The sequence below is a fragment of the Cupriavidus sp. 10L45 genome, assembly GCF_056395225.1.
This window is the reverse complement of sequence record NZ_JBFTJC010000015.1, coordinates 1-175,078: the sequence shown is the minus strand read 5'-3', so window position 1 is coordinate 175,078 and position 175,078 is coordinate 1. Positions and strand designations below refer to the sequence as shown.

162 protein-coding genes and 4 pseudogenes are annotated in these 175,078 nt (G+C 66.9%); 93 read left to right on the top strand and 73 right to left on the bottom strand.

Going from position 1 to position 175,078, the window contains the following annotated elements:
- From AC1DFU_RS24315 to AC1DFU_RS24300, 4 genes and pseudogenes are all read right to left on the bottom strand, one after another.
- Positions 1-147 (bottom strand): annotated as a pseudogene (locus AC1DFU_RS24315) (UDP-glucose 6-dehydrogenase); the annotation flags it as partial.
- 207 nt (positions 148-354) lie between these two features.
- Positions 355-1,533 carry a thiolase family protein gene (locus AC1DFU_RS24310; RefSeq protein WP_092299517.1) on the bottom strand — a complete coding sequence of 393 codons (1,179 nt, stop codon included), beginning with the start codon at positions 1,531-1,533 and terminating at the stop codon, positions 355-357.
- A 33-nt stretch (positions 1,534-1,566) separates the two neighbouring features.
- Entirely contained in the window at positions 1,567-3,135 is a 1,569-nt protein-coding gene (locus AC1DFU_RS24305) for an AMP-binding protein (RefSeq protein WP_441593501.1), read from the bottom strand.
- A 10-nt stretch (positions 3,136-3,145) separates the two neighbouring features.
- The gene (locus AC1DFU_RS24300; RefSeq protein WP_441593500.1) at positions 3,146-4,156 is read right to left on the bottom strand and encodes a Bug family tripartite tricarboxylate transporter substrate binding protein; all 1,011 of its coding nucleotides are present in this window, start codon (positions 4,154-4,156) and stop codon (positions 3,146-3,148) included.
- Between the two features lie 71 nt (positions 4,157-4,227).
- Here AC1DFU_RS24300 and AC1DFU_RS24295 point away from each other — a divergent pair, with 71 nt between their 5' ends.
- On the top strand, positions 4,228-4,974 hold the full coding sequence (locus tag AC1DFU_RS24295) for a FadR/GntR family transcriptional regulator (RefSeq protein ID WP_441593499.1): 747 nt from the start codon (positions 4,228-4,230) through the stop codon (positions 4,972-4,974).
- Here the strand turns inward: AC1DFU_RS24295 and AC1DFU_RS24290 are convergent.
- Positions 4,971-5,423 carry a winged helix-turn-helix transcriptional regulator gene (locus AC1DFU_RS24290; RefSeq protein WP_092299529.1) on the bottom strand — a complete coding sequence of 151 codons (453 nt, stop codon included), beginning with the start codon at positions 5,421-5,423 and terminating at the stop codon, positions 4,971-4,973. The genes AC1DFU_RS24295 and AC1DFU_RS24290 overlap by 4 nt on opposite strands.
- A 111-nt stretch (positions 5,424-5,534) precedes the next feature.
- On the opposite strand from AC1DFU_RS24290, the gene AC1DFU_RS24285 reads away from it, so the two are divergent.
- The gene (locus tag AC1DFU_RS24285; protein WP_441593498.1) at positions 5,535-6,743 is read left to right on the top strand and encodes an MFS transporter; all 1,209 of its coding nucleotides are present in this window, start codon (positions 5,535-5,537) and stop codon (positions 6,741-6,743) included.
- Here the strand turns inward: AC1DFU_RS24285 and AC1DFU_RS24280 are convergent.
- The 3 genes from AC1DFU_RS24280 to AC1DFU_RS24270 all read right to left on the bottom strand — a co-directional run bounded on the left by AC1DFU_RS24280 (position 6,731) and on the right by AC1DFU_RS24270 (position 10,683).
- Positions 6,731-9,187 (bottom strand): TonB-dependent siderophore receptor, encoded by a 2,457-nt coding sequence (locus AC1DFU_RS24280; RefSeq protein ID WP_218158054.1) that lies wholly within the window; start codon positions 9,185-9,187, stop codon positions 6,731-6,733. The two genes, AC1DFU_RS24285 and AC1DFU_RS24280, sit on opposite strands and share 13 nt — an antisense overlap.
- Positions 9,188-9,301: 114 nt before the next feature.
- Entirely contained in the window at positions 9,302-10,132 is an 831-nt protein-coding gene (locus AC1DFU_RS24275; RefSeq protein WP_441593497.1) for a FecR family protein, read from the bottom strand.
- A gap of 17 nt (positions 10,133-10,149) precedes the next feature.
- Positions 10,150-10,683, bottom strand: coding sequence for an RNA polymerase sigma factor (locus AC1DFU_RS24270; RefSeq protein WP_255370944.1), 534 nt, complete (start codon positions 10,681-10,683; stop codon positions 10,150-10,152).
- Positions 10,684-10,890: 207 nt separating this feature from the next.
- Between AC1DFU_RS24270 and AC1DFU_RS24265 the strand changes: the two genes are divergently transcribed.
- Positions 10,891-12,183 (top strand): phospholipase D-like domain-containing protein, encoded by a 1,293-nt coding sequence (locus AC1DFU_RS24265; protein ID WP_441593496.1) that lies wholly within the window; start codon positions 10,891-10,893, stop codon positions 12,181-12,183.
- Positions 12,184-12,186: 3 nt separating this feature from the next.
- On the opposite strand, the gene AC1DFU_RS24260 is transcribed toward AC1DFU_RS24265, so the two are convergent.
- The 6 genes from AC1DFU_RS24260 to AC1DFU_RS24235 all read right to left on the bottom strand — a co-directional run bounded on the left by AC1DFU_RS24260 (position 12,187) and on the right by AC1DFU_RS24235 (position 19,982).
- The gene (locus tag AC1DFU_RS24260; protein WP_441593495.1) at positions 12,187-12,771 is read right to left on the bottom strand and encodes a glycerol-3-phosphate responsive antiterminator; all 585 of its coding nucleotides are present in this window, start codon (positions 12,769-12,771) and stop codon (positions 12,187-12,189) included.
- A gap of 4 nt (positions 12,772-12,775) precedes the next feature.
- Positions 12,776-14,326, bottom strand: coding sequence for an FAD-binding oxidoreductase (locus tag AC1DFU_RS24255; RefSeq protein ID WP_441593494.1), 1,551 nt, complete (start codon positions 14,324-14,326; stop codon positions 12,776-12,778).
- A complete protein-coding gene (locus tag AC1DFU_RS24250; protein ID WP_441593493.1) occupies positions 14,323-16,002 on the bottom strand; it encodes a glycerol-3-phosphate dehydrogenase/oxidase in 1,680 nt (559 codons plus the stop codon). Before AC1DFU_RS24250 ends, AC1DFU_RS24255 begins: the two co-directional genes overlap by 4 nt.
- Before the next feature lie 18 nt (positions 16,003-16,020).
- Positions 16,021-17,544 carry an FGGY family carbohydrate kinase gene (locus AC1DFU_RS24245; protein WP_441593492.1) on the bottom strand — a complete coding sequence of 508 codons (1,524 nt, stop codon included), beginning with the start codon at positions 17,542-17,544 and terminating at the stop codon, positions 16,021-16,023.
- The gene (locus AC1DFU_RS24240; RefSeq protein WP_092299553.1) at positions 17,541-19,004 is read right to left on the bottom strand and encodes an MFS transporter; all 1,464 of its coding nucleotides are present in this window, start codon (positions 19,002-19,004) and stop codon (positions 17,541-17,543) included. Before AC1DFU_RS24240 ends, AC1DFU_RS24245 begins: the two co-directional genes overlap by 4 nt.
- Positions 19,005-19,169: 165 nt before the next feature.
- Complete coding sequence (locus AC1DFU_RS24235) at positions 19,170-19,982, bottom strand: thioesterase family protein (RefSeq protein WP_177219996.1); 813 nt, start codon at positions 19,980-19,982, stop codon at positions 19,170-19,172.
- Positions 19,983-20,356: 374 nt separating this feature from the next.
- On the opposite strand from AC1DFU_RS24235, the gene AC1DFU_RS24230 reads away from it, so the two are divergent.
- Genes AC1DFU_RS24230 through pcaD form a run of 5 tightly spaced genes read left to right on the top strand, consistent with a single transcriptional unit; the run spans position 20,357 to position 24,220 of the window.
- Positions 20,357-21,697, top strand: a complete 1,341-nt coding sequence (locus AC1DFU_RS24230; protein WP_441593491.1) for a short-chain fatty acid transporter — start codon at positions 20,357-20,359, stop codon at positions 21,695-21,697.
- Between the two features lie 46 nt (positions 21,698-21,743).
- The gene (locus AC1DFU_RS24225; RefSeq protein ID WP_092299562.1) at positions 21,744-22,040 is read left to right on the top strand and encodes a YciI family protein; all 297 of its coding nucleotides are present in this window, start codon (positions 21,744-21,746) and stop codon (positions 22,038-22,040) included.
- A 14-nt stretch (positions 22,041-22,054) separates the two neighbouring features.
- Complete coding sequence (locus tag AC1DFU_RS24220) at positions 22,055-23,113, top strand: cyclase family protein (RefSeq protein WP_441593490.1); 1,059 nt, start codon at positions 22,055-22,057, stop codon at positions 23,111-23,113.
- Between the two features lie 27 nt (positions 23,114-23,140).
- Positions 23,141-23,425 carry a muconolactone Delta-isomerase gene (gene catC / locus AC1DFU_RS24215; protein ID WP_092299568.1) on the top strand — a complete coding sequence of 95 codons (285 nt, stop codon included), beginning with the start codon at positions 23,141-23,143 and terminating at the stop codon, positions 23,423-23,425.
- 15 nt (positions 23,426-23,440) lie between these two features.
- Positions 23,441-24,220 (top strand): 3-oxoadipate enol-lactonase, encoded by a 780-nt coding sequence (gene pcaD / locus AC1DFU_RS24210; protein ID WP_092299571.1) that lies wholly within the window; start codon positions 23,441-23,443, stop codon positions 24,218-24,220.
- A 57-nt stretch (positions 24,221-24,277) separates the two neighbouring features.
- Here the strand turns inward: pcaD and AC1DFU_RS24205 are convergent, their stop codons facing one another.
- On the bottom strand, positions 24,278-24,775 hold the full coding sequence (locus tag AC1DFU_RS24205) for a hypothetical protein (RefSeq protein WP_092299574.1): 498 nt from the start codon (positions 24,773-24,775) through the stop codon (positions 24,278-24,280).
- 214 nt (positions 24,776-24,989) lie between these two features.
- Here AC1DFU_RS24205 and AC1DFU_RS24200 point away from each other — a divergent pair, with 214 nt between their 5' ends.
- The 5 genes from AC1DFU_RS24200 to AC1DFU_RS24180 all read left to right on the top strand — a co-directional run bounded on the left by AC1DFU_RS24200 (position 24,990) and on the right by AC1DFU_RS24180 (position 26,952).
- Positions 24,990-25,346 (top strand): hypothetical protein, encoded by a 357-nt coding sequence (locus AC1DFU_RS24200; RefSeq protein WP_092299577.1) that lies wholly within the window; start codon positions 24,990-24,992, stop codon positions 25,344-25,346.
- 268 nt (positions 25,347-25,614) lie between these two features.
- Positions 25,615-25,818, top strand: a complete 204-nt coding sequence (locus AC1DFU_RS24195; RefSeq protein WP_092299580.1) for a cold-shock protein — start codon at positions 25,615-25,617, stop codon at positions 25,816-25,818.
- Between the two features lie 173 nt (positions 25,819-25,991).
- Complete coding sequence (locus AC1DFU_RS24190) at positions 25,992-26,369, top strand: hypothetical protein (RefSeq protein ID WP_092299583.1); 378 nt, start codon at positions 25,992-25,994, stop codon at positions 26,367-26,369.
- A gap of 96 nt (positions 26,370-26,465) precedes the next feature.
- Positions 26,466-26,600, top strand: a complete 135-nt coding sequence (locus AC1DFU_RS24185; protein ID WP_255370945.1) for a hypothetical protein — start codon at positions 26,466-26,468, stop codon at positions 26,598-26,600.
- A 34-nt stretch (positions 26,601-26,634) separates the two neighbouring features.
- A complete protein-coding gene (locus tag AC1DFU_RS24180; RefSeq protein WP_441593489.1) occupies positions 26,635-26,952 on the top strand; it encodes a hypothetical protein in 318 nt (105 codons plus the stop codon).
- Positions 26,953-26,959: 7 nt separating this feature from the next.
- Here AC1DFU_RS24180 and AC1DFU_RS24175 read toward each other — a convergent pair whose 3' ends face one another.
- Positions 26,960-27,820, bottom strand: coding sequence for a transglutaminase-like domain-containing protein (locus tag AC1DFU_RS24175; protein ID WP_092299588.1), 861 nt, complete (start codon positions 27,818-27,820; stop codon positions 26,960-26,962).
- Positions 27,821-28,017: 197 nt separating this feature from the next.
- On the opposite strand from AC1DFU_RS24175, the gene AC1DFU_RS24170 reads away from it, so the two are divergent.
- Positions 28,018-28,527 (top strand): hypothetical protein, encoded by a 510-nt coding sequence (locus AC1DFU_RS24170; RefSeq protein WP_092299591.1) that lies wholly within the window; start codon positions 28,018-28,020, stop codon positions 28,525-28,527.
- Between the two features lie 30 nt (positions 28,528-28,557).
- Here the strand turns inward: AC1DFU_RS24170 and AC1DFU_RS24165 are convergent, their stop codons facing one another.
- Positions 28,558-28,965, bottom strand: a complete 408-nt coding sequence (locus AC1DFU_RS24165; RefSeq protein WP_441593488.1) for a hypothetical protein — start codon at positions 28,963-28,965, stop codon at positions 28,558-28,560.
- Positions 28,966-29,092: 127 nt separating this feature from the next.
- Between AC1DFU_RS24165 and AC1DFU_RS24160 the strand changes: the two genes are divergently transcribed.
- On the top strand, positions 29,093-37,714 hold the full coding sequence (locus AC1DFU_RS24160; RefSeq protein WP_441593487.1) for a glycoside hydrolase family 94 protein: 8,622 nt from the start codon (positions 29,093-29,095) through the stop codon (positions 37,712-37,714).
- Here AC1DFU_RS24160 and AC1DFU_RS24155 read toward each other — a convergent pair.
- A complete protein-coding gene (locus AC1DFU_RS24155) occupies positions 37,666-37,896 on the bottom strand; it encodes a hypothetical protein (RefSeq protein WP_092299600.1) in 231 nt (76 codons plus the stop codon). The genes AC1DFU_RS24160 and AC1DFU_RS24155 overlap by 49 nt on opposite strands.
- Positions 37,897-37,937: 41 nt before the next feature.
- Positions 37,938-38,225 carry a DUF3562 domain-containing protein gene (locus tag AC1DFU_RS24150; RefSeq protein WP_441593486.1) on the bottom strand — a complete coding sequence of 96 codons (288 nt, stop codon included), beginning with the start codon at positions 38,223-38,225 and terminating at the stop codon, positions 37,938-37,940.
- 323 nt (positions 38,226-38,548) lie between these two features.
- On the opposite strand from AC1DFU_RS24150, the gene AC1DFU_RS24145 reads away from it, so the two are divergent.
- The 9 genes from AC1DFU_RS24145 (at position 38,549) to AC1DFU_RS24105 (ending at position 47,039) form a co-directional block, all read left to right on the top strand.
- The gene (locus AC1DFU_RS24145; RefSeq protein ID WP_092299606.1) at positions 38,549-39,553 is read left to right on the top strand and encodes a hypothetical protein; all 1,005 of its coding nucleotides are present in this window, start codon (positions 38,549-38,551) and stop codon (positions 39,551-39,553) included.
- Between the two features lie 185 nt (positions 39,554-39,738).
- Entirely contained in the window at positions 39,739-40,677 is a 939-nt protein-coding gene (locus tag AC1DFU_RS24140; protein ID WP_092299609.1) for an intradiol ring-cleavage dioxygenase, read from the top strand.
- A gap of 33 nt (positions 40,678-40,710) precedes the next feature.
- Positions 40,711-41,460, top strand: coding sequence for an SDR family NAD(P)-dependent oxidoreductase (locus AC1DFU_RS24135; protein ID WP_441593485.1), 750 nt, complete (start codon positions 40,711-40,713; stop codon positions 41,458-41,460).
- Between the two features lie 33 nt (positions 41,461-41,493).
- Positions 41,494-42,378, top strand: coding sequence for a beta-keto acid cleavage family enzyme (locus AC1DFU_RS24130; RefSeq protein ID WP_441593484.1), 885 nt, complete (start codon positions 41,494-41,496; stop codon positions 42,376-42,378).
- Positions 42,379-42,414: 36 nt separating this feature from the next.
- Entirely contained in the window at positions 42,415-43,392 is a 978-nt protein-coding gene (locus tag AC1DFU_RS24125) for a quinone oxidoreductase family protein (RefSeq protein ID WP_441593483.1), read from the top strand.
- Positions 43,389-43,745, top strand: coding sequence for a cupin domain-containing protein (locus AC1DFU_RS24120; protein WP_441593482.1), 357 nt, complete (start codon positions 43,389-43,391; stop codon positions 43,743-43,745). Before AC1DFU_RS24125 ends, AC1DFU_RS24120 begins: the two co-directional genes overlap by 4 nt.
- Positions 43,746-43,854: 109 nt before the next feature.
- On the top strand, positions 43,855-44,919 hold the full coding sequence (locus tag AC1DFU_RS24115) for a porin (RefSeq protein ID WP_441593507.1): 1,065 nt from the start codon (positions 43,855-43,857) through the stop codon (positions 44,917-44,919).
- 36 nt (positions 44,920-44,955) lie between these two features.
- Positions 44,956-45,939 (top strand): tripartite tricarboxylate transporter substrate binding protein, encoded by a 984-nt coding sequence (locus AC1DFU_RS24110; protein WP_441593481.1) that lies wholly within the window; start codon positions 44,956-44,958, stop codon positions 45,937-45,939.
- 26 nt (positions 45,940-45,965) lie between these two features.
- On the top strand, positions 45,966-47,039 hold the full coding sequence (locus tag AC1DFU_RS24105; RefSeq protein WP_092299631.1) for a LacI family DNA-binding transcriptional regulator: 1,074 nt from the start codon (positions 45,966-45,968) through the stop codon (positions 47,037-47,039).
- A 4-nt stretch (positions 47,040-47,043) separates the two neighbouring features.
- On the opposite strand, the gene AC1DFU_RS24100 is transcribed toward AC1DFU_RS24105, so the two are convergent.
- The gene (locus AC1DFU_RS24100; RefSeq protein ID WP_441593480.1) at positions 47,044-48,138 is read right to left on the bottom strand and encodes a maleylacetate reductase; all 1,095 of its coding nucleotides are present in this window, start codon (positions 48,136-48,138) and stop codon (positions 47,044-47,046) included.
- An 11-nt stretch (positions 48,139-48,149) separates the two neighbouring features.
- The gene (locus AC1DFU_RS24095) at positions 48,150-49,148 is read right to left on the bottom strand and encodes a tripartite tricarboxylate transporter substrate binding protein (RefSeq protein WP_092299637.1); all 999 of its coding nucleotides are present in this window, start codon (positions 49,146-49,148) and stop codon (positions 48,150-48,152) included.
- A 165-nt stretch (positions 49,149-49,313) separates the two neighbouring features.
- Here AC1DFU_RS24095 and AC1DFU_RS24090 point away from each other — a divergent pair, with 165 nt between their 5' ends.
- From AC1DFU_RS24090 to AC1DFU_RS24070, 5 genes are all read left to right on the top strand, one after another.
- The gene (locus AC1DFU_RS24090; RefSeq protein WP_092299640.1) at positions 49,314-50,270 is read left to right on the top strand and encodes a LysR family transcriptional regulator; all 957 of its coding nucleotides are present in this window, start codon (positions 49,314-49,316) and stop codon (positions 50,268-50,270) included.
- A gap of 257 nt (positions 50,271-50,527) precedes the next feature.
- Positions 50,528-51,208, top strand: coding sequence for a CsgG/HfaB family protein (locus AC1DFU_RS24085; RefSeq protein ID WP_092299643.1), 681 nt, complete (start codon positions 50,528-50,530; stop codon positions 51,206-51,208).
- A gap of 36 nt (positions 51,209-51,244) precedes the next feature.
- Complete coding sequence (locus tag AC1DFU_RS24080; RefSeq protein WP_441593479.1) at positions 51,245-51,667, top strand: DUF4810 domain-containing protein; 423 nt, start codon at positions 51,245-51,247, stop codon at positions 51,665-51,667.
- Positions 51,664-52,320 (top strand): DUF799 domain-containing protein, encoded by a 657-nt coding sequence (locus AC1DFU_RS24075; protein WP_092299649.1) that lies wholly within the window; start codon positions 51,664-51,666, stop codon positions 52,318-52,320. Before AC1DFU_RS24080 ends, AC1DFU_RS24075 begins: the two co-directional genes overlap by 4 nt.
- 298 nt (positions 52,321-52,618) lie before the next feature.
- Entirely contained in the window at positions 52,619-53,236 is a 618-nt protein-coding gene (locus AC1DFU_RS24070) for a nitroreductase family protein (RefSeq protein ID WP_441593478.1), read from the top strand.
- Positions 53,237-53,464: 228 nt separating this feature from the next.
- On the opposite strand, the gene AC1DFU_RS24065 is transcribed toward AC1DFU_RS24070, so the two are convergent.
- Positions 53,465-55,039 carry an MFS transporter gene (locus AC1DFU_RS24065; protein WP_441593506.1) on the bottom strand — a complete coding sequence of 525 codons (1,575 nt, stop codon included), beginning with the start codon at positions 55,037-55,039 and terminating at the stop codon, positions 53,465-53,467.
- A 106-nt stretch (positions 55,040-55,145) separates the two neighbouring features.
- Positions 55,146-55,574 carry a RidA family protein gene (locus AC1DFU_RS24060; protein WP_441593477.1) on the bottom strand — a complete coding sequence of 143 codons (429 nt, stop codon included), beginning with the start codon at positions 55,572-55,574 and terminating at the stop codon, positions 55,146-55,148.
- A gap of 166 nt (positions 55,575-55,740) precedes the next feature.
- Here AC1DFU_RS24060 and soxR point away from each other — a divergent pair, with 166 nt between their 5' ends.
- Positions 55,741-56,193, top strand: a complete 453-nt coding sequence (gene soxR / locus AC1DFU_RS24055; protein ID WP_143093934.1) for a redox-sensitive transcriptional activator SoxR — start codon at positions 55,741-55,743, stop codon at positions 56,191-56,193.
- A gap of 272 nt (positions 56,194-56,465) precedes the next feature.
- Here soxR and AC1DFU_RS24050 read toward each other — a convergent pair whose 3' ends face one another.
- A complete protein-coding gene (locus AC1DFU_RS24050) occupies positions 56,466-57,389 on the bottom strand; it encodes a LysR family transcriptional regulator (protein ID WP_092299665.1) in 924 nt (307 codons plus the stop codon).
- 107 nt (positions 57,390-57,496) lie between these two features.
- Here AC1DFU_RS24050 and AC1DFU_RS24045 point away from each other — a divergent pair, with 107 nt between their 5' ends.
- Both AC1DFU_RS24045 and AC1DFU_RS24040 read left to right on the top strand, forming a co-directional pair.
- Complete coding sequence (locus AC1DFU_RS24045; RefSeq protein ID WP_441593476.1) at positions 57,497-58,246, top strand: SDR family oxidoreductase; 750 nt, start codon at positions 57,497-57,499, stop codon at positions 58,244-58,246.
- 75 nt (positions 58,247-58,321) lie between these two features.
- Positions 58,322-58,753, top strand: coding sequence for a MarR family winged helix-turn-helix transcriptional regulator (locus AC1DFU_RS24040; protein WP_092299953.1), 432 nt, complete (start codon positions 58,322-58,324; stop codon positions 58,751-58,753).
- A gap of 33 nt (positions 58,754-58,786) precedes the next feature.
- On the opposite strand, the gene AC1DFU_RS24035 is transcribed toward AC1DFU_RS24040, so the two are convergent.
- Positions 58,787-59,566, bottom strand: coding sequence for an enoyl-CoA hydratase (locus AC1DFU_RS24035; RefSeq protein WP_441593475.1), 780 nt, complete (start codon positions 59,564-59,566; stop codon positions 58,787-58,789).
- Between the two features lie 180 nt (positions 59,567-59,746).
- Here AC1DFU_RS24035 and AC1DFU_RS24030 point away from each other — a divergent pair, with 180 nt between their 5' ends.
- Positions 59,747-60,361 (top strand): HD domain-containing protein, encoded by a 615-nt coding sequence (locus tag AC1DFU_RS24030; RefSeq protein ID WP_441593474.1) that lies wholly within the window; start codon positions 59,747-59,749, stop codon positions 60,359-60,361.
- Here the strand turns inward: AC1DFU_RS24030 and AC1DFU_RS24025 are convergent.
- The 3 genes from AC1DFU_RS24025 to AC1DFU_RS24015 all read right to left on the bottom strand — a co-directional run bounded on the left by AC1DFU_RS24025 (position 60,358) and on the right by AC1DFU_RS24015 (position 63,375).
- Complete coding sequence (locus tag AC1DFU_RS24025) at positions 60,358-61,191, bottom strand: class II aldolase/adducin family protein (RefSeq protein ID WP_441593473.1); 834 nt, start codon at positions 61,189-61,191, stop codon at positions 60,358-60,360. The genes AC1DFU_RS24030 and AC1DFU_RS24025 overlap by 4 nt on opposite strands.
- Before the next feature lie 73 nt (positions 61,192-61,264).
- On the bottom strand, positions 61,265-62,026 hold the full coding sequence (locus AC1DFU_RS24020) for a MetQ/NlpA family ABC transporter substrate-binding protein (protein ID WP_255370955.1): 762 nt from the start codon (positions 62,024-62,026) through the stop codon (positions 61,265-61,267).
- A 98-nt stretch (positions 62,027-62,124) separates the two neighbouring features.
- The gene (locus tag AC1DFU_RS24015; RefSeq protein WP_477159821.1) at positions 62,125-63,375 is read right to left on the bottom strand and encodes an acyl-CoA dehydrogenase family protein; all 1,251 of its coding nucleotides are present in this window, start codon (positions 63,373-63,375) and stop codon (positions 62,125-62,127) included.
- Positions 63,376-63,674: 299 nt separating this feature from the next.
- Here AC1DFU_RS24015 and AC1DFU_RS24010 point away from each other — a divergent pair, with 299 nt between their 5' ends.
- Entirely contained in the window at positions 63,675-64,664 is a 990-nt protein-coding gene (locus AC1DFU_RS24010) for a fatty acid desaturase (protein WP_441593471.1), read from the top strand.
- Positions 64,651-65,478: a phosphate/phosphite/phosphonate ABC transporter substrate-binding protein gene (locus AC1DFU_RS24005; RefSeq protein ID WP_441593470.1), complete on the top strand. Its 828-nt coding sequence runs from the start codon at positions 64,651-64,653 to the stop codon at positions 65,476-65,478. Before AC1DFU_RS24010 ends, AC1DFU_RS24005 begins: the two co-directional genes overlap by 14 nt.
- 10 nt (positions 65,479-65,488) lie before the next feature.
- On the opposite strand, the gene AC1DFU_RS24000 is transcribed toward AC1DFU_RS24005, so the two are convergent.
- The 8 genes and pseudogenes from AC1DFU_RS24000 to AC1DFU_RS23965 form a co-directional block, all read right to left on the bottom strand.
- Positions 65,489-66,436, bottom strand: coding sequence for an ABC transporter ATP-binding protein (locus AC1DFU_RS24000; protein ID WP_092299685.1), 948 nt, complete (start codon positions 66,434-66,436; stop codon positions 65,489-65,491).
- Positions 66,433-66,759, bottom strand: a complete 327-nt coding sequence (locus AC1DFU_RS23995) for an oligopeptide/dipeptide ABC transporter ATP-binding protein (RefSeq protein WP_441593505.1) — start codon at positions 66,757-66,759, stop codon at positions 66,433-66,435. The genes AC1DFU_RS24000 and AC1DFU_RS23995 overlap by 4 nt, the downstream gene beginning before the upstream one ends.
- A gap of 144 nt (positions 66,760-66,903) precedes the next feature.
- Positions 66,904-67,374 (bottom strand): annotated as a pseudogene (locus AC1DFU_RS23990) (ATP-binding cassette domain-containing protein); the annotation flags it as partial.
- Positions 67,375-67,444: 70 nt separating this feature from the next.
- Positions 67,445-68,323 (bottom strand): ABC transporter permease, encoded by an 879-nt coding sequence (locus AC1DFU_RS23985; protein WP_441593469.1) that lies wholly within the window; start codon positions 68,321-68,323, stop codon positions 67,445-67,447.
- On the bottom strand, positions 68,320-69,318 hold the full coding sequence (locus tag AC1DFU_RS23980) for an ABC transporter permease (protein WP_441593468.1): 999 nt from the start codon (positions 69,316-69,318) through the stop codon (positions 68,320-68,322). The genes AC1DFU_RS23985 and AC1DFU_RS23980 overlap by 4 nt, the downstream gene beginning before the upstream one ends.
- Before the next feature lie 4 nt (positions 69,319-69,322).
- Positions 69,323-70,927 (bottom strand): ABC transporter substrate-binding protein, encoded by a 1,605-nt coding sequence (locus AC1DFU_RS23975; RefSeq protein WP_441593467.1) that lies wholly within the window; start codon positions 70,925-70,927, stop codon positions 69,323-69,325.
- 34 nt (positions 70,928-70,961) lie between these two features.
- Positions 70,962-72,344 carry an LLM class flavin-dependent oxidoreductase gene (locus AC1DFU_RS23970; protein WP_441593466.1) on the bottom strand — a complete coding sequence of 461 codons (1,383 nt, stop codon included), beginning with the start codon at positions 72,342-72,344 and terminating at the stop codon, positions 70,962-70,964.
- Between the two features lie 148 nt (positions 72,345-72,492).
- Entirely contained in the window at positions 72,493-72,969 is a 477-nt protein-coding gene (locus AC1DFU_RS23965) for a nucleoside deaminase (protein WP_092299703.1), read from the bottom strand.
- A 214-nt stretch (positions 72,970-73,183) separates the two neighbouring features.
- Between AC1DFU_RS23965 and AC1DFU_RS23960 the strand changes: the two genes are divergently transcribed.
- The gene (locus AC1DFU_RS23960) at positions 73,184-73,369 is read left to right on the top strand and encodes a hypothetical protein (protein WP_092299706.1); all 186 of its coding nucleotides are present in this window, start codon (positions 73,184-73,186) and stop codon (positions 73,367-73,369) included.
- A gap of 119 nt (positions 73,370-73,488) precedes the next feature.
- On the opposite strand, the gene AC1DFU_RS23955 is transcribed toward AC1DFU_RS23960, so the two are convergent.
- The 3 genes from AC1DFU_RS23955 to AC1DFU_RS23945 form a co-directional block, all read right to left on the bottom strand.
- Positions 73,489-73,878: a DUF427 domain-containing protein gene (locus tag AC1DFU_RS23955; RefSeq protein WP_092299709.1), complete on the bottom strand. Its 390-nt coding sequence runs from the start codon at positions 73,876-73,878 to the stop codon at positions 73,489-73,491.
- Between the two features lie 271 nt (positions 73,879-74,149).
- Positions 74,150-74,857, bottom strand: a complete 708-nt coding sequence (locus tag AC1DFU_RS23950) for a GntR family transcriptional regulator (protein WP_092299711.1) — start codon at positions 74,855-74,857, stop codon at positions 74,150-74,152.
- Positions 74,858-74,947: 90 nt separating this feature from the next.
- Positions 74,948-75,703, bottom strand: a complete 756-nt coding sequence (locus AC1DFU_RS23945; RefSeq protein WP_092299715.1) for a TerC family protein — start codon at positions 75,701-75,703, stop codon at positions 74,948-74,950.
- Between the two features lie 192 nt (positions 75,704-75,895).
- On the opposite strand from AC1DFU_RS23945, the gene AC1DFU_RS23940 reads away from it, so the two are divergent.
- From AC1DFU_RS23940 to AC1DFU_RS23910, 7 genes are all read left to right on the top strand, one after another.
- Positions 75,896-76,936, top strand: a complete 1,041-nt coding sequence (locus tag AC1DFU_RS23940; protein ID WP_441593465.1) for a 2-dehydropantoate 2-reductase — start codon at positions 75,896-75,898, stop codon at positions 76,934-76,936.
- Positions 76,937-77,153: 217 nt separating this feature from the next.
- Positions 77,154-77,870: a GntR family transcriptional regulator gene (locus AC1DFU_RS23935; protein ID WP_092299721.1), complete on the top strand. Its 717-nt coding sequence runs from the start codon at positions 77,154-77,156 to the stop codon at positions 77,868-77,870.
- A gap of 433 nt (positions 77,871-78,303) precedes the next feature.
- On the top strand, positions 78,304-79,539 hold the full coding sequence (frc, locus tag AC1DFU_RS23930) for a formyl-CoA transferase (protein ID WP_092299960.1): 1,236 nt from the start codon (positions 78,304-78,306) through the stop codon (positions 79,537-79,539).
- A gap of 116 nt (positions 79,540-79,655) precedes the next feature.
- Positions 79,656-80,438: a fumarylacetoacetate hydrolase family protein gene (locus tag AC1DFU_RS23925; RefSeq protein WP_144197074.1), complete on the top strand. Its 783-nt coding sequence runs from the start codon at positions 79,656-79,658 to the stop codon at positions 80,436-80,438.
- Positions 80,439-80,717: 279 nt separating this feature from the next.
- Entirely contained in the window at positions 80,718-82,451 is a 1,734-nt protein-coding gene (gene oxc, locus AC1DFU_RS23920; RefSeq protein WP_092299727.1) for an oxalyl-CoA decarboxylase, read from the top strand.
- Positions 82,452-82,492: 41 nt separating this feature from the next.
- Positions 82,493-83,743, top strand: a complete 1,251-nt coding sequence (frc, locus tag AC1DFU_RS23915) for a formyl-CoA transferase (protein ID WP_092299730.1) — start codon at positions 82,493-82,495, stop codon at positions 83,741-83,743.
- 218 nt (positions 83,744-83,961) lie between these two features.
- Positions 83,962-84,408 carry a PAS domain-containing protein gene (locus tag AC1DFU_RS23910; protein WP_092299733.1) on the top strand — a complete coding sequence of 149 codons (447 nt, stop codon included), beginning with the start codon at positions 83,962-83,964 and terminating at the stop codon, positions 84,406-84,408.
- 76 nt (positions 84,409-84,484) lie between these two features.
- Here AC1DFU_RS23910 and sucD read toward each other — a convergent pair whose 3' ends face one another.
- Both sucD and sucC read right to left on the bottom strand, forming a co-directional pair.
- Complete coding sequence (gene sucD / locus AC1DFU_RS23905) at positions 84,485-85,408, bottom strand: succinate--CoA ligase subunit alpha (protein ID WP_092299735.1); 924 nt, start codon at positions 85,406-85,408, stop codon at positions 84,485-84,487.
- Position 85,409: 1 nt separating this feature from the next.
- Positions 85,410-86,624, bottom strand: coding sequence for an ADP-forming succinate--CoA ligase subunit beta (gene sucC, locus AC1DFU_RS23900; RefSeq protein WP_441593464.1), 1,215 nt, complete (start codon positions 86,622-86,624; stop codon positions 85,410-85,412).
- Positions 86,625-86,974: 350 nt separating this feature from the next.
- On the opposite strand from sucC, the gene frc (AC1DFU_RS23895) reads away from it, so the two are divergent.
- On the top strand, positions 86,975-88,207 hold the full coding sequence (gene frc, locus AC1DFU_RS23895; RefSeq protein WP_092299738.1) for a formyl-CoA transferase: 1,233 nt from the start codon (positions 86,975-86,977) through the stop codon (positions 88,205-88,207).
- Positions 88,208-88,262: 55 nt separating this feature from the next.
- Positions 88,263-90,392: an acetate--CoA ligase family protein gene (locus AC1DFU_RS23890; RefSeq protein WP_441593463.1), complete on the top strand. Its 2,130-nt coding sequence runs from the start codon at positions 88,263-88,265 to the stop codon at positions 90,390-90,392.
- A 179-nt stretch (positions 90,393-90,571) separates the two neighbouring features.
- On the opposite strand, the gene AC1DFU_RS23885 is transcribed toward AC1DFU_RS23890, so the two are convergent.
- Together AC1DFU_RS23885 and AC1DFU_RS23880 are read right to left on the bottom strand one after the other, a co-directional pair.
- Complete coding sequence (locus AC1DFU_RS23885) at positions 90,572-90,886, bottom strand: HAD family hydrolase (RefSeq protein WP_441593462.1); 315 nt, start codon at positions 90,884-90,886, stop codon at positions 90,572-90,574.
- A 107-nt stretch (positions 90,887-90,993) separates the two neighbouring features.
- Positions 90,994-91,962, bottom strand: coding sequence for a LysR family transcriptional regulator (locus tag AC1DFU_RS23880; RefSeq protein ID WP_441593461.1), 969 nt, complete (start codon positions 91,960-91,962; stop codon positions 90,994-90,996).
- Between the two features lie 215 nt (positions 91,963-92,177).
- Here AC1DFU_RS23880 and oxlT (AC1DFU_RS23875) point away from each other — a divergent pair, with 215 nt between their 5' ends.
- From oxlT (AC1DFU_RS23875) to AC1DFU_RS23845, 7 genes are all read left to right on the top strand, one after another.
- On the top strand, positions 92,178-93,509 hold the full coding sequence (gene oxlT / locus AC1DFU_RS23875) for an oxalate/formate MFS antiporter (protein WP_092299750.1): 1,332 nt from the start codon (positions 92,178-92,180) through the stop codon (positions 93,507-93,509).
- A complete protein-coding gene (locus AC1DFU_RS23870) occupies positions 93,506-94,417 on the top strand; it encodes a LysR family transcriptional regulator (RefSeq protein ID WP_092299753.1) in 912 nt (303 codons plus the stop codon). The genes oxlT (AC1DFU_RS23875) and AC1DFU_RS23870 overlap by 4 nt, the downstream gene beginning before the upstream one ends.
- A gap of 237 nt (positions 94,418-94,654) precedes the next feature.
- Positions 94,655-94,867 (top strand): hypothetical protein, encoded by a 213-nt coding sequence (locus tag AC1DFU_RS23865; protein ID WP_092299756.1) that lies wholly within the window; start codon positions 94,655-94,657, stop codon positions 94,865-94,867.
- Positions 94,868-95,381: 514 nt separating this feature from the next.
- A complete protein-coding gene (oxlT, locus tag AC1DFU_RS23860; RefSeq protein WP_092299759.1) occupies positions 95,382-96,701 on the top strand; it encodes an oxalate/formate MFS antiporter in 1,320 nt (439 codons plus the stop codon).
- A gap of 132 nt (positions 96,702-96,833) precedes the next feature.
- Positions 96,834-98,573: an NADH-ubiquinone oxidoreductase-F iron-sulfur binding region domain-containing protein gene (locus AC1DFU_RS23855; protein WP_441593460.1), complete on the top strand. Its 1,740-nt coding sequence runs from the start codon at positions 96,834-96,836 to the stop codon at positions 98,571-98,573.
- Positions 98,570-101,434, top strand: coding sequence for a formate dehydrogenase subunit alpha (gene fdhF / locus AC1DFU_RS23850; protein ID WP_441593459.1), 2,865 nt, complete (start codon positions 98,570-98,572; stop codon positions 101,432-101,434). Before AC1DFU_RS23855 ends, fdhF begins: the two co-directional genes overlap by 4 nt.
- A gap of 108 nt (positions 101,435-101,542) precedes the next feature.
- Entirely contained in the window at positions 101,543-102,559 is a 1,017-nt protein-coding gene (locus tag AC1DFU_RS23845; RefSeq protein ID WP_092299768.1) for a zinc-binding alcohol dehydrogenase family protein, read from the top strand.
- A gap of 93 nt (positions 102,560-102,652) precedes the next feature.
- On the opposite strand, the gene AC1DFU_RS23840 is transcribed toward AC1DFU_RS23845, so the two are convergent.
- A complete protein-coding gene (locus AC1DFU_RS23840; RefSeq protein WP_255370947.1) occupies positions 102,653-103,555 on the bottom strand; it encodes an alpha/beta fold hydrolase in 903 nt (300 codons plus the stop codon).
- A gap of 288 nt (positions 103,556-103,843) precedes the next feature.
- A complete protein-coding gene (locus AC1DFU_RS23835) occupies positions 103,844-104,461 on the bottom strand; it encodes a TetR/AcrR family transcriptional regulator (RefSeq protein ID WP_092299774.1) in 618 nt (205 codons plus the stop codon).
- Positions 104,462-104,744: 283 nt separating this feature from the next.
- On the opposite strand from AC1DFU_RS23835, the gene AC1DFU_RS23830 reads away from it, so the two are divergent.
- The 22 genes from AC1DFU_RS23830 to AC1DFU_RS23725 all read left to right on the top strand — a co-directional run bounded on the left by AC1DFU_RS23830 (position 104,745) and on the right by AC1DFU_RS23725 (position 124,872).
- The gene (locus AC1DFU_RS23830; RefSeq protein ID WP_092299777.1) at positions 104,745-105,128 is read left to right on the top strand and encodes a helix-turn-helix domain-containing protein; all 384 of its coding nucleotides are present in this window, start codon (positions 104,745-104,747) and stop codon (positions 105,126-105,128) included.
- Between the two features lie 382 nt (positions 105,129-105,510).
- A complete protein-coding gene (gene hmgA, locus AC1DFU_RS23825) occupies positions 105,511-106,845 on the top strand; it encodes a homogentisate 1,2-dioxygenase (protein ID WP_441593458.1) in 1,335 nt (444 codons plus the stop codon).
- A gap of 19 nt (positions 106,846-106,864) precedes the next feature.
- A complete protein-coding gene (gene fahA, locus AC1DFU_RS23820; protein WP_092299783.1) occupies positions 106,865-108,145 on the top strand; it encodes a fumarylacetoacetase in 1,281 nt (426 codons plus the stop codon).
- A gap of 459 nt (positions 108,146-108,604) precedes the next feature.
- Positions 108,605-109,363, top strand: coding sequence for a beta-ketoacyl synthase chain length factor (locus AC1DFU_RS23815; RefSeq protein ID WP_441593457.1), 759 nt, complete (start codon positions 108,605-108,607; stop codon positions 109,361-109,363).
- Positions 109,356-110,132 (top strand): lysophospholipid acyltransferase family protein, encoded by a 777-nt coding sequence (locus AC1DFU_RS23810; protein ID WP_092299789.1) that lies wholly within the window; start codon positions 109,356-109,358, stop codon positions 110,130-110,132. The genes AC1DFU_RS23815 and AC1DFU_RS23810 overlap by 8 nt, the downstream gene beginning before the upstream one ends.
- Positions 110,119-110,388 carry a phosphopantetheine-binding protein gene (locus tag AC1DFU_RS23805; RefSeq protein WP_092299792.1) on the top strand — a complete coding sequence of 90 codons (270 nt, stop codon included), beginning with the start codon at positions 110,119-110,121 and terminating at the stop codon, positions 110,386-110,388. The genes AC1DFU_RS23810 and AC1DFU_RS23805 overlap by 14 nt, the downstream gene beginning before the upstream one ends.
- Before the next feature lie 40 nt (positions 110,389-110,428).
- Positions 110,429-110,686, top strand: a complete 258-nt coding sequence (locus AC1DFU_RS23800; protein WP_092299795.1) for an acyl carrier protein — start codon at positions 110,429-110,431, stop codon at positions 110,684-110,686.
- A 6-nt stretch (positions 110,687-110,692) separates the two neighbouring features.
- Complete coding sequence (locus AC1DFU_RS23795; RefSeq protein ID WP_441593456.1) at positions 110,693-111,250, top strand: COG4648 family protein; 558 nt, start codon at positions 110,693-110,695, stop codon at positions 111,248-111,250.
- Complete coding sequence (locus tag AC1DFU_RS23790; protein WP_477159881.1) at positions 111,243-112,973, top strand: ApeI family dehydratase; 1,731 nt, start codon at positions 111,243-111,245, stop codon at positions 112,971-112,973. Before AC1DFU_RS23795 ends, AC1DFU_RS23790 begins: the two co-directional genes overlap by 8 nt.
- On the top strand, positions 112,970-113,719 hold the full coding sequence (locus AC1DFU_RS23785) for a glycosyltransferase family 2 protein (protein WP_092299801.1): 750 nt from the start codon (positions 112,970-112,972) through the stop codon (positions 113,717-113,719). Before AC1DFU_RS23790 ends, AC1DFU_RS23785 begins: the two co-directional genes overlap by 4 nt.
- Positions 113,716-114,729 (top strand): LpxL/LpxP family acyltransferase, encoded by a 1,014-nt coding sequence (locus AC1DFU_RS23780; protein WP_441593454.1) that lies wholly within the window; start codon positions 113,716-113,718, stop codon positions 114,727-114,729. The genes AC1DFU_RS23785 and AC1DFU_RS23780 overlap by 4 nt, the downstream gene beginning before the upstream one ends.
- 23 nt (positions 114,730-114,752) lie before the next feature.
- Complete coding sequence (locus AC1DFU_RS23775) at positions 114,753-115,169, top strand: acyl-CoA thioesterase (protein WP_441593453.1); 417 nt, start codon at positions 114,753-114,755, stop codon at positions 115,167-115,169.
- A complete protein-coding gene (locus tag AC1DFU_RS23770) occupies positions 115,166-115,795 on the top strand; it encodes an outer membrane lipoprotein carrier protein LolA (RefSeq protein WP_441593452.1) in 630 nt (209 codons plus the stop codon). The genes AC1DFU_RS23775 and AC1DFU_RS23770 overlap by 4 nt, the downstream gene beginning before the upstream one ends.
- A gap of 1 nt (position 115,796) precedes the next feature.
- Positions 115,797-118,163 carry an MMPL family transporter gene (locus AC1DFU_RS23765; protein WP_441593504.1) on the top strand — a complete coding sequence of 789 codons (2,367 nt, stop codon included), beginning with the start codon at positions 115,797-115,799 and terminating at the stop codon, positions 118,161-118,163.
- Positions 118,164-118,168: 5 nt separating this feature from the next.
- Entirely contained in the window at positions 118,169-119,398 is a 1,230-nt protein-coding gene (locus AC1DFU_RS23760) for an NAD(P)/FAD-dependent oxidoreductase (RefSeq protein ID WP_441593451.1), read from the top strand.
- The gene (locus tag AC1DFU_RS23755; RefSeq protein ID WP_092299813.1) at positions 119,386-119,988 is read left to right on the top strand and encodes a DUF3261 domain-containing protein; all 603 of its coding nucleotides are present in this window, start codon (positions 119,386-119,388) and stop codon (positions 119,986-119,988) included. The genes AC1DFU_RS23760 and AC1DFU_RS23755 overlap by 13 nt, the downstream gene beginning before the upstream one ends.
- On the top strand, positions 119,985-121,175 hold the full coding sequence (locus AC1DFU_RS23750; protein WP_441593450.1) for a beta-ketoacyl-ACP synthase: 1,191 nt from the start codon (positions 119,985-119,987) through the stop codon (positions 121,173-121,175). Before AC1DFU_RS23755 ends, AC1DFU_RS23750 begins: the two co-directional genes overlap by 4 nt.
- Before the next feature lies 1 nt (position 121,176).
- Positions 121,177-121,662: a hotdog family protein gene (locus AC1DFU_RS23745; RefSeq protein ID WP_255370950.1), complete on the top strand. Its 486-nt coding sequence runs from the start codon at positions 121,177-121,179 to the stop codon at positions 121,660-121,662.
- Complete coding sequence (fabG, locus tag AC1DFU_RS23740; RefSeq protein ID WP_441593449.1) at positions 121,659-122,390, top strand: 3-oxoacyl-ACP reductase FabG; 732 nt, start codon at positions 121,659-121,661, stop codon at positions 122,388-122,390. Before AC1DFU_RS23745 ends, fabG begins: the two co-directional genes overlap by 4 nt.
- Positions 122,387-123,616 (top strand): beta-ketoacyl-ACP synthase, encoded by a 1,230-nt coding sequence (locus tag AC1DFU_RS23735; RefSeq protein ID WP_441593448.1) that lies wholly within the window; start codon positions 122,387-122,389, stop codon positions 123,614-123,616. The genes fabG and AC1DFU_RS23735 overlap by 4 nt, the downstream gene beginning before the upstream one ends.
- A 67-nt stretch (positions 123,617-123,683) precedes the next feature.
- Entirely contained in the window at positions 123,684-124,133 is a 450-nt protein-coding gene (locus AC1DFU_RS23730) for an excinuclease ATPase subunit (protein ID WP_092299825.1), read from the top strand.
- 76 nt (positions 124,134-124,209) lie between these two features.
- Positions 124,210-124,872 (top strand): 4'-phosphopantetheinyl transferase family protein, encoded by a 663-nt coding sequence (locus tag AC1DFU_RS23725; RefSeq protein WP_441593447.1) that lies wholly within the window; start codon positions 124,210-124,212, stop codon positions 124,870-124,872.
- A gap of 10 nt (positions 124,873-124,882) precedes the next feature.
- Here AC1DFU_RS23725 and AC1DFU_RS23720 read toward each other — a convergent pair whose 3' ends face one another.
- A complete protein-coding gene (locus tag AC1DFU_RS23720) occupies positions 124,883-125,617 on the bottom strand; it encodes an IclR family transcriptional regulator (protein WP_092299975.1) in 735 nt (244 codons plus the stop codon).
- A 244-nt stretch (positions 125,618-125,861) separates the two neighbouring features.
- Between AC1DFU_RS23720 and AC1DFU_RS23715 the strand changes: the two genes are divergently transcribed.
- The 5 genes from AC1DFU_RS23715 to AC1DFU_RS23695 all read left to right on the top strand — a co-directional run bounded on the left by AC1DFU_RS23715 (position 125,862) and on the right by AC1DFU_RS23695 (position 128,595).
- Entirely contained in the window at positions 125,862-126,137 is a 276-nt protein-coding gene (locus tag AC1DFU_RS23715) for a helix-turn-helix domain-containing protein (protein WP_092299829.1), read from the top strand.
- Positions 126,137-127,462: a type II toxin-antitoxin system HipA family toxin gene (locus AC1DFU_RS23710; protein ID WP_441593446.1), complete on the top strand. Its 1,326-nt coding sequence runs from the start codon at positions 126,137-126,139 to the stop codon at positions 127,460-127,462. Before AC1DFU_RS23715 ends, AC1DFU_RS23710 begins: the two co-directional genes overlap by 1 nt.
- A 344-nt stretch (positions 127,463-127,806) precedes the next feature.
- Positions 127,807-128,088: an isochorismatase gene (locus AC1DFU_RS23705; RefSeq protein ID WP_092299833.1), complete on the top strand. Its 282-nt coding sequence runs from the start codon at positions 127,807-127,809 to the stop codon at positions 128,086-128,088.
- On the top strand, positions 128,081-128,302 hold the full coding sequence (gene infA, locus AC1DFU_RS23700; RefSeq protein ID WP_092299836.1) for a translation initiation factor IF-1: 222 nt from the start codon (positions 128,081-128,083) through the stop codon (positions 128,300-128,302). The genes AC1DFU_RS23705 and infA overlap by 8 nt, the downstream gene beginning before the upstream one ends.
- 38 nt (positions 128,303-128,340) lie before the next feature.
- Positions 128,341-128,595 carry a translation initiation factor 1 gene (locus AC1DFU_RS23695; RefSeq protein WP_092299977.1) on the top strand — a complete coding sequence of 85 codons (255 nt, stop codon included), beginning with the start codon at positions 128,341-128,343 and terminating at the stop codon, positions 128,593-128,595.
- Between the two features lie 12 nt (positions 128,596-128,607).
- Here the strand turns inward: AC1DFU_RS23695 and panE are convergent, their stop codons facing one another.
- The 6 genes from panE to atzF form a co-directional block, all read right to left on the bottom strand.
- On the bottom strand, positions 128,608-129,528 hold the full coding sequence (gene panE, locus AC1DFU_RS23690; protein WP_441593445.1) for a 2-dehydropantoate 2-reductase: 921 nt from the start codon (positions 129,526-129,528) through the stop codon (positions 128,608-128,610).
- An 80-nt stretch (positions 129,529-129,608) separates the two neighbouring features.
- Positions 129,609-130,313 carry a GntR family transcriptional regulator gene (locus AC1DFU_RS23685; RefSeq protein WP_441593503.1) on the bottom strand — a complete coding sequence of 235 codons (705 nt, stop codon included), beginning with the start codon at positions 130,311-130,313 and terminating at the stop codon, positions 129,609-129,611.
- A gap of 111 nt (positions 130,314-130,424) precedes the next feature.
- Complete coding sequence (locus AC1DFU_RS23680) at positions 130,425-131,246, bottom strand: ABC transporter ATP-binding protein (RefSeq protein ID WP_092299844.1); 822 nt, start codon at positions 131,244-131,246, stop codon at positions 130,425-130,427.
- 2 nt (positions 131,247-131,248) lie between these two features.
- Entirely contained in the window at positions 131,249-132,100 is an 852-nt protein-coding gene (locus AC1DFU_RS23675; protein WP_441593444.1) for an ABC transporter permease, read from the bottom strand.
- A gap of 5 nt (positions 132,101-132,105) precedes the next feature.
- Complete coding sequence (locus AC1DFU_RS23670; RefSeq protein WP_092299850.1) at positions 132,106-133,116, bottom strand: ABC transporter substrate-binding protein; 1,011 nt, start codon at positions 133,114-133,116, stop codon at positions 132,106-132,108.
- 41 nt (positions 133,117-133,157) lie between these two features.
- Positions 133,158-134,888 (bottom strand): allophanate hydrolase, encoded by a 1,731-nt coding sequence (gene atzF, locus AC1DFU_RS23665; protein WP_092299853.1) that lies wholly within the window; start codon positions 134,886-134,888, stop codon positions 133,158-133,160.
- Between the two features lie 334 nt (positions 134,889-135,222).
- On the opposite strand from atzF, the gene AC1DFU_RS23660 reads away from it, so the two are divergent.
- A complete protein-coding gene (locus AC1DFU_RS23660) occupies positions 135,223-136,524 on the top strand; it encodes a cation:proton antiporter (protein ID WP_255370951.1) in 1,302 nt (433 codons plus the stop codon).
- A gap of 20 nt (positions 136,525-136,544) precedes the next feature.
- Here AC1DFU_RS23660 and AC1DFU_RS23655 read toward each other — a convergent pair whose 3' ends face one another.
- From AC1DFU_RS23655 to pdxR, 3 genes are all read right to left on the bottom strand, one after another.
- On the bottom strand, positions 136,545-137,447 hold the full coding sequence (locus tag AC1DFU_RS23655) for a DMT family transporter (RefSeq protein ID WP_092299856.1): 903 nt from the start codon (positions 137,445-137,447) through the stop codon (positions 136,545-136,547).
- A gap of 102 nt (positions 137,448-137,549) precedes the next feature.
- Positions 137,550-138,995 (bottom strand): PQQ-dependent sugar dehydrogenase, encoded by a 1,446-nt coding sequence (locus tag AC1DFU_RS23650; RefSeq protein WP_441593443.1) that lies wholly within the window; start codon positions 138,993-138,995, stop codon positions 137,550-137,552.
- A gap of 40 nt (positions 138,996-139,035) precedes the next feature.
- Positions 139,036-140,523, bottom strand: coding sequence for a MocR-like pyridoxine biosynthesis transcription factor PdxR (pdxR, locus tag AC1DFU_RS23645; RefSeq protein WP_092299862.1), 1,488 nt, complete (start codon positions 140,521-140,523; stop codon positions 139,036-139,038).
- Between the two features lie 102 nt (positions 140,524-140,625).
- Here pdxR and AC1DFU_RS23640 point away from each other — a divergent pair, with 102 nt between their 5' ends.
- A complete protein-coding gene (locus tag AC1DFU_RS23640) occupies positions 140,626-141,891 on the top strand; it encodes a 4-aminobutyrate--2-oxoglutarate transaminase (RefSeq protein WP_092299866.1) in 1,266 nt (421 codons plus the stop codon).
- A 230-nt stretch (positions 141,892-142,121) separates the two neighbouring features.
- Positions 142,122-143,081, top strand: coding sequence for a Bug family tripartite tricarboxylate transporter substrate binding protein (locus tag AC1DFU_RS23635; protein WP_441593442.1), 960 nt, complete (start codon positions 142,122-142,124; stop codon positions 143,079-143,081).
- A 4-nt stretch (positions 143,082-143,085) separates the two neighbouring features.
- Here AC1DFU_RS23635 and AC1DFU_RS23630 read toward each other — a convergent pair whose 3' ends face one another.
- The 3 genes from AC1DFU_RS23630 to AC1DFU_RS23620 form a co-directional block, all read right to left on the bottom strand.
- Positions 143,086-144,255, bottom strand: coding sequence for an acyl-CoA dehydrogenase family protein (locus AC1DFU_RS23630; RefSeq protein ID WP_092299872.1), 1,170 nt, complete (start codon positions 144,253-144,255; stop codon positions 143,086-143,088).
- A gap of 24 nt (positions 144,256-144,279) precedes the next feature.
- A complete protein-coding gene (locus AC1DFU_RS23625; RefSeq protein WP_441593441.1) occupies positions 144,280-145,320 on the bottom strand; it encodes a Bug family tripartite tricarboxylate transporter substrate binding protein in 1,041 nt (346 codons plus the stop codon).
- An 87-nt stretch (positions 145,321-145,407) separates the two neighbouring features.
- Positions 145,408-146,238: an IclR family transcriptional regulator gene (locus AC1DFU_RS23620; RefSeq protein WP_255370952.1), complete on the bottom strand. Its 831-nt coding sequence runs from the start codon at positions 146,236-146,238 to the stop codon at positions 145,408-145,410.
- 132 nt (positions 146,239-146,370) lie between these two features.
- Between AC1DFU_RS23620 and AC1DFU_RS23615 the strand changes: the two genes are divergently transcribed.
- Together AC1DFU_RS23615 and AC1DFU_RS23610 are read left to right on the top strand one after the other, a co-directional pair.
- Positions 146,371-147,615 (top strand): CaiB/BaiF CoA transferase family protein, encoded by a 1,245-nt coding sequence (locus AC1DFU_RS23615; protein WP_092299881.1) that lies wholly within the window; start codon positions 146,371-146,373, stop codon positions 147,613-147,615.
- An 18-nt stretch (positions 147,616-147,633) separates the two neighbouring features.
- Positions 147,634-148,740, top strand: coding sequence for a CaiB/BaiF CoA transferase family protein (locus AC1DFU_RS23610; protein WP_441593502.1), 1,107 nt, complete (start codon positions 147,634-147,636; stop codon positions 148,738-148,740).
- Position 148,741: 1 nt separating this feature from the next.
- On the opposite strand, the gene AC1DFU_RS23605 is transcribed toward AC1DFU_RS23610, so the two are convergent.
- The 5 genes from AC1DFU_RS23605 to AC1DFU_RS23585 all read right to left on the bottom strand — a co-directional run bounded on the left by AC1DFU_RS23605 (position 148,742) and on the right by AC1DFU_RS23585 (position 155,152).
- Positions 148,742-149,428, bottom strand: coding sequence for a Fe2+-dependent dioxygenase (locus AC1DFU_RS23605; protein ID WP_092299887.1), 687 nt, complete (start codon positions 149,426-149,428; stop codon positions 148,742-148,744).
- A gap of 47 nt (positions 149,429-149,475) precedes the next feature.
- On the bottom strand, positions 149,476-151,755 hold the full coding sequence (locus AC1DFU_RS23600; protein ID WP_441593440.1) for a TonB-dependent receptor: 2,280 nt from the start codon (positions 151,753-151,755) through the stop codon (positions 149,476-149,478).
- 352 nt (positions 151,756-152,107) lie between these two features.
- The gene (gene leuD / locus AC1DFU_RS23595) at positions 152,108-152,752 is read right to left on the bottom strand and encodes a 3-isopropylmalate dehydratase small subunit (RefSeq protein WP_092299890.1); all 645 of its coding nucleotides are present in this window, start codon (positions 152,750-152,752) and stop codon (positions 152,108-152,110) included.
- Positions 152,745-154,163: a 3-isopropylmalate dehydratase large subunit gene (leuC, locus tag AC1DFU_RS23590; RefSeq protein WP_092299893.1), complete on the bottom strand. Its 1,419-nt coding sequence runs from the start codon at positions 154,161-154,163 to the stop codon at positions 152,745-152,747. Before leuC ends, leuD begins: the two co-directional genes overlap by 8 nt.
- A 20-nt stretch (positions 154,164-154,183) precedes the next feature.
- Positions 154,184-155,152, bottom strand: coding sequence for a tripartite tricarboxylate transporter substrate binding protein (locus AC1DFU_RS23585; protein ID WP_441593439.1), 969 nt, complete (start codon positions 155,150-155,152; stop codon positions 154,184-154,186).
- Positions 155,153-155,407: 255 nt separating this feature from the next.
- On the opposite strand from AC1DFU_RS23585, the gene AC1DFU_RS23580 reads away from it, so the two are divergent.
- The 3 genes from AC1DFU_RS23580 to AC1DFU_RS23570 are packed head-to-tail and all read left to right on the top strand — an operon-like array spanning position 155,408 to position 158,040.
- Positions 155,408-155,821 carry a cupin domain-containing protein gene (locus AC1DFU_RS23580; RefSeq protein WP_092299899.1) on the top strand — a complete coding sequence of 138 codons (414 nt, stop codon included), beginning with the start codon at positions 155,408-155,410 and terminating at the stop codon, positions 155,819-155,821.
- A gap of 41 nt (positions 155,822-155,862) precedes the next feature.
- Entirely contained in the window at positions 155,863-156,855 is a 993-nt protein-coding gene (locus tag AC1DFU_RS23575) for a Bug family tripartite tricarboxylate transporter substrate binding protein (protein ID WP_092299902.1), read from the top strand.
- Between the two features lie 12 nt (positions 156,856-156,867).
- Entirely contained in the window at positions 156,868-158,040 is a 1,173-nt protein-coding gene (locus AC1DFU_RS23570) for an acyl-CoA dehydrogenase family protein (RefSeq protein ID WP_092299904.1), read from the top strand.
- Positions 158,041-158,391: 351 nt separating this feature from the next.
- On the opposite strand, the gene AC1DFU_RS23565 is transcribed toward AC1DFU_RS23570, so the two are convergent.
- On the bottom strand, positions 158,392-158,574 hold the full coding sequence (locus AC1DFU_RS23565) for a glycine zipper 2TM domain-containing protein (protein ID WP_092299907.1): 183 nt from the start codon (positions 158,572-158,574) through the stop codon (positions 158,392-158,394).
- A 384-nt stretch (positions 158,575-158,958) separates the two neighbouring features.
- Here AC1DFU_RS23565 and AC1DFU_RS23560 point away from each other — a divergent pair, with 384 nt between their 5' ends.
- Entirely contained in the window at positions 158,959-161,022 is a 2,064-nt protein-coding gene (locus AC1DFU_RS23560) for a putative bifunctional diguanylate cyclase/phosphodiesterase (RefSeq protein ID WP_092299910.1), read from the top strand.
- Between the two features lie 30 nt (positions 161,023-161,052).
- Here the strand turns inward: AC1DFU_RS23560 and AC1DFU_RS23555 are convergent, their stop codons facing one another.
- On the bottom strand, positions 161,053-161,301 hold the full coding sequence (locus AC1DFU_RS23555) for a copper resistance protein CopQ (protein WP_092299913.1): 249 nt from the start codon (positions 161,299-161,301) through the stop codon (positions 161,053-161,055).
- 323 nt (positions 161,302-161,624) lie between these two features.
- Here AC1DFU_RS23555 and AC1DFU_RS23550 point away from each other — a divergent pair, with 323 nt between their 5' ends.
- The gene (locus AC1DFU_RS23550; protein ID WP_092299916.1) at positions 161,625-161,930 is read left to right on the top strand and encodes an H-NS family nucleoid-associated regulatory protein; all 306 of its coding nucleotides are present in this window, start codon (positions 161,625-161,627) and stop codon (positions 161,928-161,930) included.
- An 18-nt stretch (positions 161,931-161,948) separates the two neighbouring features.
- Here the strand turns inward: AC1DFU_RS23550 and AC1DFU_RS23545 are convergent, their stop codons facing one another.
- On the bottom strand, positions 161,949-162,308 hold the full coding sequence (locus tag AC1DFU_RS23545) for a hypothetical protein (protein ID WP_092299919.1): 360 nt from the start codon (positions 162,306-162,308) through the stop codon (positions 161,949-161,951).
- 201 nt (positions 162,309-162,509) lie between these two features.
- Here AC1DFU_RS23545 and AC1DFU_RS23540 point away from each other — a divergent pair, with 201 nt between their 5' ends.
- From AC1DFU_RS23540 to AC1DFU_RS23530, 3 genes are read left to right on the top strand one after another with little or no spacing between them, the layout of a single operon-like run.
- Positions 162,510-163,187: a heavy metal response regulator transcription factor gene (locus tag AC1DFU_RS23540; RefSeq protein ID WP_092299922.1), complete on the top strand. Its 678-nt coding sequence runs from the start codon at positions 162,510-162,512 to the stop codon at positions 163,185-163,187.
- 6 nt (positions 163,188-163,193) lie between these two features.
- Positions 163,194-164,666 (top strand): heavy metal sensor histidine kinase, encoded by a 1,473-nt coding sequence (locus tag AC1DFU_RS23535; protein WP_092299925.1) that lies wholly within the window; start codon positions 163,194-163,196, stop codon positions 164,664-164,666.
- A gap of 49 nt (positions 164,667-164,715) precedes the next feature.
- On the top strand, positions 164,716-165,123 hold the full coding sequence (locus AC1DFU_RS23530) for a VOC family protein (protein WP_441593438.1): 408 nt from the start codon (positions 164,716-164,718) through the stop codon (positions 165,121-165,123).
- On the opposite strand, the gene AC1DFU_RS23525 is transcribed toward AC1DFU_RS23530, so the two are convergent.
- The 4 genes from AC1DFU_RS23525 to czcI form a co-directional block, all read right to left on the bottom strand.
- Positions 165,107-168,280 carry an efflux RND transporter permease subunit gene (locus tag AC1DFU_RS23525; RefSeq protein WP_441593437.1) on the bottom strand — a complete coding sequence of 1,058 codons (3,174 nt, stop codon included), beginning with the start codon at positions 168,278-168,280 and terminating at the stop codon, positions 165,107-165,109. The genes AC1DFU_RS23530 and AC1DFU_RS23525 overlap by 17 nt on opposite strands.
- A 15-nt stretch (positions 168,281-168,295) precedes the next feature.
- Entirely contained in the window at positions 168,296-169,519 is a 1,224-nt protein-coding gene (locus AC1DFU_RS23520) for an efflux RND transporter periplasmic adaptor subunit (protein ID WP_441593436.1), read from the bottom strand.
- Between the two features lie 19 nt (positions 169,520-169,538).
- Complete coding sequence (locus tag AC1DFU_RS23515) at positions 169,539-170,804, bottom strand: TolC family protein (RefSeq protein WP_143093935.1); 1,266 nt, start codon at positions 170,802-170,804, stop codon at positions 169,539-169,541.
- 79 nt (positions 170,805-170,883) lie between these two features.
- Positions 170,884-171,249 (bottom strand): cation efflux protein, CzcI family, encoded by a 366-nt coding sequence (czcI, locus tag AC1DFU_RS23510; RefSeq protein ID WP_441593435.1) that lies wholly within the window; start codon positions 171,247-171,249, stop codon positions 170,884-170,886.
- Positions 171,250-171,385: 136 nt separating this feature from the next.
- Between czcI and AC1DFU_RS23505 the strand changes: the two genes are divergently transcribed.
- Positions 171,386-173,704 (top strand): heavy metal translocating P-type ATPase, encoded by a 2,319-nt coding sequence (locus tag AC1DFU_RS23505; RefSeq protein WP_441593434.1) that lies wholly within the window; start codon positions 171,386-171,388, stop codon positions 173,702-173,704.
- Between the two features lie 39 nt (positions 173,705-173,743).
- Here AC1DFU_RS23505 and AC1DFU_RS23500 read toward each other — a convergent pair.
- From AC1DFU_RS23500 to AC1DFU_RS23490, 3 genes and pseudogenes are all read right to left on the bottom strand, one after another.
- Positions 173,744-173,955: pseudogene (locus tag AC1DFU_RS23500) on the bottom strand (hypothetical protein); the annotation flags it as partial.
- Positions 173,956-174,015: 60 nt separating this feature from the next.
- Entirely contained in the window at positions 174,016-174,906 is an 891-nt protein-coding gene (locus tag AC1DFU_RS23495) for a polysaccharide deacetylase family protein (protein ID WP_441593433.1), read from the bottom strand.
- 7 nt (positions 174,907-174,913) lie between these two features.
- Positions 174,914-175,078 (bottom strand): annotated as a pseudogene (locus tag AC1DFU_RS23490) (bifunctional UDP-4-keto-pentose/UDP-xylose synthase); the annotation flags it as partial.

Here is a 175,078-nt window from a genome sequence, read left to right as displayed (position 1 = left end):
CGGCTCATAGATCGGCACGCCGCCCGCGTTGAGCATGGCGATCTTGCGTTCGTCCACATCGAGACAGAACACCGAATTGCCGAGTTCCGCCAGACAGGCGCCGGTGACCAGGCCGACATAGCCGCTACCGATAATTGTGACTTTCATAGGGGACGATTTCTGGGGAAGCGGCTTGCGGGACGACCGCGGTCCGCACGCGCGCCAGGCATGGAGGTAAGGCGGTAAACAGGGGAATGCGTCAGGCCACGCCGGGTGGCGGGCAGGGGTGCAGCTTAGGCGGGGAACCTTAAGCGCAGATTAAGCATGCGGCGCCGGGGGCGCGCGCATGCCGGCCGGGCGGCCGTTGATTGGCACTCAGAGCCGTTCGATGATGGTGGCGTTGGCCATGCCGCCGGCTTCGCAGATCGCCTGGAGGCCGTAGCGGCCCTTGTTGTCTTCCAGCGCATGCAGCATGGTGGTCATGATGCGCGCGCCGGAGGCGCCCAGCGGGTGCCCGAGGGAGATCGCGCCGCCGCGCGGGTTGAGCAGGGCGGGGTCGGCGCCGAGTTCACGCTGCCAGATCATCGGCACGGGCGCAAACGCCTCATTGACTTCGCAATGAGACATGTCTGCCATCGTCAGGCCGCTCTTCTTGAGGACGCGCTGGCTGGCGGGGATGGGGGCGGTCAGCATCAGCATCGGGCTATCGCCACAGACGTCGAAGCCGGCGAAGCGGGCGCGCGCGTTGCAGCCGAGCCGGGATGCCATGCGCTCGCTCATCAGCAGCAGCGCCGAGGCACCGTCCGTCATCTGCGAGGAATTGCCGGCCGTGATGTGCCAACCGACTTCGGGGAAGCGCGCGGCCAGTTCGTCGGTGCGGAAGGCCGGCTTCAAGGTGCCGAGGCTGGCGGGCGAGGTGTCCGGCCGGATGGTCTCGTCGACTTCCACCACGCCGCGCGAGGTGACGATCGGAAAAATCTCGCGCCGGAACGCGCCCTGTTCCCGGGCGAGCTGGGCGCGGCGGTGGGATTCCGCCGAATACGTGTCGAGTGCCTCGCGCGAGAGCGCCCCCCGGCTGGCCATCAGCTCGGCCGCCACGCCTTGCGACACCAGCCCGGGCGCGTAGCGCTTGGCGAACGAGGGGCCATAGGGGTCTTGCCCCATGCGCGCCGTGCCCATCGGCACGCGGCTCATCGACTCCACGCCGCAGGCGATCACGATGTCGTAGGCGCCGGCCATGATCCCCTGCGCGGCGAAATGGATGGCCTGCTGGCTGGAGCCGCACTTGCGGTCGATGGTGGTCGACGGCACGTGCTCCGGGAAGCCGGCGGCCAGCCAGGCCACGCGGCCGGGCGTGGCGGACTGCTCGCCCACCTGGCTGACGCAGCCGGTGATGACGTCGTCCACCATGCCCGGGTCCAGCCGGTTGCGTTCGACCAGCCCTTTCAGGAGCTGCGCCAGCAGTTCGGCGGGATGGACGTCGGCAAAGGCGGCGCCCGGTTTGGCGCGGCCCATGGGCGTGCGGATGGCGTCGATGATGAAAGCTTGCTGCATGCGGGTCTCCAGAGGGTCTGTTGTCTGCGTCGATTAACTGACCTGACGGTCCTGCCCGCTCCAGTAGCGGGCCCGCAGGGTCTTCTTGTCGAGCTTGCCGAGCGAGGTGTGCGGAAGCTCGGTCTCGAACGAGACCGACTTCGGCGCGCACACCACGCCCTTGCGCTCGGTGACGTAGTCGATCAGGGCCTGCTCGGTGACGGAGGCGTCCGGCTTGAGCACGACCAGCGCGGTCACGGCTTCGCCCCACTTGGCGTGCGGCACGCCAATCACCGCCGACATGGCGACGGCCGGGTGCGCGGCCAGGCAGTTCTCGACCTCGCTCGAATAGACGTTGAAGCCGCCCGAGATGATCATGTCCTTGGCCCGGTCGACCAGATACAGGTAGCCGGCCGCGTCGCGGCGCGCCATGTCGCCGGTATGGAGCCAGTCCCCCGCGAGCGTCTTGGCGGTTTCCTCGGGCCGGTTCAGGTAACCCGACATCACCAGCGGCCCCCGTACGCACAGTTCGCCGATCTCGCCGGGCGGCACTTCCTGCAGTTGTGTGTCCAGCAGGCGCACGTCGTTGCCCGGGATGGGGCGCCCGCAGGAGCCCATCAGATGGGGGCGGGCGGGGTCGTGCTCGTCCGCGCGCAGGTAGGTGACCGTCATCGGCGCCTCGGCCTGGCCGTAGATCTGGCCGAAAATCCGGCCGATCCGCCCGATCGCCTCGGCCAGCCGGGCCGGCGCGATGGGCGCGGCGCCGTACCAGATGCGGTGCAGGCTGGACAGGTCGTGGTCCGCCAGCCCCGGGAAATCGAGCAGGCCGTAGATCTGGCTCGGCACCAGGAAGGTACAGGTGATGCTGTGGCGGGCGACGGCTTCGAGGAAGGCCAGCGGATCGTATTTGTCCAGAAAAACCACCGTGCCGCCCCGCAGGAAGGTGGGCAGGATCAGGGCGCCCGCGGCGTGGGAAATGGGCGTCGTGGCCAGGAATCGCGCGTCGTCGGGCCACTCCCAGCAGGCTAGCTGCTGCAGGATCATCGTGACGGCGGTCCGGTGAGGCTGGACCACGCCCTTGGACTTGCCCGTGGTGCCGCCGGTGTAGGCAATCTTGAAGATATCGCCGGGCTGGACGTCGAGCGGGATGTCGCTGGCGTCCATGCCGGCGGAGGCCGCCGCCAGATCGACGCCAAACGCCGCCGGGCCCAGCGTCAGCACATGCTCGACGATGCCGAGGCTGGCCAGCGCGGCGCCGCGCTCGCCGTGCCGGGGCGTGTCGATCACCAGCGCCCGGATGCCGGCATCGCGGAGCACGAAAGCCTGATCGTCGGCGGAGCCGAGCGGGTGCAGCGCCGTGTAGCGCAAGCCGAGGAGCTGCGCGGCGATGATGGCGGCCATCGCATCGACCCGATTGCCGGCCAGCATGGCGATGCCATCCTGACGGCGCAGGCCGATCGACAGGAAATATCGCGCGATCTGGTGGCTGCGGGCCTCGAGTTCGCCGTAGGTCAGGCGGATGTCCTGCCCGACCAGCGCCTCGCGGTCCGCAAACGCCTTGAATGCCGAACGGTACAGCGCGGCGATGGTGGCGTGCCCGTAGAGTGGTCCTGTGTCCCGCATGTTCAACTCCTTACTGCTTTTCAATGTGGGTCGCGTCGGCAAGCTCGGCGAAGCGGTCGGAATCGGACTTCATCTCCTTGAAGAACGCCTCCGGGGTGCTGCCTTCCACGCCGAAGTCCAGCTTCTCCAGGCGCGTCTTGACGTCCGGGTCGGCCAGCGCGGTGTTCAGCGCGCCGTTGAGCTTGCGCACCACGCCGTCGGGCGTGCCCTTCGGCACCAGCATGCCGACGTAGGACTGGTCATCGAAGCCCTTGAGGCCAAGTTCCGCCAGCGTGGGTACATCGGGAAGCGAGGGCAGCCGCTTCGGGCCGAACACCGCGAGCGGCTTGGTGGCGCCGCTGGCGATAAACGGCTTCTGCGCGGCCACGGTGTCGATCAGCATGTCCACGCGGTCGCCCTGGATGTCGTTCATCGCGGCGGGCACGCCGTTGTAGGGCACCTTGACGATGCGGGTGTTGGCGAGCCGGTTGAGGCGCGCGTAGTACAGCTCGAAGACGCCGGCCGTGACGGCCATGGTGGAGCTGCCCGGCTGCTTCTTCTCCAGGTCCATGGCCTGCTTGAAGGTGTCGGCCGGATAGGACTTGCGGGCGACCAGCACCAGATTGAGGTTGACCGCCTTGCCGACCGGGGAAAAGCTCTTCTCGAAGTCCACGGGAGGATTCTTATATAGCGCGCGGGCGACCACGAGCGGCGCGCCGCCCATCAGCACGGTGTAGCCGTCTGGCGGGCTGCCCGCCACGAACTGCGCGCCGATGGCCCCCGAGGCGCCCGGCTTGTTCACCACCATCACCGACTGGCCGAGCGCGCGGGTCATGCGGTCCGCCAGGACGCGGGCCACGATGTCGTTCGCACCGCCCGCCTGGTAGACCACCACCAGCTTGACCGGCTGCGTCGGAAAGGCGGCGTCCCGCTGGGCGTGCGCGGTGCCGGTGAGCAGCGTCGCCGCCAGCAGGGCGCCCGTGGCCGCCAGCAAAGCGCGGCGCGGGGAGGGGGTTTTCGTAGGCAGGTGCGTTTTCGTCATCGTCGTCTCCGTTGGCCTTATCATTGGCGTGCCATAATGGCTTAATGGTTGAACCATTCTATCGGCAAACGATGATTACAAAACATGATCCTCGGGTAAATCCTGACGATGAGGCGCAGACGTCATTTCGCCCGATTGCGGTCCGGCGCGCGGCGGATGAAATCGCGAACCAGATCCGCAAGGAAATCGCCGGGGGACGGCTGAAGCCGGGCACGCGCCTGCCGGCGGAGCGGCAGCTCGCGGCGGAACTCGGGGTGTCGCGCAATACCCTTCGGGAGGCCGTGCGTTCGCTCGAGCAGTCCGGGCTTGTCGAGACCAAGAAGGGTGCGCATGGCGGGATCTTCATTACCCGCGCCGATGGCTCGGTGGTGATCGAGGGCTTGATGGATCTCTACCGGCTCGGCGGCATTACGCCGCGCCAGCTGATCCAGGCCCATATCTCGATCGAGCCGGCCATCGTGCGCGAAGCCTGCCGGCTGGCGACCGAAGACGACGTGGCCCGGCTCTATCGCAATATCGACGCCGCCGAGGCAGCAATGGCCGCCGGCGAATTCGAGAAGCGGTTCACGCTGAACCACGAGTTCCACAAGATGCTGGCGCGCATCGCCGGCAACCCAATCCTGGTCGTCTTCATGGACGGCCTGATTTCGCTACTGGTGGAGTTCATCCTGCGGATCGGCACGTACGAGAGCGAGGAAATCTTCGCGTCGCGGCGCCGATTCATGGCGCATTTCGCGAGTGGCGATGCCGAGGCGGCCGAACAGGAGATGTTGCGATCGCTCGAACGGTTCCTGGAGGGGTATTTCCCGCACGACTAGCGGCCGGCCAGCTTCCGTACTTCGGCATCTTGGGGCGTCAGCGCGCTGCCATCGTGGGCGAGCGGCAGCATGCGCGGAATCGGCTTGCCCGATGTCCGCTCCACCAGATCCGAGTGCGGCTCCCCCTGCGCGAACAGATGGCTCTCGGCCCATTGCCGCAGCGCCACCACCACGGGGAAGAGTTCCTCGCCCCGGGGCGTGAGCACGTATTCCTGATAGGCGCTGCCGTCGGAGGCGGGTTGGAGGTCGAGGATGCCGGCCTCCACCAACCGGCGCAGCCGGTCGGCCAGCACATTGCGCGCCATGCCCAGGTTGCGCTGGAAATCGCTGAAGCGGCGCATGCCGTCGAAGGCATCGCGCACGATCAGCAGCGACCAGCGGTCGCCAATCACATTGACGCTTCTTGCCACCGGACAGGCTTCGGCTTCTGCCGGATTGTCATCGCGCATCTCATCGTCCTTCGATCGCCTTAAGTGGTTGCATTTTAAAACCACTTCCGCTAGCCTTCAACTGGTTTTAATTTGCAACCAGTTGGACCCAGTCATGGGAGGGGATTGCGTATGCGTCGGAGCCTGATGCTGCTGTTTGCCTGCGCCAGCGGCCTGAGCGTGGCCAATGTCTATTACGCCCAGCCGCTGCTGGACGCGCTGGCGCGCGACTTCGGCATTCCGGCGTTTGCCATTGGTGGCGTGGTCACCGCCACGCAGGTCGGCAGTGCCTTGGCCCTGTTGCTGCTGGTGCCATTGGGCGATGTCTTCGCGCGGCGCCGCCTGATGCTGGCGCAGGCGCTGGGTCTGGTGGTTGCGCTGGCGGCGGTGGGTTTGTCGTCCTCCACGGTTGGCCTGTTCGGCGCGATGTGCCTGACCGGCATGCTCGGCACTGCCATGACGCAGGGACTGATCGCCTACGCCGCAGCCGCCGCGCCGCCGGACGAACGTGGCCGCGTGGTCGGGGCGGCCCAGAGCGGCGTCTTCCTCGGCCTGCTGCTGGCCCGCGTGGTGGCCGGCGCCGTCAGCGACCTGGCCGGATGGCGCGCGGTGTACTTCGGCTCGGCCGGCGCCATGCTGTTGCTCGCGGTGGGGCTCTGGGCGCGGCTGCCCAGCTTGCCGGCCGCCGCCGAGCGTCTCGGCTACCCGGCGCTGCTTGGATCGATGTTCGGGCTACTGCGCCATAACCGGGTCCTGCAGGTGCGCGGCATGCTGGCGTTGCTGATGTTCGCGGCGTTCAACATCTTCTGGAGCGCGCTGGTGCTGCCGCTGAGCGCGCCGCCCTATGCGTTCTCGCATACGGCTATCGGTGCGTTCGGGCTGGTGGGGGCGCTTGGCGCGCTGGCGGGCGCCGGGGCGGGACGGCAGGTGGATCGCGGGTTGGGTGAGCGCACCACGCTGCTGGCGCTCCTGTGCCTGATCGCGGCGTGGCTGCCGCTGGCCGGCATGACGCATTCGCTGTGGGCGCTGGTGCCCGGCATCCTGCTGCTCGACCTCGGCGGGCAGGCGCTACACGTGACCAACCAGAGCCTGATCCTCAATACCCAGCCGGACGCCCAGGGCCGGCTGGTGGGCGTCTACATGCTGTTCTACGCGGTGGGCAGCGCGCTGGGCGCCTTCGGTACCTCGGCGGCCTACGCGGTGGCGGGCTGGGGCGGGGTTTGCGCGCTGGGCGCGCTGGTCAGCCTCGCGGCGCTGGGGTTCTGGGCCTGCACGCGGCCGCGGCGGTGTCCTGCCGGCGGGCGGCGGCACCGGCGCGGCGGCTGTCCTCAGAACTTGTAGCTCACGGTCCCCAGCACCGTGCGGCGGCTGCCGAAATAGCAGCCCGTGGCCGAAATGCATGTGCTGATGTAGCGACGATCGAACAAGTTCGTCGCGTTGATCGCCACGCGCACGCCGCGCAGTTGCAGGAACGACTTGCCGAGGTCATAGCTCAACGCGGCGTCGAACAGCGTGGCGGCCGGCACGCGATACACATTGGCCGCATCGCCGTACGACCGGCCGATATAGCGCACGCCGGCGCCCAGCCCCAGACCCTGGAACAGGGTGTCGTGGAACGTGTAGTACATCCACAGGGACGCCTGGTGCTCCGGCACGAAGGGCAGCGCGTTGCCCAGCGTGGTCACGCCGCGTGCATTGGCGTTGGCCTTGGTGACCTCGGTGTCGGAGTAGGCATAGGACGCTACGACGTCCAGCCCGCGCGTCAGGCTGGCCTTGCCTTCGAGTTCGATGCCGCGCACGCGCGCTTCGCCATTCTGGGTATTGAAGTTGGTGTTCAGCGGATCGGGCGTGAGCACGTTGGTCTGGCGCAGGTCGAAGGCGGACAGCGTAACGAAGGCATTGGCCCCCTTGGGCTGGAATTTCACGCCCACCTCGGTCTGGCGCCCGCGCGTCGGCTCGAACGGCGTGCCGGTGCGCCCCGTGCCCGCCTGCGGCTGGAACGACGTGGCAAAGCTGGCGTAGGGCGCGAAGCCGCTGTCGAACTGGTAGACCACGCCGGTGCGGCCCGTGAAGGCATTGTCGCTCTGGCGCGTGTTCAGCGTGTTGCCGGTCTGGGCGGTCAGGGTGTCGGTGTTGCTGCCGGCCCAGTCGTAGCGGCCGCTCAGCAGAAAGGTCCAGCGGTCGATGGCGAGGCTGTCCTGCACATAGCCGCCCACCTGCTGGCGGGTCTGGTCCACGCGCGTGCCCAGCGGCGGCCGGGTGATGGGGGCGCCGTACACCGGGTTGAACACGTCGAGCGCGCGCACCGCTACGAGTTGCGATTCCTCGTAGCGCGCGTCCTCGTACTGGTAGTCCACCCCCAGCAGCAGGGTGTGCTGGACGGGCCCGGTGCGGAAGCTCGCCTCCGCCTGATTGTCGATCGAGAACACGCCGCTGCGCTCCGGGAACGCCCAGCCGTAGCGGTTTTCCGTGCGCAGGTCCGGATTCATGGACAGCCCCTGCACGCGCTGCGTATCGGTATCGATATAGCTGTAGCGCGCGCTCTGGCGGAACTGCCACGTCTCGTTGGCGCGATGCGCGAACTTGTAGCCGAACATCATCTGCTCGCTCTCGAACTTGTCGTAGGCGGGCTCGCCGATAAAGCGGTTGGTCGGGATGCTGCCGTTCGGGTTGGGCAGCAGCGTGCCGGCGGCGGGCAGGGCAGGCGGCGCGCCGCCGCCGTCCGAGCGAATCTTCTGGTACTGCGCCATCAGCGTCAGCGAGGTGTCCGTGCTGGGCCGCCACGTCAGGCTGGGCGCCACCAGCACGCGGCGCTCGTCGATATAGTCGATTTCGGTGTTGGTGTCGCGGGCCAGCCCCACCACGCGATACAGCAGCTTGCCGTCTTCATCGATCGGGCCGGTCAGGTCGAACGCGCCCTGCAGGCGGTCGTGGCTGCCGGCCTGCAAGACCACCTCGCGCGAGGTCTGCGCCTGCGGCAGCTTGCTGACCATGTTCAACAGCCCGCCCGGGGAGCTCTGCCCGTAGAGGACCGACGCGGGCCCTTTGAGCACCTCGATGCTCTCCAGCGTGTAGGGGTCGATGCGGGGCTGCGAATAGCCGCGCGCGCCGTAGGGCAGGCGCAGGCCGTCCAGGTAGCGCAACGGCACGAACCCGCGCACGGCCAGCCAGTCGTAGCGCAGGTCGGTGTCGCCATACTGGTTGACCACGCCGGGCGTGTATTGCAGCGCCTGCATCACGCTCTGCACGCCTTGTTCGTCCATCTGCTCGCGCGTGACCACGTTGATGGTCTGCGGAACGTCGATCAGCGGCGTGTTGGTCTTGGCGCCGCTCGCGCGGCGGGGCACCACGCCATCGGCATTGGCCGAGAGGTCCGCGACATCGGCCCGTACCGTGATCAGCGGCAACGTGGCGGCGCCGGCGCTGGCGTCGGCGGGCGCCTGGACCACGGTAAAGGTGCGCGGCCCGTTGCTGACCACATGGAGGCCGGAGCCGGCGAGCATGCGGGCGAGGGCGTCTTCCACGGTCAGCGTGCCGCGCACGGCCGGGGCGCGCAGGCCATCGGCCAGGGTCGTGGCAAACAGGATCTGGGTGTCGGACTGACGCGCCAGCGCGGCCAGCGACTGGGCCAGCGGCTGGGCGGGAATGTCGATGGGACGGGCCACGCCCTGTGCAATCGCGCCGGCGGCAAGCATCGCCGCGAGCAGGGGAACCAGCGCCGCAAACGGCCGCACGGCAAGGCGGGAGGCGCGGGCGGCAGGCCGGCGTCGAACGGTGAAAATCACGAAAGCTCCTGATGGCGGGCCGATCCATTCGGCCTGTTCATGGAGTTGCCGTGCGCCGCCGCGTGTTTGTACACCTGCTCACGCAAAAAAAATCTGATGACGCTCAGTTAGTCATCAGGACCGTTGCCGCGCGCCCAGATGCACGGTGCCGTCGGCCGCCTGGCGCACCGTTACCGGCAGGATGCCCGGTAGCAACTGCAGGATGGCCGCCACCTGGTCGCGGTCGAATTCGCCGGACAGCCGCAGTTGGGCCACGCGTGGATCGTCGATGACGAGGGCGTGCCGCGAGTGCGGCTGCATCTCGGCGATGGCGTCGGCCAGCGTCGCCCCATCGAACGAGAACTTGCCGCGCTGCCAGGCCAGGGCGCGCACGGCGTCCACGGTCACGGTGTCGCCGGGCTGGCCGTCCGGTGCTACGTCCACGCGCTGGCTGGCGCGCAGCTGCCGCACGTGGCCACCGGCCTCGACTTCCACCGCGCCTTCCAGCACCACCACGCGCGTGCGCTGCGGCAGCCGCTGGACGTCGAACACTGTGCCGATGTCGCGCACCCGGGTCTGGCCCGCCGTGACGAGGAACGCACGCGGGCCATGGGCCACGGTGAACACCGCTTCGCCCGCATCCAGCGCCAGTGCGCGGGTGCGCAGGCGCCACTGCACGGTCAGGCGGGTGTGCTGGTCCAGCGTGACGCGGCTGCCATCGGCCAGTTGAACGGTGCGCGGCCCGGCCTCGGCGCTCAGGGACTCGGTGCGATAGGCGGGATCGGCCAGCCACGTGCCGGCGGCCAGCACCACCAGCGCGGCGGCGGCACCGGCGCGCACACGGTGTTGCCTGCGGCGGCGCGCAGTGGCGGCGGCCGTGATGGCTTCCACGGACGGAAATCGCTCGCGCAGCGCCTGCTGGTAGGGAGACAGCGGGTCGCCCGGCGGCGTGCGGGAATCGGGCATGGGCAGGGGAGGGGTCCTCACGATGACGGGGCCGGCGCGGCAGTTTCCGGGCGCGGCGGGGCGCCCAGGGCTTGCAGTTCGGGCGCCAATAGTGCCATGGCCCGGGCCATATGGCGCGCCACCATGCCCCGCGAGATGCCCAATCGTAGCGCCACGTCCTGCTGCGGCAGCTCATGGAGCCGATGCAGGATAAACACCTCCTGGCAGCGTGGCGGCAGGGCGGCAATGCACTGCTCGAGCCGGTCTACGGCCTGACGGTGGGCGATGGCCTCGGCGACGTCCGGGCTCGATACGGCGATGCCGGCGGCGTCGGCCTGCCAGGCATCGGCATGGGTCTGGCGGGTGGATTCGGCGCGGTAACGGTCAATCGCGCGATGGGTGGAGACGTGCCGGAGGAAGGCGAGCGGCTGGGCCACCTCGCCGGCGGGCGGCCGTTCGAGCAACTGGACGCAGACGTCCTGGAGCACGTCGCGGGCAAAGTGGCGGTCGCCAAAGCGGCGGCGGACGTGATCGACCAATTCGTCGTAATGGCGCAGCAATGCAGCAAACAACGGGGGATGGGCGGGGTCGCGCAGCACGGCCAGGATGACGGCAAAAGACGAATCAGACGAAGCGGCGGAGTATAAATGATAGTGATTCGCATTTGCAAGGAAGGGCCGTTGGCGATCGGCCACACATCCGGGGGCTGCAATCGCCCAAAACTCGTTCACACTTCATATTCGAAAAGCGCCGTCTCACCGATAAGAGGAAGCCAGCCGATGCGCCACGCTCATGGAAGGGCCCGGACCACGTGGTATGTGCTGCTTGCCGTCATCCTTACCGCGCTCTTCGGCTTGGTGGCCTACAACCTGTTCGGCGCGGAGAAGCGCATCGAGCATCGGCTGGAACGGCTCTATGCGACCGAGGACCCGCAGTTTTCCCGGGAACTGAGCGTCCTGCTCGGTCCGCCAGTGGTCGGCGGCAACGCCTACCGCGTGCTGAGGAATGGCGACGAGATCTTCCCCGCGATGCTGGGCGCCATTCGCGCGGCGCAGCGGACGATTACCTTCGAGTCATATATCTACTGGTCCGGCGACATTGGCCGGGCCTTCGCGCAGGCGCTGGCCGAGCGGGCGCAGGCGGGCGTGAAGGTGCACGTCCTGCTGGATTGGGTGGGCAGCCAGAAGGTGGACGCCGCCGTGCTGGACGTCATGTCGAAAGCCGGTGTCGCGTTGCAGCGCTATCACCCGGTTCACTGGTACACGCTCGGCAAGCTCAACAACCGGACGCACAGGAAGCTCCTGATCGTCGATGGCAGGATCGGTTTCACCGGCGGCGTGGGCATTGCGCCGGAATGGACCGGCCACGCCCAGGATCCCCAGCACTGGCGCGACACGCACTTCCAGGTCGAAGGCCCGGTGGTGGCCCAGATGCAGTCGGTCTTTCTCGACAACTGGATCAAGGTAAGCGGCGAAGTGCCCCACGGCCCGGGGTATTTCCCGGCGCTGCCGGACGTGGGCAAGGGCATGGCGCAGATGTTCAGCAGCTCCCCCACCGGCGGGAGCGAGAACATGGCGCTGATGTACCTGCTCGCCATCACCGCCGCCACGCGCACCATCGACTTGTCGGCGGCGTACTTCGTGCCAGACGACCTGACGCGGAAGGCGCTGTTGGCCGCGCTCAAGCGGGGCGTCAAGGTTCGCATCATCGTGCCGGGCGAGCATATCGACTCGGAAACCTCTCGCTCGGCGTCGCGGGCCCAATGGGGCGAGCCGCTGGCGGCCGGCGCGCTGATCGCCGAGTACGCGCCCACGATGTACCACTGCAAGGTGATGATCGTGGACGGCTTCCTGGTGTCGGTCGGCTCGACCAACTTCGACAATCGCTCCTTCCGCCTGAACGACGAGGCCACGCTCAATATCCTCGATCGGGACTTCGCGGCGGAACAGACGCGGATATTCGAGGACGACCTGGCCCGGTCCCGGCCGGTATCGCTGGAAGCATGGTCCAACCGGCCGTGGCGCGAAAAGCTGGCCGATGGGTTGAGTTCGCTGCTGGCCTCGCAGCTGTAGGACCTAGGACTTCAGCTTTTTCCCTTCCAGATTCCAGAGCTTGCGGTCGCTGGTCGAGACCGCCACCGCGCCATGCGCGAGCGCGCTGCGGATATCGGCCTCGTTGCAGACAAAGCCAGACGTGACGATGGGCGGCAGCGCCTTGCGGTCCGCCTCGGGCAGGTGGGACAGCATTGGCGCCGGCATCAGCTGCACCAGGTTGGGGTCGCTCTGCTCCAGTGCCTTCACGCTGCGTGGCCACGTCGAGCGGTCGGTCACGAAGACCTTCTGCATCGTCACCATGCCGGCGCGGTTGGCGCGCTGGATGGTGGCCACGCGCGTGGACACCAGACTGGTCACCCCGATGTCCGCCAGGTAATCCACGCCACCCTTGTCCTGCGACAGCCCTTCGCAGCTATCGATGTTGACGATGACGTACTTGCCGGCGCGGGTCAGCGTGGCAATCACGGGCTGCAGCTTGCGCAGCTCCACGTTGGCCACGATCGAGACTTCGGCCTCGCTGTCGACAAACGCATCGACCTGCTCCGCGCCGTAGAGCGTGGCGATGACTGGGTGGCGCGTCAGGCGGGCGCCGAGGGACCTGTCCATGGGGTTACTTCGCTTCGTGGGAAAGCACGTCGCTCAGGCCGAGCTTCCCGGGGTTGAGGATGTTCTGCGGATCCAGCGCCTGCTTGACCGCCACCAGCACCGGGAACGCGGTGTCCAGCGACGATGCCATATACGGCGCGCGCAGCAGCCCGATGCCGTGATGGTGGCTGAGGGCCGCATTGTATTGGATCAGCACCGCGTTGGCGGCATCCCAGGCGGCGCGATACCACGTCTGGCGGTCTTCCACCGCAACCTCGCCCCGCAGCGAGAAGTACAGGCAGGCGCCGTCCACGTAGGCGTGCGACTGGTGCGCGGAGCCGGCCAGCGTGCCCGGCACCGCGTTGATGGCGGCCACCACGTCGTCGTAGATCGCGGGCAGGTCGGCCCACGGCCCGGACATCTCGAGCGTATCGGCCACGAAGCCGGGGCTGCGCTTGAAGCCTTCGGCGCTCTTGCCGGTCAGGTAGCGCGTATCGAGCCAGCGTTCGAAGATGGCCTTGTCATCGAGCTTGTCGCCCAATTCCACGCAGACCCGCTCGCTGATCGCCATCACGGCATCGACCATATCCTGGGCGCCTTCGTCGGCCACCAGCAGCACGTTGGTGTCGGGCAGGCCGAACTGCACGCCGCTCTCCAGGGCGTCATAGAGCCGCAGCGCCGCCGGGTTGGCGCCGCGCTGCATGATCTCGCGGCACGCCTCCAGGCCGATGGCGAAGCTCTTGAAGCCATAGGCGATGGCGCGGCCGTAGTCGGGCAGGCGGTGCAGCTTGAGCCGCACGCGGACGATTACACCCAGCGTGCCTTCCGAGCCGATGAACAGCTGCTGCAGGTCCGGCCCCAGCGCCGCGCGCGAGTAGCCGCCCACGGTGATGAGGCGGCCGTCGGCCAGCACCACGTCCATGCCGAACACCATGTCCTCGATCTTGCCGTAGCGCGTGGAGAGCTGGCCCGCGCCCCGGCAGGCGACCCAGCCGCCCACGGTGCTGATGGCGTACGACGACGGCCAGTGGCCCATCGTCATGCCGTATTCCTGCTGGATGGTCTGCTCGAAGATGTCGCCGAACATGCCGGCCTCGACTTCCACGATCTGGCTGTTCTTGTCGAAGCCGAGCAGCTTGTTCAGCTCGCAGACGTCGAGCACGATGCCGCCGCGTACCGGCAGTGCGGCGCCGGTCACGTTGCTGCGACCGGCGGACACCGTGACCGGCACGGCGCTGGCGTGGGCGATGCGCATCACGGCCTGCACCTGCTCGACGGTGGACACGCGCACGATCACGCCGCGCGGCGTGGCGGGCTTTCCGCCGGTCTCGGTCATCATCGAGCCCGCCCACCAGTCGCGCGTCCACGTCACCACATCGCCGGTGCTGGTCAGGACGGCATCGGCCACCAGGCGCAGCGCGGCCAGCGTGGCGTCGCTGAGCGGCAGGGCGTCGCGCTGCAGGCCGGGGGCGTCCGGGGTCTCGGTGATGGTGGCTGCGTAGCCCGGCGGCGTATGCGCGCCCACGACGTAGTTGCCACGGTTGTAACCGCGCTTGATGGCTTCCTTGCTGATCATGCTGCTTCTCCCATGAGGACGGATTTTTCGAGAGCCACGGCGGCCAGGTAGTCGCTGACCTGCCGGGCGACGGCCGACTCGGACAACCCGAGTTCGGCCTGGAGGATCTGGCCCACGCGCGGCGCGGCGTGGGCGGAGGCATCGCGCGCCATCAGGCGGGCACGCATGCGGCGCGACAGCACGTCATCCACGGTGCCGGCCAGCTCGTGGCGCACCGCGTAGACGACTTCCGCTTCGGTGTGGGGCAGGCCATTGACAATGGGCCGCGCGAGCGTGGCATCGGCCTGGAGGATGTCGCTGACAAAGCGCGCCTCCGTGCCGTACCGTTCGCCCAGGTGTGCCGACATCCCGCCCGACGCCACGATGGCCTGCGCGTCGTAGCCGGCGGCGCCGAGCAGGTAGGCGCTCTTGGTGCGGCACTTGCCGCGCTTGCCGATGACGCGCTGCGCGGCGTCGATGGTCTGCTCGGCCATATGGCGCGAGGTGGTCAGCTTGCCGCCGACGATGGTCACCAGCCCGTCATCGGCGATATGGATCTCGTGGTTGCGCTTGATTTCAAGCGTCTTGCCGCCCGGTGGCGCCACCAGCGGCCGGCATCCGGCGATGCTGCCCACCACGTCCTCGGGCTGAAGGTCTGTCTTCAGCGCCGAACGCGCCCCTTCGAGCAGGAAGTCGAGTTCCTGGCGGGTACACATCACGTTGTCGAGGTCGCCTTCGTAGTCCTCGTCGGTGGTCCCGAGGTAGGACACGTTGCCCCAGCGCGTGATGGTGGCGCGGCGGCTGCGTCCGGGCACGGGAATCGTCACCGTGCAGTCGTTGCGGATCTTGAGCCAGGGAATGGCCACGTGCACGCCCTTGGCGGGGCGGATGTGCAGCGTCTTCTGTTCGCCGCGCTTGCGGCCGGTCCAGTCGCGCAGCCAGACGCCGGTGGCCATGATGACCACGCCCGCACGCACGCGGATTTCCTGCTCGCCGGCGTGAACGATGGCGCCGTCGACCTTGCCGTGGCCGTCGCGCGTGATCTCCATGACCTGCGCGTGGTTGGCCACGGCCGCGCCATGGAAGGCGGCGGTGCGCGCGATGTTCAGCGTCAGTCGCGCATCATCGACGCGCGCATCGAAATACAGGAAGCCGCCGGTCAGGTGCTCGGGGTTGAAGGTGGGGCAGTGCGACAGGACCTCGGCCTTGCTCAGCTTCTGGTGCAGGATGCCCTCGCGCCAGCCGCCGGCCAGGTCGTAGGTCCACAGCAGGCTTTCGAAGGCTTTGGCGAGCCGCTTGTCGAACACGCCGTCGCGCTCCATCACGGGGAACAGGAACGGCAGGCGCTGCACGAGGTGGCGCGCGTTGCGGCGCAGGCGCTGGCGCTCGAGCAGCGAATGGCGCACCAGGCTCAGGTTGCCCTGCTCGATGTAGCGCAGCCCGCCGTGCACCATCTTCGACGACTTGGACGAGGTGCCCGAGGCGAAATCGTTCTTCTCGACCAGCGCCACGCGGTAGCCGCGCAGGCTGGCGTCCAGCGCCGCATAGGCGCCGGTGACCCCGCCGCCGACGATGAGGATGTCGAACGCCTCGCTGCCCAGACGGTCCAGTTGCGACCTGCGGTCGAGCCGCAGCGGCTCGGTACTGGTCATGGCGGCGCGTTCGCGGCTCGCGCTTCGGGATGGCAGACCCATCATGTTGATCGCTTCTCCTGATTAATGCGACGCAAACGCGTCCACGTGATTGAGTTCGGACGCCACGCGGGCGTGCCAGAGCGCGCGCCGCGCGGCGCGCTCGTCATCGCCGATGGCCGGGGTGAACACGGCGTCCGGCGCGGTGGTGGTGCGGGCTTGCTGCAGGGAGTCCCACAGCAGGCCCGACGCGCCGGCCAGGAAGGCGATGCCGCGCAGGCTGGCGCGGTCCGTCTCCTGCATGCGATGGATCGGCAGGCCGGTGAGGTCGGCCTGCATCTGGAGCAGCGCGTCGCTGCCGGAGAGGCCGCCGCCCACCACGAGGCTGGAGACGGGCACGCCGGCGATGTCGCGGTTGGCCTCGATGCAGGACGCCACGGAATGGGCGATGCCGGCGAGGATGGCGTGGGCGATCTCGGCCTGCGTGGTGGCCATCGACACGCCGTTCAGTGCGGCGCGGGCCTCGGGCTGCATCTGCGGCACGCGCAGGCCGGTCAGGGCTGGGATGAACGTGACGCCGCCCGACGAGGGCACCGTGGCCGCCAGCGCGCTGATCTGCCGGGCGTCTTCGAACCAGTGCAGCTTGTTGCAGACCCAATTCAGCGCGGAGCCGGTGGTGGCCACGAAGGTCTCCACCGAGTAGTGGGAGACGCCCCGATGGCGGCGCGCGGTCATCGTCAGCGTGCTGTCCGATTCGCCGCTGCGCGCCGGCAGGGCGGGGCCGACCATCAGGTCCACGAAGCTGCCGGTGCCGTGCAGGCACATCGACTGCCCCGCATCGAGGCAGCCCAGCCCGATGGCGCCGGCAAGCTGGTCGCCGGCACAGGCGAGGATGGGCACGTCGATACCGATCAGGTCGGCGCGCGTGCGGCCGAAGTCATCGGCGTCCTGCCGCAGTTCGGGCAGCAGCTCGCGGGGGAAGCCGAGCGCATCGGTCCAGTCCGTGAGGTAGCGGTGCTCGCCGAGCATGTAGGCGCTGCACGAGGTGGCGTTCGTCGGCGTGGTCACGCAGGCGCGCTCGGTGGAGAGGTGCCAGAGCAGCCAGCTATCCACCGTGCCGAAGGCCAGCCGGCGCGCGGCCCATGCCTCGGCCACGGCAGGCGTCTCGCGCAGGTGCCGCGCCGCCCAGAGATAGGGCGAACGCACGCCGGCAGGCCGGCCGACGACAGGACGCAGGCGCGGGTCCCACGTGGCCGCCAGTTCGTGCAGGTCCGGGGCGTAGCGCGTGTCCTGCCAGACCATGGCCGGCACCAGCGCGCGGCCGGTCTGCGTGTCCCACAGCACGGCCGTGGCGCGCTGCGTGGCGATGGCGAGCGCCACCACGTTGAGGTGATCGCGCGCAGCCTGCGCCAGCGTGGCCCGGCACACCGCCAGCGTCTTCTCCAGCAGAACATTGGCGTCCTGCTCGACCACGCCGGGGCGCGGCGAATCCACTTGCAGCGTGGTGTATTCCAGGCATGAGACGTGGCCATCGGCGGCCACCACGGCGGCGCGGGTGCCGGACGTGCCCTCGTCGATGGCGAGGATGACGTTCCTGTTCTGGGTCATGACTGCGATTTCTCGATCACGGGTTGCAGGAAGCCGGCCCCCTCGCGCGCATCGCGTGCGAACTGCGGGGCATCTGCTTCGTTGTCGGGGTTGATGGTGGTACGCGTGGGGTCCCAGCGGATCGTGAAGCAGATGATGCTGGCGATGAGGGGTACCACGGAGAGGATCAGGAAGGTGGTTTCCAGCCCGTACTGGGCGCGGAACAGGGGGAACACCAGCAGGCCCAGCGCGGCGCCGATGGAGCCGAGTGCGCCGATGATGCCGTTGGCGCCCGCGCGCAGTTCGCTGCGGAAAGACAGCGAGGACAGGCTCTTGCCGTTCGCGCCGGGGCCGCCCGAGTGGAACAGGATGAACAGCGACGGCACGACCACGGCGACCCACATCGGCATCTTGCCGTTGAACAGGCCGAGCACCAGCAGCATCACGAAGACGGCGGCGAAGCCGAACGCCGAGGCACGGCGCAGGCCGAGCTTGCGGCCGATCAGCGGCGACAGGAAGCCGCCGAAGATGCCGCAGACATTGAACACGAGCGCGCCGATGGTGGCGTAGACGAAGTCCTTGCCGAACAGCGCGGCGCTGATCAGCGGCAGGTACCAGCCAATCGCAAAGTACTGGATCGACTGGCCGATCTGCACCGTGGAGGCGAGGATGGTGCGAGGCAGGTAGACGCCACGGAAGATCAGCAGCACGTTGGCCAGGCCGCGACGGGCCTGGTTGGTCACGGGAATGCGCTCGGACGGCGCGGCAGCCATGAAGGCGCGGCCATAGATGCGCGTCATGGCGCGCGCGGCGGCGTCCAGCCGTTCCTTGCGGGCCAGCCAGATCGGGCTTTCGACCAGGAACAGCAGTTGCAGCACCAGGATGAGGACGCCGAAGATGGCGGTGGCGGCCACCGAATAGCGCCAGATCGTATCGCCCACATTCCAGGAATGGAACAGCAGCGCCAGCAGCAGGTTGGAGCAGACCGCCGTGTACCACATGCCTTGCCAGGTATTGAGGCGGCTCTTGAGCTTGACCGGCGTGAATTCGGCCAGCACGGCCATGGCGATGGCGAAGTCGATGCCGTACGCCGCGCCGACGAAGAACCGGCCGACCAGGATTACATCGAAGCCGGGCGCGAACACCACCAGCAGCGCGCCCACCACGGCCAGCACCTTGGCCAGGATCAGCGGGCGCACGCGGCCCCAGCGGTCGGCCATCCAGCCGCCCAACGGGTTGAAGACGATGGCGACCCATGAGGCGAACGAGGTCAGCAGCGCCACCTGCGCCGGGGCGAGCTGCAAATTGCGCGTCATCGGCCCAAGGCCGGCGCTCAGTGCGGAATTGGAGAAAGCGTCAAGGAAGAGTCCGCCGAGGGCAAGCCACCACACCACGCCGGCGCGGCCACGTATGCCAGGACAGGAATCTATGAAGGCGATGACATCATCGATGCCACGAAGCTTGATGGCAGAGGTTTGCACGGCGGTCTCCTTTTTTTGGTTCTGTAAGAGGCCGCAGCAAACTGCACGCGCTAAGAGACCATCTTACAGATGGTCTCTTATCTAGATCTGCCCGGCCAATGTATGTCGCCGGGCAGGTCATGTCAACGGGGAAAACCCGATAGGGTGAGGCGGAGCCGGGCGCGACTAGCGCGCGTCGCGCGGCTTGAAGATCAGTCCCTGCTGCGCGACACCGATGACGCCGTGCTCGTCATGCAGCGTCGTGCGGGTCAGGCCGATGCCGCTCTCCTGCACCGTGGTCGTCGAGTCGGCCGCGACCCATTCCCCGCGTGGCAGCCGGTGCAGGTACATCGTCAGGTCGGCATTCGCGAACGCGAAGCGATCCAGCGGCACGGCCCAGCTGATGCCATTGCCGAAGTCCGCTGCAGCTACCGCGCGGGCTGCTGGCGTGACTGGCCAGTCGGCCACCAGCGGCACCGCCAGGCGGAACCATACGGCGGCAGGGCCGGGGGCCGTGACCGTGCCGGTCGCCACGCGGCTCTCCATGGCGGTGTAGTGGAACGAGGTCTGCGGCTGCATGCCCGGGATGAGGATGGGGGTGTGGCACGCATCGGGCGGGGGGAGGGACGGAGACTGGGGGGACGACTGGAGGTCGAGCGCACGCTCGCGGATATAGACCGCCGTGCCGTAGACGACCGGTACGCCCTCGTGCGACAGCGCCAGCCGCACGCGCCGCACCGACCCGCCCGGTTGCGGTTCGACCACCGCGCGCAAGGGTGCCACGGGAACCGGCCGCACGAATTCGAGCGTGAGGCGAACCATCGACCAACCCGGCTCCTGCGCCATGGCGCGGTCCGCCATCGAGGCCAGCAACCCGCCCGGTGCGCCGCCGTGCTGGGCGCCGGGATGCCAGGGGCCGCGCGACAGTTCGGTAGGGACGACGGCATCGCCCGAGACTTCAAAAATGCTGTGGGGAATCGGCGCAGAAGCAGTAGCCAAGACGGTCTCCGTGATGCGGGCTGCGCTCCCGGACGCCGGGGCGCTATGGCCGCCAACGATACACCACGAGATGGCTTGTCTGCTGGCGCCACCGTTCTGTGCGGATACCGGCCATGAACCTTTCAGCCGTGAAAGACCATTGGTGCATTGCAATATGCGAAGCCCCTGCGCACAGGGCGCAACGACCTGTGAATTGGCGTGCGGATCTGCTGCGGTGCAATATCGAATTGTTGTGTTGGGGGCGGGTAATCGAGCATTTTATTGCGTTGACATTGCCAAAGACAAAGTCTTACCCTCCGATCCAAGCTAACTAGACGTTCGCATATAGAACGCAAGTTCGATATGTGGTCATTTCGGATTTCAGGAGACTTGCCTTGAACAAGGTTGCCGGGTTCTTTACAGAACTGATGCGCCGGTATTTGCCGGACCCCTTCGTGTTTGCGATTGGCCTGACGCTGCTCTCCATGGTGATGGCGATGCTGGTCGAGGGACAGGCCGCCAACACGATCATCCTGAACTGGGGCAAGGGGTTCTGGAACCTGCTCTCGTTCACCACGCAGATGGCCGTGATCCTGGCCATGGGCTATGTGCTGGCCACCGCGCCGCTGGTCGATCGTTTCCTGAACAGCATCGTCGCGCGCGTGCATACGCCGCGCGGGGCCATCATCGTGGCGACGCTGGTCGGCGGTATCGGTAGCTACCTGAACTGGGGCTTCGGCCTCGTGATCGGTGGCATCATCGCCCGCAAGCTGGCGCTCAAGGTGAAGGGGGTGCACTACCCGCTGATCATCGCGTCGGCCTATAGCGGCTTCACAATGTACGGCCTGGGCTTGTCCGCCAGCATTCCCGTGCTGATCTCCACGCCGGGCCATCCCATGGAAAAGCTCATGGGCGTGGTGGCGCTCAAGGACACGATCTTCTCCCTGCCGATGCTGCTCACCAGCCTGGCCGTGATCATCACGCTGCCGCTGCTCAACGCGATGCTGCATCCGCGCGATGCCAAGGATGTGGTCGAGATCAAGGACGATGCGGAGGAGGGCCGCGCCGGCGCCGCCGGTGGCCACAGCATGGGCATCGAGAACACGCTGGCCGCGCGCATGAACAACAGCCGCCTGCTGAGCCTGGTCATCGGCCTGTGCGGCATGGCCTACGCGGTGCTGTACTTCACGCAGGGCGGCACGCTGGACCTGAACCTGATCAACTTCCTGATCCTGTTCATCGGGGTGCTGCTGCTGGGCACGCCGGCCAACTACGTCGCCAAGCTGAACGAGGGCATCAAGACGATTTCAGGCATCATCCTGCAATATCCGTTCTATGCCGGCATCATGGCGATCATGGCGGGCTCGGGGCTGGTGGATACCATTTCGCGCGTGTTCGTGGATATCGCCACGCCGCAGACGCTGCCGTTCTGGGGCCTGGTGAGTTCGTTCGTGATCAACTTCTTCGCGCCGTCGGGTGGTGGCCACTGGGTGATTCAGGGGCCATTCATGATCGACGCGGCGAAGGCCATCGGCAGCTCGGTGGCGCAGACCTCGATGTCGGTGATGCTGGGCAACGCCTGGAACGACCTCGTGCAGCCGTTCTGGATCCTGCCGGCGCTGGCGCTGTCGAAGCTCAAGCTCAAGGACGTGATGGGCTATACCGTGATCATGATGTTCTGGGTGGGTGCCATCTATATCGTGGCGCTGCTGGCCTGGGGCATGCTGACGCACTGACCGATGTACTGACCGATGTACTGACAACCAACGCGGAGAGAATCGCATGCCGTTCCTGATCGAGACGTTCGACAAGCCGAATCACCAGCATGTGCGGCAGGCCAACCGGCCCGTGCACCTGGAGTATCTGGAAGCCAACAAGGCGCTGCTGCTGGCCTGCGGCGCCAAGCTCAACGATGACGGCAGCGATGGCGGTGGTGGCCTGTATATCGTCGACGTGGAGACGCGCGAGGCTGCGCAGGCCTTTATCGAAGCCGATCCGTTCCACAAGGCCGCGCTGTTCGCCGAGGTAAAGATCGTGCGGTGGCGCAAGGCCTATCTGGACGGCGTCCGTCATATCTGAACGAAGGCGTAGGTATGAAGCGATGGAAGCAACGGCCCGATGGCGCCAACTGGGGCGACTTCGGTGAGGACGACCAGCTCGGCCGCCTGAACCTGATCACGGCGGCGCGCGTGCGTGCCGCCGCGCAGGAGATTCAAAGCGGCCGGACGTTCTGCCTGTCCCTGCCGCTGGACCTCCCCGGCGGGAATGTGCTGAACCCGCGCCGGCATCCGCCCGTGCTGCGTCCCACTTTCCGTGACGACGTGGCCTACGTGAACTTCCCGCTGGCCAAGGTCGATCCGCGCGCGCTGGACGTGCTCAGCGACGACCAGGTGCTGCTATCCATGCAGTACTCCACGCAGTGGGATTCACTGGCCCACGTGGGCGCGCTGTTCGATGCCGATGGCGATGGGGTGGCCGAACGCGTCTACTACAACGGTTTCCGGCCGAATGCCGATATCGTCGGTCCGGTTGACTATGCTGAAGCCGACCACTTCGCGGCCCATCCCTGCGGGCACGACCACAGCCATGCCGACGCGCTCGGCATCGAGACCCTCGCGGCGCACGGCATTCAGGCGCGCGGCGTGCTGGTCGATCTGGCCGAACACTACGGCCGCGAATGCCGGACGGTCGGCTACGACGACCTGATGCGCGTGATCGACACCGATGGCATCGAGGTTGGCAGTGGCGACATCCTCGTGCTTCGCACCGGATTCGCCGAGATGCTGGTCGAGATGGCTGGCGAGCCCGATGCCGAACTGTTGCATCAGAGCTGCTGCGCGCTGGACGGGCGCGACGACAAGCTGCTGCAGTGGATCACCGATTCCGGCATTGCCGCGATCGCGGCCGACAATTACGCCGTCGAGCGCTATCCGGCGCGGCCCGTGCCGGCGGAGCAGGGCCCCGTGCCGATGCTGCCGCTGCATCATCACTGCCTGTTCAAGCTCGGCCTGCCGCTCGGCGAACTCTGGTACCTGCGCGACCTGGCCGCCTGGCTGCGCGCCGAGGGTCGCCATCGGTTCTTCCTGTCGGCGCCGCCGCTGCGGCTGCCCGGCGCGATGGGGTCGCCCGTGACGCCCGTTGCCACTACCTGATTCCTCTCTCTTCACTAGGAGCCCACCATGCTGTTCATGGTCGAAATGACTGTTCGTATTCCCCAAACGCTCGACCCGGTTGTCGCCGACAAGATCAAGGCGGAAGAGAAGGCGTACTCCCAGCAACTGCAACGCGACGGCAAGTGGCGCCACCTGTGGCGCGTGGCTGGCCTCTACGCGAACGTGAGCATCTTTGACGTCAAGGATGCCGACGAACTGCACACGCTGCTGACTGGCCTGCCACTGTATCCGTACATGGAAATGAAGGTGACCGCGCTGGCGCAGCACGCCTCTGCCATCGCCCAGAACTGAGCCCCGGAGACCGCCATGCCTTTTGCTGACCTTGCGGGCGTCAAGCTCCATTACCGGTTCGATGGCGATGAGAGCCTGCCCGTGCTGGTGCTGTCGAACTCCCTGGGTACCAGCCTCGATATGTGGCAGCCGCAGATCGCTGCGCTGACGCAGCGTTTCCGGGTGCTGCGCTACGACACGCGCGGCCACGGGCAGTCGTCCGTTACCGAGGGACCGTACAGCATCGCGCAACTGGGCGGCGACGTCATCGCGCTGCTCGACCATCTGGGCCTGCAACGCGTGCATTTCTGCGGGCTGTCGATGGGCGGCATCACGGGCATGTGGCTGGGCGTCCACCACGCTGACCGCCTTGACAAGCTGATCCTGTGCAATACGGCGGCCTATATCGGGCCGCCCGAGAACTGGACCAACCGTGCCGCCGCCGTGGAGCGTGACGGTGTGGCGTCGATTGCCGCCGCCGTAGTCGACAAATGGCTCACGCCGGACTTCGCGGCGCAGCAGGCGGATCTCGTGCAGACGTTGCGGACGATGTTGGGTGCCACCGACGCCCGCGGCTACGCGGCGAACTGCCTGGCCGTGCGCGATTCGGATCTGCGCAACGACGTGCAGCGCATCACCACGCCCACGCTGGTCATTGCCGGCACCGGCGATATCCCGACCCCGCCCGCCGATGGTCGGTATCTGGCGGAGAACATTCCGGGCGCCAGGTACGTGGAACTGTACGCCGCGCATCTCTCGAACCTGCAACAGGTGGAGGGGTTCAATCAGGCTGTGCTGGCGTTCCTGGATCGCTGACGCCTGAGGTGGGCTGCTACCCCCGCCGGACGCCCGGCGGGTAACCCCGGCAGGGTTTCACCGGATCTTGCCGAATCCCCCGGCGGCCCACTGCGCGCCGCTTTCCCGCGTCAAGCGGAAATCTGGTCGCACTTTGACGGTAGCGAGCACGTCCCCGAACTGCCCGACTGCCGTGAGGGTGCCGAATGGCTCGTACTCGTCCGGCGTGATGACAAGCTGGATCGTTACCGCGTCCGAGCCGACTTCCACGGTCACCTGCTTGTTCAGTTGCGCGTGCAACTGCTGTTCGTGTCGACGGATGACTTCCGAAGCGGTCTTCACCAGGGTCTGATGCGCTGTCGCATCGAGCGGCTTCGGATCGACCTTGTTTCGGCCCATGGTCCAGGGGCCGACCAGCGCGGGCTCGGAACTGCCATCCCGGATCATCTCGACGGCCCAGCCGTCACCATCCTCGTTCTTGATGACCCGCGCGGTCCAGCCCTTGTCTCGCCAAAGCCTGGGTTCATGGATGGGGGAGGACTCGGCCTCCGAAGGGACGGTGTCGCTGTGATTCATGGATCTCGTATTCAATGCATGCGGCCTTCGCCGCTGGCGCGCGGCAGCCGCTGCCATGGTGGCGGCTAAACGCCGCATTGTAATGGGATCAGTGTCTCGACGAAATGGCGCCCGCTGCCTTTGCGGGCGGCAGGGTGGTCCATGGTCCAATACCGGCGTTTTCCACGGTTGAATATCTTGGTGGAGTAAGCGAACGTCCTATGGAGCCAACAACATGAAATACTCCCTGCTCGTTGTGTTGCTCGCAGCCGCCGGATGCGCCAGCCCACCGCCGCCCGCGCCCCTTCCCCCGCCGCCGCCGGCCAATGCCAGCAAGGTAGGCCAGAGCCAGATGGCGCCCAAGGCGGCCGCGCAGTGCATCGGATCAAAATGGACGCAACCGGGCGGACAGCCGGCCATGATCCAGTACGTGTACGCCAACGATACGGCATTCGATGTCTTTGTCCCCGGCCAGACCCCGCCCGCCGGAACGGCCGCTATGGTCAGGCCCGCTCCGACCGGCACAGGCTCAACGCTGTATTTCCGCGGCAACGACGCCGCGGCGTCCAGCGTCTTGAGCCAGTGTTCCTAGGCCTGCCGGGATAGCGAAGCGCGCGTCAGGGGTGGCCGATGGCTGGCTTTTCCCCTGGCACGCCTCGGAATGGACGTCATCGGTCTCCCGGCCATCGATTCATTCGTAAGTTAGGTTGACCTGCCCCGGCATGACCTGTATAAGAGTCCTTGCAGGATCATCAAGCAGACCTCAGAGTTCATTGGCGAATCGCCACCTTCCTTGTTTCTTCCTTGAGTATCGTGCCTCGCCGGTATTTTCGTCGTGCGAGAATTTTTTAGGAATTGACATGGCAACAGGTACGGTAAAGTGGTTTAACGACGCCAAGGGCTTTGGTTTCATCACGCCGGAAGCAGGTGGAAATGATCTTTTCGCGCATTTCTCCGAGATCCAGGGCGATGGCTTCAAGTCGCTGCAAGAAGGACAGAAGGTGAATTACGTCGAAGGCAATGGCCCCAAGGGTCCGACCGCGACGAAGATTCAGCCCTCCTGAACTGACTCGACTGGCAACAGTCGTAGAAAAGCTCCGCAGATGCGGAGCTTTTTTTATTTGTGGAGGGTTTTTCCCTACGGAGAAATACACCCGCCGCGAGTGGGAGGGAAGGAGTAGAGTCGATAGGTAGTCGCAAATTCCGATACCTTCTCAATCAAGGGGGCGATTCCAGTATGCAAGGTGCCACTCTGCCATTCAGCTTCCTCTGCACATTAAACGCCGATGTCGAGCGCCTGGCCTACCATGTGGCGGTCAGTTTCCGGGATGGCAACCACCCGGCGGGCGTGCAATTTACAAGCTTCGTTGGCACCGGAAGACGCTCCTTTTCGGTGCGCAGCCCCGACAGCGACCTCCAGCCCGCCACGGGTGAGACCTGCGAACAGCTATGCCGCATCGCCATTGGCCAGGTCCTGCGCGACCAGCTCTACAACAAGGCGGCCGACGGCGACCATGTGCTCGATCTCGACGTGTTGCCATGGGAGGGCGAACTGAAGCCCGTCGGCGCCGGCAATATCGCAAGGCGTCCTGCACGGCGATATTCGCCGGTTTAAGTCCGTCGGGCGGCTTTCCCCGATATATCCCTGAAGCGCACAGTAAGAGCGTATGCTGGTACTGCCAATCGGCAATCAATGCACCGGGAGCATCTCATGGCCAAGAGCCAACTACGCGGCAATCGCGAAGCAAAAAAACCCAAACAGCCCAAGAAGCCGGCCGTGCCGGCAAGCCCGATCGGAACAGTGCATTCTCGGATCGGCAACGACGGCGTCGGCAAGCGGAAGTAAATCGGCGGAAGCCGACCGATGAGGGAGGCGCATCATGATCCATCAGGACTTTAGCTCGACATTCCAGGGGCTGCCACTGACCGCCGAGCAGGAATCCGAAGTTCGTCACTACCTGAACAGGAAGGCCCGGCTCGGCCGGCCATGGGACACCGTGGAGTTGCGGGGAATGCTGGAAGACATGCTGCTGCCGCCCACGGCGGAAGATAGCGACGCCGGCGATACGCAACTGGAGCGTGTCGCCGCGGCGGAACGCGCGGCAGCGTTCGTCGACGACGCCATGGAACCGATCGAGGCGTACGAGGAATGGAACGCCGCCATGGAAACCGAGGGCATGAAAGGCGGCCAGCGCTGAAGGCTGGTTACCAGGTCGAGATGGCGCGGGGCGTGGCGAGCGGCATGCCAATGCCGGCAGCCGGATCGGTCAGTGCCTCGATTTCGATATAGGGCCGCTCCGACTGCACCTTCCCGAATATCGCCGCAAAAGGAACATCGGCGGCATCCCGGCCGGTGCCAATACGCAGCAGGCCGGTCGGAATCGATACCCCTGAGGGATCGAGCAGATACCAGCCGCCCGACAGGTACACCTCAACCACCGCGTGGAAATCCGGCGGGCCCATTGCCGGGTCCGCACCATAGTCCAGGCTGCTGGAAATACGGGCCGGCATACTCAGCGCGCGGCAAATGGCGATCATCAGGTGGGCGAAATCCCGGCACACGCCGGTTCGCTCTACGATCGTATCGGTCGCCGACGTCCGTTCATTGGTGGAGTGCGAGAGAAAACGGATATGGTTGCGCGCCCATTCCCGGATCGCGTACACGCGCGGGTAGCCGGGGCGCATGCCGCCAAACTCACGCATCGCGAACTCCATCAGGCGGTCTGATTCGCAATAGCGGCTCGGCGTCAGGAAGGGCAGCACCTCAAAGGGCAGTTCGGCGACCGGGACCTGCCGTATCGATTCGCCATCGTCGAGTCGATGATCGATGTCCACCACACACTCATAGCGGATGGCCAGATGGCCCTTGTTCGCCCGAATCCGCAGCATGCGGTTGCACAGGACTGGATCTGTGTAGCGCGTGGCGGGCACCTCCGGCGTGATGGCGAGGTGCTCGGAAACGATGGACTGGCGTCCCGTCCTTGCGGCTTCGATACGCAACAGAAAGTCCGCTGTGGGATCCAGGATCTCATAGGACAGGTTCACCAGGTACCGGATGCGATTCATCGTTGACCTTGCGCCGATGTGGGGGAGGGAGACGGCATTCAGAGTGTACTGCTACGACGCTGCGCCTGTATTGTAAGGACGCTCGCATTTGTCGTGCCTGGACCTCTAAACTAGAGCCATGACGCGCCTTAGCAGGGTTCCGCTCTCCGGCCGCCGATGGCCCAACAGATATGCGGAACAACAGTCGGAGGCGAGTCATGCGCACGCTCCTATATTTCATCCTCAATGATGTGGCCACCGCCAAGCTGGCACAGACCCGGCTGCACGCGCTCGTGGCTGGCCCTCAGGAGCCGGATGGTCCGTGGTTTGTACGTCGAGACCGGCAGCCCGTCGAGAGCCTGCCCGGCACCGACACGGGCCAGATTACCTACCGCGATGAAACCGCAATGGGCGGATTTGTCGCCGGCGCCATTGCCGGCGTCGCCATCACCGTTGCGTACGGCACATCGTTTGGTCCGGCCGAAAGCACGATCGCCGCACTGGGGGTTGCCATGCTCGGCGGCATGCTGGGCTGGCTGCTCGGGGCAAGACTCGGTGGCAAGTTCCTGCGCGTCGGCTTGACGGAACGCCGACTCCCCATGGCGCCGGGGCAGCTCGTGATGGTGGCAAGCTGCCACGGCGGTTCCTGCGCGCCGATGCGCAGCATCGTCAAGGAGTTGGGCGGCGTTTGCCTCGCCGGGACAGCGTACCGCGGCTGGCCCCGTTGACTATGCGATAACGACGGCCCCGTCGACCATTCAGATCTGGGATTGCCTTTCCGTGGCCTGACAGTCCTTCTCCAGCATGGTGAGTACGTCGTAGAACACTTCATGCCAATCGGGGTGCGCGGGGTCGCCCACGTGTTGGTCATGGCCATCGGCAACCTTCGCGTGCAAGCCGTGACGCGTGAGTGTCATCACGACGGGCACCTCGGCGCTGTGCACCACGGCATCCCCTGCGTCGAACGTGACGACGTAACGAAAGCCGTAGCTTTTCGGACCGGGCTCTCCGGTCGGCTTGACCGATATCAGCGCGGGCGGCGCCTGCAAATATGCAGCCAGCTTCTCACTCGTGGATCTGGCGACCGATTCCAGCAAGGCCCTGTGATCCTTTTCGCGCGTCGATGCCTCGAAGAATCGATCGCGTAACGCTTCATACGGGGACATCGCGCCTCCTCGCCCTGCTGTGGGACAAAAGACCATGCCTCTACTGTAGAACGCGCGCGCAACGTCCGTACGTATCGGTGATCCAGGTCGCAGGTTCGTGGGGTGCCATCCTCAACGAAGGAAATAGATGCTAGAGGCCATTCGCCACGCTTTTTCGTTTCTGCCTACGCCGTCGCCATGGCATGACAAGGCGCCGGTCCGGGGAGAACTGTTTGGCATCGAACGGCTGGAGCAGCATGCGCAGAGCCTGGCGGCCGCGCAGACCGTGACCGCCAGCCCGCCCAGGGTCCCCACGCTGCAGAGCCGCCTCAAGGACAATGCGGCGGTCTTGCTGCGCGCCTACCGGGCCGGTGCGTCCGAATTGGAGAAGGGGCGCAGCGTGGTGCCCGCCGCAGAGTGGTTGCTCGACAACTACCACCTCGTCGAAGCGCAGGTCCGGGAGATTCGCGATGCCTTGCCGCCCGGCTACTATCGCCAGCTGCCCAAGCTGAGCAACGGACCGTTCGCCGGCTACCCGCGCGTCTTTGGCATTGCCTGGGCGTTTGTCGCGCACACCGACAGCCATATCGATGCCATCGCGCTGCGGCGCTTTATCGCCGCCTATCAGCGCGTGACACCGCTGACCATCGGGGAACTGTGGGCCGTCGCCATTACGCTGCGCATTGTCCTGATCGAGAACCTGCGCCGGCTCGCTGACCAGATGACGGCGGGGCGCGCCGCCCGCGCCGACGCCGATGGCCTGGCGCGCCGTGTACTGGTCGAGGGATGCGGCCGATCGGCGCTGGAAGCCGATATTGCGGCGCGTTCCGTCCTGCCCTTGTCGGAGCTGTTTGCCGCGCAGCTGGCCAAGCGGCTGCGTGACCAGGACCCCGTGACCACGCCGATCCTTGGCTGGCTGGAGGCGCGGCTCGGGCGGCAGGGCGTTTCCGTCGATGACGTGGTACTGCATGCCCAACAGCGGCAAGGGGCATCCAATGTCACGGTCCGCAACGTCATTACCAGCTTGCGGTTGATCTCGGACCTCGACTGGACCGAGCTGTTCGAGGACGTCAGCCTCGTCAACCGGGTGTTGTGCGCGAACAGCACGTTCGCGCTCATGGACTTCCCGACGCGCAACCTTTACCGCAGCGCCATCGAGCGCCTGGCGCGGGGCGCGACGCTATCCGAGCTGGAGATCGCCGACCGCGCGGTAGGGGCCGCCCGTGCCGCGACTGGAATCGGGCACGATGCCGGCCGCGTCGAATGCGCGACGGACGCCGGCTACCACCTGATCGGTGACGGACTCGCTACCTTCGAGGCGTCGATCGGATACCGACCCACCGTCGCGCAGCAGCTCAGCCGCTTTCATCTCCGGCTCGGCATCGGCGGCTACCTCGGGGCGACGTTGCTGGTCACCGTCCTGCTGCTCGCTATCTCGTTGTGGCTTCTGGGAGTTCCGGCGCTGGCCGCAACGGGCGGATGGCCCATGCTGCTCGCGCTCGTTGTGCTGATCTGGCTGATCCCCGCCAGCGAAGTCGCCTTCGCGCTGATCAACCGGGCGATTGCGTGGCACTTCGGGGCCGTCATCCTGCCCGGTCTGGCGCTTTCTGCCGGCGTGCCGCGCTCCCTGCGGACCCTGATCGCCGTGCCGACGCTGTTGTCCGGCGAGCCCGAGCTGCGCGCCCAGATCGAGGGGCTGGAGGTGCACCATCTTTCCGGGGCCGGCGGCGACTTGAGTTTCGCCTTGCTGACCGATGGCGTAGACGCCGATCAGGAGGTCATGCCCGGCGACGCGCATCTGCTCGCAGTCGCCGCCGACGCCATCGCGCTACTCAACGAGCGCCATGGCCCAGGGCCAGCGGGAGACCGCTTTCTCCTGCTCCATCGGCGCCGCATCTTCAATGCGGGCGAGGGCGTCTGGATGGGGTGGGAGCGCAAGCGCGGCAAGCTGCACGAGCTGAACCGCCTGTTGCGGGGCGCCACCGACACCAGCTATGTGCCGGTGGACGGCGCGCCGCCGCGCGTACCGGCTGACGTCCGCTATGTCATTACGCTGGATGCGGACACGCGCCTGCCGCGAGACGCCGCGTTGCGGCTGATCGGCAAGATCGCGCATCCGTTAAACCGGCCCCGCTTCGACCCTGCGCTGCAGCGGGTCATCGGCGGCTATGCGGTCCTCCAGCCTCGGGTGACCCCGTCGCTGCCGGTTGGGCGGGAGGGATCGTTGTTCCAGCGCATCTTCTCCGCGCCGGGCGGCATCGATTCCTATGCCACCGCAGCATCCGATGTCTATCAGGACTTGTTCAACGAAGGGTCGTACGTTGGCAAAGGCATCTACGACGTCGACGCCTTCGAGGCGGCACTGTCCGGCCGGATCGCCGATAACACCGTGCTCAGCCACGACCTGCTCGAAGGCATGTTCGCGCGTACGGGCCTGGCGTCGGATATCGAGGTGGTCGAGGAATTTCCCGCGCGCCATGACGTGGCCGCCAAGCGGCAGCACCGCTGGACGCGCGGCGACTGGCAACTCCTCGGCTGGATCTTCGGACACCATGCCGGGCGCGATGCGGTGCCCGCCGTAGGCCGCATGAAGATGTTCGACAACCTGCGTCGCTCGGTCCTGCCGCTCTGCCAGCTGGCGGCGCTCGCGACGAGCTGGCTCGCGCCCGTGCCGCTCAACCTGCATGCCACGCTGCTGGTGCTGGCCGCCATCAGCATCCCGATCCTGCTGCCGGGCCTGCTTTCGCTGCGCCCCCATCACACGGCGGTGCGATGGCGCAGCCACGCGGCGATGCGGCTGGCCGATCTGCGCACCGCCGCCATGCAGATCCTGTTCACGGTAGCGTTCCTGCCGGACCAGGCGTGGAGCACCGGCGACGCCATCGTCCGGACGCTGACGCGGCTGCTCCGCACGCGGCGCCACTTGCTCGAATGGACGACTGCCGCGCAGTCGAAGCGCAATCCCCGGCTCGATCTCGCGGGGTTCTACCGTCGCATGCTGGGCGGGGTCCTGCTGACCGTGGTGGTGGCTGCCATCACGATCGGTGTCGCGCCATCCGGCTGGCCGCTGGTGACGCCGTTTGTCTTGCTGTGGCTCGCCGCGCCGGCGCTCGCGCTGTGGGCCAGCCGTGCGACGCGCGCTGCGCCCCGGCTTACGCTGTCCGAGGAGGAAGCGGGAGAACTGCGCCGGATCGCGCGTCGCACGTGGCGCTACTTCGAGGTCTTCGTCACGCCGGCGGACAACATGCTGCCCCCGGACAACGTGCAGGAGAGCCCCCGGCAGGTCGTGGCGAACCGGACTTCCCCGACCAATATCGGCCTGTACCTGCTGTCCGCCGTGGCCGCGCACGACTTTGGCTGGGCGGGGACGACCGAAACGGTGGCGCGGCTCGAGGCCACGTTTGACGCGCTGCGACGGCTGTCGCGCTATCGCGGACACTTCTTCAACTGGTATGGCACCCAGGACCTCCGTGCGCTCACGCCCGCCTATGTGTCGTCCGTCGACAGCGGCAATCTGGCCGGCCATCTCATCGTGCTGGCCAACGCCTGCGAAGGCTGGGCGCGCACGCCCGCCGCTGCGACGGAGGCGCCGGAGACACGCAAGGGCATGCAGGACAGCGTCACGCTGGCCCATGAGGCACTGGGGAGTTTGCTGCAGGCAGGCAGCGAGCAGGGCCGCGAGGTCGAGGCGTTGCTGAACGAGATCGACGATCATCTGCACGGCGCGCAGCGGATGGCCACGTTGATGCCCACGCTGCGGCGGCTGGCCGACCACGCCACGCGGCTCTGCGCGGACATGCGCCCGGCCGCCGGCAATGACGCGCTGGGTGACCTCTCGTTCTGGCTCGGCGCCCTGTCCAGACGGGCGGTAGAACATGAGCGCGATGGCGCGGCGCTTGCCGCCGCGTCGCCAGACGTGGCTGTCCGGCTTCTCGCGCTCGCCAGCGAAGCGCGCGAGATGGCGATGTCCATGGATTTCTCCTTCCTGTTCAACGGGGAACGCAAGCTGTTGTCGATCGGCTTTGCGATGGACGATAACCGGCTCGACACCAGCTGCTACGACCTGCTCGCCTCGGAGGCGCGACTGGCCAGCCTGTTCGCCATCGCAAAAGGGGATGTGCCCACGCGGCACTGGTTCCGCCTGGGCCGTGCCGCCACACCGCTCGGCAACGGTTCGGCGCTGATCTCGTGGTCCGGCTCCATGTTCGAATACCTGATGCCGTCACTGGTGATGCGTGCGCCGAAGGGCAGCCTGCTCGAACAGACCAGCTGGCTGGTGGTCGAGCGCCAGCGCACCTACGGTCGCTCGCTGAGCATTCCCTGGGGCATCTCGGAGTCCGCGTACAACGCGCGCGATCTCGAGTTCACGTACCAGTATTCGAACTTCGGCGTGCCAGGCCTCGGCCTGAAGCGGGGTCTTGCCGAGAACGTGGTGATTGCGCCGTACGCCGCCGCGCTCGCCGCCATGGTTGACCCGCCCGAAGCGCTGCGCAACTTCAGGGATCTCATGCGCATCGGCGCGCTGGCTCGGTACGGCTTCTACGAAGCCATCGACTTCACGCGTTCGCGCTTGCCGGAGAACCAGGATCACGCCATCGTGCGGGCCTTCATGGCCCACCACCAGGGCATGAGCATTGTCGCGCTCGCCAACACGCTGCTGCACGGCGTCATGCGCGAGCGCTTCCATCAGGAGCCGATGGTCCAGGCGACCGAACTGCTGCTGCAGGAACGCATTCCGCGCAATGTGGCGATCGCGCCGCCGCGTGCCGAGGACGTCAAGGCTTCGGCGATTGCCCCCACGGTCCAGGATTCGACGGCCAGGCGGATGCCTGGTGCGGTCGTCGGGCCACCTGTCACCCATCTGCTCTCGAACGGGCGCTACACCGTCATGCTGACGGCAGCGGGGGCCGGCTACAGCCATTGGCGCGACCTGTCGGTCACCCGGTGGCGGGAGGACGCCACCTGCGATGAAGATGGGTCGTTCATCTTCCTGCGCGACAACGAGGACGGACGGGTCTGGTGCGCCGGCGCGTGGATCCCCGGCAGCGATGATGTTGGCGAGGACAACGAGGTGCTGTTCGTCGAGGATCGCGCGGCGTTCCATCGGCGCGATGGCGCGCTGACCACCACGCTCGACGTGCTGGTATCGGGCGAGGACGACGGCGAGGTGCGGCGCGCGTCGCTGTCCAACAGTGGTCGCCGAACCCGCGAGATCACGTTGACCTCCTACGCCGGGCTGGCGCTCTCGGCGCAGGCGGCGGACGTCGCGCATCCGGCGTTCTCCCGGCTGTTCATCCAGACCGAGTATCTGGCCGAGTTCGGCGCACTGATCGCGACCCGCCGGCCCCGCTCGCAAACCGATCCGCAGATCTGGGCCGCGCATTTCGCGGTGGTGGAGGGGGACGTCTGTGCCGACCCGGAGTATGAGTCCGACCGGGCGCGCTTCCTGGGGCGGGGTCGGACCATCATGACGGCGCGCGCAGTGCAGGACGGCGGGCCGCTCTCGAATACGACAGGCACGGTGCTGGATCCCATCTTTTCGCTGCGGCAGCAGGTGCGCATCGCCCCCGGTGGGGTGGCGCGCGTGGCGTTCTGGACCGTCGTGGCGGCGTCGCGCGCCGAGCTGCTCGATCTGATCGACAAGCACCACGATCGCAGCGCCTTCGACCGCGCCCGGACCCTCGCATGGACGCAGGCGCAGGTCCAGCTGCGTCATCTGGATATCAAGTCGAACGAGGCTGCGGACTTCCAGCGGCTGGCGGCAGCCATCCTGTACGCGGACCGCCGCCTCAGGGCGCCATCCGGGGCGATCGCGCGCGGCGCTGGCCTTCAGTCCGGACTGTGGCCGCACGCCATCTCTGGCGACCTGCCGATCGTTCTGTTGCGTATCGACGAGATCGACGATATCGCGCAGGTTCGCCAGTTGCTGCGTGCGCATGAGTACTGGCGCATGAAGCGGCTCGGCGTCGATCTCGTTATCGTGAACGAGCATGCCTCGTCGTATGTGCAGGACCTGCAGGTCGCCATTGACACAGCGGTACGCAGCAGCCAGTCGCGGCCGCGTCTGGGCGAGGAGTTCGCCCAGGGGGCGGTCTACGCGCTGCGCGCCGACCTGATGACCGGCGAGGCGCGTGCGTTGCTGCAGTCCGTCGCACGCGTGGCGCTGATTGCACGCCGGGGCGCGATTGCCGACCAGCTTGCACGGATTCCCGATCCGGCGTGGGCACCGCCGCCAACGTTGCCGCTTACGCCGCCGCCGTCCCGGTGGCCGCCTGCCGTTGCAAGTACCTCGTACGATCGGGCCTCGCTCGAGTTCTTCAACGGTTTGGGTGGCTTCGCCCGGGATGGCCGGGAGTACGTCGTGATCCTGGAGGACGGCTCCACCACGCCGGCGCCATGGATCAATGTCATTGCCAATGACGGCTTTGGCTTCCAGGTGTCGACCGAGGGCAGCGGCTATACGTGGTCCGTCAACAGCCGGGAGAACCAGTTGACGCCATGGTCCAACGACGCCGTCTCGGACCCGGCAGGGGAGGCCATCTACGTGCGCGACCTGGCGTCGGGCGAGGTCTGGACAGCCACCGCGCAGCCGGTGCGTGATGGCGGCAAGTACATCGCCTGTCATGGCTTTGGATACAGTCGATTTTCACACGTGGCGCACGGCATCGGGCTGGAGCTGCTGCAGTATGTGCCGGTCGATGACCCGGTGAAGATCTCGCGGATGACGCTGCGCAATCTCTCCGGGGAGCATCGGCAGCTGTCCGTGACGGCCTATGTCGATTGGGTCCTCGGCCTGTCGCGCGGCGCCTCGGGCCCTTACATCGTGACCGAGTTCGATGCGGAAAGCGGCGCGATGCTGGCGCAGAACCCCTGGAATCTCGCGTTTCCCGGCCGGGTCGCGTTCGCCTGTCTGGTCGGGACCACGACGAGCTGGACAGCCGACCGAAGCGAGTTTATTGGCTATCGCGGCACGCTCGGCCGCCCGGCGGCGCTGGTCGCCCCCGCCGGCTCGGCATCGCTTTCCGGCGCGGCCGGCGCGGGGATGGATCCTTGTGCGGCCCTCCAGTGTCCTGTCTCGCTCGCGCCGGGCGAATCCACCGAGGTGGCCGTGCTGCTCGGGCAATGCGCCGGCGCCGATGAGGCCCGCGCCTTGATCGCCCGCTATCGCGCCGAGAATCTCGACAGCACGCTCGCGGCCGTGACGGCGCAATGGACGGATCTGCTCGGCGCGGTGCAGGTCAAGACGCCGGATCGCGCGATGGACATCATGCTCAATGGATGGTTGCTCTACCAGACGCTCGCCTGTCGCGTCCGGGCCCGTTCGGCGTTTTATCAGGCCAGCGGTGCCTACGGGTTTCGCGACCAGTTGCAGGACACCATGGCGCTCACCTTCGCCCGCCCCGCCGAGACGCGGCGCCATCTGCTGCGCGCCGCCGCGCGGCAGTTCGAGCCAGGCGACGTCCAGCACTGGTGGCTACCGCATTCCGGGCAGGGCGTGCGCACGCGGATTTCGGACGACTGCGTCTGGCTGGCCTTCGCCACGGCGACCTATGTGATGGGGGCGGATGATGCCGCGGTGCTGGACGAGCGCATCCCCTTCCTTGACGGGCCGGCACTGGCTGCCGGCGACCACGACCTGTTCTTCCAGCCCATGGTGGCTGAGGCCAGCGCGTCTCTGTTCGAGCACTGTGCGCGCGGCATTGACCGCTGCATCGGCCTGACAGGCGAGCACGGCCTGCCGCTGATTGGTGGAGGTGACTGGAACGACGGGATGAATCTGGTAGGCGCTGGCGGCAAGGGCGAGAGCGTCTGGCTGGGATGGTTGCTCGCCCGCACTATCGCGCTGTTCGCCCCGCTGGCTGACGCGCGCGATGCCGACCGTGCCGCCAGATGGCGGGCCCATGGGCTGGCACTGCGCGAGGCGCTGGAACAGCATGGCTGGGATGGCGCGTGGTACCGCCGGGCCACCTACGATAACGGCACGCCGCTGGGCTCGAAGGACAGCGAGGCCTGCCGGATCGATGCCATCGCCCAGTCCTGGTCGGTGCTGTCTGGCGTGGGCGACCCTGCCCGAAGCGCGATGGCCATGGCGTCGCTCGACCAGCGGCTTGTCCGCCGCGACGAAGGGCTAGCGCTGCTGTTCTCGCCGCCATTTGACGGGGGCGTGGACGACCCCGGCTATCTCCGGGCTTACCCGCCCGGTGTCCGCGAGAACGGTGGTCAGTACAGTCACGCCGCGATGTGGAGCGTCCTGGCCTTTGCGGAGCTGGGGGACGCGGACACTGCCGTCGAACTGTTCTCGATGCTCAACCCGATTCACCATGCGCTGATGCCGCAGGCAACGGACCGCTACAAGGTGGAGCCTTATGTGGTGGCGGCCGACGTCTATTCGGTCGCCCCCCACGTCGGCCGTGGCGGCTGGACGTGGTACACCGGGGCGGCGGGATGGATGGTGCGGGCAGGCGTCGAGGGCATCCTCGGCATCCGGCGGGAGGGCGCCTGGCTGCTAATCGCGCCACGGATTCCCGCAAGCTGGCCGGGCTTCCAGGCCACCATCGCACTGGGTGCCGGCCACTACGATATTCGCGTGGAGCGAAGGGGTGCCAACGATCCAGTGTCGGCCGCAATGCTGGATGACTTGCCCATCCCCTGTGTCAACGGCGCCGTGCGCGTGCAGTTGGAGGACGGGGAGCACCGTCTGGTCCTTCGCCTCGGCGACGTTCAGCTTCGGACGGCGCCGTCCTCGAACTTGGCAAATACGCGGGCCTGAACCGCTTCCATGATGGCGAGCGTGCTCTCGTCTGCTGGGGCGCTGGCCGTCACGCCGGTCGCGTCCTTCGGCTTGGCGCCGAGAGGGTAGAAGACAAACTCGGCGTCGATCTTGCCGGCCGTTTCCTTTTTGAGGCGTCGGTTGAGTGCTTTCAGGTACTGCTTCTTGTTGGTCTTTGACATGTTTTCCCGTTGACGTGCGGTTTGGCAAGTGGCGCCAGGGATTATGCGCCAGGCGAATCGGGCCGCCGATCGAGCGACGACTGCGGTACGTATTTGCGCCGAAGGACTTCCAGCACTCTCTTCTCCGCGAAGAGTAGAACATAGTCCTTGCACTTCGCATCGGACAGCAATGCGTCCCATGCACTCCAGAACTCCTGTCGGACAATTTCCCTTGGTATGCCACTGCGAAGTGCGATGCGCTCGATGGCCTGGACCGCCAGCGGAGGACGCCCGGAATCCTCACCTGACGCCGGTTCAGGATTTCCAGTGCCAGCGTCAGAGTCCGTCATGGATGATGTTGATACATGCGTTTTTACCACACCAAGTGTAGACGCTGCCTGTTTGGGTAGCCGTGCCAGATGCCGGCATCGCGGTGCGGTGCGCATGCGGTGCAGGCGATTATGCCTCAGCACGGTGTCCTGTCAGGTGGCTGGCGGAGGCGGCAGAAGCCGCCGAAAAGACGTTGACCGTCATTGGCATGTGCCCCAAACCAAACATGCGACCAGGGTGTCCTCGGGGCGGATCTGCACGGCGCGTCTGCTGCTTGCCTTGGGGGTTTTCATTTTCCGTTGCTAAGATAATTCGAGTTCACCCCTGCTCAAGGCGGAGATCGATGCCCCGCGCCCGTTGTCATTGGTTGACGCTCCTCGCCGCCGGACTACTGGCGCTGGCATCCATTGCCGCATATGGGCAGGAGGTGCTGCTGCTCGGCGGCTTCTATACCAACCCGCCGATCCAGACTGAGGACGACCGTAGCTACGCCTATGCCTACGTCTATCAGCAAAACCTGACGGAGCACTGGTACGCCAGCTATACCTACCTGAACGAGGGCCATATCACCGGCCATCATCGCGACGGGCACAGCGCCCAACTCTGGTGGCGTTACCTGGCGCTGGACAGGCGGCTGGCGCTCTCGCTGGGCGCCGGCCCTTATCTCTATTTCGACACCACCAGCCACCAGCCCGATGGCAGCTACGAAAACAAGCACGGCGTCGGGGTGTTGGCCAGCGCGGCGGCCAGCTGGTACGTCGGTGGCCCCTGGATGTTGCAGGTACGCTTCAACCGGACGTGGCAGGCGTCGGGCTTCAATTCCAACACGGTTCTGCTGGGCGTGGGCTATCAACTCGACCGCGACAACCTGCCAGGGCCGGTCGTGGGTTCGGCTCACCGGGGCAAAGACGCCACGCCCAACGAACTGACCGTCATGCTGGGTGGCATCGTCGTCAATGATTTCGAGTCGGACATGGTCTTTGGCGGCGCGCTTGAATATCGGCACCAGCTTTGGCGCTACGTGGAAGGGACGGTCAGCTACCTCGACGAAGGAAGCGCCAGGTCAGTCCGGCGCCGCGGCGTGGCGACGCAGGCCTGGGTATCCGGGGCCTTCCTGGGAGACCGGCTGACGCTCGGTTTCGGTGCCGGTCCTTATTACGCTACCAGTCTCCGTGTCAGCGGCCCCGGCGCGGACCCCTCACCGTCCCATTGGTCTGGCCTGTTTACGCTGTCGACAAGCTACCGGCTCGGCGATCACTGGCTGGCACGGCTGTCATGGAACCGAACCCTGACGGGGTACAGCCGGGATACGGATATGTTCCTCGCGGGGCTCGGCTATCGCTTCTGACGGCGGCGCACCAGCCACCGCCGGAGGAGCCCTAGGGTTACCACGGATCGACCCTCTATCCTCTTGATTCGCCTCGTTTTTCGTCCAATAAGTGATTTTTGGCTAACTCCTGTTCGCCCATCCGCGGCTTGCCATTCGCCTGAAACCGCCCATAATGCAAACGTTTGCATAAAGGAGAAGACGGCATGGAAACCCCACAGTCCACCCCAGCCCAGAAGCCCGTCGGCGCGTTGCGCCTGATCGATAATGAATCGTCGGTCACGGAAGTGGTCAGGCAGGCCATGGCCCAGACGGAAGACCCCCGCCTGCGGACGGTGATGGCAGCGCTGGTGAAGCACCTGCACGACTTCCTGCGCGAAGTCCGGCCGACCGACGCGGAGTTCGAGTTCGGGCTCGAATTCATCGCCGCGCTTGGGCACGCCACACACGCCACGAACAACGAAGTTGTGCTCGCGGCCGATGTGCTTGGCCTGTCCACGCTGGTCACCACGATGAACAACGGCACGACGGAAGGGCGCACGCCCGGCGCGTTGCTGGGCCCGTTCTATCGCGCTCACGCGCCGCACTACGCATGCGGCGACTGCGTGGTCCAGGATGATGCACCGGGCTTGCCGCTGTTTGTCAGCGGCACGGTTCGCGCCACGGATGGCTCGCCGTTACCGGGCGCGATCGTGGAGGTCTGGCAAGCGTCGCCGGTTGGCCTCTACGACAACCAGGACCCGACGCAACCCGATCGCAACCTGCGCGGCCTGTTCCACACCGATGCCGACGGTGGCTACCACTTCCGCACGGTGCGGCCTGCGGGCTATCCGGTGCCGACCGATGGTCCTGTGGGCAAGCTGCTGGCCGCGCAGCACCGGCATCCCTACCGTCCCGCGCATATTCATTTCATCGTAGCCTCACCGGGCTATCGCACCCTGGTGACGCAGGTGTTTGCCGACGATTCCGACATCCTCGAAACCGATGTCACGTTCGGCGTGCATCGCCAGCTCGTGGGCGCGTTCCGGCTGGTCGAAGCCGGCCGCAGCCCTTGGGGCGACCTGCCGGCGCCGTTCTACACGATGGCGTTCGATTTCGCGCTCGAACCCGGCGAGCAAACGTTCCCGAAACCACCGATCGACTGACGACCCAATCCTCCCCCAACTCACAACCAAACCATGAAGACTTCATCTCTCTCCGGCAAGGTTGCCGTGATTATCGGCGGCACCGGCGGCATCGGATTCGCGGCGGGCAGGGCGCTGGCCGATATCGGTGCCAGTGTCGTGCTGACCGGGCGCGACATGGACCGCACGGCAAGCGCCGTGAAGGCGTTGCCTGCGGGCAACCATTTGGCGGCACGCGCGGAAGTCGGTGACAGCGCCACGCTGCGCCAGCTTGCCGAGGATGTGCATCACCACTACGGCCGCGCAGACATTCTCGTGAATACGTCAGGCTTCACGCGTGCGATTCCGCATGGGGATCTCGACGCCCTTGACGATGCCCTGATCGACGAGATGTTCGCCATCAACTGGCGCGGCCAGTTCGCGGCGATTCGGGCGTTCGCGCCGCTGCTGCGCGCTAATGGCGACGGCCTGATCGTCAACGTGGGATCGATCGCGGGGCGCACCGGACAAGGCAGCAACGTGGCGTACTGCGCCGTAAAGGCCGGACTGGATGTCATGGCGATGTCGCTCGGTCGCGCGTTGGCTCCGGCCATCCGCCTGCTCAACGTTTCCCCGGGCGTCGTCGACACGGGCTTCGTGCCGGGCCGCGACAGCAGCTTCAATGACCGCGCGGCAAGCACCACGCCGCTGCGCCGTATCGGCCAGGCGCAGGACGTGGCGGACGCGATCGTCGCTTGCGCTACCTCGCTGCGTTTCGCTACAGGCACCACGATCGTCGTCGACGGTGGGCGCCAGCTCGGCTGATCTCCTTTCTCCCATCTATTTCCCAACTGACCCATGCACGCACGCAAGACGATCATCACCTGCGCTGTGACCGGCAACATCGTCACGCCCGAACAGCATCCGGGGCTTCCCGTCACGCCCGCCCAGATAGCCGATGCCGCGCTCGAAGCGGCGGAAGCGGGCGCCGCCGCCGCCCATATCCATGTGCGGGATCCGGAAACCGGCCGACCGTCGATGTCGCTCGACTACTACGCCGATGTCATCGACAGGATTCGCGCGAAGCACCGGCGCCTGATCATCAACCTGACCACAGGGCCCGGTGGCCGTTTCGTGCCCGATGAGAACGAGCCACGCGTGGCGGCCCCCGGCACGACGCTGCTGCATCCGCTCAAGCGGGTGGAACACATCGCGGCGCTGCGCCCGGATGTCTGTTCCCTCGACCTGAACACGATGAACTCGGGCGGCGACGTTGTCATGAATACGCCGGCCAACGTGCGCAAGATGGCCGGCGTGATCCGCAGCGCCGGCGTGATGCCGGAGCTGGAGATCTTCGATTCCGGCGATCTGAACATGGCGCTCGATTTCATCCGCGAGGGCGTGCTGGACGGCCCCGGCCTCTGGACCTTCGTGCTGGGCGTGAAGTACGGTTTCGCCCCGACCCCGGAAACCATCTTCTACGCCCGCAATATGCTGCCGCAGGGCGCGCACTGGTCTGCGTTCGGCATTGGCCGTGCCGAGTTCCCGATCGTCGCGCAGGCCTGGCTCGCGGGCGGCCATGTGCGGGTGGGGCTCGAAGATAACATCTATCTGGAGAAGGGCGTACTCGCCCCGAACAATGCCGCGCTGGTGGCCAAGGCGCGCGACATCGTCAAGTCACTGGGAGGAGAAATCGCTTCTTCATCAGAGGCCCGCACCGTGCTGGGCCTGCGCGACGCCTGACATCACCATTCACCGCACACAGCATTCGATATCACCATGAATACCATCCAGGTTCATCAGAAAGCCCCCAGCATCGACACGCTCGAACTCGCATTGACCGGCCTGCCGCGCCCCGAGGCTGGCCCGGGCCAGTGCATCATCGAAGTCGCCAGCGCCGGGGTGAATCCCAGCGACGTGAAGGCCACGCTTGGCATGATGCCGCATGCCGTATGGCCGCGCACGCCGGGCCGGGACTACGCGGGCGTTGTGATCGACGGCCCTTCGGATTGGATTGGCCGGCAGGTCTGGGGCAGTGGCGGCGAGCTTGGCATCCGTCGCGACGGCACGCATGGCAAGTACTTGCGCATCGGCGTGAACGCCGTGCGCGAGAAGCCGGCGACGCTGTCGTTGCTGGAAGCCGGTGCCGTCGGTGTACCGTTCATCACCGCGTATGAGGGCCTGCGCCGCGCAGGGATGCCTGGCGCCGGCAGCACGGTGCTCGTTTGCGGCGGCAACGGCAAGGTCGGCCAGGCCACGATCCAGATCGCGACCGCGCTGGGCGCACGCGTGTTCGCTGTCGAGCGCGGCGCCGAGCCGTACCGGGGTTACACGAGCGGAACGGTGCGCATGATCGATGCCAGCCGGGAAACCATCTCAGCCGTCGTGCGTGAGGAAACCGACGGGCATGGCGCGGACATCGTCTACAACACGGTGGGCAGCCCCTATTTCGAGCAGGCGAACCTGGCCATGGCGATTGGCGCCACGCAGATCTTCATCTCGACGATTGAAAGGCCGGTGCCGTTCGACATCTTCGCGTTCTATCGTGGCCAGCACACCTTTGTGGGCGTGGATACGCTGGCCCTGGATAGCGAAGCCTGCGCGAAGATCCTCGATGCGCTGGCGCCGATGTTCGCCTCCGGCGCGCTGAAGCCGTTCCCGGTGCTGCCCGACTACACGTACGCGCTGTCCAACGCACGGGACGCCTATCGCGCCGTGCTGCAAGGCGCCACCGAACGCGTGGTGCTGACGCCATGAATACGACCCGCTTCGCCCAGGCGCCGGCCTACCATCCGGCCAATCATCAAGGTATGCACTGTCTGCGGCTGCAAGGCCACGAGGCGGGGCCTTCCGATGCGCTGTGGATGGGCGTGTCGATCATCCTGCCGGGCGGCCATACGTCGCTCGACGCCTCGCCGATGGAGAAGCACTACTTCGTGCTGGAAGGCGAGGTCTGCATCCGCACGCCGGAGGAGACTGTGACGCTGGGGCAGTTCGATTCGGTCCGGCTGGCGCCTGGGGAGGCCCGCGAGGTGAGCAATCCGTCTAACCGGCCCGCGATGCTGTTGCTGGCCATGCCGTATCCGGCCACGGCCACCGCCAGGCCCTGATTTTTTGTTGCGCTTCTGCAAACGTTTGCAATCATCCACTTCATAACAACACGAGGAGACCCAGATGCAGAGAGTTTTCAGGCGACGTCATGTGATTCCGCTGGCCCTGATGTCCACCGTCATCGCCCGGGAAGCGATGGCGGAAGACAGCGTGACGATATACGGGCGGCTCAACACGGCCATCGAGTACTCGCGGGCCAGCACGGCGACGGACGGGACTAAGCTGGGCAGTACGGTGCGGCAGACCAACAACCGGTCGGTATTCGGCTTTCGGGGCGTGGAGCACCTGGGCGGCTCGCTCCAGGCCGTGTGGCAGATCGAGAGCAACGTCTCGCTGGACACCGGGCAGGGCCAGATCGCAGGCCGCAATACGCGCGTGGGCCTGCAGGGCGACTACGGGCTGCTGTTCATGGGCCACTGGCAGACGCCCTATACAGAGTCGACCGCTGGCTACGATCCGTACTACCCGACCACGGCCGGCTATATGGCGCTGATCGGCAATGGCTCGACCTCCAGCTCCGACAACGTCCAGGACACGAGTTCGTTCGACCGGCGCCAGAAGAACATCATCCAGTACCGCTCGCCGCAGCTGGGGGGTGCCAGCCTCTGGCTCGGCTGGGGATTGCCGGAAGAGAAGACGACGGTGCCGCGCAATCCGGCGCTGTACTCCGCCGCACTGGTCTACGAGCGCGGCCCGCTGGGGGCGACCGTCGCCTACGAAGTTCACTCGCACTACCAGGCGGCCGGGCGCAATGACGATGCGCTGAAGGTCGCGCTGGCCTACCAGCTGTTCCCGGGCACGCGCCTGGCCGCGCTCTATGAGCACCTGCACTACCGCACCGATACGGGCGACCTGCAGCGCAACGGGTACTACGCATCGCTGGTGCAGAAGCTTGGGACCGGCAGCGTGCGGGTGGGGGTGGCCTATGCCGCCAACGGCACGGGATCGTCCACGGACACGATCGGATTCTTCCGCAGCGGTTCGGAAACCAATGCCATGCAGTTCACGGTGGGCTACGACTATCCGCTATCGAAGCGCACCGCACTCTACGCGTACTACAGCCGCATCAATAACAAGAAAAACGCGATCTACGACTTCGCCATCAACGAGCTCGGTGTCAGCGCCGGTGCCGATCCGCAGACCTTTGCGCTCGGCATGCGGCACTTTTTCTGACATCCGCGCACGCCATTGCATCGTGAGGAGACAACCATGAGACGACAGTTTTTCCGCCCCATTGCGGCCCTTGGACTGATCGCGGCGCTTGGGCTGCCGTACACCGTCATCGCGCAACCCCAGTATCCCGTCAAGCCGATCCGGCTGATCGTGCCGTTCTCGGCGGGCAGTGCCACCGATATCCTGGCGCGCATTATCGGCGCAAAGATTGGGGAGGGCGGCCAATGGCAGGTGATGGTGGACAACCGGCCCGGCGCCGGCGGCACGCTGGGCGCCACCACGGTTGCCAAGTCGCCGCCCGATGGCTACACGCTGATCCTGGTCTCCGTGGGCCATGCCATCAACGCCACGCTCTATCCGAAGTTGGGCTACGACACGCTCAAGGACTTCGCGCCGGTGTCGCTGGTCGCCTCGGTGCCCAACGTGCTGGTGGTCAACGCCGCCAGTCCGTACAAGTCGATGCGCGATATCGTGGCTGCCGCGAAGGCCAAGCCGGGCACCCTGAACTTCGATTCCGCCGGTTCGGGCAGTTCTACGCACCTGAGTGGTGAGATGTTCAAAATGCGGGCGGGCATCGACATCGTGCACATTCCGTTCAAGGGTACCGGCGAAGCCCTGACCGACGTGATGGCGGGGCGCGGCGACATGATGTTCGCGCCGACTGTATCGGCCCTGCCGTTTGTCAAGCAAGGCAAGTTGCGTGCGCTGGCGGTGACCACGCCAGCACGCGCAGGCGCGTTGCCCGATGTGCCGACCGTGGCGGAGGCGGGGCTGCCCGGCTATGCGTTCGATTCGTGGTTCGGCGTCCTGGCGCCGGCCGGCACGCCGAAGGAGGTGATTCAGGCGGTGAATGCCGAGATCGGCAAGGCGCTGGCGTCTCCCGATGTGCGCGAGCGGCTGGCGGCCCAGGGGGCCGAGGCGCGCGCCAGCACGCCGCAGGAGTTTTCCAGCTATATCCAGGCCGAAATTGGCAAGCTGGCGCCTGTGGTGAAACAGTCCGGCGTGCGGGCAGGGGAATAAGCGGCGCCGGGGCGGCAGGCGCTAGAATGGCGCATTCCAACAGCCAACGTGGCGTCTGCCTGCCCATGTCCGAGCGCAAACGCGTGACCATCAAGGACCTCGCCGCCGAGGTCGATGTCCACTATTCGACGGTGTCTCGCGTGATGAATCCCGCCACGCGCCATCTGGTGGCCGAAGAAGTGGCCACACGGATCCTGAAGCTGGCCGAATTGCGCGGGTTCCGCCCGAACCGCATCGCGGCGGGGTTGCGCACGCAACGCTCGGGGCTGATCGGCGTGGTGCTGCCGGACATCGCGAATCCGGTGTTCCCGCCCATCCTGGCGGGGATCGAGGCCGTTCTTGGCCGGCACGGCTATGTGCCGATCGTCGTCAATGCCGGCGTGGAGCGCCTCAGGCAGCGTTTCGTGATCGATCAGTTGCTGGCCAGGCAGGTGGAAGGGCTGGTGCTGGCCACGGCGGAACGCGACGATCCCTTGCTCGACTACTGCTTCCAGCTCGGCATTCCGGTGGTCATGGTGAATCGCGGCGAGCATACCGGCCGGGCGTCCTGCGTGGTCAGCGACAGCCAGCTGGCGATGGCGCTGACGGTCGATCATCTGGTATCGCTCGGTCACCGCAGCATCGGTCACATTGCCGGTCCCGCGAGTACCTCCACGGGACAGTTGCGCCGGGAAGGCTTCATGCAGGCGGTCAAACGCCATCGGTTGCGGCGCGGCGCGTATGCCGTCGTCGAGGCGGAGAGCTATACCCGGGAGGCCGGCCGCAGGGCCTGTGACCAGTTGTTCGAATCGCTGCCCGACCTGACCGCCATTGCCGCCGGCAATGACCTCGTGGCCATGGGTTGCTACGACTTTCTGCGCGAGCGCGGCTTGCGCTGTCCGGAGAACGTCTCGGTGGTCGGCCACAACGACATGCCTTTTGTCGATGCACTGACGCCGCCGCTGACAACCATCCGCATCCCGGTCCATGACATGGGCGAACAGGCGGCCGAACTGCTGCTGCGCCGGATCGACAAGCCACAGACTGCCACCGTCGTCATCGAATTGCGGCCGGAACTGGTGGTACGCGGCTCGACAGCTGCGCCGCCAGCACAGGGTTAATCGTTCAGCTTCCCTGGGGAAGCGTCGGACGACTGCCCAGGAAGGCGTCGCGCAGGAGGGTACGGATGCCAGACGCTTCCAATGGTCGCGGATTCGGGTACTGATTCTGCAGGGCCAGTTCGCATGCCCGCTCCAGATCCTCTTCCTTCAACCCGATATCGCGCAGCGCGGTAGGGGCGCCGAGCGAGGCGGCGAGGTCGAAGACCGCCGCCGGCGCGTTGCCATCGGTGGCGCCCAGCGCACGAGCGATGGCCTCCATGGCGGCCGGCGCGGCAGGGGCGTTGTAGGCCAGCGCATGCGGCAGCACAATCGTATGGACTTCTGCATGCGGCAGGTTGAAGGTGCCGCCCAGCGTATGACACAGCTTGTGGTGCAACCCTGCCGTGACGCTGCCAAGCACGGCCCCGCACAGCCACGCCCCATAGAGCGCATCGCCACGTGCGGCGAGCCTTTCCGCACCGTCCTCACCACCTTCCCGCGCAATGACGGGCAGCGCACGACCCAGCGCCGCGATACCTTCGCGCGACATCCAGTCGCTGACCGGATTGCGATCGCCAGCATAGAGGCCTTCGGCTGCATGGGCGATGGCATTGATGCCGCTGGTCACGCTGACCATGCGCGGCAGGCGCAGTGACAACTCCGGATCGTAGATGACCGTGCGCGGCAGGACACGGGCATCGCGTCCGGTGCGCTTCAGGCCGGCGTCGGTCAGGCCGTAGATCGGCGTCGCTTCCGAGCCGGCGTAGGTGGTGGGCACAGCGATGACCGGCAGCGCGGACTCCAGCGCAATCGCCTTCCCGAGGCCGATCGTCGATCCTCCGCCGATGGCCAGCGCGCAGTCGGCGCCACACTCCGCCGCCACGGTGCGCGCCTTGCGGGCTTGTTCCACGGGCACGTGCATGACGGCGCCATCGAAGATGCCCGCGCTGCGGTCACCCAGCAACGCGCTGGCCCGCTCCGCGAGTGCCCGTTGCCCGGGCGTGCAGAGCACGAGCACGCGCTTGACGCCGAGCGCATCGGCTTCCTCAGGCAGTCGGGCCAGCGAGCCCGCGCCGAAGACCACGCGCTGCGGGCGGGACTGATAGACGAAAGGATTCATGACGGCGGCATCTATTCGAGTGTGATGTTGCGGGCCTTGATCAGGCGACCCCAGCGCGCGGACTCGTCCTGGATCAGCTTGTTGGTCTGGGCGGCATTGCCGGCCACGATCTCGAAGCCGCCGGCGCTCAACTGCTTGGCGATGGCCGGGTCGCGCAGCGTGGCGGTCACCGCCGCGGACAGTTTCTCCAGCACGGCGGGTGGAGTCTTGGCCGGCGCGATCATCGCCACCCACGAGTAGGCTTCGAAGCCCTTGTAGCGTTCCGCTACGGCGGGCACCTCGGGCAGACGGGCGTCGCGCTGCGGAGAGGTTACCGCCAGCGCGCGCAGCTTGCCGGCCTGCACGTAAGGCAGGATCAGCGGCAGGCTGGCGATCATCGAGTCCACGTGGGCGCCCAGCAGGTCGTTGATCGCGGGCCCGCCACCCTTGTAGGGGGTGTGAATGCCGCTGGTGCCGGCGGCTTCGAAGAACGCTTCCGCCACAAGTTGGTTCGAACTCCCGGCGCCCACCGACGCGTACGAGACCTTCTTCGGCGTACGCGTGGCGTTGACGTAATCCTGAAGGGTCTGGTAGGGCGAACTGGCCGGCACCACGAGCACCATCGGGGAGCGGACCATATACGACACGCCCGTCAGGTCACGCTTCGCGACATAGGGCAGTTTCGGATAGATGTGGGATTCGGTGGCGAAAGAATCGAACACCATGCCGAGCGTGTAGCCATCCGCAGGGCTCCGGGCAATCTGGCCGGTGCCGATGGTGCCGCCGGCGCCCGCGCGGTTATCTACCACGACGGTTTGCGCCAGGCGGGTGTGCAGGCCATCCTGCACCTGCCGTGCGACCTTGTCGACGGTGCCGCCCGCCGCATAGGGCACGATGATCGTGACCGTCTTGGCCGGCCAGTCGTCGGCCATGACGTGCCCGGTTGCGCACATGAGGAGCGCGGCGGCCAGCATGCGGCGGGGGCGCCCGCGCATCGAGCGCAGGGCGGCTGAGAGGTAAGTTGTCTCCATTGCGGTGCCTTCCAGTAGGGTTTCGACAATCCGGATGACGGAGGCTGCATGCTTTGCGCGTTTCGCAAAGACTTGCCTCTCTGGTCTGGGATGTTGATATTATTCCTGTCGGTTTGCGGTGGAAAGTCAAGCCGGACGCGTAATGCCTTTGCGGGGAGCGCACAAATGGAATTCATTCGCTTTGCTGAGAACCTGGCCGTCTTCGTCGATGTGGCGCGCGAAGGGAGCTTCTCGGCCGTCGCGCGGCGGCGCGGGCAGGTGGCGTCGTCGGTATCGCGCCAGATCGATGTGCTGGAGCGGGAAATGGGCGTGGCGCTGTTCACGCGCTCCACGCGGGCGCTGGTCCGCACGGAGGCGGGCGATCTCCTCTACCAGCGGGCCGCGCGCATCCTCCAGGAACTCAACGAAACGCGCGATGCGGTGACGGCGCTGGAGCAGGGCGTTAGCGGCCGGCTGCGCGTGGCGTGCCTTCCGGCGTTTGCGCGGCGGCACGTCGTGCCGCACCTCGGCTCCCTCTACGCACAGTATCCGGACCTGACCGTGGAGCTGGAGCTGACCGAGCGCGTGGTCGATCCGGTGCTCGAACGATTCGACGTTGTGGTGCGCGTCGGGCAACAGGCTGACAGCAACCTGATCGCCCAGCGCGTGGCCAGCCAACGATACGTGATCTGCGCCACGCCGGACTACCTGCGCGCGCATGGCAGGCCGGTGCACGCCGACGAGCTGCAGCACCACCGCCTGATCGACCGGGGCCACAGCACAAGCATGCGCGGCTGGCGCGAACTCCTGGAACCCACCCACGCCGCGCAGGCGCTGTTCGCAGTCGAGTGCGACGATTGCGATGCGCGGCGGCTGTCGGTATTGCAGGGGCTGGGCATCGCCCTGATGCCGGACTGGTCGGTCGGCGAGGACATCGGCGCGGGGCGGCTGGAAGAATTGCTGCTGGATGGCCTCCGCCCGCAGGCGCAAGGCGGCATCTACCTGCTACGCGCCCAGCCCCGCGCCTCGGCCAAGCTTCGGGCCTTCACCTCGCACCTGAACCAATGCATTGGGGCCCCCCCATCGTGGCAACTGGCGATGACGCGGACTGCTTCCTACGAGCCTGTTTTGGGTGGGGCGTAGCCGGGCGTTGCTTGCGCCAAAGGTTCTCCCTTGTGATTCCCTGTGGAATCTTTATCGCTTCACTCATGACTCGCAGGCAAGTTCGCGGAACGACTTGGGAACTGTGCGTTGGTCTCCCTACCGAAGAGGGGATCCCGCGGATTTTGCCTTAATCCAGACTTGCGGCTGCCGATACCGTAGAGGGTTGAATGGGATCAATCCACACTCGGTCACGGCGTGATAGATGTGTCGTTTTGTTCCTTGTCTGGAGAAATGAATTGAAGAGTCTCAAGAACTACTGCCTGCTCGGTGCCGCCGCTGCCGCCGCCATCGGTCTGGCGGGATGCGCAACTGAATCGTCGACCGCGCTGCCGGTGCAAAAGGTGGAAAGCGCGAGCCGCCCCTATAACGGCGTGCGCACCCCCATTGCCGTAGGCAAGTTCGATAACCGTTCCAACTACATGCGCGGCGTGTTCTCCGACGGCATCGACCGTCTGAGCGGCCAGGCCAAGACCAGCCTGGTGACGCACCTGCAGCAGACCAACCGTTTCAGTGTGCTTGAGCGTGAGAACCTCGACGAGATCAAGCGCGAAGCCGCTATCAAGAATCAGGCGCAGAAGCTCAAGGGCGCCGACTTCGTGGTGACCGGCGATATCACCGAATTTGGCCGCAAGGAAGTGGGCGACGTGCAGCTTTTCGGTATTCTCGGCCGCGGCCGCGAGCAGGTCGCTTATGCCAAGGTGAACCTGAACGTCGTCAACATCAGCACCTCTGAAGTGGTTTACGCCACGCAGGGCGCCGGCGAATTCAAGCTGTCGAATCGCGAGGTGATCGGGTTTGGCGGTACGGCCAGCTATGACTCCACGCTCAATGGCAAGGTGATGGACCTGGCCATGCGTGAAGCCGTGAACAACCTGGTCAGCGCGATCGAAAGCGGCGCATGGAAGCCGGCGCAGTAAACGCATAGGCCTATACCAACAAGAGCGAGAACAACAATGAAGTCATGGGTTACGCTGCGCAACGCGGCGTTTTTGTCGGCTGCCGGCCTGCTGGCCGGTTGTGCAGGTCCACAATCGATGTACCAATGGGAGGGGTATCAATCCCAGGTCTACGCGTACTTCAAGGGCGAATCGAAGGAAGCGCAGATCACCGCGCTGGAAAGTGGCCTGGAAAAGATCAAGGCGAAAGACGGAAGCGTGCCACCTGGCTATCACGCCCAGCTTGGCATGCTGTATCTGAATGTCGGGAAGGGCGATCAGATGGTCAAGGAATTCCAGACAGAGAAGACGCTGTTCCCGGAGTCCACGCCTTACATGGATTTTCTGATGCGCAATGTGAAGACTGACGAGCGCAAGGATGTGACGGTGGGCGCCACGCCGCCCGCCAAGGCAGATGCCACGGAAGGGAGCGTCAAATGATGCGTCGAATGCTGACCTACGTCGCCACGCTCGGCATCGTGATGTTGTTCGCAGGCTGTGCCGTGCCCAGAAAACAGGTGGATTACGCTGCGTTCAAGGCCGCTCGCCCGCGTTCGATCGTGGTGCTGCCGCCGCTGAACGAGTCGCCTGACATCAAGGCCACGTACGCCATGCTGTCGCAAGCCACGTATCCGCTGGCTGAGTCGGGTTACTACGTGCTGCCGGTGGCGCTGGTCGACGAAACGTTCCGGCAGAATGGCCTGACCGTGCCTGGTGACATCCACACGGCACCCGTGCCCAAGCTGCGCGAAATCTTCGGTGCGGATGCCGCGCTGTACGTGACCGTGACGGACTACGGCTCGCGTTACCAGGTACTGAGCAGCGTGACCCGCGTGGCCGCGAATGCGAAGCTGGTAGACCTGAAGACCGGCGACGTGTTGTGGAGCGGCACGGCAGTGGCAGCTAACGACAGTGGCAACAGCGGCGGCGGCCTAATCGGCATGCTGATCACCGCCGCCATCAACCAGGCGGTCAATCATCTGACCGACGCCAGCTATCCGGTGGCCGGCACGGCCAGTGTGCGTCTTTTGTCCGCCGGCATGCCGGGTGGCATCCTGTACGGCCCGCGCTCGCCGAAGTACCAGGCAGACTGATCTCGCCGGGTTCGGCTGCGCAAGAAAGAATGCCGCAGCACTGTCTCCTCGTCGGAGCGGTGTTGCGGCATTTTCACTTTGTCTGGGGGAAACGGCAGCTGCAAACGGCAATATCACATTGCATCGTTACCCGAAGCAACGGGAGGATTGGTGCCGGCAGGACAACGCTGTGAGCGCCTTCCCGGATCTACCGGCAGGCCGGCGGATTCCATAAGATTTGTTCTGCGCCGTGTTACTACGATCGCAACAGATCACCACCCGTGCCTCTCAACCCAGTCCTTCGACCATAGGAATCACCATGGCCAACGCTATCATCGAATCCCTTGTGAGCCGTCGTACCATCAGTCTGTACGACCCTGCCTTTACCGTGGGCGACGATCAGATCCGCGAGTTGGTAAGAGTCGCCACCACTGCGCCGACATCCTTCAACTTGCAGAACTGGCGCTTCATCGCAGTGCGCACGCCTGAAGCCAAGGCGCGCCTGCGGGCCGTTGCCTGGGACCAGCCCAAGATCACCGATGCCTCCGTTACCTTCATCATCTGCGGACAGTTGGCCGACCATCGGGTGTTGCCGAAGCGCCTGGCGCCAGCCGTGGAGGCGGGCATCATGCCGGCGAAGGTCGCCACGGGGTTCGAAGATGCTGCGCGCGGCCTGTACTTCGAGCATCCGCAGCTCCAGCGCGACGAGGCGGTACGCACCGGTGCCATCGGCGCGACGGCGTTGATCTATGCTGCGCATGCGCTGGGCCTGGGTTCGTCGCCGATGATCGGTTTCGACGCCGAGGCGGTAGCAAGTGAGTTCGGGCTGGCCGAAGACGAAGTGCCCGTCATGCTGCTGTCCGTCGGGTCAGCCCTGCCCGAGAACTGGGCGCAAAAGCCGCGCCGCGCAGTAGCAGAGGTGCTTGACTTCGCGTAGGTCCCACACAGAGCCCTTCATCATGGATGCCGAAGGCAACTGCGCTTCGGCATCCATGATCAGTGGGCTCCTCAGGCACGATGAACTGCACAACGGCTCCCCGTGGCAGATTGGCACTCGCCCACAACCGGCCGCCATGCGCTTCGATAATCGTGCTGCATGGCATTTCGCCGTGGGATTTTGTAAAGGTGGATTTACGCTCGCCTTCTGCGGCCGACGCGAAGCACGTCACTTGCGGCGCTGGATGGTCGCCATCGCTACACCCGCTCCGGCAAACGCGCAGGCGGCGGCCACAAGCGCCACGGCGCGCAGGGCGTCAGCGATGGCTTCGGCCTCCGCCCGCGCCAAGGGGCCCTGAGGCGGTGTACGGGTGTCGCCTGCTGCCGCTCCGTCCGGCTCCAGCAATTGCCCGGTCTGGCGTGCATCCTGAGGAATATGCAGTGCATCCAGCCGCGCCGACAGCGCCGCTTCGTGCGACCACACGAACACGATGCCGAGCACCGCAACGGCCAGCAGGCTCGCCACCCGGGCAACCGCGTTGTTGATGCCGGAGGCGATGCCTACCTGGTCGCCCGGCACGGAGCCCATAACCGTCGCCGTGAGTGGCGCGACGGTGATCGTCATACCGAGCCCGAGCACGGCGAGTGCCGGGAAGAATCCGGTCCAATAGCCGCCATGCACGAACGGCAGCGCCAGCATCGCGAATCCGATGCCGGCGACGGCCGGGCCAGCGCTCAACAGTGCCCGCGAACCGAAGCGGCTTGTCAGGCTGCCGGTGAAGCGCGATAGCAAGCCGATGATGACCGGCACCGGTAGCAGCGCGGCGCCTGCTTCGGTTGCGGTGTAGGCATGTGCGCGTATCAGCGTGAACGGCAGGAAGAACAGTGCGCCGCCCAGACCGAAGTAGAGCAGTAGGGTGACGAGGTTGGCGCCGGTGAAATCGCGGGAGCGAAACACGTCGAGTGGCATCATGGGATGACGGCTGTTCGCTTCGATCCTCACGAATGCGCCCAGCACGAGCACGCCGGCGCCGATCGTGCCCAGTACGAGCGGATGCGCGAAGCCGCGCGCCGACACCTGGGTCAGGCCATAGGTGAGGGTGGCGAGCCCGGCCGCCGCGCTCAGCGCGCCGGGCCAGTCCAGTTGCTGAGGCGCATCGAGCTTGTGGCTATTCGGCACTGACGACATCGCCAGCGCAATTGTCAGCGCTGCAAGCGGTACGTTGAGGAAAAATATTGCGCGCCACGACAACGCGTCGACAAGCGCGCCGCCTGCCACCGGCCCCACCGCCGACGTGATCGCGCCGACGGCCGCCCAGGTGCCAATCGCCCGTCCGCGTGCTTCGCCTTCGAACACGGCGCCGATGATCGCGAGACTACTGGGGACAAAGAGCGCCGCGCCAATGCCCTGGACAGCGCGCGCGACGATCAGCGAACTCGCGTTTGGCGCGAGCCCGCAAGCGGCCGACGCCACCGTGAAGACCCCGACGCCGGCGATGAACACCGTGCGGCGGCCGAGCTTGTCGCCCATCGATCCGCCCACCAGCACGAGGGACCCGAGAAAGAGCAGGTAGGCGTTAACGATCCACTGCATTGCCGCAACGCTCGCGCCGAGCTCGCTCTGCATGGCGGGCAGCGCAACATTGACGACGGAGCCGTCGATGAACGCCATGCTTGAGCCGAGGATCGTCGCGGCGAGCGCCATACGTTTGCGCCGGCACGGACGATCGACCGCGTTGGGCTGCGTACGGATGACGAGTTCGTCACAAGGGCTGGCTTGCGCAGCGACGACGCGCGCGGCCATTGGGTCGCGATCGAGAAGATCCGGATTGGCCAAGCTCGCTCCCGTGCCGGTCGATGGTGACTAGCATAGTAAATGGAGTCGCCCGGTTTGGATTGGTCCAGACCTGTTATTCCGGCAGCACCGCCACCGCCTCGATCTCGAACAGCATGCCGTCGATCGCCAGCCTTGGCACGGGAATCAGCGTGCAGGCGGGGGCCGGCCAGTCGCCCAGCAGGGCCTGCCAGGCACGGCTGAAGATGGCCAGTCGTTCCATCGAATGATCGACGATCAGCACCGTGATCTTGGCCACATCTGGGATATCCGCACCGCCGGCCTGCAGCGCCACGCGCAGGTTGGACAGTGCACGGTTGACCTGCGCCGTGAAGTCGGCCAGCAGGCCGCCGCACATGTCCTCGCCACCCTGGCCCGCCGCGAAGATGATCTTCGCGGGCCGGTTCACCATCGCGACATGTGAATAGCCGTTCAGGCGCGGGTCGTAGAGGTCGGGCGGGTTCATGAACTGGAGGTACGGGGCGCGCGGCGATTCGAGCAGCATGGCAGGGTCCTGGATGGAGAAGGGATACCAGTGTCAAACTTCAAGTGCACTTGAGGTCAAGCTTCGATGCGATACCATGCGCGCTGCAAGGGCTTTCCTTGTCCTCCATGGTCCTGTCATGAGCCGCCCCCCGAAGAACGCTCCGTTGGAGCCCCCGGTGCGCCCGATGCGCGCCCGCGATCCGCTGACCATTGGCGAAGTGGTCGAGCGCAGCGGCGTGGCCGCGTCCGCGCTCCATTTCTACGAATCGAAGGGATTGATTTCGAGCACGCGCAGCGCTGGCAACCAGCGCCGCTATCCGCGCGGCATCCTCCGTCGGCTGGCTGTTTTACGCATTGCCCAGCGCATGGGCGTGCCGCTCGCGGTCATTGCCGACGCATTCGCGCGTTTGCCGGCAGGCAAGGCACCGACCGTGGCCGACTGGCGCCGGCTGTCAGCGTCCTGGCGGGAAGATCTCGACGCCCGCATTCGTGCGTTGACGTTGCTCCGCGATCAACTCGACGGCTGCATCGGCTGCGGCTGCCTGTCGCTGAAGGCGTGTCCGTTGCGCAATCCGCAGGACGTGATGGCGAGACAGGGGCCAGGCGCCCACGTGGGCGAGGGCGATTCGCGATTGTGATTGTCATGTGTCTGCCATAGCCGTTTCCCATCGTGATCGGCGGTGTCGTGCCCGTGTTCAACCTGGATGGCGTCCGCCCGGGGCAGTTACGCATGACCGGTGCGCTGCTCACGGAGATCTACCAGGGAAGAATCGTCAACTGGAACGATCCGGCCATTGCGGCGGAAAATCCTGGCCTGCTGCTGGCCAGATATGAAGATCGTGGTCGTCCATCGGAGCGACAGCTCTGGCACCACGTTCAACTGGAGCCGCGTTATTCGTCCTGCATGGCCTCAGCGGCTATCGAAACGCGCAGCCAGGCGCTGTTCGCGGAACGCATCGACTACGAAATCGATGAACGCACGCGTCCTGAGCGGCAGCTGCTGCTTGTTTGGGTAATAGAGGCAGATCGGCCCGATATCCGCGTACCAGCCGGGCAGCAACCGGATGAGGTCGCCGCTGAGCAGCCAGCGGGAAGCGTGCGGCATCGGCAGCATGGCCACGCCGTGGCCAAGCATCGCCGCGTGCGCCATGGCTTCCGGGTCGTCGAAAATAAGGCGGGTGCGGCACTCGGCCAGGGCCTTCTCACCGAACGGATTGCGCAGGGTCCATGCGTACTGGCGGCCGGTGGCGACCGAGCGCCGGGCGATGCCATCGAACTGGGCCAACTCCGAGGGGTGCCTCGGCATGCGCCGGGTCGCCATATAGGCCGGCGATGCCGCGACGATCACGTGCGCGGGAGCCAATTCCCGGGCGATGACCCCCTGGCTCAGTTCGATGCCACCCCCAATCGCCGCATCGAAGCCGCCGCCGATCAGGTCGACGGGCCGGTTATCGAAATGCCAGTCCGGCACGACTTCCGGATAGCGGCCCAGGAATTCGCCAAGCATCGGCACCAGGTATTCCCGCCCGAACGCGACCCCCAAGCTCACTTTCAGCATCCCCGACGGCGCGCCGCTGCGCTCCGCCGCGTGGGAAAAGGCGTCCTGCAAGTCCGCGTAGGGCGCGGTCACCTCGTGCAGAAAGCGCTCGCCGTCGGCCGTGAGGGTCAGATTGCGCGTGCTGCGATGGAACAGCCGCAGTCCGAGCCGCGCTTCCAGGCGCGCGACGTTCTTGCTGAGCGCAGCGGGCGTGACGCCCAGACGCCGCGCGGCCCCCGAGAAGCTGCCCGTTTGGGCGCTCAGGATGAAGGATTCGAGAAGACTCAGGCCTTCCATCGTCAGATCCGATACTTTTGGTTGAAATTGATGATCCGGATTATGGGCTATTCGCGCGGCAATCGTGTGTGGATACTTCACTCACCCTAACCCGATGGAGTTTCGACATGACCACCCCCACCACCTTTGCCGGCAAGGTTGCTTTCGTTACTGGCGGCGCCCGCGGCATTGGCGCCGCGATCGTCCAGCGTCTGGCGCAGGACGGCGCAGCCGTGGCATTTACCTACAAGGGCTCGACCGCCAACGCCAACGCACTGGTGGCCAGCGTGGAAGCCGCTGGCGGCCGCGCACTGGCCATCCAGTCGGACGCAGGCGATGCGGCCTCGCTCACGCGCGCCATCGACGACGCCGCGCGGCACTTTGGCAAGATCGACATCCTCGTGAACAATGCCGGCGTGCTGCTGATGGGCGGGATCGATACCTTCTCGCTGGAAGACTTCGACAAGACCCTGGAAGTGAATGTGCGCGCCGTCTTCGTCGCGTCGAAGGCGGTCTTGCCGCACATGGGGCAGGGCGGTCGCATCATCAATATCGGCAGCTGCAATGCCGAGCGCATGCCGTTCCCGGGCGGCGCGGCTTACGCGATGAGCAAGTCGGCGCTGCAAGGGCTCGTGCAAGGCATGGCGCGCGACCTCGGGCCGAAGGGCATCACGGTCAACAATGTCCAACCCGGTCCGACCAATACCGATATGAATCCGGAGTCCGGCGATTTCGGCGGCGCCCTCCATGCCCTGATGGCCCTGGAGCGTCACGCGCATCCGGCCGAGATCGCAGGCATGGTTGCCTACGTGGCCAGCCCGGAGGCTGGTTTCGTTACTGGTGCAAGCCTGACGATCGACGGCGGTTTCAACGCCTGAGCGGACGGGTTCAAGGCGATGTGCGTGATATGATTCACATGCGAACTAAATCACGACAACTCTTGCCTCAGGAAGATGCAGCATCGCCTTGTATATCTATTGAACGTTGGCCAGCGTCGACTGCAACGATGGCAGACGCGCGCAGCCGGTGGCGGGGTGACAGCGGCTCAGTCCGGGCTGCTGTTCTTCCTGGGCACGCACGACGGTGCACTGATGAGCGAGGCGGCTGCCGCGCTCGATCTGGGTGCGCCGGGCATCAGCGGTCTGGCTGACCGGACCGAAAAAGCTGGATTGATCGAGCGCCGGGCCGATGAGACCGACGGCCGGGCATCGCGCTTGTGGCTGACGGATGCAGGGCGTGCCGCGCGCCAGCGTTCCAAGACGCGCATGAAGGACCTTAATGCAAAGTTGACCGAGGGCTTCACGGAGGCGGAAGTCGACGTGGTGGCGCGGTGGCTCGCCAGCCTGCAGGAAAAGTTTCCCGTCGCCGACGACGGGGACGCGTAACCTGGGCTGCGGCTGGGGCCGCAGCGTGCACGCTTACTGCTGCGTCACCTTCGAGAAATCTGGCTTGCGTTTTTCGGCGAAGGCGGCAAACGCCTCCCTGGCCTCGGCGCTCGTCAGCCGTTCCTGGAACTTGGCGCTCTCGCTATCCATCTGGGCCACCAGCGCCTCGGCTTTACGCATCAGCGCCTTCATCGCGCTGAGGGAACCGGGCGGCTTGGCGGCGATGCGCTCGGCCATGCGGCGCGCTTCCGCACGAAGTTGATCGTTGTTGCAGACCCTGTTGGCGATGCCCCACGCCACGGCAGTCTGGGCGTCCAGCGGCTCACCCATCGCAAACATCTCGAATGCCCGGGCGTGGCCGATGCACAGCGGCATCAGGTAGCTCGAGGCCGCCTCAGGCACGAGCGCGAGATTCACGAAAGGTGTGATCAGTTGCGCATCCTGCGCCAGCAGCACGTAGTCGCAATGCAGCAGCATGGTGGTGCCAACGCCGACGGCCTTGCCGTGGACCGCTGCAACGATGGGCACCGTCGCCTTGGCCAAGGCATGCAGAAAGCGGTGCACATGACGTTCGGCAGGACCCTTTCCCGCCGCGATCGCTGCGAACTCGCTCACATCATTCCCTGCAGTGAACATGTCCCCATCCCCTTGCACCAGCAATACGCGGATGTTGCGATCGTGCTCGGCGCGCTCGATGGTATCGGCCAGCGTGCCGTACATCTGATTCGTGAGGGCGTTCTTCTTGTCCGGTCTGGCTAGCGTGATGGTCAGCACGCCGTCAGTCAGGTCGGTGCGAATTTCCGGGGTGGTCATGCCGGTCTCCAAGGGTTTAAGTTCGTATGCGAAGTATATTGATACTTTGCATGCGAAGTAAAGTCCCTGCGGGTCGACGGCAAGCGGTCTTGTGTCCGCTGGCGGGGGTAGCGCCTGAAGCACGCGAAGGTGGCTGCTAGACTTCTTCCTTCCAGTGATTCTTATCGCCTCGTGTTCACCATGGACCTTTCCCACCTGGAGCGGCAGCTCGCCTTCCTGAGAGAGATTGATCGACTGAAGAGCGTCGTAAGGATGTCGCCGCTGATCGATCGCTCGCGTCGAGAAAACAGTGCCGAGCATTCCTGGCATCTCGCCATGTATGCGCTCGTGCTGTCGGAGCACGCGGCGGCGCCTGTCGACGTGGTCCGCGTTGTGAAGATGCTCCTCCTCCACGATATTGTGGAGATCGATGCCGGCGATACGCCGTTCCATGATCCGTCGATGCAGGCCGATCAGGTGGAACGGGAGCGCCAGGCGGCGGAGCGGATCTTTTCCTTGCTGCCGGATGCGCAAGCCGCCGAGTTTCGCGGTCTTTGGACCGAATTCGAGGCAGCGGAGAGCGACGACGCGAAGTTCGCCAAGGCGTTGGACCGCTTCCAGCCGCTACTTCACAACGTGGCAACGGACGGCGGCACCTGGGTCGCGCCTCAGGTCAGTGAGGAGCAGGTCTTCGCGCGTTACGGGCCGACCATCGAAAGTGGCGCACCCGCCCTCTGGGAGGTGGCCGCCCAGCTCGTACGGGAACACTTCAGCGATCCGCTGGCCGGGAAAGCCGATCTTGACGGGCGTGTCTAATCGAGCAGATCGGGTTCTGCATCCACCAACCCCGCGAAGAGGCTCTCGAACGCGTGCAACGAGCCTTCATTGCCGCCCACCTGGCCATGTGTGTGCCGCGCCGTGGCAGTGTCGATCAGTTGTGGTGTGCCGGCGGCTTCGGCAAGCAGTTGCGTGTGTGCGGCATTCTCCAGTGCGATGTACCACCAGGCTGTGGCTTCCACGGTAGGACCCGCCGTCAGGATGCCGTGGTTCTTCAGGATCGCACCTTTGTACGTCTGGCCATTGCCCTTGTCCAGGGCCTGCGCAATGCGATCCCCCTCGGAGTTGTCCACGACCATACCGGTGAAATCATCGAACAGCACGTGGTCTTCAAAGAACGAGCACGCATCCTGCGTCAGAGGATCGAGCTTGCGGCCCAGCGTGGACCAGGCCTTGCCGTAGGTGGAATGCGTATGCGCGGCTGCTACGACGTGCGGGTGTGCCTCATGAATGGCCGCGTGGATGGCAAAGGCCGCCTTGTTCAGCGGGCGGTTGCCGACCACTGTTTCACCGCGGGCGTTCACGAGCAACAGGTCGGAGACGCGGATGCGCGAGAAATGCACGCCGAGCGGGTTGACCCAGAAATGATCGGGAAACTCGGGGTCCCGCGCGGTGATGTGCCCGGCAAGGCCGAGCGCGAAGCCCTGGCGTGCAAAGAGGCGGAAAGCGCCGGCAAGACGCTCCTGACGGTGCCGACGCTCGGCCGCCACGCTGGGGCGCTCAGGTAGCGGGTCGAACCAGAATTTCTGCCGCGGTTCTGGGTTGGGCGTGAAAGACGCCCGGTGTTCGAACGGAAAGACGGAGTTCATCGTTGGACCTTTGCGGCGATTCCCGCAGGCAATTCGTTGTCATTCACGCAGATGTCGCTGCGCGTCTTCGGGATCAGAATGCAGGGATGATCGACCCCTTGAACTGGGTGTTGATGAAGTTGCGCACTTCGTCGGACTGGTAGGCCTTGACCAGTCTGGCCACCCATGGCTTTTCCTTGTCTTGCGGGCGCGTGGCAATCAGATTCGCGTAGGGGCCGCGTGCATCCTCGATCGCAATGGTGTCCTTCTGCAAGGACAGTCCGGCCTGGTAGGCATAGTCGTTGTTGATCGATGCCGCCGCGAGGTCAGGCAGCGCACGCGGCAACTGCGCGGCGTCGAGTTCCACGAGCTTGAGCTTGCGCGGATTCTCCACCACATCGAGCGGCGTCGCGTTGACGCCGTTCTGGCCTACCCCCACCTTCAACTTGATCAGGCCGGCCTTTTGCAACAGCAGCAACGCGCGATTGCCGTTCGACGGATCGTTCTGGATGCCGATGCGCGCGCCTTCCGGCAGTTGATCAATGCTGTGGTACTTCTTGGAGTAGATGCCGAGCGGCGCCGTGATCGTCAGGCCAGCCGGCACGATCTTGTAGCCACGCGTCTTGATCTGGCTGTCGAGGAATGGCTTGTGCTGGAACGCGTTCGCATCGAGATCGCCAGACGCGAGCGCCTCGTTGGGCTGCAGGTAGTCGTTGAATACCACGACGTCGATCGTCAGGCCGTCCCGGGCGGCCACTTTCTTGACCACATCGAAGATCTGCTCCTGGTTGCCGGCCGAAATGCCAACCTTGATCTTCGATTTTTCCGGTGCGCCCTGCGCCGAGGCAGATCCCATGCCCCCGGTCACGCCGATGCCAACCCCAAGCGCCACGATGAGGGCGCGCGTCCATGTTTTCATTGTGAGAGTCCCTGATTGATGTGAGTTGCGAGGTGCTAAAACAGACCCGTGGTAGGTGGGGGCTGATCCTTGAGCAGCCAGGCGCCTACGGCGGCGGATTTCCACTGGCGCGGATTGTGATTCGCCACGGTGCGTGCATTGCGCCAAAGCCGATCGAGGTTGTAGGTGCGATCACACGCCGATGCGCCCCCGACGTCGAACACGTACTCGGCACTCTTCAATGCGGCGCCTACGGCGAAGTACTGTGCCTGGGCCACATCGATGGACGCCTGCGTCAGCGAGGCATCGCTGAGGTGGTCGGCCCACGCGGCGTCAATGGCGTCAGCGGCGCGCAGCGTGGCCGCTTCGGCCGCGTAGACTTCGGCGGCAATCTGGCCGATGGTCTCCTGCACGTAGGGGTCATCCACCGAACGCTCGGCCGAACTGTGCTTGATGGGCCGCGCCTTGTTGCGTGCGAACCAGATCGCATCGTTCAACGCGTTGCGTGCGATGCCGGCCTCGGTAGCGGCGAGGAAGAGCTGGAACACGGGCGTGACGGGATTCCGGCGGTCCCGCGGAACATGACTGCGGCGGACTTCGTCCGGCTCCACTCGCATGTCCGTAAAGCGCGTGGTACCGCTGGCGGTGAGGCGTTGTCCGATGGTGTCGAAGTCATCGACGAGTTCCATGCCCGCGCGTTGGCGTGGCACCGTGAAATGAGTTTCCTGCCCGGTCTCGTCCAGGGCGATGGACGTGACCCAGTCCGCGTACAGTGCCCCGGTGCTGTAGTACTTCGTGCCGTTGACGACGTGATGGTCGTCGTTCCGCACGATGGTCGCCCTGACTTCGCCCTGCTTGCCACCGCGTTCGATGCCGCCATTCCCGATGATCTGGCCAGACAGTAAGCGGTTGAACCAGCGGTCGCGTTCGGCTTCGTTGTCCTGTCCTGCCAATATCCCTTCCACGAGGCCGAAGTTCGGCCGCAGAGATTGAGCGAGATTGGCGTCGACCGCCGCGAGGTCGATGACGAACTGGATCGTGTCCCGAATGCTGCCACCCGGGCCGCCATATGCCTTGGGTATCCTGAACGTCAGCAGGCCAGCGTTCGCGATCTTTCGGGCGAGCGCAAAGGGCAGCTCGCGCCGGGACTCACGCGCGCTGGCCTCGGCCGCGATCTCGGGCAGCAATGCCCTCGCGCGCTCGCGCAGCACGGCGACTTCCCCGGCCGGCGGTAGCGCTTCGCCGCGCGGGGCAGGGTGCGGGTTGACGGCCGCGTCGCGCGGCGCCAGCGTATCGATAGTTCCCATGTCGTCATCGTGGTTCGGGGCCACTCAGGGTAATCAATACGGCGGGAACGGCGAAGCACGATATCCGCATGTCGATATCGCTTGCGCGTGCGATTCATATGCGAAATCCGGCTGTGCGGTGGCGCGTGGGAATGCCGTCTCGGTCGCCCACCGGCGTCGGGTGAATGAGCTCATGAGGAATACGCCGGGAAGTGCGCCGACACCGGGCACGCGCATATTCATATGGTCATTCAATCGTTCCGGTCCGGCGGCTCATGCCCGTAAGCTGAACGTCCATTTCCCGTTGCATCACAGCATTCATGGCCACCTACCTCGACAACAGACAGCGCGCCGAACTGGCCCACGCCGCCCGTCATTGGCTGTGGCGATCGGAATTGCCAACCTGGCTGCTGATCGTTGCCGTCTACGCGTCGTGGTTCGGCGTGGCGGTCAACGCCAACCGGATCGGGCTGCCGCTCGCCTGCGTGCTGCTGACGTTGGCGACCACGTGGTTCCTGTCACTGCAACATGAACTGCTGCACGGCCATCCCACCCGGCTGCCGTGGCTCAATGCCCTGCTAGGCGCCGCACCACTTGGCATCTGGCTGCCATACGGCATCTACCGGCGCTCACATCTGGAGCACCATGCTGCGGACCTCACCCATCCGGATGGCGATCCGGAAAGCTACTTCCTGTTCGCCGGTGACTGGCACGCAGCCGGGCCGCTGGTGCGCAGGCTCTACGCGGCGCGCAATACGCTGACAGGGCGTGTGTTGCTCCAGCCCGCGTTTGCCATTGCCTCGATTGGTGCCGATGCCGTGGACCGGGTTCGCCACGGCAACTGGGAGGATGTGCCGACGTGGATCGCCCATCTGCTGGCGCTAGGCGTGCTGCTGGTGTGGCTCGATACCTCCTGCGGGATGCCGGCGTGGCTGGTGCTGGCGGGCGTGGGATACCCGGCGCTGTCGCTTGCCGCTATCCGTTCCTTCCATGAGCATCGTGTGGATCCGCCGTTTGGCGCGCGCAGCGTGATCAACGATGCCGGATGGGCGTGGCGGCTCCTGTTCCTGAACAACAACTATCACCTCGTGCATCACGATCTGCCAGCAGTGCCATGGTTTGCGCTTGCTTGGGTCTATCGTCGGCGTGCCGGGGACTACCTGGCGCGCACCGACGGATTCCTGGTGCGCGGCTATCGCGAATGGATCTTTCGATACGCGTTGCGTGCCGTGGCACCGGTGGCGCATCCGGTGTATCACGCCCCGGCGGAACGCCCCAGGGACGCAGGAGGACACCATGAGCGCACCTGAACGCTGGGTGGCCGCACTGCCGATGTACAACGTTAGCCCCGCCTTGCGGGAAGACTGGCACGCGCTGCTGGCTCGAATCGCGGAACGGCTGGCACGAAGCGATACGCCCGTAGCGTTGTCCGTCGTGGAGCCGGGAGAGCGCGCGGAGGCGCTGCACGCGTTCTGGCGCCGTGACGACGTACTGCTGTCGCAGACCTGTGGTTACCCGCTGATTCACGGCCTCGCCGGCCATATTCAGTTGATCGGGACGCCGAGTTTCGCGGCGCGCGGATGCGTGGGGCATCGCTATACCAGCGCGATCATGGTGCGTGCGAAGGACGGCCCTGCCACGTTGACAGACTGCCAGGGCATGCGGGTGGCATGCAACGATCGCACATCTCATAGTGGCATGAATGCGTTGCGCCACGCCGTTGCGCCACTGGCGCGCGACGGGCGATTCTTTGCGCACACGGTCTATACGGGTTCGCACCTGTGCTCGCTGGCGTCCGTTGCGGAAGGTGAGGCGGACGTGGCGGCCATTGATTGCGTCACGCTGGCCTTCGCGCGCGAGCACATGCCGGCGAAGCTGGAGGGCCTGCGCCAGATCGGCGAAACACGTGCTGTGGCGGGGTTGCCCTTCATCGCCTCGCGCCGGGTGGGGCAGGCGCTCCTCGACAATGTCAGGCTGGCGCTGTGCGCGTGCCTGCGCGAGGACGCCGCACTCTGCGCACGGCTACGGCTGCGCGACCTCGTGCCCGCCACGGTGGCGGACTACCTGCCGCATGCGCAGATGGAAGACGAGGCGCATCGCCGTGGATACGCCGAGTTGCGATGACGCCCTGCCACTACGCAACATGGCAAGCTACCCAGTGACCCGCGTCACGCTCCCGCAAAACTGGTGCGGACTCGCGGCATTGTGCGCTGGCATACGCGCAACGGGTGTGAAAGCGGCAACCTGCCGGCGGCGCCAGTGGGCTGGGCAGTTCCCCCTCGATGACCGCGCCGGGACGCTCGCGCGCTTCGCGGCGCGCCGAAGGTGCCGAAGCGATCAACGCACGCGTGTACGGATGCAGCGCTGAATCCCAGACCGCATCGCGGGGGCCCTGTTCGACCACCTGCCCCAGATACATCACGGCGATGCGGTCGGACATATGGCGCACCACGGCGAGGTCGTGCGAGATGAACAGGTAGGCAATGCCGAGCGTGTCGCGCAGGTCCAGCAACAGGTTCAACACCTGGGCGCGGATGGAGACGTCGAGCGCGGACACCGCTTCATCACAGACGATCAGGTCCGGTTCGAGCATCAACGCCCGCGCAATCGCCACGCGCTGACGCTGACCGCCAGACAGCTCATGCGGCAGCCGTGCGGCCATATCGGCATGCAGGCCGACCTTGTCGAGCATCTCCGCCACGCGCGCGCGCCGCGCTGCCGAAGCGCCCCGACGATGCACGATCAGCGGCTCCTCCAGCGCCCGTCCCACGGTGGTGCGTGGGTTCAACGAGGCGGCGGGGTCCTGGAACACCATCTGCAGGCGCGTACGGATCGTATCGAGCGCGCTGCCGCGCCGCGCGCCAATGTCCTCGCCATCGAGCAGCACGCGGCCGGTATCGACGTCCGTCAGGCGCATGGCCACGCGTGCCACCGTGGATTTGCCGCAGCCACTTTCGCCGACGAGGCCGAGCGTCTCGCCACGTGACACGTGGAGCGAAACGTCGTCAAGGGCCCGCACGACACCTGCCTGGGTATGGAAATGCCGCGTGACATTGCGCAGCGCAAGCAACGGCTCGGTCATGCCGCCACCTCTTCGAGAACGGGGATGCTGCGCACCGGCAAGCTCAGCGGGGCATGGCACGCGGTTTGGCGACCGCCTTCGCGTCGCAGTGTTGGGATCTCCGTCCGGCATCGGGGCAGTGCGTGTGCGCAGCGCGGCGCGAAGGCGCAGCCTGGTGGCATGGCGGACAACGGCGGTACCGTGCCGGGGATCTCCGGCAGCCGCGCGCCGGGCGGGAGCGCCTCGATGGCGAGGGAGGCGAGCAGGCCCGCCGTGTACGGATGAGTGGGGTGTGACAGCAGGTCGCCCACATCACCGTGTTCCACGATACGGCCCGCGTACATGACGGCCGCGCGGTCGGCGGTCTCCGCCACCACGCCGAGGTCGTGCGTAATCAGCAGCATCGCCATGCCGGTCTCCGCCTGGAGACGCTTGAGCAGCGCAAGGATCTGGGCTTGGGTCGTGACGTCCAGCGCGGTGGTTGGCTCGTCGGCAATCAGCAGGTCGGGCTCGCAGGCCAGCGCGATGGCGATCATTGCCCGCTGCCGCATGCCGCCGGACAACTGGTGTGGATAGTCGCCGGCGCGCGCGGCTGATGATGGCATGCGAACCTGCTCGAGCAGCCCCACCGCGCGTTCGGCAGCCTGCGCGCGCGTTACCTGCCGATGCAGGCGAATCGCCTCGGCAATCTGGTCGCCGATCCGCATCACGGGGTTGAGCGCAGACATCGGCTCCTGGAAGATCATGGCGATCCGGTTGCCACGGATGTCCTGTATCGCACGTGCGTCCAGCGCCAACAGGTCCGTGCCATCAAATAAGGCCTGTCCACCCGCAATCCTTGCCGTGCGGCGTGGCAGCAGGCCCATGATCGAGTAGGCCGTCACGGACTTGCCCGAGCCGCTTTCGCCAACGAGCGCCAGCGTCTCGCCGCGATCGATGTGCAGCGAGACGTCGTGCAGCGCGGTGACGGGGCCGTTGGCGGTGGTGAAGGTGGTGCGCAGCGCGCGCACATCGAGCAGCGTCATGGCGTCAGCTCCGTCGTTGGCGCAGGTGGGGGTTCAAGGCATCGTTGAGACCGTCACCGAGCAGGTTGAAGGCCAGCACGGTCAGCACGATGGCAAAGCCGGGCAGGCCACAGATGTACCAGGCGTCCACGACTTGTTCGCGCCCGCTGCCGATGATCGTGCCCCAGCTCATGACGTTGGGGTCGCCGAGACCGAGGAAAGCCAGCGAGGCTTCGGTCTGGATCGCGGTGGCAACCGTGAGGGTCGCCATGGCGATCACGGGCGGCAGCGCATTGGGCAGCAGTTGCGTGACGATGAGGCGCGTGTGGCCCATGCCGATGGTCTCGCCGGCGAGTACGAACTCGCGCTCGCGTAGCGACAGGAACTCGGCGCGTACCAGCCGCGCGGTGGCGGGCCATGACACCACGCCAATAGCCAGCACCACGGTCGTGACGGATGGCTTGAAGATCGCCACCAGCACCACGGCGAGGACAAATTTCGGCACCGTCTGGAAGACTTCGGTCAGCCGCATCAGTGCGGCGTCGACGCGTCCACGGAAATACCCGCCGATAGCGCCGACGGCAATGCCGAGGGTGGCCGCCAGCGCGGTACTGACCAGTCCGATCAGCAGCGAGACGCGCGCGCCGGCCGCCAGCCCCGTGGCGAGGTCGCGCCCCATGAAATCGGTGCCAAGCGGGTGAGACGGGTCCTCGCCGGGCCACAGCATCGGCGGACCTGCCATTTCCCACGGGTCGCCCGGGAACACAACGGGCCCCACTACGGCAGCAAGGACGACGATCAGCATCAGCAGCGCGCCGAGCGAGACGGCCGGATGTCGCGTGATAGTGCGCCAGAGCGCCCGCGGACGGGATCGGGCGATAACGGAAGCGGTCGCTGCAGTCATGGCCGTGCGCCAGTGCGGACCACGGCCACACGCGGGTCAATGGCCGCGTAAAGCAGATCGACGAAGATGTTCACAACGATGACCAGAAGCGAACTGAGCAGCAGGATGCCGAGCAGCAGGTTGAAATCCCGCGCGAGGACCGATTCGAACGCAAGCCGCCCCAGGCCCGGCCAGCTGAAGACCGACTCGACGAGCACCGCCCCACTGAGCAGCGAGGCCACCTGATAGCCTGCCATCGTCACCAGCGGAAGCAAGGCGTTGCGCAGCGCGTGGACGAGCGTGACGCGGATCTCGCCAGCGCCCTTGGCGCGCGCGGTGCGCACGAAGTCTGCGCCGTCCAGTTCCAGCATCGCGGTGCGTACCAGGCGCGTGTAGACCGCCAGATAGAACGTTGCCAGCGTGCAGGCCGGCAGGATGGCGTGGCGCGCCACATCGCCGAAGTAGGCCAGCCCCGTATGGGCGGCGCTGACATCGGTCATGCCACCGGACGGCAGCCAGCCCAGTCGCGCGGAGAACAGCACGATGGCCATCAGGCCGAGCCAGAACGTTGGCATGGCGTAGGCCACCAGCGTTCCCAGCGAGATGAGGCGGTCGGGCCAGCGATGCACGCGCACGGCGGCCACGACGCCGAGGGCAATGCCAAGGACCAGCGCGATGCCCATGGCGAGCGTCATCAGCAACAACGTGGCCGGCAGGCGGTTCACGATCAGGGTGAAGACCGGCATGTTCTGGCGGTACGAAAAGCCGAGATCCAGCGTGGCGATCTGTCGCAGGTAATGTGCGAGCTGTAGCCACATCGGCTGGTCTAACCCGAAGTTCGCGCGCAGTTGGGCCATGGTCTCGGGCGTCGCCGCGCCGGCCTCGCCGGCCAGCACGTCGACGACATCGCCGGGCGCGAGCTGGAGGATCACGAAGTTCAGCAAGGCAATGCCAAGCACCACGGGTATCACCTGCAACAGGCGCTGGCGCAGGAACGCAAGGGCGGGGCGGCGCATGCGCTTATGCCTTGGGTGTGAGCCAGGCATCGGCATACGAGGCGAACAATCCGTCGCCCTGCGCAGTGGCCTTCCGGAAGCGCGCCGTCGATACCGTGACCCAGGTCTGCTCGACGAGGTCCAGCACTGGCACATCTTCCTGCACGATCTGTTGCCAGTTGCGGATCAGCGCCTTGCGCTTGCCGTCATCGGCTTCGCGTCCGGCCGCCTCCATGATCCGGTCGAGTTCGGGATTCGAGTACCCCGAGCCGTTGGTCCACGGCGCGCCCTTGATGATGTTCTTGGTCCAGAACAGGCGCTGCACGCCGAGCGTGGGATCGGGCAGGCGATGCAGGCTCGAGATCATCAGGTCGTAATCCTGGTCAGTGAACACGCGCCGCAGGTAGGTGGCGGTGTCACCGGCGCGCAACTCCACCTCCACGCCGACGCGCGCAAGCGACTGCTTGATGAACTCGGCAGGCCGGCTGGCGGTGACGCCGCCGCCGCCATCGTAGTCGAGCGTGATGCGCAGCCGCTTGCCGTCCTTGCCGGGCTTGAAGCCAGCCTCGTCGAGCAGCGCCGCCGCTTTCTTCACATCGAACGGGTACTGGCGGGTGTCGCCGGCGTAGTAGTTGACCACCGACGAAGGCACCGGACCCGTGGCCGGCTTGCCGTAGCCGAGAAACACCACCTTGAGCAGCGCGTTGCGATCGATCGCATGGGCGAACGCCTGGCGCACGCGTTTGTCGGCGAAGTAGGGCTTGCGCACGTTGAACTGCGTCAGGAAGATCGTTGCCAGGTAGCGGCCGTCGTCGGTGTTGATGCGGTAGCGCTGCTTGTCCTGGAAGCGGTTCAGGTTCGACAGCGGAATGCTGGAGCCGAGCGCCACGTCCAGCTCGCCGGCTTCCAGCGCCACGGTGCGCGCGGCGGCGTCTGGGATGAATTTGAAGACGATACCGTCGAGATAGGGCTGATCGGCCTGCCAGTAGTGCGAATTGCGCTCCAGCCGGACATGGCTGCCCTTGACCCACTCCTTGAACACGAACGGGCCCGTGCCAACCGGCGCGCTGTTGAGCGGGTTGCTGAGCACGTCCTTGCCCTCATACAGGTGGCGCGGCAGGATCTGCGCGCCGTAGGTGTTGATGTAGTTGATCAGGTACGGGGCCGGCGAGGACAGCCGGATGATGACCGTGTGCGGGTCCGGCGTGTCGACTGCCGTGACGTTGGCGAACGCTGCGCGCCCAAATGGATGCAGCTTTTTCCAGACTTCGAGCAGGGTGTACTGGACATCGGCGGCGGTGAAGTCCTTGCCGTCGTGCCACTTGACGTTCTTGCGGAGCTGGAAGGTGGTCTTGAGCCCGTCCGGCGAGGTGTTCCACGCCGTCGCCAGCGCGGGCACGGGTTTCAGGTTCAGATCGTAGGCGACCAGCCCTTCCAGCACCTTGCTGGAGACTTGCCCGATGTTCATGGTGGTGATGAACGCCGAAGTCAGCAGCGTGGGCTCCGGGGAGACGGCCACATTCAGCACGCCGCCGCGCACGGGGGCGGTGGCCTGGGCGAAGGATTCAGCGGAGAAGGGCAGGCCAATCGAGAGCAGGGTGGATGCAGCCAGGAAATCGCGGCGGTTCATGGATGGGTATGGTGTGATCGGTGGAAGAAGGCGGTCAGGCGGCAGCGCGCGACGTGGCGGGCTCCGGCGCGGATACCCGGCCAGATGGCCGGGGCAGGTCGAGGTGGTCGCGCAGGGTACGACCCGTGTACTCGGTGCGGAAGATGCCGCGACGCTGGAGGATGGGCACCACGCCCTCCACGAAGGCGCTCAGGCCATCGGGCAGCACGTCCGGCATCAGGTTGAAGCCGTCCGCGGCGCCCTGGCGGAACCAGTGCTCGATGTCGTCGGCAATCTGTTCGGGCGTGCCGACGATGACGCGATGCCCCCCACCGCCGGCCAGTTCGCGGATCAGCGCTCGCACGGTCAGCCCGCGCCGGCGGGCCAGCGCCACAGTGGTGTTGAAGAACGTGTGGTTGCCGTTGCCGTTGGCCGGCAGTGTCAATGGCTCGGGCAGCGGCGCATCGAGTCGAAGGCGGTCGGCCGGGATGCCCAGCGTGCCGGCCAGCCGGTTAAGGCTGTAGTCCCACGGGATCAGGTCGACGAGTTCGTCGCGCCGGCGCAGCGCCTCCGCCTCGGTCGCACCGATGATGGTCGTGAGTCCCGGCAGGATCTTTACGGCGTGCGGGCCGCGCCCGATGGCTTCGGCCTGCGCGTTGATCCGCCGGCCATACTCGATGGATTCCTCGATCGACTGCGCCGCCGAGAACACCGCTTCGGCATGCCGCGCCGCCAGTTCCTGCCCGTCGGCCGAGCCGCCGGCCTGGAACAGCACCGGATGCCCCTGTACCGAACGGGGCAGGTTCAGCGGCCCTTGCACGTTGAACGACGCGCCGCGGTGCGCAATGGGCTGAAGTTTGCGGGTATCGACGAAGCGGCCGTCCCGCTTGTCGCCGATGAAGGCATCGTCCTCCCAGCTATCCCATAGCGCGCGCACCACGGTCGTGAACTCGTCCGCCCGCGCATAGCGCTGCGCATGGTCGGGCACGGCGTCGTGGCCGAAGTTGCGTGCCGAGGCAGCGTCGGCGGTGGTCACGACGTTCCAGCCCGCGCGACCGCCGCTGACATGATCGAGCGTGGCAAAGCGGCGGGCGATGTTGTACGGCTCGTTGTAGCTCGTCGAGGCGGTAGCGACCAGCCCGATGTGCGTCGTGGCGGCGGCCACGCAGGCCAGTAGCACAGTGGGTTCCAGCGCAGTAATCGGCCGGAAGTTGATCTGGTCCGCAATGGCCGCGTTGTCGGCCAGGAAGATCGCATCGAACTTGCCGGCCTCGGCGGTGTGGGCCAGCCTGACGTAGTGCTGCACGTCGGTGAATGCGAGCGGGTCGCTGTCCGGGAGCCGCCATGCCGACGGCACGAAGCCGCTGTGCAGCGCGTTAAGGTTCAGGTGCAGCTGGCGTGGGGCGCGTTGAGGATCGAGTTCCAGCGAAGCGGTCATGCGAGGGTCCTTTCCCGTACAAGCTACGCAGGATAGGGAAGGGCCTCTCGCAACGGAACGAAGGAAACACGATAACGATATGTGGCGTACGTGGCCGACCATCACCGCGCCGCCCGGCCATCAAGGCGCCCGTGGCCGCTTCAGGTCCTCAGGATTTGGCCGTGCCCTGTCGGGTTCTCCAGTCCGCATACAGGTCCGCGACGCCGTCCAGCCTGACGGGCACATAGTCGATGTTCATTGACTGTTCCGCGAACGGCCGCGCCAAGTCCGCGTAGATCGCCGCTGTCGAAAGGCCGAACGGTTCCCCATCGTCATTCGAATAGGCGTACGCCACCTGCGTCACGCCGGCCAAGCGCATGGCCGCCATGCACATCGGGCACGGATGTCCGCTGGCATATACCGCGCAGCCAGCAAGGCTTGGGCGGCCCAACGCCTGGCTGGCAGCCCGGATGGCGTTCAGCTCGGCATGCGAGGTGGGATCGTTGGTGGTCAGGATTTCGTTGACGCCGGTGGCGATTACCTTGCCGTCGCGCACGATCACTGCGCCAAAGGGCCGTCCGCCGGCCTCCATATTGGCTTGGGCGAGCCGGATGGCTTCGCGCAGGAATGTTTCGGTATCGGTCATGGTGTGTCTCGAAGTCGTCAGGAAGGCGATAGTACTGGACGCGGGGTGCCTTCTTCGTCGCTTCATGGCTGCCGGTGCCTGGTGGAATGTCCAAGGGGAAGACGGCTTGCGTTGCTTCCCTGCATACGTACTATCACCTAATGCTGCATTGCGACAATCCTTCTGCTACAATTCGGGAAAACCCCATAAGGGTAATCCCTCAAGGAAGGAAGCCATGAACACCCAATCCGACATCAAGATGACCGATCAACTCGAACGCGACCTGATCGAGCGCGAACTGGGCACGCAAAGCCTGGGTTTTGCCAACGACGTGAAGCGCGTTGTGGCTGCTGTGCAGAATGTTTTCTCCCGCCTGCAAGCGGAAGCGCGCAAGGCCAAGGTCGTCTACGCGAACGGTTAATCCGGTCAGAACACCCCCCTGTAGTGCCTGCGGCGTCTCCCGGCGCCGCCATTGAAAAGCCGACCCGCCGTACAGCCCTTCGAGGTGTGCGGCGGGTCGGCTTTTGGCTTTTTTGGTGATTAACGCGTCACTTCGATGCGATCGACACGATCCGGGTAGAAGGCAAGATGATTAGCGATCTGGGCAACCGCCTGATGGGGCGATTCGTAGGTCCACACGGCGTTGTCCGTGCGGGTGCCGCCTGCGGGAATGCTGTAGTAGGCCGCATCGCCTTTGTAGGGACAGTGGCTGGTGTGCTGGGTGCGCGTCAGTTGAGACATGTCCACGTCTTCGCGCGGAATGTACTGGACTGGCGGGTATGAGGCCTCGGCGAGCGTCAAGGCGCGGCGGGTATCGGCAACCACACGGCCCGCTACGGTCACCACCACGCGCCCGCCCTGGGGCGTGATCGTGATCGGATGATCCGGGCCGGGAATCCTGACGGATTTGTCGGCGGATTTGTCGGTCATGGCAGACCTCCCTAAGAAAGGAGGCGCGGCGATCAGGCCGCGCCTCAAAGAAAAAACCGCCACGGAGGTGACGTGAGGCCGAAAAGGGAGAGAAGAGCCTCGGCCTCGGTATGGACGATAGCAAGCGCGGCCGGCCCGGCATAGCACGCGCGAGGGAACACACTCTTCTCGTGGATTAAACAATCCACCCCAACATTCCAAAACAAAGCCCCGCACTGGGCGGGGCTGCTGGGGCTGTTGGGGCTAGGCGGGATCGAAAACTATCGATCAATCAAAACGATAGCGATTGACCGCCTGCTGACTGTTCCTCGATCCACAGCGACAGCCGCACCTTGTACGCCTGCTGGATATGGCGCCGGGCGATCTGCTCGGCCTGCGCCGGGTTGCGGGCCTCGAGCGCTTCCACCAGCGCCAGATGTTCCTCGTATGAGCCCCGGGCGCGGCCCGGCACGGCCAGCGTGGAGCGGCCGAGCAGCGCCATCGACTCGTGCAGCGAGCGCAAGGTCTTCAGCAGATAGCGATTGTGCGCGCAGCGGTGCAGCGTCTCGTGGAACAGGCGATTGTTGACCGCCAGCTTGTCGGGATCTTCGGCGAAGGCCAGGTCGCGCTCGACAATATCGCGCAACAACGAGATTTCCACATCGGTGGCGTGGCGGGCAGCCAGCGCGGCGGCAGTGGATTCGAGCACCTCGCGCATGACATACAGCTCGCTCACCATGCTGGCGTCGAGCCGCGTCACCATCATGCCGCGATTCGGCTCGTTGACGACGAGCCCTTCGGACTCGAGCCGCGACAGCGCCTCGCGCACCGGCGTGCGCGACAACCCTAGCGATTCGGCCAGTTCCACCTCGCGCAGGCGCGTGCCGGGCGGCAGGTGGCCGGCCTGGATCGCGCCCCGGAGTTGTTGGTAGGCCCGTTCGGAACGCGGCAGCGACGCGCTCTGGTCGCCGTCGGCGCCGGCAAGATCCGCAGGAAGCATGGATGCGTGTGAGTGGGGATGACAGCAAAGACAGCCATCATACCCGCTCGGGCAGGCGGCTCGCCAGCCACCGCGCCCGAATACCCGATATCAGGCCGGCGGCGACGCCGCGCGCCGGCTGCGCCGCCGCCGCGCCAGCATATTCAACGCCTCCACGCCGCACGAGAACGCCATCGCTGTATAGATGTAGCCCTTCGGCACGTGGTGACCCAGCCCGTCGGCAATCAGCGTCATGCCGATCATGATCAGGAAGGCCAGCGCCAGCATGATGATGGTGGGATTGGCGTTGATGAAGTTCGCCAGCGGCGTGGCCGCGAACAGCATCACGGTCACGGCGGCGATGACGGCCACGAACATGATCGGCACGTGGTCGGTCATGCCTACGGCGGTGATGATGCTGTCGACCGAGAACACGAGGTCGAGCACCAGGATCTGGCCGATGGCCATCGCGAAGCCAGGCGCGGCGCGGGCGACCATGCCTTCCTCGCCGTGCCCGGGCTCGGGCGCGACGTGCTGATGGATCTCACGCGTGGCCTTCCAGACCAGGAACGCGCCCCCGGCGATCAGGATGATGTCGCGCCACGAAATGCCCTTGCCGAGGAGCGTGAAGACCGGCTCGGTCAGCGCCACGATCCACGCAATCGTCGCCAGCAAGCCCAGGCGCATCACCAGCGCCAGGCTGATCCCCAGCCGTCGGGCCTTCTCGCGCATGGCCTCGGGCAGCTTGTTGGTCAGGATGGAGATGAAGATGAGGTTGTCGATGCCGAGCACGACCTCCATGGCCACGAGCGTGGCCAGTGCGGCCCAGGCGGCCGGGTCGCGCGCCAGCGCGAGTAGCGATTCCATGCGAACTCCTTGGTTGGGGTGGGCTGGGGCAGGGCTACCCGAAAGCGGACTACCAGGATCATGGTAGCGCACGCCGGCGGTGCAGGGGACATCAGATAGGGCGAGATTGAGGTTGTGAAACGCCAAGACTGGAATATAGTATGTGATATATCAAAATAATACCGGTCATCACAACCATCGAGGAGACAACCCATGAAGATCTGTATCTATGGGGCAGGGGCAATTGGCGGCTACATGGGCGCGCAGTTGGCGCTCGCGGGCGCCGACGTGAGTTTTATCGCACGCGGGCCGCATCTGGCGGCCATGCAGGCCAACGGCGTGCGCCTTCATATCGAAGGCGAGGAGCGCGTGGCGCGCGTGCGCTGCACCAGCGATCCGCGCGAGCTGGGTCCGCAGGACTATGTGTTCATCACGCTCAAGGCGCACCAGGTGCCCGGCGTGGTGGAGCTGATGCAGCCGCTGCTCGGGCCGGAAACGGCAGTCGTGACCGGCGTCAACGGCATTCCCTACTGGTACTTCCACAAGCATGGCGGCGAGTTCGCCGGGCGCACGCTGGAGAGCGTGGACCCAGGCGGCAAGCAGTGGCGCGGCCTCGGGCCGGAGCGGGCGATCGGCTGCGTGCTGTATCCGGCCGCCGAGATCGAGGCGCCGGGCGTGATCCGCCATGTCTACGGTAAGAAGTTTCCTATCGGCGAGCCAGATGGAAGCCGTTCCTCGCGCGTGACGCAACTCGCCGACCTGATGGTCAAGGCGGACCTCGACGCGCCCGTGCGCGACAACATCCGCGATGAGATCTGGCTCAAGCTGTGGGGCAACCTCTGCTTCAATCCGATCAGCGCGCTGACGCATGCCACGCTGGACATCATCACGTCCGACCCAGCGACGCGCGCGCTGTCGCGCCAGATGATGCTGGAGGCCAAGGCGATTGCCGAGCGCTTTGGCGTGCACTTTCGGGTCGATGTGGAGCGGCGTATCGACGGCGCCGGCGCGGTGGGGGCGCACAAGACCTCGATGCTGCAGGACCTGGAGGCCGGCCGGGCGATGGAAATCGACCCCTTGCTGACCGTGGTGCAGGAGATGGGCCGGATGATCGGCCAGCCTACGCCGATGGTCGATGCCGTGCTGGGGCTGATCAAGCAGCGCGACAGGATGGCGCAGGGCGGTCAGACTGCGCCACCCGTGCCCTGTGGCGCGCGCGGCATGACGCGGGAGAAATCCCCGGCGATGTGGTGATCTTGATATACCATATACGAAAGGCCGGACCCGCCCCTTTCTCACCCGTTCGGGTTCTTGACGCGCGATCATCGACGAGATTGATGAGCAAACCGCATGGCGCCATGCCAAACTGGACACCATGCGTCCGCGCGTCAGGTCCCGGCAGTGGAGTGGGGCGGGACGCCGCCGGAGGCCGCCTCGGCCCCCGGGGCGCCGGTCATAGACGAGTGCATTCATGTCCGCCCAAACACCCGAAGTCCAGCCCGCCGGCCTGACCCTGTCGCTGCAGCCGATCAACGCGGGCGCCAGCCTGCGCGACCAGGCCTATGCGATGCTGCGCCAGGCCATTGCCGATGCCGATATCTATCAGTCGCGAGAGGAAGTGCGGCTGGACGAGCGCGTGCTGTCCGAAGCGCTGGGCGTGAGCCGCACGCCGATCCGCGAGGCGATGACGCTGCTCGAGCAGGAAGGCTTCCTGCGCACGGTGCCGCGCCGCGGCATCTACATCATGCGCAAGACCAAGCGCGAGATCGTGGAGATGATCCAGGTCTGGGCCGCGCTGGAGAGTATGGCGGCCCGCCTGGCCACGCTCCATGCCACCGACGAGGAAATCGGCAAACTGCGACACATGTTCGACAGCTTCCGAGACTCCACGCCAGCCGAACACATCGAAGAGTATTCCGACGCCAACATCGTCTTTCACCAGGCGATCGTGCAGCTATCGAAGTCGCAGATCATCATGGACGCGATCAAGAACATCTTCGTCCATGTGCGTGCGATTCGGAAAATGACGATCTCGCAGAGCGACCGCGCCGCGCGGTCGATCGTCGATCATCTGCGGATTATCGAGGCGCTGGAGAAGCGCGATACGGAGCTGGCCGAGAAGCTGGTGCGCCAGCACTCGCTGGACCTGGCCGACTACGTGGAAAAGAACTGCGACTTCCTGGACTGACTGCCGGCCACGTCATGCACGCCCCGTCGCCCAGCCCATGACGGAGCGCGGGCATTGTTCCGCGATGTGGCCGAATCTTCTTGCGCCCCAACAGTTTTACGGCACGGTTGGGGCTTTTTCTTTGGCACGTTCTTTGGCACGTTTCTTTGGCCACTTTTCCTTGGCTATTTGCCGATCTCGCAGGGGCGAGGGGCTGTCCTTGGAACGGCCTCTGCGTCATCCGCAACACCTCCCCGGCTCACACAGCTACCGCCAGCGTAGGCACCGCAAGGCTTTATGCGCATTTGCTGCGATGCAGCGTCGAAACTTCCATGATTCGGGTTTAAACCCTCTTGCATCTTGCTGATATACCACATACTGTATGTCAAAAGAGCGAAGCACAAATCAGGAGACGAGCATGGCCGAGGCTACCAACCAAAGTCAGAGCAGCACCATGGCGCAACGCAAAGCCCTGGACGGCATTCGCGTCCTGGACATGACGCACGTTCAGGCCGGCCCCTCGGCTACGCAGTTGATGGCCTGGATGGGCGCCGACGTGATCAAGGTCGAATTGCCCGGACGCGGTGACATCACGCGCAGCCAGCTGCGTGACGTGCCCAACGCTGACAGCCTGTACTTCACCATGCTGAACAGCAACAAGCGTAGCCTGACGCTCAATATGAAAACGCCGGAAGGCAAGGCACTGCTGGAAGACCTGATTCAGCAGAGCGATGTGCTGATCGAGAACTTCGGTCCGGGCGTGCTGGCCCGCGCCGGATTCGACTGGGAACATATCCAGGACCTGAATCCGCGCATGGTCTATGCGTCGATCAAGGGCTTCGGTCCCGGCCCCTACCAGGACTGCAAGGCGTATGAAAACGTGGCCCAGTGCATGGGCGGTGCGGCATCGACGACAGGCGAAGCCAGCGGCATGCCATTGGTGACGGGCGCGCAGATCGGCGATTCGGGTACGGGCGTGCACTGCGTGGTCGGGATCCTGGGCGCACTGCTGCAGCGCGAGCATTCGGGGCGCGGCCAGCGCGTGGAAGTCGCCATGCAGGACGCCGTACTGAACCTGTGCCGCGTGAAACTGCGCGACCAACAGCGCCTGGATGCCGGCCCGCTGCGCGAGTACCCCAACGATCAGTTCGACGACCACGTGCCGCGCGCGGGCAATGCGTCGGGCGGCGGCCAGCCGGGCGCTGCGCTGCGCTGCGCGCCGGGCGGTGCGAACGACTACGTCTACGTCATCATCCAGCCGCAGGGCTGGGAGCCGCTGATGCGCCTGTGCGGCCGCGAAGATCTGATCACCGATCCGGAATTCGCCACGCCTGAAGTGCGTCTGAAAAAGCTCGCCGCGTGCTTCGGCATCATCGAGCAATGGACCCTGGGCCACACCAAGTTCGAGGTGATGAACGCACTCAACGAGGTGGATGTGCCGTGTGGCCCGATATTGTCGATGAAGGACCTGATCGGGGACCAGTCGATGTACGAGCGCGGCTTCCTGATCGAGCTGGAGCACCCGGTGCGCGGCAAATACGTGCAGCTCGGCTCGCCGATCACACTGTCCGACTCGCCGGTGAACGTCGAGCGCTCGCCGCTGCTGGGGGAGCACACCAACGAGATCCTCGAATCGCTGGGGCGGTCGCCGGCCCAGATTGCTGCGCTGCGCCTGGCGGGAGCGATCTGACCCGAGGCGTCCGGCCCCGGCCGGTGCCTCGTCTCCACAGCCCCTGACGGGGGTCTCTCCATTCTCTGCTGAAAGAGCAGGCGCGGCACGCTCGCGCCTGTCAGAGGAGTTCTGCCGTGCAAACCTGGATTCGCTTCCGCCGTCCTGATGGCGACGCCGCTTATGGCCGGCTTGACGAGGGTGATGCCGACCGCGTCATCGAATGCGATGGCCCTGGCTATACCGATCCTCGCCCCACGGGCAATAGCTACAGCTACGCCTCGCTGGACCTGCTGGCCCCGTGCCAGCCGGGCAAGATCGTGGCGCTGTGGAACAACTTTCACGCCCTCGCGGCCCGGCTGGAGAAAGCGGTGCCCGTGCATCCGCTGTTCCTGCTGAAGCCGGCAAGTTCGCTGGCCGGCCCCGGCGACGGCATCCTGCGTCCGAGCGGGTATACCGGCAAGATCGCCTACGAAGGCGAACTCGGCATCGTCATTGGCCGCGAATGCCGGAATGTGCCGCTCGCCGAAGCTGCCTCGCACATCTTCGGCTACACCATCGTCAATGACGTCACGGCGAGCGAGCTGCTCAATGCCGATCCCAACTTCCCGCAGTGGACGCGCGCCAAGGGTTCCGACACCTTCGGTTGCGTCGGTCCGGCCATCGTCTCCGGCTTTGACTGGCGAAGCGCCAGCGTGGTAACGCGTCTGGACGGCGTCGAGCGCCAGAACTACCCGTTGTCCGATATTGTTTTTTCGCCCGAGGAGCAGGTCAGCCTGCTGTCGCGGGACATGACGTTGATGCCGGGCGACGTGATCGCCGTCGGCACCTCGATCGGGGTCGGGTCGATGAAGGAGGGTTCTGTGGTGGAGGTGTCGATCCGCGGGATCGGCTCGCTGGTCAACCATGTGCGCGGCTGAACGAGCCAGTTTGCGAAGGCGGGAGCTCGGTAGTTTCCCTTATCTGGTTGCGTAATTTCGGGGAAATGCTGCGGCGCATCGACGAAAGTTCGCATCAGTGCTTGCTGAATACTGATATATCACATACCGTATTTGCCAAAGGTCGCTGCCTGTAGCGAATCGTCAAGGAGGAGACATCGTGAAGTCCGAAGTAGCCAGGCGGGCGCGAGAACGACCGCTGAAGACACCTTGAAGCAGAAGTTTTCCAATCCCCGTCAATTTGTATAGAAGGATGCAACCATGGCAGAAGTCGGAAACGAGCTGCAGCGTCAGGCTGGCGAAGAACATCAGGCACAAACCGATGGTTTTCATCTGGTCATCGAAGCGCTGAAGCTGAACGGCATCGAGAACATCTACGGCCTGCCCGGTATTCCGGTCACGGATCTGGCCCGTCTGGCGCAGGCCAACGGCATGCGCGTTATCAGCTTTCGTCATGAGCAGAATGCCGGCAACGCCGCAGCGATTGCCGGCTTTCTCACGCAGAAGCCGGGCGTTTGCCTGACCGTGTCTGCGCCCGGCTTCCTGAACGGGCTGACGGCGCTGGCGAATGCGACCACCAACTGCTTCCCGATGATTCTGATCAGCGGCTCGAGCGAGCGCGAGATCGTCGATCTGCAGCAGGGTGACTACGAAGAGATGGACCAGCTGGCTATCGCCCGTCCGCACGCCAAGGCTGCCTTCCGCGTGCTGCACGCTGAAGACATTGGTGTCGGTATCGCGCGTGCCATCCGCGCCGCCGTGTCGGGCCGTCCGGGTGGTGTGTACCTGGACCTGCCGGCCAATCTGCTGGGCCAGTCGATGGAAGCCGAGCGTGGCCGCAAGTCGTTGATCAAGGTGGTGGACCCGGCCCCGCGCCAACTCCCTGCACCGGACTCGATCGACCGTGCTGTCGCGCTGCTGAAGAGCGCCAAGCGCCCGCTGATCCTGTTGGGCAAGGGTGCCGCATACGCTCGCGCCGATGCGGATATCCGCGCGCTGGTCGAGAAGACCGGCATTCCGTACCTGCCGATGTCGATGGCCAAGGGCCTGCTGCCCGATACACACCCGCAATCGGCCTCGGCCGCACGGTCGTACGTGCTGGCGGAAGCTGACGTGGTGATGCTGGTCGGCGCCCGCCTGAACTGGCTGCTGTCGCACGGCAAAGGCAAGACCTGGGGCAAGCCGAAGCAGTTCATCCAGATCGACATCTCGCCGACCGAGATGGACAGTAACGTGGCCATCGCCGCGCCCGTAGTGGGTGACATTGGTTCGTGCGTATCGGCAATGCTCGACAAGATCGGCAACGGCTTTGCCAAGCCGGGCGCCGATTGGCTGAACGCGGTGGACGAACGCAAGGACAAGAACCTGGCGAAGATGGCCGAGACCTTGTCCAAGGATGTGTCGCCGATGAACTTCCATAGCGCGCTGCGCGCGCTGAAGGACGTCGTCAAAGCCAATCCGGGCATCTCGTTTGTCAACGAAGGCGCCAACACGCTGGACTACGCCCGTGCCGTGATCGACATGTACGAGCCGCGCAAGCGCCTCGACGTGGGCACCTGGGGCGTGATGGGTGTGGGCATGGGCTACGCGGTCGCTGCGGCGGTCGAAACCAGCAAGCCTGTCCTCGCGCTGTGCGGTGACAGTGCGTTCGGCTTCTCGGGCATGGAGGTGGAAACTATCTGCCGCTACAACCTGCCGATCTGCATCGTCATTTTCAACAATAACGGCGTCTACAAGGGTATCGACGTGAATCCGACCGGCGGCAACGATCCGGCGGTCACGATGTTCGTCAAGGGGGCGCGCTACGACAAGATGATGGAAGCGTTCGGTGGGGTTGGTCACAACGTCACCACACCGGCGGAACTCGAAGCCGCGGTGAACGAAGCCTTGCGGTCGGGCAAGCCCACGCTGGTCAACGCCGTCATCGACCCGGCTGCCGGTACCGAAAGCGGTCGTCTGACCAATCTGAATCCGCAGAGCGCGGCCAAGAAGTAATCCACCCCAGTTTCACCCTCTATTCCATCAGGAGAGCGATTGTGAACCTCCCACTCAACGGCATCAAGATCATCGACTTTACGCACGTGCAAGCCGGCCCCGCCTGCACGCAGCTTCTCGCATGGTTCGGCGCAGACGTCATCAAGGTGGAGCGCCCCGGCTCCGGCGACGTCACCCGCACGCAATTGCGCGACATTCCCGACGCGGACGCGCTGTACTTCACCATGCTGAACAGCAACAAGCGCTCGCTGACGCTGGACACCAAGAAGCCGGAAGGCAAGAAGATCCTGGAGCAGTTGATCCGCGAATCGGATGTGCTGGTCGAGAACTTCGGCCCCGGTGCGCTTGACCGCATGGGCTTCTCCTGGGAGCGCATCAAGGAACTGAACCCGAAGATGATCGTGGCATCGGTCAAGGGCTTCAGCGACGGCCACCACTATGAAGACCTGAAGGTCTACGAGAACGTGGCACAGTGCGCTGGCGGTGCCGCGTCGACCACCGGTTTCTGGGACGGCCCGCCGACCGTGTCGGCCGCCGCCCTGGGTGACTCGAACACCGGCATGCACCTGGCCATCGGCATCCTGACCGCGATCATCGGCCGCCAGCAGACCGGCCAGGGTCAGAAGGTTGCCGTATCGATGCAGGACGCCGTGCTGAATCTGTGCCGCGTGAAGCTGCGCGACCAGCAGCGACTGGACCGCCAGGGCTATCTGGAAGAGTATCCCCAGTATCCGCACGGCACGTTCAGCGACGTGGTGCCCCGTGGTGGCAACGCCGGCGGTGGCGGCCAGCCGGGCTGGGTGCTGAAGTGCAAGGGTTGGGAGACCGATCCCAACGCCTATATCTACTTCACCATCCAGGGCCACGCCTGGGAGCCGATCTGCAAGGCACTGGGCAAGGAAGAGTGGATCAGCGATCCGAACTACAACACGCCCAAGGGCCGTCAGCCGCATATCTTCGAAATCTTCAAGACCATCGAAGAATGGCTTGCCGACAAGACCAAGTACGAGGCGGTGGACATCCTGCGCAAGTTCGATATTCCCTGCTCGCCGGTGCTGTCAATGAAGGAACTCGCGGCGGATGAATCGCTGCGCAAGAGCGGTTCGATCGTGGAAGTCCCGCACAAGGAACGTGGCACCTACCTGACCGTGGGCAGCCCGATCAAGTTCTCGGCCATGAAGCCGGAAATCACCGGTTCGCCGCTGCTGGGCGAGCACAGCGAGGAAGTGCTGGCCAGCCTGGGCTATGCCGCCGAGGAGATCTCCCGTCTGCGTGAGTCGCAGGTGATCTGAGCCAGGCGCCAGCACTGCCAGTGCCCAATGTGACAGCGGGTCACACCTGGAGCGCCGGGGAATGCGTAGACGGGACGTAACGCACCCTGGCGCTTCATGGTTTGGACGCCAAGCTGAGGGACCGGCATGGCCGACAGTGCCACAATGACAGCCCGGACCCCTGGTGGCGAACCTCGCCACCCCCCATTCGCCTGGAAAGCTCAGGAAAGACCAAGACCATGCAGACCGCGATCGACTATGAACAGCTGGTGTCGGCCATCGGCGACGCCGTGATCATCTCCGGCGCCGACGGTGCCATCACGTTATGGAACCCGGCCGCCGAGTACATGTTCGGCTACACCCGGGAGGAGGCCCTGGGCAAGTCGCTGGATCTGATTATTCCCGAGCGCCTGCGTGCGCGCCACTGGGAGGGCTACGACAAGACCATGGCAACGGGCCAGACCCGCTACGGCCATGACTTGCTCAAGGTCCCGGCGATCAACAAGAACGGCGAAGCGATGTCGATCGCTTTTACCGTGGCGCTGCTGCACGGGCAGGGCGGGGAAATCACCGGCATCGTGGCGGTGATCCGTGACGAGACCGTGCGCTTCCAGGAAGAGCGGGCGCTGCGCAAGCGCATCACGGAACTGGAAGCCAGGGCGGGCGCCGAGGCCGGAGCCGGCTGACTCACCGGACGCAGTTGCAGCATGGCGCAGGAACGATAAGGCCGGGCGATTCTCCCGGCCTTTTCCGTTTCTACGTTCACGCGCTGGCCAACGCCAGGTTTCGTCTGAGCGGGGCGCGTTCCGATGCCTGCTTCATTGCCGCCGCCATGGTCGCACCCAGCTCCGCTGGCGACCCGGCGACATGGATGCCGGCTTCGCGCATGGCGTTGACCTTCGCTTCCGCCGTGCCCGTCCCGCCCGAGATGATCGCGCCGGCGTGCCCCATGCGGCGTCCCGGCGGCGCCGTGGTGCCGGCGATAAAGCCCGCCACCGGTTTGCGCCTGTGCGCATCGCGCAGGAACTGGGCTGCCTCTTCCTCCGCCGATCCGCCAATCTCGCCAATCATGAGGATGCCTTCGGTCTTGTCGTCGGCCAGGAACATCTCCAGGCAGTCGATGAAGTCGGTGCCGTTCACCGGATCGCCGCCGATGCCGATGCAGGTCGATTGCCCCAGTCCGGCCGCCGTGGTCTGCGCCACGGCCTCATAAGTCAGCGTGCCCGAGCGCGACACCACGCCGATCTTGCCCGGTGTATGGATGTGGCCGGGCATGATGCCGATCTTGCACTGCCCCGGCGTGATTACCCCCGGACAATTCGGGCCAACCAGGCGGCTGCCGGACCCCGACAGCGCACGCTTGACTCGCACCATGTCCATCACGGGAATGCCTTCGGTGATGCAGACGATCAGCGCGATGCCGGCATCGACCGCTTCCAGGATGGCATCGGCGGCGAACGGTGGCGGCACATAGATGACCGAGGCGTCGGCGCCTGTGGCATTGGCGGCAGCGGCCACGGTATCGAAGACCGGGAGGCCCAGGTGCGATTCACCGCCCTTGCCGGGCGTGACGCCGCCCACCATCTTCGTGCCATAGGCCAGTGCCTGTGCCGAATGGAATGTGCCTTGTGCGCCGGTAAAGCCCTGGCAGATCACGCGGGTGTCTTTGTCGATCAGCACGGCCATTTCACTTTCCTCCCTTCTTCGATGGGTGCGTGCGCACGGCGGACACGACTTTCTCGGCCGCATCGGCAAGATCCTTGGCCGAGACGACCGGCAGGCCCGAATCTCGCAGGATCTTCTTGCCGAGGTCGACGTTGGTGCCTTCCAGCCGCACCACCAGCGGCACGGTCAGGTCCACTTCGCGCGCCGCGGCCACCACGCCTTCGGCAATCACGTCGCAGCGCATGATGCCGCCGAAGATATTGACGAGAATCCCTTCGACCCTGGGATCGGCCAGGATCAGCCGGAACGCCGCGGTGACGCGCTCCGTCGTGGCGCCGCCGCCTACGTCGAGGAAGTTGGCCGGCTCGCCGCCATGGAGCTTGATGATGTCCATCGTGGCCATCGCCAGGCCTGCGCCATTCACCATGCAGCCGATGTTGCCGTCCAGCCGCACGTAGTTCAGCGCGTGCCGGGCGGCTTCGGTCTCGGCCGGGTCTTCCTCGCTCTCGTCGCGCATGGCATCGATGTCGGGATGGCGGAAGAGGGCGTTATCGTCGAAACTGAACTTGGCGTCGAGCGCCATCACGTCGCCGCTGCCGGTGACCACAAGCGGATTGATCTCGACGATTGACGCGTCGAGTTCGGTGAACGCGCGGTAGGTCGAGAGGATAAAACGGGTAGCCGCGCCCACCTGCTTGCCCGACAGCCCCAGGCCGAATGCCAGCCGGCGTGCATGAAACGGCTGGATGCCGCTGGCCGGATCGATTGCCACCTTCAGGATTTTCTCGGGCGTGCGTGCGGCAACCTCCTCGATCTCCATGCCGCCTTCGGTGGACGCCATGATCGTGATGCGCGAGGTGGTGCGGTCGATCAGGATGCCCAGGTAGAGCTCGCGCGCGATGTCGCAGCCTTCCTCGACGTAAAGGCGCCGCACTACCCGGCCGGCCGGGCCGGTCTGCCTGGTGACCAGGGTCTTGCCCAGCATCTGCGCGGCGCTCGAGCGGACGTCATCGATCGACTTCACCACGCGCACGCCGCCCTTGCCCGAGCTGTCATCCGCGAAGCGGCCGGCACCGCGGCCGCCAGCGTGGATCTGCGACTTCACCACCCAGACCGGGCCGCCCAGCTTGCGGGCGGCATGGGCGGCCTCGTCTGGTGTAAAGGCCATGCGGCCATGCGGTACAAGCACGTCATAGCGCCTGAGCAACTCCTTGGCCTGATATTCGTGAATGTTCACGTGTCTCCTCGGTTGAAAAGCGCCGCGGGCCGCCAGGTCGGGACCCGCCTGTTCAGTTCTTCGCGGCGTAAAATACTATATGTAATATATCAATAATAAAATCATGCCGAAACTGGGTGCGAGCTGAATCGCGCAAAAGGGATGTCCGCGCTGACAAGGCCATCGCATCAATAGCGCAAGATTGATCGCAAAGCCTTCTATGTTGCGGGTTAACGCTCGTGTATGCCGCAGGATCTATTGCGATGCGGAATGAAAAGTCTGAACCGCGCTGCATTTTCTTCTTGTTGTGTCGTGATATATCACATACGTTATCCAGCAAGCGCGCACGGGAATACTCAAGGAGACAACGCATGAATAACAAAGCACTCGACGGTGTCCGCATCCTGGACATGACGCACGTGCAGGCCGGCCCCTCGGCCACCCAGCTGATGGCCTGGCTGGGCGCCGACGTGATCAAGGTGGAACTGCCCGGGCGGGGCGACATCACGCGCAGCCAGCTGCGCGACGTGCCGAACGCCGACAGCCTCTACTTCACGATGCTGAACTCCAACAAGCGCAGCCTCACGCTGAACATGAAGACGCCCGAGGGCAAGGCGCTGCTGGAAGACCTGGTGCAGCGCTGCGACGTGCTGGTGGAGAACTTCGGCCCCGGCGTGCTCGACCGCGCCGGTTTCGACTGGGACCGCCTGCAGGAGTTGAACCCGCGCCTGATCTACGCGTCGATCAAGGGCTTCGGCCCGGGGCCGTACGCGGACTGCAAGGCGTACGAAAACGTGGCCCAGTGCATGGGCGGCTCGGCCAGCACGACCGGTACCGAGGATGGTGCCCCGACGGTGACCGGCGCGCAGATCGGCGACTCGGGCACCGGCGTGCACTGCGTGGTCGGCATCCTGGCCGCGCTGCTGCACCGCGAGCATTCGGGCCGTGGCCAGCGCGTGGAAGTGGCGATGCAGGATTCGGTGCTGAATCTCTGCCGCGTGAAACTGCGCGACCAGCAGCGCCTCTCGGCCGGTCCGCTTAAGGAATTTCCGAACGAAACCTTTGGCGACTATGTGCCGCGTGCCGGCAATGCGTCGGGCGGCGGCCAGCCGGGCGCCGCGCTGCGCTGCTCGCCGGGCGGGGCCAACGACTACGTCTACGTGATCATCCAGCCGCAAGGCTGGGAGCCGCTGATGCGCCTGTGCGGCAGGGAGGACCTGATCACCCATCCGCAGTTCGCCACGCCGGAAGCGCGCCTGAAATGCCTGGGCGAGTGCTTCTCCATCATCGAAAAGTGGACCAAGACCAAGACGAAATTCGAGGTCATGGACGCCCTGAACGAGGTGGACGTGCCGTGCGGCCCGATTCTCTCGATGAAGGACTTGATCGAGGACGAGTCGATGTTCGACCGCGGCTACCTTGTCGAGCTGGACCACCCGGAGCGCGGCAAGTACGTGCAGCTGGGTTGCCCGATCACGCTCTCGGCCTCGCCCGTGGAAGTGGAACGTTCGCCGCTGCTGGGCGAGCACACCGAAGAAATCCTCGACTGGCTCGGCCGCTCGCCGGCCCAGATCGCGGCGCTGAAGGCGGCCGGCGCGGTCTGAGCCGCGCCACCTCTCGAATGATTGTCTGCAATGCCTGAACAGATGGAGACCTGACATGGCACATGACAAGGATGCGGTACGCAAGATTCTGGCGACCGTGAAGGAAGAGGGGCGCGCTGCGCTGACGGCGCCCGAGGGCAAGCTCGTCTGCGACGCCTATGGCATCTCGGTGCCGGGCGAGGGCGTGGCCAAATCGCCGTCGAACGCGGTGGAATTGGCGACGAAGATGGGTTTTCCGGTGGTGATGAAGATCGTCTCGCCGGACATCCTGCACAAGACCGAAGCCGGCGGCGTGCTGGTGGGCCTGAAATCGGCGGCGGATGTGGAGCAGGGCTACCGCACCATCATCGAGAACGCCAAGAAGTACAACGCCAACGCCGAAATCATCGGCGTGCAAGTGCAACAAATGATCACAGGCGGCCAGGAAGTGATCATCGGCGCCGTGACCGATCCGTCGTTCGGCAAGCTGGTGGCGTTCGGCCTGGGCGGCGTGCTGGTGGAAGTGCTCAAGGACATCACCTTCCGCATGGCACCGGCCACCAACGAAGATGCGCTGTCGATGCTGGACGGCATTGCCGCTGCCGAGGTGCTCAAGGGCGTGCGCGGCGCCGACCCGGCCAACCGCGAGGCGCTGGCCGGCATGATCGAGCGCATGTCGCAGCTCGTCAGCGATTTCCCGGAGATTTCCGAGCTGGACCTGAACCCGGTGTTCGCCAGCAAGGACGGCGCCATCGCCGCCGACGTGCGGATCGTGGTGGACTTCTCGCCGCAGCCGGAGAAGTACCGTCCGACGCAGGAACAGATCGTCAAGCAGATGAACCGCATCATGCGCCCGGACACGGTGGCGGTGATCGGCGCGTCCGCCGAGGACGGGAAGATCGGCAATTCGGTGATGAAGAACCTGATCAACGGCGGCTACCAGGGCAAGATCTACCCGATCCACCCCAAGGCCGAAGAGATCATGGGCATGACGGCCTACAAGAGCGTGCTCGACGTGCCGGGCAAAATCGATGTGGCGGTGTTTGCGATCCCGGCCAAGTTCGTGGCCCAGGCGCTCGAGGAAGTCGGCAAGAAGGGCATTCCCGGCGCCGTGCTGATTCCGTCCGGGTTTGCCGAAACCGGCAACGTGGAAGGGCAGGACGAGATCGTGGCGATTGCCCGCAAGCACGACATCCGCCTGATGGGACCGAATATCTACGGTTTCTACTACACGCCGAAGAACCTTTGCGCCACGTTCTGCACGCCGTATGACGTGAAGGGCAAGGCGGCGCTGTCGTCGCAGTCGGGCGGTATCGGCATGGCCATCATCGGCTTCTCGCGCTCGGCCAAGATGGGCGTGTCGGCCATCGTCGGCCTGGGCAACAAGTCGGATATCGACGAAGACGATCTGCTCACCTTCTTCGAGCAGGACGACAACACCGAGATCATCGCCCAGCACTGCGAGGACTTGAAGGATGGCCGTGCCTTTGCCGAGGTGGCGCGCCGGGTGTCGAAGAAAAAGCCGGTGGTGGTGCTCAAGGCTGGCCGCACCAGCATGGGCGCGCGGGCAGCCAGCTCGCACACCGGCGCGCTGGCCGGCAACGACCGCATCTACGAGGACGTGTTCAAGCAGGCCGGCGTGATCCGGGCGCGCTCGCTGCGCGACCTGCTCGAGTTCGCGCGCGGCATTCCCAAGCTGCCGACGCCGAAGGGCGAGAACGTGGTCATCATCACGGGCGCGGGCGGGTCGGGCGTGCTGTTGTCCGATGCCTGCGTGGACAACAACCTGTCCCTGATGACGATGCCGGACGACCTCGACGCAGCGTTCCGCAAGTTCATCCCGCCGTTCGGCGCGGCCGGCAATCCGGTGGACATCACCGGCGGCGAGCCGCCCACGACGTACAAGAACACGCTGCGCCTTGGCATGGAAGATCCGCGCATCCACGCGATCATCCTCGGCTACTGGCACACGATCATCACGCCGCCGATGGTGTTCGCCCAGCTGGTCATCGAAGTGAAGGAGGAGATGGCGGCGAAGGGCATCGAAAAGCCGATCGTGGCGTCGCTGGCCGGCGACGTGCAGGTGGAGGAAGCTGCCGAGTACCTGTACGAGCACGGCGTGCCGTCCTACGCGTACTCGACCGAAATCCCGGTGGCGGTGCTCGGCGCGAAGTACAAGTGGGCGAGGGGAGCGGGCAAGATCTGATGCGGTCCGCCCCGCCGGCATAGCCAGACCTGCCGGCATCTCCAGCACAACCAGCCCCCGACGAGACAGCAACCGTTGGGGGCATTTGATAAACGAAGGGGCAAATGCGACAGGCCGTTCCCGAGGGAACGGCCTGTCTGGTATTGCGCGACGAATCGTAAAGGGAAATCGTAAAACGCCTAGTTCATGCCGGTGCCGGACATCGCACGCAGGTATTCATTCTTCTTGTCGAAGATCAGCTGGCTCAGGAACGGCGCGTCGTAGGCGTTGAGCAGATGCGCGTGGTGTTCCTCGATATAGCGGGCCACGCGGGTCTTCTCGCATTCGATGCCGCAGAGCCACTCGAACATCGGCATGTCCCAGCGGAAGCGCAGGCCCAGTTCGGCGAAGGCGGCGTTGAAGGCGGCGAGTTGCAACGTACGATCAGGGCCCGTGGCGCCGGCGACGGGCGACGAAACGGACGCGGAAGACGCGGCGGGATGCAGTGGGTTCATGATCGTCTCCTGTGTTTGCAAGGTCACGAGCTTGGTACAAGTGCAGAGTAGGCGCGACGAACGATTTACGATAATTAAAGTTTCATCGAGAAACCATAAGCTATCGCTTATACATTGGGAATCTGGACCTGGCGGGCGGTACGCGGCCGGATCAGCCCCTCCACGCCGGTGATCTGCTGGATCAGGGTGGCGCCTTCTTCCATCAGGAAATGCTTGAATGCCAGCGCCACGGGCGGCAACCGCTTGTTCTTGCGGTGCACCACATACCAGTTCAGCATGACTGGGAATCCCTCGATGTCGAGCACGGCCAGCTTGCCGGCCTGTAGCTCCAGCCCCACCGTGTGCGCGGACAGGAAGGCGATACCCATATTGGCGATGACCGCCTGCTTGATCGTCTCGGTGCTCTTGATCTCCATGGCGATGAGCAGGTTCGAGAGCCGCCCGGCAAAGCCTTCCTGCATCGAATTCCAGGTATCGGAGCCTTTCTCGCGCGAGACGAACGCCTCTTCGGCCAGCCCGGCCAGGGGGATGTCGCGGCGCCCGACCAGCGGATGGTTCGGCGCGGCCACGATGACATAGGGGTGGGGGGCGAACGACTCGGCGATGGTGTCCATGCCTTCGGGCGGGCGCACCATGACGGCGAGGTCGGTCAGGTTGCCGGCCAGCTGGTGCAACAGTTCCTCACGATTGTGCACCGCAAGATTCAGCGTCACGCCATCATGCCGATTCATGAATTCGGCCAGCAGGCGGGGAAAGAAATAATCGCCGGCGCTGATCACCGCCACGTTGAGCCGGCCTCCGGAAATACCCTTGAGTTGCGCCATCGCGTCCTCGGCCTCGCGGAATTGCTGGATGATGCTGCGGCTGTAGTGCAGCATCTCCGTGCCGGCCGGCGTGAGGTAGATCCGCTTGCCCAGCTGCTCGAACAGCGGCAGGCCCACGTGGTGTTCGAGCTGCCGAACCTGTGTGGAAACAGCGGGTTGCGTGAGATGCAGTTCCTCCGCCGCGCGCGAAAAGCTCAGATGGCGGGCCACCGTTTCGAACACTTTCAACTGGCGCAGCGTGGCGTTCTTCATTGGTCGATATCCTGCAATCTATAAAGGATCGTCAATGATCATAATAAAAAACTTTATGCTTTGCGTATCTAAGTTTGAAGTAGCATCAATCAGCAATGCAACGTGCCGCAATGTCAGGCGCGCTCATTCAGTAGTGAAGTAGGGCGTCCCCACGCAGGTCTGCCCACCAGTCGCGCCGTCAGAGCGCGAGACACACTAATGTAAGGAGACACGACATGGCGCACCCGCACGCGGCAGGCCCCGCCTTTGGCAACGGCAATCTGGACGGGCAGGGCGGCTTGCTCCGCAATCGCTGGTTCCAGCTCTTCATCGGCGTCCTTTGCATGGGCCTCGTGGCGAACCTCCAGTACGGCTGGACGCTGTTCGTGACGCCCATGAATGCGCGTCATCACTGGGGCGAGTCCCCCATCCAGGTCGCCTTCTCCATTTTCATCGTCACCGAAACCTGGCTCGTGCCGGTAGAGGGCTGGCTCGTGGACAAGTTCGGCCCGCGCCCCGTGGTGGCCGTGGGCGCGCTGTGCGCCGGAGCAGCCTGGGTCATGAACTCGTTCGCCACCTCGCTGCCGATGCTCTACGCGGCGGCCGTCGTGGCCGGTATCGGCGCGGGCGGCGTCTATGGGACGTGCGTGGGCAACGCGCTGAAGTGGTTCCCGGACAAGCGCGGCCTGGCCGCCGGGCTGACCGCCGCCGGCTTCGGCGCGGGCTCGGCGCTGACCGTGATCCCCATCGCCAACATGATCCAGAAATCGGGCTACGAGCACGCATTCTTCACGTTCGGCATCTTGCAGGGCGTGCTGATCTTCATCCTGGCGATGTTGCTGGTCAAGCCGAAGCCGCCCAAGGGGCTCGTCGCCGGCAAGGCCAACCTGACCAACCCCGTGGCGCTGACGCCGGGCCAGATGGTGCGCACGCCGGTGTTCTGGGTGATCTACGCATCGTTCGTGGCCGTGGCGGCAGGCGGCATCATGGCCACTGCGCAGCTCGGCCCCATCGCCAAGGACTTTGGCTTCGCCTCGATGCCGGTCACGCTGCTGGGCATGACGCTGCCGCTGCTGACCATGACGCTGTCCATCGACAACCTCTGCAACGGGCTGACGCGCCCGCTGTGCGGCCTGATCTCCGACCGCATCGGCCGCGAGAACACCATGTTCTTCATCTTCATCGGCGAAGGGCTGTCGCTGATCGGGCTGATGGAGTTCGGACACAACCCGTACTGGTTCATGTTCTTCGCGGCGCTCACCTTCCTGTTCTGGGGCGAGATCTTCTCGATCTTCCCGGCGCTCTGTGCCGATACGTTCGGCAGCGAGTACGCCGCAGCCAATGCGGGCACGCTCTATACGGCCAAGGGGACGGCGGCGATGCTGGTGCCGCTGGCCTCGGTGTTGTCGCATCGCGGTGGATGGAGCCTGGTCTTTACGGTGGCGGCCGTGCTGACCGTGGCAGCGGGGCTGTCCGCCAAGTTCCTGTTGCAGCCGATGCGCCGGCGCTTCATCACCGGACACGCGGCAACCCATCCCACCATGCAAGGACAAGGAGCGGCACCATGAATGTTTCGCTTCCCCAACTGAAGGCCTTTGCTGCGGTTGCGCGCCAGAAGAGCTTCACGCGCGCGGCGGCGGAGCTCGGCCTGACCCAGTCGGCCATCAGTCGTAGCGTGCGTGAGCTGGAGGAGGAAATCGACCAGCGGCTGTTCGACCGCACCACGCGCCAGGTGGAGCTGACCGACGCCGGCGAGCATCTGTCCCAACGGATCTGCCATCTGATCGAGGAAGTCGAGCAGACGCTGCGCGAGAGCCACGGCACCGGCAAGCCCAGCCAGGGCACCGTGCATATCGCCACCGATCCGGTCTTGTCGTCGATGTCCATGCCGATGTGGGTGGCCGGCTGCCGTACGGCATGGCCCGGCATCGGCATCACGCTGCGCGACCGCTCGCACGAATGCGTGCTGCAAAGTGTGCGCAGCGGCGAGGTGGACTTCGGCATCGCCAGCAACCCGGTGGCCTGCGACGACCTCTATTGCGAACCGCTCTATATGGACCCGCTGCACGCGGTGCTGCCCTCCGGGCATCCGCTGGCCGCGCGCGAGTCCCTCGGCTGGGGCGAACTTGCCGATGCCTCGGTGCTCTCGCTCGACCACAACTCGGGCGTGCAGCCCGCCGTGGAGCGCGCGCTGGCCACCTATCACGTACGGCCCGGCGCCTTGCAGCTGCTCGGGCATTTCTCGGCGATTTTCGGCATGGTGGCGATGGGGCTCGGCATCGGCGTGGTGCCGTCGCGCACGCAGGCCGCCGGTCTGGCGCCCGCGGCCGTGCTGCGGCCCTTGCGGCCCCAGGTCAACAACAACGTGATGCTGGTTCGAAGGAAGGCGCGCTCGCTCAAGCCCAACGCGGCGGCGGTGTGGGACAACCTGCGTGGCCAGGAGTACGAACAGGGCCAGATGAAGAAAGCGGGGTAGGGCCGTGAATCGGATTCATCTGATGCAGCGCCGCAACGTTTTTTGCGCTGAATAAGGCGCTATTGCCCTCGAATTCGACAGTCGTTCTCGCAAGAAGCGATCCACAACGCACCCCACGGGGTGCGTTGTTGTTTTTAGTGCCAATCTTCTATTGATATATCACATACAGGATATTTACAGACCTCGCGGTGCAGCATATACTGAAGACTCATTGACCTACCTCATTCAGGAGTTTTCATGCACGCCGCACAGCTTTCCCTCATCGCCCTCGGTCTGATTGCCTCGGGTGTTTCCGTAACCTGGCTGATTGCCACGCGCCTGCCGATGGGTCTGCTGACCACCGCCGGTGACCATGGCCGCTTTGCCGGCCTCGGCTCGGATCAGGCAGTGGACGGGATCGGCCGTGCGACGCCTGCCGCTGGCGCGCGCCCGCAGTTCGCCCACGCGTAAGCCAGTTGGGTTCGAAGGCAGGGAGCTTGTAGCGGCCGGCAACTCCCTCCCAGCAGTCGTCGTACTCATCGGCCGTATCTTTCGTTCCCCCTCGCTTCATCCCCCGCCTGATCCAGCGTTTTCCAGCCTTTCCCAAGGCCTAGGACTTTCCCTAGGACATCTTTTTTCCCTTCGCATTGCAGCATCCCAGGTGCTTGCCGCCAGGTCGCGCCATTGATCTGGCGCCGTCCGCTAAGTCATTGATCGGCAACGAACCGAGCGCCGTTTCGCGGCATGGTTTGATGCGCCCGGCGCACCACTGCCAGCCTCGCTCCGGGCGGCGGTGGTCTGAGTCGTATCGGGTAGAAAAACTGGTCACTGAAAACGGCTTGACTTGGGTGATATACCACATACTGTATAGCACTAGAGCGGCGAGCCACTCTACGAAAACATCTAGAAAACGATAGCGGTACACAGAGGCATCGAATCAGATGCCCATCCACAACGGCGGCGATGACCGCCAGAAGGAGACACCATGGAACTACAGCAAAGCGCGTCCACGTCACGATTTGCGTCCCCATGGACGCAGCTCGTATTCGGCGTTATCTGCATGGCGATGATCGCCAACATGCAATACGGCTGGACCCTGTTCGTCAATCCGATCGATGACAAATACCACTGGGGCCGCACGGCCATCCAGGTGGCGTTTACGATTTTCGTGGTCACGGAAACGTGGCTGGTGCCGATCGAGGGCTATCTGGTCGACAAGTACGGCCCGCGCCCGGTGGTGGTGGGCGGCGGCCTGCTCTGTGCGATTGCATGGGCGCTGAACTCGGTGGCGTCGTCGCTGCCGCTGCTGTACTTCGCTGCGGCCATTGGCGGCGTCGGGGCCGGCGCGGTGTATGGCACCTGCGTGGGCAATGCGCTCAAGTGGTTCCCCAACCGGCGCGGGCTCGCGGCGGGGATTACGGCGGCCGGTTTCGGCGCGGGCTCCGCGCTGACCGTGGTGCCCATCGCCAACATGATCAAGACCAGCGGCTACGAGAGCACCTTCCTGACCTTCGGGCTGGGGCAAGGCATCGTGGTGGTGATCCTGGGCCTGGCGCTCTATCCGCCGTCGGCCAAGATCCTCTCCGACGTGAAGAGCACCCTGAAGGCGGCTGCTACTTATAATGCGTCGCCGCGCCAGGTGCTGTCCTCGCCGATCTTCTGGGTGATGTACGCGATGTTCGTGATGATGGCCGCCGGCGGGCTGATGGCCACGGCGCAGCTGGGCCCCATCGCCAAGGACTTCGGGCTCCATGACTCCCCGGTGTCCATCCTCGGCCTGACGCTGCCGGCGCTGACCTTCGCGCTGACCATCGACCGCGTGCTGAACGGGCTGACCCGGCCGTTCTTCGGCTGGATCTCCGATAACATCGGCCGCGAGAACACCATGTTCCTGGCCTTCGCGGTGGAGGCGGTCGGCATCCTGCTGCTGTCCAAGTACGGGCACAACCCGGTGGCGTTCGTGATTCTGACCGGCGTGGTGTTCTTCGCCTGGGGCGAGATCTACAGCCTGTTCCCGGCCACCTGTGGCGACACCTTCGGCCCCAAGTTTGCAGCGACCAACGCCGGCCTGCTGTACACGGCCAAGGGCACGGCCGCGCTGCTGGTACCGTTCTCGAGTGTGATTACCGCCGCCACCGGTGACTGGCACGCGGTGTTCATGCTGGCCTCCGGCATGGCGGCGCTCTCGGCGGTGCTGGCGATCTTCGTGCTCAAGCCGATGCGCGAGGCCCATGCCCGGAAGTACGTCAATGATAGTTCGGCGCCGCCGATGGGCTATCGGGCCGTGCCGGACGACCTGACCTGACCTGAGCCGAGCGCCGGGTTAGACAGAAGGGGCCCGCCATCGCGGGCCCCGTGCGTCTGGCGATGCCGGGCGTATCATCAGACCAGCCGGCAGCATAGCCGGCGCGCAACACAGCAACCGACAGGATTCCCCATGAACCAGGTTGTGATTCCGATTGTGGTGGAGGGCGGGGGACGCGAGCGGAAGCGCCGCCAGCCCAAGGGCCGGCAGGTGGATCCGGCGGCACTGTCCGAGGTGCGCCAGCTGCTGGGCGATGCCCCACGCCGCCGCGATCTGCTGATCGAGCATCTGCACGCCATCCAGGACCACTACGGCCAACTGGCCACCCCCCATCTGGCCGCGCTGGCGCAGGAAATGCGCATGGCCCAGACCGAAGTCTTCGAGGTGGCCAGCTTCTATCACCATTTCGATATTGTCCGAGAGGACGCCGATGGCCATATCACCGCCCCGGCGGCGCTGACCGTGCGCGTCTGCGAGGGCATCGCCTGCGAGATGGCCGGCGCGTCCGCGCTGCTGGAACGCCTGCCGGCGTTGCTCGGCACCGATGTCCGCGTGCTGGCCGCGCCCTGCATCGGCCGCTGCGAACGGGCGCCGGCCGTGCTGGTAGGCCAGCATCCCGTGGATGCCGCCACGCCTGCTGCCGTCCAGGCCTGCGTGACGGCCGGCACGGTGCGCGATGACCCCCAACCCTACCTCGGCTATGACGACTATCGCGCCCAGGGTGGCTATCGCCTGTTGCAGGCGCTGGAGCAGGGCGATACCAATGCGGATGCGCTGATCGCCGTGATGGAGAACTCGGGCCTGCGCGGGCTGGGCGGGGCGGGCTTTCCCACCGGCCGCAAATGGCGCATCGTCCGGGCTGAGCCGGCGCCGCGCCTGATGGCCGTCAATATCGACGAAGGCGAGCCGGGCACGTTCAAGGACCGCGTCTACCTGGAGCGCGATCCCCACCGCTTCCTGGAGGGGATGCTGGTGGCCGCACGCGTGACCGGCGTGGCCGCCATCTATATCTACCTGCGCGATGAGTACGCGGGCTGCCGTGCCGTGCTGACCGAGGCGCTGGCGCAATTGCGCGCCGCGCCGCCCGTGCCCGGCCTGCCCGAGATCCACCTGCGGCGGGGCGCCGGCGCGTATATCTGCGGCGAAGAGTCGGCCATGATCGAATCGATCGAGGGCAAGCGTGGCATGCCCCGGCTGCGTCCGCCCTATGTGGCGCAGGTCGGGCTGTTCGACCGGCCCACGCTCGAGCACAACTTCGAGACCCTGTACTGGGTGCGCGAGATCGTGGAGCGCGGCCCGGAGTGGTTCGCGGGGCAGGGCCGGCATGGTCGCAAGGGGCTGCGCTCGTTCTCCGTGTCCGGCCGGGTGCGGCATCCCGGCGTGCATCTGGCGCCGGCTGGCATCACCGTGCGCGAGCTGATCGACGAATACTGCGGCGGCATGCTGGACGGCCACGCCTTCTACGGCTACCTGCCGGGCGGGGCGTCCGGCGGCATCCTGCCGGCGGCGATGGGCGATATTCCGCTCGATTTCGACACCTTGCAGCCACATGGCTGCTTTATCGGCTCGGCGGCTATCGTGGTGCTGTCCGACCACGACCGGGCCGTCGATGCCGCGCGCAATCTGATGCACTTCTTCCGCGACGAGTCCTGCGGGCAGTGCACGCCGTGCCGTGTGGGCACGGCCAAGGCGCTCGACCTGATCCGGCAGCCGGCAGCGGCGTGGGACCTGGCCGCGCTGGCCGACCTGTCCGCCGTGATGCGTGACGCGTCGATCTGCGGGCTGGGGCAGGCCGCGCCGAATCCCGTCGATTGTGTGATCCGCTACTTCCCGCATGAACTCACATCCGTCGCTCCGGAGGGCCAGCCATGAATGCACTGACCCGCGCTGAAGTCGCGCTCGTTCAGGCGTCGTCCGATACCGAGGTCACCTTCCGGCTCGATGGCCGGGACGTGACCGCCCGCCCCGGGGAGTCGCTGCTGCAGGTGGCGCGTCGGGAAGGCATCGAGATTCCGCATCTTTGCTACAAGGATGGGCTCGATACGGCCGGCAACTGCCGCGCCTGTATGGTGGAGATCGATGGGGAACGCGTGCTGGCGCCGTCGTGCTGCCGCGCGCCGGCCAATGGCATGACGGTGCACACGGACTCCGAGCGTGCCCGCCGCGCGCAGCGCATGGTGCTGGAACTGCTCCAGTCCGACATGCCGGAGACCGCGTACACGCGCCATAGTGAACTCGATCAGTGGTCGGCCCGGCTCGAAGTCGGCAAGCCACGCTTCGCCCCGCGCGAGGCGGTGCCGGCCGACCTGTCGCACCCAGCCATCGCCGTCAACCTCGACGCCTGCATCCAGTGCACGCGCTGCGTGCGTGCCTGCCGCGACGAACAGGCCAATGACGTGATCGGGCTGGCATTTCGCGGCGATCATGCGCGCATCGTCTTCGATATGGCCGATCCGATGGGCGTCAGCACCTGCGTGGCCTGTGGCGAGTGCGTGCAGGCCTGCCCGACCGGCGCGCTGATGCCGGCACGCAACGTGGCGCTGGCGGTGCCCGACCGCGAGGTGGATTCGGTCTGCCCGTATTGCGGCGTGGGCTGCCAGCTCACGTACCACGTCAAGGACAACCGCATTTTGTTCGTGGAAGGGCGTGATGGCCCGGCGAACCACAATCGGCTCTGCGTGAAGGGGCGCTACGGCTTCGACTACGCCCAGCATCCGCACCGGCTGACGGTGCCGCTGGTGCGGCGCGAAGGCGTGGCGAAATCCGGCGACATCGTGCTGGATCCCGATCGCGTCATGGAGGTATTCCGGGAAGCCACCTGGGAAGAGGCGCTGGCGCTGGCCGCCGGCGGGCTTGCGCGCATCCGGGACACGCTGGGTGGCCGCGCACTGGCGGGGTTTGGCTCGGCCAAGGGCAGCAACGAGGAAGCCTATCTGTTCCAGAAGCTCGTGCGGACCGGGTTTGGCAGCAATAACGTCGATCACTGCACGCGGTTGTGCCATGCCTCATCGGTGGCGGCGCTGCTCGAAGGGATCGGCTCGGGCGCGGTGTCCAATCCGGTGATGGATGTCGGCAAGGCCGAGGTGGTGCTGCTGATCGGCGCCAATCCCACGGTCAACCATCCGGTGGCGGCCACCTGGATCAAGAATGCGGTGCGCAACGGTACGAAGCTGATCGTCGCCGATCCTCGCCGATCGGATCTGGCGCGCTTTGCGCACCGTTTCCTCCAGTTCCAGGCCGATACGGACGTGGCGCTGCTGAACGCGATGATGCATGTGATTGTGGAGGAAGGACTTGTCGATCCCGAATTCATTGCCTCGCGCACGGCCGGCTACGAGGCGCTGGCGGCCAATGTGGCCCCGTACAGCCCCGAAGTCATGGCCCCGGTCTGTGGCATCGACGCGGAAACCATCCGCGAGGTGGCCCGGCTCTATGCCACCTCGAAGGGATCGATGATCCTGTGGGGCATGGGTGTGTCCCAACACGTGCATGGCACCGATAACGCGCGCTGCCTGATCGCGCTGGCGCTGATGACGGGCCAGATCGGCCGGCCGGGCACGGGTTTGCATCCGCTGCGCGGGCAGAACAACGTGCAGGGCGCGTCCGACGCGGGGCTGATCCCGATGATGTTCCCGGACTACCGGCGCGTGGATGACCCCGCCGCCAATGCCGCCTTCGAGGCGCTGTGGGGCATGCCGCTGGACAAGCAGCCGGGCCTGACCGTGGTGGAGGTCATGCAGGCTATCGAAGCGGGTACCGTGCGCGGCATGTACATCATGGGCGAGAACCCGGCGATGTCCGACCCGGACGCCCAGCACGCGCGCGAGGCGCTGGCCGCGCTCGACCATCTGGTGGTGCAGGACATCTTCCTCACCGAGACCGCCTGCCTGGCCGATGTGGTGCTGCCCGCCTCGGCCTTCCCCGAGAAGACCGGCACGTTTACCAATACGGATCGCACCGTGCAGCTTGGCCGGCAGGCCATCGACCCGCCCGGGCAGGCGCGTCAGGACCTGTGGATTCTGTGCGAACTGGCTGCGCGGCTCGGGCTGCCCTGGGACTATGGACATGCCACCCGCGATGCGGCGCCCGTGGCCTTGGTTTTCGACGAAATGCGACACGCGATGCCGAGCATCGGCGGCATGACGTGGGCGCGACTCCAGCGCGAGCATGCGGTGACCTATCCCTGCAAGACGGAGGGAGATCCAGGCGAGCCGGTGATCTTTACCGACACGTTCCCGACCGTAAGCGGACGCGGGCGATTCGTGCCGGCAGACATCATCCCGGCGGCGGAGCGTCCGGATCAGGAATATCCGACGGTCCTGATCACGGGCCGACAGCTCGAACACTGGCATACGGGCAGCATGACGCGCCGCGCCGGCGTGCTCGACGCCATCGAGCCGGATCCGGTGGCGCTGGTCCATCCGCTCGATCTGGCGGCGCTCGGCGGCAAGCCCGGCGACGTGGTCACGCTGGCGTCCCGGCGCGGCCAGGTGATGCTCTACGCGCGCGCCGACGATGGCACCCCGCGCGGCGCCGTGTTCGTGCCGTTCTGCTATTACGAGGCGGCCATCAACAAGCTGACCAACCCGGTGCTCGACCCGTTCGGCAAGATTCCGGAGTTCAAGTACTGCGCGATCCGGATGACGCTGGGCGGCGCCGTGCCCGAGCAACTGAGCTTCGGCGGTGGGCAAATCCTGGATTCGCTGGCCGGTGCATTGGCCTTGCCCGGATGATTTTCCGAAAATTCGTGAAAGTGATTGCGGATTCATCTGGCTAATCAGGGCAATCCGAAACGGTTAGGATGCAGGCATCCCCTCGATACGTTGGAAAGGATGCCTGCAATGAAAGCCATTGGACTGACCCGTTACCTGCCGATCAGCGACCCCCAAGCGCTGGTGGATGTGGCAATCGACAAGCCCGCCGCTTCGGGCCACGACCTGCTGGTCAAGGTGGAGGCGATCGCCGTGAACCCGGTGGACACCAAGGTCCGCGCGCCCAAGGACAAGGTTGAAGATGCCCCGCGCGTGCTCGGCTGGGATGCCGCCGGCACCGTGGCCGCCGTGGGCCCTGACGTGACGCTGTTCAAGGTCGGCGACCCGGTCTTCTATGCGGGCAGCATCACGCGGCCCGGCGCCAACAGCGAATTTCACCTCGTCGATGAGCGCATCGTCGGCCATAAGCCAGCATCGCTGGACTTCCCCAACGCCGCCGCGCTGCCCCTGACGGCCATCACCGCCTGGGAGGCGCTGTTCGATCGCCTGGGTGTCTCGCCGAAGGGAGACGATGCCGGCCGTTCGGTGCTGATTATCGGCGGGGCAGGGGGCGTGGGCTCCATCGGCATCCAGCTGGCCAAGGTGCTGGGCGGGCTGACGGTCATCGCCACGGCCTCGCGGCCGGAATCGGAAGCCTGGTGCCGCCGCCTGGGTGCCGACCATATCATCGACCATCGTGCCGACATCCCCGCGCAACTGCGCAAGCTTGGGTTTGACGCGGTGGATTACATCCTCTGCTTCAACGACACCGATCGCCATTTCCCGGCGATGGCCGAAGCCATCGCGCCGCAGGGCAAGATCTGCTCGATCGTCGAGAACGCGAGCGAACTGCCGGTTGGCGCGCTGAAGAGCAAGAGCGCGACCTTCGTCTGGGAGTTCATGTTCACCCGTGCGATGTTCGGCACGCCGGACATGATCGCGCAGCACCGCCTGCTCAACGAGGTGGCACGGCTGATCGATGCGGGACGCCTGCAAACCACGGTGGGCGAGAACCTGGGCACGATCAACGCGGCCAACCTGCGCCGCGCCCACGCGCAGCTCGAAGGTGGCCAGACTATCGGCAAGCTGGTGCTGTCCGGGTTCTAATCTGCAATTAACCGCCAAGTCGCGGGCGCGCCATAAACGAGGGCCGGGGCTGCTGACGCAGCACCCGGCCCTTATTGTCTATATAGAAGGGGGTTAGCTGAGAGGACGAGCGGCGACCGCGCGCGCGAGGCTTCGCACTGGGTTCTCCCCAACCAGTCCCGCCACGAAACTGACCACTTCGGTCGCCACGGCCTTGTCCTGCAGGATGCGCCGATGGCCGAGTCCGGTCGTGGTCACCAGCTGCGCCGCCGGCCACGCGCCTGCGATGGCGGCGCCGTCTTCCCAGCGCACTTCCTTGTCGTCGCGGTCATGGATTACCAGCGCCGGCGGCACCGGCCGCGTGCGCCCCACATCGGGCACGTTGAACGTCGCCCAGGACGTGCCGAGCCACTGTTCGCTCTGTTGCCGCATACGCGCGAGGATGCCCGGCGCAATGCCGAGCTGCCAGGCGAGGGCGGCGCAGGATTCGCCCATATCAGCGGGCGAGCCGATCATCACCGCGCCGCGCACCGGCAAGCCTTCGCGTATCGCCTGCGCGGCGGCGGCACCGCCCAGCGAATGGCCGACCACTGCATGGACTGGCCCGACCTGCCAGGCCGCGGCCAGCAGCGAGCGTGCCATCTCCAGCAAGGAGGTCTGGTTCGGCCCGCGTGCGCCGGCGTCGGAGGCCCCGTGAGATAGCGCATCAAACGCCACCACGCGCATCCCGGCGCCCAGCAGCGCATGGACCAGTGCGTGCCACTGGCCGGCATGACCGCCCCAGCCATGGGCCAGCAGGACCACCGGCCCTTCGGTGCCCCAGCGGTAGACGCGCACACGCCGGCTGATGCCCTGGCCGGTGACCAGTGCCCATTCGCTGCGCGCGGCATCGATCAGGCGCAGTGCATCCGGGCTCGACTTGGCGCGGGGTGGCGTGAACCATAGGCGCTCCAGCGCGCGGGCGGTGCCCCCCGGATGGAGGAGGCTCGCAGCCTGCCACCGCAGTCTGAGCCACACGGGCGGCCCCCTGCGGACGGTGGAAACGGGTTCCGCATGCGTCACATGATGTGACCCAGCGGCGCGTGGCGTGGATGAGGAAAACAGCACTTGCGGCACGGCTAACACCTCCAACCGATGGCTTGCCGGCGAAATCGGCCAGCTTCGCTGGCTTCCCGCCTGTTTTTTTATGATTCACGACCGACCAGTCGTGCTATTTTTCGGGCAATAAATGACGATGAAAATGCCGTCTGACACACTGCGTTCGTGCCCGGGAACGCCGTGGTGTGAAGCCGCCGGCGAGCCGTTTCAGGCGTCGGCCGGGGCGGTTTCCCGCGTGGTTCGGGCGTCGTCGAGCAGCCGGGCGAACGCGCGCCGGGCCATCGCCTCGGCATCGCTGCGCGCCATCAACTTGAACGATGTCTGGAACGACATACCAATTCCGGCCATCTCGAACGCAAACTGGCGCGGGTCCACATCGGTCCGGAGATCGCCTTCGTCCATCGCGTCGGTAATCACGCGGCAGATGGTGCTGTGCCAGTCCTTGAAGGCCTGCACGACCCTGTCACGAATGACGCCAGGCTTGTCGCGGTACTCCTGGGAGAGCGCCATGAACAGGCAGCGCCCCTCCGTCACCGTGGCACCTAGCCAGTCCATATAGCCGTCGAACAGCGCCTGCAGGCGGCGTGCGCCGCGCGGCTGGCGCATCGCCGGACGTACGACGACATCGTTGAAACGCTCCGCCGCGCGCTCGAGCACGGCCTCCTGCAGCGCCTCTTTCGAGCGGAAGTGCGCGTAGAGCCCGCTCTTCGACATATTCGTGTCCGCGGCCAGCGTGGCGAGCGAAAGCTGCTCGAACCCCACGCGCGCGGCGGAAGCGAGTGCCTGTTCGATGATCGCGGTACGGGTGAGCTGGCCTTTTTGCATGAGGTTGAGAATAGCACGACCGGTCGGTTTGTCAACTTGCCTTATTCCACACATCGTTGATACTGAAGTGACGTCAACGCAAAGCGTGCGTTGTCGTTATGAGGAGGCGGGGAGAGGAAGTTGTGCTGTATCCGCCTTTTGGAGGAGGTTCCGGTGGGCGAGATCAAGCCATCATAAGAAATCTGTAAAAGTGTTCCAAACATGACCTTACGGAACGCTTTACGTGCTCTATACTCGAATGCACGTCCGCGCACTTTTTTTTCACTGGTGACTGGAGACCGACATGAACAGTACAGCCGTGCCAAGAGGCGCTAGCGAACCGTTCCGGCAACTGCGGGCGTTGCGTCGTGCGCGCAAGCTCAAGCAGGAGGACGTCGCCCGTAAGGCGGGAATTTCCCGGGAAGCCTATCTTCGGGCCGAATCGGGGCAAGCCGATCCACGCATGTCCACGTTCCTGGCGGCCTGTGAGGCGCTGGGGCTGGAAGTGGTGCTGGCCCCGCAGCATCTGGCAGCCGACGTCAACGCATTCATCGCCAGCCGCAATGGCGGCGTTACAGCAGCCTCGATGGCCGGCCAGCCGGCCGGCTCGGCTCCCGCGGCAGCGCCGCAGGGGCAGGGCGGGTTCGGTTCCGGACCCAGCACCGGGGAGGGCCACAAGCCCATGTAACACCGCCAGTCCACGGGCCTGGGGGCACCCGCCCACATGGTCTGCGGATAGCAAGACCACCGGGCATTTCCGGCGCGGCTAATCTGCCGCGCTGGCAATGCCCGGTCCTTCATGCCGATCGCGCCCGCGATCCCCAGCCGCTGCCATTGCGCCGCGTGCTTTTTCGTGCACATCTCGCTGCGCGTCTTCTGATTTCCGCTTCGCCTTTTCCATCGGCAGTGCTGTAACCGGCCGCCGGGTCGCCTATTGTCGTCCTAGGACCGACTTAGGGTCGTTCCCGGTTTGACACGTCCATCCGTCGTCATTACGATATGAGAAATTGATTTCACAATTCGTAATTTGTCGGACGACGAATACGATCCGGGGCACGAGAGGAGACTTCATGACCCAGACTCAACTGAACGAAGCCATGGCGGACGTCTCGGTGGCCGGCTATCTGTCCGGCTTCGCCAACGAATTCGCCACCGAGGCACTGCCCGGCGCGCTGCCAGTGGGCCAGAACTCGCCCCAGCGCGTGCCATATGGCCTGTACGCCGAGCAGATCTCGGGCACCGCCTTCACCGCGCCGCGCGCTCACAACCGGCGCGCGTGGCTGTACCGCATCCGCCCGGCCGCCATGCATCAGCCGTTCAGCCGCCTGGAGCCGGGCCGCTGGCTGAGCCGTTTCGACGAGGTGCCGCCGTCGCCGAACCAGCTGCGCTGGAGCCCGCCGGCGATGCCGACCGCGCCGACCGACTTTATCGACGGCATCGTGACGATGGCCGGCAATGGCTGCCCCGAAGCGATGACGGGCTGCGGCATCCACCTGTACCTGGCCAACCAGTCGATGCAGGACCGCTTCTTCTACAACGCCGATGGCGAGATGCTGATCGTCCCGCAACAGGGCCGTCTGCTGTTGTCGACGGAAATGGGCCGGCTGGCGGTGGAGCCGCAGGAGATCGTCGTGATTCCGCGCGGCGTGCGCTTCCGCGTGGACCTGCCGGACGGCACCGCGCGCGGCTATATCTGCGAGAACTACGGCGCGCTGTTCAAGCTGCCGGACCTCGGCGTGATCGGCTCGAACGGGCTGGCCAATCCGCGTGACTTCCTGACGCCGGTGGCGAGCTACGAAGACCGCGAGGGCAAGTTCGAACTCGTCGCCAAGTTCCAGGGCAATCTCTGGCAGGCCGAGATCGACCATTCGCCGCTCGATGTGGTCGCGTGGCATGGCAATTACGCGCCGTACAAGTACGATCTGCGCCGTTTCAACACGATCGGATCGATCAGCTACGACCATCCGGATCCGTCGATTTTCCTCGTGCTGCAGTCCCCGTCGGACACGCCGGGCGTGGACACCATCGACTTCGTGATCTTCGGCCCGCGCTGGCTGCCCGCGCAGAACACGTTCCGTCCGCCCTGGTTCCACCGCAACGTGGCGAGCGAGTTCATGGGCCTGATTTCGGGCGTTTACGATGCCAAGGCCGAGGGCTTTGCACCGGGTGGCGCCAGCCTGCACAACTGCATGAGCGGCCATGGCCCCGATGCGGAAACCTTTGAGCGCGCCTCGGGGGCTGACACGAGCCAGCCGCACCACATCACCGACACCATGGCGTTCATGTTCGAGACGCCGGGCGTGATCCGCCCGACGCCGTACGCGGCCCAGTCGGCGCTGCTCCAGCATGACTACTACACCTGCTGGCAAGGCCTGAAGAAGCATTTCAACCCGAACGTGCGCTGATTTCCGGAAGATTCCCAAGATGACTGCCCCCCAAACCGGCACCCAAACGCGTGCCACCAGCTGGGTCGAATCGGCCAACGACGGCCAGACCCATTTCCCGATCCAGAACCTGCCATACGGCCTGTTTTCGGCAAACGGCCAGGCCCCGCGCGTGGGTGTGGCGATTGGCGACCAGGTGCTGGACCTCGTCGCGCTCGACGATGCCGGCCTGCTGCCGGCGGCGGCCAAGGGCGCGTTTGCCTCGGCCAGCCTCAACCGCTTTATCGCGCTGGGCCAGCCCCTGTGGCAGGCCACCCGCGCCCGGCTGACGGCGCTGCTCTCCGGCGAAGACGCCGCGCTGCGCGATCACGCGGCGCTGCGCGCCAAGGCTTTGTTGCCGATGGCCGGCGTGACGCTGCACCTGCCGGTCGAGATCCCTGGCTACACCGATTTCTATTCGTCGCGCGAGCACGCGACCAACGTCGGCCGCATGTTCCGCGACCCGGAAAACGCGCTGCTGCCGAACTGGCTCGAAATCCCAATCGGCTACAACGGCCGCGCCAGCTCGGTGGTGGTTAGTGGCACCGCGCTGCGTCGCCCGAACGGCCAGACCAAGCTGCCGAACGAGGCGCGCCCGACCTTCGGCCCGTGCCGCAAGCTCGACTATGAGCTGGAGATGGGGTTCATCGTCGGCAAGCCGTCGGCGCTGGGCGAGCCGGTCAGCACGGGGGATGCCCCCGCGCACATGTTCGGCATGGTCATCCTCAACGACTGGAGCGCGCGCGATATCCAGCAGTGGGAATACGTGCCGCTCGGGCCGTTCAACAGCAAGTCGTTCGGGACGTCGATCTCGCCGTGGGTGGTGACGATGGAGGCGCTCGAGCCCTTCCGCCGTGACAATCCGGCACAGTCGCCCGAACCGCTGTCGTATCTGCAGCAGCAGGGCCGCAACGCCTACGACATCGCGCTCGAAATCGCGCTGCAACCGGCTGGCGCGGCGCCCAGCACGGTCTGCCGCACCAATTTCAAGGCGATGTACTGGACCATGGCGCAGCAACTGGCGCACCACACGGTGTCTGGCTGCAATGTGCGCGTCGGCGACCTGATGGGCTCGGGCACGATCAGCGGCACCACGCCCGATTCGTGCGGCAGCCTGCTGGAGACCACGCGCAATGGCGCCGAACCGGTGGCGCTGAGCGGCGGCGTGCAGCGTGGTTTCCTCGAGGATGGCGACACGGTGACCATGACCGGTTGGTGCCAGGGCGATGGCTACCGGGTCGGCTTTGGCGAGGTCACGGGGAAGATCCTGCCGGCGGCCTGATCGACACGTCCTCCGGGGCGTCCCAGCACAGGGCGGGGCGGCTGAAAAGCCGCGCCCGCCCTCGTTACATTTGCGAAGGACCGTTACTGTTGCGCCATTCCTACGGGTGCCGCTTTATGCGAGAATTCGCCCCTGACAAAAAAAGTGTGGCGAAGTTCGCCGGGTTGAAACATTTCGGTAGTTTGCCGCGATGACCGCCCGGAGCACGCTCCACGGACACCCCTCGACTGGGCGGCTCAGTGTTTGGCCGAAACCCGCCGTTAGCGCGGTATATGCGAAATCGGGGTGTCGATAACTAATTTCGGCGAAATCCTCGGATTTTGCTTCTAATTTCAGGGAAAAACGGAATCTGTTCCCCGGTGCGATGGTCGCGCGCGGGCCTGCGCACACGCGCGTGGCCAACGTTGCCCCAGGCACGGCGGGGGACGCGGGGCTCACATTCCACCCAACGCGCACGGCATGGCAATTGAATTCGGAATTCGCGCATGGGCGGCCTGTGCGCCGGCACTGCAATCCCCGGAAGCCTGGCAGGCGTGGAGTCTTGCGCCATGGCTGCCCGAGGGATCGGACCTGCCGGCGCTCTCGGCCATGGCCCCGATGTTGCGCCGACGCGTCAATGCCATCGGCCGCGCGGCGCTGCATCCCGCCTACGACACCCTCCCGCCCGACGGGGCCCCCGCCGCGCCGGCCCCGCCGGCCGTGTTTGCCTCGCGCCACGGCGACACCCGCCGCGCCTTCGACATGCTCAGCGAACTGGCAGCCGGCGAACCACTGTCGCCCACCGCGTTCGGCCTCTCTGTCCACAACGCCATTGGTGCGATGTTTACGATCGACCGGGGAGACGCCTCCAACCTCCAGGCCGTGGCGGCTGGCCGCGATACCGTGGAGACGGCCGCCTTCGAAGCCTGCGCGCTGCTGGCCGATGGGGCGGACGAGGTGCTGCTGGTCTGCTATGACGCGCCGCTGCCCGAAGCCTATGCCGAGTTCGCCGATGAGCCCGGCTGCCTGTTCGGCTGGGCCTGGCGCATCGGCAAGCCGCGCCCGGGCGAGCCGGTGTTCCGGCTCGACATCGACCATGTGCGCGAGGCGTCGGACCCCGACACCGCCCATCCGGTGCTGCCGCACGCGCTGGATGTGCTGCGATTCATGCTGACCGGCGACGCCGAGCTGTGCCACCGTGGCGAACGCGCGGTCTGGAGGTGGCAGCGCCATGGTTGAACGCCTCGACCGCGCCTGGCGCGTGTGCGCCACCGGCTTCTGCTTCTCGAGCTTCGGCGTGGGCGGCCTGCTGCTGCGCGTGCTGGTGTTCCCGGCGCTGGCGCTGCTGCCGTGGTCCACCCAGACGCGCCAGCGCGTGTGCCGCGATGTCATCCACCATGCCTTCCGGCTGTTCCTCTGGCTGATGCGCAGCGTCGGCGTCATCGGCTACGAAATCCGCCATCCAGAACGGCTGCAACGCGAGGGGATGCTGGTGGTGGCGAACCATCCGTCGCTGATCGACGTGGTGTTCCTGATGGCGCTGACGCGCCGCGCCGACTGCGTGGTGAAGTCCGGCCTGGCACGCAACCCGTTCACGCGCGGCCCGGTGCTGGCCACCGGCTGGGTGCAGAACGACAGTGGCGCGGCGATGGTCGACGACTGCATCGCCTCGCTGCGGGCCGGCAACAACCTGATCATCTTTCCGGAAGGCACGCGCACGCGCCCGGGCCAGCCGCTGCAACTCCAGCGCGGCGCGGCCAACGTGGCCGTACGCGGCGGCTTTGCGCTGACCCCGGTGGTCATCCGCTGCGAACCGCCCACGCTGACCAAGGGCGAGAAGTGGTACCACGTGCCGGTGCGGCGCCCGCGCTTCGTCATCGACGTGCACCCAGACGTGCCACCCGCGCAGTGGGTGGCGCCGGGCACCGACGACGCCATGGCCGTGCGCCACCTGACCCAATCACTATTCGAGTTTTTCTCCAGGGAGATCCGCCGTGCAGGCGCTTGAGCAAGAAATCAAGGAACTGATCATCTCGTCGCTGTCCCTCGAGGACGTGGCGGCTGACGATATCGACGCCACCGCGCCGCTGTTCATCGAAGGCCTGGGCCTCGATTCCATCGACGCACTGGAACTGGGCCTGGCGCTGCAGAAGCGCTACGGCATCACCATGAACGGCGACAAGGAGGAAATCCGCGCGCGCTTTGCCAGTGTTTCGGCGCTGGCGGCGTTCGTGGCGTCGCAGCGCGGCCAGGCCCCGGCCTGATCCGCGAGGTCATCGCAATACTGCTATACGGAGCCAGATCATGACTCACGACGAAATCTTCGCGCGGGTGGCGGCGGTTCTCGAGGAAACCTTCGAGATCGCCCCGGAGCGCATTACGCCCGAGGCGCGGCTGTATGACGACCTCGACATCGACAGCATCGACGCCGTCGACCTGCTGGTGAAGCTGAAGCCGATGCTGAACAAGCCGCTCAAGCCCGAGCAGTTCAAGTCCGTGCGCACCGTGCAGGACGTGGTGCAGGCGCTTGCGCTGCTGATCGACTCGCCGGCCACCGCCTGACGCCCGATGACCTGGCGCAAGTGGGGGCTGGGGCTGCTGACGCTGTCGTACCCGGTGGTGATCTACCTGGGTCTGCAGCACTTCTCGCCGCGCGTGATGGCGCTGGCGCTGGTCGCGCTCGCCCTGCTGCGCGCCGGCACCAGCCGCCAGGCCGGCTGGCGGGCGATGGCGGTGCTGGCGGCGGGGCTGGCCCTGATCGTGCTGGCCTCCGACCACGCGCTGCCGCTGAAGCTCTACCCGGTGCTCGTGAACGTGGCGATGCTGGGCGTGTTCGGCTGGAGCCTGCGCCATCCGCCCTCGCTGGTGGAACGCATGGCCCGGCTGCGCGAGCCGAACCTGCCGCCCAGCGGCGTGGCCTATACGCGCCGGGTGACGCAGGCCTGGTGCGTGTTCTTTATCTGCAATGGCGCCGTTGCCGCCGTGACCGCGCTGGCCGCCAGCGACCGGGTCTGGGCGCTGTACAACGGCGCGATTGCCTATGGCCTGATCGGCGCGATGTTCGCCGGCGAATGGCTGGTGCGGCAGCGCGCGCGTGCGCGGCATGCGGAGACTCGTCATGACTGAGCCCGCGCTCAGTGGTTTCACCGGCTTCACGGGCGTTGGCGCCGTGATGGCTGCCCAGGCGGCACGGGCCGCGCAAGGCGATGCCCAGGCGGCAGCGTTCGTCGCCAGTGTGGCGGCGTGGCGCCGGGCCTTCGCGGCGGCGCCAGGCGCGCGCTGGGCGCTGTACTTCGAGGGCACGGCCGATTTCGCCGCCGCGCTGTTCGGCGCGTGGCATGCCGGCAAGCACGTGGTGCTGCCCGGCGATACCCGCACGGAGACGCTCGCGGCGCTGCGCGGCCATGCCGATGGCTGGGCCGGCGAGTTGCCGGGCGGCCTGGTGCCAGCGCCCGGAACAACTCCGGGGGCAGGGGAGGCCGACTGGCTCCCGCTAAGCACGCACGACACCTGGGTCACGCTGTTCACCTCGGGGTCCACCGGCGAGCCCGGCGCCATCGACAAGCGCCTGGCCCAGCTCGACGCGGAGGTCCACACACTCCAGCAGGCCTTTGGCGCGCGGCTGCCCGCCGATGTGCGCGTGCTGAGCACGGTCTCGCACCAGCACATCTACGGCCTGCTCTTCACGGTGCTCTGGCCGCTGGCGGCGGGCCGGCCGATGCCCGGCGCGCGGCTCGCCTTCCATGAGGAACTGGTACGCGCCTGCGCGGACGACGCCCGCCCGGCGGTGCTGGTCAGCAGCCCGGCGCACCTGAAGCGTATGCCCGATGCGCTCGACTGGCCCGTCACGCGCCCGGTGCTGCAGGCGGTGTTCTCGTCCGGCGGGCCGCTCCCGCCCGAGGCTGCGGCGGACGCGCTGCGCCACACCGGCCGCTCCCCCATCGAAGTATTCGGCAGCTCCGAGACCGGCGGCATCGCCTGGCGCCAGCGCGCCGTGCAGGCGGACCGCTGGACGGCGCTGCCCGGCATCGCCTGGCGCCTGCAGGACGGCTTCCTGGCCGTGCGCTCGCCGCATCTGGCCGATGACGACTGGTACGTCTGCGCGGACCGCGCGCTGCCCGCCGGCGACGACAGCTTCGTGCTGGCCGGCCGCGCTGACCGCATCGTCAAGATCGAGGAAAAACGCGTCTCGCTGACGCAGATCGAGCAGCGGCTGGCCGCCTCGCCGCTGGTGCGGGAGGCGCGGGTCGTCATGGTCGAACTCGATGTCGGCACCCGCGTGGCCGCCGCCGTGGTGCCTGGCGACGCCGGACAGGCACTCCTCGACAYCCATGGGCGTGCCGCGTTGACCGCCGCGCTGCGCGCGCAACTGGCCGACGCCGTGGACCCGGTGGCGCTGCCGCGTCGCTGGGCCTTCGTGCCGGCGCTGCCGTGCAACGCGCAGGGCAAGACCACCGAAGCCATGCTGCGCGACCTGTTCCGCCGCACGGTGCCGGCTGCGCACTGGCTGGACGCTGAGGCCAATTCGGCCACCTCGGCCACCGCCGCGCTGGAGGTGACCGATGACCTGGCGATCTTCGACGGCCACTTCCCCGATACCCCGATCGTGCCCGGCGTGGCCCAGGTGGACTGGGTGATGGCGCTGGCGCCCCAGCGGCTGCCGATTCCGCCGCGCGAGCGCTTCGCGCGGCTGGACACGCTCAAGTTCCAGGCCGTGATCCAGCCTGGCACCACGGTGCGCATGGCGCTGACGTGGCAGCCAGACGCCCTCGCGCTCGGCTTCCGGCTGACATCCGACACCGGCCCGCACGCCAGCGGCAAGATCGTTTTTCATCCCGATACGCCATGACGCCGTTCCGTCCGGTTGTGCTCGTGCCGGTCTATGACCACGAAGGTGCCATCGGCGCCATGGTCGATGCCATCCTCGCGCATCCGCTGCCGTGCCTGCTGGTGGACGACGGCAGCAGCCCGGCCTGCGAGCAGGTGCTCCGCGAGATTGCCGCCGCGCACCCCGAGCGCGTCCGCCTGATCCGCCTGTCCGTGAATCAGGGCAAGGGCGGCGCGATCATGGCCGGCTTCACGGAGGCCGCGCGGCTTGGCTACACGCACGCGCTGCAGATCGATGCCGATGGCCAGCACGACGCCGGCTGCATTCCCCAGTTCACCGCGCTGGCGCAGGCCCAGCCTGCCGCGATGATCTGCGGCCACCCGGTCTACGACGACTCGGTGCCGCGCCTGCGGCTCTACGCGCGCTACCTGACGCACATCTGGGTCTGGATCAACACGCTCTCGTTCCAGATCAAGGATTCGATGTGCGGCCTGCGGGTCTACCCGCTGGCGGCGGTAACCGCCCTGATGCGCGACGTGGACCTCGGCCGGCGCATGGAGTTCGACACCGAGGTGCTGGTGCATCTGGTCTGGCGCGGCGTGCGCATCGTCAACGTGCCGACGCGCGTGACGTATCCGTCCGATGGCGTCTCGCACTTCCAGGCGTGGCGCGACAACGTGCTGATCTCGCGCATGCATACGCGGCTGTTCTTCGGCATGGTGTGGCGGCTGCCGCGCCTGCTCTGGCGCAGGGTGAGGCCGGCATGAGCACGGCGAAGCCTACGGCTGACGCCGCCACGCGCCGCACGCCGTCGCGCCACTGGAGCACCATCGGCGAGGCCACGTGCGTCTGGGGCGTCTGGTGCCTGTACGGGCTCTATCGCGTCTTCGGCCGCACGCTGTTCCGGGCGGTGCTGTACCCGGTGGTCACCTATTACTGGATCACGCATCCGCTGGCGCGCCGGGCGTCGATGGACTACCTCACGCGCATGGAGGCCACCGCCGGCGCGATCGGCGCGCAGCCCACCTGGCGCCATACGTTGCGCCACCTGTTCTCGTTCGCAGACACGCTGCTGGACAAGCTGCTGTCCATCGGCGGCCAGTACCGCTTCGGCAACGTCACGCGGGAAGGCCACCAGGTGCTGCTGGACCAGATCGCCAGCGGGCAGGGCGGCATCATCATGACCGCGCATATGGGCTGCCTGGAGCTGTGCCGGGTGCTGGCCAACCAGCGGCAGGGGCTGCGGCTGACCGTGCTGGTGCACACCGCCCATGCCGAGCGATTCAACCGGATCCTGTCGCGGCTCGATCCCAAATCGGGCCTCCAGCTCTATCAGGTGGACGATATCTCGCCCGCCACGGCGCTGGAACTGGCGGCCAAGGTGCAGGCGGGCGAGTTCGTGGCGATTGCTGGCGACCGCGCGCCCGCGCACGGCGGCCGGGCGGTGCGCGTGCCGTTCCTGGGCGCGCCGGCGCGTTTCCCGGTGGGCCCGTACGTGCTGGCGGGGCTGATGCGCTGCCCGCTGTACGCCATGGGCTGCGTGCGCCATGGCGACGGCCATCTGCTGCGTTTCACGGAACTCACGCGCGCGGTGACGCTCCCACGTGCGAGCCGTGACGCCGCGCTGACCGCGCTGGCCACGACTTACGCCGCATGGCTGGAGGCGCTGCTGGTGCGCTCGCCATTCGACTGGTTCAACTTCTACGACTTCTGGGCGGACGATCCGGTCCGTACCGGTCGCCAGAACGCGCAGGACGCGCGCCAGGACGCGCACTAAGCCGCGCCGCCCACCGGAGACCTATGTCCAAAGCTTTCAGCCACGAGATCACGCTGACGCCGGCGTTCCACGACCTCGACCCGATGAACGTGGTCTGGCACGGCAACTACGTGCGCTACTTCGAAGTGGCGCGCTGCGCGCTGCTCCAGCAGATCGACTACGACTACCCCCAGATGCGCGATTCCGGCTACGCGTGGCCGGTGGTGGACCTGCGCGTCAAGTACGTGCGCCCGCTGGTCTACGGCCAGTCGATGATCGTGCGCGCCACCATCGTCGAATGGGAAAACCGGCTCAAGATCGACTACGAGATCCGCGATGCGGCGTCTGGCCAGCGGCTGACCAAGGGCTATTCGATCCAGGTAGCCGTGGACATGACGACGCAGGAGATGCTCTACGTCTGCCCGCCGGTGTTGCTGCGGAAGCTCGGGGTGCCGTCGTGAGGCGCCGCCAGGTTCTGGCCGCTGCTGGCGCACTGGCGCTGGTGGTGATGTTGCCGGCGCTGCCGGCCCATGCCGACGACCTGCTGGCCTCGGTGGCCAAGCGGCTGGCCGATGCGCCCGTGATCCGGGGCCGGTTCGAGCAGACGCGCCGGCTGTCCGGCTTCAGCAATCCGCTGGTCTCGCGGGGCGATTTCGTGCTCGCGCGCGGCCGTGGCGTAGTCTGGCAGACGCGCGAGCCGTTCCCGTCGAGCCTGCTGGTCACCCCTGAGAAGCTGGTGATGCGCGGCGCCGATGGCAGCGTGCAGCAGCAGATGCAAGCCGAATCCCAGCCTGCGATGCGCGTGGTCGGCGAGTCGATGATCGCCGTGCTGCGCGGCGACCTGCGCGGGCTGTCCGCGCGTTTCGACGTGACCGGCAAGCTGGTCGGCAGCGCCGGATGGGCGCTGACGCTGATCCCAAAGGATGCCGGCATGCGGCGCGTGTTCACCCGGATCGAGCTGGCCGGCGACAAGTTCGTGCGCGACGTGCGGCTCGAGGAAGCCGGCGGCGACAGCACCGTGGTCCGCATGATCGACCCAGCCGCCGCCGCCAGGCTGACCCCGGCCGAGGAGCAGCGCTTTGAGTAACGTGGCGGGCGGCGTGGCGATGCAGGGCGGCATCACGCGGCTGGCGCGTGGGCTGGCCATCGTCTGGCTGCTGATCGTGCTGGCGATGATCGCCCATCAGGTGCAGTTCTGGCGCGGCTCGCGGCTCGATACGGATGTGATGGCGCTGCTGCCGACCAGCGAGCGCACCGCTGCGGCGGACCGCGTGCTGCGCCGGCTGGCCGACAGCGTGGCGCAGGAGGTGGTGGTGCTCGTCGGCAGCCCGGACTGGGCGCGCACGCGCGCCGCCGCGCAGCGCTTCAGCCAAGCCACGGCGCAGGGCGGCACGCTGCTGCAACCGGTGGACAAGATCGCCGCGTTCGACTTCGACAAGGCGCTCGACTTCTATCGCCCGTGGCGGGACCGCCTGCTGACCGACGCCCAGCGTCAGCAGTTGCAGCAAGGTCATCCGGACCAACTCGCCCAGCAGGCGCTGACGCGCCTCTACCAGCTCTCCACCGGGCCGCGCCTGACCGACTGGGCCGCCGATCCGCTTGGGCTGTGGCAGGACTGGTGGCTCTCCCGCGCCGCCGTGACGCGCGTGCAGGAGCGCGACGGGCTGGCCGCCTTGTCCGGCGATGGCAAGGAGTGGGTGCTGCTGACGTACCACATCACCAAACCGGCATTCTCGGTCAGCGGCAGTACCGACTACAGCGACCTGCTGCGCGCCGCCGAGGCCGCTGCGCGGCAGGGCGATGCGGACGTGCGCGTAGTGGCCGCCGGCATTCCGCTGCACGCGGAGGCCGCCGCCGCGCAGGCGAATTTCGAAATGAACGTGATCGGCTGGGGCTCGCTGGCGGCGGTGCTGCTGCTGGTCTGGCTGGCGTTCCGCTCGCTGCGGCCGATCGTGCTGGTGGGGCTGTCGCTGGCCATCGGCACGGCGGCGGCGATCTCGGCCACGGCCATCGTCTTCGACCGCGTGCACCTGATCACGCTGGTGTTCGGCGCCAGCCTGGTGGGCGTGGCGGAGGACTTCGGTATCCATTACTTCGTCTCGCGGCAGGCGCTGCCGCGCGCCACGCCGCCATCGGTCATGCGCCATCTGCTGCCGGGCATGGCGCTGGCGCTGGCGACCAGCGTGGTGGCATACCTGGCGCTCGGCATCGCGCCGTTCCCGGGGCTGCGCCAGATGGCGCTGTTCTCGGCGGTGGGGCTGGTCGCCGCGTTCCTGACCGTGGTGTTCTGGTTTCCACTGCTGGACCGGGGCGCGCTGCGGCCCACGCGGGTGTCGAGCTGGCTGGCCCAGAGCCTCGCCCGCTGGCCGCGCGTGCGGGCGGACCGGCGCACGGCGCTGGCGCTCGGGGCGCTGGCCCTGTTTATCGTGCCGGGGATCTGGCAGGTGCGGGTTGTCGATGACGTGCGCCAGCTGCAAAGCTCGCCGCCGGCGTTGATCGAGGCGCAGCGCCTCACGGGCCGCCTGCTCGGCACGCCGAGCCCCGCGCAGTTCGTGCTCGTACGCGGTGCCACGCCGGACGAGGTGCTGGCGCGCGAGGAGGCCGTCAAGGCCGCGCTGGCGCCGGCCATCCGGCGCGGCGAGCTGGCCGGCTTCCTGGCGATTTCCGACTGGGTGCCGTCCGCCGCCCGCCAACGCGCGGACGCCGCGCTGGCCGGCCGTCAAGAAGCTGCCGTGCGCGAGCGGGTGGCCCGCACGCTGGGTGGGTCGATTGCCGCGCCGGCGGCGTCCCCGGCCGACGCCGTGCTGACGCTGCCCGCCTGGCTGGCCAATCCGGTCTCGGGCACGCTGCGTCATCTGTGGCTGGACCGCGAGGGCAGCGGCTACGCCAGCGTGATGTTGCTGCGCGGGCTGGAAAATCCGGCAGTCATGTCTGGCATCGCCGCCGCCGTTAACACGGTGCAGGGTGCCGAGTGGGCCGACCGCATCGCCGATCTGTCCTTCCTGCTGCACCATTACCGCGTGCTGATGAGCTGGCTGCTGCTGGCCGGTGCGGCCGGCGTGGCCCTGCTGCTGGCGTGGCGCTATGGCCGCGAGGGTTGGCGCGCGCTGGCGCCCACGCTGCTGGCCGCCGCCTTCAGCGTGGCCGTGCTGGGCTGGCTCGGCGTGCCGTTGCAACTGTTTTCGGTGCTGGCGCTGGCGTTGCTGCTCGGCGTAGGTGTCGATTACGGCATATTTTTGCTCGAGCATCCCGGCGATGGCGTGTCCTGGACCGCCATCGTGCTCGGGGCGGCCAGCACGCTGCTGGCGTTCGGGCTGCTCGCACTGTCTTCCACGCCGGCGCTGCATGCGTTCGGCATGACCATGCTTTCGGGCGTGGGCGCGGTCTGGGTGCTGTCGCCATGGTTCCGGCCATTGCCCCGGCATGCCTCACAACAACAAGCTGAACAGGGTTGATTGATATGAAAACGGAACAGGTGGAGGTTTTGATCGTCGGCGCCGGGCCCGCTGGCTCGGTGGCGGCTGGCCTGCTGCGCAAGCGCGGCGTCCAGGTGCTGGTCATCGAGAAGGAGACGTTCCCGCGCTTCTCCATCGGCGAGAGCCTGTTGCCGCAGAGCATGGAATACATCGAGGAAGCCGGCATGCTGCAGGCCGTGGTGGAGGCCGGGTTCCAGTACAAGAACGGCGCCGCCTTCGCCCGGGGCGACCGCTACACGGAATTCGACTTCCGCGACAAGTTCTCCAAGGGCTGGGGCACCACCTACCAGGTGCAGCGCGCGCATTTCGACGACGTGCTGATCCGCGAGGCCGAGAAGCAGGGCGCCGAGGTGCGCTTCCGCCACGTGGTGGAAGCGGTGGATGTCACCGGCGCGCAGCCGGTGGTCACAGTGCGCGACCCGGACGGGCAGGCGTACAACGTGCAGGCGAAGTGCCTGCTCGATGCCTCCGGCTTCGGTCGCATCCTGCCGCGCCTGCTGAAGCTCGAGTCCCCGTCGAACTTCCCGGTACGCGCAGCCATCTTCACGCACGTGGAAGACCGCGTGGCGCCCGGCACCTTCGACCGCAACAAGATCCGCATCGGCGTGCATCCCGAGCATGTCGATGTCTGGTACTGGACCATTCCGTTCTCGAACGGCCGCTGCTCGCAGGGCGTGGTGGCGGAGAAGTCCTTCCTGGACCAGTATCCGGGCGACGAGATGACCAAGCTGAAGCAGCTGGTCAGCGAGGAACCGGGGCTGGCGCACCTGCTGCGCGACGCCAACTGGGACACGCCGGCGCGGCAGATCGTCGGCTATTCGGCCAACGTCAGCTCGCTCTGGGGCAATGGCTACGCGCTGCTCGGCAATGCCGGCGAGTTCCTGGACCCGGTGTTCTCGTCGGGCGTGACCATCGCCTTCAAATCGGCCAGCCTGGCCACCGCCTGCCTCGCCCGCCAGCTGGCCGGCGAGACCGTGGACTGGGAGGCCGACTACGCCAAGCCGCTGAAGGCCGGCGTGGATTGCTTCCGCACCTTCGTCGAAGCCTGGTACGAAGGCCGCTTCCAGACCCTGATCTTCCATCCGAACGCCACGCCCGAGATTCGCCGGATGATCTCGTCGATTCTGGCCGGCTACGCCTGGGACCGCAGCAACCCCTTCGTGGCCGAGTCCCGGCGGCGCCTCAACGTGCTGGAGCAGCTTTGCGCGGTCTGAGGCTGACGTGTTCGATATTGGCCGGCGCGGCGTTTGCCGTGCTGGCCGGTTGCGCCGCGACGCCGCCGGCCGGCCCCACGCCGCCCGTGGCGGAAGCGGGCCGCCCGGCGGTGCCGCTGCTGCGCCTGCCGCCCGCGTCGCTCGGTCGCACCCTGCATCTGCAGCAGCAGATCACGGTGCGCTATCCGTCGCCGCAGGGCGAGCAGACGCGGGACATCCTCGCGCTGCTGGAGGCCGACGCCGGCCACACCCGGCTGGCCGCGCTGGCCGGCGGACAGGTGCTGGCCCGGCTGGACTGGGACGGCAGTGACCTGCACGTGACACGCGCGCCATGGGCGCCCGCGGAACTCGTGCCGGAGCGTATCCTCAGTGATCTGCAGTTGTCGCTCTGGCCCGTGGCGGCCATTCGCGCGGCGCTGCCGCCGGGCTGGCGCCTGGACGCCACGCCGGCCATGCGCCGCCTGCTGGCCGGTGACGAACTCGTGGCCGAGATCCGCTATCCCGACGCCGCCACCACGGAATTCGTGCAGCGCCGCGACGGCTACCGGCTGACCATCCGCACGCTGCAGGGCGAAGGAGCACGGCCATGACGATCTTCCTGAACGCGATGAATGTCATCTGCGCGCTGGGCAGCGGCAACGACGCCGTGCGCGCCGCGCTGTGGCGCACGGACGGCCCGACGGGCGGCGAAGTCACTGACCGCTACACGCCCGGCACGCCGCTGCACCTGGGCACCGTGCGCGAGCCGGTGGCCGCCACCGACCTGCCGGCTGGCATCGCCCCCGCGCTGTTCAGCCGCAACAATGCGCTGCTGGACCGCACGCTGGACGCGCTGCGCCCCGCCGTGGAAGCTGCCATCGCCCGCGTGGGTCCGACCCGCGTGGCCATCGTGCTCGGCACCAGCACCTCGGGTATCAGCGACGGCGAGCTGGCCGTGCGCGCGCGGCACGCGGCCGGCACGTGGCCGGATGCCTTCCACTATGGCCAGCAGGAGCTGGGCTCGCCCGCGCAGTACCTCGCGCTGGCGCTGGGCACGGCCGGGCCGGCCTATACGATTTCCACGGCGTGCTCGTCGAGCGCGAAGGCGCTGGCCGCCGCCGCGCGGCTGCTGGAACAGGGCATGGCCGATGTCGCCATCGCCGGTGGCGTGGATACGCTGTGCGCGTTCACGATCGCCGGCTTCCGCTCGCTCGACTCAGTCAGCGCGGAGCGGTGCAATCCGCTGTCGGCCCATCGCCACGGCATCAACCTGGGCGAGGGCGCGGCATTGTTCCTGATGTCGCGCGAGGCCGGGCCGGTGCGGCTGGCCGGCTGGGGCGAGACGTCCGATGCACACCATATGTCCGCGCCCGACCCGGCCGGCGCGGGCGCCCGCGCCGCCATGCAGGAGGCCCTGACGCGCGCTGGCGTGCAGCCGGCGGACATCGACTACCTGAACCTGCACGGCACGGCCACCGAGCAGAACGACGCGATGGAATCCCGCGCCGTGGCGGACCTGCTCGGACACGACGTGCCGGTCAGCTCGACCAAGCCGCAGACCGGGCACACGCTGGGCGCTGCCGGCGCCGTGGAAGCGGCGCTGATGGTGCTGACCATGACCGACAACCCGCGTGGCCGGCTGCCGGCCCACTGGTGGGACGGCGCGGCCGATCCGACGCTGCCGCCGCTGCACGTGGTGGGCGCGGACGAGTCGCTGGGCCGGGCCCCGCGCTACGTGATGAGCAATTCGTTCGCCTTCGGCGGCAGCAACAGCGTGCTGGTGATGGGGGAGGGCTGACGTGACGGCATCTGACACGCAGCCTGACTTCACGCCACTCCTGCCGCCGGTGTCCGAAGTGGTGCCCCACGCGGGCGCCATGCGGCTGATCGACGAACTGGTTGAGGCCGATGGCGAGCACTGCGTGGCCCGCGCCACGGTGCGCGCCACGCAGTTGTTCGTGGACGATGCCGGCATGCCCGGCTGGGTCGGTATCGAATATATGGCCCAGACGATTGCCGCCTGGGCCGGTGTGCGCGAGCGCGCGGCGGGCCGCCCGCCGGGGCTGGGCTTCCTGCTCGGCTCGCGCCGCTATGCCTGCGACGTGCCCGCATTTCCGGTGGGCAGCGTACTGACCATCCGCACCCAGGTGGAACTGATCGGGGACAACGGCCTCGGCATGTTCGCCTGCACGCTCGAGATGGATGGCCGCGACGTGGCGCGCGCCAATGTTTCCGTTTTCCAGCCTGCGGACGCGCAGGCGTTTCTCCAGGGGCAGCAAGCATGACGAACAAGACCGTGCTGGTCACGGGCTCCTCGCGCGGCATTGGCCGCGCCATTGCGCTGCGGCTCGCGCGCGACGGCTACGACGTGGTGGTGCACTGCCGCGCCCGCCGGGACGACGCCGACTCCGTGGCCGACGCCGTGCGCGCCTTCGGCCGCAACGCGCGCGTGCTGGCCTTCGACATCAGCGACCGCCAGGCCACCGCCACCGTGCTGCATGCCGACATCGAGGAACACGGCACCTACTACGGCGTGGTCTGCAACGCTGGCATCGCGCGGGACGCGGCGTTCCCGGCCATGAGCGGGGAGGAGTGGGACGAGGTGGTGCATACCAACCTCGACGCCTTCTACAACGTGCTCAACCCGCTGGTGATGCCGATGGTGCAGCGCCGCCAGCCGGGCCGCATCGTCACGCTGTCGTCGGTGTCCGGGCTGGTGGGTAACCGCGGCCAGACCAACTACAGCGCCGCCAAGGCCGGCATCATCGGCGCCACCAAGGCGCTCGCCATCGAATTGGCCAAGCGCCATATCACGGTGAACTGCGTGGCGCCGGGGCTGATCGACACGGAAATGGTGGACGAGCATGTGCGCGAGGAAGCGCTGAAGATGATTCCCGCGCGGCGCATGGGCACGCCGGACGAGGTGGCGGCCACGGTGGCCTTCCTGCTCTCGCCGGATGCCGGTTACATTACACGGCAGGTGATTTCGGTGAACGGGGGGATGTTCGGATGAAGCGGGTTGTCGTAACCGGCGCGGGCGCAATCAGCGCATTGGGCAACGACTGGACCACGGTGCGCGCGCGCCTGGCCAGCGGCCGCAATGCCGTGGTGCAGATGCCGGAGTGGGCCGACATCAAGGGCCTGAACACGCAGCTGGCGGCACCGGTGCCGCCGTTCGCGCTGCCGGCCCACTACACGCGCAAGGCCACGCGGTCCATGGGGCGGGTCGCCCTGATGGCGGTGCTGGCCAGCGAGGCCGCGCTGGCGGATGCCGGGCTGACCGGCCATCCGATCATCACGGGCGGGCAGATGGGCATCGCCTACGGCTCGTCCACGGGCACGCCGTCCGCGATCCAGGACTTTGGCCGGATGATGAGCGAGCGCACCACCGAGGACATCAGCGCCACCACCTATATCCGCATGATGCCGCACACCACGGCGGTCAATATCGGGGTGTTCTTCGGCATCACCGGACGGATTCTGACCACGTCGAGCGCGTGTACGTCCGGCAGCCAGGGGATCGGCTACGCCTACGAGACGATCCGCGCGGGCCGGCAGGAGGCGATGCTGGCTGGCGGCGGCGAGGAACTGGATGCGACCGAGGCGGCCGTCTTCGACACGCTGTTCGCCACCAGCACGCGCAACGACGCCCCCGAGGCCACGCCGCGCCCGTTCGACGCAGACCGCGACGGGCTGGTGCTGGGCGAGGGCGCCGGCACGCTGGTGCTCGAGGAACTGGAGCACGCCCAGGCGCGCGGCGCGCGCATCCTGGCGGAGATCGTCGGCTACGGCACCAACAGCGACGGCGCGCACGTGACCCAGCCGCAGGCCGCGACGATGGCCGTGGCCATGCGGCAGGCGCTGGAGGACGCCGGGCTGGCGCCGGATCGCATCGGCTATGTCAATGCGCACGGCACGGCCACCGACCATGGCGACATCGCCGAATCCCACGCCACGCACGCGGTGCTGGGTGGCGCCGTGCCGGTCAGCTCGCTGAAGAGCTACCTCGGCCATACGCTGGGCGCGTGCGGGGCGCTGGAGGCGTGGATGACCATCGAGATGATGCGCGACGGCTGGTTCGCGCCCACGGTGAACCTCGTCAACCCGGATCCGCGCTGCGCGCCGCTGGACTACATCATGGGCGAAGGCCGCCGACTCGACACCGGGTACGTGATGAGCAACAATTTCGCGTTCGGTGGCATCAACACCTCGCTGGTGTTCCGCCGCTGGGACGCCTGAGCAGGAAGCCGTACCCGAGCCGTACCGCCGTTTTCATCCCTCAACAATCAAGAACAAAGGAAGGTCAATGAAATTCGCTCTCCCGCTGGTTGCCCTCGCCTGTGCAGGCACGCTGCTGTCCACCCCTGCCGCCGCGCGCGACACCAAGTACATGCTGCCGTTCCAGGACGTCCTGAACATGCCGGAAGCCAAGGAAAAGCTCGACGGCTCGGTTGCGTTCTACCTGGCCGGCCAGAAGACGCCGAAGGTGCTCGAGAAGAAGGACAGCGACGTCTCGAACAAAAAGACCAACGGCGTGGGCAAGGCCGATGAGGAAGCGTGCCGCTGGGCCGCGCTCTCGGCGCTGATCTCGTTCCAGGACAAGGCCAAGTCGCTGGGCGTGAATGCGGTGGTGGACATGGTGAGCTATTACAAGAAGGACACCAACGCCAGCAACACCGAGTACGAATGCCACGCCGGCGCCGTGGTGGTGGGCGTGACGCTGAAGGGCACCTACGCCAAGGTGGCCGCCAAGTAAGGCGCCATCGACGGGACCTGTTTGAGACGTTTTCAGGACGATTGCCATGCCGCTCGCGCTGCGCACAGGATCGGTCATGGCATTCGCGGCCATGGCGCCGCCCGTCAGCCGTTGGATGTCACCCGAGGAACTGGCGCGGCTGGCCGCCATGCGTGCCCGGGCCCGCGCCGAGCAGTTCGCGGCGGGCCGCTGGCTCGCCCGGCGGCTGCTGGCGGTGACGTTCGGCGGGGAGGCGGCGGAATGGTCGCTGTCGGCCGCCGAGGATGCGCCGCCGCTGGCGACCCATACCAGGGGGGCCGTCGGCACGCCGGTATTCCTGTCGATTGCCCATTCGGGTGATCACCTCGCTTGCGCCGTGTCCGACCTGCCGGTTGGCATCGACATCGAGGACATGCAGCCGCGCAAGCACCTGGACACGCTGATCGAGGCCACCACCACGGAGGCCGAGCGCGACGCGTTGCCGGCCTTGCTGGACGTGGGTGACGAGTTGGCGAAGCTGGAGGCGTTCTACGAGCTCTGGACGCTCAAGGAAGCCTGGATCAAGTGCCACGGCGGCAATCTGTTCCGGACCATGATGGGCCACGTGGTGGAAGCCGTGCCGGTGCAGATGGCGCACGCCAATGGCATCACATGGCGGCGCGATGACGCGGTGCTGGCGCTGACGGCTTCGGCGCCGCTGGCCTCGGTGTCGGTGCCCAATCCGGCCGGATGGCGCCTCCGCGCGCAGCAGATCGACTAGATCCGCCTGGCTAGATCTTCTCCAGCGCCGCGCACGCCGCGCGCAGGATGGCCGCGTAGCGCTCCAGATGCGGCTCGATCCGGTAGACCGGGCCGGCAATCGAAATCGCGTAACTCTCGCCCGACAACCGCACCGGCCAGGCCAGCGCGCCGACATCAGGCATCGACTCACTGAGATTCACGAACGCACCGCGCTCGCGCGCTTGCCGGAGGTCGTCCTCCAGCGCCGCCGGCGTGGCTAGCGTGCGCGCGGTGAACGGCTGGAAGGGAAGCTGCGGGAGCAGGGCGGCGCGCTCGGCGTCGTCCATGGCGGCCAGCAGCGCCTTGCCGATCGAGTTCGCGTGGAGTTCGCGCCGCTCGCCGGCCGTTGCGATATAGCGGATCGCGTGTGGCGATTCAAGCACATCGAGATAGACCACCGCGTGGCCCTCATGCAGCTTGCCGATAACGATGGTCTCGCCAGTGGCTTCGCGCAATTCGCTCATGGTGCCGTGCACGCGATCGAGTACGGGGTCGTGCCGGGCAATCTGCTGGGCCATGGCCAGCAGCCGGCCGGTGGGGTAGTAGCCCTGCCTGCGGGCCGTCTCATAGAGATAGCCTAGCGAGGTCAGTGTGCGGATCAGCGCCAGGCAGCTAGAGGCTGGCACGGACAGCAGCCGGGAGAGCTCCGAGAGCGACAGCGCGCGCCGTTCACGCGCAAAGGTCTCGATGATCTCGAGCACGCGCAGGGCGGTCTTGACGTTCATCGAGGGCGGCTTGGCGGCGGACGGATCGGGACGCACGGGCATCGGGGCGTGTCATGCAATCAGGAGGGATATGGGGCCGGAATGTACCACGGCGTGCCCGATGGGCCGCGTCGATACAGCTTAATGGTTGTATTTCCGTTTTACGCCCGATAGGCTGTATCTTGAAAATACAGCCAAAATGGCGTAAAACGGCTTTACAACTTCCTAGCTGTATTCGCGCCCCCATCCGAGCATACATCCGACTATGTATCCCATCCGCATCATCAGCCAGTTACGGCCGATCCTCCAGGGCTTCCGCAAGTCCCGCGGGCTGACCCAGGCGCAACTCGCGGCGCGCCTGGGGGTGAGCCAGCAGACCTATGCCCGGCTGGAAGCCAACCCGGCGCGCGTCAGCGTGGAGCGGCTGCATGCGGTATTGCAGGCGCTGGACGTGGAAATGCTCCTGTCGACCGATGGGGACGAGGACTATCGCGGCGGCGGCTCCATGCTCCGCCAGCCCCCGCCAAGCGAGCCCTGGTAATGGGACGTCGACCTTTGCGACGCCAGCTCGGCGTCTGGATGAACGGCCATTTCACGGGCGTGTGGGCACAGGGCAGCGAGGGCGAGACCTTTCACTATGCGGCCCGCTGGATCCACAGCGCGCAAGGCCGGCCGCTGTCGCTTTCGATGCCGTTCCGGTCAGACAACGCGCCGTATCGCGGCCGCGTGGTGACGGACTACTTCGACAACCTGCTGCCGGACAGCGACGCCATCCGCCGGCGGCTCGCGCAGCGCTATCGCACGCGCGGCATCGGTCCGTTCGATCTGCTCACGGCGCTGGGCCGCGACTGCGTGGGCGCGCTGCAGCTGCTCCCCGAAGGCGAGGTACCCGAAGAACTGCGCGTCATCGAAGGCAGCCTGGCTGATGACGCCCACATCGCCCGCTTGCTGCGCGACACCACGAGTGCATCGCCCCTCGGCCAGCATGGCGACGATGCCGACCTGCGCCTGTCGATCGCCGGCGCGCAGGAAAAGACCGCGCTGCTGCGCCGGGACGGCCAATGGTTCGTTCCGCACGGCAGTACGCCGACGACCCATATCCTCAAGCTGCCGCTCGGGCTGGTAGGCAATATGCGCGCGGACATGCGCACGTCCGTCGAGAACGAATGGCTTTGCGCGCAGCTGGTCGAGGCCTTCGGCCTGCCCATCGCGGCGTGCGAGATGGCGATGTTCGAGGATCAGAAGGCGCTCGTGGTCGAGCGTTTCGACCGGCGCGTGGCGCCCGATGGCGAGTGGATCCTGCGCCTGCCGCAGGAGGACTTCTGCCAGGCGATGGGCATGTCCCCGCTGGCCAAGTATCAGGCCGATGGCGGGCCGGGCATCGCGGACATCATGGCGATCCTGGCCGGCTCCGACGCGCGCGAGGCGGATCGTCGCAATTTCTTCAAGACGCAGATCCTGTTCTGGATGCTCGCGGCCACGGACGGGCATGCCAAGAACTTCAGCCTGAGCATCGGGCCGGGCGGTCGCTACTGGGCCACGCCGCTGTATGACGTGCTTTCGGCACATCCCATCGTCGGGGGCGGCGCCAATCAACTCGCCATACAGAAGGCGCGCATGGCCATGGCGGTGCGGGGCTCGCAGAACTACTACCGGCTGGCCCAGATCCAGCGTCGGCACTGGATTGCGCAGGGGCGGCAGGTGGGGCTGCCCGAGGCGGAGGTGGAGTCGATGATCGCCGAACTCGTTGCCGCCATGGACCCGGCGATCGCCGCCGTCGCGGCCCGCCTTCCCCGGGAATTTCCGCAGGACGTGGCCGGGGCCGTGTTCGATGGCATCAGGGCCCAAGGCAAGAAGCTGTTATAATGCCGGACTTGGTCCTCTCTCCAAACGACAGGACCGGGTGCCGACATCACTACAAAGACTCAGTTTTGGCACCCTTCGGGCGTACACCCGAATCGATCCGGGCCACGTGGCCCGTCACCATAATGACCGGCGGCAAGTCCGCTCCGTACCCGGCACGCCCCGTACCAGCGCGCCAGCTTACGCAAGCACGGTCACTCCGCGTCAATCGCGACGACATGCGCCTCAGTGCGTGTCGCGCACATTGACCCCCTTCCCATCGCGTTGGAACCAACTGGCAAGCAGAGGCGCACATCGGTGCCCAGCCTGCGCATGCGCGTTCACGCGAAACGAGACATCACATCACATTGCAGCAAACGCAAATCATTGAATCGCCGTACACGGTTGCCGTGTACCCCATCGAGCAAGAGCCAGGCGTCTGGTTCGCGGCCTACCTGATCCGCGAATACAAGGACGGCATGGAACGCGTGGTGGCCAACGTGGCCATGCGCCACGACACCTACCGCACCGCCGCCCGGGCCAAGCATGCCGCCCGCTGTGCCGGCGAAGGCGCCATCACGCGCCTGGCTGCGCGACACCATCAACCGGGCGCCACTGCCCACGCTAATCAAGGAGCCCGTCATGGCTAAGGAAGATCTCGTCGAATTCGGCGGCCACGTTTCCGAAGTGCTGCCCGATAACCGTTTCCGCGTCGTTCTCGAAAACGGCTTCCAGGTGTGGGCATATTCGTCGGGCCGCATGAAGAAGAACCGCATCCGGATTCTGGCCGGCGACCGCGTGACGCTGGAAATGTCGCCCTATGACCTGACCAAGGGCCGCATCAACTACCGGCACAAGAATTGAGCGCAGTCATGAGCCATCCCGACCTGGAAGAGGCCGTCATGTCAGCCAATGACGAATGGGAAATCATGCATCTGACGCCCAAGGGCTGGATGGACGGCAGCTACCGGCATGAGCCGGGCGATGCCGTGAACATCGCCCCGCCGGCCGATGACGTGCTGACCGTGCGCCGGCACGTCAGCGCCACCTACGGCGGGCCGTCCCGCGTGGTCGAGGACCGCACGCCGCGCACCGAAGACATGGCGCTGATCGAACAGCTGCTGACGAAATTCGGCGCGCCCGGCTTCGGCGTCTGAGTTCCCGAGGCGTCAGCCGCGTGCGCGGCGCGCCTCGTAGGCCTTGAGACTCGTCAGGGCCAGTTCCAGGGTCGGCGCCGGCGTCTTGCCGCGCCGCGCCAGCAAATCTCCCACGATCTGGTCCGATTCGATGGCAGCGCCACGCTCCAGGTCGCGCAGCATCGACGCCATCAGCGGTGAACCTTCCGCAAACAGTGTCGCCCGAGCCTGCTCGAGCGCCGGCGCCCGCGCCGGATAGCCGTTCGCGGCCGCAATGGCCGCGCACTCATCGAGCAGCGCCGCAATGGTCTCCCGCCCGCGCGGTGCGGCCAGAATGTCGCCAATCGTCGCCCGCATCAGGCAGGTGGCCGACGCCAGCGTCGCCAGAAACAGCCACTTCTCCCACATGTCCTGCATGATCGCTTCGCTGCGCTGCACGTCGAAACCGGCGTTCTCGAGCAAGGCGGCCACGGCGCGCGCGCGTTCGGTATTGCCAGCCGGGCGCTCCCCGAACGAGAGGATATGGAAGGCCGACAGATGCAGGATGGTGCCTTGCTCGTCCAGCGTGCTGGAGATCATGCAGCGGCCACCCATCACGCGCTCGGCGCCGAAGCGCGCATCGAGCTTGTCCAGGTGCTGCATGCCGTTGAGCATCGGGATGACCACCGTGCCGGGGCCCATGGCCGGCGCGAAGCTGTCCATGGCGCCGTCGAGGTCGTAGGCCTTGCAGCTCAGCAGCACCACGTCGTACGGCTCGGTGATCTGGGTGGATAGCACGGTGGGTGGGTCTTCCACGCGCACGTCGCCGTGCGGGCTCATGATCCGCAGGCCGCGTTCGGCCAGCAGGGCCGCGCGCCGGGGCCGCACGAGGAACGTGACGTCACGCCCGGCCTGCAGCAGCCGCGCCCCGAAATACCCACCAATCGCACCCGCTCCGACTACCAGAATCCGCATGTTCGACTCCCCAGGTCAGCCCGGCTTCAGGCCGGGTGTGCGCCATTGTAGTGGCGCGCCGCAAAAGCTGCAGGGGCCGTTCATTTCCCTTCGCCCCGCGCCTGGCTGCGGGCGAGGTAGACCTCGTGCAGGGTGATCTTCCGCACCTCCGCCTGGCTCGCCCCGATGTGCGAGCGCAGCAGCCTGCAGGCTTCATCCGACCGATGGGCGAGCACGGCGCGCAGGATGCGCCCGTGCTCTTCATACGTGGCATCCACGCGCGCCGGCTTGGTGAAGTCCAGCCGGCGGATCAGCCGGATGCGTTCGGTTACGTCGCGATGCACGCGCGCCATCTCGGGGTTGCCGGCAGCCTCCACCAGCGTGCAGTGGAAGGCTTCGTCCAGTTCGCCCACGCGCGCCATGTCCGGCAGCCGCGCCTCGGGCGGCACCAGCCAGATCGCCGCCAGCGCGGCCAGCGCCTCCTGGTTGCTGTCCGGCGCCGTCGCGCACAGCCGCCGTACGGCCTCGGTCTCCAGCACCATGCGCAAGTCGTACAGTTGCTCGAACTTGTCGAAGTCGAACGGCAGCACGCGCCAGCCGGCGCGGAAGCTGACCTCGACGAATCCTTCCTGCTTCATCCGGAACAGCGCCTGGCGGACCGGCGTGCGTGACACGCCCAGCCGCTCGCAGACTTCGTTCTCGGTGAAGCGGTCGCCGGGCACGAGGCGAAAGTCGGCGATATCGCGCTTCAGCAGCGCGTACACATCGTCGGCACGCGAGGTGCGTTCGGCATCGGTAGGGGGCATGGCATTCATGGGGATAGGCGCGGTGCGGGTCTCATGGGGAAGGCTGGGCCGGCGCTGGCGCCCATTATGCGCCGGCGCCGGCCGGGTCGCCACCGGCCCCGGGGGCACGCTTCAGCGCCTGACTTCACGCTGGAAGATCTCCAGGCTCTGCCGCTTGGCCGCGACGAAGCTCGCCTGCGACAGCGTCTCCACCGTGCGCGGCCGCGCGTCGCCGTAGTCGAGGATCTCGGCCACGCGCGTCGGGCGCTTGGTCAGCAGCAGGATCTGGTCGGCCAGGTACACCGCCTCCTCCAGGTCGTGCGAGACCAGCAGCATGGTCGTGCCGGTCTGCATGAACACCTCCTGCAGCTTCTCCCGGATGAACAGCGTCATTTCGAAGTCGAGCGCGGAGAACGGTTCGTCGAGGAACAGCACCTCGGGCCGGGGCGCCAACGCCCGCATGATCGACGCCGTCTGCTGCTGCCCGCCAGACAGCTCGTACGGGTAGCGGTTCAGGTCGAACTTCACGTCGAAGGACGCCACCAGCTCCGCCATGCGCCGGTCCACCTCGGCCTTGCTGCGGCCCTCCAGCAGGAGCGGATAGGCGATGTTGTCGATGGTCCGCATCCACGGGAACATCGCCTCGCGGTAGTTCTGGAACACGTAGCCGATGCGCGTGTCCTTGAGCGACTTGCCGTCGAACAGGATCTCGCCCCGGTCGATCGGAATCAGCCCCGCGATCATGTTGATCAGCGTGCTCTTGCCGCAGCCGTTGGGGCCGAACACCGAGACGATCTTGCCTTTCGGGATGTCGAGGTCGAAGTTCTCGTACAGCGGCCAGCCGGCGAAATACTTGGTCAGCCCGCGGATGGTGATGTGGGTGCCCGGCGGCCCGGGGCGGAACGGCGGCACCGGCACGTCGGCGTGGCGGGCAGGGGACAGAACGGTGGTCATGGTTACCTTCCACTCCAATGGACGATGCGGCGTTCCAGCACGAGGAACGCGATGTTGAGCACGTAGCCGAGCGCGCCGGCCGCGAGGATGGCCGCGTACATGGTCTTGACGTTGAGCACCTGCTGGGCATCGATGATGGCGTGGCCGAGACCGTTCTCGGAGCCGATGAACATCTCCGCGACGATCACGATGACCAGCGCCATCGACACGGCGGAGCGCAGGCCGACAAAGCTCGGCTGCAGGCTCTCCCAGACCAGCACGTCCCGGAAGATGCGCCAGCGGGAGGCGCCCATCACGCGCGCCGCCATCACGCGCTGCTTGCGCGCGTTGATCACGCCATAGGCGCTGTTGAAGACCACGATCAGCAGGGCACCGAAGGCGGCGATGGCTATCTTGTTGATGTCGGACACGCCGAAGATCAGCAGGAACAGCGGAATCAGCGCGGAAGACGGCGTGGAGCGGAAGAAGTCGATCAGGAACTCCACGCTGCGGTAGGCCCGCTCATTGCTGCCGAGCAGCACGCCCAGCGGCATGCCAACCACCGCCGCAATGGCGAACGCCTGCAGCGTCCGCGCGACGGTGACGGCGAAGTCCGCCAGCAGCTCGCCGCCGGCCAGCCCGGTGGCCAGCGCCACCAGCGTATCGCCGGGGCTCGGCAGCAGGATCGGCTTGATCAGGCCGAAGCGGACCACCAGGTCCCAGATCAAGAACAGCACCAGCGGGCCGACCATCGGCAAGAGTCGGTCGCCGAGGGGCCGGCGTGGCGCGGCGTCGTGCGAGGCCGGGGGCGCCCAGGACTGGCCGGCGGGCGGGGCCGTGCCCGGCACGGCGGCGGTATCGGAGAGTTCGGACATGGTCGTCAGGCCTTGTAGAGCAGCGTGTTGACGTCCACCTTGCGCGAGAAGATGCCCTTTTCGGTGAACAGGTCGTAGAACTTCTGGAAGTGGGCGGCGTCGCTGGCCTTGAATTCGTCGAAGAACAGGTAGTCAGCCATCGGCACCTCGGCCGTCAGCGCGCCTTCGATGGCCGTATAGCCCTTGAGGAAGGGGCGCGCCTCGGTCGGGTTCTGGCGCACCAGCACCACGCCGCGCCGGTAGGCGGCGAGGTAGGCCTTGGCCACGTCCTTGTTCTTGCCGAGGAATTCCGTGGTCAGGCTGGCCGAGCCGCCATGCCACGGGGCCATCGGGTCGCCGAGGATGTAGCGCGCCACCACGCCGGCTTCCAGCGTGCGCGTGGTGCCGTTGAGCCGGCCGATGGTGCCGGTCGGCTCGAGCGAGTAGACCCCATCGATCTGGCCGGCGGCGAGCGCGGCCACGTGCTGGCCAATCGGCAGCTCCGTCACGCTGATCTTGCCGGCGCCGGCGCGCTCGAGCATGGTCTTGGCCAGCACCACGTTCTGCAGGCCCGGGCCGCATGCCACGCGCTTGCCCTTGAGTTCCGCCACGGTCTTGATCGGGCTGTCCTTGGCCACGAGGAACTCATCGAGCACGAACTTGGCGTTGGTCGGGTTGGTGCAGAAGATCTTCAGCAGGCCGGGCTGGGCGATGTCACCGATGGCCAGCGCGGCCGAGGCGGTGCCATTGGCGCTGCCGTCGCAGCGGCCGGCCAGGATGGCCTCGATGACCTGCTGCGGGCTGGCGAACTTGATCGGCTCGACGTTCAGCCCCGCTTCCTTGAAATAGCCCTTTTCGACGGCGGCGAAGAAGGGCAGGCCCGACGCGACCGGCCAGTAGCCGATGCGCAGCTTGGGCGTGCCCTGCGCGCGGACGATGGCCGGCGCGGCCAGCACGGACAGCGCGGCGGCGCCGGCCTTCAGCGCGCGGCGGCGCGAGGGGGAGACGGTGGCGGGACGGGAGGTGGAGCGGGTCATGGCAGGTTCCTGTGCGTGAATGTTGAGGATTCGGAAGACGGTCAAGCGGCGGAGAGCGACGTGATATAGGCGCGCCAGCCGCCATGGGCGCTGACATCGGGCGCACCGTGCAGCGCATGGCCTTCGCAGACGAAGCCATGGACCCAGCGGCCATCGGCCAGCTCGAGGCTGCCCAGCGCGAGCGGGGCCGGCACCAGCGCCAGGAAGCTGCCGACGGCGGCGAGCGGCACCTGCCACACCTCCACCGCGATGGCGGCGCCGGCATCCTCCCCGGCGTCCACGCGGCGCAGGCCGGGCTTTGGCGGCGTGGTGCCGGGCAGCGCGTGCAGCCGATAGTGCGGCGCGGTGGTGGTGGCCTCGGCCAGCGTCGCACCGCGTTCGGTCAACTGACCGTTCAGCGGCATGCCAGAGAGATGGGCGCCCACCACGGCCAGCGGCAGATGAGTGGCGGGGGACGGGGCCAGCCCGGCAATGGACACCGGCGCGGGCAGCGGCTCGCCCGTCGCACCCAGCGTCAGCCCCGTGGCGTGGTGGAAGCGTTGCCCCAGGTCGGCGAGCTGCCAGTCGCTGCCGGCCTGGCCGATCAGCGTGATGCCGAACGGCAGCCCGTCCGGGCGCAGGCTAGCGGGCACGGACAGCGCGGCGTAGTCGAGCAGGTTGACGAAGTTCGTGTAGTGGCCGAGTTCGCGGTTGCGTACCACCGGATCGGCCAGCATGGCGGCGATGGTGCAATGCGTCGGCGCCGTGGGCACGCACAGCACGTCGATGTCCTGCCACATCGTGGCCGCGCGCTGGGCCAGGGCCTGGAGCGCGTGCTGGGCATCGAACACATCGGCGGCGCTGTAGCGGCTGCCGGCGGCCAGGATCGAACGCACCGGCTCGATGACCGCGCCCGGCGCGCGGTCGAAGAAGGGGCGCACGGCGGCGTAGCGCTCGGCGACCAGCGCGCTGTCATAGAGCAGCGCGGCGGCTTCGGCCAGCGGGGCATAGTCGATGGGCACCGCGCGACCGCCCAGCGCCTCCAGCGCGGCAACGGCGGCGTCGAAGGCCCGGCGGGCGAGGTCATCGCCGAAAAACTCCGGCTCGGCCGGCAGGCCAAAGCGGAACGCAGCCGGCAGCGGCGTGCGCGCCAGCGGCAGCGCGCGCGAGTACGGGTCTTGCGGATCATGGCCGGCGGCGGCTTCCAGCACGCGCACCGCCATGGCCACCGTGCGTGCCAGGATCGACACGCAATCCACGCTCTGCGCGGCGGGGAACACGCCGTGGGCGGAGATCAGGCCCTTGCTCGGCTTCAGCCCGACGATGTTGTTGAGCCCGGCGGGCACCCGGCCGGAGCCGGCGGTGTCCGTGCCCAGCGCGAAGTCAACCTCACCGCTGGCCACCGCGTACGCCGAACCGGAACTCGACCCGCCGCTGACATAGGCCGGGTCGAACGCATTGGGCACGGCGCCGTAGGGCGAGCGCGTGCCATTCAGGCCGCAGGCGAACTGGTCCAGGTTGGTCTTGCCGGCCAACGCCGCGCCGGCGCCCAGCAGGCGCGCGATCACCGTGGCGTGGGCGTCCGGCACGTAGGCGAATTCGGGGCAGGCGGCGGTCGTCGGCACGCCAGCCACGTCGATATTGTCCTTGGCCGCAAAACGCAGGCCGGCCAGCGGGGCGTGCTCCGGGTGCGGGGCGACGACCGGGGTATCGAACCGCGCGATCCACGCCGCATCGGCCTCGCCGGGGGCGGCTGTCGTGGCCGCTGTGGTGGCCGAGGTAGAGGTACGCATGAGAGTCCTATCTGAAATCCAATCTTGGATACAAGATAGCAATCACCGTGCCAAAGGCACTTTTGGGCAGGGGGAAGCCCGGTCATACGTGGAAAATGTCAATGAAATCAGTCGATTAACCACGTGGCTGTTCACGCGTGACCGGCTGCTGGGCGCCTTCGGCCTGCCACCCACACCCCGCCGCCCACCCGCAAGCCCCTGCGTGGTGCGCGCACGCACCAGTGTCGGGAGGTCTTCACTGACACGGCGCTACGGGGTCCGCCCGACAGCGCCCGCCCGCCGCGCCGCCTACTGTGAAAGTCTCGACCGGGATATATCGAATAGAGGAGCCAGCTTGTTCGCGACCTGGGCATTGGTCATTGGCGCGCTGCTGATCACGATGGGGCTGATCGACTCCATGGTGAAGCGCCTGCCCATGTCCCCGTCCGGTCTGTATCTATTAGTGGGGATGGCGCTGGGGCCCGGCGGGGCCGGGCTGATCGTGCTCGATCTGACGGACCCGGGCCACGTGAGGGTACTGGAATGGATCACCGAGCTGGCCGTGCTCGTCGCTCTGTTCGGCGTGGGCTTGCGGCTGCGGGTGCAGATGACGTACCGCGTCTGGCGCCTGCCGGTGCGGCTGGCCACCGTGGCGATGCTGCTGACCATCGGCGGCGTCTGCGCCGTGGCGGTGGGCTGGCTGCAGGTGCCACTGGGCCTGGCGGTGCTGCTCGGGGCGATCCTGGCGCCCACGGACCCGGTGCTGGCCTCGGACGTGCAGATGGCCGATACCGAGGATCGCGACGTGGTGCGCTACAGCCTGACGGGTGAGGGCGGCCTGAACGATGGCGCGGCGTTCCCGTTCGTCATGCTCGGCCTTGGCTTGCTGGGTTTCCACGAACTGGGCGCGTGGGGCGGCCGCTGGATGGCGGTCGATCTGGTCTGGAGCACCCTCGGCGGGCTGGCAATCGGTGGGCTGCTGGGCTGGCTGGCGAGCAAGACCATCCTGGTCCTGCGGCTGCGCTTCCATGAGGCGGTGGGGCTGGAGAGTTTCCTCACGCTGGGCCTGATCGGCGTGTCCTACGGCGCCGCGCTGTTGCTGCACACCTACGGCTTCCTGGCCGTGTTCGCGGCGGGGCTGGCGATGCGGCAGGTGGAGCGCCGCGAGAATCCCGCCACCTCGCCGGCGGAGGTGCTGGGACCGCTGCATACGGCCGATGTCGAGACCACCTCCACGCACGAGCGCAAGGCCGCCGCCTACCTCACCCATACCGCCTCGGAGTTCTCGTTCAATATCGAACGGCTGGCCGAGCTGTGCGTCACCCTGCTGATCGGGGCGATGCTGACCCGGGAGGTCTTCCACGCCCAGTACGTGGTGCTGGCGCTGCTGCTGATCTGCCTGATCCGGCCGCTATCGGTCTATGCGTCCACCTTCGACCTGCCCATGGCGCGCGGCCAGCGGCGCCTGACCGCGTGGTTCGGCATTCGCGGCATCGGCTCGCTTTACTACCTGGCCTATGCCCTGACGCACACCGCCGGCGAGGAATGGAGCCCCTTCCTGATCCACGCCACGCTGTGCACCGTGGTGTTCTCCATCGTCCTGCACGGCCTGACGGCCACGCCGCTGATGGCCTTCCATCAACGGCTGGGGCGCTAGCCAGCACCCTTCAGCGTCATTCAGCGCCGCTGCGCCAGCCCGATGCCTGCGGCGATGGTGAGCAGCCCCACGCCGTGATACCAGTGGGGCGACTCGCCGAGCAGCAGCGTGGAGAGCAGGGCGGCGAACACCGGCGTCAGCGTGATGAAGAACACCGGCAACTGCGCGCCGGCCCGTGCGATGGCGCGGTCCCAGGCGAAGTAGGCCAGCAGCGAGGGAATCGTCGACACATAAAGCAGGATGCCCATCACCTTGCCGTTCCAGGGGATGGGCGTCGACAGCGTCATCAATTCCCACGCCGTGACGGGCACGCTGGCCACCACGCCGGTGACGATCTGCGCGAACAGCAGCACCGGCAGCGGCAGGTCCGGGCGATGCTTGCGCAGCAGCCAGGTATAGGCGCTCCAGGCGATGGTCGCCGCAAGCATGTACAGGTCGCCGGGCACGAAGTCGAGCTGCGCCAGCCGCCCCAACTCCCCGCGCACCAGCACGAAAGACACCCCCACCAGACACAGCAGCGCCCCCGCCACAGCCCACGGCCGCATGCGCTCCCCGAAGAACAGCGCGCCGATGATCAGCAGGAACAGCGGCGTGGAGGCGCCAATCAAGGTGACGTTGATCGGCGTCGAGGTGGTCAGCGCGAGGTACTGGAACGCGTTGTAGCTGGCAATCGACAGCACGCCCATCGCCGTCAGCAGCCCCGCATGCCGGCGCAGCGTGGCCCGATGTTCCACCACCCCGCGCCAGGCGTAGAGCCCCAACAAGGTCCCGGCCAGTACCCAGCGCACGAAATTCAGCGTGAGCGGCGGAAACGTACCGGCGGCCAGCCGCCCGACAATGGCGTTGCCCGCCCAGGCCAGTGGCGGGAAGGTGAGCAGGAACAGGGTGGTCCCGTCGAGGCGGCGGGTGGCGCTGGCATGCATGGGGGTGGGGAGGGCGTCGTGAGGATGCGGGATTATCCGCCATCACGGCGTGTGGCGCTGGCGCCCCCCGCAAGGCGCCCCTAAGGCGCCCCTAAGGCGCCCCTAAGGCGCCCGCTGTACCCGATACACCTTGCCGCTCGTCGAAGACGTGCCGGCGTCGGCCAGTACGTAGAGTTCCTGCGCGGCATCGGTGCCGAAGGAGTAGACGCTGCCGCTGGCGGTGACCGGCCAGTCCACCCGCTCGGAAACGGCGCCGTCGCGGTACAGGAAGCTGGCCAGCTTGCCGGTGCACAGGTCGGTGTAGAAATAGCGGCCCTGGAGTTCGGGCAGGGCCGCGCCGCGATAGACGTAGCCGCCGACGATGGCGCAGCCGCCGGCGTCGTGGCTGTACTCGAACACGGGCGCGGTCAGGCCGGCGGGGTCGCACGCGGTGCCGCCGACGCAGGCGGTGCCTTCCAGACGATCCCATCCGTAGTTGAGGCCGCCGCTGGCGGTTGGCATGGCGTTGACTTCCTCGCGCTGGCCTTGGCCGACATCCGCGATATAGAGCAGGCCGTTCGCATCGAACGAGAACCGCCACGGGTTGCGCAGCCCGGTGGCCCAGATCTCGGGGCGTCCGCCCCCGCCGCCGGCGAACGGATTGCCGGCCGGCACGGTATAGCTGGCGCCGCTCACGTCGATGCGCAGGATCTTGCCCAGCAGCGTGCCGCTGTTCTGGGCGTTGTTGGCGGGGTCGTTGCTACCGCCGCCGTCGCCGGTGCCGATGTAGAGCATGCCGTCCGTGCCGAACGCGAGCTGGCCGCCGTTGTGGTTGCTGGCCCCCGGGTGCGGAATCGACAGCAGCAACGTGCCGGTGGGGTTCGCTGCGTCCGGGTTGCTGGCCGAGACCGTGTAGCGCGCCACGGTGATCGCGCCGTTCTGGTCGGTGTAGTAGACGTAGAAGCGCCCGTTGGTGGCGTAGGCGGGGTCGAACGCCATCGAGAACAGGCCGCGCTCGCCGTCGGTGGTGGTGAGGATGGAGAGGTCGAGGAAGGACGCGGCGAGCACGCTGCCGTCCCGCACGATGCGGACCCGGCCGGCGCGCTCCACCACGAACAGCCGGGGGTCGTTGGCGGGTGCGGTGAGGAAGATCGGCGCCGCGAAGCCTTCCGCCACCTGGGTCAGCGACAGCCGCATGTCCGAGGGCGCGCCGTAGCTCACGCCGATAGTGGGCGCCGTGTTGGCGGCCACCATCGCGGTCTGCGCGGCCTGCGAGGGCTGGTAGGACGTCGATCCGGTCAGTACCGGGGCCGCCGTCACGGTGTAGGTGCCGGCCGCGAGGTTGCCAAGCGTGACGGTCTGGCCGACGGTCTGCCGATAGCCGCCCGGCCCGGTCACCGTGATGTTGGCCGGCGTGCCGGCGGGCAGGCCGGACACGACGATCGCGAGGGTGGCGGGCGTGCTGCCGCTGGTGATCTGGACGTCGCCGCCGCCACCGCCACAGCCGGCCAGCCACAGCGTGGTGATGGCGAGCAGCCGGCATAGCATCGATCGATGTGCATGAATCATCACGTCCTCCTGCTCACCACGTTACCGAAGCCTTTGTATCCTAGGTCGGTCTGAGCCGGGGCAGCAGGCAATCGAGCAGCACGTCGAAGGCGGGGCCGATGTCTTCCTCGGGCACGCAGGCATAGCCCAGCAGCAGCCCGCGCCGAACCGTCGGCCCCATGAAATAGCGCGATAGCGGCCGTACCAGGATGCCGCGCGCGCGGATGTCGGCGGTCAGGGCCACATCGTCCACGTGGTCGGGCAGGCGCAGCACGAGGTGCAGCCCGGCGTTGCTCGCGTGTTCGTGCAGCGCCTCCGTCCCGAGGTAGCGTTCGATCAGCCCGGCCAGCACCGCGCGCCGCCGGGCATAGAGCGGGCGCATGCGGCGGATGTGCGCGGCATAGTCGCCGGCCTGCATGAACTCGGCCACGGTGGCCTGCGTCATCAGGTGGCCGGCGCGGTACAGGTCGGAATGGGCGGTCTGGAACGCCTCCGTCAGCCCCTTCGGCAGCACCAGGTAGCCCATGCGCAGGCCGGGGTAGAGCGTCTTGCTGAAGGTGCCGATGTAGAGCACCGGCGCGTCCGGCTCCATGCCCTGGAGCGACGGAATCGGCTGGCCGGAGAAGCGGAATTCGCTGTCGTAGTCATCCTCCACGATCCAGCTCCCGTGCCGCCGCGCGAACTCCAGCAGCGCGCGCCGCCGCCGGAGGCTCATCACGGCGCCCAGCGGGTATTGGTGCGAAGGCGTGACGAAGATAAAGCGCGGCGCGGGGGCGCTGGCGTCCGCATCGGGCAGGCACAGCCCTTCGGCGTCCACGGGCAGCGGCACCATGCCGATGTCGCTGACCTGCAGCACGCCGCGGATGCCCCAGTAGCCCGGCTCCTCCACCCACGCCTGATCGCCCGGCGAGCCCAGCATGCGCGCCACGAGGTCGATCGCCTGATGGATGCCTTCGGTAATCAGCACCTGATCGGCATCGCAGCGCACGGAGCGCGCCACGCGCAGGTGGGCCGCCACCGCCTCGCGCAGGGCCGGCAGGCCGCCGCCGTGGCTGTAGCTGAGCCATTCGGGCTGCGGCCGGCGCCACAGCCGCGCGGCGATCTGGGCATAGCGCCGATGCGGGAAGCGCGTCAGGTCCGGCACGCCGGGCATGAAGGCGCCCCATTGGATGGGCGATGCGGAGGCACTCGAGACCAGCCGCTGCCCGCGCGGCGAGAGGCCCGGCATGGCGTCTGCCGTGGCCGGCGCGCTGTCGGCGGCGGTGGCGTTCAGGTAGCGCTCGGGCGCCGTGTCGGCCACGAAGGTGCCGCTGCCCGTGCGGGCGCGCAGGTAGCCCTCGGCCAGCAACTGCTCGTAGGCAAACATCACCGTGTTGCGGGACAGGCCCAGCTCCGCCGCCAGGTCGCGCTGGGGCGGCAGGCGCGTGGCGGGCGCCAGGCTGCCGTCCAGGATCGCCCCCCGGATGCAGGCGTACAGCGCCCGATTGAGCGGTTGGTCGGTCGGCTGGCCGAGCCGCTGGAGCAGCAGGTCGCCGCAGATCGATTTCACATTGGCACCATCTGATTTGTCGAAGTGGCGCTGGATTGTAGAGCCAAAGGGGATTGGAATGCACGTCACACCTGTCACTCCCTGCTCCAAGACCTCGGACCCATGAAAAACAGCGAACTGAACCAATCCCGTGCCCAGGCCACGCCGCGAGGCGTTGGCGTGATGTGCGATTTCTATGCAGACCGGGCCGAGAACGCCACCCTGTGGGACGTGGAGGGCCGCCAGTACACCGACTTCGCCGCCGGCATCGCCGTCCTGAACACCGGGCATCGGCATCCGCGTGTGATGCAGGCCATCGTCGCCCAGTTGGACCGCTTCACCCACACCGCCTACCAGGTGGTGCCGTACCAGAGCTACGTCACGCTGGCCCAGCGCATCAACGAGCTGGCGCCGGTGCCCGGGCCGAACAAGACCGCGCTGTTCACCACGGGCGCGGAAGCCGTGGAGAACGCAGTCAAGATCGCGCGCGCCCACACCGGCCGCCCGGGCGTGATCGCGTTCTCGGGCGCCTTCCACGGCCGCACGCTGCTGGGCATGGCGCTGACCGGCAAGGTGGCGCCGTACAAGGTCGGCTTCGGCCCGTTCCCGTCGGACATCTTCCACGCGCCGTTCCCCAACGCGCTGCACGGCGTCAGCACGGCGCAGGCGCTGCAGGCGCTGGAAGGGCTGTTCAAGACCGATATCGATCCCAACCGCGTGGCGGCCATCATCGTGGAACCGGTGCAGGGCGAGGGCGGCTTCCAGCCGGCCCCGGCCGACTTCATGCGCGGCCTGCGCGCCGTGTGCGACCGCCACGGCATCGTGATGATTGCCGACGAGGTGCAGACCGGCTTCGGCCGCACCGGCAAGCTGTTCGCGATGGAGCACTACGACGTGCGGCCCGATCTCGTGACGATGGCCAAGAGCCTCGCCGGCGGCATGCCGCTGTCGGCGGTGTGTGGCCGCGCGGCCATCATGGATGCCCCGCTGCCGGGCGGGCTCGGCGGCACCTACGCGGGCAACCCGCTGGCCGTGGCCGCTGCGCACGCGGTGATCGACACCATTGCCGAGGAACAGCTGTGCGAGCGTGCCAACGCACTGGGCCGGCAGCTTAGCGAGCACCTGACCGCGCTGCGCGCCACCTGCCCGGCGCTGGCCGAGGTGCGCGGGCTGGGCTCGATGATCGCCGCCGAGTTCCGCGACCCCGCCACGGGCGCGCCGAGCGCCGAGCACGCGCTGCGCGTGCAGCGCCGCGCGCTGGACGCCGGCCTGCTGCTGCTGACGTGCGGCACCTACGGCAATGTGATCCGCTTCCTCTACCCACTGACGATTCCGCAGGCGCAGTTCGACGCCGCGCTGGGCGTGCTGGCGCAAGCCATGGTCGAGTAAGTCAGACGCCATGGCGGGGCACGCCAAGCGTGCCCCGCGCCAACCCGGTGCATCGCCCCGGCCAACTTCCCCACGCGGAAGGGGGCGGGAAACACGCATTTCAACGCTAGCCTGAAGCGTGCCGATTCAGCGTGGCACGCATGTTGCGGATAACACCCAGCGCGAACCTGCGCAAAATCCACGAGGGACCAACCATGCGTTTTAGTAGATCGACGAGTTTCCGGGCACTCATGACGGCTTCCGTGCTGGCGGTGCTCGCCATGTCCTCCACGGCCATGGCGCAGACCGCGCGCGACTGGCCGACCCAGCCGGTGCGCATCGTCGTGCCGTTCCAGGCGGGTTCTGCCACGGACCTCATCACGCGCCAGCTTGGCGTGGGGCTGGGTAAGGAGTACGGGCAGAGCTTCGTGGTGGAGAACCGGCCCGGCGCTGCCGCGATGATCGGCAGCGAGGCCGCGGCGCGCGCGCCCGGCGACGGCTACACGCTGCTGATGTCCGGGCCGGCGTCGATGGTGACCAACCGCTTCCTATATAAGAAGCTCAGCTATGACCCGGATGCCTTCGAGAAGGTGGCCGTGGTGGCGATCACGCCGAACATCCTGCTGTCCAACCCGTCGCTGCCGTTCAAGACGCTGCCGGAGATGGTCGCCTACGCCAAGGCGAACCCCGGCAAGCTGACCTATGCCTCGTTCGGCTCGGGCACCACCTCGCATATCGCCGGGGAAATGCTCAAGGCCGTGGCCGGCATCGACATCGTTCACGTGCCCTACAAGGGCGCCGGCGAGGCGATTCCCGCGCTGCTCTCGGGCCAAGTGTCGATGTACTTCGACACCATCATGACCGGCCTGCCGTTCGTGAAGTCCGGCAAGCTGCGCGCGCTGGGCATGTCCACCGCCAAGCGTTCGCCGCAGGCGCCCGAGATCCCGACCATCGCCGAGCAGGGTTATGCGGGCTTCGACATCGCGCCGTGGTACGGCATCGTCGCGCCCAAGGGCACGCCGGCAGACGTGGTGACCCGCCTCAACGTGTCGATCAACAAGCTGCTGAACTCGCCAGACTTCCGCGAGAAGCTGGCCGTCACCGGCGCCGAGCCGCGCGGCGGCAGCGTGGGCGACTTTACGGCGATGGTCGATGCGGAGATCCCGCGCACCGAGAAACTGGTGAAGCAGGCCGGCGTGACCCTCCAATAAAGGCTCAGCCCAGCTCCAGCGCCCGGCCGCGCGCGTCCATCGTGCGCCGGGCGATATTGAGCTGGTGGATCTGCGTGGTGCCTTCGTAGAGGCGGAATACGCGCACATCGCGGTAGAAGCGTTCCGCCACGGTGCGCGCCACATAGCCGCTGCCGCCGAAGACCTGCACCGCGCGGTCCGCCACGCGCCCGCACATCTCCGAGGCGAACAGCTTGCACATGGACGCCTCCATGGTCACGTCGCCGCCGTTGTCGCGCTTGCGCGCCGTCTCCAGCACCAGCGCCCGCGCTGCGTGCACCTCGGTGTTGCTGTCGGCAATCATCTGCTGCACCAGCTGGTAATCGGCGATGGGGCGGCCGAACTGCTCGCGCGTGGCGGCGTAGCGCACCATTTCGTCCACCAGCCGGATGGCCGGGCCGATGCACAGCCCGGCCAGGTTGATGCGCTGCTTGTTGAGCGCCTTCATCGCGGTCTTGAAGCCACGGCCCGGTACCTCGCCGACGATGGCCGAAGCCGGCACGCGGCAGTTCTTCAGGTACACATCGCCCACCGGGGAGCCGTGCTGGCCCATCTTGCGCTCCGCCGGCCCGGTGCTCAGGCCCGGCGTGCCGCGCTCGATCAGGAAAGCGCTGATGCCGTGCGCGCCCGGCGTGTTGGGGTCCGTGCGGGCGAAGACCGTGAACAGGTCCGCCAGCGGCGCGTTGGTGATAAAGCACTTGCTGCCGTTGAGCACGTAGTGGTCGCCATCGCGCACGGCCACGGTGCGCAGCGAGGTGGCGTCCGAGCCGGCCTCGGGCTCGGTCAGCGCGAAGCAGCCGGTGATCTCGCCGGAGGCCAGCCGGGGCAGGTAACGCGTGCGCTGGGCCTCGGTGCCGTCTGCCACCAGCGATTCGGAGGCGATGCCGGTATTGCCGCCAAAGCGGGCGCGGAACACCGTGGCCGCCTGCGACACCTCGATATTGACCAGCGTCAGCTCCTCGGCCGTCAGGCCGGCGCCGCCGTACTCGCGCGGAATGCTGTGGCCGAACAGGCCCAGCGCGCGCATCTGTTCCACCACGGGCTCGGGAATGACATCGGTGCGATCGATCTCGGCTTCCAGCGGGATGCAGGTTTCCAGCACGAAGCGGCGGATGTCGGCCAGCAGCGTGTTCATGGCGGAAGGGTTGGTAATCATGGGAGGTCGCCTCTCGGGAAAGGATTATTGGGCGGTGATGCCGGACGCCTTGAGCACACGGGCCCATTTGCGCGATTCGGCATCGACGTATTTGTCGAAGGCGGGGGCGGTCTGCGGGGTCACGTCCATGCCGAGGTCCTGGAGCCGGCTGGCCACATCCGGCGCGGCCACGGCCTGGGCCACGGCATCGGCCAGCTTGCGCACCACGGCGTCCGGCGTCTTGCGCGGCGCCACGAGCCCGAACCAGCCGCCGGCCTCGTAGCCGGGCAGGTTGGCTGCCTCGGCCACCGTGGGCACGTCCGGCATGCCGGGGTAGCGCTTGGTGGACGTTACGGCCAGCGCGCGCAGCTTGCCGCTCTTGACGTGCGACTGGGCGATGGCCACCGTCAGCGGCATCATCGACACCCGGCCGCCGAGCAGGTCCGTCAGCGCCTCCGGCTGGCCCTTGTATGGCACGTGGGTGATCTGCACCCCGGCGCTCTGCGCCAGCAGCGCGCCCGCCAGGTGGTTGGAGGTGCCGACGCCGGCGCTGGCATAGGTCAGCTTGTCCGGGTGGGCGCGGGCATCGTCGAGCAGCGCCTTGAGCGTCTGCGCGCTGGAGTTGGCCGGCACGGCGATCACGTTGGGAATCATGCCGAAGCCGCCGATGGCGCGGAAATCGCGCTCGGCGTTCCAGGTGATGCTGGCGTTGAGCAGCGGGGCCACCGCGTGGCTGGGGCTGACCGCGAGCAGGGTGTATCCGTCCGGCGTGGAGCGGGCCACGCTGTCCGTGCCGATGGCGCCGCCGGCGCCGGACTTGTTCTCGACGATGACCGGCTGGCCCAGCGTCTTCGACATCCGCTCCGCCACCACGCGCGTTACGGAATCCACCACGCCGCCGGCGGAGAAGGGCACGATGATCCGGATCGGATGGTCCGGGAAGCGCGCCGCGCTCTCGTTGGCCTTATCCGCTGCCTTGTCCGCTGCCTGAGCGGCCGCTGACCAGAGGGCCGGTGAGGCTGCCATCAGCAGCGCGCCAGTGAGCCACCCGCGACGCGAGCGGGCCAGATTCTTCATGCCAGACATGGTTGTCTCCGTATTTGACGATGGTCCACGATGGGTCCGGCGGCCTCTGCGGGCCGTCCGGGTGGCCGGTGCGCGATGGCGGGTTCGCTATCGCATCAGGCCGAATTCGATTTGCCGCACGGCTTCCAGCAGCTTCGGGGCGACTTCCCGCTCCAGATACCCGTCCTTGTCGCGCAAGGCCGAGATCGAACAGTTCAAGGCAAACGGCTCCTGCTTCGGCATGCGGATCGGCGCGGCAATCGCGTGGATCTCCGCCCGCCACTCGCCCGGGCTCAGGCAGAAGCCGCGCGCGGGAAAGTGCTGCTGCTCGGCCGTCCACATTGGCTTCTCCACGCGGAACCGCTCCGGGTCTTCCACGCGCAGCCGGTTCAGCACCGCCGTGCGCTCCTCCGCGCTGCACCCGAGCAGCAGCGCGCGGCCAATCGACGTGGACAGCACCGGCCGGGTGCTGCCGATGTCCGGCTGGTACACGTTGGTCGGGTCCAGCCGGCAGCTATCCACGTACACCACGGTCAGCCGGTCCCGCATGCCGAGGTTCACCGTGCAGCCGGTTTCCCGCGCGATGGCCTCCATGTAGGGGCGGGCCACCTGGCGGATCGGCAGCGCGGCGAGCATCGGGTACGCCAGCGCCAGCACGCCCGAACCGAGCCGGTATTTCTGCGTGCCGGGCACCCGGCTCAGGAAGCCCAGCAGGCACAAGGTGTAGGTCAGTCGCGACACCGTGGCCTTCGGCAGCCCGGTGCTGACCACGAGATCCTGGTTGCCCAGGATCGGCCGGGCCGGGGTGAAGGCACGCAGCACTTCCACGCCGCGCGCCAGGTTGGTGGCGAACTGTCTGTCGTGGGCCAGCTCGTCGGCGCTGGCCAGGCCGGAAATCGTGTTTGGGTCCATGGCGGGGGGGCGCTGGGGTGGATTCATGTTGGTTTCCGCAGGTCGGGGAGTCAATGATGAACCGGAACGGTTTCGCTGTGCGAAACCCTGCTTGCAAGGCGGGTCTGGCGGGACCACCCTCGTCTCACCGTGCTTTTTCCCTTTCTACCTGGCGACGACATGCACCCCTCCGAATGCAATTCCGCACAGCGGACCCCCTCCGACTCGCCCCAAGGCGGCCCGCTGCGCGGCGTGCGCATCCTGGACATGGCCACCGTGGTGGCCGCGCCGTTCTCCGCCACGCTGTGCGGCGACATGGGCGCGGAGGTGGTCAAGCTGGAACTGCCGGACGGCAGCGACCCGCTGCGCGGCCTGGCGCCGGTAAAGGACGACCTGTCGCTGTACTGGAAGGTCACCAATCGCGGCAAGCAGGGTATTTCGCTCGATGTCCGCACGCCGGAAGGCCGGGCGCTGTTCCTGCGCCTGCTGCCGGAGTTCGATGTGCTGGTGGAGAACTTCCGCACCGGCACGCTGGATCGATGGGGTCTGGATATCGCCACCCTGCATCGCGCCAATCCGCGCCTGACCGTGCTGCGCCTGACCGGCTTCGGCCAGACCGGCCCGTATGCCGCCAACCCCGGCTTCGCGCGGATCTTCGAGGCGATGAGCGGCTTCACCAACCTGTGCGGCGAGGCCGCCGGCGGGCCGATGCATATGAACTATCCGATCGGGGACATGGTGGCGGGGCTGTTCGGCGCGTTCTCGATTGCCACGGCGATTGCCGAGGCGCGCGGCGCGCCGGAGGGCCCGGGGCGGGAGATCGACCTGTCGGCCACGGAGGCGCTGCTGCGCCTGCTGGAGCCGCTGGCGGTGGAGTACGAGCAACTTGGGCAGGTGCGCGGGCGCTCCGGCAACCGGGCGACCTACACCGCGCCGTCGAATATGTATCGCACGGCGGACAACCAGTGGGTCTCGCTGGTGGCCTCGTCGGACGTCACGTTCCGGCGGCTGGCCAAGGCCATGGAACGGCCCGATCTGGCGGAGTCCGTCGACTATCGCCGCAACCCGGACCGCATCCGCAATATCGGCCCGCTGGACGACCTGATCGTGGCCTGGTTCGCCGCGCAGTCCTATGACGCCATCGCCACCGCGCTGAAGGCGCACGAGGTGCCGTTCAGCAAGGTCTTCACCATTGTCGATGTGATCGACGATCCCCACCTGCAGGCGCGCGAGGCCATCGTCCGGCTCGAAGACGCCGACCTCGGCACGATTCCGGCGCCGTGCGTGGTGCCGCGCTTCTCCGGCTACCAGCCGTCGCCGCCGCGCAGTGGTCCGGCTACGGGCGAGCACAACGCGGCGGTCTATGGCGCGATCGGGGTCACCGCTGCGGATCTTGCGGCGCTGAAGTCGGCCGGAGTCGTTTGAGCGATGTCAGGAGCAGCCATGCTGGAAGGCGTGCGGATCGTGGAAATCAGCGGGCTCGGCCCGGGGCCGTTCTGTGCGATGCATCTGGCCGACCTCGGCGCCGATGTGATAGCCGTGGAACGGCCTGACGATGGCGCGTCGGGGCAGCCGCGCAAGCTGGTCAACCGGGGCAAGCGCTCGGTGATGGCCGACCTGAAGACGGCGGCGGGGCGGGAACTGGTGCTGGACCTGATCGCGGACGCGGACGCGCTGATCGAAGGCATGCGGCCCGGCGTGATGGAGCGGCTGGGGCTCGGGCCAGAGGTGTGCATGGCGCGTAACCCCCGGCTGGTCTATGGCCGGATGACCGGCTGGGGCCAGACCGGCCCGATGGCGCAGGTCGCCGGCCACGACAACAACTACACCGCGCTGTCCGGCGCGCTCTATTACAACGGTGCACCGGAGACGCCGCCCTCGACCGCTTTCGCCGTGACCGGGGACGTGGGCGGCGGGGCCCTGTACCTCGCCGTGGGCCTGCTGTCCGGCATCCTGCGCGCACGGGGCACGGGCGTCGGCACGGTGGTCGATGCCGCCATCGTCGATGGTTCGGCGCACATGCTGCAACTGCTGCTGGGGGCCACGGCCAAGGGCTATATCCACGGCGAGCGCGGGCGCAATCTCCACGACAGTTCGCACTTCTACGCCACTTATCGCTGCGCGGATGGCCAGTTCATCACCGTGGGCGCCATCGAGCCGCAGTTCTACGGCTTGCTGGTGCAGGCGCTGGGGCTGGCCGATGACCCGCGCTTCGCCCGGCAGTGGCAGCGCGAGGCCTGGCCGGAACTCCACCGGCATCTGGCCGAGGTGTTCGCCACGGATACCCGGGAAGGCTGGTGCCGCCGGCTGGAGGGCACCGACGTGTGCTTTGCGCCGGTACTGAGCCCGGCGGAGGCCGCCGCCCATCCCCATAACGTGGCGCGCGGGGTCTATGTGGAGGCGGATGGTTTCCTGCAGACTGCCCCGGCGCCGCGCTTCGACGGCGCGGTGCGGCAGGTCGGGCGTATTCCTGCCATTGGCGAGCATGCCGACGAAGTCCGGGCCGGACTGGAGCGGGGCAGCCCGTGGCTCGCCGCCGATCCGCGCTAGCTCAGGTCTCGCTCCACTGCCGCAGCAGGTTGTGATAGCAGCCCACCAGGCTGCGCCGGGCGCGTTCGTCGGCGTTGGTCTGGTTCAGGGTCTGGATGGCGTTGTCCATGTCGAACAGCAGCGCGCGCTGGCCATCGTCGCGCACCAGGCTCTGGATCCAGAAAAAGCTGGCCAGCCGGGTGCCGCGCGTGATGGGCGTGACCTGATGCAGGCTGGTGGCCGGGTAGATCACCATGTCGCCGGCGGCCAGCTTGACCTTGTGCAGGCCGTAGGTGTCTTCCACCTGGAGTTCGCCGCCGTCATAGCTGGCCGGGTCCGAGAGGAACAGCGTGGCCGAGATGTCCGTGCGCAGCTTGCGCCCGCTGTGCGGGTCGATGCGCACGCTGCCATCCACATGGGCGCCAAAGGTCATGCCCTCGCTGTAGCGGTTGAACATCGGCGGATAGACGAGGTTGGGCAGCGCCGCGCTGATGAACAGCGGGTTGCGCTCCAGCGCGCTCAGGATCAGGTGCTGGCACTGGGCCGCCACCTCGGCGCGTTCGTCGATCTGCTGGTTGAACTTGACCGGTGCGCCGGAGTAGCCGGCCGTGACGCGGCCATCCACCCAGGCATCGCCGGCGTGTTCGAGTTGGGCGACCAGTACCGCGAGCTGTTCGGCGTCGAGTACCCGGGGAATGCAGACGAGCATGGCTGGAATCCTGGCGAAGGCCGCCGGCAGGGCGGCCCCGCCGGCGTTTACATGCGATAGGTGAGCGACAGCATGGCGGTACGGCCCGTGCCCGGCACCGACCGGCCGCCATCCGACTGAATCAGCGCATCGTAATACTTCTTGTCGAAGATGTTGAAGAGATTCAGGCGGACATCGTACTTCGGTTGGTGGAAGGCGATCATGCCGTCCCAGCGCACGAAGCCGCCCACCTGCACGGTGTTGGTGTTGTTGGCGTAGCGCTCGGACATATAGAACGCGCCGCCGCCCACTTCCCAGCTTGGCAGCACGGCGTAGCTGGTCCATGCCGTGGCGGTGTGCTTGGGCGTGTTGGTCGGCACCTTGCCCTGCGTGCCCGCCGCGATGCCGTTCTTGATCTCGGCGTCGAGGTAGGTGTAGCCGGCAAAGACCTGCCACTTCGGCGTGATGCGGCCGGTGACGCCGGCGCGGAAGCCGTCCACCTGGATCTTGCCGGCCAGCGCGTAGGTGGTGGCGTCGATCTGGCTGCGCGCGTTGTCCTTGGTGATGCGGAAGAGGGCCGAGGTGACCGAGAGGTTGCCGTTCAGCAGGTCCCACTTGCCGCCGGCCTCGTAGGACTTGTTCTTCTCGGGGTCCAGCGACTGCTGGCCCACCGTGCCCACCAGTTGCTCCAGCGACGGGTTGAACGACGTGCCATACGAGAGGTAGTACGACTGCTGCTCCGTAGGCTGCCAGATGCCGCCCAGCCGCACGCTGGTGAAGTTGACGGTCTGGTCGGCGTTGGCCAGCGCCGTGTTGCCCCGTGTGTTCGTGGCATTCACCGAGTTGCTGATGCTGGCGATGTAGCGGTCATAGCGCAGGCCCGCCACCGCCTTCCACTGTTTTGTGAATTCGATGGCGTCGTTGGCGTACACGGCGACGGTGTTGGCCGAGCCGCCCTGCAGGTTGCCGGTGGCGGTCGGCACGTTGCCCGGGGAGTCCCGGTACACCGGATCGACCACCGGCGTGCAGGCCACGAAGCCCGAGGTGCCGGCGGCAGCCGTGGCGGTGGCCGGCGGGTTCAGCGGCGTGCTGCCGCAGCTGCCGTTCCGGTAGTAGTTCTGGTTGTTGTAGCCGTCGTGGCCCAGTTCCACGCCCGTGAGCAGCGTGTGCTTGATCGACCCAGTTTCGAAGGTGGCGGTCAGCTCGGTCTGGTTGAAGATCGAGTAGTCGCGGATGTTGCGGTCGTGGCTCTGCTGGCGCACGTAGAGCTGCGACAGCGGCAGGTTGGTGGTGGTCAGCGCGGTGAAGGCGCCCGCCGCGTTGATGGAGCCGACGGCGTTCGGCGCGGTCTCGCGGGCGTCCGTTTCCACGTAGTTGAACGCGGTCTGGTTGCGCAGGCGCAGGTTGGGCGAGAACTTGTGGTCGATGCCCGCCGACAGCGAGGCGATGTTCTGCCGCGTGTGGTCGTTGTTGAAGCCGTAGAACGTGTCCCGGTCCACCTTCACCGGATGGCCGTTGATGGCCGGCAGGCCGTAGTCGGGCATGTCCTCGTTGTGCTGGAGCAGCGCGGACAGCGTGATCTGGGTGGACGTGCCGATGCCATAGCGCCACGACGGCGCGATGCCGAAGTCCTGCACGGTCATCTCGTCGCGCGTGCTCGGCTTGCCGTCCTGCGCCATCGCCGAAATGCGGAAGGCCGAGGTGTCGCCGGTGGGCGTGTTCACGTCGGCGGTGGCACGCACCAGGCCGTTGGTGGTGACCGAGGCGCTGACCTCGGTGGCGGCCTTCAGGGACGGCTTCTTGGTGACCTGGTTGATCACGCCGCCGGTGGAGCCGCGCCCGAACAGCATCGAAGAGGGGCCCATCAGCACTTCCACCTGATCCAGCGCGAAGGTGTCGCGGTAGTACTGGCCACGGTCGCGGAAGCCATCGAGGTAGATGTCGGTGCGCGCCGAAAAGCCGTTCAGGTTGATGTTGTTGCCGATCTGGCCGCCTTCCGCGCCGCCGATGGTGATGCCGGGGACGTTGCGCAGCGCGTCGGTCAGGGAGCTGACGCCCTGCGATTGCATCAGCGCCTGGTTCACGATGGTGACGGACTGGGGCACGTCGCGCAGGTCGGCGGGCAGCTTGGACAGCTGGCTGCCGGACGCATTGAAGTCGTCGCGCGCCGCCGAGCCCTGGACCGTGACTTCGCGCAGCGTGGTCGGCGCGCTTTCGGTGGCAGCAGGGGCGGCTGGGGCGGCCGTGGCGGCCGGAGGCGTGGGGGCCTGCTGCGCGAACGCAGCGGGGGCGGCGGGGGCGGCGAACAGGGCCACAAGTGCGGTGGCCACGGGGGTACGGCGAATCATTGTCAGGTCCATTCGCTCCTCCGCGGTCGGGCCCGATCCGTCCTCAGCCGCCGGGCGCGATTGCGCGGGGTTCGGCTGCGGGAGGGGCATCTATCTGGCGGGCTGGCGGAATATAAATGCGAACAATTCCCATTGCAATTTGCGTTGCTGGCCCGACACAGACACGGTGATCGTATCGAGATTGTCTCCGTTTTAATACATTCTCGGCGTGGAAAATGGTGAAAGCGGCGCTTATAGTGCCGCCTGCCTGGTCCCCATATCGATTCCGAAATGCAAAACGGCCCGTTCATCACGGGCCGTATGCAGACAGGTTCCACCCGTTTGGGTGGCACTCATCCGAAAGATTTTTATTTCAGACCTCGGAGAGGCGATCCCGGGTGCGCCGGGCGACGTCCTTGGTCCAGGGGAATGCCGACCAGTAGCGCGCGGCAAACTGCTCGATCTCGCCGCGCTGCTTCAGGGACAGGCCGATCATGTCCAGCCCCTCCAGGAACATGCGGCGGTGCCGCGCGGACAGTTCGAACGGGTATTCGCCAGCCGGGGTGCGCACCCGCATGGCGTCGACGTCGATGGTGATGACGTTGTCGCTGTCGGCATCGACATCGTTCATCAACTGCTCGATCACGTCCCGGGGCAGCATCACCAGCAGCAGGCGATTGTTCATCGCGTTCGAGTAGAAGATCTCGCCGAAGCTCGGCGCGATCACCGCCTGCACGCCGAACTGCTGGAGCCCCCACACCGCGTGCTCGCGGCTGGAACCGCAGCCGAAGTTGGCGCCGCCCACAAGGATGCGGGTGCCGGCGTATTCGGGCCGGTTCAGCACGAAATCGGGGCGCGGCTGGCCGGCGGCGTCGAAGCGGTGGTCGTAGAGCACGCCCTGGGCCAGGCCGGCCTTGTCGATGCCGCGCAGGAACTGCTTGGGGATGATCTGGTCCGTGTCGAGGTTCTCGAAGCGGATGGCTGCGCCCTTGCCGGTAAGGTGTGCGAAATCAGACATGGGAAAGCTCCAGCTTGCGGACATCGGTAATCGTGCCGGTGATGGCGGCGGCCGCGGCCATGGCCGGGCTCATCAGGTGGGTGATGGCGCCGCGCCCCTGGCGGCCTTCGAAGTTGCGGTTGGTCGTGGAGGCGCAGCGCACGCCGTCGGCCAGCACATCGTCATTCATCGCCAGGCACATCGAGCAGCCCGGCTGGCGCCATTCGAAGCCGGCGGCGGTCAGGATGTCGGCCAGCCCCTCGCGTTCGGCCTGCGCCTTCACCGTGCCGGAGCCCGGCACGACCATCGCCCGCACGCCTTGCGCCACGTGCTTGCCGCGTACCACGCTGGCCACCGCGCGCAGGTCCTCGATGCGGCCATTGGTGCAGGAGCCGATGAACACGTGCTGGATCGGCGTGCCTTCCAGCGTCGCGCCAGACGTCAGGTGGGTGTAGGCCAGGGCGCGTGCCACCGAGCGCTGCTCGGCATCGTCCATCTGGTCTTCGGGGAAGGGGATGTGGCCAGACACCGGCAGCGCCTGGTCCGGGCTGGTACCCCAGGTGACGTAGGGCTCGATGTCGCTGGCATCGAACACGTACTCCATGTCGAAGGTGGCGTCGGCATCGCTTTTCAGCGTTTCCCAGTACTGGCGGGCGGCGATGCGCTGCGCCTCGTCCATATCGGCTGCTCGGCGCAGCACGTAGTCGATGGCGGCGTCGTCCGGGGCGATCAGCGCGCCGCGCGCGGCGGCTTCCACGGTCATATTGCACAGCGTGAAGCGCGCCTCGATGCTCAGGTCACGAATCGCGGTGCCGCAGTACTCCACCACGTAGCCGCGCGCGCCCTGCGCGCCGATGCGGGCGATGATCTTGAGGATCAGGTCCTTGGCCGTGGTGCCCACCGGCAGCTTGCCATCCACACGGATGCGCATGGTCTTCGCCATCCGGTAGACCAGCGTCTGGGTGGCCAGCACATGCTCGACCTCGGACGTGCCGATGCCAAAGCCCAGCGCCCCCAGCGCCCCATAGGTGGTGGTGTGGCTGTCGCCGCAGATCACCACCATGCCGGGCCGGATCATGCCGTGCTCGGGCGCCACCACGTGCTCGATGCCCTGCAGGCGGTCATTGGTGTCGAACAGCGGAATCGCGTGGCGGGTGCAGTTATCGCGCAGGTTGGTCGCCTGTAGCGCCGACGCCGGATCCGCAATCACGCGGATCACCGTGGGATGGGTCGGGATGATATGACTGACGACCGAGACATTCTGCCCCGGGACCAGCACGCCGCGCCCTTGCTCGTGCAGGCCGGCAAAGGCCTGCGGGCTGGTGTACTCGTTCATCAGATGCAGGTCGCAGAACAGGAGGACGTTGTCCTCATCGATCCGGGCGACGGTGTGGGAGTCCACCAGCTTGTTGTATAGGGTTCGGGAAGTCATCGCTACGGTCTCTGCTTCGGTCATTCGGCGGTGATGCCGCGCTGCTTGATCAATTTGGCCCACATCGGCATTTCGCGCTCCAGGCGCTGGCGGGCGGCTTCCGGCGTGGTCGGGGTGGGCTCGAAGCCTTCCTTGACCATGCGCTCCTTGGTGGCCTGCGCGGCCAGCGCGCTGTTCAGCGAGGCATTGAGCTTGTCGATGATGGGCTTGGGCGTGCCGGTCGGGGCGAAGACCATGAACCACGTCTCGAACTGGTAGTCGGGCAGGCCGGCTTCGGCGGCGGTCGGCACATTCGGCAGCAGGGCCGAGCGCTTGGCGCCCGTTACCGCCAGCGCGGTCAGCTTGCCGCCCTGCACGTGCTGCTGGGCGGCGGAAATCACCGGGAAGCTCATGTCGACCTGTCCGGCGATGGTGTCCACCAGGGCCGGGCCGCCGCCGCGATAGGGCACGTGGACGATCGACACATTGGCGACGGACTTGAACAGTTCCGCCGACATATGGAAGGTGCTGCCATTGCCGGCGGAGCCGTAGGTCAGCTTGCCCGGCGACGCCTTGGCCAGCGCAATCAGTTCCTGCAGATTCTTGGCCGGCACCTTGTTGTTGACCACCAGCACGTGCTGCGAGCTGGCCACCATGCCGATCGGGGCCAGATCCTTCAGCGTGTCATACGGCATGCGCGGGAACAGGCCCGGGTTGATGGCCAGCGAGACGGTTTGCAGGCCGATGGTGTAGCCATCCGCCGGCGACTTGGCGACGGCATCCACGCCGATATTGCCGCCCGCACCGGCGCGGTTCTCCACCACGAGGGTGCCGCCGAGGCTCTTCGACCAGGCTTCCGAGATCAGGCGCGCGGCGATGTCGGCGCTGCCGCCGGGCGCGTAGGGCACGATCAGGCGAACCGGGCGTTGCGGGTAGGACTGGGCCGAAGCCGTACCCACGACGGCGGTGCAGGCGAGCAAGGCAGTGCAGGCGAGATGGCTGAGTTTCATGGGGTTGTCTCCTTTTGGATAGGTGTCGTTATGGCTGGCATCCTAGCATTTGCCTGCGGAGACATAATTTCGGTCGATGCACTTCATTCGTGCCTCAATTTCATGAATGCGCTGTGCACCCGCGCCACACCCAAGGGCCATCCCCTAGTTGACTTCGTTTTTCATGGGCATAAAATCAGTTTCACAAACATGAAAAGAGACGCCCGTGATGCCACGCGGCGACCGATGTCATTCCCTGTTGGAGACAAGCCCTTTATGACTCAAGCATCACCCGCATCACCCGCATCGGGGCCGGTGTATTTCGTCCGCACCGAGGACGTTGCCGGCTACCACCCCGCCAATCACGTCGGCACGCTGAACCGCCGCATCATCGGGCGCGAGAACGTCGGCGCCACCCAACTCGAAGTCATCCACGGCACCATCGAACGCGGCAAGGGCGCGCTGCCCCACGCGCACCCGGGCATCGAACAGGTCTGCTATGTGCTGGAAGGCCGTGCGCGGGCCGAAGTCAACGGACAGTCCCAGGAACTGGGCCCCGGGGACTGCTGCTTCTTTCCCGCCGAAGCGATGCACGTCTTCACGGTGATCAGCGACGAGCCCGTCAAGCTGCTCGTGGTCTACGCCCCGCCTTACGAGGAATCGCCGGACCGCGTCATCCGTCCCGCCTGAATCCGCGCCGCCTGCCTATATAAGAACCCGAGGAGACCTCCATGCCGACTTTCCGTGCGCGGCGCGTGCTTGCCGCCGCCATCGTGGCGTTGCCCGCGCTGGCAACGCTGTCGTTTGCCCCCGCCGTCCAGGCTGCCGATAACTGGCCTAGCCGCCCGATCCGCCTCGTCGTGCCGTTTGCGGCCGGCAGTGGCACCGATGCCGTGGCGCGCATCACGGCCAAGGAGTTGGGCGATGCGCTCGGCCAGAACGTGGTGGTCGACAATCGCCCCGGCGCCAATGGCGCCATCGCGGCGGAGCTGGTGGCGCAGGCGGCCCCGGACGGCTACACGCTGTTCATGACCACCAACACCACGCATTCGGCCAATCCGTCGCTGATGAAGAAGCTGCCCTACGACCCGATCAAGGACTTCACGCCGGTCGGCCGCATGGGCAACCTGCCGTTCATGCTGGTGATCAATCCCAAGCTGCCGGTGAAGACGGTGGGCGAGTTGATTGCCTATGCCAAGGCGCATCCGGGCATGTCCTACGCCAGCGGCAACAGCACTGGCATCGTCTCCGGCGCCACGTTCTCGCGCCTGGCCAAGCTGGACCTGCTGCACGTGCCTTATAAAAGCACACCGCCGGCCATGACCGACGTGATTGCCGGCCAGGTGCCGATGATGTTCGTCGACGTGGCCGCCGGCATCGCCAACGTGAAGGCCGGCAAGATGCGCGCGCTGGCCGTGACCACCGCGCAGCGCAGCCGCCTGCTGCCGGACCTGCCGCCGATTGCCGATACGCCGGAGATGAAGGGCTTCGACATCACATCGTGGAACGGCGTGTTCGCGCCGGCCAAGACGCCGCAGCCGATCGTCGAGCGGGTCAATCGCGAGCTGTCGCGCATTGCGTCGAGCAAGGAGGTGGCGCCGCGCTTCGAGGCGCTGGGCTTCGAGGCCTTCGGTCAGACCCCGCAGCAGTTCGCCGGCTTCGTGGCGGGCGAGCTGGTCAAGTGGACCAAGCTGGTGAAGGACGCCGGCATCCAGCCGGAATAACGCGAGACGCCGATGAACTTCGAAAGGACACCTGAACAGAACGCCATCGTCGAGGCCGTCAGCCAGCTATGCAGCGACTTCGGCCCCGACTACTGGGCCGGGCTGGACCAGCGCCACGCGTTTCCCGAGGCGTTCCACAAGGCGATGGCCGGCGCGGGCTGGCTCGGCATTGCCATGCCGGAGCAGTACGGCGGCGCGGGGCTGGGCATTACCGAGGCGGCGCTGATCATGCAGACCGTGTCGGCGTCCGGGGCGGGATTCTCGGGCGCGTCCGCCATCCACATGAACGTGTTCGGCCTGAACCCGGTGGTGGTGTTCGGCACCGAGGCCCAGCAGGCGGCCGCGCTGCCGCCGCTGATCGCCGGGCAGGAGAAGGCCTGCTTCGCCGTGACCGAGCCGGACGCGGGGCTCGATACCACCCACCTGAAGACGCAGGCGGTGCGCACGGCGGACGGCAGCGCCTATCGCGTGGATGGCCGCAAGATCTGGATCTCCACGGCGCAGGTGGCCACGCGCATGCTGCTGCTGGCGCGCACCACGCCGCTGGAGGCCGTCGCCAAGCCCACGCAGGGCCTGAGCCTGTTCTACACGGCGCTGGACCGCGAGCACATCGAGGTGCGCGAGATCGACAAGATGGGCCGGGGCGCCGTGGACTCGAACATGCTGTTTATCGACGGCCTGATGGTGCCGGCGGCGGACCGCATCGGCGAGGAGGGCAGGGGCTTCGAGTACATCCTCCATGGCCTGAACCCGGAGCGCATCCTGATTGCCGCCGAAGCCGTGGGACTGGGCCGCGCTGCGCTGGAGGCCGCCACCCGCTACGCCCGCGAGCGCATCGTATTCGGCCGGCCCATCGGCCAGAACCAGGGCATCCAGCATCCGCTGGCGCAGGCGTGGATGGCGCTGGAAGCCGCCGACATGATGGTGTGGAAGGCCGCCTGGCTCTACGACAACGGCAAGCCGTGCGGCGCCGAGGCCAACGCCGCCAAGTACCTGGCCGCCGAGGCCGCGCACCAGGCGTGCCAGACCGCCGTGCTGACGCTGGGCGGCATGGGCTATGCGCGGGAATACCACGTGGAGCGTTACCTGCGTGAGTCGTACATCCCGCGCATCGCGCCGGTCAGCGCCCAACTGATCATGTGCCATATCGCCGAGCGGGTGCTGGGGTTGCCGAAGTCGTACTAGTCCTATCGCGCGGGAACGCGAGAGGCGTGTCGAGAGTAGTGTCGAAGGCAGTATCGAGAAAAGCAGGAAAAGAAAAAGCCCCGGTGCACACGCGCCGGGGCTTTCTCATTGCAGGGTTTCCCACGGCCGCGCCATGACGATCGGGGAGATCTGACATCGTTGTGTGCCGCGATGCCTTTCAGCGATGAAAACGTCCGCTCATCGTTGAAAAACACAACAGCCGATGCTCATGGCGCGGCGCGCGGCGGCATATCCTTCCCATCTTCAAACATATGCCGCGCTAGCCTGGACGACCCTGCCCGCCATCCAGACCGCGGAAAACGTTACTTCATCAATCCGTTACTTGCAGCGTTACTTGCCAAGCTCGTGGCCAATCACGCCACCCACCACGGCACCACCCACGGTGCCTAGCGCGCTGCCGTTGGTCGCTTCGTGTCCAACGACGCCGCCCGCGACGGCGCCGGTTGCCGTGCAGCCCGAGAAGGCCCAACAGCATGCGCCCACCGCGAGCGCGCCAGCCAGTCGTTTCCACATGGTTGCTCTCCTGCATTCCGCGGGCCGCGTCGCATTGCCTAGGTCTTGCAGATTTGCGATGCGGCGCTTCCGCCACGACTCAAGAATAGGCGGGGCGCTGGGCGCAGCCATTCCGGCGCGCGCCGATTGGGATGTAGGAATTGTCGGACGGCGGGCGGGCCGGGTCGGCCTCGTGTCAAGCCCTCGGCAAGCTGGGCGCAAGCCGGGTACAGGTCGGATATCAGCGCGCAAGCAGGGAAAACGGGGGAGGCGGGCCTAGCGCAATCCCGCTAAAGTCTGGCCTCCATCCGCCGATAACCTTACTGATAACGGGAATTGCACGCTCGCGCGGCGCCACCCCTCAGAATTCCGGCTCTCCAAGCCACTGCTTCGTCACGCGCCACCATGATTTCCCCGAGCTACGACGCGCTTCTCGTCTTGTTTTCCCTGTTGGTGGCCATCCTCGCGTCCTATACCGCGCTGGACCTGGCCGGCCGTATCGCCACTGCGCGCGGACGCTATGCCCATATGTGGCTGGCCGGCGGCGCGGTTGCCATGGGGCTGGGCATCTGGTCGATGCATTTCGTCGGCATGCTGGCCTTCCGGCTGCCGATTCCACTGGGCTACGACCCCGCCATCACGGTGGGCTCGCTGTTGATTGCCATCGTCGCCTCGGCCTTCGCGCTGAAACTGGTCTGCCAGGAACACCTGCCTCGCCGCCGGCTGGTGATGGGCGCGCTGGTGCTCGGCGCCGCCGTGGCCAGCATGCACTACACCGGCATGGCCGCGCTGCGCATGCAGCCGGGCATCCAGTACGTGCCGTGGCTGTTCGTGCTGTCGATTGGGATCGCGGTGGTGGCGTCGGGCGTGGCGTTGTGGATTGCCTTCCGGCTGCGCCGGAACATGCCGCGCATCCACCAGTTGCGCCTCGGCGCCGCCGTGGTGATGGGCGGGGCCATCGCCGCCATGCACTACACGGGCATGGCAGCGGCCCAGTTTCCGCTCGGCAGCGTGTGCGGCGCGGCCCGGGACGGCGTGGACAGCGGCTCGCTGGCGCTGCCCATCCTCGTCGTCACGGTCTGCGTGCTGGCGGTGGCGCTGATTACGTCGGTCCTCGACATGCGGCTGGAAATGCGCACCGCCATGCTGGCACAGGCGCTCGGCGTGGCGAATAAGGAACTCGAATTCCTCGCCCTGCACGACAAGCTCACCCATCTGCCGAACCGCGCGCTGCTGGACGACCGCTTCGCGCAGGCCATCCAGGCCGGCGCCAGCCAGCATGCGCGCTTTGCCGTGCTGTTCGTCGATCTCGACGGATTCAAGGGCGTCAACGATACCTACGGCCATCACGTGGGGGACGGCCTGCTGGTGGAAATCGCCCGGCGGCTGCGCTCGGCGGTGCGCGCCGATGACACCATCTCGCGTGTGGGCGGCGACGAATTCGTGTTGCTGGTGCGCATCGACGAACCCGAGGACGCCGGCGTGATCGCCGAAGGGCTGCTGGAAGCGCTGCGCGAGACCGTGCAGGTGGCCGGCCATGCGCTGCATGTCTCGGGCAGCATCGGCATCGCCCTGCATCCGGCGGATGGGCAGGACCAGGACGCGCTGATGTCCAACGCGGACGCGGCGATGTATCACGCCAAGGCCGCCGGCCGCAACGCGTACTGCTTCTTCGAACGCTCGATGAATCACCAGGCGCGCACCCAGCAGGCGCTGATCCAGGATCTGCGCGGCGCGCTCAAGCACGGGCAGCTACAGCTGCACTACCAGCCCAAGTTCGCGGCGGCGGGCGGCGAGCTGGTCGGCGCGGAGGCGCTGCTGCGCTGGAACCATCCCGCGCACGGCATGCTGATGCCGGACCAGTTCATCACGCTGGCGGAGAAGACCGGCGCCATCGTGCCGATTGGCGCCTGGGTGCTCGACGAGGCGTGCCGCCAACTGGCCGAGTGGCACGCGCTGGGCCATACGAGCTGGTCGATGGCGGTCAACCTGTCGGCGCTGCAGTTCTGCCATGCCGGCATGGTCGAGTCGGTAGGGGAGGCGCTGGCGTGCCACGGCGTGCCGCCGGCCAGCCTGACGCTGGAGATCACGGAGTCCACGGCCATGCGCGACGTGGAGGCCAGCCTGGCCATCCTCACGCAACTGGACGACATGGGCGTGCGCATCGCCATCGATGATTTCGGTACGGGGTATTCGAGCCTGCTGCACCTGAAGCGGATTCCGGCCAGCGAGCTGAAGATCGATCGTGGCTTCGTGCGGGATCTTGCGGAGGATACGGAGGATGCGGCCATCGTGTCCGCCATCGTGGCGCTGGGCCGCACGCTGAAACTGCAGGTGGTGGCGGAAGGTGTGGAAACGGCCGCGCAGCGGACCTTCCTTGCCGATCTGGGCTGCGACGCGCTGCAAGGCTACCTGTTGGGCCGCCCGATGCCCGCGTCGCAATTTCCCGGCGTGGAGCAGGCGGGCTGAAGCCGCCTGCGCGCGAGGGAGGGGTGTCGATCAGGCGCCGCTGTCGAACGCGTCACGCGGGCCGGTAGCGCTGAACGCACCGTCCACGAACGGGCTGCGGGTGTCGTGCACGGCGCGGGCGCCGTCGGAATAGACATCGCGCGCACCCACACGGGCCCCGTCGGTGAACGGGTCGGTCGAGCGCGGCGCGGCGTTGGCGAGACCGGCGGTGCCGGCCAGTGTGGCGGCCAGCGCGGCGTAGGCGATGGTTTGTCGGATGGTTTGTCGGATAGAAGGCATAGTGAGACTCCGTTGCGTGTCCCAGGGAGGCGGGAAACTGCGTTGGGCCGCGCTGCGTGGCGCCGTTCTTGACGACGCGCACCGGGCTGATGGCGACCATGGCAGGCAGTCTAGAAGCGGGCCCCCGACGCCAAGATGACCCATCCATGACAATGCTGTCATGCAGCAATTCCAGCGGTGTGACGATGTGCCGCCGCACGAAATGCGGCGGGGGCGGAGCAAACACCCTGTAGAATCCGTACTGGCCCAGCCGTTCAGGGCCATTCCCCCAAAAAGGTCTTTCACCAGCCCGCCCATCTTGCGGCGGGCGCCGCACGATAGTCATGTCCGAGTCTGATGCAGCCAAACTAGCCGCGGTAGCGTGGATCCGCGAGCAAATGGATCGCCATGGCCTGACGTTCGACGATCTGGTCGAAGCAGGTTGCTTTGCCGATAGCGAAGACGGCGACGCCGTCACCGTGGAAACCGACGTACCCCCCACCATCGCCGCCCAACCCGAAGTTGCGCGCGTACGGGTGCTCTACCGCAATGCGATGGGGCAGACGTGGGACGGTACCGGCGAATATCCCGACTGGCTCCAGCGCGCAGTCAACGCGGGGCAGTCGATCGATTTTTATCGCGTGGACTGAGCGCCACGCGGGCAGGGTTCAGCAGTGAGGGGCCGGGCGCTCGACCGGCAGCGGGACGTAGGCCGCTGAAGTCGCGAACGCCGCCGGCGAGGCCATCGGCATGGAGTGTCGATGATGCTCAAGCGCCACACGCGGCAGTTCCGCGAGCACGGGCAGGGGCGCCGGCAGGTTGGCCGCGCTGGTCGCCTCGGTGCACTGGGCCGCTTCCGTGTTGGCGATGGCGGCTTCGGCCTCGGCCTTGATGGCCACATGCCGTTCCGACATCGACAAACCGGCCACTTCCGCTACGCTGGAGTCCACGACCGCCGCGCTGGCGCCGGAAACGGGCAGGGTGGACAGGGCAAGGCACAGCAGGGAGAGGGCAGGCAGGCGTTTCATTGCGGGATCTTGGGGGCGGCGCGCCAGACGGGACGCACAGGTGGCGTCCTTTCATCATGGCAGCACGCATTGTACTGGGATTCCACCCGTCAGAACGCTGGCGCCAAGATGACATTCCTGCAATCTTCGCCCATTGCGTACCAACCTCGGCTAGTGTCGTGGATTCCCCCCGCAACCCATGGCTGGTGTCAGTGAATTCCCATGCGCATCCTGATTGTTGAAGACGAACCCAAGGCCGGCGACTACCTGCTCAAGGGCCTCACGGAATCAGGTTTCGTGGCCGATCTCGCCCGCGACGGCGTGGACGGCCTGGGCCACGCACGCGAGCAGCACTACGACCTGATCGTCCTCGACGTGATGCTGCCCGGCATGGACGGCTGGCAGGTGCTGCGCGAACTGCGCCGCGACAAGGACACCCCAGTGCTCTGCCTGACCGCTCGCGACGAATTGTCCGACCGCCTCAAGGGCCTGGAACTGGGCGCCGACGACTACATGGTCAAGCCGTTCGCCTTCGCGGAACTGGTGGCGCGCATCCGCACCATCCTGCGGCGCGGGCCGCTGCGCGAGAGCGAGTTCATGGAAGTGGCCGATCTCCAGATCGATGCGATCCGGCGCCGCGTCTCGCGTGCCGGGCAGAAGATCGATCTCACATCGAAGGAATTCGCGCTGCTGCAACTGCTGGCGCGGCGCCGGGGCGAGGTGCTCTCGCGCTCGCTGATCGCCTCCCAGGTCTGGGACATGAACTTCGACAGCAATACCAATGTGGTGGATGTGTCCATCCGCCGGCTGCGCGCCAAGGTGGACGATCCGTTCCCGCGCAAGCTGATCCACACGCGTCGCGGCATGGGCTACGTGCTCGACGAATCGGACGAGGGCTGAGCGGCGATGGCGCGTCGCTGGCGACGAATGCTGGGCCGCCTCTCCGGCGCGCTCCCGGTTTCCCTCACGGCGTCCCTGACCACGCGGCTGGCGCTGGCCTATGGCCTGACCACGGCGCTGATCCTGGTCGGCGTGGCCGCCTACCTCTCCAGCGCGCTCGACAGCCAGCTGCAGGCGCGCGACGAGAGCGAACTGGTTGGCGAGATCCTGCTCGTGCGCCACTTGCTGCGCGAGGTGGGCGACGAAGCCGATATCCGTGCCGACACCCACCGCTTTGCCGATATCGCCATGGGCCATGAGGGCCTGATCCTCGTGGTGCGCACGCGGCAGGGCGAGCCGCTGATCACGCTGAATCCGCGCAACGAGTCGGTGCCGCCGCTGCGCGTGCTGCCGGCTAACGCCGCGCCGGACAAGGGCATGCTCCAGACCTGGTATCCGCGCAACGGCGTGCCGTCGCGCGGCATGGCGGCGCTGGGCGTGCTGGGCAATACCGACCGCGCCGTGGAGATCATCGTGCTCAGCGATGCCGGTTACCGCGTGGCGCTGATGAGCGAATACCGCAGCCAGCTACTGGGCGCGGTGCTGTGCGGCGCGCTGGTGGCGGCGGCGCTGGGCTACCTGCTGGCGCGCCGGGGCCTAAGGCCGCTGCGCCGCATGGCCGGCGACGCGGCGGCGGTGACCACCAGCCGGCTGGCTACGCGGCTGGACGTGGGCGGCGCGCCCGAGGAGCTGCGCGAACTGGCCGGCGCCCTCAACGGCATGCTGGCGCGGCTGCAGGACAGCTTCACGCGGCTCTCGGCATTCTCGGCCGATCTGGCCCACGACTTCCGCACGCCGATCAGCAACCTCGTGGGACAGACGCAGGTCACGCTGGCCCAACGCCGCAGCGCCGCCGAGTACGAATCGCTGCTCGAATCGAACCTCGAGGAATACGAGCGGCTGGCGCGGATGATCGAGAACATGCTGTTCCTGGCCCGCGCGGACAACGCGCAGGTGGCGTTGGGGGCATGCGAACTCGACGCCCGCGCAGAACTGGACAAGGTCGCCGAGTACTTCGAGGCCGTGGCCGCCGACCGCGACGTCACGCTGGCCGTGTCGGGCGTCGCCACGGTCACGGCCGACCGCACGCTGCTGCGGCGCGCCATCATCAACCTGCTCGACAACGCCCTGCGCCACGCGCCGGCCGGCAGCACCGTGCGCGTGGCGGTGGGGCGCGGTCGGCCGGGCTTTACCGACATCCGCGTGGCCAACGACGGCCCGGCCATCGCGCCGGAGTCGTTGCCGCACCTGTTCGGGCGCTTCTACCGCGCCGACCCGTCGCGCCGCAATTCGGCCACCTCCACGGGGCTGGGGCTGGCCATCGTCGATACCATCATGCGACTGCATGGCGGCAGCGTCACCGTGCGCAGCGATGCGGTACAGACCGAGTTCGAGATCGACTTTCCGGACGCGTTGACCGGCAGCAAGGCCGGCGCATAATTGACGGCGCCCGGATCTGGGCAACCCACGTGACGTAAAGGAGACCGATATGCAGGTACAACCGTATCTCGATTTTGGTGGCCGTTTCGACGAGGCGATGGCGTTCTACGGCAAGGTGCTCGACGCCAAGGTGACGTTCCTGATGCGCTACAAGGAAGCGCCGCCCGGAGAGGCGCCTGCCTCGCCGGCCTGGGGGGACAAGGTGATGCACGCCAACATCCAGATCGGCGACAGCCAGATCATGGCCTCGGACGGCAGGGAAGGGGAGCCGTATCCCTTTTCGGGCTTCATGCTGTCCGTCGGCTACGTGCCCAACGCGGAGGGCAAGCGCATCTTCGAGGCGCTGGCCGAAGGCGGAAAGGTGCTCATGCCGTACCAGAAGACGTTCTGGGCCGAAGGATTCGGCATGCTCGTCGACAAGTTCGGCATGAGCTGGATGGTCAACTGCGAGCACTAAGAGCAGGCCCGGCGGCGCCCAATCCCCCGCGCCGATGCGCCCACCGGTAAAGCACCGGGAGGACAAGCAGCGTCAGCGCCGTCGATGACAGGATGCCGCCGATCACCACCGTGGCCACCGGGCGCTGTACCTCGGCGCCCGTGCCGGTGGCGATGGCCATCGGCACGAAACCCAGCGACGCCACCAGCGCCGTCATCAGCACCGGCCGCAGGCGGGTCAGGGCGCCGGTGGTGACCGCCGCGTCCAGTGGCTGGCCGCCGTCCCGCAGGGTGCGGATGAACGACAGCATCACCAGCCCGTTCAGCACCGCCACGCCAGACAGCGCGATAAACCCCACCGCCGCCGAGATCGACAGCGGCATGCCACGCAGCCAGAGCGCCAGCACGCCGCCCGTCAGCGCGAACGGAATGCCGGTGAAGACCAGCAGGCCGTCGCGCAGATTGCCGAACATGGCGAACAGCAACCCGAAGACCAGCAGCAACGCCAGCGGTACCACGATGGCGAGCCGTTGCGTGGCCGATTGCAGCTGCTCGAACGTGCCGCCCCAGGCAATCCAGTAGCCGGCCGGCACCGTCACCCCACGCTCGACGGCGCTCATCGCCTCCGGCACGAAGCTGCCGACATCGCGCCCGCGCACGTTGGCGCTGACCACGATGCGCCGCTTGCCGTTCTCGCGCGATACCTGGTTCGGCCCCGGCGCAATCTCCAGCGTGGCGATCTCGCCCAGCGGGATGTAGCTCGTGCGCGCCTCGGCGCCCTTGGTTTCCGCGGCCGGCAGCGGAATCGGCAGGCGCCGCAGCGCCTCCACGTCGGCACGAATCCCTTCCGGCAGCCGCACGCCGATATTGAAGCGGCGGTCGCCCTGGTAGAACAGGCCGGCCTCCCGCCCGCCCACGGCAATTGCCACGGTTTCCTGCACATCGGCCATGTTCAGGCCGTAGCGCGCGGCGCGCGCGCGGTCGATGTCTACCGTGAGCACCGGCAGCCCGGAGGTCTGCTCCACCTTGACCTCGGCGGCGCCGGGCACGCGTTGCAGCACCTCGGCGATGCGCTGGGCAGTGGCGGCCAGCACGGCGTTGTCGTCGCCATAGAGCTTCACCGCCACGTCGCTGCGCACGCCAGAGATCAACTCGTTGAAGCGGAGCTGGATCGGCTGCGAGAACTCGTAGCGGTTGCCGGGCAGCTGCTCCAGTTCGGCTGACATGGCCGTGCGCAGCGCGTCGTACGAGCGGGATGGATCGGGCCACTGGTCGCGCGGCTTGAGCATGATGTAGCCGTCCGAGATGTTGGGCGGCATCGGGTCCGCCGCGATCTCTGCCGTGCCCGTGCGCGCGAACACGCGCTCCACCTCGGGAAACTTCGCCTTGAGCCGGGTTTCGATCTGCTGCTGCATCGCCACCGACTGGGTCAGGCTGGTGCCTGGAATGCGCAGCGCCTGCACGGCGAAGTCGCCCTCATTCAGGTTGGGGATGAACTCGCTGCCGAGCCGCGTGGCCACCAGCCCGCTCAGCAGCACGGCCACCACGGCGCCGGTCAGCACCACCGGCGTATTGGCCAGCGCGCGCGACAGCGCCGGCGCGTACCAGCGGCGCGCCCAGCCCATCACGCGGTTCTCCTTCTCCGCCACGCGGTCGCCAATGCACAGCGCCACGGCGGCCGGCACGAAGGTCACCGACAGGATCAGCGCGCCCAGCAGCGCCAGCACCACGGTGTTCGCCATCGGGTGGAACATCTTCCCCTCGACGCCCGTCAGCGCCAGGATCGGCACGTAGACGATCATGATGATGAGCTGGCCGAAGACCAGCGGCCGCCGCGCCTCCCGCGCCGCCGCGAACACCTCCTCGAAGCGCTCGGCACGCGTCAGCGGCCGTCCGGCGGCCTGCCGCGCATGGGCCAGCCGCCGCACGCAGTTCTCGACGATGACCACCGCGCCATCGACGATGATGCCGAAGTCCAGCGCGCCCAGGCTCATCAGGTTGGCGCTGATGCCGGCCGCCACCATGCCGGTGAACGTGAACAGCATCGACAGCGGGATCACCATCGCCGTGATCAGCGCCGCGCGCAGGTTGCCGAGGAACAGGAACAGCACCGCCACCACCAGCGCGGCGCCTTCCAGCAGGTTCTTCTTGACCGTGGCGATGGCCTTGTCGACCAGCACGGTGCGGTCGTAGACCGTCACCGCCCGCACGCCGGCCGGCAGCGACTTGTTGATCGCCACCATGCGCGCATCCACCGCGCGCGACACGGCGCGGCTGTTCTCGCCAATCAGCATGAAGACCGTGCCGAGCACTACCTCCCGCCCGTTGTCGGTGGCCGCGCCGGTGCGCAACTCCCGGCCCAGGCCCACATCGGCCAGATCCCGGATGCGGATCGGCTGGCCCTGGGCGGTGCCGACGATCACATCGCGGATGTCGTCGATCGACTTCACCTGCCCCGGCGCCCGCACCAGGTACTGCTCGCCGCGCCGCTCGATATAGCCGGCGCCGACGTTGCCGTTGTTGCGCTCCAGCGCCTGCACCACGTGCTGGAGGGACATGCCGTAGGCCGCCAGCTTCTCGGGGTTCGGCGCCACGAGGTATTCCTTGGCGAAGCCGCCGATCGTGTTGATCTCGGTCACGCCCGGCACGGTGCGCAGCTGCGGCTTGATGAGCCAGTCCTGGATCTCGCGCAGGTCCGTGGCGCTGTAGGGCGTGCCGTCCGGCTTGCGCGCGTCGGGCTCGGCCTCCACGGTCCACAGGTAGATCTCGCCGAGGCCGGTCGAGATTGGCCCCATCTGCGGCGCCACGCCGGCTGGCAGCTGCGCGCGGGCGTCCTGGATGCGCTGGCTGACCAGTTGCCGCGCGAAGTGGATATCGGTGCCGTCCCGGAAGATCACCGTGACCTGCGACAGCCCGTAGCGTGACAGCGAGCGCGTCTGCACCAGCCCCGGCAGGCCGGCCATGACCGTTTCGATCGGATAAGTGATGCGCTGCTCGGATTCGAGCGGCGAGTAGCCCGGCGCCGCCGTGTTGATCTGGACCTGGACGTTGGTGATGTCCGGCACGGCGTCGATCGGCAGCCGGCCGTAGTTGTAGAAGCCCAGCGCGGCCATGACCAGCACGGCCAGCATGACCAGCCAGCGCTGGGCGATGGCGAAGCGGAGAATGCGTTCGAACATGTGTGGTCGCTCCGCTCAGTGGGCGTGCTCGGCGCCAGCCTTGCCCTGTTCGGCCTTCAGCACGAAGCTGTTGGCCGCCACGTAGCGCGTGCCGGCGGGCAGGCCGTCCGTGACCTCGATGCGCTGGCCGTCCGTGCGGCCGGTCTTGACCGTGCGCGCCGCGAAGCCGCCGGGCACCGCCACGAAGACCTGGGTGTGGCCATCGTCGGTCTGCAGGGCTTCGGCTTCGATCACCACGGGGGCGTCCACTTCGCCCGTATTGACGCTGACCGTGACGAACAGCCCGGGGCGCCAGGCCATCTCGGGATTGGCCAGCGTCACACGGGCGGTGGCCGTGCGGGTCTGCTGGCCGAGCAGGGCGCCCACGTAGGAGACCTTGCCGTCGGCGGTGCCGTCGAACGCGGTGGAAGTGACGCGCACCGCCTCCCCGAGCCGCACGTGGCCGAGATCCTTCGGCGCGATCACAAATTCGGCCCAGACCGTGGTCAGGTCGGAGAGCGTGAAGACGGCGGTGTCGGCGCCCACGGCTTCGCCCAGCGACAGGTGTTTCTCGACCACGATGCCGTCGAACGGCGCGCGCAGCTCGAAGCGGTTGATGCCGTCCGACGAAGGCTTCGCGCCGATGGCGGTCAGCTTCTGCGTGGCGTTGCGCACGGCGATTTCGGCTTCCTGCAAGGCCGTGCGGGCGGCCAGGTAGTCCTGCTCGGCGGACACCTTGTCTTCCCAGAGCCGCTTCTCGCGCGCGAAGGTGCTGCGCGCCAGCTCCAGCCGGCGCTGGCCGGCCAGCCATTCGCTACGCAGTTCGGACAACTGCGAACTGGCGAAAACCGCCAGCAAGTCGCCCTTCTTCACCCGCTGGCCGAGGTTGGCCGCGACCGCCTCCGCCACGCCCGCCACGCGCGGCACCACGTGGGCGGTGCGATCCTCATTGAAGCGGATTTCGCCCGGGAACTGCACCGTGCTGCGGATGCGGCCCGGGCCGGCGGTACGTAGCACGAGGTTGGCGTTGGCGATCTGCTCAGGCGTCATGGCGATCAGGCCGGGGGCGGCGGCTGGGGCCTGAGGCGCCGAGGCGGCGGGTGCCTGATTGCCGTGATCGCCGTGATCGCTGTGGCTGCCGTGGCCGTGGTCGTCATGCGAACCGCTCTCGCGGCCCACCAGCAGCAGCGCCAGCGCGGCGATCAGGCCGCCGATGACGATGGCCGCGATGGCCATGCCTTGTTTTCGTGTGAGGGTCATGGGAAATCCTTGCGGCGCGTCAGCGGCCGAGAATGCGGTCGATCGTGGTGGCGGCCTGCCAGGCATTGGCCACCACGCCGAGATAGCGGATGCGCGCCTGGAACAGCGTGCGCTGGGCGTCCAGTACTTCGAGATAGCTGAACTTGCCGGCCTCGAAGCCCTGCGTGGCGGCCTGATAGGCGCGCTGGGCGGCAGGGAGCACGGTGTCGCGTAGCGTCTGCGCTGAGCCGCGCGAGACGGCGAGTTGGCTGGTGGCCTGTTGGAGGTCGTGGTCCAGCCGGAGCCGCGTGGCGCGATAGGTGTCCGCCGCCTTGTCGGCCTGCCGGATCGCGGTGTAGAGGTTGCCCTGGTTGCGATCGAACAGCGGCAGCGGAATCGCCACGCCGAGCACCGGGTAGTAGCCACGGTCGGACGCGTTTTCGCGCTTGGCGCCAAGGCTCAGCGTCACATCGGGATACTGGCGGCTGCGCTCCACGTTGATCTCGGCCTGCCGGCGCGCCAGTTCGCGCTGGCTGGCCACGGTGGCGGGGGCGGCGTCGAGCGCTTCGCGCAGGACGAGGGCGTCCGGGCGCGCGGGCAGCGTATCGAGGCTGCCGTCCGCTTCGGCGAACTGGGGCGACGGGTTGCCCCACAGCGTGGCCAGCGCCTGCCGCGCGGCGACAAGCGCCGCATCGGCCTCGGCGCGCTCGAGTTCGGCATTGGCCAACTCCACGCCGGCCTTGGTTTCTTCCACCGGCGAGACCTTGCCGGCCGCCACGCGGCGCGCGGCCACGTTGGCGCCGCGCCTGGCGATGTCGACGGCACCCGCTGCCAGCCGCACGCGCTCCTGGGCCACCAGTACGTTGAAAAAGGCGCCGATGACGCTGGCGCGGAGGTCGGCTTGCGTAGCTTCCAGCTGTGCTTGCGCCAGTTCACGGGTGCGCTGGGCCACGCCGATGCGCGCGGCGCGCTTGCCGCCCAGCTCCACCGGCAGGTTCATCTGCGCCGTGGTGGTGCGGGTGGACTGGCGCGTGTCTTCCATCAGCACGGCCACTTCGGGGTTCGGTATCACGCGCGCCTGGGTGATGCCGCCTTCGGTGGCGTCAAGCTCGTGGCGCGAGGCGGAGAGCGTGGGGTTCTGCGCGATGGCCAGCGCCAGCGCGGTTTCCAGCGTCAGCGGGCCGGGTGGCTCCTGGCCGGCAGGCGGTGACACAGGTGGCAAGGCAAGCTGCGCGGCGGCATGGGGCAGGAGGCCGCACCACGCCAAAGCGGCGGCCATTGCCCAGGGCAATACAAGGTTTCTCATCGAATTTCACCGTTGCAAACAGGGAAAACCGGCGAGACGTCAGGCAGTCAGGGAAGGGGGATTGTCCGCGTCTCGCCGCTCAGGCGGGACGGGACCACTGGGGCCGGTCTGGGGCGCGCGCGGGGATCGAGCCGAAGCCCGCAACACGCGGCAGGTAGCGCACGGTGACGAAATGGTAGCTGCCGGGCAGGATGGCCTGCGCAATCACCCCGTGCGAGCCGGGGAAGTGGCAGGCGGCGCAGTCGGCGTCGGGCAGTTTCGGGGCCGGCTTGGCGGCGTCCTGATGGGCATCGGCGCCAGGATGCACATGGCTGTGATGCCCGATGTGCCAACTGGCGCCGTTCGCCGGCGTGCGCTCCTCATGGGCGCAATACGCCGCAGCACCGGCCCAGGCGAACTGGATCGGCAGCAGGATGGCGAGAAAGATGAGGAGCAGGCGACGCATGGCGGCCGATTATACGGGGCTGCCGCGCGGGCGCACGTGACAACCGTGTCATCTGTGGGGCTTCGCCCCGAAGGGTTGACCTTGTAGCGACTACAGGGTCTTCAATGACATCCATATCAGACCAACGCTCACCGCCATGGCTCGCCATACCGACGATCACGTGATGCCTCATGCACATGCGCACGACCACGATCATGCCCACGATCATGCCCATGCCCCTGCCGCCGAGCACGCCTGCTGTGGCGGCGGTTGCGGTACGGCAACGGTGTCGATGCCGACGCCCATCCGTAAGCCGAAGGCGGCCCCGGCCGGTACGCGCTCGGCCGCCTACCGCATCGAGGCCATGGATTGCCCGACCGAGGAAACGCTGATCCGCAACAAGCTTGGCGGCATGGCCGGCGTGGCTGCGCTCGACTTCAATCTGATGCAGCGCGTGCTGACCGTCCACCACACGCTGGATTCGACTGAGGGCGTGGTCAAGGCGATTGCCACGCTCGGCATGCATGCCCAGCCGCTGAATGCCGACACCCAGGCTGATGCGCCGGTCGCCGCCCCCGAAGCGCCCAAGCCCTGGTGGCCGCTGGCGCTGGCCGGCGTGGCGGCGCTGGGCGCCGAGGTGGCGCATTGGTTCGAATGGGGCCTGCCGTATGCGCCCGCCGTGCTGGCGCTGGCCGCCGTGCTGGTGTCGGGTCTGGGCGTCTACCGCAAGGGCTGGATCGCCATCCGCCACGGCAACCTCAATATCAATGCGCTGATGAGCATCGCCGTCACCGGCGCCATGCTGATCGGCCAGTGGCCCGAGGCGGCGATGGTGATGGTCCTCTTCGCGCTGGCGGAGCGCATCGAGGCCGCCTCGCTGGACCGCGCGCGCAACGCCGTGCGGGGGCTGATGGCGATGGCGCCCGAGCAGGCCACCGTGCAGCAGCCGGACGGCACCTGGCTGGCCGTGATGGCGCGCGACGTGCCCGTGGGCGCCGTGGTGCGCCTGCGCCCCGGCGAGCGCGTGGCGATCGATGGCCGCGTGCTGCGCGGCCAGTCCGCGCTGGATCAGGCGCCGATCACGGGCGAGAGCGTGCCGGTCGACAAGGCCGTGGGGGATCCGCTGTACGCCGGCTCGATCAACCAGTCCGGCGAACTCGAATACACCGTGACGGCCCCGGCCAGCGATTCCACGCTGGCCCGAATCATCCACGCCGTGGAGGCCGCGCAGGGCAGCCGCGCGCCCACGCAGCGCTTCGTGGACCAGTTCGCGCGCGTCTACACCCCGGTGGTCTTCGCGCTGGCCGTGGCCGTGGCGGTGCTGCCGCCGCTGCTGCTGGGTGGCGCCTGGCTCGACTGGATCTACAAGGCGCTGGTGCTGCTGGTGATTGCCTGCCCGTGCGCGCTGGTGATCTCCACGCCGGTGACCATCGTCAGCGGGCTGGCCGCCGCCGCGCGGCGCGGCATCCTGATCAAGGGTGGCGTCTATCTGGAACAGGGCCGGCACCTGAAGTGGCTGGCACTCGACAAGACCGGCACGCTCACGCACGGCAAGCCGGTGCAGACCGATGTCGGCCTGCTGGCGGATGACCTGCCGCAGGCACGCGCGATTGCGGCGAGCCTGGCCGCGCGCTCCGACCACCCGGTCTCGCGGGCCGTGGCTGTGGCGGCCGAAGCGGAAGGCATCGCCCCGCTCGCCGTGGACGATTTTGCCGCGTTGCCGGGGCAGGGCGTGCGCGGCGGCGTGGCGGGTGTGACGTACTTCCTCGGCAACCATCGCCTGATCCACGACCTCGGCGCGTGCTCGCCGGCGCTGGAGGCCCGGCTGGAGGCGATCGAGCGGCAGGGCAAGACGCTCGTCCTGCTGGCGTCCGCCGGCGCGGATGGGGCGAACCCGCGCGCGCTGGCGCTGTTCGGCGTGGCGGATACGGTGCGCGACACCAGCCGGCAGGCTATCGAGGCACTCCACGCGCTAGGCGTGAAGACGCTGATGCTGTCCGGCGACAACCCGCACACGGTGCAGGCGATTGGCGCGGCGGTGGGGATCGACGAGGTGCGCGGCAATCAGCTGCCGCAGGACAAGGCAGACGCCATCGCGGCGCTGGCTGGGCAGGCGCACACGCACGGCGGCGGCGTAGGCATGGTGGGCGACGGCATCAACGACGCCCCGGCGCTGGCGCGCGCCGACATCGGCTTCGCCATGGGCGCGGCGGGCACCGATACCGCCATCGAGACGGCCGACGTGGCGCTGATGGACGACGACCTGCGCAAGATCCCCACCTTCGTGCAGCTTTCCCGGCGCACGGCGGCCATCCTCAAGCAGAACATCGCGCTGGCGCTGGGCATCAAGGCGGTCTTCCTCGTACTGACCGTGATGGGCCTGGGCACGATGTGGATGGCCGTGTTCGCCGACATGGGCGCCAGCCTGCTGGTGGTGTTCAACGGGCTTCGGCTGGCGCGGGGCGTGCGTTCGTGAACCTGTCCTCCAGTTCGTAACCGGTACTGCGCCCGCCGGTCGGTTGAGAAGCTTCACTTGCCGCTCGTTCAACGGCAGCATCGCCCAGTGACGCCAGAAGCGCGCCTTGGCCAGTACCGCGTCAAGGTTCAGGTGGGCGTGGTCGACTGCACGGTCCATTTGAGGAACAGGTGGGACTCGTCTTCGAGTTGATCGGCCGGCGGCGCCTCGAAATGCACGCGCTGGCGGCCAATGGGGCCCGAGACGACCTCCGCATCCGCAACTTATTCGCCGCAGGATATGCGGAGATTAGGGGGCTAATCTCCGCAAACCTACGGCTGGATGATCAGTTCCCCGCTGCGGCCGGCAATTTCGCCCCAGGTGACGGGCAGTTGCGGCAGGTCGGACCGGTCGAGGTGGCGGTAATAGGTGGCCATCGACACGAGGTCGTGGCCCTGCGCGCGCCAGCCGGCCAGCAGGCGCTCGAACACGGGTGCCAGCTTGCCGCCTTCCAGCTCCGTGTGGAGCGTGAAAATGTGATCGCCGGGGCCCTCGGTCAGGCGCAGCAGCGCGTGGTGGACGTTGTCCTCGGTGAGGTCGTCCACGCCGATCAGCTCGTCGAGCGTGGGTAGCGTGGTCGGCATCTGCACGTGGCGGCAGGGCTTGCCCGCTACGGTGGGGATGTACGGCGCGGTGCCGCGTCCGTCAGAGGCGTAGGCCATGCCCCAGTCGTCGATCTGCAGGAAGGCGTCGTCGTTCATTTGCCAGCCCGCCGCGCCGTGCGTGGTGGGCGGCGTGCCGAAGACCTCGACGAAGCGGCGGTGTGCGTGCTGCATCTGGCGGCGCGTCCAGGCGGCGTCGCGCGTGCGTACGTTGTCCTGCCAGTAGACGTGGTCCCAGGTGTGGATGCCGCACTCGTGTCCGGCCGCAGCGGCGGCGCGCATCGCGGCGGCGCCCTTGCGGCCGATGTCGGGCCCCGGCAGCAGCACGCCGTACATCAGCGTGCGCAGCCCGTAGTTGGACACCACCGACGTGCGCGACACCTTCTTCAGGAAGCCGGGCCGGAACACGCGCCGCAGCGCCCAGCCCGTGTGATCCGGACCGAGGCTGAACAGGAACGTGGCCTCCGCCTGCACGGCGGCGAGCATCGACAGCAGCTTGGGCACGCCTTCGCGGGTGCCGCGCAGCGTGTCCACGTCGACTTTCAGGGCAATGCGTGCCATGCCGTGCTCAGTGCGAGGCGTCGACCAGCGTACGCGCCTCCACCACCTTGTCGCGGTAGGCTTCGAAGATGCGGCGCAGCGCCTGTTCCATGTTCAGCTTCGGCTGCCAGCCCAGTTCTTCCATCGTGTTGTCGATCTTCGGCACACGGTGCTGTACGTCCTGGTAGCCCTT

What these genes read in the sequence shown, in the direction of transcription:
- AC1DFU_RS24195 (WP_092299580.1), top strand. Translation starts at nt 25,615, where the DNA reads ATGGCAACAGGTACGGTAAAGTGGTTTAACGACGCCAAGGGCTTTGGT.
- infA (WP_092299836.1), top strand. Translation starts at nt 128,081, where the DNA reads ATGGCTAAGGAAGATCTCGTCGAATTCGGCGGCCACGTTTCCGAAGTG.
- AC1DFU_RS24135 (WP_441593485.1), top strand. Translation starts at nt 40,711, where the DNA reads ATGAAGACTTCATCTCTCTCCGGCAAGGTTGCCGTGATTATCGGCGGC.
- atzF (WP_092299853.1), bottom strand. Translation starts at nt 134,888, where the DNA reads ATGCGTACCTCTACCTCGGCCACCACAGCGGCCACGACAGCCGCCCCC.
- AC1DFU_RS23520 (WP_441593436.1), bottom strand. Translation starts at nt 169,519, where the DNA reads ATGACCCTCACACGAAAACAAGGCATGGCCATCGCGGCCATCGTCATC.
- AC1DFU_RS24100 (WP_441593480.1), bottom strand. Translation starts at nt 48,138, where the DNA reads ATGAATCCTTTCGTCTATCAGTCCCGCCCGCAGCGCGTGGTCTTCGGC.
- AC1DFU_RS23985 (WP_441593469.1), bottom strand. Translation starts at nt 68,323, where the DNA reads ATGACTGCAGCGACCGCTTCCGTTATCGCCCGATCCCGTCCGCGGGCG.
- AC1DFU_RS24030 (WP_441593474.1), top strand. Translation starts at nt 59,747, where the DNA reads ATGGACCTTTCCCACCTGGAGCGGCAGCTCGCCTTCCTGAGAGAGATT.
- AC1DFU_RS23935 (WP_092299721.1), top strand. Translation starts at nt 77,154, where the DNA reads ATGTCCGCCCAAACACCCGAAGTCCAGCCCGCCGGCCTGACCCTGTCG.
- AC1DFU_RS23565 (WP_092299907.1), bottom strand. Translation starts at nt 158,574, where the DNA reads ATGTGGAAACGACTGGCTGGCGCGCTCGCGGTGGGCGCATGCTGTTGG.
- AC1DFU_RS24010 (WP_441593471.1), top strand. Translation starts at nt 63,675, where the DNA reads ATGGCCACCTACCTCGACAACAGACAGCGCGCCGAACTGGCCCACGCC.
- AC1DFU_RS23555 (WP_092299913.1), bottom strand. Translation starts at nt 161,301, where the DNA reads ATGCCTTCTATCCGACAAACCATCCGACAAACCATCGCCTACGCCGCG.
- AC1DFU_RS23525 (WP_441593437.1), bottom strand. Translation starts at nt 168,280, where the DNA reads ATGTTCGAACGCATTCTCCGCTTCGCCATCGCCCAGCGCTGGCTGGTC.
- AC1DFU_RS24150 (WP_441593486.1), bottom strand. Translation starts at nt 38,225, where the DNA reads ATGACGGACTCTGACGCTGGCACTGGAAATCCTGAACCGGCGTCAGGT.
- AC1DFU_RS23615 (WP_092299881.1), top strand. Translation starts at nt 146,371, where the DNA reads ATGCACCCCTCCGAATGCAATTCCGCACAGCGGACCCCCTCCGACTCG.
- AC1DFU_RS23655 (WP_092299856.1), bottom strand. Translation starts at nt 137,447, where the DNA reads ATGCATGCCAGCGCCACCCGCCGCCTCGACGGGACCACCCTGTTCCTG.
- AC1DFU_RS23730 (WP_092299825.1), top strand. Translation starts at nt 123,684, where the DNA reads ATGAAATTCGCTCTCCCGCTGGTTGCCCTCGCCTGTGCAGGCACGCTG.
- AC1DFU_RS23795 (WP_441593456.1), top strand. Translation starts at nt 110,693, where the DNA reads ATGACCTGGCGCAAGTGGGGGCTGGGGCTGCTGACGCTGTCGTACCCG.
- AC1DFU_RS23760 (WP_441593451.1), top strand. Translation starts at nt 118,169, where the DNA reads ATGAAAACGGAACAGGTGGAGGTTTTGATCGTCGGCGCCGGGCCCGCT.
- AC1DFU_RS23960 (WP_092299706.1), top strand. Translation starts at nt 73,184, where the DNA reads ATGAACACCCAATCCGACATCAAGATGACCGATCAACTCGAACGCGAC.
- AC1DFU_RS24025 (WP_441593473.1), bottom strand. Translation starts at nt 61,191, where the DNA reads ATGAACTCCGTCTTTCCGTTCGAACACCGGGCGTCTTTCACGCCCAAC.
- AC1DFU_RS23685 (WP_441593503.1), bottom strand. Translation starts at nt 130,313, where the DNA reads ATGCCCCCTACCGATGCCGAACGCACCTCGCGTGCCGACGATGTGTAC.
- soxR (WP_143093934.1), top strand. Translation starts at nt 55,741, where the DNA reads ATGCGCGCCCGCGATCCGCTGACCATTGGCGAAGTGGTCGAGCGCAGC.
- leuD (WP_092299890.1), bottom strand. Translation starts at nt 152,752, where the DNA reads ATGTCTGATTTCGCACACCTTACCGGCAAGGGCGCAGCCATCCGCTTC.
- AC1DFU_RS23975 (WP_441593467.1), bottom strand. Translation starts at nt 70,927, where the DNA reads ATGAACCGCCGCGATTTCCTGGCTGCATCCACCCTGCTCTCGATTGGC.
- AC1DFU_RS24080 (WP_441593479.1), top strand. Translation starts at nt 51,245, where the DNA reads ATGAAGTCATGGGTTACGCTGCGCAACGCGGCGTTTTTGTCGGCTGCC.
- AC1DFU_RS24190 (WP_092299583.1), top strand. Translation starts at nt 25,992, where the DNA reads ATGCAAGGTGCCACTCTGCCATTCAGCTTCCTCTGCACATTAAACGCC.
- AC1DFU_RS23775 (WP_441593453.1), top strand. Translation starts at nt 114,753, where the DNA reads ATGTCCAAAGCTTTCAGCCACGAGATCACGCTGACGCCGGCGTTCCAC.
- AC1DFU_RS24180 (WP_441593489.1), top strand. Translation starts at nt 26,635, where the DNA reads ATGATCCATCAGGACTTTAGCTCGACATTCCAGGGGCTGCCACTGACC.
- AC1DFU_RS23855 (WP_441593460.1), top strand. Translation starts at nt 96,834, where the DNA reads ATGAACCAGGTTGTGATTCCGATTGTGGTGGAGGGCGGGGGACGCGAG.
- AC1DFU_RS23600 (WP_441593440.1), bottom strand. Translation starts at nt 151,755, where the DNA reads ATGATTCGCCGTACCCCCGTGGCCACCGCACTTGTGGCCCTGTTCGCC.
- panE (WP_441593445.1), bottom strand. Translation starts at nt 129,528, where the DNA reads ATGCGGATTCTGGTAGTCGGAGCGGGTGCGATTGGTGGGTATTTCGGG.
- AC1DFU_RS24290 (WP_092299529.1), bottom strand. Translation starts at nt 5,423, where the DNA reads ATGCGCGATGACAATCCGGCAGAAGCCGAAGCCTGTCCGGTGGCAAGA.
- AC1DFU_RS23530 (WP_441593438.1), top strand. Translation starts at nt 164,716, where the DNA reads ATGCAGGTACAACCGTATCTCGATTTTGGTGGCCGTTTCGACGAGGCG.
- AC1DFU_RS24160 (WP_441593487.1), top strand. Translation starts at nt 29,093, where the DNA reads ATGCTAGAGGCCATTCGCCACGCTTTTTCGTTTCTGCCTACGCCGTCG.
- AC1DFU_RS23560 (WP_092299910.1), top strand. Translation starts at nt 158,959, where the DNA reads ATGATTTCCCCGAGCTACGACGCGCTTCTCGTCTTGTTTTCCCTGTTG.
- AC1DFU_RS23550 (WP_092299916.1), top strand. Translation starts at nt 161,625, where the DNA reads ATGTCCGAGTCTGATGCAGCCAAACTAGCCGCGGTAGCGTGGATCCGC.
- AC1DFU_RS24115 (WP_441593507.1), top strand. Translation starts at nt 43,855, where the DNA reads ATGTCCACCGTCATCGCCCGGGAAGCGATGGCGGAAGACAGCGTGACG.
- AC1DFU_RS24095 (WP_092299637.1), bottom strand. Translation starts at nt 49,148, where the DNA reads ATGGAGACAACTTACCTCTCAGCCGCCCTGCGCTCGATGCGCGGGCGC.
- AC1DFU_RS24245 (WP_441593492.1), bottom strand. Translation starts at nt 17,544, where the DNA reads ATGACCCAGAACAGGAACGTCATCCTCGCCATCGACGAGGGCACGTCC.
- AC1DFU_RS24310 (WP_092299517.1), bottom strand. Translation starts at nt 1,533, where the DNA reads ATGCAGCAAGCTTTCATCATCGACGCCATCCGCACGCCCATGGGCCGC.
- AC1DFU_RS24005 (WP_441593470.1), top strand. Translation starts at nt 64,651, where the DNA reads ATGAGCGCACCTGAACGCTGGGTGGCCGCACTGCCGATGTACAACGTT.
- AC1DFU_RS23980 (WP_441593468.1), bottom strand. Translation starts at nt 69,318, where the DNA reads ATGCGCCGCCCCGCCCTTGCGTTCCTGCGCCAGCGCCTGTTGCAGGTG.
- AC1DFU_RS24185 (WP_255370945.1), top strand. Translation starts at nt 26,466, where the DNA reads ATGGCCAAGAGCCAACTACGCGGCAATCGCGAAGCAAAAAAACCCAAA.
- AC1DFU_RS23800 (WP_092299795.1), top strand. Translation starts at nt 110,429, where the DNA reads ATGACTCACGACGAAATCTTCGCGCGGGTGGCGGCGGTTCTCGAGGAA.
- AC1DFU_RS23970 (WP_441593466.1), bottom strand. Translation starts at nt 72,344, where the DNA reads ATGACCGCTTCGCTGGAACTCGATCCTCAACGCGCCCCACGCCAGCTG.
- AC1DFU_RS23495 (WP_441593433.1), bottom strand. Translation starts at nt 174,906, where the DNA reads ATGGCACGCATTGCCCTGAAAGTCGACGTGGACACGCTGCGCGGCACC.
- AC1DFU_RS24070 (WP_441593478.1), top strand. Translation starts at nt 52,619, where the DNA reads ATGGCCAACGCTATCATCGAATCCCTTGTGAGCCGTCGTACCATCAGT.
- fabG (WP_441593449.1), top strand. Translation starts at nt 121,659, where the DNA reads ATGACGAACAAGACCGTGCTGGTCACGGGCTCCTCGCGCGGCATTGGC.
- AC1DFU_RS23885 (WP_441593462.1), bottom strand. Translation starts at nt 90,886, where the DNA reads ATGAACCCACTGCATCCCGCCGCGTCTTCCGCGTCCGTTTCGTCGCCC.
- AC1DFU_RS24065 (WP_441593506.1), bottom strand. Translation starts at nt 55,039, where the DNA reads ATGGCCGCGCGCGTCGTCGCTGCGCAAGCCAGCCCTTGTGACGAACTC.
- AC1DFU_RS24265 (WP_441593496.1), top strand. Translation starts at nt 10,891, where the DNA reads ATGCGCCACGCTCATGGAAGGGCCCGGACCACGTGGTATGTGCTGCTT.
- AC1DFU_RS24040 (WP_092299953.1), top strand. Translation starts at nt 58,322, where the DNA reads ATGCAGCATCGCCTTGTATATCTATTGAACGTTGGCCAGCGTCGACTG.
- AC1DFU_RS24035 (WP_441593475.1), bottom strand. Translation starts at nt 59,566, where the DNA reads ATGACCACCCCGGAAATTCGCACCGACCTGACTGACGGCGTGCTGACC.
- sucD (WP_092299735.1), bottom strand. Translation starts at nt 85,408, where the DNA reads ATGGCCGTGCTGATCGACAAAGACACCCGCGTGATCTGCCAGGGCTTT.
- AC1DFU_RS23605 (WP_092299887.1), bottom strand. Translation starts at nt 149,428, where the DNA reads ATGCTCGTCTGCATTCCCCGGGTACTCGACGCCGAACAGCTCGCGGTA.
- AC1DFU_RS23640 (WP_092299866.1), top strand. Translation starts at nt 140,626, where the DNA reads ATGAAAAACAGCGAACTGAACCAATCCCGTGCCCAGGCCACGCCGCGA.
- AC1DFU_RS23780 (WP_441593454.1), top strand. Translation starts at nt 113,716, where the DNA reads ATGAGCACGGCGAAGCCTACGGCTGACGCCGCCACGCGCCGCACGCCG.
- AC1DFU_RS24075 (WP_092299649.1), top strand. Translation starts at nt 51,664, where the DNA reads ATGATGCGTCGAATGCTGACCTACGTCGCCACGCTCGGCATCGTGATG.
- AC1DFU_RS23845 (WP_092299768.1), top strand. Translation starts at nt 101,543, where the DNA reads ATGAAAGCCATTGGACTGACCCGTTACCTGCCGATCAGCGACCCCCAA.
- AC1DFU_RS23545 (WP_092299919.1), bottom strand. Translation starts at nt 162,308, where the DNA reads ATGAAACGCCTGCCTGCCCTCTCCCTGCTGTGCCTTGCCCTGTCCACC.
- AC1DFU_RS24200 (WP_092299577.1), top strand. Translation starts at nt 24,990, where the DNA reads ATGAAATACTCCCTGCTCGTTGTGTTGCTCGCAGCCGCCGGATGCGCC.
- AC1DFU_RS24305 (WP_441593501.1), bottom strand. Translation starts at nt 3,135, where the DNA reads ATGCGGGACACAGGACCACTCTACGGGCACGCCACCATCGCCGCGCTG.
- AC1DFU_RS24015 (WP_477159821.1), bottom strand. Translation starts at nt 63,375, where the DNA reads ATGGGAACTATCGATACGCTGGCGCCGCGCGACGCGGCCGTCAACCCG.
- pcaD (WP_092299571.1), top strand. Translation starts at nt 23,441, where the DNA reads ATGCCTTTTGCTGACCTTGCGGGCGTCAAGCTCCATTACCGGTTCGAT.
- AC1DFU_RS23955 (WP_092299709.1), bottom strand. Translation starts at nt 73,878, where the DNA reads ATGACCGACAAATCCGCCGACAAATCCGTCAGGATTCCCGGCCCGGAT.
- AC1DFU_RS24120 (WP_441593482.1), top strand. Translation starts at nt 43,389, where the DNA reads ATGAATACGACCCGCTTCGCCCAGGCGCCGGCCTACCATCCGGCCAAT.
- AC1DFU_RS23950 (WP_092299711.1), bottom strand. Translation starts at nt 74,857, where the DNA reads ATGCTTCCTGCGGATCTTGCCGGCGCCGACGGCGACCAGAGCGCGTCG.
- AC1DFU_RS24155 (WP_092299600.1), bottom strand. Translation starts at nt 37,896, where the DNA reads ATGTCAAAGACCAACAAGAAGCAGTACCTGAAAGCACTCAACCGACGC.
- hmgA (WP_441593458.1), top strand. Translation starts at nt 105,511, where the DNA reads ATGACCCAGACTCAACTGAACGAAGCCATGGCGGACGTCTCGGTGGCC.
- AC1DFU_RS24205 (WP_092299574.1), bottom strand. Translation starts at nt 24,775, where the DNA reads ATGAATCACAGCGACACCGTCCCTTCGGAGGCCGAGTCCTCCCCCATC.
- leuC (WP_092299893.1), bottom strand. Translation starts at nt 154,163, where the DNA reads ATGACTTCCCGAACCCTATACAACAAGCTGGTGGACTCCCACACCGTC.
- AC1DFU_RS23580 (WP_092299899.1), top strand. Translation starts at nt 155,408, where the DNA reads ATGACTCAAGCATCACCCGCATCACCCGCATCGGGGCCGGTGTATTTC.
- AC1DFU_RS24225 (WP_092299562.1), top strand. Translation starts at nt 21,744, where the DNA reads ATGCCGTTCCTGATCGAGACGTTCGACAAGCCGAATCACCAGCATGTG.
- AC1DFU_RS24220 (WP_441593490.1), top strand. Translation starts at nt 22,055, where the DNA reads ATGAAGCGATGGAAGCAACGGCCCGATGGCGCCAACTGGGGCGACTTC.
- AC1DFU_RS23995 (WP_441593505.1), bottom strand. Translation starts at nt 66,759, where the DNA reads ATGTACGCGGGCCGTATCGTGGAACACGGTGATGTGGGCGACCTGCTG.
- AC1DFU_RS23940 (WP_441593465.1), top strand. Translation starts at nt 75,896, where the DNA reads ATGAAGATCTGTATCTATGGGGCAGGGGCAATTGGCGGCTACATGGGC.
- AC1DFU_RS23750 (WP_441593450.1), top strand. Translation starts at nt 119,985, where the DNA reads ATGACGATCTTCCTGAACGCGATGAATGTCATCTGCGCGCTGGGCAGC.
- AC1DFU_RS23910 (WP_092299733.1), top strand. Translation starts at nt 83,962, where the DNA reads ATGCAGACCGCGATCGACTATGAACAGCTGGTGTCGGCCATCGGCGAC.
- AC1DFU_RS23830 (WP_092299777.1), top strand. Translation starts at nt 104,745, where the DNA reads ATGAACAGTACAGCCGTGCCAAGAGGCGCTAGCGAACCGTTCCGGCAA.
- fahA (WP_092299783.1), top strand. Translation starts at nt 106,865, where the DNA reads ATGACTGCCCCCCAAACCGGCACCCAAACGCGTGCCACCAGCTGGGTC.
- AC1DFU_RS23650 (WP_441593443.1), bottom strand. Translation starts at nt 138,995, where the DNA reads ATGATTCATGCACATCGATCGATGCTATGCCGGCTGCTCGCCATCACC.
- AC1DFU_RS23880 (WP_441593461.1), bottom strand. Translation starts at nt 91,962, where the DNA reads ATGAAGAACGCCACGCTGCGCCAGTTGAAAGTGTTCGAAACGGTGGCC.
- AC1DFU_RS23515 (WP_143093935.1), bottom strand. Translation starts at nt 170,804, where the DNA reads ATGAGAAACCTTGTATTGCCCTGGGCAATGGCCGCCGCTTTGGCGTGG.
- AC1DFU_RS23575 (WP_092299902.1), top strand. Translation starts at nt 155,863, where the DNA reads ATGCCGACTTTCCGTGCGCGGCGCGTGCTTGCCGCCGCCATCGTGGCG.
- AC1DFU_RS24140 (WP_092299609.1), top strand. Translation starts at nt 39,739, where the DNA reads ATGGAAACCCCACAGTCCACCCCAGCCCAGAAGCCCGTCGGCGCGTTG.
- AC1DFU_RS23870 (WP_092299753.1), top strand. Translation starts at nt 93,506, where the DNA reads ATGAATGTTTCGCTTCCCCAACTGAAGGCCTTTGCTGCGGTTGCGCGC.
- AC1DFU_RS23835 (WP_092299774.1), bottom strand. Translation starts at nt 104,461, where the DNA reads ATGCAAAAAGGCCAGCTCACCCGTACCGCGATCATCGAACAGGCACTC.
- AC1DFU_RS24125 (WP_441593483.1), top strand. Translation starts at nt 42,415, where the DNA reads ATGAATACCATCCAGGTTCATCAGAAAGCCCCCAGCATCGACACGCTC.
- AC1DFU_RS23505 (WP_441593434.1), top strand. Translation starts at nt 171,386, where the DNA reads ATGGCTCGCCATACCGACGATCACGTGATGCCTCATGCACATGCGCAC.
- AC1DFU_RS23710 (WP_441593446.1), top strand. Translation starts at nt 126,137, where the DNA reads ATGGGACGTCGACCTTTGCGACGCCAGCTCGGCGTCTGGATGAACGGC.
- catC (WP_092299568.1), top strand. Translation starts at nt 23,141, where the DNA reads ATGCTGTTCATGGTCGAAATGACTGTTCGTATTCCCCAAACGCTCGAC.
- AC1DFU_RS23570 (WP_092299904.1), top strand. Translation starts at nt 156,868, where the DNA reads ATGAACTTCGAAAGGACACCTGAACAGAACGCCATCGTCGAGGCCGTC.
- AC1DFU_RS24255 (WP_441593494.1), bottom strand. Translation starts at nt 14,326, where the DNA reads ATGATCAGCAAGGAAGCCATCAAGCGCGGTTACAACCGTGGCAACTAC.
- AC1DFU_RS23680 (WP_092299844.1), bottom strand. Translation starts at nt 131,246, where the DNA reads ATGACCACCGTTCTGTCCCCTGCCCGCCACGCCGACGTGCCGGTGCCG.
- AC1DFU_RS24020 (WP_255370955.1), bottom strand. Translation starts at nt 62,026, where the DNA reads ATGGGATCTGCCTCGGCGCAGGGCGCACCGGAAAAATCGAAGATCAAG.
- frc (WP_092299960.1), top strand. Translation starts at nt 78,304, where the DNA reads ATGGCGCAACGCAAAGCCCTGGACGGCATTCGCGTCCTGGACATGACG.
- AC1DFU_RS23620 (WP_255370952.1), bottom strand. Translation starts at nt 146,238, where the DNA reads ATGAATCCACCCCAGCGCCCCCCCGCCATGGACCCAAACACGATTTCC.
- AC1DFU_RS23965 (WP_092299703.1), bottom strand. Translation starts at nt 72,969, where the DNA reads ATGACCGATACCGAAACATTCCTGCGCGAAGCCATCCGGCTCGCCCAA.
- oxc (WP_092299727.1), top strand. Translation starts at nt 80,718, where the DNA reads ATGGCAGAAGTCGGAAACGAGCTGCAGCGTCAGGCTGGCGAAGAACAT.
- AC1DFU_RS24285 (WP_441593498.1), top strand. Translation starts at nt 5,535, where the DNA reads ATGCGTCGGAGCCTGATGCTGCTGTTTGCCTGCGCCAGCGGCCTGAGC.
- AC1DFU_RS24110 (WP_441593481.1), top strand. Translation starts at nt 44,956, where the DNA reads ATGAGACGACAGTTTTTCCGCCCCATTGCGGCCCTTGGACTGATCGCG.
- AC1DFU_RS23735 (WP_441593448.1), top strand. Translation starts at nt 122,387, where the DNA reads ATGAAGCGGGTTGTCGTAACCGGCGCGGGCGCAATCAGCGCATTGGGC.
- AC1DFU_RS24130 (WP_441593484.1), top strand. Translation starts at nt 41,494, where the DNA reads ATGCACGCACGCAAGACGATCATCACCTGCGCTGTGACCGGCAACATC.
- AC1DFU_RS24300 (WP_441593500.1), bottom strand. Translation starts at nt 4,156, where the DNA reads ATGACGAAAACGCACCTGCCTACGAAAACCCCCTCCCCGCGCCGCGCT.
- AC1DFU_RS24260 (WP_441593495.1), bottom strand. Translation starts at nt 12,771, where the DNA reads ATGGACAGGTCCCTCGGCGCCCGCCTGACGCGCCACCCAGTCATCGCC.
- AC1DFU_RS23945 (WP_092299715.1), bottom strand. Translation starts at nt 75,703, where the DNA reads ATGGAATCGCTACTCGCGCTGGCGCGCGACCCGGCCGCCTGGGCCGCA.
- AC1DFU_RS23675 (WP_441593444.1), bottom strand. Translation starts at nt 132,100, where the DNA reads ATGTCCGAACTCTCCGATACCGCCGCCGTGCCGGGCACGGCCCCGCCC.
- AC1DFU_RS24060 (WP_441593477.1), bottom strand. Translation starts at nt 55,574, where the DNA reads ATGCTGCTCGAATCGCCGCGCGCCCCGTACCTCCAGTTCATGAACCCG.
- AC1DFU_RS23625 (WP_441593441.1), bottom strand. Translation starts at nt 145,320, where the DNA reads ATGTCTGGCATGAAGAATCTGGCCCGCTCGCGTCGCGGGTGGCTCACT.
- oxlT (WP_092299750.1), top strand. Translation starts at nt 92,178, where the DNA reads ATGGCGCACCCGCACGCGGCAGGCCCCGCCTTTGGCAACGGCAATCTG.
- AC1DFU_RS23635 (WP_441593442.1), top strand. Translation starts at nt 142,122, where the DNA reads ATGACGGCTTCCGTGCTGGCGGTGCTCGCCATGTCCTCCACGGCCATG.
- AC1DFU_RS24050 (WP_092299665.1), bottom strand. Translation starts at nt 57,389, where the DNA reads ATGGAAGGCCTGAGTCTTCTCGAATCCTTCATCCTGAGCGCCCAAACG.
- AC1DFU_RS24175 (WP_092299588.1), bottom strand. Translation starts at nt 27,820, where the DNA reads ATGAATCGCATCCGGTACCTGGTGAACCTGTCCTATGAGATCCTGGAT.
- AC1DFU_RS24145 (WP_092299606.1), top strand. Translation starts at nt 38,549, where the DNA reads ATGCCCCGCGCCCGTTGTCATTGGTTGACGCTCCTCGCCGCCGGACTA.
- AC1DFU_RS23725 (WP_441593447.1), top strand. Translation starts at nt 124,210, where the DNA reads ATGGCATTCGCGGCCATGGCGCCGCCCGTCAGCCGTTGGATGTCACCC.
- AC1DFU_RS23670 (WP_092299850.1), bottom strand. Translation starts at nt 133,116, where the DNA reads ATGACCCGCTCCACCTCCCGTCCCGCCACCGTCTCCCCCTCGCGCCGC.
- AC1DFU_RS24165 (WP_441593488.1), bottom strand. Translation starts at nt 28,965, where the DNA reads ATGTCCCCGTATGAAGCGTTACGCGATCGATTCTTCGAGGCATCGACG.
- AC1DFU_RS24090 (WP_092299640.1), top strand. Translation starts at nt 49,314, where the DNA reads ATGGAATTCATTCGCTTTGCTGAGAACCTGGCCGTCTTCGTCGATGTG.
- oxlT (WP_092299759.1), top strand. Translation starts at nt 95,382, where the DNA reads ATGGAACTACAGCAAAGCGCGTCCACGTCACGATTTGCGTCCCCATGG.
- AC1DFU_RS23785 (WP_092299801.1), top strand. Translation starts at nt 112,970, where the DNA reads ATGACGCCGTTCCGTCCGGTTGTGCTCGTGCCGGTCTATGACCACGAA.
- AC1DFU_RS23815 (WP_441593457.1), top strand. Translation starts at nt 108,605, where the DNA reads ATGGCAATTGAATTCGGAATTCGCGCATGGGCGGCCTGTGCGCCGGCA.
- AC1DFU_RS24250 (WP_441593493.1), bottom strand. Translation starts at nt 16,002, where the DNA reads ATGATGGGTCTGCCATCCCGAAGCGCGAGCCGCGAACGCGCCGCCATG.
- AC1DFU_RS23810 (WP_092299789.1), top strand. Translation starts at nt 109,356, where the DNA reads ATGGTTGAACGCCTCGACCGCGCCTGGCGCGTGTGCGCCACCGGCTTC.
- AC1DFU_RS23720 (WP_092299975.1), bottom strand. Translation starts at nt 125,617, where the DNA reads ATGAACGTCAAGACCGCCCTGCGCGTGCTCGAGATCATCGAGACCTTT.
- AC1DFU_RS23610 (WP_441593502.1), top strand. Translation starts at nt 147,634, where the DNA reads ATGCTGGAAGGCGTGCGGATCGTGGAAATCAGCGGGCTCGGCCCGGGG.
- czcI (WP_441593435.1), bottom strand. Translation starts at nt 171,249, where the DNA reads ATGCGTCGCCTGCTCCTCATCTTTCTCGCCATCCTGCTGCCGATCCAG.
- AC1DFU_RS23865 (WP_092299756.1), top strand. Translation starts at nt 94,655, where the DNA reads ATGCACGCCGCACAGCTTTCCCTCATCGCCCTCGGTCTGATTGCCTCG.
- AC1DFU_RS23535 (WP_092299925.1), top strand. Translation starts at nt 163,194, where the DNA reads ATGGCGCGTCGCTGGCGACGAATGCTGGGCCGCCTCTCCGGCGCGCTC.
- AC1DFU_RS23630 (WP_092299872.1), bottom strand. Translation starts at nt 144,255, where the DNA reads ATGATTACCAACCCTTCCGCCATGAACACGCTGCTGGCCGACATCCGC.
- AC1DFU_RS23540 (WP_092299922.1), top strand. Translation starts at nt 162,510, where the DNA reads ATGCGCATCCTGATTGTTGAAGACGAACCCAAGGCCGGCGACTACCTG.
- AC1DFU_RS23585 (WP_441593439.1), bottom strand. Translation starts at nt 155,152, where the DNA reads ATGAAACTCAGCCATCTCGCCTGCACTGCCTTGCTCGCCTGCACCGCC.
- AC1DFU_RS24000 (WP_092299685.1), bottom strand. Translation starts at nt 66,436, where the DNA reads ATGACCGAGCCGTTGCTTGCGCTGCGCAATGTCACGCGGCATTTCCAT.
- AC1DFU_RS23695 (WP_092299977.1), top strand. Translation starts at nt 128,341, where the DNA reads ATGTCAGCCAATGACGAATGGGAAATCATGCATCTGACGCCCAAGGGC.
- frc (WP_092299738.1), top strand. Translation starts at nt 86,975, where the DNA reads ATGAATAACAAAGCACTCGACGGTGTCCGCATCCTGGACATGACGCAC.
- AC1DFU_RS24295 (WP_441593499.1), top strand. Translation starts at nt 4,228, where the DNA reads ATGATTACAAAACATGATCCTCGGGTAAATCCTGACGATGAGGCGCAG.
- AC1DFU_RS24045 (WP_441593476.1), top strand. Translation starts at nt 57,497, where the DNA reads ATGACCACCCCCACCACCTTTGCCGGCAAGGTTGCTTTCGTTACTGGC.
- AC1DFU_RS24275 (WP_441593497.1), bottom strand. Translation starts at nt 10,132, where the DNA reads ATGCCCGATTCCCGCACGCCGCCGGGCGACCCGCTGTCTCCCTACCAG.
- AC1DFU_RS24170 (WP_092299591.1), top strand. Translation starts at nt 28,018, where the DNA reads ATGCGCACGCTCCTATATTTCATCCTCAATGATGTGGCCACCGCCAAG.
- fdhF (WP_441593459.1), top strand. Translation starts at nt 98,570, where the DNA reads ATGAATGCACTGACCCGCGCTGAAGTCGCGCTCGTTCAGGCGTCGTCC.
- AC1DFU_RS24105 (WP_092299631.1), top strand. Translation starts at nt 45,966, where the DNA reads ATGGCGCATTCCAACAGCCAACGTGGCGTCTGCCTGCCCATGTCCGAG.
- AC1DFU_RS23890 (WP_441593463.1), top strand. Translation starts at nt 88,263, where the DNA reads ATGGCACATGACAAGGATGCGGTACGCAAGATTCTGGCGACCGTGAAG.
- AC1DFU_RS23715 (WP_092299829.1), top strand. Translation starts at nt 125,862, where the DNA reads ATGTATCCCATCCGCATCATCAGCCAGTTACGGCCGATCCTCCAGGGC.